The organism is Halolactibacillus alkaliphilus, from assembly GCF_900115465.1.
Classification (GTDB): Bacteria; Bacillota; Bacilli; order Bacillales; family Amphibacillaceae; genus Halolactibacillus; species Halolactibacillus alkaliphilus.
Map to the genome: position 1 here is coordinate 1 of NZ_FOWN01000001.1, position 230,686 is coordinate 230,686.

Consider the following 230,686-nt stretch of genomic DNA (forward strand, 5'->3'; position numbering starts at 1 on the left):
AACGTCGGTGTTCCTTTGACAAAAGAGCCTTTTCTTTTTTGAAGTGTCGTCAAGCGCGCCTTCGTCGCTTTTATTTTTCTTTTAACGGCGCTGATTTGTTCTTTTTTATTACGGATGGAAACGGAACTTTTCTTTTTCAAGCCCCTAAGCTCACGGACCTCCGCTTGATAGCGAAAATGTTTGGCTTGATTAAACACCCGGAGGGTGTGATCCATGGACATAACGAAATCAGGGTCGATCTTATGCTTATATAAGCGATTTGAAAAAATGGCCTTCATGCCCACGATGCTCACCCTCCCTTCGTTTTACGGCGTTCATTGTTAACGTTTTAATTATACCGTGCAAAATATACGTTTGCCGCTTCAAAAATATTCAAAACCAGCGATTCATCACCCACCTAGTGCTAACGCACTTGAGGAAGGTGTCTTCTCGCTCTAAAACGATAAATTAAGTGCTTGTTTATTAAAAATAAAAAGACTAAGCCCCGTTGCTATCAATTCTAGTAAAAGATAGTAACCAGGACTTAGTCTTTTTTAAAATATTTGAAACGACTTACTGAACAGAATAATTCGGTGCTTCTTTAGTAATTTGAACATCATGTGGATGTGATTCGCGTAATCCAGCACCCGTCATACGTACAAACTGTGTATCATTTCTAAAAACGTCTAAATCAGCACTACCACAGTAACCCATACTTGCACGCAAACCTCCAAGTAATTGGTGGACAGTATCTGCAAGTGGTCCCTTATAAGCGATACGACCTTCGATTCCTTCTGGTACCAATTTCTTTGCATCATTCGTATCTTGGAAGTAACGATCTTTAGAGCCAGATTTCATTGCAGCAACAGATCCCATACCTCGGTATACTTTATAACGACGCCCTTGGAAAATCTCTGTTTCACCTGGAGATTCTGTTGTTCCAGCGAACAGGCTACCTAACATTACCGCATGTCCACCAGCAGCAAGTGCCTTAGCAATATCACCCGAGTATTTGATACCACCATCAGCAATAATTGGTACATTATATTCAGCCGCAGCAACCGCACAGTCATGAATAGCCGTAATTTGCGGCACACCAACACCTGCAACGACACGCGTCGTACAAATAGATCCTGGACCAATCCCTACTTTAACAACGCTTGCACCTGCTTTAATTAAGTCGACGGTTGCTTCTTTTGTTGCCACATTACCTGCAATAATAACAAGGTCAGGATAAAGATCACGCATATGTTTAACTTGATCAAGCACACCTTTAGAGTGACCATGAGCCGTATCAATCACTAAAGCATCAATGCCTGCTTCTACCAGTTTTTCTACACGTAGTTCAGTATCAGCTGTCACACCAACAGCTGCACCACATAGCAAGCGTCCTTGACTATCTTTTGCTGAGTTAGGGAATTCAATTACTTTCTCAATATCTTTAATCGTAATTAAACCTTTTAAAACACCAGCATCATCAATGAGTGGTAATTTCTCAATACGATGTTTTTGAAGAATTTTACTTGCTTCATCAAGTGTTGTTCCAACATTAGCAGTCACTAAATTATCTGACGTCATCACATCTTTAATTAGAATAGAATAGTCTTCAATAAAACGCATATCACGATTCGTTAAAATACCTACTAAGACTTGATCTTCGCGGTTATTGACAATTGGCACACCTGAAATACGGAACTTACCCATTAAGTGCTCAGCATCAAACACTTGATTTTCTGGTGTTAAGAAGAATGGATTCGTAATAACACCACTTTCTGAACGCTTCACACGATCTACGTGTTCTACTTGATCTTCGATTGACATGTTTTTGTGAATAATACCTAAACCGCCTTGACGTGCCATAGCAATTGCCATTTCAGCTTCTGTCACTGTATCCATACCGGCACTAATCAAAGGCATATTTAACTTCAATGTGTCAGCTAATGATACTTTTAATGATACATCTCGTGGCAATACCTCTGACTTACTTGGCATTAATAATACGTCATCAAATGTTAAACCTTCTTTTGTAAATTTGTCCTCCCTCATGTTGCGCCTCCTCTGTAATTTTAGACTGTCTGTTTTTTCTCTCTGTTTTAGCTTATTGTTATTTACAATACGACAACCATTAGTGTTTTTCAAGCCTTTTTACACGGATTTCAAAAGTTTTTTTCAGGAAAACGGTTGTATTAATTGACTTAATATTCAGACTGATTATATAATGGATGATTTAGTAAAATTAAAACCTTAAATGGCACACTTTCCCTAAATGAAATAATTAAGCACGCTTTTCTCTATTTAATATAGATAGCGTGCCTTATTTTATATATGACGTGCCGATTGCCTTTAACCAAATGACTCTCACATGGGAGTTCATCAATAATGGGCACGAGGCTTTAAATAAATGTTGTAATCTCAGGTGAAGCGTCTTGAGTTAAAGTATAAATATTATTCGTTCGATAGACACGAACAATAATTTGCGGATCTTTATTTAAGTGTAATTCTATAATCTCTGCCCGCTCTCCACTAGAGAGCATCACTACCTGCTGTTCAAATTGTTTTTCTAACATATAAAAGAATTGATATAAATACTTATCGTCAAACTGTTGATTCACTTTTTGACGCATATCTAATACCGCTTCAAATAATCGTTTTTCTTTTTGATAGAAACGTTCAGTCATCATTGCGTGGTAACTGTCACTAATCGCAATAATTTTCGCATATGGATGGATTTTATCTCGCTTCACACCCATTGGATAGCCTGATCCATCAAGTTTTTCATGGTGTTGAATAATACCAAGCTTTGCTTGTCTTGATAAAGAGGCACATTTTTCTACGTAGCGATAAGAATATGTTGGATGTTTTTTTACTTCATCTTGTTCAGGTAGGACGAGTGCTTCCGGCTTCTTTAATAGACGCTGACTTATTTTCGCCATCCCACTATCGGCTAAAAATCCAGCTAAAGCTACTTGAATCCAGTCTTTTTCATAACCAAGTTGCTTTGCCAATAAGCCTGAAAGTAAGGCAACAGCAACACTGTGATGTGCTAAATAACGTTCTTTTGTTGCTTCTCTAAATAACAACAAAACCTCTCTTTGATGATCCACGGTACGCTCAACTAGTGGCACAATGGTTTCTCTTACTTTATGCATATCAAGTGGCACGCCACTTTGCCATAATTGATAGAATGTTTCATACTGTTTAACAACGGTATGGTAGTGCTCTATAAACGGCGTTGCTGGTGCTTTTTCATTTGTTTGCTCAATTGCCTCTATTGGCAAAGGAAAGTATGTCATCCCATCTTCTAAATATTCCTCAACCTCAACTTCTCGAATCATAAATCGGTCAAGTACTTCTTGAATAATTGGGGTGACGACAGTATTTTTCGGTACAATTGGCTGAAGTCCTTTACTGTAAACATCATCCATTATGACACATTTTTCTACGAGTTGTTTTGGATGGACACGCATCTTTTCACCCCTTGTGACACGTTAAGCGAAAGACAGTAGCCTTTCGCTTAGCATGTTAAATTTATCGTATATTATTCGGTCATTTCATCATCTTTTGATTCATCTGCACCTTCAGTTGCTACATCAGATGACACGTTTATTCCTTCGGTATTTTCAGTTGTTACTTCAGATGTATCCTCATCCTCTTCCGATTTTTCAACAACAGCTACAGTCGCAACCGTTTCATCATCACCTAAGCGAATAAGTTTGACACCTTGGGTGTTACGTCCAGTTTGTGAAATAGACTCAACCGGCATACGGATTAAAACACCACTTTCTGTGATAATCATTAAATCCTCGTCGCCACGAACGGCTTTTACCGCTACAACGTTACCTGTTTTATCGGTAATGTTGCAAGTCGCAACTCCTTTACCACCACGGTTGATCATCCGGTACTCTGATTGACGTGTTTGTTTACCGTAACCATTTTCCGTAACATTTAGCACGTACTGATCTTCTTCTAAAATCTCCATTGAGACGACATAGTCACCTTCTCGTAAGGACATCCCTTTTACACCAGCAGCTGTACGTCCCATTGAACGAACAGCATCTTCTTTAAAGTGAATTAAAGCACCGTTATGGGTTGCGATGATGATGTTCTTCTCTCCGTCAGTCAATCGAACAGAGATTAATTCATCTTCATCACGCAAGCTTATGGCAATCAGTCCACTTCGTCGAATGTTCGCAAACTGCGATAACTCTGTTCGCTTAGAAATACCTTGTTTTGTAGTGAAGAACAAGTAGTGATCATCAACAAACTCTTTCACTGAAATTACCGCATTAATCCATTCACCATTTTCTATCTCGAGTAAGTTAATAATTGGCAACCCTTTTGCTGTTCGACCATATTCAGGTATCTCATACCCTTTTAATCGGTATACTTTACCTTTATTACTAAAGAAGAGAATCGTATCGTGTGTTGATGTTGAAATTAAATGTTCAACAAAGTCATCTTCATTTGTCTCCATTCCTTGGACACCACGACCACCACGGCGTTGTGTACGGTATGTCGATGCTGGTAGACGTTTAATATAACCTTTGTGCGTCAAAGTAATCACAATATCTTCTTCTGGAATTAAATCTTCATCTTCAAAGAAATCAAAGCCTCCTGAAGCAATTTCTGTCATACGTGTATCATTAAATCTCGTCTTAATCTCTAGTAACTCTTCACGAATGATTTCAATAAGTTTTACTTCATCACCAAGAATAGCTTTTAGCTCTTTAATTAGCGCTTGGAGTTCTTCGTATTCACCTTCAATTTTATCTCGCTCTAAACCAGTTAAACGTTGCAAACGCATATCAAGAATAGCTTGTGCTTGCTTTTCTGACAGACTGAAACGCTCAATTAAGCTCGTACGTGCCTCATCTGCCGTCTTAGATCCACGAATAAGCGCAATGATTTCATCAATATGATCGAGGGCGATCCGTAAGCCTTCTAAGATATGCGCACGTGCTTCTGCTTTTTCTAGTTCATATTCTGTCCGTCGACGAATAATCACTTTTTGATGCTCTAAGTAATGTTCCAGTGCTTGTTTTAACGTCAAAACTTTCGGTTGACCATCAACAAGGGCAAGCATATTGATACCAAATGATGTTTGTAGAGACGTTTGTTTATATAAGTTGTTAAGCAGCACATTGGGGTTGGCATCACGACGCAATTCAATCACAATACGCATTCCGTTACGGTCAGATTCATCACGTAGATCTGTGATACCTTCTATTTTCTTATCGCGAGCAAGCTCTGCAATTTTTTCCACAAGTTTTGCTTTATTTACTTGGTATGGAAGTTCTGTTACGAGAATGCGCGACTTACCATTGGCGCGTTCCTCAATTTCAGCCTTTGCTCTAATCGTAATTGAACCTTTCCCTGTTTCATAAGCTTTACGGATACCAGATCGTCCTAGAATGGTCGCACCCGTTGGGAAGTCAGGACCGTGAATGTAGTCTTCCATTAGTTCTTCAATTGAAATATCCGGATTTTCACTAACTGCTAAAATAGCATCAATGGTTTCACCTAATTGGTGTGGCGGAATATTTGTTGCCATCCCAACTGCAATACCAGAAGCACCATTAACGAGTAAGTTCGGAAAACGTGAAGGTAATACAACCGGCTCACGTTCTGAACCGTCATAGTTATCAGCATAATCTATCGTGTTTTTGTTAATATCTCTTAAGAGTTCCATTGAGATTTTTGACATCTTTGCTTCGGTATAACGCATAGCTGCCGCTGGATCACCATCGACAGAACCAAAGTTACCATGGCCATCCACAAGTGGGTAACGGTAACTAAAATCTTGTGCCATCCTTACCATTGCTTCATAGACAGCTGAGTCACCGTGAGGGTGATACTTACCAATTACATCACCGACAATACGTGCTGATTTTTTATAGGCTTTATCTGCGTGCATACCTAAATCATTCATTGCATAGAGAATCCGGCGGTGTACAGGTTTTAATCCATCACGTACATCAGGTAAGGCACGTGAAACTATGACACTCATCGCGTAATCTAAAAAAGATGTTCGCATTTCTTTACCAATATTTATTTCTTGAACTTGGGGACGCTGTTGATCCACCATTTAATTACCTCCTATCCAACTGAGGACACATTTTTATCACTAATTTTCGTCGCTTATTTACCTTAAAAATTATACATCTAAGTTTTTCACATAGACGGCATTTTCTTGGATGAAATTACGACGCGGCTCGACTTTATCACCCATCAACATATCAAAGATTTGATCTGCCTCAATCGCATCATCAAGATTCACTTGAAGTAATGTTCGATTATCAGGGTCCATCGTTGTCTCCCACAATTGTGTTGCATTCATCTCACCAAGACCTTTATAACGCTGTAAACCTGGACGTGGTGCTTTTGGAATTTCTGATAAAATACGTTCTAATTCTTTCTCGTTATAAGCATAGTACACTGCTTTACCTTGTTGAATTTTATATAATGGTGGCTGAGCAATATAAATATATCCGTAATCAATTAACGGACGCATATAGCGATAGAAGAATGTTAATAATAATGTTCGAATGTGCGCGCCATCAACATCCGCATCGGTCATGATGACTACTTTATGATAACGTGCTTTTGAAATATCAAAGTCTTCACCAATCCCTGTCCCCATTGCTGTCACCATTGAACGAATCTCGTTGTTTGATAAAATTCGATCTAAACGCGCCTTTTCAACATTCAAAATTTTACCCCGTAATGGTAAAATCGCCTGGAAATGTCGATCTCGCCCTTGCTTTGCTGAACCACCGGCTGAGTCACCCTCTACAATGTACAGTTCACTTTTCGATGCGTCACGTGTTGAACAATCAGCTAACTTTCCTGGTAGATTAGAAATTTCTAATGCACCTTTTCGGCGAGTCAATTCACGTGCTTTTTTTGCCGCCATACGAGCCCGGGAAGCCATTAAACCTTTATCAACAATAATCCTTGCCGTGTTAGGGTTCTCAAATAAGAATGAAGAAAACAAATCACTAAATGTTGAGTCGGTGATCGTTCTCACTTCACTATTACCAAGCTTGGTTTTCGTTTGACCTTCAAATTGAGGATTGGGGTGCTTGATTGAGACGATGGCTGTTAAACCTTCTCTAACATCATCACCTGTTAAGTTTGGATCATTATCTTTAAACAGGTTATTTTTTCGAGCATAATCATTGATTACTCGTGTCAGACCTGTTTTAAAACCTGACTCATGCATACCACCTTCATATGTGTGGATATTATTCGCAAATGAATAAATATTGCTGGCAAAACCGTCATTATATTGAATCGCTACTTCAACTGCAATGCCCTGTTCTTCTTTTTCAGCATAGAAGGGTTCGTGTAGTACCTCTTTGGAACCATTTAAATGCTCGACATATGATCGAATGCCACCTTCATAATAAAACTCATCATAAATAGGCGTGTCATTTTCTGTACGTTTATCTTCAATTGATATTTTTAAGCCTTTATTTAAGAAGGCTAATTCACGTAAGCGTGTTTGAAGTGTTTCATAATTATAAACTGTTGTTTCTTCAAATACGTCTGGGTCCGGTGTGAAGTGAACTTTTGTACCAGTAATATCTGTTTCACCAATCACTTCAAGTTCTGTGTTTAATTTTCCACGGTTAAAATCAAGGTAATATATCTTACCATCACGATGCACATATACTTCTAAAGATGTGGATAAAGCATTTACCACCGAAGCCCCAACACCATGAAGACCACCAGACACTTTGTAACCGCCACCGCCAAATTTACCCCCGGCGTGAAGAACTGTCATAATCACTTCAACAGCTGGACGGTTAGACTTTTCGTGGATCCCAACTGGGATCCCTCGTCCGTTATCCATTACAGTAATACTGTTGTCTTTTTCGATAATGACTTGAATATGATCACAATGACCAGCTAATGCTTCATCGATACTATTATCGACAATCTCCCATACAAGGTGGTGTAACCCTCTTTCACCTGTAGACCCAATATACATACCGGGGCGCTTTCTTACCGCTTCAAGACCTTCTAAAACCTGTATTTGACTCTCATCATATGCTTGTTCTAAGTTTTCTTCCATTGCCACTACATTCACCTACATTTCTTTATTTTTCAGACATCTATATTAATAAGATTCTTGTTGAGAGAGGATTGCTTTAATGCTTGTCCGTTTTTTTAACGTTTGGATGGCAAGTGGACTATAGTAAACACCATCTTTGGTGAAAATAATCGTTTTCACTACATCCTCATCGTACGATAATTCGTCATCTTCTTGTTCAGCATAATCAATCATTTCTTCGTTGATTGAAGAGACTTCAATATCTTGTTGATTAATCATGACAATAATATCGTCTGTTTGAATGACTTGGTCATTGCCAATATGCATAAACATTAGTGTTCCCTTCTTTCTTCGCAAATAACTTGACCATTATCTACATGAAAGATGGTCGCTGTCTGTATCGTTTGATGTTCAATATCGTTAACACTCGTTGTTGTAACAAATGTTTGGACTTTATCTTTTATCGTATTAAGCAAGTGACTTTGCCTATGACGGTCCAGCTCACTTAACACATCATCAAGCAAGAGTACTGGATATTCACCGACTTCATTTTTAATTAATTCAATTTCAGCTAATTTCAATGACAATGCCGTTGTACGCTGTTGTCCTTGCGAACCAAATGTTTGCACATTTCGTCCATTAACATAAAAAATTAAGTCATCACGATGCGGACCGTAGAGTGTTGTCCCTCGGTCAATCTCTTTTTGTTGATTGTGTTTAAATGTCTCTTGATATATTTGCTTAATCGTTTCGATCGGAGCCGTTTTCTCTACTTCAATTGATGTATCATAATCAATGGTCAACGTCTCTTTATTTTGGGTAATCCCTTGATGGATTGGACGGGCCCACTTTAAGAGTAAGTCTAAAAATAAAAAACGACGGATTAAAATCTCACTCGCATGAGTAATCAGCTGATCCGTTAATACTTCAAGCATGGTTATATCAGTCGTTTTTCGCCTTTGTAAATCTTTAAGTAGATGATTGCGTTGCTTTAAGATTTTTTGATATTGACCAAGGTGGTAAATATAAACGGGCTTTACTTGGCCTATCTCCATATCAATAAAACGACGCCGAACTTGCGGGCTACCTTTGACAAGATTTAAATCTTCAGGCGCAAACATGACCACATTAAGAGCACCAATATAATGACTCAATCTTTTCTGTTCTAGATGATTAAGCTTCGCTGTTTTTCCTTTTGATTGGAATTGCATTTCCATCGGTATATGGTAATTCCTTTTAAAAACCGTACCTTCTATTTTAGCATAAGATTCATCCCACATCACAAGTTCTTTATCTTTTGATGTCCGATAAGATTTAGTAAAGGCAAGCACATAGATAGCTTCCATCAAATTTGTCTTTCCTTGAGCATTTTCTCCAATAATGACGTTCACTTTCGGATCAAACTCAAGTGTTAAAGAGGGGTAATTGCGATAATGGGTCAGTGTGATATGTTCAATATACATCTATTATCCTAACTTTCATCGTTCATTTTTACTCTTTATCTTTTGTCACTGTGTATGTACCAACCTCTGGTATCGAAATGACATCACCTGGATAGAGTTTTTTTCCTCGTCGCTGATCTTGTAGATCATTAACAAATACCGGGTATTCACTTAAAAATAGCTTGACCATACCACCTGATTCAACTACATTAGCCAATTTCAAAAATTGACCTAACGTAATATAGTCTGAATGAATATTGATTTCTTCTTGTGCCATTAAATTATTCCTCCCTTAACGTATTTAAGCCATAAACCGCTCACTATCTATTTCTCTTTCTATTTTACTAAAAAGTCTTATTTACACAAATCCGCCTCTATTCGCTTTTATTTTGCTTATTTACTATTTTAACTCAAATTTGATCGAAATGGGGGAAAAACACTTAAAAACATAAAAAAGAAGCGTGAAAGCTTCTTTTTTCATCTTTATCACGCTTCTACCATGTTCTATTATTTGAATTATTCTCTTCTTTTAGATTTACTATACCTCTTCAATACGTTTGTTTTAAGGCAAGTAACAAATACGCCAAAAATTAATAAGTACGTACCGGTAAAATTAATTGTAAAATGTGATCATTATTTTCCGGATACAAGATAAACGGACGCATAGCTCCTGTAAAGTGAACAATAACATTATCTTCTTCAATAATACGCAAGGCATCAATCATATATTTTGCACTAAAAGAAATTTTTAGCTGTTCACCATCGATATGATCGGTAATAACATCCTCAGTTACTTGACCAACTTCAGGTGTATTTGAACTGATTTGTAAGGCATTATCTCTTGTTTCTAATTTGACGACATTATTACGGTTTTCTTTTGCGAGTAATGATGCTCGGTCAATGGCTTGAAGCAATGTTTTTGTTTTTACTTTAACAGACGTTTTACTTACTTCAGGAATAAGACGATCTGTTTCTGGGTATTTTCCATCCAATAAGCGTGATAAGAAGTAAAGATTTTTCGTTTGGAATAAAATTTGATTGTCTGCCACACTGATTGTTAATGAGTCATCTGATTCATCAATGATTTTATTTAACTCAGCTAAACTTTTTCCAGGAATAACAATGTTGTTAAATTGAATATGAACAAAGTCTTCTGCAAGTTTAACTGAACGTGAAGCTAAACGGTGAGAGTCTGTTGCAACAAAGGTCATTTCACCATTGTCAATTTTCATATTTACTCCTGTTAAAATCGGACGCGTTTCTACTGTTGACACAGCAAAGACCGTCTGCTTAATCATTTCTTTCATGACATCATGTTTAATTTCAAAACTATTATCCGTATGTAGGACAGGGAGTTGTGGGTATTCCATTGCATCTTGTCCATTTAAGTGAAATTCCGACCCACCAGAAACAACGGTCATTTGATAGTTGTCATCTGTTGATATTTCGACTGTTTTAAGTGGTAATTTACGTATAATTTCAGGAAAGTATTTTGCTTGAACAACAATACTGCCTGTTTCGATGTCCTCAACATGTACAAGACCATCTTCTTCTTTTGGAATAAAAGACTCAATAGAAATATCTGAATCACTACCCGTTAATTTAATACCTGTAGGTAATGCTTCAATTTTAATGCCTGTCAAAATTGGAACAGCAACACGAGGTGAAATAGCTTTCATGACGTGTTGAAGACTTTCTAATAATAGCTCACGTTGAATGATGAATTTCATAATGAAAAATTCCTCCTAGTGGAAGTATATATATTAATTATTATTATAAAAATTAGTAGTAATAGTAATAGGGGCTGTTGATATGTGGATAACTAATAAAACCCCTTACAACTGTGAAGTTATCCACGTGTGGACAGTTTGTTTATAACTCTGTAAGGTTATAAACACTGTGCACAACGATAAAAACTTAAAAATTCTTTAACTGCTCTTTTATATCTTCAATATCTCGCTGAAGGAGCTGATCTTCATCAATCATTTTTGATATTTTTTCATGTGCATGAATGACGGTGGTATGGTCACGTCCGCCGAACTCTTCCCCTATTTTTGGTAAAGAAAAGTCAGTTAGCTCACGCGATAAATACATCGCAATTTGGCGAGGAAAGGCAATTGATTTTGTTCTCTTTTTAGCAGCAAATTCCGCCAATTTCATTTGATAACGTTCGCCCACAAGCTCTTTGATCTGTTGAATCGTCACAACTTTTGGTCGTGTATTTGGAATAATATCTTTTAATGCTTCCGCAGCAAGTGATGGATCAATGTCTTGATTTGTGAGAGATGAATATGCAACGACACGAATAAGCGCACCTTCAAGCTCACGAATATTGGTATCTATTTGATTCGCAATATAAAGCATGACTTCATTAGAAATTTCAAGTCCTTCTGCTTTAGCCTTCTTACGTAAAATTGCAATGCGTGTCTCTAAGTCTGGGGGGGTTATATCTGTGATAAGTCCCCATTCAAATCGAGAGCGTAGACGGTCTTCAAGCGTTGGAATCTCTTTTGGTGGTCGATCACTTGAGATGATAATTTGTTTACTTTCTTCATGTAATGTATTAAATGTATGGAAAAATTCTTCCTGCGTTTGTTCTTTACCGGCTAAAAATTGAATATCATCAATAAGCAATACATCTACATTACGATACTTACTTCTAAAGTTCTCAGCTTTGTTGTCGCGTATCGAGTTAATAAATTCGTTTGTAAATTTTTCAGATGATAAATAGACGACTTTGGCATCTGGATTATGATCCAATACATAATGGCCAATGGCATGCATTAAGTGTGTTTTACCAAGTCCGACCCCTCCATAGATAAATAAGGGATTATATGCTTTAGCAGGGGCTTCAGCCACGGCTAGTGATGCGGCATGAGCAAAACGGTTACCTGACCCAATGACGAACGTATCAAAAGTATATTTATCATTCAACATCGTTTTTGGATGATCTTGATAGTCTTTTGCTGGTTTAGGCTGTTTAATAGGGGCTTTCATTTGTTCTTCAATCGCTGTTTCATGTTCAGGAATCACAAATTTCGTTTTTAGTTTAGCGCCAGTTACTTCAAATATGGCTTCTGATACGAGGTTTGTGTAACGATTCTCTAACCAGTCACGTGCGAATTCATTAGGTGCTGAAACAATTAATGTATCGTCGGTTAATTGGTCAGCTTTTGTATTTTTAAGCCAAGTATCAAAGCTAGGTTTACTGACCTTTTCTTTAATCGCTTCTAGAGTGTTATCCCAGAGCTCTTCAATATTCTCCATTTAAACGCTCCTTTCTTCATATCTTCATAGATTAGTATGTCACTAAAATCACCATTTTTAGCGTTTAGACCTTTAATAATAGGACATTCAGTATAAAAAACCTCTCGCCATCTATATAAAGATCGAAAGGTTTTTCTAGCAATTAGTCTGTGGATAATAAAACACATGCATTATAGGTTATAGGAGCACTTGTCCATGATACTCACACCATTGTTGATAAGTTTACACAGAAGATGTGAATAAATGTCCACAGGTTATCCACCACCTGTGGATAGTTTTTATAAGCCGTTTATGTTTTTCTGAGTTAAACACAGTAATAATATCAAAAATCGAGTGAATTTGCAAGGTCTTTTGATGGTTATCCACATATCGGTGGTCTTGTTGAATTAATTCATCCACAGGGTATGAATGTGTGTTTAACTTGTCGATAATTGTTGTGGATAATAAAAAAACGAAAAAACTGTTAGGGAAAACTTGTGGATAATGTTGAAAATAGCTAAAATGTTCACCTTGTGGATAAAAAATGTTGTAGTAATTTACATTAGAGGATATCTCAAAAAGACAGCGTGTGGACACGTACTTGAAAAATTGAAAAATGATAATAGAACGTTGATTTTCAAGTTATTAAAGAAGATGAAAATAATGAATGTACTAAAAGTACTAACATAAAAAAGTGGCTATACGTCTCATACGTAGGGGATAGACGTTTTTTTTTTAATAAATCTTTAAAAAGTACGTGACAATAAGAAAAAAATAAGCTATTATAGTACATTGTAGAGTAAACACTAGGAATAATAATTGACAGGCATGTCTCGTATTATTTATAATATATAAGGCTGTCTAATAGATGAATGTTAGAAATTCCTCAGGGAGGTGTAGTATAAATGAAACGCACATTTCAACCAAACAATCGTAAGCGTAAAAAAGTTCACGGCTTCCGTAAGCGTATGAGCACGAAAAATGGACGTCTTGTACTTAAACGTCGTCGTAGCAAAGGTAGAAAAGTATTATCAGCATAGGCCACTGACTAACGACAGTGGTCTTTTTTTCACGTTAAGTGAGGAAAAGATGTTGGGATGAGTGGCTCATGTGACTCTGGTAAACAGAATCATGAGGTGATCATCCCATTTTTAATAGTATAGAAATGAAGCGGTTAACATGCGTTATTTTTTTGGGAGAGAAGATGCCTTTCTCAAGTGCTTAGACACTAGTTGGGGCAGTTTAATTATATTTATCCCAGAATTTCGTCGAAGGAAATCCACTGCTTTAGCTGTGGGAGCAGTCAGCTGTCTCATTGAATTGATATATGACCGGTAAGCAGATAGGGGGAGAAGAAGATGAAGAAAGCATATCGACTGAAATCAAATGATGATTTTCAACAAGTATTTAAAAGAGGGACGTCGTTTGCCAATCGTCAGCTCGTTCTCTATTACTTACCTAAACAAGATCAAACACATTTCCGTATTGGGCTATCTGTTTCTAAAAAAGTTGGTAATGCGGTTGTAAGAAATCGCATCAAACGTTACTTAAGACAAGCGTTTCATGAACTGGACCAAGACGTGAAACAAGCGTATGATTTTGTGATTATTGCGCGTGTACCGACGAAAGATTTGAATTTTCATGAGATGAAGAAAAGTCTGACTCATGTATTGTTTAAATCAAAACTTTTTAAGCAGGTGACAAACAAGAACGTATCACATGATTCTAATTGAACGATCATCAACAATTTATGTGATGGATATGATACATGTAGAGGCTTTTGTCTGTTTATATGGGAGTTTTTTAAAAAGCTTGGGCTTTTTCTAGTATTCCCGTAAAGATAATGATAAAATAACTTATGAGTTTCACATATATGAATGAATATATGTTAAGGAGGAAGAACATGCGTAAAAAGGTCTTTTTGTTAGTGGCCTTAATTGGTTTAGTTTTATTATTGTCAGGGTGTGGAGATATTAACGCACCAATTACCGCAGAAAGTAATGGGATTTGGGATGAATATTTTGTCTATCCGTTATCTTGGCTTATTACATCAACTGCGAATTTATTTAGTGGTAGTTTTGGTTGGGCGATTGTCGTTGTAACCCTTGTTATTCGTTTAGTTCTCGTTCCACTTAACGTGAAACAATTAAAAAGCTCAAAAGCGATGCAAGAAGTACAACCTGAGTTAAATAAAATCAAAGAAAAATACAGCTCAAAAGATGCGCAAACACAACAAAAATTACAAGAAGAAACAATGAAGTTATTTAAAGAGTACAATGTTAATCCAATGGCAGGGTGTTTACCGATGCTCGTTCAAATGCCGATTTTAATTGGATTATACCATGCGATTATGCGGACACCAGGTTTACAAGATGGAAGTTTCTTATGGTTTGAGTTATCACAGCCTGATCCATTTTTCATTTTACCTATTGTCGCAGCAGGTGCAACGTTCTTACAACAAAAGTTAACGATGGCAGGCACAAATATGACGCAAAATGCAGGGAACCCACAAATGACGATGATGCTTTACATGATGCCAATCATGATTGGTGTTATGTCAATGTTCTTCCCAGCTGCCCTTGCTTTATACTGGGTTGTTGGTAACGTCTTTATGGTACTGCAAACGATTTTTATTCGTAAGCCATTTAAATTCCAGCAAACTTCGGGAGGAAATAACTAGTGAAACAGGTAACTGCTTCTGGACAAACAGTCAAAGATGCGGTCCAATCAGCGTTAGTGCAACTTAACACCTCAGAGGACCAAGTTGATATTGAAGTTATTGAAGAAGGTAAAAAAGGGATGTTAGGCTTGTTTGGATCAAAACGTGCGATTGTCAAAGTGACAGTCAAAGAGAATCCAATTGAACAAGCCGCGCTTTACTTAAAAGAGATTGCACAAGCTTTTTCTGCTGATGTTGTTGTCACGACAACGTTAGAAAATCAATCCGTTACATTTGAGTTATCTGGTGAGAAAATTGCGATGATTATCGGCAAACGCGGCCAAACATTAAATGCTTTACAACATATTGTACAGGTTATGTTAAATCGCCAATCAGCAATACGCTATCGTGTGGTTGTTGATGCTGAAGAGTATCGCTCACGTCGCAAGGCTACATTAGAGCAATTAGCGACGCGTCTTGCAGATAAAGCAATAAAAACAAAAAAATCAGTTACATTAGAACCAATGCCATCTTATGAACGTAAGGTCATTCATAGTGCGCTTCAACAACTACCAGGTGTTGAAACTTTTTCAGATGGTCAAGAGCCTAATCGCCACGTTGTGATTAAGCCAGTAAAAAAATAAGCTGAAATTTATCGAGTTGAAATATACTCAAAACTACAGGCAGGATGTCGCTATAAAGGTGACATCCTGCCTGTTTTAATTTTCGTAGAATAGTTGTAAATTTTACTAACTTAGCCAACATATAAAGGGCGTATGAAGCCTAACCGATGAGCGACGTTGAGATCTCTTACTTTAAAATCCACGTTGCTGTCCTTCAAAAGGCGGTGCCTTTCCTTGTTCAAACTCTTCTACACTCGGACCTTGTCGGTTTCTTAATGTCTTAACACCGACAACATAGCTGCCAATTAACATCATAATCGTCATGGGTGTACCAAGGACAGTATTGAAGAAGAAATAGTTGGAGAACTGATTGGTAAAATATAAGTAGCCTTGTAAAATTAAACGAAACAAAAAGTAAGTCCCCCAAATGATTGTTGCGTACTGATAAGCAGGAGAGATATCATCTCGCTTGTACCATTCAAGAGGCCAACCTCGAGTTAAGTGGCTTAATAGAGCTGCAATGGGACGTTTAACTAACAGTGAGACAAAACAGACAAGGACGATAAAACCTGTTGAAATAAGGCTCGGTAAATAAAAGTTAATCGCATCACCAGAAAGTAAACTCAGTCCAATGGAAATAATGACACCAATAACCCCAACAAAGGCATATTTTCCAGTGTCTTTTTTTATTTTTCGATAAATGATTAAACCAATTAAATAAATAAAAGTTATAATACTTGCTACTTCGAGTGTAAACCACTGGATTATTAGAAAAAAGAGAACAGGTGGAATCAGCGCATCAATCGTTTTCTTTTCAAAGACTAGTTGTAGCTGCTCTTTCCATTCTTGTAGGCGATTCATGATATCTTTCCTTTCTTACCATGAAAGATATAATCCCAGTCACCATCTGATGTATAGAGCGCAATTAAAATATAAATACAGGCGGTAAAAAAGCCAAGAATCATCATAGCTAAGACCCAGATAAATATGGAAATTTTTGATGATTCTCGGTAAACAATCCATAAAGAAAATAGTACAAATCCAACATATAAGTCAATCAGTGACATAACTCCCCATGGATTTTCAAAAAGTGCTGCGCCATCTATGAAAAAGTCACCATTGATGAAGCCATTTAGTAAACCAGCGGACATAGCCAGTAAGCCAAGCCAAGTAATGATTTTTGCGTATTTCATCGAACATTCCCCCTCAAACGTATTATTTCTTCTATATACCCTTTTTTTATACTTCTTAATTAAAAAACCTCCACATTTGTCGTTTAGACCCATGTGGAGGTATGGAATTAATCATCCAGTAATGCTTCTGTTTGAAAGAGCTCTTTTAGTTTAAAGATATCTTCTCGAATGGTTTTTAAAGCTGTTATCTCATCAATTAATTGATCTTGTGTGTTTAAAATATCAGTTGTTGTTTCTTCAGATTTATGTGTAGCGTCCGTCATTGCGGTCGCGATTTCTTGGCTAGATGATTGAATGGTTGTTGCTTTTTGGGCAACATCATGGATTGTTGTCACAGTTTTTTGGATGTGATCAGTAAAATACGAAAATTCTTTATTAATTGCTAATATTTTTTCTGATTCATCATCAATTGTATTTGCTTGTTGATCAGTTTTTTCTGTAAAGGCATGGACATTCGCTAAGATACTTTGAACTGTATCATTGACACTGGATGTTGCATCAACCGAACGCTCTGCCAGTTTTCTAACTTCGTCAGCAACAATGGTAAACCCTTTTCCGTGTTCACCAGCACGTGCCGCTTCGATCGAGGCATTAAGTGCAAGTAAATTCGTTTGTTCAGCAATATCATTAATCAGTTCAACGATATCTTGAATCCTTTCAATTTCAGCTGTCAACGTATGTACAAGAACTTTTGTTTCACTTGCTTCTTTCGCAATGCGGCGCATAGCGCTAGAAGAAGCCGTCACTTGTTTACTCCCTTTAGTTGTTTGAGTTTTCATCTGTTGAAAATCAGTATTTACTGCTAATAATGTATCAGTAATATGTGCAAAATGCTGTTTCATTTCGTCAGTCAGTGCTGTGGTTTCTTCGAATGTACTCAGTTGATCAGTTGTTGTCGTAGATACTTTATCGAAGGATTTGCCGAGTGATTCAATATTTGTTGTTAGTGTATCAAGGTCAGAAGCAAGAGTCGCTGTTTTTGTTTCAATACCATTGATTTCTCTTTGCTTTTGTTGTTCAGCTTGATTAATCGTGTTAAATAAGTGATTAAGACGATCAGCCAAGCGACCAATTTCATTAAAATTCTTTGAATGAATCCTTACGGTTTGATCACCTTGTTCAAATTGATAAATCTTTTTTTCCATGTGTTGAATAGGGCGAATAATGTAATAGTTCAAAAAAACGGCAATGAGAATGGTCGCTAAAATGATATTCATAAAACTTGATAAGAAGGTACCGACAATACCTAAATTAATCCCCGTCATTTCAATTAAATACAACATAAAAGTTGATAGTGTGGTATTAATAAGTAACACCGTTACTAAAATAAGAATTGCATGGGTTTTAATACTTTTCCATAAAGCTATTTTTTTGTATGACATAAATGTTCCTCCGAAATGTATAGTTTTTGTACAAATTTAATCCTGCCCGATTATAGCATAAAATGCAAGTCATAAGTCTGTATCCTTAAAAATTCCGTAATTACCTATCAATTGTCAAGCTTTTAAGAATAGTGTTAAAAAATAGTCCTACTTTTATGAGCGAGTATAGATCTTTATCGATTTCCTTATCTAGTCCATCTATTATATACTAGCGTCCTACGTTATAAACGTAACGATATGATTTCTAAAATAGTCTACGTATTATAGGTGCTGACATGCATAAGTCTATTAAGCTGTGTATAATAAATATACTTACAATTATTATTTAGTATTTTTAGTATTGTTAAGGACTAAATGGTAGCTTCTACATAAATTATTAAGTTGAATGGGGACACTTTCTATGCCACAACTTTCAAAAAGACATGATATTCTAGTTATTAGTCTAGGACTTACAACCCTATATTTTTTATGGGTATCCTTGTTTGCTGATCATTACGTCCTGCGAACATTTGGTAGTAATATTTTTTCTATTATTAGTATAGTCGTTGCTTTTTTATGGCTCGTTCCATCGATTAAATTAACAACATCAGACCGAGCGTTATGGTGTTGGTTGTTATTTGGAACAGGGAGTATTTTAATTGCAGAGATCATTTGGTTTACCTATGAATCTATCTTCAAAATTAACGTGCCTTATCCAGGGCTACATGATGTATTTTATTTGCTTCAGCTTTTTGGTTATTTGATGGCTGTTGGCTATAAGGTTGTTCACCCAGATAGAAAATATAGTTTGATTAAGTTTCTCTTGGATTTATCAATGATTATGGTGGTGTTGATTAGTCTTGCGTGGTATTTTTTAATTGAACCCCTTGTTTTTGATGGGGAAATACGTTTATTTGAAATTATTGTATCTGTTATTTATCCAGTAGGTGATGTCTTATTGCTGTTTGGTCTTTTGATGATCTATTATGTTTCTTCCTACCTCCATTTAAATAAAGCGCTAAGGCTATTATTAATTGGTGTAGCTATTCAAATTATAGCGGATGTCAGTTACTTATATATGATGATTCACTATAGCTATGACTCAGGGAGTTGGATCGATCCGTTATTTAGTCTTGCGGTTATGCTAATTGCCGGAAGTTTTTACTATAGGGACGATGTTTATACACGTGCTACGGATACATACCGTAAAAAGCGGATTCGTCATTATATTTTACCTTATGTGAATGTTTTTCTTCTCCTTATATTATTAGTGATTGATGAAAGAAAAGATACAGTATTATTGATGGGGGCAATGGTAACATTTATCTTAGTTGTTGCCCGTCAAATATTTGTAATACTAGAAAACCATTATCTTGTACAAGCATATGAAAAAAAGACCATTGATTTAGCTATCAGTGAACAGCGTTATAAATCACTGTTTCATTACCATCCAGACGCGGTGTTTTCTATTGATTCAGAAGGTTATTTTACTAGCGTCAATGATGTGACATGTCAATGGTTTAAACGATCCAAAGAGGAGCTGATTGGGACTTATAGTCTAGTAGTCCTTAAAAACTCAGACCGTGATCAACTCATTGCGGACAAACTAAAACTCTATCAAGGAGAAACGAAACGTTATCAGTGTCAACTTGAATCAGCCGCTGATCATCGAATCATTCAACTAACGGTCATCCCAATTTTAGTTGAGGAGATTTTTACAGGGATGTTTGGTATTGGTAAGGATATAACAGCGGAAATTAAAGAACAAAAGCAAGTTAAAAAACTAGCATATTATGATAGTTTAACAGGATTAAAAAATCGAAGTGCATTTCACTATGACTTAAACCACGGGTTATTAAATCATCGAGAGCGCCCTTTTTATATCGGTTTTCTAGATTTAGATAACTTTAAGGCAATCAATGATACACTAGGTCATCATATAGGTGACAGGTTACTCATTGATATTGCTCAAAGATTAAAACTGACCATTAAATCTTACGACCAAGATGCTGTCATTGCGCGATTAGGAGGAGATGAGTTTACCTTCATTGTTCATGCGTCATCAGAAGATGTGATGCAACAGTTAGCACAACAATTGGTTAATGTTGTTGAAACACCAGTTATAATAAAAGAGACGACGGTATTTACCTCTCCATCGATTGGTATTAGCCATTATCCAACCAATGGCGATACGTTAGAGGAGTTGATTCAACAAGCGGATAAAGCGATGTATCATGTGAAATCATCAAGTAAATGTGGGTATAAATTTGCGAAGGATCTATCTGTGAATAACACCCTAAAGATAAATGAAAAACACCCTGTGTATAACAGGTGCTGAAATAGCCATACACTTATCCACAGTGGATAAGTGTATGGCTATTATTTTATTCTTTTTTATGATATTCTAATTAGTTAGTGATAAGTATTGATTAAGACATAATGAGTTAGATTAAAATAGATGAAGAAAATATATGTAGTGGGGTGTAAAAAATGATGGAATTAGATACAATTGCGGCAATATCAACGCCATTAGGTGAAGGAGCCATTGCGATTGTTCGCTTAAGCGGGGACAAAGCTTTAGCGATTGCGAATAAAATGTATCGAGGAAAAGACTTAACGGTAGTTGATAGTCATACGATTCATTATGGCCGAATTGTCGAACCAGAAACAGAAGAAATGATAGAAGAAGTGATGGTAAGTGTCATGCGGGGTCCAAGGACATTTACCCGTGAAGATGTCGTTGAGATTAACTGTCATGGTGGATTAGCTTCTGTTAACCGTTTATTAACACTTGCGCTTTATCACGGGGCGCGACTAGCGGAACCAGGTGAGTTCACCAAACGAGCTTTCCTTAATGGCCGAATTGATTTATCACAGGCAGAAGCGGTCATGGACCTGATCCGTGCGAAGACGGATAAAGCGATGCATGTAGCGGTTAGACAATTAGATGGTAAATTATCGAAATTCATTACGCGATTACGTCAACAACTTATTGAAACGGTCGCGCATGTTGAAGTTAATATCGATTATCCAGAGTACGATGATGTAGAAGAAATGACGCTCAACTTATTAAATGAACGGATTACGCTCGTCTCAGAAGAAATTACTAAATTACTTGCAATGGCAAGACAAGGTAAGATTTTACGTGAAGGCATTTCAACGGCGATTATTGGGCGACCAAATGTAGGGAAATCGTCACTTTTAAATGCACTCGTTCAAGAAAATAAGGCAATTGTCACTGATATTCCAGGGACGACACGTGATATCATTGAAGAGTATGTGAATGTGCGTGGCGTGCCTTTGCGTCTTGTAGACACAGCAGGTATTAGAGAAACAGAGGATTTGGTTGAAAAAATTGGTGTTGAACGCTCGCGTCAAGTATTAAATGAAGCGGATTTAATTTTACTTGTCCTTAATAATAATGAACCTCTGACAGATGAGGATCGTCAGCTATTAGAAATTGTTCAAGATATGGAAGTTATTGTATTGATCAATAAGACAGATTTAGATGCCACACTTGACCATGATGAGGTCAAGCGCCTGATTGATGGAAAACCAGTAGTCACAACCTCTCTGATTGAGGAGGAAGGTATTGATCAATTAGAAGAAGCAATTGCTGACACGTTCTTTACGGGAGGCATTGAATCCAGTGATTTATCGTATGTATCAAATGCGCGTCATATTCAACTGCTTAATCAAGCAAAACAAAGCCTAGTTGAAGCGACTTTTGCGATTGAGAGTGAGATGCCACTTGATTTGATTCAAATAGATGTGACACGCGCTTGGGAACTACTCGGAGAAATTATTGGTGATACCGTTCAAGATAGTTTAATTGATCAGCTATTTTCACAATTCTGTTTAGGAAAGTAATAAAACAAAGGGGATAAAGATAAACATGTATGATGCAGGTCATTATGACGTTATTGTTGTAGGTGCCGGACACGCAGGGGTAGAAGCAGCACATGCTGCTGTTAAACGTGGGGCAAAGACTTTAATGTTGTCATTAAATTTAGATATGGTTGCTTTTATGCCGTGTAATCCATCGATTGGTGGACCAGCCAAAGGCGTTGTTGTTCGAGAAATCGATGCCTTAGGTGGATTAATGGGGAAAGTGATTGATAAAACATACATTCAAATGAGGATGTTGAATACTGGGAAAGGTCCTGCCGTTCGTGCTTTAAGAGCACAAGCAGATAAGCCGCTTTATATTCAAGAAATGAAATATCAATTAGAACAGTTAGATAATTTAACTTTACGTCAAGCGATGGTGGAAGAGTTACTTGTAGAAGATGGTGTGATCAAAGGGGTTGTCACAGAGACAAAGGCAGCTTTTTATGCAAAGTCAGTCATCATTACAACGGGCACCTTTATGCGAGGCCGTGTTATTATCGGCGATGTGTCATATGAATCTGGACCAAATAATCAACGGGCATCGATTAAGTTGGCAGAAAATCTTGAGTCACTTGGTTTTGAAATTGTCCGGTTTAAAACAGGTACGCCACCTCGAGTCAATTCACGTTCGATTGATTACAGTAAAACAGAAATTCAGCCTGGAGATGAGAATCCACGGCATTTCTCTTATGAAACAACGGAAGAAATCTCAGATCAAATTCCTTGTTGGTTGACGTATACGACAGAAGAAACCCATGAGATTATTAATGACAATCTCGGTCTTTCAGCGATGTATTCAGGTATGATTAAAGGTACAGGGCCTCGTTATTGCCCATCAATTGAAGATAAGGTGGTGCGATTTCATGATAAACCACGTCACCAAATCTTTTTAGAGCCAGAGGGAAGAGAGACAGAAGAAGTTTATGTCCAAGGATTTTCCACTTCATTACCAGAATTTGTTCAACATAAAATGTTACGTTCAATTCCAGGCTTAGAAGAAGCTGAAATCATGCGTTCAGGTTATGCGATTGAATATGATGCGGTCGTCCCGACCCAATTATGGCCAACTTTAGAAGTTAAAAATATTTCTGGGTTATATACTGCAGGTCAAATCAACGGGACATCAGGTTATGAAGAAGCAGCAGGTCAAGGTTTAATGGCGGGCATTAATGCTGCGGCTCATGCTTTAGATCTAGACACGCTTATTTTAGACCGTTCACAAGGATATATTGGTGTCTTAATTGATGATCTTGTAACAAAGGGTACAAATGAGCCTTATCGTCTTCTTACTTCACGAGCAGAATATCGCTTGCTATTACGTCATGATAATGCGGATTTACGTCTAACGAAAATTGGTTATGACTTAGGTTTAATTTCTGAGGAACGCTATCAGGCATTTGAAGCGAAAGTAGTTGCTATTGAAGCTGAGAAAAAACGACTGAGTAAAATCGTCGTTAAGCCAAGTGAGAAACTTAATCAGATTCTTGCTGATATTGGGGAAACTGACTTAAGGGAACCATTAAAGGCCTTAGAGCTGATGCGCCGTCCTAAAGTGACGTATGATGTGATTGAGCGGGTATTAGAAGAAGAGAGTCCACTAGACTTTGAAGTAAAAGAGCAAGTTGAAATTCAAGTGAAGTATGAGGGTTATATCACGAAATCACGTCAACAAGTTGACCGAATGAAAAAAATGGAGAACAAAGTCATTCCAGAAGATATCGATTATAAAGCAATCAGTAGTCTCGCGACAGAAGCACGCCAAAAACTTGAAAAAGTACGGCCATTATCAATGGGACAAGCATCTCGTATTTCTGGTGTTAATCCAGCGGATATATCAATCTTGCTTGTTTATATTGAACAAGGTCAGATTAAACGTTTGTCTGACGAAGATCGCTAAGTTAACGACATGTCTAATGACATTTTAGAAAGGAACGTTTTATGACTATAGAGGAATTTGTTGCACGATTAAAAGCGGAAGGCATTGAATTGTCTCATCACCAAATAAAGCAATTTGATATTTACTTTAAAACGTTGGTTGAATGGAACGAAAAAATTAATTTAACAGCGATTACGGAAGAAACAGAAGTTTATTTAAAACACTTTTATGATTCGATAACCGCAAGTTTTTATGTTGATTTTAAAGAGCCGTTAACTGTTTGTGATGTGGGTGCAGGGGCAGGTTTTCCAAGTTTGCCCCTTAAAATTTGTTTCCCACAATTAAAAGTGACCATTGTTGATTCTTTAAAAAAACGCATTACTTTTTTAAACCATTTAGCAGCAGAGTTAGAATTAACAGATGTTGCATTTTATCATGATCGAGCCGAATTATTTGGACGTAATAAGCAGTTTAGACATAGTTTTGACCTAGTTCTGGCAAGAGCTGTGGCAAAAACATCGGTTCTTAGTGAACTCTGTTTGCCGTTAGTAAAAACAGGTGGTCAGTTTATTGCGATGAAAGGGCCAAATGCAGAAGTAGAATTGAAAGAAGCAAAAAATGCGATTGAATTACTTGGCGGTGAGCTTGATAGTATTTTCACCTTTGATTTACCAGAAGACCAGGGTGAACGGAATATCGTAAGAATTTTAAAACGTCGTCAGACGCCGAAACAATATCCAAGAAAACCAGGAACACCAAATAAATCCCCATTATCATAATGGGGATTTTGTCATCTAGTAAAAAGATATTCGATACTTTTTCAATGTTTAGCGCATATTTTTATCAGAATATATGATAGAATGGTAGAGGTATGGACAAAGAGCAGAAGATAAAAAGTAGTAACAGCATTAAATGTTTCACGTGAAACATTCTTTTTAATAATAGAAACGGTAAGACGGAAGAAAAGGTGGTGTATAGTATGTTACCTCCATTTGGTCGCATATTTGGTATGGGTGAAAAAGAGCAAATAAAGGAAGAAGAGGTCGAAACAATCGAAGCTGTCATTGATGAGACAATTAATCCGGATGAAGTGATGCAACTTCCACTAGCAGAAATTACTCCGAACCGTTATCAACCGCGTTCAATCTTCAACGAAGAAAAGATTGCAGAGTTAGCCCAGACAATTCATACCCATGGTATGATCCAACCGATTGTCGTAAGAACGATCGATGATGACAAAAAAAGATATGAAATCATTGCCGGTGAACGACGCTTTAGAGCAGTAAGTTCATTACAGTGGGAGACAATCCCGGCAATAATAAGAGAGATGAATGATAAAGAAACAGCTTCAGTCGCTCTAATTGAAAACCTTCAACGAGAAGAACTTACAGTCATTGAAGAAGCACAAGCATATCAACGTTTACTTGATTTACACGGCCTCACACAAGAAGCTTTAGCTCAGCGTCTTGGTAAGAGCCAATCAACGATTGCAAATAAACTGCGCTTACTGAAGCTTCCTAAAACTGTTCATCAAGCGATTACAGACAAACAGATTACAGAACGTCATGCGCGAGCACTGATTCGGTTAAAAGATGAGGATCAAATCAACAAAGTTCTAGCTGAAATCATTGAAAAAGGCCTCAATGTTAAACAGACAGAAGAACGGATTAAGCTTGTTCTTGAACCGAAACAAAAACCTAAAAGGCCGCAATTTAAGGGTGTTAGTAAAGACGTCAGGATTGCTATGAATACGATTAGACAATCATTGACGATGGTCTCTGATACAGGTGTTAATCTAGAAACAGATGAGCAAGATCTTGATGATTATTACCAAATCACGATAAAAATCCCTAAAAAGAATGCTTGATATATAGCATGAGTAGTAACGAAACGGCAATCACTAGGATTGTCGTTTTTCTCTATAAGCAAATGTTATGATACGTCGAGAATTAAACCGATTCAAGTTTTCGATTGGGTATATCAGTAAAAGACGTATAAATATGATTGGTAACAGTCTCGATTAAAACTTTGGTTAGGGTCTTTGAGGGCTTTTTTAAGAAATATTAGCTAGTAAATGTATTTTGTCCTGCATTTGCTAACTTAGATTATAAGAAATTTGACTTAATATGTTTATATATGTTTTTTTGACTGTATAATTTTAAAAATAGTGATAGAATAGAAAAGAAGTTCTTAAATTTGAGGTGAGTGTTACCATGGGAAAAGTAATCGCCGTTGCCAACCAAAAAGGCGGCGTAGGGAAAACCACATCATCCGTTAATCTAAGCGCGTGTTTAGCTTATTATGGCCACAAGACACTCCTTGTCGATATAGACCCACAAGGTAACGCTACAAGTGGGCTAGGCATAAATAAAGCAGACGTTGATCAATGTATATATGACGTCTTAGTTGAAGACTTAGAAGCAAAGGATGTCGTTATCTCTACAAACGTAGAAAATCTAGATATTGTGCCAGCAACGATTCAATTAGCAGGTGCAGAAATTGAGTTAGTACCAACGATCTCAAGAGAAGCAAGGTTAAAAAAAGCACTAGCTTCTGTTGTTTCTCATTATGATTATATTATTATTGATTGTCCGCCATCACTAGGGTTATTGACATTAAATGCTCTAACTGCATCTGATAGTGTCATTATTCCAGTGCAATGTGAATATTATGCGCTTGAAGGACTGAGCCAGCTACTTAATACTGTAAGGCTTGTGCAAAAGCACTTAAACAAGTCGCTTCAAATAGAAGGTGTTCTTCTCACAATGCTTGATGCGCGAACGAATTTAGGTTTACAGGTCATTGAGGAAGTAAAGAAATATTTCCAAGACAAAGTGTATCAAACCATTATTCCCCGCAATGTTCGCTTAGGTGAAGCGCCTAGTCACGGACAACCGATTATTACTTATGATCCAAAGTCACGTGGAGCGGAAGTGTATCTTGAATTAGCGAAGGAAGTGATGTCAAATGGCTAGAGGTCTAGGTAAAGGCATTAATGCGTTCTTTCCAGAACTAAATGAAAATGAAGTGGTCCGTGATGCTCAAGTGGCGGAAGTGGAGCTATCGAGATGTCGTCCGAATCCATATCAACCGAGAAAAACATTTCAGGTAGAAGCAATTGAAGAATTAAAGCAATCTATTTTAACATATGGCATCATTCAACCACTCTTAGTAAGAGAGTCCGTTAAAGGATTTGAAATTATTGCAGGTGAAAGGCGCTATCGTGCCGCGAAAGAGGCGGGACTTAAGACGGTACCGGTTATCGTGAAAGAAATGGATGACCAACGCATGATGGAACTTGCTTTACTTGAAAACTTACAGCGTGAAAACTTAACACCGATAGAAGAAGCGCAGGCATATGTAAACTTGATGAAGTCCCACAGCTTAACGCAGGAAGATTTAGCTCAAAAACTAGGGAAAAGTCGGCCGCATATTGCAAACCTCGTACGGTTACTACAACTACCCGCTCAAGTAACGGCGATGATTAATAATGGTGAACTGTCGATGGGGCATGGGCGTACGTTATTAGGGTTAAAGGATAAGGCCTTACTTGATAAGGTAGTGAAGAAGATTACGACTGAAAAGTTAAATGTTCGTCAAGTAGAGCAATTAATCCAATCATTAAATCAAGAAAAAGAAACTAAAACTAAGCAAAAACCTAAAAAAGATATTTTCCTCACAGAACAAGAACATATGTTACAACAACACTTTGGTACAAGCGTGAAAATCAACCAAGGTAAGAAAAAAGGTAAAATTGAGATAGAGTACTACAGTACTAAAGATTTACAACGTATTATTGATTTATTGCAGAATTAAGCTCAATGTCTAACTTACGACTATGGTAGGTTAGGCATTTTCTTTACGCATTGTTTCACGTGAAACATTTGATTAAGAAAGTAGGTTGGATATGGCTTTAACAGGAACATTAGTGAATGGATTAATGATTATCATAGGGACTGCGATAGGATTGTTTTTACAAAAGATAGATGAGAAATACAAAGAAACGGCATTAAACGCTGTTGGTTTAGCCGTTATTTTAATAGGACTTCAAATGGCCTTTGAAGTGAATCAGTTGATTGTGGTGATATTAAGTTTAATGTTTGGTGGAATACTCGGTGAAGCATTAAAGTTAGAAGAACGCTTAAATCAGATTGGTGACAAGGTAGGGACTATTATTAGTAAGAAATCAGTAGACCAGAGGATATCTCAAGGGTTTATCACGGCAAGCTTAATTTTTGTTATTGGTGCTATGGGGATTGTAGGAGCGCTTGATAGTGGTCTAAGATATGATCATAGTATTCTTTACACTAAATCTATTTTAGATGGTTTTACATCGATGATTTTAACAACAACCTTAGGTGTAGGTGTTGGTTTATCTGTTTTTCCCGTGGTTATATACCAAGGTAGTCTTGCATTATTAGCGGTATTCATCTACCGTTATGTACCTGAGGCATTTTTAGACCTGTGGATCATTGATGTAACAGCAACAGGGGGATTGATGATTACTGCAATTGGTTTAAATATGTTGGGAATTACGAAAATACGTATTGCTAACCTTATTCCTGCTTTAGTGATTGTAACAGGTCTACTTGCAATAACGCACGTGTTTTTCTAAAAATAAATGGAGAAGTGTTATATCTTTAACGAGGGACAAGTGTGTGTGATAATATAACTAGCATAATGGGTCAATCTAGTGGTAGAATAGAAAAAGTGAAAAGGGGGCGTAGTGTGTGGAAAAATCAGCTTATAAATTGCATGATATTGTTGAGATGAAGAAGCCACATCCATGCGGTGAGAATCGTTGGCAAATCATTCGTTTAGGTATGGATATCCGAATCAAATGTACAGGTTGTGACCACAGCGTCATGATTCCGCGTCGCAAATTCGAATCAAAACTAAAAAAAGTCTTGGTATCAGCTGAAGAAGCTTAACGACTTAGGAAATGTTTCACGTGAAACAAGTTATGTTATTTCGACGAATGATCTATTAAGTTTGTGAAGGTTAGCATCAATACAGATAATAAATTGAATGAATTACTGAAATAGCATTGATTAGGCTAAATACAAAGATTTTTTCTAGAGAATTAAATAAAGCATTAAAAAAGCACGTCTAAAACATGAGTTTTAGTGAATACCCTAACTTGCGTTTTAAACATGTGCTTACTATAATTGAAAAGTAACGTTACTTGTAGCGGTAAACCTTAAGGAGTGGAAAAGAAATATGGCATTAACAGCAGGTATTGTTGGGTTACCTAACGTGGGTAAATCAACCTTATTTAACGCAATAACACAAGCGGGTGCAGAATCGGCGAATTATCCTTTCTGTACAATTGATCCTAATGTAGGGATTGTAGAAGTACCAGATGAACGCTTAGATAAATTAACAGAGCTCGTTAAACCGAAAAAGACGGTCCCAACAGCTTTTGAATTTACAGATATAGCAGGCATTGTAAAGGGTGCAAGCAAGGGTGAAGGATTAGGTAATCAATTCCTTTCGCACATTCGTCAAGTAGATGCTATTTGTCACGTGGTCCGTTGTTTTGAAGATGAAAACATTACCCACGTCTCAGGTACTGTAGACCCGATATCTGATATAGAAACGATTAACTTGGAATTAATTCTAGCAGACTTAGAAACAGTCACTAAACGCTTCCAACGTGTAGAAAAACTGGCGCGTCAAAAAGACAAAGAGGCGCTAGTTGAATTTGATATTCTATCTAAGTTAAAAGATGCATTTGAAAACGAAAAACCAGCGCGATCAGTAGAGTTCACAGATGAACAATTAAAGACGGTAAAAGGCCTTCATTTACTAACACAAAAGCCGATACTTTATGTTGCAAATGTCGGAGAAGATGAATTACTTGATGCGGATCAAAATCCGTATGTAGCAAAAGTAAAAGCCTTTGCTGAAACTGATGCAGCGGAAGTCATTATTATCAGTGCTAAAGTTGAATCGGAAATTGCAGAGTTAGACGGCGAGGAAAAGGACATGTTCCTTGAAGAGTTAGGTATTCCTGAGTCTGGTTTAGACCAATTGATTAAGGCAACGTATTCATTACTCGGTTTGGCGACTTACTTTACTGCAGGTGAGCAAGAAGTAAGAGCTTGGACTTTTGTTAAAGGTATTAAAGCACCACAAGCCGCAGGCATTATTCATACTGATTTTGAGCGTGGATTTATTCGTGCTGAAACAGTATCTTATGATGACCTTGTGGATGCAGGCTCTATGTCTGTAGCTAAAGAACGTGGGAAAGTACGTTTGGAAGGGAAAGAATACATCGTTAAAGATGGCGATGTTATTCACTTCCGTTTTAACGTTTAAGACGTCTTGATATTAAGAAAAATCGAGAAGATTAACGATTAACCTTGATACTTCATGTTTTGTTTGGTATAATACTTGATTGTGAGTAATGAAAAATTATTACTCCTTGCTCTTTAGCAAACTAAAGAGCCGTTAAGACCAAAAGGAGGTGTATACGGATGAGAAAGTATGAAATCATGTACATCATCCGCCCAAACATTGAGGACGAAGCTAAAAAAGCTGTAGTTGAGCGTTTCAACACAATCCTTGCTGAAAATGGAGCGGAAGATGTGAAAGCTGAAGAAATGGGCAAGAAACGTCTTGCTTATGAAATCAACGATTTCCGTGATGGCTACTACGTACTTGTAAATTATACAGGTGAAGAAGCAGCTACAAAAGAATTCGATCGTCTAGCTAAGTTCTCTGACGATATTATTCGTCACATGGCTATTCGCTTAGAAGACTAATAAGGAGGGGTTCTCATGTTAAATCGTGTCGTACTTGTCGGCAGGTTAACGAAGGATCCAGACTTACGCTATACTGCAAGTGGAGTAGCAGTAGCTAATTTCACTATTGCTGTTAACAGACCGTTTTCTAATCAACAAGGCGAACGTGAAGCAGATTTTATTAACTGTGTTATTTGGAGAAAACCAGCTGAGAATTTAGCAAACTACATGGGTAAGGGTTCTCTTATCGGCGTAGATGGTCGTATTCAAACACGTTCATATGACAACCAAGATGGACAACGTGTATATGTGACAGAAATCGTGGCTGATTCTGTTCAGTTTTTAGAGTCTAGAAACTCGAAAAGTAATCAATCACAAGGTGGCGGACAAGGGTCTGGAAGCTATCAAGACAATCAGTACCAGAACCAACAGCAAGCGCCAAGTAATAATCAATACAGTCAACCAACAGGTTCTCCAAACGACAGTATGGAACCTATTGATATATCAGACGATGATTTACCATTCTAATTAAGTAAAGGGGGATTTCACATGGCACCTCGTCGCGGTGGACGTTCAAAACGTCGTAAGGTTTGTTATTTCACAGCAAACGGAATTACACACATCGATTACAAAGACGTTGAATTACTAAAACGCTTTGTATCAGAACGTGGTAAGATTCTTCCACGTCGTGTTACAGGAACTTCAGCTAAGTATCAACGTAAGTTGACAGCTGCAATCAAACGTGCACGTCAAATGGCATTATTACCATACGTTGCAGAATAATTACTACAATTAAAACCTATGCTTGTTACGCTTACTTAAATAAGTAAGTATAATAGCATAGGTTTTTTGTCATTTTACAGTGAGAAGACACCTTCCCTAAGTGCTTGAGCACTAGGTGGGGTAGTTCAATATGTTTTCTATACGTTTTTAAAAGATTGTTGATAGATGTCAACTGAAATCAGTGGAAAGGAAGTTAGTCAGTGAGTAGATCTTTATACTGTTCAACATCATCAAAATCGGTCCCGAAAATTAGAGGTGTTTTATCTATATTCGTTAATTGAATCGGTTGGCCACTATTCATGTTAGGGATTGTGATGTCGAAAATATCTGTGTCTGCTAATGAAATGGTAATCTTCTGCACGTCACTTTCTAAGAGGTAAGTATTGGCTTCTTCTTTTCTAAAAGTCCCTTGATCAACAGCCCTATTATCGATATATTGAACAAATGTTTCATCTTTTGCATCAAAAGACATCTGAATTATATAACCATCTTGAGTCCACTCGCTTTGATAGGTCCCTCTTAAACTTGGTGATGCTTGATTGCACCCTACTAATAATAAGCCGAGAATGATCATAAAGTATAGACTGATTTTTTTCATTCAAACCTTCTCCTTTAAAGTAAATAGAAATACAAATGAATTCTATTGCATACATTATGCGTAGATACCTTTTTATAAAGGAAGCCCGTTACATATAGTCTAAAACACTATGTAACAGGCTTATATTATTTAAGGGTAGCTAGGATTATAATAGACAGGAATTAAACGGCCTGTTTTTGTTTGCGATATATAATTTTCAGCCGGATAAGGAAACCAATAGCAGCACCAGTTAAGCCTATCGAAATACCAATCCATAGCCCAAATGGTCCAAGGTCAGTAAAGCGAGCAAGAGAATAACCAATAGGGATACCTAATATCCAATAAGAAATAAACGCGATAAAGAAAGGAACTTTAACATCTTTATACCCGCGCAAGACCCCCTGTAAACCCGCCTGCGCACCATCAGATAGCTGAAAAAGGATGGCGATTAAAAAGAGGCTCCCAGCGTAGTGAATAACCTCAGTATCATTAGAATACCAGCCAGCAATCGACATTCTATTAAAATATAAAAATATAGCCGTAACCGATAGAACTCCAAGTCCGCTTAGAACGCCAAGGAAGCCATAATGTTTAGCGTTATCAAGCCGTTTGCCTCCAACAGAAAAACCAACAACGATGGTAAGGGCCATCGATAAGCTGAGTGGAATCATGAAGATTAATGTTGTAAAACTGATGACGACTTGATTAGCAGCAATCACAACTGTTGAAAACATAGCGCCAATAAGCAACGTTACGACAGAAAAAATACTCGCTTCAAAAAATATGGACAAGCCGATAGGGACACCAATCTTTAACTGTTCTTTAAAAGAAAGTAATGACGGTTTGACCCAGTCAATAAAGACGCGGTGCCGTCTAATATTCTCAATCTTAAACAACATAAAAATACTTGCAATTAGAATGACCCAATAGGTCAGTCCTGTCGCATAGCCGGCTCCAATACCTCCAAGTTCAGGGAAGCCAAATTTACCAAAAATCAAACTATAGTTAAAAAAGATATTAAAAGGCACAGCTAAGATAGTAATGAACATAGAAATGCGCGTCAAACCTTGTCCGTCATAAAAGTTTCTCAGTACATTTGAAATAAATAAAGGAATCACTCCAAAAGCAAGACCACCTAAATAATTAGCAGCGATATACTGAACTTTAGGATCTAAATCCATCAAATTCAAGATAGGAGATACCACAAACAGTCCTGCTATAATGATGGCAATAGCTATCATTAAGGCCAAATAAATAGCTTGAGTGACTGTATTATGAATTTTATTTTGTTCATTACGACCCAAATGATGGGCGATAATTGGTGTAACAGCTAATGTGACACCGTTCATACCAGTAAATACAGGTGACCACACACTAGCACCAATGGCCACACCTGCTAAGTCATTTGTTCCAACACGACCAGCCATAATGGTATCGACTAAATTCATCATGGACAAGCTAATTTGAGTGACCATGATGGGCCATAAAATTCTAAGAAACAAGTGCATTTTTTCTTTCAATGTATCAGCATGATACACGTAAACCCCTCCTAAAAACAACATGTGTCTCTGTGCGTTGTTAAATAGATAGCTCAAATACAATCCGTTTGCTGAGCCATAAGAAAATCCCTCACAGGCGTGAGGGAGGTTTCTGTCCGTTTAGATTATCCTACCAAACTACCGTAAAAAAGACAATCTATATATTTTAGAGACGTTTAATGATTGGTAGTACTTCTTTTAAACGTTTAACTTCATAAGTGGGTTGAATGTCTTTTACGGTTTGGTTATGATGGTTAATCCAAATGTTTTTCATACCTATTCTGTTTGATCCTAAAATATCGGTATTTAAATTATCGCCAATCATAATCGCATCTGATTTATCTGTGTCTGCAAGTGATAGGGCATATTCAAAGATAGCAGGATCAGGTTTACCGCGACCAAATTCACCTGAAATAACAACATGATTGAAGCGTTGCGCAATTTCTTTTGTGATATCAAGTTTTAAGCGTTGTAGAGATGGTGCACCATTGGTGAGTAAGAGTAACGTATAATCGTCTCTTAATTCATCTAGGACATCGAATGTCTCTTCATAAGTGAAGGGGTGCTTCATACGTTCAACAATAAATCGCTCACTTAAAGTCTTAGCAAGTGCATCATCGTCAATATTGAGTGCGAGCAAGCCTTGTTTCCAAGCGTTAAACTGATAGTTTGGAATCGTTGTTTTCATTTGTTGAAAAGCTTCACCAGGGTCGTCAAATGTCCCCCATAAGCCTTCAAATGGATTAATACCAATCATTTGGGTATGTTCATAAGTTGGATAGGATTGATAGAGTTTGCGAGCAGCAGATCGAACAGCTTCTTCAAGTGCTGAAGCATCGATATTAGCTACTGATTCGCACGTACGATCAAAAGCGGTTTGAATACTTTTCTTGTCCCATAGTAACGTATCATCTAAGTCAAAACAAATTGTCTTTAACATATGTTTCCCCCTCTAATGTCTCTTGGATAACTTTTTTCTATTATAACAAGGAACAGTTAAAACGACAGGTTTTTTTTCTAAAAAGTTTGACAATAGTCAAAAAACCGCTTAGATTTGTGCTTTCAATCATGAATCGTTATAATTATTTAAGCATGACGTCTCCAGAGAAAAGTGAGAGAATCATTGTGGAAACTGTTTAAAGCGACCGTAATTTGGTATACTTGAGTAGGTGCTGTATATTTACAAGCACGAGAGAAATCAGTCTATTACTACGTGTCGTTAATCTATGAATATATCGAGGTGTCTTTATGAATGAACAACAAAATCAATGGATTAAGGACTTGGTGATGTATGGTGGATTATTTATTATCTTACTCGTACTCGCATCTATCGCACCAGGCGCTACCTTATTCATTGTCGCAGGAATGCCTGTGCCACTAACAATCTTTACGTATAAGCACGGTTATAAACGAGGACTCATCATGAGTGGCATTGTCTTACTTAGTACGTCTATTTTCGCTTTTACTCTTTTCATTATATCTTTACCACTTGCCGGACTGTCAATCCTTGTCGGACTCCTAGTAGGAGAGGCGATTAGAAAACAAAAACATCCGTATGAGACGTTGGCACAAGGTACGATGGGATATATGATAGGATTTATCTTACTCATTTTTGTTGTGGAGACATTCATGGGTGTGAGTCTCATGACTGAATACCGTGTCGTAATTCAAGAGTCACTGGCACAGTCAGGACAATTAATGGAAGCAACTGGTTTAGAGGTAACAGAAGATACATTGGCTGCTATTGAACAGCAAATGTTGATCGTCTTAGATTTACTTCCAGCTATTCTCTTGGTTGGCTCACTTATATTTGCTCTTATTTTACAGTTTCTGAGTTATAAGATGATAAATACGCTTGATCATCAAAAGTATCGTTTTCCACCTTTTTATCGTTTCCAATTACCTAAAGCGACAATCTGGCTGTTTTTAGTGGTCATCATTCTCGACTTGATTGATTTCGGTCCAGATGCTTTTATGACGATTGTTCTCATGAACGTGCTCCTTGTGTTTGGGTTATTGTTCTCTCTACAAGGATTGTCATTTATGTTTTATTACTTAAATTATAAGAAGCAATCAAAAGTATTAGGTATTGTGTTGATGGTTATTGGTCTGGTAATTTTACCTGTAGGTCTGTACGTAACTAGAATCTTAGGTATAATTGATATAGGCTTTATGTTGCGGAAACGATTAAAATAACCAGACAATCCTCATATAAGTAGGAGTTGAAGACGATGCAGAAATGGTGGGTTAAACCAGACCTGAAAAGGCATATTATAGTAAACTATGTTTTATCTTTTTTGCTATTAGGATTTACATGGTTTATCGCATGGCCTTTAGGATTGTTGATGACCGTTCTATTGGGGCTCGCGCTTTACTATACCATTAAGCAAGAACATCAAATCACAGAAGAACAAGAAGAATATATATCGACGCTTTCTCACCGAGTGAAGAAAGTAGGCGAAGAGGCCTTACTAGAAATGCCGATCGGCATTTTACTCTATAGTGAAAACTATCAAATTGAGTGGGCTAATCGTTTTATGAATAGCTTCAGTGAAGGTGATACGTTAGTTGGTGAAGCATTAGATGTGTTTGATCAACAATTACTGCAAGCAATTAAAGAGGAAAAAGACCATATTACAATTGATGTGGAAGATAAAAGCTTCCTTGTGACAATCAAAAAAGAAGAGCGACTTCTATACTTCTCTGATCGAACGAAACAAATTGAAATACAGACCCGTTATTCAAAAGAGAAAACAGTGTTAGGTATCATCTTTTTAGATAATTACGAAGAGATTACTTCTGGTATGGATGATACAGCTAAAAGTCATGTTAATTCTGATGTGACGTCATTATTAAATGATTGGTCTAACCGTTACGGTATTTATTTAAAACGGATATCTCAGGAGCGTTTTTTAGCTATCCTAAGTAAAGAAATCCTGTATGAACTTGAACAGACAAAGTTTGATGTTTTAGATGAAGTAAGAGAACTTATTTCAGATAATAAAAATGTCCCACTGACGTTAAGTTTTGGTGTTGGGTATGGCAATGTGAGCTTACCACAACTCGGGGAACTGGCTCAATCGAGTTTGGATTTAGCTTTAGGACGTGGGGGAGATCAAGTCGTCTTAAAAGATGATGAGGGGAAAGTAAGATTCTTTGGTGGGAAGACGAACCCAATGGAAAAGCGTACACGTGTTAGAGCACGAGTGATTTCACATGCATTACAAGATTTAGTTATTCAAAGTGAACAAGTCATTATTATGGGACATAAAAGTCCAGATATGGATTCAATTGGCTCAGCGATTGGTGTTTTGAAAATGGCGATTAGTAATGATGTCGACGGTTATATCGTTATTGATGAAGATGAGTTTGACTCAGGTGTCGAGCGTTTAATGCATGAAGTAAAAAATACAGCATTATTAGAACATTTTATTACACGAGAAGAAGCGTTGGAACTTGTAACAAAGCAAACATTACTTGTAGTAGTAGACACACATAAGCCGGCGCTCGTCCAAGAAGAAAAACTGTTAAATAAGACAGAACACGTTGTGGTGATTGATCACCATCGTCGTGGGGAAGAATTCATCGATCAACCTATTCTCGTCTATATGGAGCCTTATGCCTCCTCTACAGCAGAGCTCATTACAGAGTTACTTGAGTATCAACCAAAACGTTTAAAACTCACAAGCCTAGAAGCTACGGCGCTTTTAGCGGGAATTATAGTAGATACGAAGAGTTTTACACTAAGAACAGGCTCGCGTACATTTGATGCGGCCTCGTACTTACGCTCAAAAGGCGCTGATACAATTCTAGTTCAACGCTTCTTAGAAGAAGATTTAGATATATATATTAAGCGCGCCCGCTTAATTGAGCAAGCTGTTATTCATCATGGATGTGTAGCTATAGCAAGGGCAAGTAAGGGTGAAACTTTTGGTCCGGTCGTGATTGCTCAAGCAGCAGATACGCTGCTTACGATGAGTGGGATTGAAGCCGCTTTTGTTATATCAGAACGAAGTGATGGTCGCGTGGGTATTAGTGCACGTTCGCTAGGGGATGTCAATGTGCAGCGTGTTATGGAACAGATGGACGGGGGCGGTCATTTAACAAATGCCGCAACACAACTTGCGAATATTTCGATTGAAGAAGCTTATGGTAGGCTTCTTGAAATAATAGGTGAACTATTTGAAGGAGGAACTAGAGAATGAAAGTGATTTTCACACAAGATGTTAAAGGAAAAGGGAAAAAAGGCGAAGTGAAAAATGTTTCTGAAGGCTATGCTCGTAATTATCTATTAAAGAATAATTTAGCTGTAGAAGCAACACAAGGTAATTTAAAAGGACTTGAAGCACAAAAGAATAAAGAAAAACAAAAAGAACAAGAAGAAGTTAAAAAAGCAGAACAACTGCGCGATACACTGAAAACACTAGAAGTGACATTGAAGACGAAAGCTGGTGACGGTGGTCGATTATTTGGGTCCATTACAAGTAAACAAATCGCTGAAGAACTACAAAAAGCACATAATATTAAAATTGATAAGCGAAAAATAGAGCTTGATCAACCGATTAGGTCACTCGGCTACACAAATGTACCAGTAAAATTACACAACGACGTTACAGGTGAAATTAAAGTACATGTGCTAGAACAATAAAGAACGGATATAGAGGGGAGTGAATCCTCTCTTTGTTTTTATCTATATAAAGAAAAGGATCAATGGTCTAAGATGTTAGATGAGGTAAAAACGAACCTTTAGGGAGTGATAAAGATGAGCGAAGACTATTTAGATGCTAGAAGACCTCCGCATAGCATTGAGGCTGAACAAGCAGTGATTGGTGCGATTTTCCTTGAACCAGAAGCGATGTCAACAGCCTCAGAATTTTTATTACCGTATGATTTTTACCGTCCAAGTCATCAGCGCATTTTTCAAGTGATGATGCAGCTCAGTGATCGTGGAGAGCCGATTGATTTACTAACGGTGACCAACGCTTTAAATTCTAGCAAGTTGTTAGAGGAAGTTGGAGGGGTAAGTTATCTAACAGAACTCGCTGATGCTGTTCCAACAGCGGCCAACATTGCTTATTATACGAAAATTGTTGAAGAAAAGTCTGTTTTACGTCGCTTAATTCGAACAGCTACAGACATTGTCACAGAGAGTTTTAACCGAGAGGACGAACTTGAAGATGTCTTAAGTGAAGCAGAAAAGAATATTCTTGATGTTAGTAATCGTCAGAATGCTAATGCTTTTAAAAATATTAAAGATGTCTTAATTGATGTGTATGACAATATTGAACAACTGCATGAAAAAAGTGGTGATGTAACAGGTATTCCTACAGGTTTTAGAGATTTAGATAAGATTACTTCTGGATTTCAGCGAAATGACTTAATTATTGTGGCTGCTCGTCCATCTGTTGGGAAAACCGCTTTTGCTTTGAACGTTGCTCAAAACGTAGCCATAAAAACGGATGAAAATGTAGCCATCTTTAGTTTAGAGATGGGAGCTGATCAACTGGTCAGTCGTATGTTATGTGCCGAAGGTAATATTGATGCGCAGCGCTTAAGAACTGGAAGTCTTGAAGCAGAAGACTGGACAAAGCTAACGATGGCCATGGGAAGTTTATCAAACGCAGGAATTTTTATTGATGATTCACCAGGTATTCGGGTAAATGAAATCAGATCAAAATGTCGTCGATTAAAACAAGAACACGGCCTTGGTATGATCTTAATTGATTATTTGCAACTCATTCAAGGAAGTGGCGCAAGCGCGAAAGAAAATCGTCAACAAGAAGTATCGGAAATATCACGGTCTTTAAAGGGACTTGCGCGTGAGTTAGAAGTGCCTGTCATCGCCTTATCACAGCTATCACGTGGGGTAGAGCAGCGGCAAGATAAACGACCAATGATGTCTGATTTGCGTGAATCAGGCTCAATTGAGCAGGATGCGGATATTGTTGGTTTTTTATATCGTGACGATTATTATGATAAAGAATCAGAAAAGCAAAATATTATTGAAATTATTATCGCAAAACAACGTAATGGTCCTGTAGGGACCGTCGAATTAGCTTTCGTAAAAGAATACAATAAATTTGTTGATTTAGATCATCGCTATTCTGCCCAAGACATACCGTCAGCTTAAATCAAGCCCATCACAGTGAACAAAAGTGATGGGCTTGATGCGTGTATAAAACCAAACATTCTATCTGAAAATAAGATGATTTCAATCTAAATAACATATCGCTTATCCGTGATTTTTATTCGTATTTTCATTGTTATTCAACGATTTAATTGATAAAATGAAGCTGTATCAATTAAAAACACGAACAATATTGAATATAAAAACAAAAACAAACGGAAAGTATGAGGTGCGGTAAATGACATCAGTCGTAGTCGTAGGAACGCAATGGGGAGACGAAGGAAAAGGGAAAATTACTGACTTTTTATCACAAGATGCAGAGGTCGTTGCCCGTTATCAAGGGGGGAATAACGCAGGTCACACGATTAAGTTCGATGAGACCACGTATAAGTTACACTTAATACCTTCGGGCATTTTCTTTAAAGAAAAGACAAGCGTATTAGGTAATGGAATGGTCATTGACCCTAAAGCACTCGTCGAGGAAATAGCTTATTTACACGAACGAGACGTCACGACAGATCAATTAAGAATTAGTAATCGCGCCCATGTTATTTTACCGTATCATATTACGCAAGATATATTGGAAGAGGATCAAAAAGGTGCGTTAAAGATAGGAACAACGAAAAAAGGTATTGGCCCATGTTATATGGACAAAGCAGCACGAATAGGAATTCGCATAGCGGACTTACTTGATAAGGAAGTATTTAAAGAAAAACTAACACAAAATTTAGCAGCTAAAAATCGCTTGTTCACTAAAATGTTTGAGGCAAAACCACTTAACTTTGATGATATTTTTGAGCCCTATTATCGCTACGGACAGCAAGTCAAACAGTACGTTGTAGACACATCAGTTGTTTTAAATGATGCGATTGATCACGGGCGCCGGGTATTATTTGAAGGTGCTCAAGGCGTTATGCTAGATATTGACCAAGGGACATATCCTTTTGTCACGTCATCTAATCCAGTGGCTGGAGGGGTAACCATTGGCTCGGGAGTAGGTCCATCAAAAATCAATCGTGTTGTGGGTGTTTCTAAAGCTTATACAACACGGGTAGGAGATGGCCCTTTTCCAACAGAACTGGATAACGAAATAGGTGAATTGATTCGAGAAGTAGGTCGTGAATACGGAACGACGACGGGTCGCGCGCGTCGCGTTGGTTGGTTTGATAGTGTTGTTGTGAGGCATGCGCGAAGAGTAAGTGGCATTACCGATTTATCACTTAACTCATTAGATGTGCTCACAGGAATAGAAGAATTAAATATTTGCGTAGCCTATCGTTACCAAGGCGAATTGATTCGTGAGTTTCCGGCGAGCTTAAAAGTTTTGGGTGAATGTGAACCTGTGTATGAAACACTGCCAGGATGGAAAGAGGATATTACACATGTGCGCTCCCTTGATGAGTTACCAGTAAATGCCCGTCATTATTTAGAGCGTATTTCACAATTGTCAGAAATTCCATTATCAATTTTTTCTGTAGGGCCAGACCGCACGCAAACAAACATTGTTAAGAATGTTTATCGTTTATAGATTTGTAAATAATTACAGCAACGCCACCTAGAAAAAGGTGGCGTTTTCGTATGCGCAAAAAGACGCTTTTTTCAGCAAATCAGCACACATAAAATAACACCAATTAAAAGATAATGGTGTTAAAAAATAACGTTAATTTCCGGTAAATACCAACTATGATACAGTTATGTTACATTATGATTAAAAGGGTTCCGTTCGTAAATCTACCTATGGTAAGCTACAAGAGTCGAAAAAAAACAGCCATTCCTTAGTAGGAGGATTTAACTATGTTACCCGAAATCACAAAACATATAACAAAAAAGAATATATTGATTGCGCTTTTCACTACTTTTCTTATTACCCTCATCGTTGGCGCTTTAAACATGCAACAAAATGTTGCTTACGCGAGTGAAGGATTTGAGTTAAAAACAATTTCTCACGTTTACCTGGACGATACCCATGTTGGTCCGGTTAACGATGAAGCTGCTGTTGAAACTTTGATTGAACAAGCGATAGAAGAGGAAAGCGCACGTCGTGACGATGATTATACGTTAGATATTAAACAAAACGTATCATTTGTAAGAGAGACAGCTTTTGGTCCAACGGACCAAGAACAGGCGACCCTTAGGAATATAGAGGAACAGCTGGACATTGATGTGAAGGCAACAACATTACAATTTGATGGTGATGTTGTCGGTTATTTCAAGGATGAAGAGGCAATTGAAACACTGCTCTTTCATTATCAAAAGAACTTTGTTGATGAAGATATTTTAAACGAAATAGCAGATGTTGAAGATGGGGAAGAGATTCATATTAAGCGCGGAGATACTGTTATTAAAGGTGTATCGTTCTCTCGCCCAGTTGAAACGTCAGAAGCGGTTGTTTCTGAAGAAGAGCTACTTACTTTAGATGAAGGTTTACGACTTTTAGAAAAGGGAACCTTAACAGACAAAATTCATACGGTGAAGTCTGGTGATACATTATTCAGTATTGAAAGTCAGTATGATATAACCCTTGATCAATTATTTGCGATAAACAAAGATTTATCAGAAGAGACGGTTTTACAACTTGATCAAGAAATTAACGTGACTACTTATGCACCATTTGTTGATGTCATTGTAAAACAAGAACAGCTTGTTGAAGAGGTTATTAAATTTGAAACAATTACAGAAGAAACAGATGATCTGTTTAAAGGTGAAACACGTACAGTGACAGAAGGAAGTAACGGTTCAAAAGAAGTAACGTACGAAATCGAACGTATTAATGGCAAAGTTACTTCGAAAGAAGTACTAGAGTCAACGGTCACAAAAGACGCTGTTAATAAGGTCATTGAAAAAGGAACAAAAGTAATTTCTTCACGTGGTACAGGAGATTTTAGCTGGCCTGCAGTAGGCGGTTATATGTCAAGTTCTTACGGTCCACGTTGGGGGTCTTTCCATAAAGGCATTGATATTGCCCGCCCATCAAATCGCAATATTCTAGCAAGTGACAACGGTGTTGTTGAGAGTATACGTTACGATGCAAACGGTTATGGTCACTACCTAGTGGTAAACCATAACAACGGTTATAAAACATTGTACGCGCATTTATCTCATATCAGTGTAAGTATTGGTCAAACTGTACCAAAAGGTGCTGTTCTTGGTACAATGGGTTCAACAGGTCGCTCGACAGGTATTCACTTACACTTTGAAGTGTTAAAAAATGGGGCTAATATTAACCCAGCATCTGTATTAAACTAAAAGATTGATCTATATAAAACCTCCATGACTTTGATGAAAGTACATGGAGGTTTTTTTCATGGTTAAAGAGTATCTAAACCGCAACAGATATGCTAAGATGAATGTAATTTAATGGCGGTTTTTAAAGGTGCATGAAGTGAAGGAGGGAAGTCATGCTTCGATACGTAAATATATACATGCTTAAATGGCTATTCTTTGCGACATTAGTCGGTATCGGCGGAGGTATCTCTGCGATTATTTTAAACGAATCCATCGCGCTTGTCGGCCAAGTGAGTAGTACTATACCTATATGGCTTGGACCAATTATCGGTGGCGGCTTGGTTGTGTTAATTGCTAAAGTCGATGAGGAAGTGTTTGGTTCTGGTTCACCGAAGTATATTGATGCGGTGAATTTAGATAATGGAGAAGTAAAGCGACGGACATGGTTATCAAAGCTTGTTGCCTCTGCCTCTACCATTGGTTTTAATGGCAGCGGAGGAGTCGAAGGTCCAATGCTGTTGATGGGGTCGAGCTTTGCTAACCTCATTACTAAAATAAAATTTCTGCGAAAATGGACAACAGACGATGATCGCCGGATTCTATCGATTGCAGGTGCCGCCGGAGCCATAGGCGCTATTTTTCGTTCACCGCTTGGTGGTGGTATATTTGCAGCTGAAATTTTATATAAATCATCACTTCATTATAGTGATATATTTCCAGCAGTCCTCTCATCTACCGTCGGATTTATTGTTTATTCAACCTTTGGTACCGCTGACCCAATGTTTATTATGACCGATTATCAAACGAACCCTCGAAATATCATATACTATGTTCTTGCAGGCTTGTTGGCGGGCTACATGACGATTATTTTTACAAATATCTTTCATAAAATAGAAACGTATACAGACTGGTTAAATAAAAAAGGCCTAGGCACCTATTTGCCAATAATCGGTGGGTTACTGACGGGTGTCGTCTTATTGTTCGTACCAGAAGCTGCTGGAACGGGGACACGTTTTATTCAACAGTTAATTCATCAACCGCTGACGATCAGTTTTTTACTTATCCTTGTTGTGGGTAAAATTTTTGCGACGTCATTTACAGTTGCTTTTAGAGGAAGTGCCGGTCTTGTAATCCCTGCGCTATTTATTGGTGCCGTGTCTGGTGGAATCATTAGTAGTCTTTTTGGTTTTGGGACAAATGGCATTCATTCTGCGCTTATAACAGCGGGCATGTCAGGTGCCTTAGCAAGTGTTGCGAACGTACCTATTGCGGCGACTATTTTAATTATTGAAATGGTGGGCTACCATGTAGGTGGTGCAGCAGTAATTGGCAGTGTCGTTGGCTTTTTAGTTGGCCATCACCGCATGATTTATATTAACTTTAAACCAGATGATAAAGGTTTTAATCAAGCAAAAGAATTTAGAAAACTGGACCGCTACTTTGAAGGTGTAACAGAAGAGTCCAATGATTGAGAAAAAAGGACTTGATAACAGTCGCTATCTGTATCAAGTCCTTTTTAAAATGAAACAGTATAATTTTTAATTTTAACTGAAGTAAGGTAAAATGAGAGTAACTGTGAATAATCGAAGGAGGATCACGAATGGCTTATAAAATACTAGTAGTAGATGATGAGAAACCCATTGCAGATATATTGAAATTCAACTTAGAAAAAGAGGGGTATGAGGTTGTGTGTGCGCATGATGGCGATGAAGCGATTGTCAAAACACAAGCAGAAAACCCTGATTTAATTTTATTAGATATTATGTTACCAAATAAAGATGGTAACGAAGTATGCCGAGAAGTACGTAAAACACATAATATGCCGATTATTATGTTAACAGCAAAAGACTCAGAAATTGATAAAGTGCTTGGACTGGAACTTGGGGCAGATGATTATGTCACAAAACCTTTTAGTAACCGTGAAGTAATTGCGCGTGTTAAAGCCAATTTACGTCGTCAACAACAACCTGTCGAAAGCCAACAGTCAAATGATATCGAAGTTGGACAGTTGGTGATCCATCCAGATTTATATAGTGTTACAAAGTCCGGCAAGCAAGTGGACCTTACTCACCGAGAATTTGAACTACTACACTATTTGGCCCGCCATATTGGCCAGGTCATGACCAGAGAACACTTACTTGAGACCGTATGGGGTTATGATTATTATGGTGATGTGCGTACGGTTGATGTGACCGTTCGACGCTTACGCGAAAAAATTGAGGATACACCTAGTCACCCAACGTGGCTTATTACACGCCGCGGTGTAGGCTATTATTTAAGAAATCCTGAACAGGAGTAATGCTATGAAGAAAGTGAGTTTCTTTCAATCGATTAGGTGGAAAATTATCGCCATTATGATTTTGCTTCTTTTGCTGGCCATCCAAGTGATTGGTGCATATTTTGCTCAACGATTGGAGACTGACCTTAAACAAAGCTTTGAAGAATCGATTGATGAACGTTTAAATGTGCTTAATTATAATGTCCGGGAAGCTTTCACGAAAGATCGGACAGAGACAGAAGACGGCATTACTTTAGAACAAGAAATCGCGAGTGTCGTCGCATTTTATGGTCAGGACGATGACTATTCACGTCTGCAAATTGTTGACCGTCAATTCCGTATTGTAGGAACAAACACAGAAACTACGGATGTTGGGAAGTTAGTCTCTGGTGAGAGTCGTGTTCGTTCTGTCATCATGTCGGGGACGCCGATTCGTTCCATTGAACGAAACCCAGCGACTGGTGAACGCCACTTAGTAAGAATCATCCCAATTACAAGCAATGAAGATGAATCACTGGGGGCTATTTATTTAGAAGCTTCGATGGAGGATGTCTATAGCCAACTCCAAAGTATTAATCAAATTTTCTTAAATGGGACATTAATTGCTATTGTCATCTCAGCACTTGTGGGAATCTTGGTTGCGCAGGCAATTACTAAGCCTATTACTGAAATGAGACAACAGGCTAAAGTCATGGCAGAAGGAGACTTCTCACAAAAAGTGAATGTCTACGGTGTCGATGAAATCGGTCAGTTAGCGCATACCTTTAATGAGATGAAGGAGCGCATTAAAGTTGCTAATTTAATTACTGAAGAAGAAAGAAGAAAGCTGAGTTCAATTTTATCAAACATGTCAGACGGTGTCATTTCAACGGATGAACAAGGAGAAATTACGTTAATGAATGAGCCAGCGATGGTGCTTTTAGGACAATCATTTGAACAATTGAAAGGCCGGTCGCTTTTTGAGGTGTTAAATATAGATGAGTCGACTGTTGATATACTAGAAATGCAAGATTCCGGTTCTATAACGATTGATATGAGCGACGATGAACAGTTCTTTCTTTTAAAAGCAAATTTCACCTTTGTTTTAGATGAGTACGAACGTTTTAGCGGTTTAATTACCGTATTAAGTGATGTAACAGAAGAAGAAAAGGTCGAGCGTGAGCGACGTGAATTTGTATCAAACGTATCACACGAATTAAGAACGCCGCTCACGACGATGCGCAGTTACTTAGAAGCGCTGACTGATGGTGCATGGGAAAATAAAGACATCGCTCCGCAGTTTTTAGAAGTGACTCAAAACGAAACAGAACGGATGATTCGTCTCGTGAATGATTTGCTTCAATTATCTAAAATGGATCATAAAGAAATGGATATGTTGAAAGAGCGTGTCAATGTCATTCCGTTTTTCCATCACGTACTTGACCGCTTTGAAATGAATAAAGAGGAAACGGTACGAATCGATCGCACGATACCTAAAGATAGTATTTTTCTTTGGCTAGATAAAGATAAGATTATTCAAGTCATTGATAATATTATGTCAAATGCGCTTAAGTATTCACCCCCAGAGGGCGTGATTCGCTTTAGAGTGACAAAGGAACGCAATCGAATTAAAGTGATGATTCAAGACCAAGGTCCGGGTATTCCGCCGGATAAATTAGATAAAATCTTTGACCGTTTCTATCGTGCTGACCGAGCACGTTCAAGACAGTTAGGTGGGACTGGCTTAGGTCTTGCGATTGCAAGAGAAATAATCCAAAATCATCACGGCCAAATTTGGGCAGAATCAGAAGAAAGTAAAGGAACGAAAGTATTCTTTACTTTACCTTTAATAGCTCGCAAACGAGGGGTGTCATAATGCCTATCGAACATATTAAATCATTTATTTTAATCTTGCTTATTTCCTCAAGTCTTATGTTAACTTTTGCGTTATGGAGTGAGCAACCAAATTATCAAATGTCTACGGAAGAAGAAGATTTAATTGACGCTGAATTAGACGGGGGGACACGTCTATCACGTCGTGACGTCATTGAACCATTTGAGTTGATTCGACACGATGATCGGCTTGAGACGCCGATTGGCTTAAGTACTGCGGATAGGCGAACGCGTTTAACTGAAGCGATGGCAAATCTCTCTTTGTATAATTTCTCTAAAATTACGATGACGACCCCTTGGTATCAAGAAGAGGCGAATCGAGTGGAAGTTATTTATCAAACCGCCTTACCTTCAGCGGTTATAACCGACTTATTTAATGTTGATGTGGAAACATATATTCCAACGGGAGACTTTAATCGCGTGGTTTTTTTAGAGGGGCATGATATGTATCAGCTCTTATTTGTAAATGATACAGATGATGAAGTGATGGTTGCTAACGCTCAAAACTTCAGTCAAAACATGGCATTATTTATGCAAATATTTAATGCTGAGGAAGAGCCTTACCGTTACCTTACGTATGAAGGAACAAGAGGATCACTGATCTATTTACCAGAAAACATCACCAAGCAAACGAGACTATTTGCTTATACCGAACTTGATCAGGATGATTTTATTAATTTACTGTTTAGTAAACCTTCAATTGTTCGGAGCGCTTACACGTATGGTGGTGACACTAACTATATTGACGGTACCCGTGAGATGATTGTTGATGGCCGCGGGATTGAGTTTACTAATCCAACGAACGAACCGCTTGACCAGACAGAGCGTATTTCAAGTTATCAGCTTTTGGACCAAGTGCAAAGCTTTATTAATGCCCATTTAGGTTTTACTTTTAGAGAACCGTTTGGCTACCAGCTAAGTGACATTAGCCAAACAGCGGTCTCTAATGAGGTTAAATATATTCTTACGTATGAAGATACACCGATTTTTTATGACCGTGATTTAACGGAAATCACCGTACGTTGGCATAATGAAAGTCTCTACCAGTACTATCATCCATTGATTATGTTGCTTGACCAGCGAGGTGTTGGTCAAACAACATATGTTCCTAGCGCTGAGACAGTGATTGATATTCTAGATGGACCTAACTATCAAGGGACGGCTATATATGACGTTGTTTTAGGGTATAGACTAACAGAACAGTCTGATAGTCAAGGGCAAGTTTATGCTTTAACACCTACATGGTACGTAAAAGGTGTTTATGGATACAGTCCGCTTGTGCTTCCACTTGAAGAAAGTAAAGGAGGGATGGCACATGCAATGGGGGCAAATTAAATCATTGTTCATTATTTGTTTTCTAATTTTGAATGTGTTTCTTGCGAAACAGTTGATTGATCGCGGAGAAGAAACATTGTCTTTTATTCCTGAGGCTTCTAAAGAAGAGGAGCTAGAACTTAATATTTCTGGCCTAGATCGGTTAGATAATGAAATATATGAAGTGCCACTACTATATACAAGTGGCTATGACTTTAATGCGGTAGACAATCTCGCAAGTCAATTACCTAATCAAGAAGCCGTTGTTATTGACCATACGACGCTCTTTTCAAGGCTAACAACACCGATAGATATCCCTATTGATAGTGAAGATATGTTAACAACTGCTCTAGCTGAATACGTTTATTTAGGTGCAAGGTTTGAACGTTACCGCTTTTTAGAAGAGGCGGGACTCATGGTGTTTTTCCAGCGGATCAATCATCCGATTTTTTATAATCAACAGGCCCTGTTATTTGTTAAACTTAATGATGAAAATCAAATGACACATTATATGATGCGCGCAGTGGATATTGTAGAAGAAGAACATGATGATAAGCCGCAAACATTGTTGACGCAATATGATGCTATCTACCGTCTTTATCATAACTCAAACATTTTAAAAACGGGCGATGAGGTAACGGAGGTATCACTCGGTTATCATAACCTCGTCTCCTTACCAAATGGAGAACAATTGCTCAATCCAACCTGGCGAGTGAATGTGAATGATACGAGTGATTATTTCATTAATGCGATAGAAGGGCATGATTATCCGCAATATCAGAGCTTTATAACTGAAACGCTTGACCAGTTTGTTAGCTTGTTAAGTTCACCCAACGGAAAAGATGTCACGTATTATAATCTTAATGAAGACCGTGATAATGAATCAACATTATTAACGGCAATTAGACAACCGTTTATAACGGCCTATCATCAATTAACTGAGGTGGAATCTGAATGACTTTAAGCTTTTCTGTACTTGCCTCAGGTAGCTCAGGCAATGCATTTTATATAGGCACAGACAAAGAACGTATTTTAGTGGATGCGGGTCTAAGTGGTAAAAAACTTGACCAACTCTTTCAATCGATTCATGTTGATCCATCAACTTTAACACGTATTCTTGTTACACATGAGCATAGTGATCACATTAAAGGATTAGGTATATTTGCTAGACGGCATAATTTACCTATTTATGCGAATGAAAAGACATGGGAAGCGATGGAAGGTAAAGTGGGTAAACTATCGCTCGATCAAAAATTTACCTTTGACATGGAAACCGTACAATGTTTTAACGGCATTGATGTTGAATCCTTTGCTGTTTCTCACGATGCAGCAGAGCCAATGTTTTATACATTCCATCATGAAGGAAAAAAAGTATCATTAGTGACCGATCTCGGTTATGTTTCTGAGCGGATTAAAAAAACCGTAGAAGCTTCTGATGCCCTGATATTTGAAGCAAATCATGATATTTCTATGTTACAAATGGGCCGGTATCCGTGGAGTGTCAAAAAACGGATACTAGGCGATTACGGCCATGTCTCAAATGAAGATGCGGCACTTGCTCTAGAAGATATTATTAAAGATAAAACAAAAAGGATTTATTTAGCTCACCTAAGTAAAGATAACAATATGAAAGAACTGGCACGAATGGCTGTAGAACAACACTTAACAGAAAAAGATTTTCCTATTCACCATGGTCTTAAAATTTTTGATACCGATCCAAATGAAGCGACAGCACTTTGCCACTTAACTGACTAAAGGATGTGTGAGAGATGGTCTATTATGATGATGGAACACGGAAGAAGCACTATCGCTATAAACGTCGTGAGAGAAAATGGCTTTCTATAAGTCTTGCCTTTATTATGGGAGCCTTTTTATTTGCTGTCGCGTTACCGTATCTATCTGATACGGGGTTATTACCTTATGCGGTCGTGGATAAAGAAACTTTAAGGCTAAATGCCCCGATTGAACAAGTGCGCACCGAACAATCTGGTGATTTAACAGACATGATTGCTCATGCGATTCCAATGGTCGTAGGCATTGAAAACATTGGAGAAAACTTCTTAGGTCTCTTTCCAGAACAAAGCCGAGGCACAGGTTCGGGTGTTATTTATAAACTGGATGAAACAGTCGCACATATTGTGACGAATCATCACGTGGTCGATGGGGCGAATGACGTTCGGGTTGTTTTAAATAATGGAGAAAGATTAGCAGCAACCGTCCTCGGCACAGATCCTTTCACTGACCTTGCGGTCATTAGAGTCGAGCGAGGTTCGATTGATAAAGTGATGCCATTTGGTGATTCTGACCTAACAAAAGTAGGTGAAGATGTCATTGCGATCGGTAATCCACTCGGTCTCGATCTATCAGGCTCTGTCACCAAGGGGATTATTAGTGGTAAAGAGCGAATGATCCCAATTGATTTAAGTGGTAATAATCAAGCAGACTGGCAAGTAGAAGTGATGCAGACAGACGCAGCGATTAATCCAGGCAATAGTGGGGGCGCGCTAATGAATACGCTAGGTCAATTGATTGGCATTAACTCGATGAAAATTGCGGAATCGAGTGTAGAAGGGATTGGCTTTACCATCCCGATTAATGAAGCGATTCCTGTCATTGAAGAGTTAGAGAGTGTTGGTCAAGTTAGGCGTGCATTTTTAGGTATCGAAGCCTATAGTTTAATGGAAGTACCAAGAAATCAGTGGCAAACAACACTTAATTTACCTTCAGACGTTGAAGCGGGTGTTGTCCTTAATGCCGTTGTGCCTCAATCACCGGCAGATGAAGCCGGACTTCAAGCGCTCGATGTTATCGTTAAGCTGGATGACACAGCGATTGAAACGATGATTGACTTACGTAAGTACTTGTATCAAGAAAAGTCACCAGGCGATATCATACAGGTGACGTACTATAGAAATCAGGTCCGACAAACGACAGAATTCGAGTTATCCACACAAGAATAAGCAAACAAGAAGCAAAACCCCGTTGTTTAACCTAAACTTTAGGAAAAACAGACGGGGTTTTGTGTATAAAACAAAAAGTTGTACACAGGCTGTGGATGGAATTGTGAGTAACTTGCTAGATATAGTGTAGAACAGAGATTCGAACACTAGATAAATAAATAAGATGTAAAAGATGTGTAAAAAAATCTGAAAATACAGAGGAAAACCTGTGGGTTTCCTGTTGAAAACTCCTGGACAGTTAAAAAGTTAGATTTTGTGGATAGTTTTGTGGATAACTAAATAAAAAAGCATAACGTTTCTATATGAGGGTGTTTGACTGGGTAATAGAGATTGTCTGTTATCACGTGTGAAAAACTCATAATGGTATAATGAGTCACGTCATATATATAATGTTGTTAATAAATGAAAAGTTAAGGAGTGAAGTAACTGTTAGTAAAAATGTATGCAAAAATAGAAATATATGGTAAAATGTACTTATGAATAAAACATACAAACCTAAAGAATTTGCAGAAATGCTAAATGTAAGCGTTAAAACGTTACAACGTTGAGATAATGATGGGAAACTCAATGCTTACCGAAACCCAAAAGGAAGGAGATTTTATACTCATAATCAATATGAGGAATACATGGGAATAGCTAATAAATCAGTAGGTAAGGTTGTGTTATACATAAGGGTTTCTAATCGAGGGCATCGGAAGTGGTTTGAATTACAAACGAAAACATTGGAACCAATTATTAGATGACGTAATGAAAGGGAAGGTTTCAACGATATACCTTACACATAAAAATCGTTTCATCCGTTTTGGTTTTGAATGGTTTTCTTCTTTTTGTAAGAAGTTTGATTGTGACGTTATTGTTGTAAACAATGAACAACTATCACCACAAGAAGAATTAGTTCAAGATTTAATTGCGATTATTCATGCGTTTTTTTCAGAATTTATGGACTTCGAAAATATAAAAAGAAGTTGAAAGAAGATGATAAATTATGAAAAGAGCCTTTAAAACCGAAATCAAACTAACAAATGAACAACAACAAAAGCTTCACCAAACCTTCGGTATTTGTCGTTTTTTGTACAATCACTTTCTTGCGTATAACAAAGATCATTACGAACAATTCAAACAAGGAAAACAACCACATGGGTTTATTAGTGGTATGGACTTTGACAAGTACATTAACAAAGACTTATCAAAACAAGAAGGATATGAGTGGATTAAAGTAGTGTCCAGTAAAGCACGTAAAAAGGCGATTATGAATGCTCATACGTCTTTTCAACGGTTCTTCAAAGGGCAATCAAAGTTTCCACGATTTAAAAAGAAAAGTCATCAAGACGTTAAGGCATACTTCCCTAAAAATAACACTACCGATTGGACAATTGAACGTCACCGAGTAAAGATACCGACAATTGGGTGGGTGCGATTAAAAGAGTTCGGGTATCTACCGACAAATCAACGGATCATCAGTGGTACGGTTAGTCAAAAAGCAGATCGGTATTTTGTTTCCGTTCTGTGTGAAGTGGAAGAACAAACAAACAAGAAAGTCTGATTTATCCAATCAAGGCATTGGGATTGATCTAGGGATAAAAACATTTGCCTTTACTAGTGACCATGAAGAATTTAAAAACATCAATAAGACGAAACACGTTCGTTCGATTGAAAAACGGTTAAAACGAGAACAACGTTCTCTTTCAAGAAAATATGAAACGATAAAAAAATTAAAAAATGAAAGGTGGTGAAACTGTTACTACTTATAAACGATCAAACATCATCAAAAACATTGTTCGTGTCCAAAAACTTCACCAACGCCTTGCGAATATTCACCTAGAATACGTAAAATCCGTGGTCAATACAGTGGTAAAAACCAAACCAATGTATATCACGATTGAAGATTTAAACGTAAAAGGCATAATGAAAAATCGTCATTTATCAAAGGCTGTTGCCGAACAATGCTTTTATACATTTAAGAAATGGCTTGTAACAAAATGCGAACAACACGGAATTGAGTTACGACAAGTGAATCGTTTCTACCCTTCCAGTAAGTTGTGTTCTTGTTGTGGGAAACGAAAGAAAGACTTACAACTAAAAGATCGAACCTTCAACTGTGAATGTGGAACAATTCTTGACCGTGACTATAATGCATCCTTAAACTTGTTACAAGCAAAAGAATATACGTTATTAACATAAATAATGCGTGTATATGTACCGTTGGCTATAACGGGAATTTACGCCTATGGAGTGTTAGACAAACGATAGTAGCCAACTACCCAACGGGTAGGGCGAGGTCGGACACGTTGAAATAGGAATTTTCTAAAATGTAGATGTTTGTCTATATTTTTAGTAGCAGTATGAGCTTATGAAAAAGAGATCAACAGTATTTTTAGTTATAATCTTGATATTATTAACTCCAATCCTAATCAATATATTTAGTAAAGTAATAGCCCCGGATAAAATTTTATTTATAGGACATCAAATAGATGAACATCGATTTGATTTTACTGAAGAAATTAAAAATGAAAAGAAAATATTAAAATTTGAGGAGATATTTGATAATTTGAATTTTGTAACGGAAGAATGGTATCCAGAAAAATATGCGGATTTAGTTTTTAGGATTGATCATAAAGGTGGGACATTCACACATTTTTATAAAGTGTGGATTAATGATAAAGAGGCGATTATTTTAAGCGCGTTTGATTCGGTAAGTGGTCTAACTTCTATTGCTAAACTGTCTAATGAACAAATAAATGATTTAGAATCTATAATTCACTAATTCTCTAATATATCAAAAAAAGCCGGATTTGATGTTTTCTAAAGACAATCAAATCCGGTTTTTAGTTCGTTTTTTTGCGTTACACTTTAATGAATTTTTAAATGCTTTAAACAATCGGCAAGTGAACCAGCCGTTTGTTTAATAACACCGCAAATATTGTGCAGAAACCACGTAATATGTTTACGAAGAATTCAACAAGAGGTGTATACCATTCAATTGGCACTAAAGATATGTTTGTAAAATATACGCATAGTTTAGTTGTCTTTTAAGATGTCATTAATTTTTGCAAGTTCATCACTAGAGAAGTGTAAATGATCAAGTGTCTTCACATTCTCTTCAATTTGACTCACTTTACTTGCCCCGATTAAAGCACTTGAAACCGTCTCGTCACGCAAGACCCAAGCAAGCGCCATTTGAGCAAGAGATTGATCACGTAAACGGGCTATTTCATTAAGTTCAATAACTTTATTTATCACATCTTCTTTAATATCTTTTTCATTTAAGAAAGGAATATGCGCTTTACTTGCGCGTGAATCTTTTGGTACCCCTTTTAAGTACTTACTCGTAAGCAATCCTTGCGCAAGTGGCACAAACGCAATGGCACCAGCCCCATTTGATTTTAATACGTCAAGCAGTGATTCTTCGACCCAACGATTTAACATGGAGTACGAGGCTTGATGAATAATGAACGGTGTTTTTTGTTCTTTTAAGATTTTGACCGCTTGTTTTGTTTGTTCTGCGTCATAATTTGATATCCCAACATAGAGTGCTTTTCCTTGTCTTACGATTAAGTCAAGGGCTTGCATGGTCTCTTCAAGTGGTGTGTCTGGGTCTGGGCGGTGGTGATAAAAAATATCCACATAATCTAAGCCCATGCGTTGTAATGATTGATCAAGACTTGATACAAGGTACTTCTTCGATCCCCAATCCCCATAAGGTCCATTCCACATATGAAAGCCTGCCTTAGAAGAAATGACAAGTTCATCACGCAACCCGGCAAAATCTTTCTTTAAAATTTTCCCGAAGTTTTCTTCTGCCGCACCTGCTGGTGGGCCATAATTATTGGCTAAATCAAAGTGGGTAATGCCTAAATCAAAGGCGCGAGTCAACATGGCGCGCTGGTTTTCAAATGAGTCTGGTTCACCAAAGTTATTCCATAATCCTAATGAAATGGCAGGTAGTTTTAAGCCGGAATTACCGACACGGTTATAAGTCATATTGTCATATCGTTTGTCACTTGGTTTATACATATAGATAGCCTCCTAATATAATGAGAAAATGGTAAACTACAAAGAGAAAATAACTAAGAAACATAAAAACATTAGAACGGTCAGGAAAAAAGAGTCGCAGATAAAAAATGATGACGCTTACTTAAAGCCGGTAAGAAAAGCAGGTTAACTTAATAACCTACCTGTACTGCTGCATTCACGATATACATGAGATCGTTTTTGTCTTGTTGTTCCTCGAGGTAGATGCCACTCGTTGTCTTAAGTCCGCCAGAAACAACCTCAACTGTGACGGTACCATAAGGAATTTCTTCTTTCACACGTTCAACATCAACCTCATCTACATCGGTTGGGACGCCTAAGACGATGTTGACTTTCATATTATGTAGCGATTTCTCAGGCAAAAAGTCTTTAATCCCCGGCATTGAGTTATAGTGAATGGCATTCACGACCGCACGGACGGCTGCCTTAGTCACGTCTTGGCCATGTGTATCAATCCCGACACCGGTTTCTACAAAAATCAGTTTTTCCATCATTCAACCTCCCATATTCATGGACTAAAAAATCCTAGCTAATGTTAGTTTATCACATCTGAAAAAAGATAAACATGAAAATACACTGCCGCTTATTTTAGTCGTCATCACCCGACATTACTTTTGTTAGTCATAACTTAAATGTGCTTTTTAAACAGGCCTATGTTTAGTTAGTATCATGTGTTTATAATATTACCCGGGAAATACAATGAAAAACCGATAAAAACCTAGTAGTTTCAGTAAATATAGTCTTGATTTACGGTATAATGGAAATGGGAACCATCCAATATTGATAATATCTGACTAGATGTAAACAAGGAATACTAACTGAAAGGCGTGACTGAACATGCTCTCTTTAGAAAGAATGATGAAAGACATTCATACACTTGCAACATATACAAGTAAGACACCAGGTGTTACGCGGTTAAGCTATACGAATGAAGAGCGAGCGGCTAAAGCGTACTTAATCAAAGAAGCGCGTCAGTATCATTTGGACGTATCAGAAGATGCGATAGGTAATTTGTTTATGCGTTACCGAAGTAATAATAAAGACGCAAAAATACTCTTGATTGGCTCGCATATCGATTCCGTTAAGGGCGGTGGGAAGTATGATGGCACCCTCGGTGTGGTCATTGGTTTAGAAGTATTACGGCATTTAAGTGAAATAAACGATACGTTACCTTTTCATGTTGATGTTGTTAGCTTTACTGATGAAGAAGGGGCGCGATTTAAAACGGGCATGATAGGTAGCAGGGCATTGACAGGAAGTTTTTTTGAAGAAGAGTTGTCATATGTTGATGAGGCGTCTATGTCACTCAATCAGGCGAGGAAAGAAGCTACTAATCAACCACTAGACTTAAAAAATGTCCAAGTAGATCCGTCTCAGTTAGTAGGTTATTTAGAAGTACATATTGAACAAGGAAAAGTCTTAGAAAAACGTGGGCTACCTGTTGGCTTAGTTAACGGCATTGTTGGGTTAAATTGGTATGAGGTTGAGATAGAGGGTGAAGCAGGCCATGCCGGAGCAACCCCAATGGATGACCGGAAAGATCCTGTTATTGCTGGGTCAGTCTTTATGCTTAAACTATATAACGAGGTAAAAGACAACACGCAGGCAGTTGTGACCTTCGGTCAAATGCATATCGAACCCGGAAGTATTAATGTCATTCCAAGCAAAACGACATTTTCGATAGACTTACGTGATATTGAGCAAGCAGAGCTTGATCGACTTGATCAGCATATTCACGAACTAGCCAAGGATATTGAAGTTGATTTTGGTGTTAGCCTCACCATCACTAAGTTAGATGAAGCAAAACCTGTGAACATGTCAGAGATGATGATGAGCTGTATGGAAACGGCAATTAAAGGTAAGGGTTATCCCGTTCATATTCTCTCAAGCGGTGCTGGACACGATGCAATGCATATGGCCAATATCACACCAACAGGTTTACTCTTCCTCCGGACACCGAACGGTGTCAGTCATCGTCCGGATGAAACCGTCATACCAGAAGATGTGTTAGTCGCAGCCGATATCTTATTAGACACGGTCCTAGCTTTAAGAGACCAACAAGACGGAATGATGACAAGAAAAAAGTAAAATAACGAGAGAGAAAAACAATAAACACAAACAAATATCAAAGGGTAACGCAATAACTAAGAGGTGACAGTATGCAGATTAGTATAATTAGTGTAGGGAAGTTAAAAGAAAAATATTTAAAACAGGGCATCGATGAATATAAAAAACGGTTAGGGTCTTATTGTACGCTTAACTTAATTGAAGTGCCTGATGAAAAGGCTCCAGAAAAATTAAGCGAAGCAGAAATGGAAGACATCAAAAATAAAGAAGGCGAACGGATCTTACAGAAGATTAATCAAGACACGTACGTCATCACATTAGAAATCAAAGGCAAACAATTAACATCAGAACAACTTGCCCAGGAAATGGATCAGTTAGCGATTCACGGTAAGAGTAAAGTCGCGTTTGTGATAGGTGGGTCACTGGGCCTTAGTCAAGGTGTCATCAAGCGCAGTAACTTTGCGCTATCTTTTTCAAAGATGACGTTACCTCATCAGTTGATGCGCCTAGTGTTGCTTGAACAGGTGTACAGAGCCTTTCGTATTAATAGAAATGAACCGTACCATAAATGATACTGTAGTGATCCCGTTAAGTACCAATATAATAAGTGTAGTCAGCCTCAACACAGTGAGCCTGACTACATAATTAACTAAACGAAACGATCATAAGATACATGAATAACCATGGCGTTTTAATGCGGGAAAACTTAATTGGACAACCTGAAACTAACCCCCACTCAAGTAGGTAAGATGAGAAAAGGAGAAAAAAACATGCAGCCGATTATTGAGGTGAAGAACTATACAAAAAAATATGGAGACTTTACAGCAGTGGATAATGTCTCGTTTGACGTGGAGGAAGGAAGTATCTTTGCCTTTTTGGGACCAAATGGGGCAGGGAAAAGTACAACAATCAACACATTGTGTACAATGATGGAAAAAACAGCGGGAACATTATGGATTGACGGAAAAGATGTTTCAACGGAAAAAGACGCTGTACGTGAAGTCATTGGTGTCGTTTTTCAGTCGCAAACTTTAGATGAAAAAATGACGGTGAGTGAGAATTTGAACATGCACTGTGTATTTTACAAAGTACCTAAACACGAGGTAAAGCAACGTATTCATTTTGTATTGAATCTTGTTGATCTTCTTCATTGGCAGAATAAACGTGTGTCTAGTCTCTCAGGTGGAATGAAACGCCGTGTAGAAATAGCCCGTGCGTTACTGCATTACCCTAAAGTTTTGTTTTTAGATGAGCCGACAACAGGCTTAGACCCACAGACGCGAAATAGGATGTGGGAATACATTACTAGACTACAAAAAGAAAAAATATTACGATCTTTTTAACGACACATTATATGGATGAAGCAGAAATTTGTGATCATGTGGCCATTATGGATGCAGGTAAAATCATGGTAAATGATACGCCTGAAAACCTAAAGCGACTTTATACGAAAGACAAGGCGATCGTAAAAGTGAATGATTCAGATGCATTTGAAGTAGCTTTAAATGAGACAAACCACATTTATAAAAAGGTTAAAGAGGCGTTTTATATTGATATAGACGCTATTCAGCATTTTCTAGAGTTTATCAAACCATTCAATCATGAATTAAAGGATTTAGAAATAAAAAAAGGTACCTTGAATGACGTATTTTTGGAAATAACCGGTAAAGAAATTAGAGAGGAGATGACGGAATGAGAACAGTCACTGCATTATGGCTTAGAAACATCAGAGGCTTTGTACGCGATCGAGTTAAGCTCATAACGTCACTAGTTATCCCCTTCTTTTTCCTTTATATTTTTAGATCTATTTTTAGAACAGATCAAGTAGAAGACCCAACAGCTTTCTTACTTGCGGGGATTATTGTCGCAACGGTATTCCAAACGTCTTTAAGTATTGCCACTTCGACTATTGATGATACGGTCTCAGGCTATATGAAAGAAATTTTGGTGAGTCCTACCAGTCGTTTTCAAGTCGCTTTAGGACAAATTTTATCAGCAGCTACTGTCGCAACAACCCAAGGAATTTTAATTCTACTCATCGGTTTCTTTACGGGTTTAAGTTTTAATCATTGGTATACCTTTATTTATGTTCTATTAATTTTGATGTTAGTCGGACTCGTTTTTTCTGGGCTAGGTCTATTCTTAGCTTCAATGGTTAAAAGTTCTTCTACTTTTCAAGTCGTACAACAAGCGGTCGTTCTGCCGTTCACTTTCTTATCTGGAGCTTATATTCCACTTGCGTTTTTACCTGATGTGCTTCGCGTTATTGCGTATTTCAATCCTATGACCTATACGACCGCTATTTTTAGAACGATTATGTTAGAAAAAGGTGGATTAACACAGGCAGAGTGGGTGGAACTGGGTTTGGCTTTTGAACTAAATGGCTTTATCATAACGCCTTGGATGAGTGGGGTTATTATGCTAACTTTCGGTGCGCTATTTTTATCTCTATCAACGAACGCCTTTGTTCAAGCAGACTTCAATAAGATATCGCGTAATCCATTGGCTAGAAAATAAAGAGCCCTTTTTTGACGAAAGCTATTTTTTATCGTCTTAGAGCGAGAAGACACCTTCCTCAAACATTCGTGAGAATGTTAGGTGGGGGTAGTTCAATTAACTGATTTTCTAAAGGCAGAAGAGACATTCAGTGGTATGATGCTTGTGCAGCTGCGGCATAATTGTAGTAAGTATATACTTTGTGCGCTACTGATAGAGTGTGCACTCACAATGGCTAAACATCAATGCCTTTAAGAATTACTTTGGATGAATACAACGCATTTAATCAGCGCCGAATCAATCAGACCATAGATGACGACTTTGTGGTACGCATAGAGAATTACTAGCTCAAAAGTTATAAGATACACAAATGGGGAAATTACCAAAGATGGAAGGGAGTATAACCATGATTATCTATCAATCAACCGCTAAAGCTTTTATAGAAGACACCATCAATGAAGTTTTAGTCGATAATCTATATAAGGCTTATCAAGAAAAAATCGGTAGGACAACGAAGAATGAAATACGTTCTTGGGAAAACTCATTGGCCAAGATGTCTAACGTTTTGTATGACCCTGATATTCCGGGGGATGTATCTGTAGCTATTGAATTCAATATTCCTAATACTTCAAAACGAGTAGATTTTATCGTTGCTGGGAATGACGGCCACAACGATAATGTTATGATTGTGGAGTTAAAACAATGGGAGTTTGCTACTAAAGTGGATGGAAAAGAAGCGATTGTTGAAACAGCACTTGGAGGTGGAATTCGCGAAACGGTTCATCCGTCCTATCAAGCCTATACATATGCGGCACTAATTAAAGACTTTAATGAAAATGTTAGAGAAAATCAGATTAACTTAATACCGTGTGCGTATTTGCATAATTATTTTGTCCAAGAGGATGATCCATTAACTGATGACACTTATAGTTTTTATATAGAGAAGGCCCCTGTATTTCGTAAAGGTGAAATCAGCAAGCTAAGAGAGTTTATGAAGAAATATATTAAACAAAAAGATAAAATCGAAGCGATTGTTCAGATCGATCAAGGTAAAATTAAACCTTCAAAATCGCTTCAAGATGCACTGAAAAATATGATTCAGGGTAATGAAGAATTCTATATGATTGATGAACAAAAAGTGTTCTTTGAAGAGGCGCTGTCTTTATTTAGACAATCAATGAAAGATCAAAAAAAGCGTACAATGATTGTAGAAGGTGGCCCAGGAACAGGAAAGTCGGTACTAGCGATTAATTTACTGGTAGAAATTATCAACCAAGATCGCTTAGCAATGTATATTACAAAGAATTCTGCACCTAGAGAAGTCTATGCTGCTAAGCTGCAAGGTACGATGAAAAAAACACATATTAATAATCTTTTTAAAGGCTCAGGAAGTTTTACTAAAGCTGAGGAGAATGAATTTGATGTTTTAATTGTAGACGAGGCACATCGGTTGAATAGAAAATCAGGCATGTTTCAAAACATGGGGGAGAATCAAACAAAGGAGATCATTAATGGGTCATTACTCTCCATCTTTTTTATAGATGAAAACCAAAAGGTGACTTTTTCAGATGCAGGTAGTATTGAAGGAATTGAAGAGTATGCAAACATATTAGGATCTGAAGTCATAAAAAGAGAGTTAGTGTCTCAATTCAGATGTGATGGTTCTGATGGCTATATTGCTTGGTTGGATGACGTACTTGATATCAGAGAAACGGCTAATAAAAATTTTATAGGTCTGGATTATGATTTTAAAATCGTTGATAATCCTCACGACTTACTTAAATTAATTAAAGGAAAAAATAAACTGGCTAATAAATCACGTATAATGGCCGGTTACTGTTGGGAATGGCCAAAAAACGAACGTAGAAATGTTGCTTATCACGATATTACTATTGGTGATTTTGGAATGAGTTGGAATCTTAATGCTACGTGGGCTATCGATAACGCCTCTGTTGAAGAAGCTGGGTGTATTCATACAGCCCAAGGGTTGGAATTCGACTATATCGGTGTCATTATTGGTGATGATATGCGTTATGAAAATAATCAAATCGTCACGGACTATTCTAAGCGAGCAAAAACAGATCAATCTCTAAAAGGTATTAAAAAATTGGCCCAAGATAATCCTGAAGAAGCAAATAGTATTGCCGATAAGATTATTAAAAATACGTATCGCACACTAATGACTAGAGGGCAAAAGGGCTGTTATGTTTATTGTAAAGATAAGCAGTTGGCTGAGTATTTTAAGATACGCATAGCTTATGTTGAAAAAGAACAGCAATATTTACAGATGATAGCAGAGAATCCCGCAGGCTATACATTTAAATAAAGGATATAAAATAGTCCTTATACGTTAGTTAATATAAAGAATTAAACTCTCAGTAACAAGTATAGTTTTAAAAACAAATTAGCTAATCAACAAGAAAATCCGATGAAACATATTGGGGAGAAATGAGCATGATAAATAAAAGAAATACTCAAAAAAGCATTAAAAATATGGCATTTGTCCTGATAGAGAAAGAGGGAAAAGGAAGTAAGTTATTTAACTATTCCATTGTTTTATTAATTTTAATCAATATAGCAGCAATTATTCTAGAGTCATTTCAAACATTACAGGATTCATATGGATCTATATTCAAATTAATAGAATATACTTCTGTTTATCTATTTTCTTTAGAGTATATTTTAAGGCTTTGGGTAGCTGATTTGAGATATCCGAATAGAAGCAAGTGGACTTCTCGATTGTTTTTCGCGATAACACCTATGGCACTGATTGATTTAATGGCTATCTTACCTTTTTATCTACCTATGTTAATACCGTTCGATTTAAGGATATTAAGGCTGTTGCGGGTAACGAGACTGATAAGAATTTTCAAATTGAATAGGTACTCAAAAGCATTCATATTACTGAGTAATATTATTAAAAGAAAAAAGGCTGAGCTAGCGGTGACTATTTTCACCACCCTAGTGCTACTTCTGCTGGCGTCTACTTTAATGTACTATATAGAAGGTGATGTTCAACCAGAAGCTTTCCCTAATATTATCGCCTCCTTATGGTGGGCTGTCGCTACACTAACAACGGTTGGATATGGAGATATTTATCCTATAACTGGATTAGGTCGTTTGTTAAGTGGAATCATCGCCGTTTTAGGTATTGGTTTAGTTGCGCTCCCAACGGGTATAATAAGCTCGGGATTTATGGAAGAATTTAGTTTAAACAAAGTAGAGGAAGAAACAGTAGAAGAACTTCCTAGATATTGTGCACATTGTGGGAAAGGGATTGTGAGATAACCACGATTAGTATTTTTGAATATTTCCATTCCATTAGATGCGTCTAGGGTTGATCACTAAGTAATAGAATCTTCAGTGAGAGTCATAATGGCATGAGATGAAACATCTGTATAAGAGCTTTGTATGTATCTGAAGGTCTTATTGAATATTGCATTGAAAATGTACCAAGCTTGCGATCTTTTTTACCAATCTTTGCGGACAAGTGTACCACTCTTTGCGAGAGCATTTACCACTTCTAATCAGAACTTCTATATACTTAATGGGCACGTCAATGACGTGACATTGGTGTAAAGGAGTTTTTTTATGTTTCCGTATCGTAAGATCTTGGAGCTTTACGATGACAATGTGTCTTTGCGTAGTATTGCACAGATTGTTCAGCATTCTCGTCAGAAAGTTACAGAAATGATTAAAACAGCTGACAGAAAGGAGGTTTCTTTACCATTGGGGGGAAGAAATGACGGATAAGTGGTTAGAAGAGTTTTTATTCCCAGAAATAAAACAAGAAGCTAGTGGGCGACATTTGATAAACTTTGAACATGTCCATAATGAATTAGCTAAACCAAACGTTACCTTAACCTTACTTCACGATGAATATGTTCGAGAAGCGAAATCAGTAAATAAAATCCCTTAATTACCTGATTGATGTACGAAACATTATTTTCAAAGGTCCATCTGGGAATGGGAAGACGTTTTTCGCCACGGCATTTGGTGTACAAGCTTGTAGACAGTTTAACAAAGTAGAGTATAAAAGGTTGCCACACCTAGTGGAAGAGTTCAAATTAGCAAAGTATCAAGCGGATGGAATTTATTTGAGGCTAATGAAAAAACTTGTTAAAATAGACTTATTAATACTAGATGAGTGGTTACTGTATCCCTTAGAGAACGAAGAAGCAGCTATCCTCTTAGAGATTATAAATGCGAGGCATGAAGCCCAAAAATCGAATATATATTGTTCACAATTAAATATAAGCGGATGGTATGAGAACTTGGGCAATGATACAGTAGCTGAAGCCATAATGGAGCGTATCATTCACAACGCTTATGATATTGAATTGGATGGTAAAATGTCTATGAGAGAGAAGTTAAGTTTTAAGCAAACTGAGCGTTAATCATGGGATAATTAAAACAACAGCGATAAAACTAATGGAGATCCCTAGGTTTTATCGCTGCTTCATGTTCTGGTAAATTATCTCGCAAAGAGTGGTACACTTGTCCGCAAAAGGTGGTAAAAAATATTGCATTGGTGGTAAAAAACATCCCCAATACCCACTTATATAGTAAACAAAAGCTCATATAGATAAATATCAACAAACATTAAAAAAGTAGTTTGATTTAGTCATAAATAATAGCCTCCACTGCGTGCGTTCGGTGGAGGCTATTTGTTAATTTACATCGCTAACACTAAAAGACTTAATAGCGGTAGGCTATTGCCAAACCCTTTAGGAAATTTCTCAAGTAACGATCGCCACAAGGCTTGTAATTACGATGCCCTTCTTTTCTCAAAACAGCACTTAATTCACTCGTTGAAATTGAAATACCTGCTTGATCTAACAGATCTAAGATATCATCGCTGGTCAGTGCTAAAGCAATCTTTACTTTTTTTAAGACAACATTATTAACATTTTCATTTGTTAAATGGACTGTTTGCGGCGCTTTTTTAGCTGGGTCTTGTTTACCGCGCTTAAAGATAATCAAGCCATCTAAGAAGGCATTTAACTGCTGATTTGTACATATCAGTAAATAGTCATTTTCTTTAAAAGTATCGCTGTTATCTGTCTTTACGTTAGTTTTTATCAACATGGCTTGTACGGATTCTTTGGTAATGGTCTCATCACCAAGTGTGAATATTTCAACCATTTCTTCATCTTTTAAATCAAGCGCATACCTTAATCTTACTACTACATCGTTATTATTCATTATGAACCTCCAGTGGTTATCTGCTTAATACGAATGTTAAATTATTTATAAAGAATAAATTAATTCTATCTGAAACAGCAGAAAGCGTCAAACAATGGATTGTTATCTAGTATGGTGTATGATTGATTAGAATATATAATTAATTATTTCATAAAGACTATCATTATAGAGAGAAGGCTAATAAAATGAGTTGTTGCAAGAATAACCGAATAAATACTGATCAAGATATGAACGAAAATACAAGCTCCATGCGCGTGATAAAACCAGGAAATTATCATCAAAAAGGTATGCTGCAATTAGAAGGTGGTGCATTCTTAATGGGGACTGAGGACAGTGATGCGAATAAAAGTGATCAAGAAGGGCCTGTGAGAACGGTTCAAGTGGCGCCTTTTTACATTGATCCGATACCCGTTACGAATCAACAATTTCTTGAGTTTATAGAAGATACAAACTATCTAACAGACGCAGAGCGATACGGATGGTCATTTGTTTTTTATAACCTTTTATCAGAAGAAACGGCCAAATCTGTCACACAAAAACCGGCCCATACCCCCTGGTGGCGAGTTGTAGAAGGTGCAGATTGGACTCATCCTGAGGGTCCTGACTCGTCTATAAAGAATCGGTTAGACCATCCTGTAGTTCATATCTCATGGAATGACGCTGTCGCCTACTGCATGTGGTCAGGGAAAAGACTATTAACGGAAGCTGAATGGGAATATGCAGCAAGAGGAGGACTGGTCCAAAAGCGTTATCCATGGGGAGATCAATTAACACCAAACGGTAAATACATGTGTAATATTTGGCAAGGTGATTTTCCAGTTAAAAACACTCAAGAGGACGGGTACAAAGGCACGTGTCCGGTGGATGCTTTTTCTCCAAATGCGTTCGGTATATTTAGTATGGTAGGTAATACATGGGAGTGGTGTGCCAATCTTTTTGATTATGAATTAACGACATCAATACCACAAGAAAATCAACCAAGAGCCATAAGAGGCGGGTCATACTTATGTCATGAGTCCTATTGTAATCGTTATCGGGTAGCTGCCCGGAGCTCAAACACACCGGATAGTTCATCAGGTAATCTGGGTTTTCGCTGTGCCAAGAATGTCCCTAAATAGGCAGCCTCTTCTCATAGTAACTGTTGACTAACGTGGTAAAGTATTATATAAGAGTACAGAAAAAAACATATCACGTTAATAATTAACGACTTCTATGCTATGTAGTATTGAAGAGGAAGGAGATTTTGAATGAAGAAAAGTATCTTAAAAAGAATGATATTGTCTTTTCTTTTTGTTTTAATCATACCTACTACGGCGATTAGCGTGACGACCTATTTTTTATCAATGCATTTAATTGAGGAAAAAATAAGTGAGGCATTTGTTGAGAATTTAAGCTTTATATCAAATAATATTGAGAATGAATTAACGCAATGGGAAGATTTGACGAAATATCTTGCTGCAAATCCAGTAGTTAGAGAAGTACTGAATAAAGATTATCAGAGTCCAGGGGATTTTTATGTAGCAGTAAGAAATGTTGATCTTGAGCTAGACAACTACTCGATAAATACAAATATATTTGCTTATATCTCGTCACTTGTTGTTTTTAATGAAAGCGGTAACAATTTTTTATATGGTGATGATGTGAGTACACTTAATATGAAAAATATAAAAAAGCAGCCGTGGTTTGAAGAAATAAAGCACTCAGACAATCAATTAATGTGGTTAGGGATGCATGAAAGTTTTGCTGATTATAGAATTCGGGATAAAAATTTACTCGGCCTAGTAAGAACGATTAAAGGGAGAACGATGCAAGAAAACTTAGGGGTTATTTATTTGGCGTTTAGACCGCAATTTTTTTCTAATCTATTTAGTAGTATTGAATTGCAAAACCATGCGCAACTTCTCATCATTGATCACGCCAATCGTGTGGTCTTTGATTCGGATAGTTCAGCTGTTGGTGGCGAATACGCGGGGATAGATAAGATACGTCAAAATCAAAACACTCCCTATTTTGTTGAAAAAGATGAAGACGGGAAAAGATTTTTGATTGCTCAAAAAGAAATAAAAGGGTTTGATTGGATGGTAGTAGAAATGATTCCCTACCGCTCGCTAATGAAGAGTAATCAAGTCATTCTTTGGTATACGTTAGGTATTTTCGTTGTTTCGTTTGTTATAGCGGCAATCATCTGGTATTTTGTATCCTCAAGTATTGTCAGACCTATAAAAAAATTGACCCACACGATGAAGCTAGTTGAAGAAGGTAATCTCCAAGTGAGAGCGGATATTGAACAGGATGATGAAATAGGATCAATGAATCAGCACTTTAATTATATGATTGAAAAAATCCAAACCCTTTTTAGAACGAATATGGAAGAGCAAGAAAAGAAAAAAATAGCGGAGTACAAGGCGTTACAAGCACAGATTAATCCGCATTTTTTATACAATACGCTAAATACAATACGTTGGATGGCTATTATTCAAAAAGTAGAGCCCATTCAAGAAGCTATAGAAGTGTTAGGGCGATTACTTAAAAGCAAGTATAAATCACCAGAACAATTTACAACGATAGAAGAGGAAATCGCTTATTTAAAAGATTATATCTATATTGAAAAACTAAGGTATAACAATAAGTTTGATGTTGACTATGATATTCAAGTGGATCTACTGTCCTCACCGTGTATAAAGTTCTTGCTGCAACCTATTGTTGAGAATGCCATTTTCCATGGGATACAACCGAAGGAAGGACCAGGAAAAATTAAGTTGTCTATAAAGAAAAAAGAAGATTTCATTATAATAGATGTATTTGACGACGGTGTAGGAATGGACGCACAACAAATTGAAGCCATTGAAAAGAAAATATCTAACTCGGACGGCATAGGTATAGGTAATGTTGATGAGAGGCTAAAATTAACCTATGGCGAGCAATATGGGCTAAGTATCAGAAGTGAAGTTGGTAAGTTCACTCAGATAAAAATGATTTATCCATTTATGGGGAATCCTAATATACTGGCTGATGTAGAAATGGGGGACTAACGGTGTATAAAGTATTAATTGTAGATGATGAGATGTTGGCAAGAGTGGGAATAAAATCACTTATTTCATGGGAAGATCATGGTTTTACTGTTATTGGTGAAGCGGAAAATGGCAAGCAGGCGTATGATTTTTATATGGATAATCATATAGACATTATTATTACCGATATAAAAATGCCGGTCTTAAATGGAATAGAACTTATTCGCAAGATAAGAGCACAAAATGATCACATCAAATTTATTGTTCTTAGTTCATTTAATGATTTTGAATATGTTAAAGAAGCGTTAAAAAGTGGTGCCAGTGATTATTTAATCAAGTTAGAAGTTCAACCTAAAGAACTTTTGGAGCAGTTAAAGAAGATTGCTTTAACATTTAAGTCAGAAGATGCATTAGAAGCTCAACTCAATAAAAAGCAACATACTAGCATTAAAGAGAAATCATTTCTTAAAGAAAAGTTTTTTAGAGATCTTTTATATGGCTGGATACGTACGAATTATGAATATGAGAAAAGACTAAGTGAACTTGATATAGACCTTCCGTGTGGAAACGTTATTTGTTTAATGTTTTATACAGATAGTATGAAAATATATGAAAGATATAAAGAAGAAGAGATTCATGTTTTAAACTATGCCATACTAAATTTACTAAATGAAATTGTCTCAGAATATAAATATACTTTCGCTATGTCAACAAAAACAAAGCAGTTTATTATCATTCAATATTCTGAAGAAGGAACAGAGGAAGAAGATACCATTAAGCGAGCTCACCAGCTCGCAAATACTATAAAAGCTGCGATTAAACAATATTTAAATTTATCCATATGCGTTTCTATTAGCCAGCCAGTCTTAACATTTAATCAAATTACCGAGGCATATAAACAACTACATGCGATTCATAAGTATCAAATATCAGTGAATGAGGAGATTATGCATTATCAAGATTTCTGTAAAATGAATCAGAATATTGATATAGGGGGCTTAGATATAGATTTGCAAAAGTTAGAAGATGCGCTCAGATTGTATGATGATATAGAAGTTGAAAAAGAGCTGGTGCACGTGAGACAAACCGTCGAAGAGTCAGCTTCTGTTTCGGTAGAGATACTTAAAGGTTATTGTTCAACGATTGTATATTTACTCTCCTCTAGAAAAGCAAAAAATGCATCTGTATGGATGACGCAGCAACTAAAATGGATTGATAAAATGGTTGGTAAATCGGACTTTTTAGATTGGATGACATATATTCAAAAAGAGTGGACAAAAGAGCAAGGAGATTTAAGCGAAAATTCACGCGTAGTTACAGCTGCGCAGCGGCTACTTCAAGCGAACTATGCAACGGATATAACGCTAGAGAGTGTAGCAAATCATTTGAATTTGTCTCCATCATACTTAAGTAATTTATTTAAAAAAGAAACAGGAGAAAAATTTATAGATTACTTAACTAGAATAAGAATTAGCCAATCTAAAATTCACTTAAGAGTGCAAGATTATAAAATTTATGAAGTTGGTCAAATGGTAGGTTATGATAATGAATATTATTTTAGTAGAGTATTTAAAAAACACACAGGGCTATCGCCACGGCAATACCGCTCAAAGCAACGTGTATAAATAAGGCTCTATCGCAATCGTAAATGTGTTTAGAATACGATGACTTATGACCGTCGTCTCCAAACACTTTTCATACGTGGTATGAAAAGAAAAAACCACCAAAAGGTATTTGAGTAAGCTTTAGACCTTATTGGTGGTATTTCTATGGAAAAATTTAAGTAAAGCCATATTTAAACGAAGCAGATTATGTTTCCGACATGTAGAGTGAGTAATCGAAAGAAAAAAGATAAAAAATCATAAATAAGTACAGATATATCGGCATCGTATTCTTTAATTTAAACTTATGATTAAAAAAGATAAAAACACGATAATATATTGCATGTCATATAGCTGGTCAGGTGGATATAATAAGTTTTGTAAGGGCTTTCAAATAATTTAAAAGGTAGGGGAAACGAATGAAAAGAAATACGAAAGTATTATTAGCGGTTTTATTGTCAGTATTTATGTTAACCGTTGTAGCTTGTGGCTCTAATGATGATACCTCATCAGAAAGCGGCGCTGGTGCTTCAACTGAAAGCAATGAAAGCAATGAAAGCAATGATGCTGTTAGAAAAGTTACTATTTTTGAAGACGCTAAACGTAGTGAAGAAGAAAATTTAAAAAAAATGTATGAAGATTTTACTAATGAAACAGGTATTGAGGTCGAAATGGTTGTCATCCCGGGTGACGGCATTGAAATCTTTAAAAAAATTGATGTGCAACTTGTAACAGGTGATCAAACAGATGTTATTCGTCTATCTAACCCACTTTTAATTCAAAAGTATATGAATAACGGATGGCTTGCACCGTTAGATGATGTAATGGCCGAAGACGGTTATGATGCAGAGAGCATTTTCGGTGAGTTCTTAAGAGAAGGTGATGACGGAAAAACATACGTCTTACCTTATCAAGCAGGTAAGTGGGCAGTCTATTACAATAAAAAAATATTTGATGAAGCAGGTGTACCGTATCCAAGTGGCTACTGGACGTGGGATGAGTACATTGAAACGGCTAAACAACTCACTGATAAGAATAACGGTATTTACGGTTCTTATATGTTAGATTACGATGCCTACTTGTATATGCTTGCAAGACAGTATGAAGTAGAGGGCTATAAAGAAGATGGGACATCCAATTATGACGATCCGAAATTTGCTGAAGCGTTGCAGTTCTTTGGTGACTTAGGTAATGTTCATGAGATTCAGCCAAGTTGGCTAGAATTTAAATCCAGTAAATTATCATGGGATGGTTTCATGTCAGGTAATTATGGCATGCACTTTATCGGTTCATGGTATTCAAGTCTGTTTGCTGACCAAGCAACTTATCCACGCGATTGGGAGGTCGGTATTACGCAAATCCCAGTGCCGGCTGATGGTAATGGGGACAACAACTTTGGTGTGGATTCGGGATATGGTATCAATAAGAGTGCAGCAAATCCAGATGAAGCTTATGAATTTATAAAATGGATGGCAGAAAATCAATACAAATATGCCGGTGATTTACCTGCACGTGTTGATTTAACAGAAGATCAAATCGCAGAACTTTTCCAAGACTATTCAGATAGTGTCAATGGGGAAATCACTGCCGAAGATATGAATAACGCACTATTTACTAGTGATCTAGGTTTTGTTGATGAGAAAATTGTTGGACCAGCTGCTACTGAGTACGGCAATATCATTTTACAAGAAGGTGAACTGTATTTAGTAGGTCAGACTTCGTTAGAAGACACTGTTCAGACCATCAAGCAACGAGCGGATAAAGCGATTGAGGATGCTGAAACAGATAGCTAAAAGGATATAACTTTTTATAGTCAGTATGTATATACAAGGGTTTAGGCTTTAAAGGGAAAAAACGTAAGTCGGTAACATGCCAAGGCACTGTTTTTTCCCTTAAAAAGCACTAAACACGCGTATCATCAAGACGAAAAATGAGTAAATAAATAGAGGATATAGACTATAGAAATGACGTTTTATACATAAGGAGGCAACGAAATGAAAAGTACAACGATTAATTCGAAACGATCCCTTTTAGAAAAGATTCGTCTACTGCCTTATCAAGAAAAAGGCGCTGCAGCTATTTTTATCTTACCTTTCATGATTGGATTTTTATTATTAAATATTTTTCCGATTATTTATTCTTTTGTGATAAGTTTTATGGATTATAATACATTAAAGCCTTTAAGTGAGGTATCATTCATCGGCTTTCAGAATTATTTTAGAATAATGGATGACCCTATTGCACTAAGTGCGTTTGTTAAGAGTTTTCAGTATACGCTGGTTTATGTGCCAGGGGTGATGATTTTCGGATTTTTGTTAGCGCTGTTATTAAATAGAACTTTTGCTTTAAGGGGTATTGCCAGAACGATGATTCTTATGCCCTACGTTGCAAACGTAGTCGCTGTAGCACTGATTTGGTCTATCCTGTTAAACCCTACAAATGGGCCCGTGAATCAATTTCTTTCCCTCTTAGGTGTAGAGAATTTACCGTTATGGTTAGTTGGAGTTGATACGGCCTTACCAACCATTGCCCTTATTAACGTTTGGCAGAGTTTGGCTTTTCAAACGATTGTTTTTCTAGCGGCTATTCAAGGGGTTGATAAGTCACTTTATGAAGCTGCCGTTATTGATGGAGCTAATAAATGGCAGAAAATTTTCCATGTGACACTACCTTCGATTTCGCCAACGACTTTCTTTTTATTAGTAACAAGTATCATCGGTTCATTCCAAAACTATGCAACCGTTCGGATGTTAACTAACGGTGGTCCTGGAAATGCTTCCCGCGTTATTTCATTAAATATCTATGAAGAGGCTTTCGCCCTCAATCACTATAGTTATGCATCCGCTCAAGCGATTGTTTTATTCTTGATCGTATTAGTTTTAACAATTATACAATGGAAGGGGCAAAAACGATGGGTTCATTATTAAAAAAGGTTTCTTTTAATGGCTTTATGTTATTGATTGGCTTAATGATGATTATTCCTTTTGTGTTCATGATATCAGCATCGTTGAAAGCTCCTGCGGATGTATTTATTAATCCGTTAAATATTATTCCAGATGAGATATATACGTTTAATTATGAAACATTGTTTAATCATGATTACTATTTCAAATGGTATTGGAACTCGATACGGGTAGTTATTTTAACAGTTGTGTTTCGAGGCGCGTTTGTCACTATGGCAGCTTATGCTTTTGCAAGACTTGAATTTAAAGGCAAAGAGCTCCTATTTTTACTCCTTTTAAGTGCGATGATGATTCCACAAGATACAACGATTGTTGCCCGGTTCTTGCTTTACGGTATTATGGGATTAAATAATACACAGTGGGCAATTATTTTACCAGCTACATTCGATGTGTTCTTTATTTTCTTATTACGACAATTTTTCATGGGTATTCCAAAAGACCTTTCGGAGGCAGCCATTATTGACGGCGCGTCTCACTTTGGTATTTACTTTAAGATTATGATTCCATTATCCATTCCTGTACTGATTACTATGACACTGTTTACATTTATCTGGACATGGAATGATTTCGTTAATCCATTTATCTTTATATCTGACATAGATAAACAGTTGGTCACTGTCGGACTAGAGTATTTCCAATTGGAAGCCGGACAAAACTACGCCTTACAAATGGCAGGGTCGTGTCTTATTGTTCTTATCCCAATGGCTCTCTTTGCCTTCTTGCAGAAATACTTCATTGAAGGCATCACGATGACAGGGGTAAAAGGTTAAGTGTCTATATTTTTTATAAAAGCAAGCTATTTTGAATAAAGTGGGTGAATGAATTGGTGAAGCTGTTTGAACCGGTAAGCAAAAAAGTACCGAAGATGATTCATGGTGCTGATTATAACCCAGAACAGTGGAAAGACTATCCAGAAGTTTTAAAAGAAGATATCCGACTGATGAAGTTAGCTCATTGTAATGTGATGTCATTAGGGATGTTCTCTTGGTCATCACTTGAGCCAACAGAAGGTCAGTTTGCGTTTGACTTTCTAGATCATATTTTGGCTCAGTTTTCAAAAAATGACATGTATGTTTACTTAGCTACACCAAGTGGGGCTCGACCAGCTTGGATGGCAGAAAAGTATCCGGAAGTATTGCGTGTTGGAGAAAATCGGGTGCGAAATTTATATGGCCATCGCCACAATCATTGTTACACATCACCTGCTTATAGAGAAAAGGTCACAATAATGAATCGAAAATTAGCTGAAAGATATGCACACCACCCAGCCGTCATCGGTTGGCATATCTCTAATGAGTATGGCGGAGAATGTCACTGTGAGTACTGCCAACAAGCTTTTAGAGATTGGGTAAAAGAAAAGTATCAAACGCTAGAGCAACTCAATCATGCGTGGTGGACAACTTTTTGGAGCCATACGTATTCAGATTTTTCACAAGTCGAATCGCCCGCTCCACATGGCGAGACATTACTTCATGGCTTAAATCTTGATTGGAAACGGTTTGTCACCGATCAAACGATTGATTTCTACCGTCATGAAGTTCAGGCACTCAAATCATTTAACCCTGACTTACCATGTACAACGAACTTTATGTTGTTGTTTGACCAACTTGATTATGCGAAATTCGCAAAAGAATTAGACTTTGTTTGCTGGGACGCTTATCCTGCTTGGCACTCGAATATGGAAGAAACTGATACAGCGGCTTGGATTGCTTTTAACCACGATATGTTCCGCTCATTCAAAGATGGCCAACCATTTTTATTAATGGAAAGCACACCAAGTACAACCAATTGGCAAGATGTAAGTAAATTAAAACGTCCCGGTATGCATAAACTATCTTCGTTCCAGGCGGTTGCTCACGGCTCGGATTCTGTTCAGTACTTCCAGTGGCGTAAAAGTCGCGGTGCTAATGAAAAATTCCATGGCGCTGTGATCGACCATTACGGGGCAGAGAATAACCGTGTCTTTTCAGATGTAAAAGATGTTGGCTCAGATTTGGAGAAGCTAACAGCCGTTGTTGGAACAACGGTTAATGCTGAAGTGGCCGTCATTTTTGATACGGAAAATCGCTGGGCGGTAAAAGATGCTGAAGGCCCACGAAATATAGGTATCCACTATGAAGAAACAGTTTTTGATTATTATAAGGCTTTATGGGAGAATCACGTCAATATTGATGTGATCTCAATGGAGAAAGATTTTTCAAAATATGAGATTGTCGTTGCACCGATGCTTTATATGATGCAATCAGGTGTAGGAGAACGTTTAGAGAAGTTTGTTGAAGCAGGTGGCACACTAGTGGTGACTTATTGGTCTGGCATCGTGAATGAGACAGACTTATGTTTCTTAAATGGCTTCCCTGGACCGTTACGTCATACGTTAGGTATTCGTTCAGAAGAAATTGATAGCTTACATGACGGTCAAACAAACGGTGTAAAAACAACTAAGAATAACCCGTTAGGCCTTGATGGCCAATACACTGCAAGAGAACTGTGCGACTTAATTCATCTTGAAGGGGCAGAAGCTCTAGCCTATTACACGGATGATTTTTATAAAAACAGGCCAGCACTTACGGTGAATAAGTTTGGTCAAGGAAGAGCTTACTATGTTGCCTCAAGAAATGATGACACGTTTTATGCGGACTTTTTAACAAAGCTCATTGATGAAGCGGGTGTAAATAGAGTGCTGAAAAAAGAGCTTCCCAAAGGTGTACATGCCCATAGTCGAACAGATGGGGAAACCGAGTATATCTTTATTATGAATTTTAACAATGAACTTACGCAGGTTGACTTAACTGAGTCAGGTTTAACCGATATGTTAGATGATAACCCAGTTGAGCAGTGCATGGTGCTAGATAGCTATGGTGTAAAAGTTTTAAAAAGACAAATCAAGTAACACGTCGTCTATAATCAGCCGGGGGATAAAGAACATCCCCTGGCCCCGTGATTATAAAGTGAGATCACCCGAAAGCTTATATGATTGTTCAATAAAGGAGAATATCTATGGGGATACTAAGTACAAAAGGAAGCATTTATAAAGCAACGGAATGGATCTCACGATTTGCTTATGTAAACGGCCTGTGGGTTGTTTTAACAGTAACGGGATTAGGTCTGTTTGGCTGGGCACCAGCAACAGTAGCTATGTTTGTGGTCATTCGGAAATGGTTAATGGGAGAAAAAGATATCCCGGTGTTTAAAACATACTGGCAAGCGTATAAGAAACATTTTGTTCAAGCAAACATCTTTGGATTGTTTTATTTTGGTGTAGGTTATATTCTCTTTTTCGACTTAGTCTATTTCAAAGCACAAGAAGGCTTGATGTCTCAAATTATGTTTTATCTTTTCCTATTGATATCCTATGTGCTGATTATCTCATTTTTCTTTGTGTTTCCCGTGTTTGTTCACTATGATTTAAAAAAACGCCTACAAGTAATTAAGTACAGTATGCTCATTCCATTGCTGCGCCCATTAGAAATGATTGGTTTTATACTTTGTGGTGCTTTACTTGCTTTAATGCTCATTCTTTTCCCTAGTGTAGGTATTTTATTTGGTATGAGTTTGTTTGGTTTCCTTGCTATGTATTTTGCTTACCGGGCTTTCTCTAAAATTGAGCAAAAAGGCGAAGTGTTACTAAAAAATAGTTAAATCAACTAGATGCATTGCATAGAAATAACTGAATGAAAATATATGAATAATCGTCTATCTCCTTCGTTCCCGTCCGTTAACTTAATTTTATGACGGACGGGATTATTTAGTTAGTTTGATTGAAGATGTGATGATTTTAAAAAAGCGTAAGATAATTAATAAAAACCAAGGAGCGGACAATATGGCAACATTTACATTTGAAGGTGAAAATTTTATCTATGAAGGAGAAAAAGTAAGGATTATCTCAGGAGCGATTCATTATTTTCGTGTCGTACCTAAGTACTGGAAAGATCGTTTATTAAAGCTAAAAGCATGTGGCTTTAATACGGTTGAAACATACATACCATGGAACTTTCATGAAAGAAAGCCTGGTCAATTTTACTTTTCTGACCAAGCAGATTTTGTGGAATTCATTAAAATAGCCGGAGAGATTGGCTTATTTGTGATTGTTCGTCCGTCACCGTACATTTGTGCTGAGTGGGAGTTTGGTGGTTTACCGTCATGGTTACTTAAAGACAAAAATATGGAATTAAGATGTTCTTACGAACCTTACTTAGAATACGTGAATAAGTATTATGACGTGTTATTGCCATTGATTAAGCCCTTGTTATGTACAAATGGCGGTCCTGTTATAGCGGTACAGATTGAAAATGAATACGGCAGTTACGGAAATGACACGGCATATTTAACCGCTCTAAAAGATAAGTTAATTGAACAAGGCATCGACGTCTTATTGTTTACCTCAGATGGTGCAGAAGACCCGATGCTTCAAGGGGGGATGGTGCCAGGTATATTAGAAACTGTTAATTTTGGATCTGATGCAACGGGTTCATTTAATAAATTAAAAGAATATCAAACGAACAAGCCATTAGTCTGTATGGAGTTTTGGAACGGTTGGTTTGACCAGTGGGGGAAAGAACACAATGTCCGTGACCCGAAGGATGTCGCTCATACTTTAGATGATATGCTTAGTCAAAATGGTTCGGTAAACTTCTACATGTTTCATGGTGGGACGAACTTTGGATTTTATAATGGCGCGTTACAATTTGACAAAGATTATGAGCCAGCCATTACGAGCTATGATAGCGATGCACCTTTAAGTGAATCAGGTGATCCAACAGATAAATTTTATGCGATTAGACAGACACTTGAAAAATATGTTGACCTACCACCTTTAGAATTACCACCAGAGATCAATAAGCACCATTATGGACAGATTGACTTCACCGAACGCGCGCAATTATTTTCGTCACTTGATGATTTATCAGAAGCGGTGTACCGGAAAACACCTGAAACGATGGAACAGTTAGATCAGGACTATGGTTTTATACTCTATCAAACACATGTGAGTGGACCAAGAAAGAAAACCCCACTGACGATTCAAGATGTTCATGACCGAGCCATCATCTATTTAGATAACACATACGTTGGCATCATTGACCGCTTTGATCGCCAGACTTTAGAACTTGATATCCCTAAAGAAGGTGCTGAACTTAAAGTATTTGTTGAAAACTTGGGTCGGATTAATTATGGTCCTTACTTAAAAGATTATAAAGGTGTAACAGAAGGGATTAGAATGGGCTTTCAATTTTTATATGACTGGACGATTTATCCTTTACCACTCAATGATTTATCGTCTATAAGGTTCTCAAATAACACGGAATCAAGCGGTCCAACGTTCCATAAGGCAACGTTTATAGTCGATGACATCGGTGATACATTTGTTGACTTAACAGACTGGACGAAAGGGATTGTCATCATCAATGGCTTTAACATAGGTCGATACTGGAATAAGGGACCACAGGAGACGCTGTATCTCCCGGGACCTTTATTAAATAAAGGTGAAAATGAGTTGATTATTTTTGAGATAGAAGGCACAACAAAGTCAGGGATTACGTTAACAGATTGTCCACGATTAACGAAACAAAAAACGGCTAAGAAATAAAGATTGACTAGAAGAAAAAGCAAGACAACAAAATTAAAAGGGTGATAAAAATGAAGATCGCTTTAAGTATGGATGACTTATATGTTTTAGAATCTTTAAAAGTATTAGAAGCAGATTTAAATGTGACATTTGATGAGTCAGGTATACCACTAAGGATTACTAAAAGTAACGATCAAGAAACAACCATTCGATATGAAAACAGTCAAGGATATATTGAATATGGTGAAACATACCATATCTTCCGGGCAGTCGGGTTATTTGTTCAACATCTAAATGAGAAGAAACCGCATTTTGTATTAAAGGAATCTCCATTATTTGACACGATAGGGCCTATGTTTGATTTATCACGAAACGTTGTCATGCGTATAGATGAGTTTAAACGTATGCTTAGAAAGTTAGCACTTATGGGCTTTAACTCGGCGATGTTATATATGGAAGATACGTTTGAGATTAAGGCATATCCGTACTTTGGCTACTTAAGAGGAAGATATACTGAACAAGAGTTAAAAGAATTAGATGACTATGCGAATCAGTTTGGTATCGAGCTTATTCCATGTATTCAAACGCTCGCCCACCTCGATGAGTTTTTAAAGTGGGAAGAGGCGGCCTATTTAAAAGATACACGAGGTGTGTTATTAACAGATAAAGATACCACGTATGATTTCTTAGAAAAACTAATCACAGCGGCTACTAAACCTTTCCGAAGTCAGCGTGTACATATTGGCATGGACGAAGCTGAAGACCTTGGTAGAGGACATTATTTAAATCAACATGGTTATGTCTCACGGCTAGAAATCATGACTAAACATTTAGATAAAGTGACTGCTATTACTGAGGCGTTAGATTTAGATGTGATGATGTGGAGTGACATGTTTATTAAGCTTGCTTCTGAGTCTGGGGATAATCAATATGATGTTTCTTTAGAAATTTCTGAGGACTTTAAAGAGAATATTCCAGAAGGTGTTGATTTAGTTTATTGGGATTATTATCATGTCGAAAAAGATCATTATAAAGCATTAATTCAAAAACATAAACAACTTGGTAAAACGCCGGTTGTAGCTGGTGGCATATGGATGTGGAATACGTTTGCAACGAAATATGACTTCTCTTTAAAAGCCAGTGAGGCTCTTCTAAATGCAAGTAAAGAAGAAGGGGTTAAGGAAGTGTTTGTGACACTTTGGGGTGATGATGGTTTTGAAAATAACTTTTACTCTGCGATGCTCGGGTTACAATTATTCGCTGAACATCATTATAACGCCGTCGTTGATCAAGAAGATTGGTATAAGCGGACAGAGTTTTGTACTGGTATAGCTGCTGAGAAGTATTTACTTTTACAAGAACTAGATCTTGTACCGGGTGTTGAGAAAGGTGGAGTTGATCAAACAAATCCATCGAAATTCTTGCTATGGCAAGATGTTTTACTAGGCGTATTTGATAAGCAATTAGAGGGGTTAGACTTATCAGGACATTACAAGCAGTTAGAAGAAAAGATTAAAAACTACCGCTCGCCGGTTGAAACGCTTGATTTTATTTGGGATGTACCAGAAAAGGTATGTGCGGTCCTAGCTAGAAAAGCATTGCTTGGGGTGAGATTGAAAAAAGCGTATGATGAAAAAGATGTGGTTGAACTAGAGCGCATAGCTAACCTGGATATACCAGAGTTAATGGAAAAAGTGAAGATTTTAAAAGCGTCACATAAAAAACAGTGGTATACCTTAAATAAGCCTTTTGGCTGGGAGGTTATGGATATTCGTTACGGTGGTGTTTTAGCACGATTAGAAACTGCGAACGAACGAGTGAATGATTACTTATCAGGCACACTGCCGCTTATCGATGAACTAGAACAAGAAAGGTTACCGTTTAATGCTCATATCGAAGAACAGACGGGGATAGGTTGGTCAACGTACTATTACCGAATGGCTTCTCCTAATGTGTTTTTCCATGTATTGCAGATATATTAAAGCAATATTAGTTAGGCAGTACAAGAGTGCCTAGCTGAAACAACATACTAAAAATTATAAAAACGACCCGCCATCTCTCCCATTGGCAGGTCGTTTTTTCATAATATGCAACGTTACATTTACTCTTTAGTGAGTGTATCAAGTGCAACAGTAATCATATCATTGAACGTCGTTTGTCGCTCTTCACTTGTTGTTTGTTCACCTGTAATTAAATGATCACTTACTGTAAGTAAACTGAGGGTATTAACATTAAATTTTGAACCGAGGTAATAAAGACCCGCCGTCTCCATCTCAACACCGAGTACGCCATAATCAGATAACTTGTTTGTTAGTGCTTGATTATCGCTATAGAAACTGTCTGATGAATAGACGTTTCCTACATTTAAGTTAAGTCCAGATGCTTTCCCTAGGTTATAAGCTTTAAATAATAAATCAAAGTTGCCAACAGGTGCAAAATAGACGGGGTTAAATTCTTTAAACATAAGTGATGAATCGGTTGTTGTGGCTTGAGCAATAATGACGTCTCTGATTTTAACATCTTTTTGTAAAGCACCACACGTCCCCACCCGAATGAGGTCCTTTACCCCGTAATCATTAATCAATTCATGGATGTATAAGATCGCTGATGGGATACCCATACCGGTTCCTTGAATAGAAACTTTAACACCATTATATGTGCCTGTGTACCCTAGCATATTTCTTACGTTGTTATAGCATGTTGCATCCTCTAAAAAAGTTTCTGCGATATACTTTGCTCGCAGGGGATCTCCAGGAAGTAGGACTTTATCCGCGACCTCACCTTTTTTTGCATCTAAATGAAAACTCATAAACATTGCCTCCTTATTCGTATTGATTCCATCATACAAATAAAAAATACAGATGTTAATGAAAGCGATTACAAAAAAGAGGTGTTTTTTATCATAGCAAAAATGTGACGTAAATCACTTTTTTGTTGTTGTGTTGATTATTTTAAGAAAACGCTTTCTTTAGTATTCTCGACTTACACGGTTAAATAATGTTATCGCTATACTTTCTAAGCTTTTCAAGATCTAAAATGGTAATTTTCTTGGTATCGTATTCGACAATATGATCTTTTTGCAGCTCAGAAAAAGCTTTTGAAACCGATTCTCTACTTGCACCAATGATGTCCGCAAAAATACTTTGATTAAGTTTCTTAATTACATAAGGAGGTGAATCTAAATCTTCAATCAGGTGAATTAACACATGACAAAGTCTAGCGTTAACACTATAAAAACTGAGTGTACGTATCCGTTTATTGAGTTGTTTGACGCGTTCATTATGAATGTTAAGCAATGTTTTTAACAACGTTTTATTTTCAAACACAATATTTTCAAATTCTTTTTTACTCACGACATATAATTCAGAATTTTCAAGCATTTCTATGCTTGAGATGGCTTGATTATCTGAAAATAGTTCCATTTCACCTAATATATCATCATCACTAGCAAAGCCAAGAATAAGTTCTTTGCCTTCGTATGATCGATAGATTTTAAGAAAGCCTTTTTTAACAATATAAATATAGTCTAATGGGGAGTCTTCAAAAACTAAAATATGATTTTTCTTATAATGACGTGTTTTTAAATGACTTAAAATCTGTTCTTTTTCTTGCTCTGTAATATTGTCAAAAAGTTTAACTTTATTGATCAAAATCAGCACCACCTTTACAAATTATATTATATTCTATCACAAACAGAGGAGTGTATGTTATGAAAAAACAACTGGCAGTTATGTTTGTATTAATTTTAGGGTTATTTTTAGTCGCTTGTGGAAATGAAGGCGGGACAACATCTACGAGTGACGGAGAACAAGCAAGTATCGGTATGGTGACAGACTTAGGAAGTGTAAATGATAAATCTTTTAATCAAAGTGCTTGGGAAGGATTACAAAAATTAAAAGAAGATCACGGCTATGATGTAAAGTATCTTGAACCACAATCAGATGCAGAAGTGGAGCCGAGCTTGTTGCAATTCGTTAATAATAAAACGGATTTAACTTGGGCTACCGCAGCGACATTAGAAGATGCGGTAAAAAACATTGCTGAAACTAACCCAGACGCGAAACTAGGTATCGTTGATTCAGCGCTTGAAGGCGTAGCAAATGTTGTTTCTGTTTCGTTTAAAGAAAATGAAGGTGCATTTTTAGCAGGTGTTGTAGCAGGAACGATGACAGAATCAGATAAAGTCGGATTTGTTGGCGGTATGGAAATTCCAGTTATTCAGCGATTCCATGCAGGATTTGCGGCAGGTGTGAAGGCGGTAAATCCTGATGCTGAAGTGCTTGTTAATTATGTTGGTGCATTTAATCGAGTAGATATGGGGAAATCGGCAGCAGCCACAATGTATGACGCAGGTGTAGATATCATTTTCCACGCATCTGGTGGTACAGGTAACGGTATTTTTAATGAGGCACAGGAACGTTTTAATGCAGGAAAACAAGTATGGGTTATTGGTGTTGATAAAGACCAGTCATTAGAGTTCGGAAATGACATTACCTTAACATCAATGATGAAGTATGTGGACCAAGCAGTTTATGATATTTCTCATGAAGCACTAACAGGTCAGTTTCCGGGTGGAGAAGTTGTTCGCTTAGGTCTAAATGAAAATGGTGTTGGATTAGCAGATACATCAGATATTAACGTCTCACAAGAGGTTTTAAGTAAGGTAGAAGAGTATAAGGAAGAAATCATTAATGGAAATATTGAAGTTCCTGAGACACCGTAAAGGAGAGTCAATGTCATGAAGAGAGTTGAAAAGGTTTTAGAATTAAAAAACATTAGCAAGAAATTCGGAGAATTTTATGCGAATAAAAATATAAATCTAGAAATAGGGCGTGGACAGATCCACGCCCTACTAGGGGAAAATGGTGCAGGGAAGTCGACACTTATGAGTACTGTATTCGGTTTGCACCAGCCGGACGGTGGAGAAATATATGTTTATGAGCGACAAATTAAGATTGAGAACCCTAATCATGCTATTAAACTAGGTATTGGTATGGTTCACCAACATTTTAAGCTCGTTGAAGATTTCACAGTTACAGAGAACATCATTTTAGGTATGGAACCTAAAATAGGTCATAGAATTAACATGAAATCAGCAACCAAAGAAGTGAAAGACTTATCAGAAAAATATGGCCTTAAAGTCGATCCTAACAGTAAAGTAGAAAATCTAGCTGTGGGTGTTCAACAAAAGGTTGAAATCTTAAAAGCTTTATATAGAGGTGCTAACATTCTTATTTTCGATGAGCCAACGGCAGTTCTAACACCGGATGAAATAGGTGAGTTGCTAGACATAATGAAAACATTAGTAGCTGAAGGCAAGTCGATTGTTTTAATTACGCATAAATTAAATGAGATTATGAGTGTGGCAGATAAATGTACGGTTATTAGACGAGGAGAGTACATTAAAACTGTAGATATAAAGGATACGGATGAAAATGAGTTAGCTCAATTAATGGTAGGTAAAACAATCTCTAAGCAATTAGATAAAAATCCATTTAACCCAGCAGATAAGATACTCGAAATAAACCATTTACACTTGGTATCCAAGTCAGGTAGAAAAATTCTTGATGATGTTAGTCTTACAGTGCATGGTGGCGAAGTCTTGGGTATTGCGGGTGTTGACGGTAATGGACAATCAGAATTGGTAGAGTCTATCGTCAATATGATTGAAACAAATACAGGTGAGATAAAAATAAAAGGCCAATCAACGAAGGGAAAAAGCATCAGAGACATTTTTGAGTCGGGTGTGAGTTATGTGCCGGCGGATAGACATAAGCATGGGTTAGTTTTGGATAAAAACATTTCAGAAAATCTGATTTTAATCGAATACTACAAAAAGCAATATAATGACGGTTTGAACTTGAAGAAGATGCTGATTCGAGACGAAGGAAAGCAAAAAATGCAGGCGTTTGATATTAGAGCTGAAAGTGAAGCAACTATTGTGAGAGGGATGTCTGGTGGTAATCAGCAAAAAGTTATCTTAGCACGTGAGATTAGTAGGAATCCTGAATTATTAATTATTGTCCAACCAACGCGCGGATTAGATATTGGCGCAATCAATTTCATTCATAATCAAATTATTCGATTAAGAGACCAAGGTGTAGCTATTTTGCTTGTATCATTTGAGCTGGAAGAGCTTTTGTCATTGTCTGATCGTATCAACATCATTTTCGATGGTAAGATCATTGGGCAAGTCGACCCGAACAACACGAATGATACCGAGTTAGGTCTTATGATGGCCGGGAAAGGAGTATAACCTGATGAATGCTGTAGCAAAACATATGAAGAATAGAAATATCCTTGTTCCCATTCTAGCAACCATTATCGCGCTTGTTTTTGGCGCTATTATTATGTTAATTGCAGGGTATAATCCGGTGATTGCTTATCAGTCTTTGCTGAATAAAGTATTCGGTTCAGCTTATGATATTGGAGAGGTCATACGCGCGATCATTCCCTTATTATTGAGTGGTTTTGCGGTTGCTTTAGCTAATAAAGCGGGACTTTTAAATATCGGTGTTGATGGTCAGATTACGATAGGTGCAGTGGCCTCTTTATTAGTTGGTACGTTAGTAGACTTCCCACCTATTATCCATGGGTTCACAGCATTAACTGTTGGGGTAATTGCTGGTGGGTTATGGGGCGTCCTTATCGCTTATTTAAAAACACGTTTTACAATTAATGAGGTCATTAGTTCAATCATGTTAAACTATGTGGCACTTTACCTTAGTCATATGTTGATTCGAGGTATAGTTCCTCAAGAAGGTAGCCAACGTTCAGCACTCATTCAAGACTCTGCATCTATTAGTTTAAACAGTCTGAGTGAACTATTAAATGGTGCCCGCGTGCACTGGGGGCTGTTTATTACACCGCTCATTATTTTTGGTTTTTATTATTTCTTTAACAAAACAAGATATGGTTATGAAACAGAGGTTGTTGGTCTAAATAACCATGCGGCTCATTATGCTGGTATTAAGGTAAATAGAATTATTACGAGAACGATGTTTATCTCCGGGGCTATTGGCGGCTTAATTGGTGTTTTTGACACTTTAGGTGTCTATAAATATATGGCGATTTCTACTTCTACAAGCGGCGTAGGATTCGATGGTGTAGCCATTGCTTTACTAGGAGGAAATACAACCATAGGAACGACGTTATCAGGCGTATTAATTGGTGTGTTGAAATATGGTTCACAAGGTATGCAATTTGGGGCAGGTGTTCCAAGTGAAATAATAGGCATGATTATTTCGCTCATTATTTTCTTTGTAGCCGCGCCTGGTTTAGTGAAAAAATTACTTCCTAATATGGAGCATACGAAAAAGGAGGTCCAGTAAATGGAGGTTTTAGCGAATGTTATAAATGGTAGCATCGTTTTTGCGGTAGCTTTAGCATTAGGAGCACTAGGCGGTATGCTAAGCGAAAGGGCAGGTGTAATAAATTTAGGTGTAGAAGGCTTTATGATTTCAGGCGCATTTTTTGGCGCGATCGGTGCGCACTATGCAGAAACGTTAAATCTGGGAGGGCTTTCCCCGTGGATCGGCTTAATGACGGCATTTATTTTCACTGGCTTATTTAGTTTTTTATATGTGATGGCAACTTTAAAATTTAAAGCGGACCACGTCATAAGCGGGGTAGTCATAAATCTACTCAGTGCCAATGCCACATTCTTTTTAGTTAAACTACTATTTGATGGTGCGGCTGATACACCTAGGATTTCAAACATGTTTAGGAGAATAAACATTCCATTACTATCAGACATCCCATTTTTGGGAATAGCTTTCTTTAGATCGTACCCAACCACATACCTAGCCTTGGCCATTATAGTGATTGGCTCTTATATATTGTTTAAAACACCTATTGGACTAAGAGTTCGAGGGACAGGTGAGAATCCAGGATCAGTAGATACTGCGGGTATTAATGTGTATAAAATTAAGTTTTGGTCAGTTATGCTTAGTGGTTCGTTATCAGCTTTAGGAGGAGCAACCATTGTTTTAACATCTAATGGAAACTTCTCATTTAACACTATTGCAGGTCAAGGCTATATTGCTATTGCCGCTGTTATTTTAGGAAGATGGAAACCATATGGTGTCATGTGGGGGGCGCTTCTCTTTGGTTTTGCGCAAGCCATTAAAGACCAAATTCAAATTTTTCCTAGTTTTGATGCAATTCCAACGGAAGTCTTTTATTTATTACCTTACGTTATTACGCTCATTGCGCTCATTCTTACAGGTAGTAAAAGTAAAGCACCAAAGGCTTTAGGAACGCATTATGATTCGAGTGTGAAGTAAATGCCATTACTTGAAAAAAATTTTAAGATTAGTCAAAATAACAGCCATATAAAAACAGAGATAGAAGCAAGCTTAACGTCTTTTGTTTCCATCGTCTATATCGTTGCAGTGAATGCGCTGATTTTATCTCAGACGGGCATGAATTACCATGCGGTATTATTTGCAACAATAGTGATTACGAGTATTAGCTCAATTATGATGGGGCTGATAGTCAATTCACCGATGATTATCGCCCCAGGTATGAGCGATAATGCTTTTTTCACGTATACGTTAGTAGGAGCATTTGCTTTTACGTGGCAACAAAGTTTAGCCGTCGTATTTGTTGTCGGGGTATTGTTTTATTTACTCATTCGATTTAATGTGATTGATTATTTACTAAAATCCATTTCTAAGAGTCTCGTAAGTAGTATGAGTGTTGGTGTAGGTTTCTTTCTTGTTTTTCTAGGCTTAAAAAATGGAGAGGTGATTGTATCTCATTCAGAAACTTTAGTCACTTTGAATGATTTATTTAAGCCGGTGCCACTGACAACGATGTTTACATTAATTATTGCGCTCATCTTAACAATCTTAAAAATAAAAGGAAGTTACTTAATCGCCATTATTTCTGGTGTAGGGATGTCTGTTTTTTTAGGTGTAACGGATATGACGACATTTTCTTATACGTTAAAAGATATAAAGGTTGTGAGCCCACATTTATTTGCTTTAGATTTTTCACAAAGTATTTCTCTTGAATTTTGGATTGCTGTATTTTCTTTGCTTGTCCTAGTTATTTTTCAAAACTTAGGAACACAACTAAGTTTTTTAGGCGTAAAAAATGAACATAAAATTAAAGATACGCTGAGTGTGAACGCAATATCGGTTGCTATTGCTGGTATTATAGGTTCTAGTTCGACTTGTACAAGCGCAGAAGGCGGTACAGGAATAGCGGTTGGAGGAAAGACAGGTCTGACATCTGTCTTAGTAGGTGTGTATTTTCTGCTTACTATTTTCTTTATACCTTTTATTACGTTAATTCCTTTATCAGTCATCTCTTCTTTACTCATTCTAGTTGGTGTAGAAATTATCGCTGTAAATTTTAAAAATATAGATGTGTCAAATGTCTCGGAATACTTTCCTGGAATTATGATGATCACAATGATGCTGCTTACTTTTAATATAGCAGATGGCGTAGGTTTTGGTTTTATTTTTTATGTGCTCATTAAGTTGGTGAAAAGAGAATTTGCTACAATAACGCCAGTTATGTATGCCATCAGTCTATTGTTTATACTCTACTTTGTGCTGATATAGTTTTAGATATGCTTACGGCTATTAAGTAGTTAAGGGCTCAATGATGTATAGGGTTTTATCAACGTATTTAGTAAATAAACAGCATGGAATGAAAGTTGATTCCATGTTGTTTTACGCTATAGATATAAATAAAAGTACCGGTGTGTAGTGACTTCATCAAGAAAAGGTTTTTTGATGAAGCTTACTTTGTATTTTAATTTATAATAAACGAATAAATGATTTTATTATTGATAATAATGTTCGTGTATTTATTTTTGACTGAAAATTCATTGTGTTTTGAAATCATTGGTAAAATTGAAGGATTATATAAGAACATGAGTCTATATAAGCTGAAAGACCTTTGTTAAAAGGTTTATCAAAAATGCATGTCTATGTATATAAAATTATTCAACTGAATAAACGAAAAAGTTTTCTTGAAAGTATTGACCTTAAATACCGAACGATGGTATAACTAGTACTATTAGTTTTAACATTCGGATATCACGAGAAGGAGGACATATGACGATTAACGAACAGTACGAGAGAATAAAAACACTCGCAGACCAGATTTATGCAAATCCAGAATTGGGTTATAAAGAAACAAAAACAAAACAAACCGTCGTTGATTATTTAAAAAGTGTTGATTCAGACATTTCGATCGAAGAATTTAGCACAACCGGTTTTAAAACAACACTTGGTGAGAAGCAGTCATTACATATCGCTTTTATTGCGGAATTAGACGCAGTATATGCGCCGACGCATTTTAAAGCAGATCCTGCGAACGGAGCTGCACATAATTGTGGGCACTATACACAAGTGGCTATTGCGTTAGCTTTATATGAACAACTTTATCAGACAAAGGCATACGAAGCGTTTGATTTTCAACTGTCCTTTATTTTTGTACCTGCTGAAGAATATCTTGACTTACCCTACCGGGAACAATTAGTCAATGAAGGAACCATTACGCATTACGGTGGTAAACCAGAAGCAATGAAGCTAGGTGTATTTGATGATATTGATCTTGGTATTTGTGTTCATGCGATTGGTGGAGAGTTTGCTGAGCGTACAATTGAAATTAACTGTGATTTAGCTGGATTTCTTTATAAGAAATATCATTTTAAAGGTGAAGCCTCTCATGCAGGTTTTGATCCGTTTTCTTCTGTTAATGCTTACAGCATGTCAACACTCTTTAATACAGCGATTGGCTTATCTAGACAACAATTAGATGAAAAACAAATGGTAAGAATTAATCCGATTGTGATGCAGTCAGATATGTCGACTAATGTTATCCCAAATCATATTACCGTAGGGACAGATTTACGCACACAGTCTGTTGATTATATGCAAGAGGTTGCCGTTCGCCTAGACAAAGCGGCTATCGGTTCTGCACAAGCCCTTATGGGTGAAGTGGCTATCGATACACAAATGGGCTATTTACCCTTCCAACAAAGTCGTTATCTATCTACCTTTGTGGCAGCGGCATTTAATAAAGATGAGCGTATAAAAGCGATGCTTAACAATCAAGCGATTAGCGCAGCCGGTGATATCGGAGACTTATCTTATATGATGCCGTGCATTCAAATTGGTTACAGTGGTTTCACTGGTACGATTCATGGGGATGATTTTATTGATGTTGATCCAGAATTTATCTATACGGTCTTTCCTTCATTTCTACAAAGTGTTCTTGATGAAATGGTCGGTCAAATAGATAAAAACCAATTATATAAAAGAACGTATCAAGACTATTTAGATGTGTTAAACACACTCGTAAAATAGAAAAAACATAAGAGAGATTTAAGGGGGAGAAAGAGTATGAAACGTGATTTTTGGTATTTGATTGTCTTTGCGGTTATGATTATTTTCGCGGCAGAGTGGATTGGTTTTCAGAGTATCACCATAGGTGCGATTACGATTACGTTATTGCCACTGGTCTTTGCGATTTTACTCACGATGGTACTAGGGATGAGTGTTTTTAGAAAAGGGATTATGAAAAAAGTCTACAGCAAAGCAAACATCGGATTTGCGAGTCAATATTTGATTTTTATCATGCTGCCACTTATGGCAAGATACGGGGCTGACGTTGCACCTCGAATAAAAGATATCTTACAAGTTGGTTGGGTGTTTATTATTCAAGATTTAGGTAACTTAGGGACCGTCCTTATCGGACTACCAATTGCTGTTCTGCTTGGTTTACGCCGAGAAGCGATTGGGGCAACGCTCGGTATTGGTCGTGAAGGTGAACTTGCCTATATTTCTGAAAAATATACCCTTGAATCAAAGGAAGGGCGAGGCGTGCTGTCACTCTATATTATTGGTACGCTGTTTGGCGCCCTCTTCTTTAGTGTGTTTGCACCTATTCTACTTGATTTAGGTTTTCGTCCAGAAGCGTTGGCGATGGCGGCAGGTGTTGGTTCAAGTAGTATGATGACAGGCGCATCTTCAACGCTCGTTGCACGTTTACCAGAGATGGAAGAAACGATTTTATCTTATGCGGCTGCCAGTCAACTTTTAACGAGCTTTTTAGGTACTTTTACGATGATCTTTTTAGCTGTGCCACTACAGAAATTCATGTACAAATTATTAGTGCGAGGTGATGAATCATGACAAAAACAACAGGGCTGAATCACTACGTTAAATATGGTTTAATTCTACTTTTAAGTATTTCGTTAATCCTTTTAACTCAAGGTATTAAACTACTTAAGTATGGTGGAGGTGCACCAATAAATAGCACCGCGATTATGGGATTGTTCACTTTATGGTTATTTTCGATGATAGGTATTTTTATTACAGATATTATTAAGAAAGCAAATATCCCCGTCTTGCGTAGTTTTCCTATTTTAGGCTGGGTATCGATCACGTCACTTGTGATGTGCTTAATCTTTGACTTTTTTGTCACAGCCATTCAAGCGGTTGACTTTTTATCAATTACCACACCAATTCTTACTTTTGCGGGTATTTCTGTTGCGGATCGGTTAGTTGATTTAAGAAAAACATCGTGGAAGGTTGCGATTGTCGCGGTCTTTGTCTTTATCGGAACGTATTTAGCGAGTGCATTGCTCGCTCAATTTGGCCTGATGATTTCAGGTAATTAAATGAAGTAAGTCATCATCTGAAAAACTTTCAGATTCTAAAATAAGCCTAGGAGGACCTTTCCTTATATTAAAGAGGTTCTCCTAGGCTTTTAAACGAATTATTGGTGACGCTACATTACGAATTGTATCTTTATTTTCAGGTGTAATGCGGAAAAGGTCGAAGATGGAATTACACCCCACCAAACATTCTAACGAATGTTTGAGGAAGGTATCTTCTCGCTCTAAAAGGATGAAAATTTTAGGTAATAAGATTTAAATGTAAGATATATCGGGTATTACTTAAGTAATCGACTCGTAAGGAGGGACATTATGAAAATACAAAAATTATTAAAGGTCAGTGCTGCAATTGTCATGATAGCAATTATAGCAAGTGTCTTCAGTTTAGTTATGTTAAATCTGGCTGTATCTGAAGAACGTGAGGCATCTTCAACACAACTAGAGTTGGAACGTCAAGCAACCCAGTTATTAAGAGCGAGTGATTATTTAACGGACCAAGCTCAAAGTTTTGTCCAATTTGGGGAACAGCAGTATTTTAATAACTATTGGGAAGAAGTAAATGAAACGAAAAGGCGTGAAGAGGCTATTGAACGTCTAGAAGTGTTAGGGGTATCAGAGGAACATTTCCAAATACTATCTCAAGCGCAGGCGGAGTCAAACGCTTTAATAGACGTTGAGGAGGAGGCCATGGCGCTTGCGAGTGCGGGTGACTATGATTCGGCACGCCAACTCATGTTTGGTGATGTTTACATGCAACAGAAGGAAAAAATCACATCATTAACAGAAAGTTTTATTGAGGCCATAGAAAATGAAGCGGCAAGTACTACATTAGCAGCGACTGAAGAAGCAGAAATATGGATGATGGTTGTCTATGTATCATTAATTACATTAGTTATTGTGATTATCTTCACATTCTTGGCGCTTGGTAAAAAAATTAAGGGACTACGTATTATTACCGATAAGTTAACGGAATTAGCAACATCAGAGGGTGATTTGACGTCACGCGTTGATGTGGCGAGTAAAGATGAAGTCGGTGAAATTGCAACAAGTTTTAATACATTTGTAGATAAGGTTAGACGTATCGTAGTTGATTTAGCAGCCGTTTCAGAAACAGTTGCTGCTTCAAGTGAAGAATTAACAGCGACCACAGACGAATCGAATCGGGCAGCCAGTGATGTCGCCCGTGTTATGACAGAGATATCTGATGGAGCAGAAAATCAGGCAAATGATACGACCAGAGGAGCAGAAGAAATTGCCCAACTTGGTGAGCGGATAGACACTGACATAGTGTTGATGAAGGAACTAAATGAAGCTACTGAGCAAATGAACAGTCAAGTACAACAAGGGTTAGCGGCGGTTAACGCTCTGAATAAAGCATCGAAGGATAATGTTAAAGTAAGCATAAGTGTTGAAGAGATCATTCTTGATACAAATGAATCTGTGACGCATATTGAGAAAGCTAGTGGTATGATTTTAAATATAGCTGAACAAACAAATTTACTTGCATTAAATGCTGCTATTGAGGCGGCAAGGGCAGGTGAGTCAGGTAAAGGTTTTGCAGTTGTCGCAGATGAGATTAGAAAATTAGCAGAGGAGTCGCGTACCTTCACAGATCAAATCATGAAAGTGATTCAGCATTTAACGGAGAAAACAGATAGGGCGGTTGAACTTATGCGTGAAGCACGAGGTATTGTGGATATTCAAAATAAAAGTGTGGAGTCAACAACCACTCAGTTTCAGCAATTGAATACAATTATTGAATCTGTTAAAGATCGCGCTATACAACTTCAAGAGAGTGCTCATATAATGAATCAACAAAAAGAAACGGTTGTTGAAGTTATAAGTAATTTGTCAGCCATCTCAGAAGAAAATGCTGCAGGTACTGAGGAAGTCGCTTCAACAGTGGAAGAGTTAAACGCATCGATTGAAGATATAGCTAACGCGAGTGAGTCTCTTGCCAAGCAGGCGGAAGATATTCAAGCGCAGATTAATCAATTTAAGTATTGAACCAATGCGTTATATTATAATCATCAGTAACGTTATAGAGCATTCTCATTTACGCGTGATCGTATGTGGGGATGCTTCTATCGTTTAGGGGCTATTAAGGTGAAAGTAGTCGCGAGAAACAGTTACTGGGGAGCAAACAAACTTTTAAACCGTAATCATTACGCTTTACTTTTTGAAAAGGTTATGTTTTAATTATTAATTCGTAATGATTATGATTTGGGAGGATGAAATACAACATGCTAAATATGACTATGTACGCAAACGATGCATTCGACGGTTATCAGAAGAAGATCAAAAGTTAATCAATACTTATGAAGCATTTGAAAAGCCACTAATGGAACGAGCTCAATCTGTGGAAGAATTGCTAGATTTAATGCAAGTAAAGCGCCCGTTTCTCATGACGGCTAGGGCACTGTGTTTATCAGAGTCAGACGTTTTTAGTAGAACACAGCGCCTTAATATACTGATTGAATCTGCTGTGAGCCGAGAGATAGATCAGCTGGAAATGATACCACCATTAAAAGTGGTGCAAGCAAATAACCGCACACAACAGGCACACACTAAGATATTCCTCCTCAAATCAGCATCTCATTTAAATCGCGAATTAACTCAGAATAAAAAAGGAGAGATTCAGTAAATGGCTAAAAAATCAAAAGTTGCAAAAGAAAAAAAACGCGAAGCCCTTATTGAGTACTACGCAGAAAAACGTCGAGAACTAAAAGCAAAAGGTGACTACATTGGTCTGTCAAAACTACCAAGGGATTCTGCTCCCGCACGCTTAACCCGTCGCTGTCAATTAACAGGTCGCCCTCGAGGTGTACTAAGAAAGTTCGAACTTTCTCGGATTGCTTTTCGTGAACTGGCACACAAAGGTCAAATTCCTGGTGTGAAAAAATCAAGCTGGTAATGGTGAAACATGCTGTCTTTAAGGGTTTTGTGAAGGATTTAGATATGTAATAGGTATTTTAAATAAGACCCTAGAGAATTAGGATGTATATATTCTCTAGAGTCTATATTAATTAAGTAGCCTGAAGGTGCTTGTAAATATATTTGATTGGCTTAATTTATTGCTATCCGATTTTTCCCCATCTGTTTAGCTTTATACAAGGCTTTATCTGCACATTCAATAATAGTTCTTGCAGGGTTATCACCTGATGCTTGGCACATTCCGATAGAGATAGAGGTCGTTAGCTGATGGCCATTATAGGGAATAGTACTTTCTTTAATGTGCTGTCTTATGTTATTAGCAATATCCTTCGCGTCATGTAATGTACAGTCTTTAAAGATAATGATAAACTCATCCCCACCGTAACGACACAGAATATCTGTTTCACGTATATATTGCTTAATGGTATCAGTAAGATAACATAAGACATAATCGCCCGCTAAGTGTCCGTAGGAGTCATTTAGCGGTTTCATATTATCTAAGTCAAGAATAGCTAGTACAGAATGATCGTCAAGTTGATCAAGTTGTTGCTTTAGATAATAATTGTTAAAAGCGCCGGTTAGTCCGTCGGTCATTGCTTGTGTTACAGCTTGTTTTTTTAGCTTCTTTTCTTCTAGTAATTTAATATCTTTTTCTAAGAAGAGGACGTACGTAATAATAAGTGGTAAGAGGCCGACAACAAAAATAATGAAAATTGGTGTAGACAAAGAGTAATAACTGAGCTTAAAGCCTTTAAATAATGACAGCATCCCTAATGTAAAAATGGTTGAAAAATGTAACGACATCACAAATACAGTATTGTTAAGTTTATGGTGTTTAAACGTCACAATCAATAGGAACAGGACAACAGCAATAATCGAATAGAAAAAATAATTGTAAGAACGCCTAAAATCAATCATATTCGTTGAGGTAATGACAATGACAAGATAATAGATGAGCTGCATAACGGGTAGTGCTATTATATACTTTTTCTTTAAAAGTGAATAAAGTGCTAAACCATAAAAGAGGATTCCAATGGACAGACTTAATAAAAACAGCTTTTTAATGACGAGGTAATCAATACTAAGATGTTGCATTGTGAGATAGTCCCATAAATAACCACCGGTAAAGAGTGTACCTAAGCTGAGCCATAATAGAAACGTCGTATCTTTTCTGTTAAGGAAATAGATAAATAAACTGAATAAGCCGGACATAATAACTAAACCAATGCCGAGTGATACTAAACGCTCATTAAATAAGCGCAGTAAGCCGATATTTCTATTTCCAGGGATACTTTCTGAGATGATGACCGGATTAAACGTACCCGTCCGGAAGCTCGCATAGGTGGTAATATGTAAAGTGTTTGTTTCTTTTACCAAGTTTCTTTCAATGGTTCCCTGGACAAATCCTGCCCTTAACATACTGAATCCTTCTGTCATATCGCCTTCGCTAATAATTAATTGGTCATTAAACCTAACGTTAATCGCATTGCTGTGTACGCTATTAATTACGAGTTTAAAGAGGTCTCCTCCTAACTGTTCAAAGGCCGTATTAGGTAAAGTAATAGTGTAATGAAATAGGTTATCATCATCTTTTGAAAGTTCATACGTACTAAAATCATGATCAAAGGCCGTTGGTTCAATATAGATAGAGTTGTCTTCCGTTAAAAAATTAAGTTGATGAGTATAGATGTTCAAAAGTAAAATAGCACAAATAATCATAAAATAAATGAAGACATAGATTGTTCTATGGTATCTATTAACAGACATAGTTGAAATTAACTTACGTATCATTTCTCAATACACCCTCTTTATTCAATTAAGAACAGGTCATTAGTATTGTACTAAAAAGGTCCAAGCCTGTATAGTTTTTGACGGTTTATACTTATGATGATGCAAAAAATCGTGATGAGGATAAAAGTAGCCATAGGCAAAAATAAGGCCTGGAATAATAAAATAACGCTCTCCGCAACAATAATTCGCGCTGTGCGGTCTTTTGCTGCTGGTTAACAAATCAATCAATTCAAAATGCCATCTTATCGGCATAAGCAGTGCCTTTTAGAATTATATCACTTATTTTTCACGCTAATCTTAGGCAGTCGGCTAGTTTGTTTGATGATGCTGACACGCATAAAAAAGCGGAAATAAATAGCCATAACTATTCTTCTAGTTTAGGCTAAGTATTGTAAAAATTTAATTAGAGGCTGTAGCGGAGGGGAATCTTAGTTTCAAACTATAATTTAGTGCAGTATACTTTGCTTCAAAAGACCACATAATTTGTGTAAATAAATTATGTGGTCTTTTATTTTGTTACGACATTATAAATGGCGAGAATAATCTAATTATTATGCAACTAAAAAAAAGAATAAAGTCAAAATGTTTCACGTTCGAGTAATAATTTTTGATTAATAGCGCTTACATAATGAGATAAAATAAATGCAGATAACAAAGGAAAAGAGGTGACTAGAATGTTAGAAGATAAAAAAATATTAAAGGCAACAAAGAAAACTGGTCTAAGTGCAGAAAGGAGAAAAGAGGCTATAGTTGGTTGGCTCTTTTTGACCCCAGAGATAATAGGTATGGTCTTGTTGTATGTACTACCTATAATTTTTGCAGTATTACTAAGTTTTACAGAGTGGAATCTAGTCGGTGGTCTGTCTGAGATTAGGTTTGTTGGATTAGATAACTTCGTTAAGATGTTTAGCGATGAACGGGTATTCTTAGCGCTAAGAAACAACCTAGTTTACACAGTAGTTGTAGTTCCAGTATCTATGATAATTGCTCTAGTTCTTGCTACACTAATTAATTCAAGAGTGCATATGAAAAGTTTTTTTAAGGTTGCATTTTTTATACCTTATATCTCCTCTATAATTGCTGTAGGTGCTATATGGAGAGCTCTATATCATCCTTCTCAGGGACCAATTAATCAATTATTGTCTAGTATTGGAGTCTCAAACTTACCAGGCTGGTTGGCTGATACTAGTACGTCACTACTAGCTATAATTATTATTAGTATCTGGACTCAAATCGGTTACGTTGTTGTTATTTACCTTGCAGGATTAGCGAATATTTCTCAAGAAATATATGAAGCAGCAGAGATGGATGGGGCAACATCTTTACAGAAATTCTACAAGATTACATTTCCGTTATTAGCTCCAACGCATATGTTTTTAGCAATTACACTTTTAATTACTTCATTTAAAGTATTTGATTTGATTAAGTTCTTAACAAATGGTGGACCAATTAATTCTTCAACAGTACTTGTTTATTTAATATACCAAGAAGGGTTCCAAAGGTTTAATATGGGTTATGCATCAGCAATATCTATATTATTATTTACAGTAGTAGCAACTTTGACATATTTAACTTGGAAGTTACAAAATTCTAAAATATTCGGTGGATGATAGAAAGGAGGTATACTATGCTAACTCGGTTAAAGAAATTAGATAAAGTAAAATTAGTTAATACAATTGTATTGGGATTGCTATCGATGTTCTTTTTAATACCATTGATATGGATGGTATCAACAGCATTTAAATACGAATCAGATGTGTTTGTATTTCCGATTGAGTGGATACCAAGGAGAATAAATGTTGTTAATAACTTTAAAGAAGTTTGGTTTGGGGATATACCGTTTTACCTATTTTATTGGAACTCAATAAAAATTGCAGGCAGCACTACAGTTATTACCATCTTCATTTCTTCAATGGCTGCGTTTTCGTTCTCGAAGTTGCGGTTCAAAGGAAGAAACCTACTCTTTTTCACATTGATTTCATTAATGATTATCCCGGAGCAATCAACATTAGTTCCGAGGTTTCTCTTGATTAGAACAATGGGCTTGTATAATACCCATGGCGCACTTATCTTCATGGCTATGTTCTCAATATACTTTACGTTCTTAATGAGACAGTTTATGTTGTCAATTGAAGATGATTATATTGAAGCAGCAAAAATAGATGGTGCTAACTATTTTAGAATATATTGGCAGGTTATATTGCCGTTATGTAAGCCAATATTAGCTACAGTAGGTATTATCAAATTCATTTGGACTTGGAATGATTACCAAAATCCATTAATCTTTCTGTTGAGCAAGGAATTGTACCCCATAACCATGGGAATGCAACTATTTCAAGATGATTTTGCCGATAGCTACGCAGTTCTAATGATGGCTTCTTTATCTGCTATACTTCCATTAGTGATAATCTTTATAATTTTGCAGAAGCAGGTTATTGAGGGGATATCATTAGGTGGAGTTAAGGGCTAGGTAAAAATAACGCACAAAACCAGCAAAAAAGTGTACAATAAAATAGCTTATATCGTATATAATCCATATTGAGAGCGCTATCATTTTAGTGTAGCACTCATAATAAATTGAAAAAAACAGGAGGTTTTATTATGAAGAAGTTTAAGGGTATATTGATTTTGCTTGTTCTTGCGGTTCTGACTTTGACAGCATGTGGAGGGAACGGTGAGTCATCTACTGGTGATGTTACAGATGATAGCGAGGAGCAAGTAACAATCAAATTTTATAATTGGGATAATGAAGTAATGGCTAGAACAACTGCAGGTTATATTGAGCAGTTTGAAGCTGAAAATCCGAATATTAAGGTTGAATCTGTTTCGCTTGTGCCAGGTGATTCAATCGCAACTTTGGAAAATCTGGATATTTTACTCGCAGCAGGTGAATCTGTTGATGTAATGGCATTTCCAGCTGTAGATCGACTATATCAGCGTCAAGCAATGGGAGCACTACATCCATTAAATGAATTTTATGATAGCGAAGGTATTGATCCAACTGAAGAATATTATGTTAACCCATCAGTAGGCGATGATTACTATGGAATTCAATTTAATGCAACAACAAACTTTGTTTTAATCAATAAAGATGCACTAGACGCTGCTGGTTTAGAAGTACCTACAGCAGGGTGGACTTGGGATGATTTTGCAGAATATGCTGAAAAGTTGACAGTTGAGAAAGACGGAAAAACTCAATATGGAGCCTATTTCCACAGCTGGCCTTTATATATGAATCCTCCAGCACAAACATTAATGAAACACCCATTCTTACTAGAAGATGGTACAACGAACTTTACAGATCCGTCATATGCAAGACTATTTGAACTAAGAAAAAAAATGGAAGATAACGGTAATGCGAAGCCTTTCAGAGATGTTTTAGGTGCTGATTTAAGCTATCGCGCAGAGTTCTTCAACGAAGAAGCCGCTATGTTACTGACAGGATCATGGATGATCGGTGAAGTTGGAGATTTGGAAGCTAATCCGCATGATTTCAAAACTGCATTTGCTCCTGTTCCAGTGGTAAATGAGGGTGACAATACAGATTACTTTATGGGTGGAAATTACCTTGCGATTGGAAAATCATCAGACCATAAAGAGGCAGCATACAAATTTGCTCGCTTTATTTCAACAAACATGTCGGATGCACGTACTGAGATTCCAGGTTGGACACAAGCCGATCTTGAGCCGTTTATTTTAGATATTATTGCAGGAAACGAAGAGTATTATGATGTTGATTCATTGTTGCACACGGTTACTAGTGATGAAATCGGTTATCTAGATGCTTCACAAATAAGCATTGACTATAGTGGGGAGCTGGAAGAAATTCTAGTTGATGGTTTTGCTAAGCATATGCTGAATAACGAGCCAGTTGATGAAGTAACAGAATGGATGATTGAAAGAGCTACTAGTATTATTGATTCTAAATCTGAATAATTAGAGCACAGCAGACAAAGTTTCATTTTTGATTCTTTGTCTGCTGTGATTTCATATAAGTTAGTCGTTTGAAATGCCGGAAGAAAACCAAACAATAATTAGGTGAGAAAAAAATAATATAGCTATTTTAATTTGTTATAATAAGTTCTAGTAGTTTAAAAATATACAGTCTATATATACAAAATTATCCAATTATCATTTGATGAATTTATAGAAGGCATTGGAATATGGGTATTTATACACTGGTTTCTGTATAGGGGGGATTAAAAATGCGAAGAGTGATTAAAAATTCATTTTACCGAAAATTACAATTATCTTTCATTGCATTTTTAATTCTCCCTATTTTTTTAATATCATTATTTAACTATTCCATTTATAAGAATATTATCTTAGATAAAATCAAATTAAATAACGAATCTGTTTTAAATGTTCTTAGCAATGATATAAACAAACTTTTTAATGATGTATTTTATGTTACACAACTTTTAGTGACAGACACAGATGTTATTAATGGGTTGACAGAACTTCAAAGAAGTAGCGCTATAAATTCTTTCGAAGACTTTAAGAGTTTTGGAGATCTGGTAGGAGTTTTGACTACCTCAGATATGAAAGCGTTTAATGTCAATGTAGATATGTTTATCATTAATAATGAGGGATTTATTTTCCCATCTATGAGAAATTTGAAATCGGTAAGTCACCTAAGAGAAGATTGGTTACAATTTAATGGAAGTATAAATGAGGAACCTAGTGAGTACTTTCAGTGGGTAGGCCAGGTAAATAGTGAGAATGAACATTCATCTAGGTCAATATATTTTTCTAAAGTCATTGATGATCCAAGAACTGGTCAACAATTAGGTTTTTTGAACACGGCAATAGCCGAAGATTATTTCAGTAACCTGTTTGAACAAATTACCGTTGGGTCAGTAGTTATTGTAGATGAAGAAGATAATGTGATTTATGGATTGAATGAACATTCATCAATAGAAAATGGGGCGTTTATAAAAAATGAAGCTTTGCTATCCCCAGTTGATTGGAAGCTTATCTATTATACCTCGGAGAGGCAGCTAATAGAAGAGCTAAGAAAAACATTTTACCAATCATTGTCTATTATAGCTTTATTTATAATCTTGTTTATAGCAATTTCAATTGCCTTAGCAAATAAAATGCACTCTCCGCTAAAGCAATTACAACACGTTACTCAAACCTATGGAGAGGGTAATCGTTCTATCCGATATGATGTGAAGGGTAATGACGAGATCAATCGCTTAGGAAAAATGATGAATACTACATTTGACCAAGTGGAGCTATTAATTACTAGAATTGAGCAGGAGAAAGAAAAGATAAAAGAACTTGAGATTAGTGCCCTCTTTTCACAAATTAGGCCGCACTTTTTAATGAACACGCTAAATTCAGTTAGATGCAACTTGATTTTAGTGGAGGATGTGTACCATTCTAATAAAATATACTCCCTTATGCTACTTTTGAGGAAATATTTAAATGCAAATAAACCGTCTACTTTAAAAAATGAATGTGAGCTTTTAGAACACTATGTGGATATTATGAGTATGAGAAATGGAATTGAATTTAATCTTGAGTTTTTGATTCCCAAACACCTTCAATCCATGTATATACCTTTTTTAACCTTGCAACCTATTGTGGAGAACGCTATCATTCATGGCTTCTCATATGGGGAAAAGGGAACAATAAGTATTTGCGTGCATGAAAGAGAGGATTTAATAATCATAGAAGTAACAGATGATGGTAGGGGTTTAAAAGCTGAACAATGCCGGAAGGTTAATAGACGAATAGATAATAATTCAATTGATGGAGATGAAGAGCATCAACCGATTGGTTTAGCTAATGTAAGTCAAAGGTTACATTTAATTTATGGGCAACGCGCAAATATTAAGGTCGAAAGTGAAGAAGGCTATGGAACAACTGTTGAAATTATAATTCCTTTTGTTAACTAATTACTGGGGGTGTTAAATAGTGTATAAAGTTATGGTTATTGATGATGACATTCCTATGCTGAAATATATAAAACAGGCTGTCAACTGGAACGAAATTGGTTTAGAAGTTGTTTTTGAATCTTCGTCAAGCATTCAGGCTTTAGAGGCGCTAAGTGAAATTCAACCGGATATCCTTTTGACAGATATCGGCATCCCGGGTATCGATGGTATAGAATTAGCTAGAAGGGTAAAAAAGAAGAATGAGCAAGTAAGGATTACATTTTTAACATGCCATGAAGACTTCTCTTATGCAAAAAAAGCTATAAAACTGGAAGCAGATGATTATATACTAAAAGAAGAATTAACTCCAAAAGTTTTAAAGGAAAGCTTGTTGAAAATGATTTCTAATTTAGATCAAAATCAAAATTCCACCCCGGATAATATAATTGATCGTCATAACTATGCTAGGCGTATATTTGTTGACAAATTACAAGAAGGTAGTGAAGATATAAATCTTTGCTTTAAAAAAATGAATGTGTCTTGGGATTTACCGGATTACAAAATTATCATTGGTTATTTGCCTGTGAGTAATAGCATTATCTCAGATTATTATGCTCTATTAGAAAGTTTTTACAAACACCTTAGTGACTTCCTCTATGAAAATGATCAAGTGGAGGTTTTTATAAATAATGACCACCTAATATGCATATATAATTATAAAGATAATATAAAAGTGCAAATAGAGTCTCAAATTAAGAAGTTGCTAGAAGCAGCGGCAGGGTATTGTTACAGTATGAACCATACTAGATGTTCTTTTTTATTAGTTAAAGATAAGTTGAATTTGAATAATTTAAGCGAGACCTACCGTGATATTATTAATCATCGAGAGCGCTATTTTTATAGTATTCCAAAGCAAATACAAGTAGTATCAGTTAGTAAAGAATCAGCATTTATACCATTAGGAAACTTAATTGAGTCAGAAGAATATACTTTATTTAAGTATGTTGAGTTAAAAGATGAAGATAATATAAAAACTTGCATTAATAGAATAAAAAAAATAATATATTCGAATCAAATAGAGCCTAACGATGTTTTAAGTGCACTGTTAACCATTGTAATTAAATTGGAACTAAATTTAATTACAGATAATAAAGTAGATTGTTTTACAAAAGCTCTTAAATTGTGTTGGACAATGGAAGAAGTGCTTGCCATTTTTCAAGATAAGGTCATTCAAATGACAATTGAAGGAGAAAGTCAGTTATCAATAAAAAATAAAATAAAAGGTATTCAAGATATAGACTCTTATATTGCGTTGCATTTGTCAGAAAATATAAGCTCGATAGATATGGCTAATCATTTGCACTTTAACCCTAGCTACTTCTCTCGATATTTTAAGAGGCTTACTGGTCATACATTTACTGATTATTCCTATAGGTACAAAATGACAGCAGCATGTCGGTTTTTAGTTGATTCCGATCAACCAGTTGAAGAGATTGCTCTTAAAGTGGGGTTTAATGAGCGCACATATTTTACTAAGGTTTTTAAAAAATATATCGGTCAAACACCTGGACAATATAGAAAAAGAGGCAATAATTAAATCAAAGTGTAAGTTCGATAGTATAGATAGACAGCGATAAGGAGTGATATAATGGATTTAAAGGGTATAAAAGGTAGATTATATAATTTTGGAGAATTTGTGACAGCGCTTGCATATTTGAATTTTATGTGGATCTTATTTACTTTTTTGGGAGGGGTTTTATTAGGTGTTCACCCTTCCACTGTTGCATTATTTGCATCTTTAAGGAAGTGGAAGGAGGAGGGAGTGTATACTATTGGCTTTAAGGAGTTTAAGAATGAGTTTAAGAAGGAATTTAAAGATGCTAATATTCTAGGGGCATACCTTACCGCTATTTTATTGATGTTGATTTTTAATGGATTTTTAATATTTTTAAATCAGTCAATGGTTAATATATTTTTAAATGTGGTATACTTTTTATCCGTTGTTTTGACTATGATTTTATTTATATATGTTTATGCAGTATATGATTATTTTGAAAAAAAAGCTGTTACAACGGTTGTGTATGCCGTTGTAATTGGTATGGCTAATCCACTGGTAACTATCAAGCTAATTTTACTGATTTTTTTACTAGGTATTGCTATTTATAGTACAGCAGGAGTACCTATATTTTTCGGAATTAGTGCGATTTCGTATATAATTATGAAGAATGCACGTCGTATTTTCATGAAATTAGAGAGTCGTTCAATAGCTTTGGGATAGTAACAAATTAGAATAAGTAGTGCTTATAAAGTGGATTGCATGCAATCTACTCTACACGTCTAGATTGAATAATGATATTTCGTGAAAATCGCTATTAAACTTAGTTTATAGCGGTTTTTTTATTAACTAAAAATTGTTATATATCCTGGATTCAATGTTTTTGTCTCACCGTCTAGTACTTTTGAACAATTTGTGCTAATTAATTTTGAACAGTTTTTTAGTCAAATAGGGTTTCACGGTATTTCTGAATATTGCGGTCAAAAAGAGCCACTTGGAGGTGCGGATGTTTTCACAGAAAGACCCCTGTTCTATTCATAGTCCTTAAACCATTTGTACAGTGCTTCTTAAGAAGGATAGCCTAGTTCCTGAATGACTGATGCTAATGGGTGATCGCATTTAATGTGGAGTTTTACAGCTTTTATTCTTTCTTCGTAAGAGCACATGGACATTCTCTCGCCCTATAGTTGTCCAAGAATATGTCAGCACCCCCCTGTGTAACGCCTATGTGTACGACAACTTTTCTGACGGCAATACGAGCATGTGGTACTTTTTGAATCAATAAATGCGACAACATGAATAATATTGGTCTCTTCTGAATTCAATACAATATGTATCTAAGGATCAAGTTTCGTTATAGAGTGAAGCACAACAATCATCTCTTTTATCATAATATACTTTGTTTTAAATATACCTTATCCCCAAAATGGTGTGTGAACCAATTCCCTATTGCCCAAGTACAGAGAAGGATTTCCACGGATGGATTATTTAACTCTTATTTTAAAAGAATTTTGGTAAAATAAATGCACAGCACAGTAAAAAAAATCCTCTTTTATTCTGGGTATAGTTGCTTAAAATGGTAGTGATAGCGTTAAAGGGAGGGGAGAATATAGTAATAGGTATCAAGAGCCGAATAATTAGAAAAGGAGATGAATCAAAGTATGATGAAAAAGACGACTGCTCGCGCACTTGTATTTATTTTAGTCTTTCAATTATTACTACCTATTTTTGAAAGCGTTAACATTTTGGGGGCTCAAGGTCTCATAACAGAAGAAAGTGATTTCGAAGAGCTTTTGCTTGAAGAGGCCACATCTAATTTGGTTAAAAACGGAAACTTTAACCATCGAGAGCATGCAGGATTATTCGCTCATTTGTGGAATCGCGATGAAAAACCACAGTATTGGGAGTTAAGGAATTGGGCAAACTCAAATGGAAACGAACCAATCGGTGATATTCTTGAAGAAGATGGACAGTCAGTTGTCGAGATTTCTCTCGATCGAACGGTTGGTTTCTTTCAGTATCACGAACGTATGCCTGTACATCCAACCACAACTTATAATATAAGCTCTAGGGTGAAAACAAAAGACATTCAAACACCACATCAATCAAAAAGAGCGATTTCATTAAGGGTGGAACAGTTTAGTGCTGGTAATCAATTATTACAAAGGAGAGACTATGATTATATTGAAAATCATAGTGGTGAGTCTGACTGGATTGATTTAGTTGGTGAAGTTACAACGTTAGAAAATACAGCAAGTATTATGATTGTTTTGATATTAGGAAATGTTTCGCCTGGAAACGGTTCAACAGGAACTATTTGGATTGAGTCGATGGAAATGGTGAAAGAATATACCCCAATTGAAAGCATATTATTTAATTCACCTGAGTACATAATGTCAAAAGGTGATCAACAGGAAATTCCTTATACCATCACTCCCAGTAATGCTACTTCTAAAGAGTTAGAATGGATATCTGAAGATGAAGAAGTGGTAAGAGTGGTTGAAGGAGAAATTACAGCCTTAAAATCTGGAGAAACCCGTATTATTGCTAGATCAAAAGTTGATTCAACCATAGAGGCTGTTGCTAAAGTAAAAGTTGTTGATGGAGAAATCCCTATTCAAGAAATAGTTATTGAACAAGAGGATATGATTTTACAGGTCGGGCAAGGGGCTATTTTGAATGTTGGTATTATACCGGAAAATTCAATTTTCAACGAAGTTGATTGGCATACATCCGATAGCTCAATTGCAAGTGTTAATAAAGGTATTATCCGAGCGCTTCAACCTGGAAAAGTGACGATTCAATCAAGTGTTGGAGATGTTAGTGATTCTCTTGAAGTTACGGTTATTGAAGAAAAAGTTGATGAATATGACTTGATGAGAAAAAAATGGTTAGAACTTATAGTTCCTAATGATTATATAGACTTAGGAAATGCACAAATTAGTGAGACTGTTGCCAATTTATCGAAAGAGGCTAGTGAAATATGGAGTGAGATGAATAAAGATAACAATCGCTCATATTTATGGTCAGATGCAAAGAGCACTAGTAACTCAGCTGATGTGACGACTAATTATCGTTACTTAAATATACTAGCACAAGCCTATAGTACCGAGGGCAGTGATTTAAGAGGAAATGACAAGCTATTAAGAGATATTGTTGATGGATTAGAGTGGATGGATAAATACCGCTATAATAGTACTGGAATTGATTATAATAATTGGTGGGATTGGCAAATAGGATCTCCTCAGCTACTGAATAATACAGTTGCCATTTTATATAATTATTTAACGGATAATCAAATTCAGAGATATATGAGTGCTGTTAAGACATATGTTCCTGATCCAACACGATACTATGGTGTTGGAGGAGCGACATGGCAAGTTCGAGCGGAGGCAGGTAATCTAGTAGATTTATTAAAAGTATCTACTATTCAAGGCGCTCTTTCAAAGGAGTCTGATAGAGTAGCTAAAGGAAGAGATTATTTCCCTGTAATAAATTTAGTAGGAGAGGGAAGAGGTAATGGCTTATATGCAGACGGTTCATTTATAGACCATGGTAATATAGCTTACACAGGAACATATGGTGTTGTCTTTTTGGGAACGATGTATGATATGGTTTATTTATTAGATGGTAGCCCATATGAATTAAAGAAAGATGATCTAAAAGATATTTATGACATGATATTAAACGCATTCCAACCAGTTATTTATAGAGGTTTAATGATGGATATGGTGAATGGAAGAGCGATATCGAGAGGAAACACGCAAGATATTGGTCATGGAAGGGGTGCAATTCAAAGAATCATTCAATATTCCACAATCGCACCAGAGGAATACAAGGAAAAGTTAGAAAGTATGGTGAAATATTGGCTTTTATCAAATGATAGTATAGACATGGTTTCTCAATTCACAAGTGTTCCCGTAATTTCTAGGGCAAATGCAATCATTTCAGATAGCGATATTATTCCAAGAGGGCCACTAGTTGGGCATTATAATTTTGCTAACATGGATCGTGTTGTTCACCGCACCGAGAACTTTGTATTTGGTATTAGCATGTATTCTAATCGTATTGCTGCTTATGAGGGTAATATGAATGGAGAGAATCTAAAAGGATACTATACAGGATCTGGTATGACATATCTTTATAATGATGACCTGACACAATATAGTGATAATTTCTGGCCGACTGTTGACTCATACCGATTACCAGGAATAACAGTCGATGCAACAAAAGAGCTGCCAGTAGGTAAAGGGACTGGACGAACATCGCCCGAATCATGGGTTGGTGGTAGTTCCATAAAAGGCTTATATGGCACAGCTGGTATGAGCTTAGATCAAAGCATTTATGATATGTCATTAAAGGGTAAAAAGTCATGGTTTATGTTCGATGATGAGGTTGTCGCTCTCGGATCAGGCATAAACAGTGATGATGATCGCCCAATAGAAACCATTATAGAAAATCGTAAAACACGTGCCATTGGTGAGGATAGAATCTATATAGATGGCGAGGAGAGGCCTGCAGAGATAGGGTGGATTAAGCAAAGTCAGTCAGCTCAATGGGCACATTTAAGTGATAAAGTTGCTGGAAGTGACATAGGATATTATTTCCCTGATAATATGGATATTACTTTTTCTAGAGAAGAAAGAGTAGGACGATGGCACGATATTAATACCCGACAAGGAATAAGTAGTGGTTTAGAAGAAATTAAAAGAAATTATTTTCAAATAGTAGTTGATCATGGTGTTAATCCGACAAATGAAGGCTACTCTTATGTACTGCTTCCTAACAAAACAAAACAAGAAACACACGAGTATTCGGAAAACCCTGATATTGAAATATTGAGAAATGATGAAAAGGTACAAGCGGTAAAAGAGACTAGCTTAAATATTATCGGTGCTAATTTTTGGACTAATCATAAAGAAGCAGTTGATAGGATTACTAGTCATAATAAAGCTTCTGTAATGATTAAAGAGATACCAGGTGATATGCTCGAAGTAGCTGTAAGTGACCCAACGCATCTTGCAGAAACGATTACATTAGAATTAGATTATTCAGTTGATTCGATTATGTGGATGGATTCTAGAGTCAATATTATAGAAAATAATTCTAATCGTATAATAATAGAGATTAATGTTAAAGGTGCGATGGGAGAGAGTGTCATTGCAAAATTCAACTTGAATGAAGGAGGGGTACCTTGGAAAAATAACGTGCTTTATGAAGACTCCTTTGAAGCGGGTGATAGTGAAAGCGCTGTGTTAAATTGGGATTCTTTTGGGGTTGGAGAAGTTTATTATGAAAAAATTATTAGCCCATTGTATTCTCAAAAGGATTTTACAGGGGTCAAGACGTTCGAACCGCAGCTAGATAAAGTAGTTGTTGAATATGATTTTATTGCGTTTAGTAATGATGTTGATGCCGTAATGGGTAATGGAGGGATTAATCAGACCATTAGTAATTATCCTGATATACCAATTATTGTTCGAGCGACATCAAATAATGGAGGCTTCTTTGATGCTAGAGACTTTAATCAATTTAAAGCAGAAAACACTTTAGCTTTTGAGAAAGACACAACTTATCATGTTCGATTAGAGATTGATCTAGATAATCAAACCTATAATGCTTTTGTTAAGCCGGTTGGTGAAGAAGAGGTTCAAATAGCTTTAGACTATAGGTTTAGAGATTCTGCTCAAAACCCGGAAGATATAGGTCGATTTATATTACAAGATAATAGAGTTAGCCAAGGAAGCCAAGTGTTTAATTATCATATTAATGGAGAAAATCAAGATACATCTAATCAAAGTATGAAAGTGAGTTCCAACTCAGGTGAAAGTTTTTATGTTGAAAAAGTGTTTGAGGCACAACAAGAAAGGCTTTTGATTGATTGGTTATTTAAGAAAGAGGAACTCAATGATGATGCTTTTGTAATATTAAGTGATGAGAATGAAGTAATTCGTTTGCAAATAGAAGAGAATATGTTAACTGACCGATTTAATAATCAGACCATTATCTCATCTATTGAACAAGATGTATGGCACAGTGTCTCACTGGATATAAATGTAGCAAAAAACACATACAGTGTTTATGTTGATGGTGATTTAGTTCACGCAGATCTAGATTTAATTATGTTAGATCAATCAATAAATATATTTAGAATAGAAATGGATGAAGAGTCTAGAAGCTCTTTAAATTTGGATGATATTAGCATTAAGAGTAAGAGTGTAATGGTAGATGCATTGGAAATAGAGCAGGAACTTAAAAGTTTAGTCGTAGGTGAAACAAACCAAGTGTTAGTAAACATTAAGCCATCAAAGGCATATACTGGTGGAATTCGATGGGAAAGCTCTAATGTATCTGTTTTAACAATTGATAATCAAGGTTTAATAACTGCTGTTGGTGAGGGTACAGCGATTATTACTATTATCGACCGGGTTACTGGAATAAGTGTTGAGCGAACGGTTACTGTTTATGCACCGGAAGAAAAAACCTTAGATAGCTTGACTTTATCAGTAAATAAAGAGTTTATTAGTTTAAGTGATCAGGTTCAGCTCTATATACAGGGCTACTATGCTGATGGAGAAGCGGTCAACTTAGATCAATTAGAAGTCATTTATGAGAGCAACCAACCTAAGTATATCCATATAACGAATTCTGGTGAAGTCAGTCTAAAGACTTTTCCTGAAAATGTGGATAACATTAAGGTTTGGGCTAAAGTAACAATAGGTGAAGAGGAGATAAAATCAAATGAGATCTCACTTAATGTTGCTATGGTTGACGTTGAAGTGCTAAAAAAGCATTTAGAACTAAGATTGGATGAAGCAATACAGATGGTTAAAAATGCAATTTCCGGTAAAAGTCCAGGACAATACCCACAGTCAGCAATAAATAAATTAAGAATAGTGTTAATGGACATAGAGGAATTATTAAGTGAAGACAACTTAACTCTAAGAGAAATAGCTGCAGCTATAGAGACATTAGATCAAGCGATTAGAGAGTTTGAATCGGCTATGTTTATACTACCTGAGGGAGAACAAGAATCTGAAGATATCGATTATGATAAATCATCAGAAGAGAGTAAAGATAATGAATTGGATGATTCCATAGAAGCGGAGTCCGATTTCAAATTACCTGATACTTATACCAACACTTTCAATTTATTTTTATTGGGTATTATGTTCTTCATCTTAGGTTTTGGCAATCTGTATTTCCAAAAAAGAAAAACGTCAAAACTTAAATAGTCCGACGACCTGCTTTCAAAACACTCGAATGATACAATGAAGATTTTATTGTATTAAGTATCGAAAAGGTTATATAGCAAAATAATGTATTTTTTATTAAGTGTATAAGTTAAAATGTAATGCAAGTCTGTACGAAACTAGCCTTTGTTAAACTTTTAAGTTTAGCAAAGGCTAGTAACATCTGAATTTTATAATGATACTTCGTAATAATCCGCTATAAACATTGATAAATAGCGGTTTTTGTATTGATTAAAAACTCAGATATGAGACAAAAAACTGGCTCTGTACTAAATGTGGTGGTACCCTTTGAACTGACATTAGCCTATATCACAGAATACACTTATACCCCTCATTTTTTAAACTATAATCGACGAAAAAAATAGAGAAATGAGGGGTACAAGTGCAAGACAAGTTTATCATAAAATTGTTAGGAATTGAAGATAAGCATGTGGAATTATGGGATGTGGATGAATCAAAGTCAAAGTTACAAGCATGGGTAACAACGAAGGTAAAAACACAAAAATGTCCGAAGTATAAAGCACTTACAAGAAAGGTTACGCGTATTTCAAACAAAAAGTCGGATCGATTTGTGGTCTTCATAAGCCATTAACATTATACATAAAGTAGCGCCGATATAACTGTAAGTCATGTCAGGCAACATTTATGGAAAAATTGAGTTTTATTAAACGTTATCAGAGGTGCTTAAGTGTTTTACCATAAACGGCTAGGACTAAAAGAAATACTGGCGACTAATACTAAAGCTTTGTGAAGACCTTTCAAGTAACGAGTACAAGCACTATACCATGTTAGATTATTTTGATGAACTAAAAGCAAACTATGACTTACTCCGGTGTTTCTTTAAAGTTTTTGATGATAGGAACTTTGACGATCTCAAAGAGATCGTGAAGGAAAAACTTGATGCAAATATTTCTAGTTATATGAAATCGAGTATAAAGACGTTATGTGAACATTTACCACATATTCAAAACAACTTTAATTATACTTATAATAACGGCCGCATTGAAGGTATTAATAATAAAATTAAAGTCTTAAATCGCGTCACATATGGTTATCGTAATTTCAAGAACTATAAGAGCCGAATTCTTTTGCGTAAAAACCAGTTGAACCAGGGGAGAAAAAGTCACAAAATAAAACATATGTTTCAGCTGCATAAAATAAGCCTAAACCTGTGAAATATAAGCTTGAAATTATTGGTTGGAAATTCTCACCAACCCTATTTGACAAAGAGCTAGAAGAAAACGACCATGATAGGCTTAGGGGGCGGAGGGTGCTTCAAAGGCACTAAAATGACCATCCCACACAAGGTAACTCGTCATGGTCGTTACTGAAGTCAAGTATGGCGGATACTACCTCGACTAATATTAATCAAATGAGTGGTGTTTTAGGTACCACCATATTTGACAGAGAACCGAATTACGTTAACATAACAATCAACTGACCATTAAACTGTCCAATAACCTCTGTGTTTCTTTTCGAGTCTCATTAATGCTTCTAAATAAAAGTAATCGCCCCATATAACGAAATCATCTGGAGAAATATTTTCTTGCACACTATATGAACCATGGTCTAGTAATCCTTGTTCATTATCTTGTGTTTCACACTCTTTTATTAAAGCTGCCATAATGTGATGTATGGAGCTATCTAAAAACCCTTTTTCTGGATGGTCAGAAGTTAGTAAATTACTGAGTTCATGCATCCCGCAAACAGCGATTGCACACGCTGAACTATCGGGTTTAGTATCTGAATTAGTAGGTGCATCGAAATCCCAAGGAGCAATATAGTTTTCAGGCAATTGCTTAACAAAATACTGAGCGGTTTTAATAGATGTCTCCAAATATGAGGAATCTTTGGTGTAATAATAGGCTAATGCAAAGCCATAAATTGCCCACGATTGTCCTCTGGACCAAGTTGAGCCATTTTGATAACCTTGAGCTGTCGCTCCTTTTACGGCATCTCCAGTTTTTTGATCAAAATAAAATGTATGATAAGATGAGTTGTCGCCGCGTATAAGGAATTTACGTGCAATGTCAACAAATTGCGTGGCTGCCTCCTTATATTTTTGATTTCCAGTTTCTTTGCTAGCCCAAAATAATAGAGGCATATTCATTAAGCAGTCTATAATAATTCTTCCACCGTTATCCGGATCATCCTTAGGTCCCCATGCTTGAAATATTTTCAAATTTGGTCTGTAGCGCTGCATCAGTTTATCTGCGGCAGCAATGGTTAGTTCTTTTGCATCTTCTTTTTCTTCTATTTTCCATTGCGCTAAGCTGGAAGGTGTATATAAAAAGCCGATATCATGCATATCTAAGACAATATTATTTTCCCACCGGTTTCTGAAACTGTCGACAGTTTCTTGCGCGGCAACTTTAAACACATTGTCATTACTGTACTCATAGCTAAGCCATAGTATTCCCGACCAAAAGCCATTTGTCCAATCTTCGTTAGCATTTAAAGAGTATTTACCTCCCTCACTCACGTGAGGGAATAGTCCATTGAATCTACTAATATTAGCTTTTGTCTTTCTTAATGTATTATCAATTGCTTTTGAGTATGTCATGCTTATCAATCTCCTTTTACTAAATTTATATATGTGTAAATATTTATAGGCGCTTTTTTAAACAGTTAAATATTGGATGCGTGTATTAATTAATTCACCTATCAGCAGCAAAAAAAGAAAGCGCTAGCATATTATTGTGGTGATTGCTACTACTTTATGCTCTTGGTGCAGCTGTGATTCTTGATGAAATACAATGGTACAAACAAAAAGTTATTATAAAAAATAATAAACTTTGAAAATTTAGGCTTATTTGATAACAATAATCTCCTCAACCAATCCTTTTCTTTTTACTAAGACGAGCTCCCCGAATACTTGAATGCCATCAATTACGTAAGACATGGCGTGCAAAGAAGGAGATTTTTTACAATTTAATATCAGGTGTTCCTCATCTAAAGAGGGGATCTCCAATTTAAACGCTTGTGCCTCGTTTTTTGAAACTAAATTATCGGCTATGTCATACACATCTACCTCTATAATCTTTGGAAATAAATGTTCATTTTCTTTGACTGGATATAGGAGCTGGCTCATTATAGCTGATCCATTAGATTTAAGATGATATTGAACGTTTTCACTTTGTTCAACTTTATTATACTCAAAAGAGATTGGCATTTGAGAGTTAGTAATCTCCATTTCAGTACAACTTAATGGTATTATGAGTAGATTTGGTACTTCTTTGTTTTGTGTTGAACAAATCTTCTTTTGACTATCAATATTAATCTTTCCAGGTGGGAAATTAAAGACTTGTGTAAATTTATGAGATTCTTTGCAAGTGAATTCGTCGATTAATAACCAATAAAAAGGCTTGATAAATAGCATTTTTCTCCTGACATATACAGGATCCTCTAAATGGAGATATCCATCATGACTAGCCTCAACATAATCGAAGAAAGTCTCACTTTTGTACAATGTATGTAAAGGAGAAGCAATTTTACTGTACCCCCAAGAATCAGTACATTCAGTAAAATCTATGTTATCAACAAGTGTCGTATTATGAGCACTTGCTTGTTTTAGTTGAAGTCTATACTTAGAATTATTACTATAATTGAATCGTCCCCTGTCTGTTAGCAGATCTTTACCAAAGGCATAAATATCAAAGTGCAAGAGATCAGCGTGACCATGTCCACCACCCAATTGCCCACAATGAAAAAATGAATACAAATCAGTAGTTTTCCAGCCAGATCTCATGAAGAAATTTCCGGAATGCTCGAAACTCTTAGATGATTTTTTCGGCTCAATGGCCTCTGTTTTTTCATATTGTTCTGCGGCCTGCACGCCTAAACACCAAATGTTAGAAAAATCCATTTTTAAATATCCTCTAGATTTTAAGGTCGCATCTTCAAGAATACTTGCGGACATAGTGATAAGGTCTCTTGTATCAATCGAGTCACTATCTCCTTTCATGGGTTGGTGGTAGTTAGGTTTGGTCATGTACATATTTGCGTAGGCCATCTTTTTAATCGTTTCAACTAGATGACTGCTAACTTTTAGCTGATTGATTTTACTAAGGTGAAGCATACCGAGATAAGACAATAATACCTCGTTATGATACATTGGTGATTGCTCCCAGTGTATACCATCCTTCATTACCTGGATTCGAGCTGTTTCTTCAAGGCGATACTGACTAATATCGTACCAGTCATTAGCCTCTTTAAAATCAATACCGAATATTGAAAAATCAAATAGCCCCTTACTTTCAAGCACTCCCCAATTGCTAATGTAATTCCATTTACTGAAGCTATCTGCTAAGTATTTGGCTTGTTGATATAAGGATACCAGCAATGTACTAAATATCTTTGGAGTGAAAAAAGCACTCTCTTTAAATAAATAAATAGATTTAATCCAGTTACTAATTCTCAATCCAACATCTATTGTTCGCCAAGCAAGGGGAGAGGTTTCTTTAGGATTGGAATAAATCCAGTTAGTGATAATATCAAAATAGGTCTCTGCATATTTCTCATCACCTGTTATAACATAGGCCTTCCCCAAAGGGATAAGAAAACGGTGTCTGTTTAGCATGTAGGTCCATTCCGGATCATCTAAAGGAATGTAGCGCCAATCTATCTCTTGATTAAATGTAACGGGAATAGATGTTTTTTCCATGTCCCAGGCTTCTTGAAATATAAAAGTTTTATTTACTAATTGTTCAGCAACTTTTACAACATGCGTTACTTTATCTGGAAAATCATCTTTAGACAGGGCAATTAACTTATCCTTTTCTGAAGTATCAAATCCCATTCTAGGATATTTTCTATTAAGAAAATGCTCTTTTAGTAAAGAGAGGGCTCTTTCTTCTTTGTTTTCATTTAATAGCTCTTTTATCTTTGTAAAATCTGGAGAATCGATGTCAAGTAGTTCGAAAATATTAGTCAATTGAGTAACCTCCTTTTGGTAAGCTCTATACTGCTAATTCTAACAGGCTAAATAAAGTTAGATATGTAAAAATCTTAGACGTACGTGCACTATTTTTACCTGTTAGCTTTATTTGATAGACACCTTTTGTAAAGGTGTGATATCTTGTAATTTAATCAAAGTGGAAATATAAGTGAAAAGGAATTTAGGTTTATTTATGGACACATGACTTAATTTAGAGGGTTTTTAGTTGATCAAAGATCATGAAAGTAAATAAAGTTTAAAAGGTGGGAGTATAGTATGGATATAAAAATAGCTGTTATTAACAAACATAACAAAGTAAAGAAAGAGAAACTTCTCTCTAGGAGAGCGTATCTGGATTACATTGGCTCTTACGAAGAGGGAGATTGTATTCAAGTAACTACAGGAGAAAAGGGTCAATACCTTATTGTCCAATTGGACGAAGCGCTAAATCCTTCTTTGATTTATTTGAAAGATTACGTTTGGGAATATCATATTCCTCTGAGTAACAAGGCGAGAGAAGCGTATTCTCCTAAAGCCTTTTCGGGAAATAAGCATTATATATCCGTTCGAAAGGCTGAGGAGCATGAGATTTCACAATATCAAAACTTGGCCCTTAATCCACATGATCAACAAAACAATTCTGGTGCATATCCACATGCTAGTGCAAATGTCGAAACAAGAAATGATTCTACTTTCTTCGCTCGTAATGCAATAGACGGTGTAATTGCTAATACGGATCACGGTCCCTATCCTTATCAATCTTGGGGGATTAATCAACAAGCAGATGCATGTATAAAAATCGATTTTGGACGGTTGGTGATTATTGATAAAATCAGTCTAGTTTTAAGAGGTGATTATCCACACGATAGTTACTGGACGCATGCAACTATTTCTTTTTCGGATGGCTCTTCTGAATCTATAGGTTTAGAAAAACTATTAGAACCTCAGACGATAAATTTCCCACCTAAGAAAATTAAATGGTTAGAACTAAAGGAACTTATTAAGGCTGAGGACGAATCACCATTTCCAGCGTTAACACAAATTGAAGTTTTTGGTCATAACATTTCTTAATAAACAATCAAACCGCTATTCTCCAATGAGGATAGCGGTATTTATATATGATTTGATGAAAAAATTAAAATTTATGGTACCTGAATTAAAACTGTGTTGAAACGTATATACTGACGTAGGTCAAACCACACAAAAACACTTTTAGCTATTTGTAGTTATCAAACTATGGCTTTAATTTATTCGTTGTAATATCTTCATTCACTTTTAATTTCTTTAGTGTGAAAGGGGTAATCGTATAACTTGAGACTAACATGGTTTGTCGGATTAAAATTTAATTTCATATCTACAATAAATATGTTGCCTGCACGGGTATTATCTTAATTAGCTTTAGATTGTTTAAGTGAATGATGTGGGTTTTCAGAGACTCTTTGGATACTTTGAAATTATAGTTAGGTCAGCTCAGACAAAATCTGATTTTTACAATCAATAATATTGTTGATTAAATCTTTTAAGACGTCATCAGTTAATCTGTATTTAGGTAGACTCACGCTGATAGCACCATAGTTTTTACCCGAACCTGTTATACTACAACCAATACAAAAAACTTCGAGGTCATGCTCACCGTCATCAAATGCGAAGCCCTTGTTTCTAATTTTTGAAATCTCATTATAGAGCTGTTCTTTGGTTATAATGGTATTCTCAGTAAATTGAACAAACGTCGTATTATCTATATATGCTTCAATTTCTTCATCTGAAAATTCAGCAAGAATGGCTTTTCCCATCGCTGAGCAATACAGCGGAATCGTTTTACCTATTTCAGAGTATAGAGAAACAGGTTTTTTACTTTCAATTTTTGATATATAGATAATGTTATTAAGTTCATTGATACCTAGGTGTACAGTTTCTTCAGTCTTTTTTTGTAATAATTCTATATGTGGTTGAGCGAGTTGTTTAATACTTATTTGGTGAAGGCTCTTGTTTGCGTATTTAATTAAACGCGGACCTAAACTATATGTTTTTGTATCAGGATCTCTTTGCACATAGCCAATCAAAAGTAGTGTATTTAAAATTTTTAGTGCAGTAGAGTTAGTCAATTCCGTCTGTTTGGCTATTTCATTTAATCTCTTTGGTTGGTTTTGTCGCGATAAATATTCAAGTATATGATCGGCCTTTATCAATACACCGCCATATAGTTGCTTTGATTTAGTCATGTCCAAGCCCCCGTTTTTTTATAGTCTTTTTTATTAGTATAGCAAACATTTTCGACTTAATAATAGCTTTTTTATCATTTTAGAGCAGGAAGATACCTTCCTAAAACATTCACTTGAATGTTAGGTGGGGATAGTTCAATGATCGCTCAATCTTTGAAAGTAAACCGAGAGAATAAAATAAAAGGCACGATAGTTTTTTAAGGTCAAGTGTTTGTTATTATCTTTACACTGACTTTAAATAGAAAATATGCATATTCATCTTTACTTCTGTGCAGTTCCTAATCCCCTCTGTTTAATCCTGTAAGAAAGACATTGGCGCTCTATTTTTTCTTATTAGGAAAGTTTGTTTTTATATAGAAAAACTAACTTATATTATGTACAATGATAGAGGACCTAAGATACTTATGCAACAAGTACTAGTCATATAATATAACTATGTGAATGTATTTTTAACCAATCATTCCATAAAAATTCAGAAGGAGAGTAAAATGAAGCGAGTTTTTGTGTTTAAACATATGTATGTTTTTTATTCGTTTGTATTTATAGCGCATATTATAAATCTATTTTTAAATAGTGATAAGCTAAACTATATAGTAGGGTTATTGGCGATTTTAATGGTGATAGTATCTTATCCTAGTGCATCAAGGTTATTTAAGATATTAAGTGGTTTTTTTATGTTAATAGGTGGAGGTCTTTATTTGTCATCAGCAAGCTCAATCTTTGACTTACCCGCTATATTAACTAATAATATATCTTTACTTGCATTGTTAGCCATGTTACCTTGGATGAATAGCGTTGTTAGAAGTGGGCGATTTGATCGTAGTATCAACACATTAATAGGTATTAATGTTTCAGACCTAGGTAAACTTTATGTGCGAAGCTCTGCAATCACCCTAACATTAGCAGCTTTTCTTAACCTATCTGCAGCTACGATATCCCAGCAAGTCTTAAAAGAAAACTTAGCCCATGTTGATGATAAAATAAAAAAGTCTTTTATTAGTATGTCTACCTTACGAGGATTTTCCTTGGCACTCCTATGGAGCCCATTAGAAATATTACTAGCCACATCCATTGTTGTAACAGGTGTATCTTATGTAGCCATGTTACCTTGGTTATTGCTAATTGTCGCTAGTGTTTTTATAATAGATGCTACTTGGGGAAGGTTTCACTTCAAAAAACATTCATATAGTCCTAAAGATCACCTAAGACAAATGAACACGAACTATAAAAAAATAGCGAGGGACATACTGTCATTAGTAGCTGCACTGGTGCTTTTTTTAATACTGGTTATTATAATTGGAAATGTCTTTATTCATAATTTTTCACTTGTTGTGACGTTGATTATTTTTCCGTTTTCATATGCCTGGGCCGTAATAATGAAAAGAAGAAAATCATTTTTAGTAATAGGCTGGAATAATTGGAAAGATAAAACTAACGCAATGCAGAACTTTATTATATTATTTATCTCACTTTCTTTATTTTCGCACAGTATAGCTGAAGCAAGTATATTAGGTACTATTCAGCAACCCATGCTTACAGTGGCGCATTACCCGCTGGTTGTGTTTTTCGGCATACAATTAACGTTTATTTTTTTAAGTATGTTCGGCATTCATCCGATAGCAACAATAGGAATACTTGGTAGTGTGCTTACAACGTTACTGAGTGTATATAACCCTCTCAGTATAGCTATTGTATTAGTAACAAGTGCTGTGTCAACGTTAACCTTAGGCACATACGGGCTTGTGGTGACTTTAACGGCACTTAATCTGGAGCTTAACCCATACCGTATTACCTATAGTAATAGTGTATTTGCTCTTTTATACGGTAGTATGGGTTCGATCATTGCTTATCTACTTTTATAGTTTGATGGTGATACCTACATGTAAAGATGCAATACCTTTTCTGTTAGGTATTATAGATGGTAAACTCTAAGATGATTAAAGAAGTTAATTGCTCTTTGTAAGAAAAGAAAAATGACCAATACTAATATATTGGTCGTTTTTCAATTACTAGAAAGTGTTTAATCATATCTAGACAACCGTACTAAGGTTAGTTAAACTTAAAACACAGAAACTCTGATAAGGTGGAGCGGGCTTTAATAGTAATAAAGCTAAGTAATCAACTGTTACGACTTAACGCTAACCAATGAGAAGACAATGTTTTGTATGGCTATTAATCCCTATCCTACCTAAGGAGAAAGTATATACTCATATCGTTATGTAATCGGTGTTTTTATTATTGTTAGTGCAAAGAGGTATTACGAATATTAAAAAAAGTTTAAATGCTTTATAATGTTGTTAAATTAAGATGATAATCAGGTGAATGGAGGAGAGAATTAGCAATGGCAGCTAAATACGAAATTATTGAACAAGATATCAAGCAAAAGATAGTTGAAGGCGTTTTTTTACCTGGAGATAAGATATATTCAGAGGCTGATTTAAGAAGTAAGTATGAGGTAAGTAATACGACAGTTGTTAAAGCATTAAACAACCTAGTAAGTGAGGGCTACTTAATCCGAATACAGGGGAAAGGCACATATGTAAGAAGGAATATGGTCAAACGAAAAGTGTTGTTCAGTGAAAGTTTCCCGTCTGAAAAGATTAAAGATAAAAAGATTATTGAAAATACAGAGACAATTATTAAATATCCACTTACAAATGATGCACTAGCTAAAAAGTTAGGTGATCTTACGGGAAAAGAGCCCCTCATTCACATTACTCAAATAGCTTATATCAATGGAACACCGTGGAAAATACAGAATCGTTACTTATTAAATAAGTATGTGACAGATGAGGGAATAGAGAATATTAGGCAAGGAGGAAGTGTCACAAAGCAGCTACTTCAAGATACATCAGACTTACATGCGGATATATCTATAAATGTAACGAATATCGAGAAGGATGATGAAAAATTAGTGTTAATTCAAGATTATATAAAGGAGCACTACAAGGATATATTTAAAATAGCATATTTTGATATTGAAAAACTAACGAAGAATGCAGAAAATCAAATAGTAGAGTATACAAGAAGTTTTATTGATCCAGAGTATTATCACATTGATATTACGACATAAGTTCTATCAAAATTGAAGAAGTAGATCGATATTAGATAAAAGGTTTACAGCTTGGAGAAAATCTAGTAAGATTTACTGTAACAAGTTAACGTGTTAACGTTTTGAGTTTTAATGTGTGGTCTTATATACAATGGGTGCTTATCTTATTGATAGAAATGGAGTGTTTCATATTGAACCTAAGAAATCTTGAGGCGTACCAAAAGCAGTTTTTTGAAAATGAATGGGCTTATAATGTTAAGCAATTTAACAGAAGTGAGATTGAAGAAATTTTAACTAGAGCAAACTATCTTCTAGATGACAAAATTGTGTTTACGGATTCGTTTGATATGGAAGCTTGTCACACTCCCTATTCTTTTTCAGGTAATAAGTGGAATAGCTATCCTGAAAACGATCCTGAATGGACATTTATGTTAAGTAGGCAAGGGTTTATGGTTGACTTGGCTATTGCTTTTTCAATCACAAAAGATAACCAGTACTTTGAAAAATGGGAAAGTATTATATTTGGTTTTGTTGAAGAAAACGGAGAACCTAATGACTCAAATAAACTATCTTGGCGACCAATAGATGCCGGTATTAGATTAATGAATTGGATGAAAAGTTTAACGTATCTTTCTTTGGACAAAATATCAACACGTCTTTTAGAGGTGATGGATGAATCAATCCAAAAACACATATCATTTCTGCAGCGGTCGTATATTGATAAATACCGCTTAAGTAATTGGGGGGTTTTAGCCCTTAGTGGAATAGCTGTGTACGATCTGATATTTCCTGGAAAACTTACTGAGTCTGAACATAATTGGGTATGGTTTCACTTAACCCATCAACTTGAGTTGCAATTTTATTCAGATGGTGTGCACTGGGAAGTGAGCCCGCTGTATCATCATGAAGTTGTTGCGAATTTTTGCTATATATTACAAGTGTCAGAGTATTTGGATATCGTGTTACCTATCGACTTAAGGTCAGAATTAGCGTTGCCTATAAAAGCTGCTCATTATATGGCCGGCGCTGATGATTATTTAAGTCCATTAAATGATAGCGATTACGTAAACTTTGCATATGTTTATAATATTTATAGAGGAATGGGTTTTCTACCTAAAACGAGAAACAACCGTTGTGATTTATATTTAGGTCACAAGTACTCTCAGGATGAACCGTGTGATCAGGTAGAGCTACCGGCACTGTTTAAAGGCGAAAAGAGTGGTTTTAGCGTACTCAAAACTGAAGGGATATACTTTACTTTGTTTAATGGGTGGCATGGGAGTTCTCATGGGCATGCCTCAAACGGAAGCTTTACGTTAAATTATTTAAACCAAGAGATTATTTCTGATGGAGGTCGTTTCAGTTATACTGAGAGCCCTGTTAGACTAAGGCTTAAAACACCAGAAGCACATAATACGATTTTTGATGAGGGTGATCAGTCGACAATTATTAGTGATTCTTGGGGATATGAGCAACTACCGCAGCCTGTTTTCCAGCAAGCTGAAAAAAACGATCTAGGTTATTTGTTTTCAAATGCTTGGGTGTTAAATTCTAAGTATTCAAAACAAACGAGCTTTTATGCGAGAGATGTGGTCATACTTGAACAGTTCGGGGTTATACTCATTTATGACTCTTATCGAGGCAATGGAGAAGAACTTACAACGACTTTTAACTTTAACGAAGGCTGTCGTATAGAAGATAATGTAGGTAAACCATTAGCGTTTCATACATCATCATTTTCTGGTCGGCTTGTCCTACCAAATCAAACCTATTGGTTGAGAGAACAACAGCGCTCAAACGTATATAATCAGTTAAGTGCACATACGCAAGTTGTTAGTAAGTCGAAAGTGATAAATGGTCAAGTAAATAACCTAACCATGATTTCCCTGCACGACCACATTAGATTTGAAAAGTTAGATGTGAAACAAAACGGATCTGAAACAGAAACGTATTTCGATGGCACAGGTATTAGAGTTCTGGGAGAATCAACAAAATATTTAGATGTTTATTTTATATTTAACGACGTAGTAAAAGGTAACAAGTTATTTAAAACGGAAAATAATCAATTCTTCTACGGTAAAATAACAGCTTTCGATGAAAACAATAATAGGATTAAATTAAAATAAGTGAGGGATAAAGATGATTACAATTAAATTAGAAAATGAGTTAGGCGATATTTTAGAAGAAAGATCTAACGACAATGATACCTATCTTGCGCTAAAGCGTAGAGAGTATCAGCAGGGAGAGAAAATAGTTATTGAAACAGATAATCCGGGTAGATTTGTGTGGGTTAAATTAGACGCAGCAATACCTAAAAGTTTAGTTTTATTAAAAACTACGCGCTGGGAATACCCTGTTATTTTAGAAGAGAATTTAAAAAAGGCTTATTCGCCAAATGTTTTCTCAGGAGATAGACACTACCTTACAGCGACTTATGCTACTGAAAAAGAAATTTTTGAATATAGGAATCTGGCATTGAATGCACATGACCAAAAAAATGATACAGGTGCTTATCCACATGCCTTCGCAAATGTTGAAACAAGAGATGATGCCACATTCTTCGCTCGGAACGCGATTGATGGAATGATAGCAAATGAAGACCATGGGTCATATCCGTATCAATCATGGGGGATTAATCGCCAGGAAGATGCTGAAATCACGATTGATTTTGGAAAAGACGTGATGGTAGATAAAATTGCGCTTGTTTTACGTGGAGATTATCCTCACGATAGTTACTGGACACATGTTACGTTAGAATTTGATGATGGCACACAATTACTTTTACAAACAACTAACGCTATGGGAAGACAATTTTTCGAGTTAGATAGCAGGCTGACGTCTAAAGTTACTTTGAAAAACCTAATAAAAAATGATGACGAATCCCCATTCCCAGCACTTACTGAGATGGAAGTGTATGGTCATCACATTAAGTATTAGAATCAAGTGGGGGGATGTTCATTTAAGTAGTTCAGGTTGGCTTAAATGAGTAATTCATCTGAGTCTAATTGAATAATAACCAAAATCACACGTTATTAATAGCCACGGAGTAGCTCTGCTACTCCGTTTTTTGATGTCTGATGGGTATCGGCTTGTTATTTGCTTGTGAAGTTTAGGTGCGTATTTGACAGTAGGTAATCATTAGAAAATGATAAGATTTCTTTGAGTTAAAAGAGGGGAAATATTCATTCTAACCAAGCAGATGAATTTTTTTAAAAAACTTATAAAGAATGCGTTTACAAATAAAGAAAAATGAAGTATTATAATGATAACCGGTTAACACGTTAAGTAAGGAAGGGATGTTTTTATGAAAAAAATTGAAAAGGAATCACTTTTATCAAGTGAAAGATTTCTGTCGAATGGTTTATTGACAGAGAAGAAAATTGATGAAGCTATTGAGCAAGCCATACAAAAAGTTGATCAAAACATTTTGAAGTTAGGGAACTTGTTTCCAGCACCAGCAACAAGCAACCAGAGCTACCAGTCAATGAAAAATGATGAGTGGACAAATGGTTTCTGGACGGGTGTTTTATGGTTGAGTTATGAGGCGACAGGAGATAACAAATATAAGGAATTAGCTGAAAAACATGTAGATAGCTTCCATCAACGTTTAATTGATGATGTACATCTAGATCATCATGATCTTGGATTCTTATATGTTCCTTCTTGTGTAAGCGCTTATAAACTAACGGGTAATGAAAAAGCAAAAGAAGCAGCGTTGTGGGCTGCGGATAAATTAATTAGTCGATATCAAGAAAAGGGCGAATTCATTCAAGCTTGGGGTGAACTAGGGGCTAAGGATAACTATCGCTTAATTGTAGACTGCCTTCTTAACATTCCATTATTATACTGGGCTACAGAAGAAACAGGTAAACAACACTATCGTGAAATGGCAGAGAAGCACTATACATCAACGATTCACTATGCGATTAGAGACGATGCATCTGCGTTCCATACATTCTACTTCGACCCGGAAACAGGCGAACCTCTCGAAGGGAAAACAAGACAAGGTTTTTCTGATGATTCTAGTTGGGCACGCGGACAAAGTTGGTTAGTATATGGTATAGCTTTAAACCATTTTTATAACGAGCAACCTGCTAATATTAATTTATTTGAAGCTGTAACGAACTATTATTTAAACCGATTACCAGAAGATTTTATCAGCTATTGGGATTTGATTTTCACAGATGGATCTAATCAATCACGTGACTCATCAGCCACAGCTATCGCTATTTGTGGTATGAATTTAATGGATGATTATTTACCAGAATCAAATAGCCATAAACTTATTTACAAATATGCTCAGCATGCTATGATGGAAAGTCTAATAGACAATTATACAGATCAAAAAACGGATGGTATTTCAGCACTTATTAATTCAGGGGTATATTCATGGCACTCTGGAAAAGGCGTTGATGAAGGTAATATCTGGGGAGATTATTTCTACTTAGAGGCTTTAGTAAGATTTAAAAAGAAATGGAAAATGTATTGGTAATAATTACACGAAAATATAGAGGAGGATTAACATGCCTAAACCGTCACTAAAAATGGTTCGTATCGATGAAAGACTGATTCATGGACAAGGTCAAATGTGGATTAAATCACTGGGTGTTAATTTATGTGTTGTTGCAAACGATGAAGCTGCAAATGATCCTATTCAGCAATCACTGATGAAATCTGTTGTTCAAGATGTTGGCATGCGTTTTTTCACTATTGATAAAACAATTGAAATTATCCATCGCGCAGCACCAACACAACATATCTTTTTAGTTGTAAAAACCGCAGAAGATGCTCTTAAGTTAATACAGGGTGGAGTACCGATTGAGAAATTGAATGTGGGTAATATTCATCATGCTGAAGGTAAAACCAAAATTTCGAATTATATTTATGTTGGTGATGAAGATATCGCCGCTTTAAAGGAAATAACAGAAAAATACAATGTAACACTAGACACAAGGACATCGCCTATGGCGCCAGATGTTGATGCGTTAGAAAAATTAATGGCAGCATTAAAAAAATAGTATGAAGGAGGAGATCTTATGGAAATAACATTAGTACAAGCGTTACTTATTGCTTTAATGGCAGGGGCGTGCTTCGCTGGAACTTTATTGGGTATTTTCACAAACCGAGTTATTGTTCTTTCATTTTTTGTCGGACTTATTCTAGGTGATGTACAAACAGGTTTAATGATGGGGGCTATCGGAGAACTAGCCTTTATGGGCTTTGGTGTTGGTGCAGGTGGTACGGTACCACCAAACCCATTAGGACCTGGTATTGTAGGAACTATTATGGCTATTACACTTAGAAATGAAGGTGTAACGCCAGAAGTTGCTTTAGCGCTATCATATCCTTTTGCAGTACTGTTTCAAATTACGCAAACAGCCATTTATACAGTATTTGCTGGAGCACCAGAAGCTGCTAAAAAAGCTATTGAAGCAGGAAATTATAAGAAATTCAGATTTTATGCAAACGGAACGATTATTGGGTTTTTCATAACTGGCTTTGTTATCGCTCTATTATCAGCACTTAGCATGGAACCATTACGTATCTTTGTAGACATGATTCCTCAAGCAATTATTACTGCTTTAAGTGTAGCGGGTGGTTTATTACCAGCTATTGGTTTCGCTATGATCCTATCAGTAATGGTGAAAAAAGATGTTATTCCATACGTTCTTTTAGGATATGTTGCAATCGCTTACCTTGAATTACCGGTAATGGCTGTGGCTATCGTTGGGTTAATCTTTGCTTTAATTGATTATTATAACCGTGAAAAGAACGAAGGAATGTTTGGCGGTCAATCAAATAGTGTAGAGGGGGATGAATATGGAATCTAGAACACATAATTTATCAAAAAAAGACTATGTTGTAGCAACTTTACGTTCGTATTTTTTGCAAAATGGATTTAACTATACAAACTATCAAGGTACAGGGTATGCCAATGTTATCTTTCCTGGATTAAAAAAGATTTATAAAGATAAGCCAGAGGAATTAAAAAAAGCAACGACAGAAAACATTGAATTCTATAACGTTAACCCACAAACAGTACCGTTTGTTACGAGTTTACAATTGGCAATGTTAGATCACGGTGAGGACCCAAGTCAGATTCGTGGTATTAAAATGGCATTAATGGGTCCTTTAGCGGGTATTGGTGACGCTATTTCACAGTTTGGTATTGCACCACTTTTCTCTACTATTTTTGCAAGTATGGCTATGAGTGGAATTACTGCCGCACCATTACTATTTCTATTTGCAATGATTGGTACTAACCTCTTCATCAAATCAGGTTTAGGCTATTTAGGATATAAAATGGGGACAAGTGCCATTGATATTTTGAGTGAAAAGATTAACCAAATTTCTCGTGCTGCAAATATCGTAGGTGTCACAGTTATTTCTGGTTTGGCCGTAAACTTTGTTAGGGTGAATTTGGCGCTTGAATATGCTACTACTATTGATGGTGAAGAACAAGTTGTAGCTTTTCAAACAGTATTAGATCAAATTTTGCCTCGTTTATTACCAGCAGTAGTGACGATTATTGCGTTTTACTTGATTAAAAAACGTAATTGGAACGTATATAAGTTACTAGCATTATTAATTATCTCAGGAATTGTACTTTCTTTATTAGGTGTTTTAGTCTAGTAAAGAGTGTTTGATGAAAATAAGTTTCCATAGCATGTTTTTGATGTTAAGGAAACTTATTTCTTTTTAAATGACAGGTATGGGGGAGTAAAAATGATTGGAATTATAATAACAGGTCACGGTGAATTTTCATTAGGTTTAAGAAGTTCGGCAAAAATGATTGTAGGAAAACAGATTGGCCTAGAAGCAGTGCCCTTTTTAGAGGGTGAGTCATCTAGCGAATTACAAAAGAAGCTAACTTCTAAAATTGCGGAAATGCGCGATGAATATGAAGGTGTTATTGTTCTTGCAGATTTAACGGGTGGTACACCTTATAAAGAATCTGCGGTTATTGCTAATGAATATAGCAATGTTAAAGTTATTGGTGGCACAAATTTATCTATGGTACTCGAACTATCTATGTTAAGAATGATGGAAAATGATGCAGATAAATTAACCCATCAAACGTTAACGTCTGGCAAGGATGCCATTCAATTATTTGAATGCGTTAAAATAGAAGATAGCAATAGTTCAGCTGAGGATAGTGAAGGTATATAATTTTTACTACGCCTCATCTTTTACCAGAGAAAGAGTGTCGTATTCAAAGTATTAATTTTCTAAGATTACCTTATAACTGAACATGTAGATGTTGTTATAAGGTTTTTATTTCGCTTAAATTAAAGCGCTTACTTTTATGTTGATATGTCATGTTTTTTTTAAAAGGAGAAAAAGATGAAAAAAAATCCATTTAGAAAAGTTATTTTAGACGCAATGAAAATGATAACGGCATCAGTAGTGATAGTTACTTCTATAATACCGACCTATTATGTCACAGCAGCAGAATTAAATGAAGATCGCTTACAAGCACCATCGGTAGAGAATATACATAATAGTAATCAAGATGAGCTTAAAAATCTAATTGTAAACGGAGATTTTACAGACACGCAGTTAATGGAAAAACCATGGACAGGCGATATTCCCAAGTCTTGGGGACTATGGATTCCTAACAATATTGAGACAACTGATTATACAGCGAAAGTGAATGAAAATCAGGAACTTGTACTATCTAGTTTGACTGATGAATTTAGAGCGGCAGTCAATCAGAGATTTGACATTATTGGAGGAGAACAGTATAAACTATCCTTTAATATCAAAACAGAAGATAAAGTTGGTTTAGCTAGAGTTCGAATTAACGAGAGAAATGGAAATGATCAAGTAAATCTGTGGTTTTCAAGAAATTTTTCAGGCACCGCAGACTGGCAAACTGTTATCCAAGAGTTTGAACCGCATGAACATACGGATAACATTACGGTAGAATTGTTTTTTGAAACAGGTAAGGGTACGGTATACTTTGATGACATAAAGTTGATTCCCTCTATTAAAGAAGAGGAGGTCATTCCATTAGAGGAAGAGATCATTTTAAATGACTCAAGTATTTATATAACGAATATTGACAGTTATAACTACGATATTAAGGATCAATCTATCGCTATAAATAAAGAGGGATTGATTTATCCCTTAGTAAAAGGCGAGACGCAAGTAAGTATTTATGATGAAAATAATGTATTGATAAAAGAAATACCATTAACTGTGATACCTTATCAAGCATCTACGTATGATGAGATGATAAAGGAATGGAATGATATTATTGCGGGTAATGATTACTATGATGATTCAAATGTGGTAATGAATAAGCAAAATACCCAACTGGATAAGGCTGTGGAGTCTATACTGTCTGAATATTTAGCGCACATAGATAACGAGAACTATCTATGGTCAGATATAACGGATTACCGGGTATCGGCTAACTTAACAGCGTCCTATCGCAGAATCGAATCAGTTGCGAAACAAGTAACTCAGAGTGAATCTAAATACTATCAAGATCCAGTTGCTGCAAGAATGGTTAAAGATACTTTAAATTGGCTGTATGCTAATGTATATAATGAAGAGTCGTATATTATTGGTAACTGGTGGGACTATGAGATTGGCGTTCCAAGAGCCATTAATAATACATTAACCCTGATGAATAATTATTTTTCTCATGAAGAAGTATTAAAATACACAGCTCCCATCAGTAAATTTGTTCCAGATCCATACTATTTTAGGGTAACAACGGGAAATCCGTTTAAAGCTTTGGGTGGGAATTTGATTGACATGGGTCGAGTTAAAATAATTTCAGGTGCTCTTAGAGAAGATGATGCTATAATCACTGACGCAATTTTATCATTAAGACAAGCCTTGGAATACGCATCTCCAGGGGGAGAAGGTTTTTTTAGAGATGGATCTTACATTGATCATGTTAATGTAGCGCTAACGGGCGCATACGGTAATGTAATGATTGATGGTTTGTCGCAACTATTACCAGTAGTGTTAAAGACGGATATTTTAGTAGAAGAAGATTTGAATATATTGTATGATTTTATTGATCGAGCTTTTTTACCTTTAATGTATAAAGGACAAATGATGGATATGACGCGAGGACGCTCAATTAGTCGTCAAAACCTTCAAAGTCACGCAGCAGGTGGAGAGGTTATTAGAGGAATCATGCGAGTTGCGGATGTTTCAAATGTCGATCATCGTGATAAATTAACGGCAATCGTTAAAACTATAGTTACTCAAAATACGTACTATAATATTTTTGATAATTTACATTCATATAAAGATATTGCTATGATGGAAGCTTTATTGAATGATACATCCGTGTCTTCTATAGAAAGAGAAACCGAGTTATCGATATTTAATGAAATGGATAAAGTTGTTTATCGAAATGAAAGCAGTGATTTTGCCTTTGGTATAAGCATGTATTCAAATACTACACAAAATTATGAATATATGAATAAAGAGAATGCGAGAGGCTGGCATACTGCTGACGGCGCGGTATACTACTACAATGACGATTTAAGTCATTACAGTGATAATTATTGGCCAACAGTTAATGCGTATCATCTTCCTGGTACGACAACAATAATGAAGGAACGCGAAGATGGATCAGGTATGGTGACGCTACCAAGTGATTTTGTAGGTGGAACTAAACTTGATGATTACGCAGCTTCAGTTGCCATGGACTTTACTAATTGGAATGAAACGTTAACTGCAAAGAAATCTTGGTTTATTTTTGGAGAAAAAGTCGTGTTTCTAGGTTCAGGTATTAACCAAACAACAGATAGTTTCGCTGTAACGACGATAGAAAATCGAAAGCTAAATCAAGACGAAACGTATGAACTATTTGTTAATGGTGATATAAAAAACTTTAACTTTGAACAGTCAGAGTTAGAAGCAGTAAATTCTATTCTCTTAAGTAACCCGAGTAACTCTAAAATGAATATTGGCTATGTATTCCTAGAGGAAACTGATTTAAAGCTTAGTCATGAAACAAGATCAGGATCATGGCAAGATATTAATGCGGCACAGTCAGATACCGTCTATTCGAATGAGTTTTTGATGTTTTACCAGGAACATAAGCGTAGCAATGACGCCTATGCTTACGTCATGTATCCAAATATCACAAATAGCCAGTTGCAGGTGACGGTAGAAAATAATTCTATAGAAATTTTGCGGAATGATGAAACCATTCAAGCTGTATACGACCATGATGCGAAACAATGGGGAATCGTCTTATATGAAGATGTACCGTTTTCTATAGATGATGACTTCACATTTAATAAAAAGGGTATATATTCAATGAAATTAAAATACGATCATTACATTGTCTCGTATTACGATCCAACAGATCAAGCGTTAGGAAGTAGCGTTGATTTAGAAATCGATAGTCTGCATGGGTATGATATTGTTAAAGTGTCTACAGAGAGTGACAGAAGTACGATTGTGCAGGTACCGATTCTAGGAGACGCTAACTCTAATGAGACAATACCTGATGTAGAAGATAACCAAAGTGAAGATGATGAAAGTTTAGAAAATGACAATCAAGAAAAAGAGTCAGATGGAATAAAGGAGGAAGGAAACACTACTTTAAACAATGGTAGTTCCGCTAATGATAGTAACGCAAATGATTTTGAAAAAGAAATAGCTAATAATAAGACTTTACCTCTTACTGCTACCCACACACTTAACCTAATATTTCTGGGGGCGTTAGCATTATCTTTGGGGAGCGTGTTAATGTTATATAAAAAAAAGGTAAGAAAGTAAATATGAAGTTTTTCAATTGATGTAATGATGCTATGTGTGAATTAAAAAAAAGGAAATTTAATAATAATGGAAGTGCCCTATCAAAAATGATAGGGCACTTCTTTTGGCTCTAGTGGTTGACTTTCATAAAATTTGCTCATTTGTTCACATTTTTAATTCGTTACTACATTGACACGCTATCTAATCAATGATAAATTTACATGTAATTGACTGAAAATTCTGTCTGACTTTTACTTAAATGTTTAAAAAGTAGATTAATTGACTTCAGAATCATTAACGGAAAGGAAAAGAGCCCATGAAAATTGTAGCATTAAAAGAAAGTAACGAACCACGTGTTGCTTTAGTGCCAGATGCGGTAAAAAAGCTGTGTCAATTAGAAGGTATTGAAGTGGCTGTTGAGTGCCAACTTTCATCAATGATGACAGATGAAGCATTTGAAGCGGCTGGCGCACAGTTAGAAGAAAAGAGAGAACATCTCCTTGCTTCTGGAGATATCTTCTTATCGGTGAATGCACCTTTAATAGAGGATATTAAGCAAATGAAACGAGGATCACTATGTATTAGCTTTTTAGATCCTTACAATGATAAAGAACGTATAAAAACCTTTGTTGCACAAGGTGTGAATGCCATTAGTATGGAAATGTTGCCAAGAACAACACTAGCACAAAAGATGGATGCGATCAGCTCACAAGCATCCCTTGCAGGGTACGTCGCTGTCGTGTTAGGTGCGAATAAATTAGACCGGATTTTCCCAATGATGATGACCCCGTCTGGTACAATTCCACCGGCAAAAGTATTTGTCATTGGTGCAGGCGTTGCCGGTCTTCAAGCTATTGCTACAGCAAAGCGACTTGGTGCACGCGTTGAAGCATTTGATACAAGACCTGTTGTTGAAGAACAAGTCACCTCACTTGGGGCAAAGTTTGTCAAAGTAGACCTTGGTGAGACGGGCCAAAATAAAGATGGTTATGCGAATGCCTTAACAGAAGAACAATTAAAAATCCAACAACAAGCAATGGCTAAAAGTTGTGCGAATGCAGATTTAGTCATAACGACAGCCAAATTATTCGGCCGTAAAGCACCTGTTATTGTAACTAAAGATATCTTAAAACAAATGCGTAATGGAGCAGTCATTATTGATTTGGCTGCTGGTTGTGGCGGTAATGTAGAGGGAACGGTTATTGATGAGACAGTGACAGTTGAGGGTGTAGATATTGTTGGGATGGATAACTTGCCAGGTGAAGTCGCGTTTGATGCATCAAGTATGTATGCGAGTAACTTGTATCACCTCATTTCACACTTTTATAATAAAGAAACACAAAATATTTCACTAGATCAATCAGATGAAATTATGAATGGCTGTCTCGTCACTAAAGATGGTCAAGTAGTAAACGAACGACTAACAGAAATTTATGGAGGGTAACTTATGGGTATGATGCTCGTGTTTGTCTTAATATTAGCTTCGTTTTTAGGTTTTGAACTTATCTCTAAAGTACCAGCGCAACTGCATACACCCCTAATGTCAGGGTCTAATGCGATTTCGGGAATCACAGTAGTAGGGGCTATTCTTAGTCTTTCAGGCGCCTTTGTTATCGAAGGTGAAGTCATGACGATTATCCTCGGAACGTTATCTGTATTTTTTGCGACGATAAATGTTGTCGGTGGTTATATGGTGACAGATCGTATGTTGTCTATGTTTAATACAGGTAAGAAAGGGGACCAATCATGATGAATGAAACAGTAATAAATGGTTTATATATTGTTTCGGCGATTTTCTTTGTCTTTGGTCTGAAGATGTTAGGAAAGGCTGAACAGGCGAGAAAAGGAAACCTCATCTCAGCAATTGGGATGTTGATCGCGATTGTGACAGCACTTATTAGTCAAAGTGTTTTAGAGTGGCAGTGGATTGCTGTTGGTATGATCGCTGGTTCGATTGTTGGCGCATTAGCTGCTAGACTGGTTGCCATGACCGCGATGCCAGAAATGGTGGCCTTATTTAATGGTTTTGGTGGTGCAGCGAGTTTACTCGTTGGATGGTCAGAGTATCACCGCTATACGGTAACGAATACGTATATGGAAGCGAATGTCCTGTCTTTATTGATTATCATTTTAACGATCGTTATCGGTGGTGCGACTTTTACAGGTTCGATTGTAGCTTGGGGTAAGTTATCAGAGAAGATACCAAGTAAGGCGATTCAATACCCTGGTCAGCAATTTGTGAATGTACTAATCGCTGCGTCATTGATCGGTGCAGCCATGTTATTTGGTCCTTTACGTGAATCACTAAATGTAGATTCATATATTTTAGTTATAGTAACCATTGTTATTGCGTGCATTTTGGGAATCACATTTGTTATCCCTATTGGTGGCGGTGATATGCCGGTCGTTATTTCCTTGCTGAATTCCTTTAGTGGAATGGCCGCGTGTGCTGCTGGTTTTGTTATTTCAAACAACGTGTTAATTGTTGCAGGTGCTCTCGTCGGATCCAGTGGGATTATTCTGACGAATATTATGTGTAAGTCAATGAACCGTAAGTTAACGAATGTTTTGTTTAGTGGGTTTGGCGCAACTAAAGCGAGTACTGGTGGTGGTTTTCAAGGTGAAGCCAAGCCGGTCTCTGTTGAAGATGCTTATCTTATGTTAGAAGCTGCCAGTAATGTGTTAGTTGTACCAGGCTATGGAATGGCTGTAGCACAGGCGCAACATGCTATTCAAGAATTAGCAGCGCAGCTAGAAGAAAATGGAGCGGAAGTTAACTTTGCTGTCCATCCAGTGGCAGGGCGGATGCCGGGGCATATGAACGTGTTACTCGCAGAAGCTAATGTGCCATATGAACAGTTAAAAGAAATGGAAGATGTTAATCCAACAATTGAAAATGTTGATATTGTTATTGTTATTGGCGCAAATGATGTGGTCAATCCTGCCGCTAGAACAGATGAAACATCGCCAATCTATGGTATGCCTATTATTGATGTTGATAAAGCAAGAACGGTTATTGTCATGAAACGGTCGATGAACCCAGGATTTGCTGGTATTGATAACCCATTATTCTTTAATGACAATACGCGAATGCTGTTTGGAGATGCGAAAAAATCAACACAGGGTCTTGTGGCTGAATTTAAAGGTTAATGATAAAAGGTAAAAGCGTACTTTCCTCATTCAGAAGAAAGCACGCTTTTTCATTGTTTTTCAACAAGTATTTGGCCAACATTTACGTTAGCCTCTACTTTAACACCATCTTTTCCTACTGATTTGTTCCATTCGCTATTTGTATCTAAATCAGCATCACCAAACCCTTTTGTCCGTATATTACCGAGGTCAACACGAAAGTCGGCATCATAGGCATCTGTGAATTCCGTGAATGCCAGTGCAATAGCGCCAAGATTTACTTCAGCGTTTATATACTCTCGCGTCTCAAGTAATGAAAGGTCAATATTTCCAACGTTTACGTTAGCCGTCCAATTTCCCGCCCCTTGAGAGACATAAATTTGACCGACGTTTACTTCAACATCCGCTTCGTCGGTGACAATATTGGTTAGTGATACCTTTCCGACATGATTGTGTACATCTAAGCGCGACATCCTCACGTCATTTACTGTTACATCTCCGACATGAAGACGAATCACCATACTGTTATATATATTATCTGGCAATGACAGCGTGATATGTGGCTGTTTTTGGACATTTAATACAACTCTTCTCCAACCTACAGGTAATTGGTTAAAGGTGAGCTTCAGAAAGTGATCATCACTTAATGTCATATTTAGCTGCGCTTTTGCTGTTTCGTTAACTGAAACATAGATGGCATCATCAGGACTTGGCTGAATGTTAATCGATCCAACATTGGCATCAATAGAAATATCCGTAACAGATGATGTGATTATTTCTTTATCAATGAGCTGTTCCTCCATTGTAGATGAACTATCGGTAAGGTTTGTAAAAGGTATGCCGAAGAAAATAAGACCGATTACCCCTGCTCCCAAAAGTATAATCCCAAGACTTATAGTTAAGCGCATGATATCACCCCTTTACCCACTGAGTTATGACGTGAATATACTTTTTTGTTAAGTAGATGGTGCCTTTTGATAACTGATACCAAAGAGATGAAGCAATAAGTGCAGCGCCAGTAATAACAGCTATAAGAGAGCCTTCTGATAATAATTCAACAGGACTTCGCCAAAATAAGGATGCTAGCCAAATAACGGGACTAAATAAACTTGTCACAATAAGGGCCCATCCTCCAAATAAAAAGCCATAAAAACCGATGACCGGCCCAATGATAAACAGCACATTAAGGATAATCACAACGATGAGACGGCCCATATGGGTTGTTTGACGAGGGGAATCATAAACGGAATCCCTAAATGGCGCCTCTTGATGGGCCTCTTGTACTGGCATGCTATAATGAGAGGCGATCTGGTCTGGCGGTCCAAACTCTAAAATTAATGTTTGGTCATCCTTACCCTCAAGCGCGCCAATTTTAAATCGGTCTTCGATATTTTCTAAAATCAGTTGTTGCTCATGCATTGGTAAAGAGCGTATATAGTACTGTAACTCTTTTAGATAACTTTTTTTATCCATGACGTCGCTCTCCTTTATGATTTGATGAGATGGTGTTCATGGGCATAAATCGCTGCTTGTGTGCGGTCGTTAACCATTAGCTTACTCAGTATATTACTGACATGAACTTTGGTTGTCTTTAAAGCAATGACGAGCTCATCAGCAATCTCTTGATTTGTTTTTCCAGCTGCGATCAACAGTAATACTTCTTTTTCCCGAGCGGTTAGGCTCTCATGTGGTAATGCTTCTTGTTTGTTTCGCATCTTTAGTAGTACTTTACTCGTGACTTCTGCTTCAAAAAAAGATTCACCGGCATAGGTTCGGCGGATGGCTTCTGCCATGTCACTTGCCTTGGTCGTTTTTAATACATAGCTTGTTGCCCCCGCTTCTAAGGCAGGATAGACCTTATCATCATCAATGAAACTTGTCATCATCAGGACCTTAGCTTCTGGCCACTGTTTAATAATCTCGCGTGTTGCTTCAATTCCGTCCATATCATCCATCACAATATCCATTAATATAATGTCAGGCTTTAAGTCTAAGGCTAACGTCACACCTTCTCGTCCATTCCCTGCTTCTGCAATCACATCAATATCTGATTGTGTAGAAAGATATGTACAGACACCGAGGCGCACCATCTCATGATCATCTACTAATAATACGGAAATCATCGTTATCACCTACTCCTTAATAATCGGTACCTTGACATCAAGCTTCGTTCCTTCACCAGGAACACTGATAATCCTTAGGGTACCGCCAATTTCTGCTGTTCGCTCATGCATATTGCTTAAGCCGTATGAGCTAAGTGATTGGTCTGATACTTCAAATCCAATCCCATCGTCAACCACTGTTAAAATGACTTGCCCCTCTCGTTCGATGAGCATAATATCAAGTGTTGTCGCTTTCGCATGGCGTAATGTGTTAGATACAGACTCTTGTAAAATTCTAAATAAATGATCTTCAATCCCTCTTTTAACATCTACATCCTCAATGCGCCACTGAACAGTGACAGGTACTTTTTCAGAAAGGTCTTTTAGTAGGGACTCTACGCCTTCTTTTAAGCTATGATCTTTTAGCGCCACAGGGCGTAAGTGGAGAAGCAGCGCCCGCATTTCAAGTTGGGCTTGTTGTATCATCTGTTCAACTTGTTGAATCGGTTTTTGAATCGTCGAATCATCCGTATCCGGCATTTCATTGATAGCCGAGACGAGCATTGAAGCTGCGAATAGTTCTTGACTTACCGAGTCATGTAGCTCACGAGCTAATCGATTGCGTTCGGCTGTAATGCGTTTTTCAATTGCTTCTTCTTGGTCTTCAACGCGCTGACTAATTAAATCTTGGGCTCTTTTCGTTTGTTCTTTTAGCTGTTGATGAATATGCGTGAGTGACCCCATTATTTGCTTGACGTATGCTCTATTTTTACTAGAGGATCTATAGTGCGGGGTTTGACCATTCTCTAGATCGGTTAACGCTTGAGCTAGACCTTGCCATTCTGCTTGATGTCTAAAGCTATCTAACAAGCCTTTAATCAACCCAAATCCAATAGACACACCGATGAGTAGAACCAAAAATGGCATGGTATGAAAGAAAGGGCTAGTGAATAATTCCCATTCATCTACAGGTATATGAAGTAAAAATAAACCAGTTAATATAGCCGCAAAAAATAATGAACCGGCAATGGCTTTGGTTACGGTGCGTAATAGATAGAGGATCATCCGCGTCTCACCTCAATCTCTCCAAACCACAAGGTGGTATGTAACTTTATCCTTCTAGTAGCTGTATGGTAGTCCTGTGTCACTACATGAAGTGTACGATTGGTCATTCTGGCATCCTGATAACCGAGGAGATTGATTGATCCTGCGAGAACGGAATGATGGAGGTTAACTTCAACATCATAAGGAACGATAATCACTATTTTTCCTATCCACTGATTGACAGTTACTATTGGCTCGCCCTTTGGTAAGATTGTTGCGGTTAAATCAATAACGGTTTCGCCGATCGCCGTTTGAATATTGATATCTTGAAAACGATATCCCGTCTTAGGTGTGGTTTGTTTCCCAAACCACTTATTTACAAGTAAAACTGTTTCATGTTTTAAGTGAGATGAATCTGGAAATTGCGGTTGGTGATAAGTAACATGCTGCTTTTGATGATAAGTACGGATAATCCATATGGATAAGACGACAAATAGTCCAAACTTAAAGAGGGAAGTGTTGATAAGTGTCACGCCAACCATTCCGATTCCAATCCAAAAGGCGACTTTTCCTTCAGATCGATAACTATGTTGCCAGGCAATATATGTGATAACAGTACTTATCATTAACCAAATAAATGTGCTCGTTTGGATAAAGATAAGTTCAAATAAGAAAAATAAAATAAGTGCCAGTATGACGTATGGTAGCATGTGGTCTTTGTTGTTTTTAAACATGACGATCCCCTTTTCATCAACAATAAGTAGCATGAGGTGCCCATACTAGGCACCCTACTACTTATAAGGATAACCGAACTTATTGAGGAAATGAATCATTTTTTTCTAATTCAGCGAACCGAGCATCTAGCGTGTGCAAACGGTGTTGATGATATAATTTGTTTTCTAATCGCTCAATATAGGCTTCTACATCGTCAAATGTTACTTGACTCTCTTCAATTTTTTCAGGGTTTAAAACGTGATTTATTCCTTGATGCACCCGTGCAAGGTTTTCTCTACCGCGTAACTCCAAGCGTTTAACATAGAGGTTCTTTAACTGATGTTGCATAGTTTCATACTTTATTTCAACATCTGCAATTTGTGCTGACGTTTTATCATACATCTCTTTTAGTTGATGGGCACGAGATTGGTAATTCTTCACATCTTCTTCTGCCTCTTCTTTTAAGTCGATACGGTCATGAGCCTCTGCAAGCATGATTTGTTGGTTGCGCTTCTCTACCATCTGTACAGCTCTTTGCCACTCTTTTTTATATTCTTGTTGAATAAGGTACTGCTTCTCAATTAATCCTTTTAATTTCTTAACTTCATCTTCGCATTTTCGAATATACTGATTGAGATGGGTCATAGGGTGCTTTTCTTCTTTTTGGTCTAATAATTGATTGATATCAGCGACAACGGTATCCTTGATACGAGTAAAAATGTTTGTCATGTGAATCGCTCCTTTTTCATTTAATATTCTGTTTGCCAATCATAGTTTTTAGTTTTTGTTTTGGTCTTTTGTGAAGCTTTCAGGGTCATGTATAATAACACAACAGCGCCAAGTCCAATGAGTGCGGGACTGTTAGATAAGGAAAGAGATAAGCCGATAAGAGCCACAATCCCAAAACCAATCTTTTCTAACGCGTTATCTGCCAAAAGAAAACGTCGTACGCCGTAATAAAGGAGTCCAATCGTTAGAACAAAAGCAATTAAAGGGCCGAGCATGGATAAAACGATCGCACCAAATATAAAGGCCATTACAAGTAAAATTAATGTACGCATCATGTACGCCTCCTTTCTATAGTTCAAGTTTATCGAAAGAAGTGATTTTAGATAATGGGCTCTGGAGTTATCTTTGACTAAGACTAGAGGCGTATATTTTAAACAAGGATAGAAAGGTTTAACTTATATTTTTCAAAGCACATATGCAAAAAAAATATGAAAGGGGTTGCATTTTTGTGGGTGGTCAGTTACAATCAATTTAAATTAAACGTGTGACTATTAAATTAGGCGCGAGTCAGAGTAAAGTTTTCTTTACCTGACTTGCGTCTTTTTTGTTGTCTAAATTATTTTTAGGAGTGGTTAGAATGATAAGTAAATTATTTAAAAAAGAAAATCGAGTGATAAAAATAAAAAGTCCGGTAAGCGGGAGGTTAATATCAATTGAGGATGTAGGTGATAAAACCTTTGCATCAAAAGCTCTTGGTGAGGGGGTTGCTATTATACCTAGTAAAGGTTCGGTCAGGGCGCCATTTAGTGGAAAAGTGCTTATGGTGGCAAACACAAAGCATGCGATAGGGTTAGAGTCTGAAGATGGTATCCAAGTCATTATCCATATTGGTATCGATACAGTAAAAAGAGAAGGAGAGGGGTTTAATGTTGAGTTGAAAGAGGGTGTGGAACATGTGGATGAAGGTGATTTATTAGTGACGTTTGATAATGAGACGATGGTTAAGGAAGGGGTAGATACGACGGTGTTATTAATTGTGACAGAAACAAATGGCCACACGCTATCAAAAATATTATCACAAGGTATGGTTGAGGAAGGAGAAAGTGATGTGTCTGAATTTATTAGAAAGAAGGTGTGAAGATGATTGTTTTACGTGTGTTTAATAATAATGCTGTCGTTGTAGAATTCGAAAAAGAAAATGGTCATAAAACGGAAGCAGTCGTAATAGGTCCGGGACTAGGGTTTAAGAAAAAACAAGGGGATCAAATAGATCCACACCATGTTGAAAAAGTATATTATGTACAGTCTGAGCTACAGAATCGATTTTTAAATATATTAAACTCAACCGAAGAAGAACATCTATATATTGCGGATCGAGTTATTTCAGAAGCAGAAAAACTAGGTTATGAAAAAACAACTGTAGGCATAATGGCGCTCACAGAACATATTAGCTTTGCGATTGAGCGACACATGAGCGGCATTACACTCCCTAACCTCATGTTACATGAGATTCAGTCATTTTACCCTAAAGAATATGAAATTGGCGAATGGGCTGTTAGTTATATTCATAGAAAACTGAATATAAACCTGGGTCAAGATGAAGCGGGGTATATAACGCTTCATATATTAAATGCGATGATGAATCATAATACTCAAAGCACTGTAGATTTATTGAAGTTTGTTAGTGGAACCATTGCCCTGATTGAAGGGTTTTATGAAATAAAAATTGATCATGATTTATTCGATAAGAATCGTTTAGTGACACATTTAAAGTTTTTAGCGCAAAGAATGTTTTTAAATAAAGTAGAAGGAAGAAAAGATGTTGAAGACTTATTTAATTATTTAATTCAGAGCAATGAAAAACATAGAGAATTCGCACCGAAGTTTCTTAAGTACGCGGAAGACTCATACAATATTCAGTTGGATAAAGGCGAGATTGTTTACGTTTTGATCCATATAACAAAATTCATAAAAAATGATCGGAGTTGAAAAAGATGAAAGCTAAAATTTATGGTGGTTTAGAAAAAGTATCAAAAACAATGGTTCAACCGTTAATGTACTTGTCAGTTGTCGGTATTATTATGGTTTTTGGGGTGTTAATAACTAATGACGCAGTGAAGGGTCTTTTACCTTTCTTAAGTTGGGGGCCTATTCAGTTATTAGGTAATCTAATTTATGCCGGAATGATGTCAATTATAAATAACTTGGCAGCTTTATTTACAATAGGAATTGCAGGTGCGCTTGCTAAAAAAGATAAGCATCATGCCGTTATTATTGCGTTTATTTCTTACATGATTTATTTAACTGCTAACAATGTAACATTACAATCTTTCGGTGAGTTAGCAGAAAAAGATCCTATGCTTGGCCTTTTTGGGACGGGACAAAATACTGTCTTAGGCATGCAAGTGTTAGATACAGGGGTATTTAGTGGGATTATTTTAGGCTTTATCGTCGGTTACATTTTTAATAAAACATCAGATAAGTCGTTTAAAAAAACGTGGCTTCAAATGTGGAGTGGTACAAGGTGGTCAATGGTCTGGATGGCTTTTGTATCAATAGCCGTGGGTTTCATTACTGTACTTGTATGGCCTCCTATTCAGCATGTTATTGAAAGTTTAACAAGTGTTATTTCTGATACAGGTAATTTTGGTTTGTTTTTATATGGTTTTTCGGAAAGGATCTTAATTCCTACAGGACTTCATCACTTAATATATACACCGTTTCAATTTTCGGCTTTAGGCGGATCGATTCAAATGGGGGGAGAAACGATTTCTGGTGCTTATCCAATATTTATGGCTGAAATGAGTAACCCTGCCATTACAGAGTTTTCAGATACTATTCGCTGGATGCAAATAGCCTTTACTAAAACATTCGGCTACATTGGTATTGCCGCAGCATTTATTAAAACAGCGAAGCCAGAGAATAAGAATAAAGTTAAAGGTATGTTGATACCATTAGTTATTACAGCATTTTTAGTGTCAATTACGGAACCTATTGATTTCCTGTTTGTATTTGCTGCACCGCTATTGTTTTTAGTTCATGCTGTTATTGCCGGATCATTTATGGTTATCTTAAATGTCCTAAATATTCGAGCAGCAACGAATGGGTTAAGCAGTATCATCTTAAATATTGCATTAGGGCCTGAAATGACAAAATGGCCATTATTAATAGCTTTAGGTGTTGGTCAAATCATGTTATATTACTTCCTATTTAGTTTCTTAATTAAGAAGTTCAATTTAAAAACACCGGGTAGAGAAGATAAAAAAATAGAGAGCAAAGAAAATAGCCCCAATACTGTTAGTGATTCAGAGGCAAAAGTGGAAGGATCAATAGGAGATAAGAAAATCCTTACTATTATCAATGGTTTAGGTGGGAAAGACAATATTAATTCAGTGGATAATTGCTTCACAAGATTAAGAGTAAATATTAAGGATGTTGATAAAGTTACTAAGGAAAAAATAAATGAAGTTGAGAATAGTGGCATAGTCGTAAAGGATAAAGATATTCAAATTATATTTGGATTAGGTGTTGGAGAAATAGCGGAGAAAGTAAAAAACGCATTAAATTAATTAAAGAGGTGAGACGTGATGAAAAAAAATAAAATATGTTTAGTTGGTGGAGGAAGTACATTCACGCCAGGAATTGTAAAATCTATTGTTGAGAGAAGTGAAGAATTAAATTTAAGAGAGGTTGTTCTTTATGATATTAATGAAGAGCGACAGAAGAAAGTAGCCGTTATCGTTGAATGGATTTTAAGAGAACAATTGAAAAGTGATGTAATATTAACTGTAACAACCGATGCTGAAGAAGCTTTTACAGACGCTAAGTTTATCTTTGCTCAGATGCGTGTTGGTGGCTATAAAATGAGAGAAAAAGATGAAAAAACCCCATTAAGTTTCGGTTGTGTTGGTCAAGAAACGTGTGGGCCCGGTGGGCTTGCATACGGACTTCGAACGATTGGACCGATGATTGAACTGATAGATCAAGTAGAGAAATATGCTTTAGAAGACCATTGGATTTTAAACTATTCTAACCCAGCAGCCATTGTATCTGAGGCATGTAGAAAGATGCGACCAAATGCAAGAATCATAAATGTATGTGACATGCCAATCGCAATTATTGATATGATTGCAGGTTCATTGAATATTGCTGATACTTCAGAAATTAAGTACGACTATTTTGGGTTAAATCATTTTGGTTGGTTTACGTCAATCACTTACCGTGAACGTGATTTACTAGAAGAAATTAAACATTACGTAAATGAACACAAAATATTATTACCACCTCAATATATTGAACGGTTAAAAGAGAATAGAGCGACAGGTGACCGTCATGCTGTTAGTAGTTGGATACATGTATGGGAATCAGTCTATACAATGTTACAAGCCTTCCCAGATTATTTACCTAATACGTACTTGACGTATTATTTATTGCAGAAGGAAACCGTAGAACATCAGAACCCTGATCTGACAAGAGCGAATGAGGTCATGAATACGCGCGAAAAAGCGCTATTTGAGGGTGTGGATAAATATCTAGCAACAGGTGAAGTGGATGAGGCTTCGTTTCATGCAGGTTCGCATGGCGATTGGATCAGTGATTTAGCTGTTGCGCTTTTAAATGATACTAAGTCAAGATTTTTAGTTATCACGGAAAACAAAGGGGCTATACCAAATATGCCGTATGATGCTATGGTAGAGGTGCCAGCATATATCGGTGAAAATGGACCAGAAGTTATAACGCAAGAACCGATTCCTTTATTCTATCAAGGGCTGATGATGCAACAGTTAAATTCCGAGAAGTTAATTGTTGAGGCATATATTGAAAATAGTTATGAGAAAGCTTTACAATCATTTAGTTTAAATAAGACGATACCAAGTGTTAATGTTGCACGCTCAGTGCTAAATGCACTTATTGAAGAGAATAAATCATATTGGCCAGAATTGAACTAAGCAAATCATATAAGCTACCAAACCGCTTCAATGAAAAGATTGTTGAATAAAAAAACAACGAAAAATTAAAATGCGTTATATTATGAAAGAACACTATCAAATGAGGAGTATGACTTCCTATATTTGATGGTGTTCTTTCTTTTAAGGCGATATATTATCACCTTTTAAATTTTAAATGAGACTAGGGTGTCAAATAAATCATTATAGAAAGGTTAATATCCAAAGCATCGCGGGTATTTGTAAAAGAGTTAGTCGCTTGTTAAATGATATCCTAGACATAAAAGTACTCATCTAAAAATCTAAAGGGAGTGTAAAGCATGTTAAAAACAAACATTGTAATTATTGGTGCCGGTATGTCTGGTATTATGGCAGGACAAACATTAAAAAAAAGGGGCCAGACGGATTTCCTTATTATCGATAAAGGTCGGAGTGTTGGTGGAAGAATGGCAACCCGTCGTATAGATGCAGGAAAAGCGGATCATGGGGCGCAATTTTTCACTGCGCGTACGAGACGCTTTCAATCTGAGGTGAATCAATGGTTAAGTGAAGGAAGTGTGGTGCGGTGGTTCGGTAAAAATCACCCACGGTATATGAGTATTGATGGCATGAATAAATTAGCAAAACGTTTAGCAAGCGACTTGCCGGTGATGTTAAATATAGAAGTAACGAGCATCCGATTAACAGAAACGGGGTACCTCTTAACAACAATGGAAGGTGATATACAAGCAGAACAGCTTATCGTCACTGTCCCAGCACCCCAAGCTGAAGCATTGCTCGTGAATGGGAATGTACCGATTAATCAAGAAGATTTAAACACACTTCATCAGATTAAATTTTCTCCATGCCTCGTCGGTATATTTAAATTATCAAGACCGTCAAAGTTACCAACGCTAGGACACTTAGATCAAAACTTACCAGAGGGAATAATCCGAATGGTGGATCATTATGATAAAGGCATATCACATGAACATATTCTTAGTGTGTATATGACAGGTGAATGGAGTCAACAACATTTTAATGAAGAACCTCACGTCGTATTAGCTGAGATAGTAAAAAAATCAAATCATTATTTTGTGGACCAAGCAATCGAAGTGTCCCAATTAAAAAAATGGCGTTATGCGGAGGCTGTTAAGTTCTTAAGACAACCTTATCTTAGTCTATCACTCCCACATCCACTTGTATTAGCTGGAGATGCCTTTTTAACAGCCGATGACTCGGGGAAACATACACGACTAGAAACAGCCTTTACGTCTGGTGTGCTAACAGCGGAATACCTTATTGATACTATGATGTAATCTGATCAGTGATTTGTTCTTTTGTAATTAGTGTTTATTAAATAAGGTATGAGTTTGTTTTTACTGGTGCATACTATTCTTAGTTATTCATCAAAAGGAGGTATTAGGCAGTGAGAACATTTGAAAAATTTGCTTTAACACTTGTCATCATCGGTGCAATTAACTGGGGTTTAATTGGTTTCTTTTCTTTCGATTTAGTTGCAGCCATCTTTGGTGGTCAAGGTGCTCCCTTAGCACGACTTGTCTATAGCTTAGTTGGGCTAAGTGGTCTGGTTTGTTTCTCGTTACTATTTAGAGATTGGGATGAGGAACGTAGGCATGATAAAGCACCGATGGGTCATCAAAGAAAGCTAAACTATGGGACCGAGTTTGGCGAAGAGGAAGAGTTTACTACACTTGATAAGTTCTTGGAGGAAGAGAACAACAAACACTAGGTAATTAAACTGGGTAAATAAGCTTTTGAAAAGCCACGTCATTTGATGTGGCTTTTCTATTATTTGTATTTTTATTTAGCCGTTGGTTGGTTTTTTAAAAAAATGCGTAAAGAACGTTTTAGTTATTAAGGTAAGACCAAAAATAGCAATGAACACTAATGTGATTGATGCACCTGGTGGTGTACTGTAGAGATAAGATAAAATCAAACCACTATTCATTCCGCTAATTGCAATGAAAATACCAATAAGAATGACACCATTAAAACAATCGCTGATTCTAAGAGCGATGGCAGCGGGTAAGATAATGATGGCCGATACAAGTAAGGCACCGACAATTGGCATGGCGACTGCAATCGTTACGCCAGTTAAAGCGTTAAATAAAATGGAGATACGTTTAATAGGTAATCCAGCTGTAAATGCTGTGTCTTCATCAAACATGAGTACATACAATGGTTTCCTAAAGATAACATATAATAATGCAACAATAGCCGATAGCCCCACTAATAAAATTAGCTGTTCTTGGCTGATTGTAACAATTGATCCAAATAGAAATTGTGTAATATTAACGGAAGTTTTCGCTTGATCTAAACTCATTAGAAACAAAGCAATGGCCATACCCGCTGACATGAGGAGGGCGACAGAAAGTTCGGAGTAGCTACGATAAATTGTACGTAAATACTCTAAGATGACCGCAAGAATCATGATGATAAAAATATTAGTCCATGTCGGATTTACACCGAGTAATAAGCCGAGGGCAACACCCGCAAGAGATACGTGAGACAGTGTATCAGCCATTAAAGATTGTCGCCTTAAGATCAGTAAGAGTCCGAGAATTGGGGCGATAATTGAAATAGATAAAGAAGCTAAGAAAGCTCTTTGCATGAATCCATGGAAAAACATCTCCAAGGTGTCCCCTCCTTTCTCGTTAATGCCACATGTCGGGTCGCATATTGTTGAAGATCGTTGTAATCGTGAGTCACCATAAGAACGGCTTTCGCGTGATGTGTGCAACTATGTTTAAGTAGCTGATAAAATGCTTCTCGCGAAGCTTTATCCATCCCTGTTGTAGGCTCATCTAATATATAGACATCGGCATCAGTCACAAATGTCCGGGCAATAGAAATACGTTGTTTTTGTCCACCGGATAAGTCCCCAATTTTTTTATGACGCATGTCCCACATACCAACGGCTAGTAAAGCAGATTTGATATGTTCTTTATCTTCTTGATTCAGTCGCTTAAACCATCGGCCGTTTTGGTAACGACCTGATTGGACGAGTTCATACACAGTGCTTGGGAACCCAACATTGAATGAGGCAACTTGTTGCGGCACATAGCCAATCGTTAAAGGTTGCTGTTGGTTATTTAGTTTAGAGATGGTAACATGGCCATTTGTCGGTTTAAGTAAGCCCAGGATATTTCTTAAAAGCGTTGATTTAGCCGCGCCATTTTCACCAGTTAGAATGACAAAATCTCCCGGGTGAATATCAAAGGAAATATGCGTAAGGACCGTTTCGCTTCCATACTTAAAAGCAAGATCTTTAATACTAATGTAGGGCATAATAAGCTCCTTTCGTTATACAACATGAGAAAAGCCCCTTATACATAGTTGTTGTATAAGGGACAACACATCATGTTAGTGAATCGATTGTTTCAGAGCGTCTAAGTTATCTAACATAAGTTGATAATAGCTTAGGTCTTCTTCATTAACGTGATTAGGAAGTGTTTCAAAATCATATAAGGCAACAACTTCTGTGTTCGTTTCCGTTGCCACAGTTTGGGCAATAGCTGAATTTGCGCCATTTTGATAGTAAATTACCGGTACATCAAATGCCTTAACTAACGTATTAATCTCTGCGATACGTGAAGGGCTTGGCTCTACTTCAGTTGATAGACCACCAATCGAAAGCTGTTTCAGTTGATAGCGTTCTGCAAGATGGCCAAATGCTTGGTGCTGAACAACAAACATTCTATTTTCTGCTTCGTGAAAAGCTGCTTCATAGGCTTCGTGTAGTTGTTGAAGTTGTTCGTTATAAACGCGAGCATTTTCAGTGTATATTGCTTCACCTTCTGGGTCCGCTAAAATAAAAGTATCACGGATTACATTTACTTGGTCTTGTGCTTTTATAGGGTCAAGCCAAACGTGCGGGTCAATTCCTTCATGGTCATCAATCAAAACAGAGACAGTTTCAGACGCTTCTATGATAGTAGATGCTTCGTCATGTAATACCGCCTTAATTTCAAGTGTTTCACCATCTGTCCGATACTCTAAAACGTCTGAACTTGCCTGATCAATCAGCGTCCAATCCTCTGACGTAGGTGATTTCTTGTACCACAACCATGTTGTACCAGCTGGCTTTTGTTCCAAGCTAGCTTGAAGTGTTACAACGTCCCCTGTATGATAGTGTCCCTGTAGGCCATCAATCTTAATTGGTGATAAAGCCGTTTCTGTTTGTTTATCTGATATCTCGATGTCATGATCATAGTCTTCATGAACACTTGCTTTACTAAACACATATGTTTTTGCAGGAATAAGATTATCTGAGTCCACAGCATCAAGCAGTCGCTGCGCCCAAAACTCCATCTCATCACTACTATATACGAATACATCTGCCTCTGAAACAGTGGCCACATCCTTAGCACTTGGTTCATAGACATGGGCATCTTGATTTGTAGATAACAACATTGAAACATCAGCACGGTCACCGGCAACCTGTTTTGAAAAGTCATACATAGGATAAAAAGAGGCGACTACTTTTAAGTTAGTGCTTCTTTCATCTTTAGCGGTAGGTGCAGCACATCCTACAAGTATTAAACTTACTAAGCTAAAAACTATGATTATATGTTGAACGTATTTCATCTCCATCCCACCTTCTGATCCTTAATGCGCTAACATGTCGTGAACAAGTCCATCAGCATCTAAACGATATGGGTAAAAGGTTGGCCAATTCGTTACTTCTTCTAGTAGCTGTGCACGGTCATTACCCCAATATAAGTGGAAATGATGCGCTGTTTGAGGAGCAATAGCATGATCACTAAACTGAATATAGTGTGGCATGTCTTCATCGCCCGATGTGCGTTTAAAGATATAACGTACCCCGCGGTTTCCTTTTTCGTAAGTTAATACTTCATAACTGTCATATGTGTAAGAAGCAGACATTTCAGTATCTTGTGTATAGAAAGTAAATGTGTCGCCTTCAATCATGATGCGCTCAACATCTGTTTCATAACCAGTGGTATAGTATTCCTTATATTCTTCCGCCGTCATGTCAGCTTTCTCAGCTTTCTTTTCAAAGACAGGATCCAAATCACCCGCCAGTAAGTATGGGTAAACAGACTGCCAATCGCCTTGCCAATCTAATAACGTACGATCTTCAATGGCGGTATCTTCGAAGTAGCCATTGTATACTGCTTCTGATGATTCGTCATGCGCATGACTGTGATCATGTTCGTGGTGATGGTCATCATCATGGTCATCAATCATGACTGTTACACTATCAGACTGGAGGTGTGGTTGGTGATCATCATCAAATAAAATGGCTTTGATTTCTAATCCATTTGTTTCTGCAACTGCATGAAAGACATTATGCGATTGATCAGAAGCCTCTAGCCACTCTTTGTCATCTACTCGTGTATACCAATGCCAATCTCTGTAATCATTAATCTCATCTGCGCGAACAACAAGTTCAATGGTATCACCTGTGTGATAGTGGTGAGCTAAGCCGTCAATTGATGCTTGAACGGGTACGTCGTGTAAGTTAATGTCATTATTTCCTTGTTCCTCTTCTGTGCTATTTTGACAAGCTGTTAGTACGAGTAAAAAGGCTATAATAATAAAACTAATCAAGACTGTCTTTTTTTTCATATAGAAAACCTCCATTTTTTTAAATCGTAATCATTACTAATCGTAATCGTTACGATTTGTAATATAGCATAGATAAAAACATTATGTCAATAGATATTTGTTTAGCTGGAAAATACCGCGCGAGAATATGGTTATTATTTGAAAAGAAGAATGATATAATTGAGTGTGAATGAAGGATTAGAATAGACTCGTTAGAAAAAGGAGGCAAGGTGTATGAGATATTTTGAACGGACACGAAAGCTAGCGTATTGCTGTTTTGGTGTTTCTGCATTGTTTGTATTTTTAACGCTTTTTCGTATACAACAGAAGATGGCTCAAAATCCGATGTCATCTCTGTTATTTCTAGGCATGTTTTTTTTCTTTGTTTTAGGTGTGGCGCTTATTGTGGTTGCGAGGGATGCACAAGAATCGTTTCGGATCATGGAACGCTCTAAATAGTTTAGAACAAATTTCACGGTTAAAGGTATTTCGGGTGGACATATGGCATTAAATCGGCTAAAGTCATCACGATAAAAGATAAAAAAGTACGTGAGTTGAAAAGAAAACAAGTGCCCGTGTTATAGTGGGCACTTGTTTTCTTTAGTGTAATTCACCTTCATTTTGTAAGTAACAATAAGCAGCACCAATCAAATTGGCGTGGTTTTTATGGTGGCAAATAGCTACTTTAGGTAGGGTTAATGTTTCTTCTACTTCTTGTTGTAGCTTGTTTAAATGTGTGTGCAGTTCCTCTAGCAATGTTGATCGTGTACTGATTCCCCCGCCAATAAGAATCACCTCAGGGTTGTAAACGTACTGAATATTAAAGAGACCGAGACTAAGCATGGTGTAAAAGTGATGAATCGCCTCTTGGCAAACAAGGTCCCCCTGCTCAGCTTGTATAAAAACGTCTTCGCCTGTCCAATCATGGATCGACATCTGTTTTTGTTTTGCAACACGTCGAATAATTGACCCAGTGGAAGCGAGGCGACTAAAGACAGAAATGCCGTTATTCTCTGTATTAGGCAGTACCATATAACCGAAGTCACCTGCATGTTGGTTAGCACCTTTAAAAAGTTGTTTATTTTGGATCAATGCTCCCCCAATGCCGGTGCCAAGAATTAAGACAGCGGCGTGGGCAACATCTTTCGCTTTTCCTGTCCATACTTCAGCAAGCGCTGCACAATTGGCATCATTTTCAATAACAACAGGCAAGTGAAAGATAGTTTCAATCACCTGTTTAATATTATGTTGGTGCAAATAAGGTACGGCACTTTCCCCTCCAATGGTTCCGTCAGGTTGAGGAAGTCCGGGACTGCTGATTGCGATGCCCGTTAAAGAAGCGGCCCTAAACTGTCGGAACACGTCTTTAATACATGCAATAAAATCTTTGAAGTCCAGGGGTGTCGCTGTTTTATTCATGGCTGAGATTAAACCTGTCTGATCGACAAGGCCGTATTTTATCTGTGTACCCCCAATATCAATGGCTAAAATGTTAGTCATCATAGCTAAAACCATTTCTTTTTGCTACGTCACTATACCACAGGCCGCTTTTCTTAAGTGATCGTTCTTGTGTAGTTAAATCAAGTCGATAAAAACCATAACGATTTTTATAAGCGTTTAGCCAAGACCAGTTATCAATAAACGTCCAAGTGTGGAATCCAAAACAATTTGCCCCCTCGTCAATAGCTAAGTGTAGCCACTTTAAGTGCTCTTGATAAAACTCAATACGGTAGTCATCTTCAATCATACCCTCATCATTCATAAAGCGTTCTTCTGCTGATACACCCATGCCGTTTTCGGATACATACCAAGGAATATTATTATATTCGGCCTTAATGCGCATCGCAATATCATATAATCCGCGTTCATATATCTCCCATCCGCGATAAGGATTCATTCGACGCTGGGGATCTTGATAGTAACTAAAAAACGATTCGGGTGTTAGTATTGTTTCATCTATCGGTTCGTCTCTATGTTTAACTCGGCGCGGTTGATAATAATTTACTCCTAAAAAATCAACAGTATTAGCCTTAAGTAGTGCTTCATCCCCGTCGACTCTCTCAGGCAGCAGCTGATATTGGTCTAATAAGTCGATTAAGTCTTTCGGATAATAGCCGTAAACAGACGGATCGAGGAAACTACGATTATAAAACAAATCAGCAATGTGAGCAGCTTGCTGATCTTCTTTTCGCTCACTTCTAGGATAAGAAGGTGTCAAATTTAGAATGATCCCAATCTCACCGTCGGTATTTAGTTCTTTAAAAGCTTCGATCGCTTTAGCACTAGCAAGCATGGAATGATAAGCAACAGTAACAGCTCGCTTCATATCAACCACGGCAGGATAATGATACGTATTTAAATAGCCCATTTCTACAGGCACAATCGGTTCATTAAATGTCGTAAAACGTTTCACCCGGTCACCAAATAGCTCAAAGGCTGTTTGGGCATAGTGACTAAACGCCTCTATAATGGAAGGGTTTTCCCATCCGCCTTTATTTTGTAAGTGCATCGGCATATCAAAATGAAACAGATTAATAATCGGTTCAATTCCTGCTAGTAACAAGTCATCAATTACATCATTATAAAAATCAACAGCTTGTGGATTGATATTTTCCCCATCGGGCATTAGTCTTGACCAAGATAAAGACGTTCTAAACGAGTTAAAATTAAGCTTCCGCATTAATTGGATATCGTTGTGGTACTGTTGATAAAAATCAGATGTTACTGTAGGTCCAACGCCATCATGGAACTTATTGGGGCATTGCTTAAACCAAAAATCCCAAATGTTATCACTTTTTCCGTCATGAGCAATGGATCCTTCTGTTTGAGTTGCTGACGTTGCAGCACCCCATAAGAAGTTATCCGGAAAGCTATATTGTGTCATTTTCTTCACTCCTATGTTTTTTAGGTCAGCTGTTTGTTCTTTGCTAAAACGCGCTTATAAAAGTAATTTGTTGCTTAAGACAAGAGCAGCGGCTCCAATAACACCAGCATCTTGGTTTAATTCAGCTGGCACAATCGGCGTGTTGCGGTTAGCGGGATTGAGCGCATACTGGCTAACATAGTCTCGGATAGGAAGGAATAAAGTGTCGCCAACATTTGATACCCCACCACCAATGATTATTTTATTAGGTTCAAAAGTATTAATTAATGTGACACAAGCAGCCCCTAAGGTTGTGAATACATTTGTTAAATAATCTGTGATTTGTGGGTGTCCTTCTTTATATAGAGAGAAAACGTCATGTGTTGAGAGCGATGTCCCTGTCAGTCGACTCCCCTCTCTTGCGATGGCTGTTCCTGAGGCAATATGTTCTAGACAACCAGATTGCCCGCATACGCATTTACCAAAGCTAGGATCAAAGACCGTATGCCCGATATCGCCTGCATTCCCTTTAGATCCGGTTAAGAGTTGATTGTTAGAATAAATACCCGCGCCAATGCCGGTACTTATCGTCATATACACAAAATCACTTTCCTCACGACCAGCACCTAGCCATTTTTCTGCAAGTGCTGCAGCACTTGCATCATTTTCGAAGTAAATAGGTAAGTGGAAATGCTGTCTAAATAATTCAACGACCGGAATATTTCGCCAAGTAGGAAGATTAGGTGGCGAAGTGATTTGCCCTGTTTTAGTATCAATGGGACCGGGTGCACCGATACCCACACCTAAAAGGTGTTCTTTTTTTGTGTTGTTTTCTGTCATTAATATGACAGTCTGTTGATAGATTTCTTTAATCATGGCTTCAGGTGAAAGTGACTGGTCTGTTGGGATTGTCTTTCTAGCTAAAAGTGTGCCGTTTATATTGAGTAAACCGATGGCTACTTTGGTTCCACCAATATCAATACCAATGAGTTTGTTCATGTTCTTTTTGCCTCCTAAATTGAGCGAATTAACTTGCTTACCTTTACTCTATAAGTTAAGAATAACAGAGGCAATATGTAATAAATAGATTTTATTGTCTACTTGATTTTTATTTTGTCTCGGTACACAATAAATAGTCAAAGCATGCGTTGTAAAGGCTTTCAATTAATACATATTAAGAAATAAATACATACTTTTTTCAGGTTAAAACCTTGGTAAATCAACGATTGTTCTTTACAAGACATATGGTGATTCACAAATAAATAAGTTCGACATATTGAAACAATTATTGAATCCGCTTACATTTGGTGTAGCAAAACAAGCCAAAAATAAGTAGGAGGTTTAATCATGAAACAACAAGCGCCGCCTATATCCCATGTCCAGGATATACCACGTGTGAGAACAAAAAAGAAAAACAGAAAGATTATTCAAAATTGGCAGCTATACTTATTTATACTACCAACTGTGCTTTACTTCATTATCTTTAAGTACATACCGATGTACGGGATTCAAATTGCTTTTAAAGATTACGTTCCTTCATTAGGATTTGCAGGAAGCGAGTGGGTAGGTTTTGATCACTTTATCCGCTTTTTCAACTCTTATTACTTTTGGGATTTAATTAAAAACACTTTAGGTATTAGTGTGTATGAATTGGCCGTTGGTTTTCCGTTACCGATTATCTTGGCCTTATTATTAAATGAGGTTAAAGACAGCGCATACAAACGAACGGTGCAAACCGTGACATACGCACCACACTTTATTTCTGTTGTTGTTATAGCCGGGATGATTATTGCCTTTTTATCACCGACAACAGGTATCATTAACAGTTTCATTCAATTATTAGGATTTGAGCCTATTCCATTTATGAGTGATCCGAAGTGGTTTAAAACCGTCTATGTCTTCTCTGGTGTTTGGCAGAGTACAGGGTGGGGTACGATCATTTACTTATCTGCCCTTTCAGGGGTTGACCCGCAACAACACGAAGCGGCCATTATTGATGGAGCGACACGCTTACAACGGATATTATATATCAATATTCCGACCATCATACCGACGATGACCATTCTTTTAATTATGAATCTCGGGAATATTATGGCGATGGGCTTTGAAAAGATTTTACTCCTTCAAAATCCGCTCAATAAATCTGCTTCAAATGTTATCGCAACCTTTGTGTATGAGGCAGGTCTATTAGATGCACAGTACAGCTTCGCCGCCGCGATTGGTTTATTTAATGCCGTAATCAATGCGATTCTACTGATTACAGTCAACCATATTGCGAAGAAAACGAGTGAGACAAGTTTATGGTAAGGAGGGATTGTTTTGGATCTTAATAAAATTAATGAGACAAAAGCAGATAAAGTATTTATGGGTTTTGTCTATGTCGCTTTGACCTTTGCATTATTGATTGTTTTATATCCTTTGATTTATATCATCAGTGCATCGATCAGTGACCCAGCTGCGGTAAACTCAGGTGAAATGTGGCTTTGGCCAAAAGATATTACATTTGAAGGATACAGGATTATTTTACAAAACGACGCCATTTGGCGTGGCTATATGATGACGATCTTTTATACCGTCTTTGGTACGTTTATTAACTTGATTTTTACGTTACCGACAGCGTACGCCTTATCTAGAAAAGACTTTTATGGCCGAAGATTTTTCACATTAATGTTTGTATTAACGATGTTTATTGATGGTGGGTTAATTCCAACGTATCTGGTCGTTAGGAACTTAGGACTGATTGATACGGTTTGGGCGATGGTGTTACCGAACGCCGTTGCGTTATGGAACATTATTATTACTCGTGTGTTCTTCCAATCAACGATTCCAAGAGGATTAGAAGAAGCGGCAACGATTGATGGCGCATCAAACTTTAAGCTGTTCGTCAAAATTATTATTCCATTATCCGCACCAATCATTGCCGTTATGGCGCTATTTTATGGTGTTGGTCACTGGAATAGCTACTTTAACGCACTTATTTATTTAGCTGACCGCAGTCTCTATCCATTGCAGTTAGTGCTTAGAGAAATTTTAGTGCTTCAAGAAATGTCATCAAATAGTGTCAGTATGACCGGAGGAATGGCTGAGTTTATTCATAGTCAGCAACAGTTGGCGGCGATTATTAAATATGGGGTCATGATTGTGTCGACCTTACCTATCATTGTTGTTTATCCATTCCTACAAAAATACTTTGTTAAAGGTGTCATGATTGGTTCTATTAAAGAATAATTTTGACAGCTATTAAAGGGGGTGGGGCACGAACGCGTAACGGTAGTATCATAAGGTAAACATAATGATTATCTAAAAATAGGAGGGTTTAAATTATGAAGAAATTATTACTTAGCTTTTCAATGGTATTAGTACTATTAAGCGTTCTTGTCGCATGTGGCGATGATACGTCTGATGTGAATGGTACAAGTGAAGAAACAAACGGAGAAGTCGCTGTTCATAAAGAAGGGTTCCCGATTGTGGACGAGGAAATTAAATTATCATTAATGGCACCAGGTGTTGGGATTGAAGATTGGAAAAACATGGTCACTTTAAAGCGATATAGCGAGATGACAAATATGACATTTGAATATATCACACCACCAGTAAGTGATTTCCAAACACGTCTAAACTTAGCTTTCGCTAGCCAAGATTTACCAGATATTATTTTAGGGGCAGGTACAGGTAATTTAACACCCGGTATGGAAGTGGATTACGGCCGTCAAGGTGTGTTATTACCACTCAACGATTTAATTGATGAGTATGCGCCGAACTTAAAAGCTTTAATGGATGAGAACCCAGAGATTGCACGTTCGGTTACAACGCCGGATGGTAACATTTATTCCTTGCCATTTATTAATAACCACCCAACGGCTGTGTGGGCACGTGGGCCATTATGGTACCGCGGTGAGTGGTTAGAAAACTTAGGAGTAGAAGAATTACCTAAGACAGTAGATGAATTTTATGACCTATTGGTTCGTTTTAGAGATGAAGACCCTAATAACTCAGGTCAAGATGACACCATTCCTTTGACAGACGTTCAAATGAACAGTAGCCGCGCATGGCTAATGGCTGCTTTTGGTATGAAAGAGTGGGGCATTGAAGAGCATGACGGTGAGGTACGTTACGCACCGATGACTGACAACTATAAAGCATACTTAGAATTTATGAATAAACTTTATGACGAAAAATTATTAGACCCAGAAACATTCTCTCAAGCAGATGAACAGAAAAAAGCAAAAGGTCAAGAAAATCGTATCGGTTTATTCCCAGATTGGTTCTCATTCTTTACAACAGGACAACCTGAGGAAGAAGCAGTTAAAGACCCAATGTTCTTCCCGCTTACAAGTGAATGGTCACAAGACCGTGTTGTGCCGGCAAATCCAGGTATGGTAAGAGGAACATTCTCATTAACGAAATACAATGAACACCCAGAAGCATCGATGCGCTGGATTGATTATTGGTATTCAACAGAGGGCCGTGACTTCTTTGACAAAGGACCAGAAGGGTATCTATGGGAAGCGAATGAAGATGGTACACGTAACCCACTACCAGCACCAGAAGGATTTGAATCGCCAGAAGAGTATCGTGCGACTTTAACACCGACTTACGGTATTACACCACCTATGCTTGGTGACTTAGTCGAAGGTGAACCACGTTCTGATTTTGATTTGTTTATTCAAGCAGAAACAGAAGAGAAAATCACGCCATTTTCTGAAACACCGTTCCCACTTGTATACTTAACAGATGATGAACAACGAACAGTGAATACGATTCAACAAGATTTAAGTTCATACATCGAGCAAATGGAAGCGCGCTTTATTACAGGGGTAGAGCCTTTATCTAATTGGGATGACTATGTGTCAACAATTAAGAGCATGAATGTAGAAGAGTATATCAATATTCACCAAGAAGCCTATGATCGCTGGGCTCAAAATTAAGCGGTAACATGAAGCTAAAAGGCTCGGTTATTTCTTGCCGAGCCTTTACTTTTAAGTAGAGGAGGAAGACAGTTGTTTTTTACGATTGATAAGTTAAATAGTCGCATACAAGAATTAAGTCAGTACCGCTACAGGAATACAACACCTATTAGCGAATGGAGGTTCACAATCGATCACGCTGCTGCTGTTGGCGAGTATCCGATAGGTGAACAATCACATACAACATCAATCACTATTGGAGACCATTGGAAGGGCCGTGATTGTTACGCGTGGTTATCACAAAGTGTGACTGTACCTGCTGAATGGAAAAACCAACGTGTCATCGGGTTATTTGATTTTGGTCAAACAGGCGGAGGAAATAACTCCGGATTTGAGGCATTACTTTATGTTAACGATGAGCCTTATCAAGGTGTTGATTCCAACCATAAAGAGGTACTATTTAACGAAGTTGCTGGTGATGTGTTGAAACTAGATTTTCGTTTATGGAGTGGGTTAGAAGGTGGCGGTGAACCACGTGAACAAGAATATAAATTGCAACGTGCTGCTATTGCTTGCCTTGATCCGAAGGTTGATCAATTCTATTTTGATGCTTGGACAGCACTTGAAACAATCAAGACACTTGATGCGAGTGATACTGTTCGCCATCAGCTTACAAAAGCCTTGAACAAGGCTGTTAAAGAAATCAATTGGTTAAATAAAGGGTCAGATGATTTTTATCAGTCAGTATATTTAGCTCAAGAACACTTCGAAAAAGAGCTTCAAGACATCGGGAAACAGAGTGATATTACGTATCACAGTGTTGGACACACCCATATTGACGTGGCATGGCTCTGGCAGTTAAAGCATACGCGTGAAAAATCAGCACGTTCATTCTCCACTGTATTAAAGTTGATGGAAGATTATCCAGAGTACTTATTTATGCAGAGTCAGCCACAGCTCTATGAATATATGAAGGAAGATTATCCGGACATCTATCAAAAAATGAAGCAACGGATCGCTGATGGGCGCTGGGAAGCGGACGGTGGTATGTGGCTAGAAGCCGATTGTAACATTCCATCTGGCGAATCACTTGTGCGTCAGTTCTTAATTGGGAAGCGGTTTTTAAAGGAAGAATTCGGAAAAGAAAGCACCTATTTATGGTTACCGGATGTGTTTGGCTATAGTTGGGCGTTACCGCAAATACTTAAAAAGTCAGGTATTGATACGTTTATGACAACAAAAATCAGTTGGAGTCAATATAACAGGATGCCACACGACACATTTAATTGGCGTGGGATTGATGGCAGTGAAGTGTTAACGCACTTCATTACAACGATTGAACCTTGGCCAGAATCACGGTACTACACGTACAACGGCTATATGGAGCCAAAAATACTCCAAGATTCTTGGAAGGAATATCAAGATAAAGAACTTAATACAGATCTACTTCTATCATACGGTTATGGTGATGGTGGTGGCGGTGTAAACCGTGACATGCTGGAAATTCAGCGAAGTATGGATAAAATGCCAGGCTTACCGAATATTAAGCCAGCTAAAGCAAAAGACTTTTTTGACCGACTGCAGAAAACAGTTAGCGAAACCGATCACTATGTTCATACGTGGGATGGAGAATTATATTTAGAATTCCACCGCGGGACGTATACATCGCAGGCCTATATGAAAAAGATGAATAGAAAGCTTGAGTTATTATATCGAGATACAGAGTGGCTTAATGCTTGGGAAGCGGTTGAATCAAAACAGTTTGATCAATACCCGGCGGCGGATTTGACGGTGGGATGGAAAACGATTCTACGCAATCAGTTTCATGATATTATTCCAGGTTCATCGATTAAAGAAGTTTATGAAGACGCCAAATTAGAGTATGAACAAGCAGAGGCTCTTGCTAAAACAGCTGCTGAAGGTGTATTGAGTAAGAGACAATTGAGCGAAACAGGCGTTTATACAATCTATAATAGCGCAACAACAAATCGAGATGAAGTCATTGAGTGTACAGATAGCTTGGCCCAAACGGGTACTTGGACAGACAGTGACCATCAGCCATTAGAAGCCGTTAAGCAAGATGATACGTGGCTCGTTTATGTGCGAGATATTCCAGCTTTAGGTACCAAAGTTATCCGCTTTAATCCAGCAAATGAAAGTAAACCAGCGCACGAAGAAGTCACGTTTAAAATGGAAGGGCACACGCTAAGTACACCGTTTTATGATATCGAGTGGAATGCACAGGGGCACTTAACTAAGCTCTTTGATAAACGCGCCGAAAAACCGGTACTAAAACCTAACGAAAACGGTAATGTGTTACATGTTTTTGAAGATAAGCCACTGATGTTTGATGCGTGGGATATCGATATTTTTTATCAAGAAAAATATGAGACGGTCAGTGATTTACAAGATGTGCGCTTAGTTGAATTAACGCCTTTACGTGCTAAAGTGATGTTCACATGGCACTATAATCAGTCAGTCATTAAACAAACGATGGTGGTATATCGAGATACAGCACGCATTGATTATGAAACAGACGTCGATTGGAAAGAACGTCAACGCTTACTTAAAGTAGCCTTCCCTGTCAATGTACGTCAAACAGAAGCAACATATGATATTCAATTTGGTAACGTGAAGCGTCCGACACACTGGAATACGAGTTGGGATTGGGCTAGATTTGAAACAGTTGGCCATCAGTGGGCCGACCTTTCTGATGCGGGTTACGGCGTCAGCTTACTCAATGATTCAAAGTATGGCTATGACATTAAAGACCATGTGATGCGTCTCTCTCTATTAAAAGGTGCAACATTCCCAGACCCGGATTGTGACATTGGCACGCATCAATTTGTTTATAGCCTCTACCCACACGTAGGTGATTGGCGCGAGGCAGAAACAGCTGCTGAAGCATGGTCACTGAATAATCCACTGGCATTGACACCAGGTCAGGTAACTTTCACTCAAGACCAACTATTCACGTGTGAAGCGGAACATATTATGATCGATGCGGTTAAAAAAGCAGAAGATCATGATGGATTAATTGTTCGTCTGCATGAATATAAAGGAAAATCAGGAAAAGTATCTTTAACGTCAGCTTATCCCATAGCTACTTATCAAGAAGTGAATTTAATGGAAGAAGCTATGACAGACGTTGTAAAAGATTCAGTGATTACAGACGACATTGCCCCATATGAAATTAAAACGTATTTGATTACGTTTAAGTAAGGGCTGGTGGGGCTGATGCCCCACCGGTCATACATAAACAATAGGTGGAGGGAACCTCATGAATAAAAAGAAAACGGTACACATTATTTCTCATACCCATTGGGACAGGGAATGGTATTTACCTTATGAAAAACATCACTATTTACTAATTGAAGTGATGGACCAATTGTTAGATACGTTGGAAACAGATCCGAACTTCAAAAGTTTTCATTTAGATGGTCAAACGATTATTTTAGATGATTATTTACAAGTAAGGCCAGAAAAAGCAGATCAAATTAAAAAGTTAATAGAAGCGGGCAGATTGGAAGTAGGCCCATGGTATGTACTGCAAGATGAATTTTTAACGAGTAGTGAAGCAAATGTGCGCAATTTACAATACGGTATGCGTGATGCGAAAAAATGGGGAGGACTTAGTAAAATCGGCTATTTCCCAGATTCATTCGGCAACATCGGTCAAGCACCACAAATTTTACAACAAGCAGATATAAAAGCCGCAGCTTTTGGACGTGGAGTTAAGCCAACTGGCTTTAATAATGCGGTGATTGACGCAAGTGCTTATGAATCACCTTACTCTGAGATGAAGTGGCAATCTCCTGATGGTACGGAGGTCACAGGCATTTTATTTGCGAATTGGTATTGTAACGGAAATGAAATTCCGGTAGATGAAGAAAAAGCGATGCGTTATTGGGACGAGCACTTAAAAAACCTTGAAACATTTGCATCGACCACACATCTATTAATGCTCAACGGTTGTGATCATCAACCGATTCAAATGAATTTATCGGAAGCGATTGCCTTAGCTAACCGCCTTTATCCAGACTATACGTTTGTTCATTCATCTTTCAATGATTATATTGATGCAATCACAAAGGAAACAAAAGAGCAAGACTTAAAAGTCGTTGAAGGAGAGTTACGCTCTCAACACACGGATGGTTGGGGAACGCTTGTCAATACGGCGTCTTCTCGCGTGTACTTAAAACAAATGAATGAAAAAACACAAACATTATTAGAAAAAGTGGCTGAACCACTTGCCGCGTTTCGCTATTTAATTGATCAGACGTATGATCATGATTTATTTGCCTACGCATGGAAGACATTGATGCAGAATCACCCGCATGACAGCATATGTGGCTGCAGTGTCGATGAAGTGCATGATGAGATGGTGACACGTTTTAAAAAGAGCGAGCATTTTACTGAGATGTTGATTGACCGTACTTTAGAGGAAATCATCAAACATATTCATACAGATGTGTTTGATGATGAGGAAGTCTATCCTTTCGTTGTCTTTAATACACTGGGTGACCCCAGAACAGATACTGTAACAGTAACGTTAGATTTAAAACGAGCTTATTACCGAGATGGTGTCAATAAAGCATCATTAAGAAAGCTTAGTGTCGATGGGTTTGTCGTTACTGATGAGCATAAAAATGTGTATCCGGTTCAAATTGAAGACCAAGGTCTCGTATTTGACTATGATTTACCAGATGATCGATTTAGACAGCCTTATATGGCACGTCGTGTGACGCTCACTTTTAATGCACAAGCACTTCCGGCTCTTGGGTATCAAGTCTTTGCGCTCGTTAAAGGTGATTGCCCTGCAACCTCACTTGTGAATAAGGCATGCCAGATGGAGAATGACTATTTAACTGTAGAAATTGCTCAGAATGGTTCACTTAATATAACAGACAAGCGTACAGCTAAAAAATACCGAGGATTAAATGTATATGAAGATACCGGTGATATTGGTAATGAATACATGTATAAACAATCGAGTGATGGCCTCGTTCGAACGACAGAAAACGAAGTAGCACAAATAGAATTAGTCGAAGATTCTCCTATTTCAGCAACGTATAAAATCACACACGAATGGTTATTGCCTGAATCAGCGCAAGAGACGTTAGAACAGGAACAAAAAGAGCTTGTCTGGTTTACAAATAGACAGTCTGAACGGTCGCTTAAAGAGAAACCATTAAAAATTGAAACCTTCGTGACACTGTCGCATCAAGCAACGTATGTCGATGTGAAAACAACGTTAAATAATAATATAAAAGATCATCGCTTGCGTGCATTATTTAATACGGCTATGAAAACAGAACATCATTATGCGGAAAGTGTGTTTGAAGCAGCTAAACGTCAAAACACACCGAACAGCGAGTGGACGAATCCAGATTATTCACAACACCAACAAGGTTATGTCGATGTGTCAAGCGTTCAACAGGGTTTGTGTATTGCGAATAAAGGGTTAAACGAGTATGAAATTCTCTCATCACAAGAGACAACGATTGCCGTCACGCTCTTGCGAGCGGTTGGTGAGCTAGGAGACTGGGGACATTTTCCAACACCGAAGGCACAATGTTTAGGTGAACAAACGGTTGAATATCGTATCATCCCGCATAGTGGTGAAGCAGAACGTTTTGATGCCTATCAGTTAGCACATGCATTCCAGACACCGGTTATAACAAAAGCGTTACCTGTACAAGGTGGCACATATCCAGCGACACACCGCTTTATTGGTGTTGATAAGACGAAGGCACTGAGCTATTCAAATGTAAAAGTAGCCGAGGCCTCAGGCGATGTCATGCTTCGTTATGTCAATTTAGATCATCAACAACATCGTCTTAACCTAAATGCAGATGAAAAATGGACCTATTATCAAAGTGATGTGATTGAGCGTGAACATCAGCCGTTAATAAGTAACGATGTGAAGGTAAATGGCCATGAAGTGTTCACAGTCGGTATCAAGTCAAGTGAGGTGAGTAAATAATGACAACAACATTACCAACAGTCATGTTGGATTTAATTCAAGAGGTAAAAGAACATTTTCATGCGACGCCTAAAATTGGGCGGATGTTTGAAAAAGCTTTTAAAAACACGTATGAAACGACGATTCAACGACATGGTGACGACACATTTGTCATTACGGGTGATATTCCGGCAATGTGGCTCAGGGATTCGGCAGCACAAGTACGCCCATATTTGATCCTTGCTGAAAAAGATAATGGATTTAGAGATATGATTCGTGGTGTGGTTCATCAACAAATCAACTTCATTAATCACGATGCCTATGCTAATGCGTTTAATCAAGCACCAAATGGTGCCCGTTATCACGATGATGAGACGTATATGACGGATTGGATGTGGGAGCGTAAATATGAAATTGATTCATTATGTTATCCGATTCAACTTGCTTACCTTTACTGGAAATCTACCGGTCACACAGATGTTTTTACGCCGGACTTTAAAAAAGCGCTTCAGACGATTATTGCTACGTGGAGACTAGAGCAAAATCATGACCAATCAGACTACAGCTTTGTTCGTACAGGCTGTCCGGCCCAAGACACCCTTTCTCATAACGGGAAAGGTGCACCAGTAAAAGAAACAGGGATGACCTGGAGTGGTTTTCGCCCGAGTGACGATGCCTGTCAGTATGGCTATTTAATTCCTTCAAATATGTTTGCAGTTGTCGTACTTGGTTATGTAGCAGAAATCGCTAGTAAAGTGTTTAGCGATGTCGATTTAGAGCAATCCGCAGAAAATTTAAGGAAAGAAATTGAAGAGGGCATTCGAACATATGGAAAAGTGAATCATCCGGAGTTCGGTGACATATATGCCTATGAAACAGATGGTTATGGGAATTATGTCTTAATGGATGATGCGAACGTACCGAGTCTACTGTCAGCACCGTATTTAGGTTATTTAGATGAAAAGGACCCAATTTACCAGAATACGCGTAAGTTCTTATTAAGTAAGCATAATCCTTATTACTACGAAGGTGATGTGGCTAAAGGGATTGGCAGTCCGCATACACCACCTGAATATATTTGGCATATTGCCCTTGCGATTGAAGGTATGACGACCACTGATATAGCAGAGCGAGAGCGGATAATAGATCATTTTCTTCATACGGATGCTGGAACAGAATTGATGCACGAAGGTTTTCATGTGAGTGATCCCAATCAATATACTCGACCATGGTTCTCATGGGCAAATATGATGTTTAGTGAATTCGTCTTAACAGAGATGGGTATCTATGTGAAAGGCAGCCCGCTTGCAAAAACAAACCGAGAGGATCGTTGAGCACATCCTCTTGGTTAAGTCTTTTAACTATAATGTATCGATTAAGAAAGGACGGAACATGTGATGAAATATGGATTAAGTAGTTATAGCTTGTTAGATGCGATTAATAGTGGAGAAATGGATATTTTGGATGTCGTCACTTGGGTTAGTGAACAAGGGTTTGATCATCTTGAGCTTGTACCCTATGGTTACACGTTAGTTGATAATTATGCACTAGCTGATCAACTTGTTGAAAAGGCAAAATCATTAGGGCTAGAACTATCCAATTATGCGTTACCAGCAAACTTTATTCACGAAACAGAAACAGCATTTTTAGAAGAAGTTGAAAGGTTAAAAAGCCATGTCGACTTATTGCACCGTATGGGAATTAAGCACATGCGCCACGATGTAACACTCTTTACTTTGCCACCAGAGTGTCGAACGATTAGTTATTTAGAAGCTCACCTTGATCAAGTGGTGAAAGGAAGTCAATTAGTTGCTGATTATGCCGCTCAATTTGGTATTACAACAACGATTGAAAATCATGGCATGGCAGTACAGCACAGCGACCGGGTAATTCGTGTCTTAGAGAAAGTCAATCGTGAGAATTTCAAGGTCACACTTGATGTAGGGAACTTCTTGTGTGTAGATGAAGATCCACTGGTAGGGATTAAAAAGCTTTTACCACATGCGTCACTTATTCATTTTAAAGATTTTTACCGAAAGCCTTATTACGCACCGCCATTAAATGGTAAGTGGTTTGATACGGCAAGTGGCAACTATATCCGGGGGGCTATTTTAGGACAGGGTGATTTAAACTTAGTTGAAACAGCGAAGTTAATTAAAGCAAGTGGATACGATGGTTATCTCACGCTTGAATTTGAAGGTATGGAAGAGTGCCGCATGGCGAGTCACTTAGGTTTAGCGTATTTAAAGCATTTGTTCGAAGAATAGGAGGAAGCGTATGTCGACAATAAAAGTAATCGGTCAAAAAAGCCGTACATTACAAGAGCGCTTTGACGCATTAAGTAAGATGATACCCGCATCTGATGATGTCATCACTTGGGTAATGGACGATGCGCTTTCACTAGATGAGCTCATGGCAATAGCAAATCAAGCAAATATCTTGGCATTACCAGTATCACTGATTCAATCAGCCGCTCATTTTGATCAACTAAAGGCTGCGATTGATACGGCTGGTGACGTGAAGTGGGTAAACCCATTAGCTCACGCACCACATTTTCATGCGCTGAGTAAGCAGCTGATTGCGGCTGGTTTTAAAGATAAAGCAATAAATCGATTGACGCTTTATAAGCATAATGGAGGTCAAACAAACACATTGACACAAGAGCTTCTTAGCTTATATATGTGGTTAGACACAACGATGTCACCGATTGAATCTATTACTGCGGTTAAGCGTGATAAAGCAAACCGAACAGTGATTGTTCTATCAGTTAAACATGAACAAGGGACGATAACAAACGTTCAAATCATTTATTCAGATGCAGCTGACTTTGTTGAACTTGAGGTCACCGGAGAGCGCGGGATGCTTGTCCAACGAAGTGACAGCGAATGCGGGGCCGTTGTATTGTCTCAAGGTAAAAGTACGGTTCTTGATAGCGTTGCGACAAAGATGAACGCACAAAATCTATGGTATGCCTTGCATGAAAAAGCTCCTCATCAAGCTAATGAAGTATCGATAAATACTGCCTTAGCGGTCGTTCGGGCAACAGAAACATCGTTGATAAGTCAACAATCTGTCGCTGTGAAAGGAGGAAATATCGTATGAATATAGCGATTCTTAGCTTTGCTCATATGCATGCCCATAGCTACGCCAAAGCATTGTTAGCACAAGAACAGGTAACGTTATTAGGGATTTGGGATAGTGATCGCCAACGTGGCGAAGAAGCAGCTAACAGCTACAATACGACGTTTTATGCAGATTTAGAGGCGTTGCTCACGACTGAAATTGATGCGGTTATTGTGTGCAGTGAAAACAATCAACATAAATATTTAGTCATTGAAGCGGCGAAGCACCGTAAACACATTCTTTGTGAAAAGCCGATTGCGACGGAGATAGATGATGCAAAAGCTATGATTAAAGCTTGTGAGGATTATCAGGTCACACTGCAGATTGCTTATCCTGTACGGTTTATTCCCGCTGTAGAAAAAGCCGTCAATTATGTAAAAGAGGGCGGGATTGGTCAAGTGATCGCAATCAATGCAGCTAACCATGGACAACTTCCAGGAGGTTGGTTTATTGATAAAGAAAAAGCAGGTGGCGGTGCGGCAACAGATCATATCGTGCATATTATGGATGTGGTTCGTTGGATGCTAGACGATGAAGCGGATCAAGTCTATGCCAGATTAGCTACGCTATTTCATGATATTGACGTAGAAGATGCTGGCCAAGTAATTATTGAGATGAAGAGTGGCACGTTATTAAATCTTGACCCAAGTTGGTCTCGGCCAAAGACATTTCCTATGTGGGGAGATGTGTTGATGGAGGTCGTTGGAACGAAGGGAACCATTAAAATCGATGGTTTTAAAGACACAACAACATTCTATGATGATCACGCGCAACAAGTGATACAGATACCTTGGGGTGTGGATATGGATGAAGCCCTTATTCAAGATTTTTTAACATGTATTAAAGAAGGCAAATCACCGTTTATAACGGGAGAAGATGGTCTTAGAACACTCGAAGTAGTTAAAGCGGCTTATAAGTCTAATGAGACCGAACAGTTTGTCAAAATCATTCGATAGGAGGCATACAATGACATTAGGTATTAGCTCATACAGTCTGCAGCAAGAGATGAATGAAGGCCGTATGTCGATTTTAGATGTGATGGAGTGGGTGAAACTACAAGAGGCCGGTCACATTGAAATAGTGCCGCTCAATTTTGATTTGTTAGAGACGCCAGAATTAATAGAAGCGATTAATGAAAAATCGCAACAACTAGACCTGCCATTATCAAACTATGCGATTGGTTCTGATCTACTTCAAACCGGAGTGGAGCTTTCAAACGAAATTGAGCGAATCAAGGCACATGTTGATATTGCGCACCAGTTAGGACTTAAAACCATGCGGTTTGATGTTGGGTTTTTACCGCCGAGGGAAGCAACGATTGTCCGTTTTAACGAACTGTTACCGAACATTGTTTCAGCGTGTCAGGAAATAGCTGATTATGCTGAAAAGTACGACATAACAGTATCGATTGAGAATCATGGCTATTTTATTCAGCAGAGTGATCGATTAATCACTATTATAACAAAAGTTAACCGTGATAATTTTAAATTGACTTTAGATGTGGGAAATTTCCTATGTGTTGATGAATCCCCGCTTTATGCGGTAAAAAAATGTTTGCCTTATGCATCGATGATTCACTTGAAAGATTTTTATTATCGCAAGACAAAGCATCCACTAAATCAAGGGTTTTTCTCTACAATAAATAACAATCAACTGCGCGGCGCAGTAACAGGACATGGAGATATCCCCCTTCCTACCATTATAAGTATGATCAAAGATTCAGGTTACGATGGCAATCTATCTATTGAGTTTGAAGGTATTGAGCCTTGTTTAATGGCCACTGATATTGCTTTTAAATTGATGACATCTTATTACGAATAAAAGGAGAGAAACGTATGAGTAAATTACGCGTAGGTATTATTGGTGCAGGGTCTATTTCTGACATGCACTTTCAATCATATCATCATCATCCCGAAGTCGAGTTGGTTGCGGTATGTGATTTGAAAAAAGATCGTGCAGAGGTGAAAGCAAAACAATATAATATTGAGCATGTATTTACGGATTATCAAGATTTACTAGCACTGGATACGCTAGATGCAGTGAGTATTTGTACGTGGAATAATTCTCACGCTGACATCGCCATTGCAGCATTAGCAAATGATAAGCACGTACTTGTAGAAAAACCATTAAGTAAAACGGTTGAGGAGGCAGAGCGGGTTCAAAAAGCAGTTGAGAAATCAACGAAAACATTACAAGTCGGTTTTGTTAGACGTTTTGCGACAAATACCGCAGTGTTAAAACGGTTTATCGACGCGGGTGATTTAGGTCAGCTGTACTACGCGAAGGCTTCGTCATTACGTGTACTAGGGAACCCTGGTGGTTGGTTTAGTGATGTTGAACGTTCAGGTGGAGGTCCACTGATTGATATTGGTGTACATATTATTGATATGTGTTGGTATCTTATGGGTAAGCCAAAAGTACAATCAGTCACTGGAAGCACATATAAAGCCCTGGGCAATCGGGCAAATATTGAATATAAGTCTTTTTATCAAGCAGCTGACTATGATCCTGATCATAATACAGTAGAGGATTTAGCAACAGCCATGATAAAGTTTGAGAATGGTGCGACACTTGCCGTTGACGCAAGCTTTACACTTCATGGCAAAGAAGATAAGACCGAGGTCCATCTGTTTGGTGAAAAAGGTGGTGCGACAATTGAGCCTGCGCTAAGCTTGTATACGGAACAGCATAATGTTCTAACAGACATCACACCGAAAATAGATGCACCAACATTTGATTTTAACGAGAGTTTTCAAAATGAGATCAATCACTTTGTGGACTGTGCGAAGGGCCATATGACGACTATCGCGCCGGTCGAAGATGGGCTAGAAGTGATGAAAATCTTAGCAGCTATTTATGAATCCAGTCAAACAGGAAAAGAGATTCGATTTGATTAAGGAGGCACAAAACTGATGCGTCAATCTTATAGTAATTGGCCCGATGAATTTCAAGACCCGAGCTGGTTTACGCACGACCGCTTTGGGATGTTTATTCATTTTGGTTTATTTTCTTTAGCGGCAAGGCATGAATGGTTAATGACGACAGAACAGATTTCATTGGAAACTTACCAGCAATATTTTGATCACTTTAATCCCGATCAGTTAGCTATTTCATCATGGTTAGATGAGGCGGTAGAAGCCGGCATGAAATATGTTGTTTTAACGACCAAGCATCATGAAGGATTTGCTTTATGGGATAGTGATCTGACCGATTACAAAGTAACCAATACCCCTTTTAAAAAAGATATTGTGCAGATTTATGTGGATGAGGCACGTAAACGCGGCTTAAAAGTTGGGTTATATCACTCGTTGATTGATTGGCACCATCCAGATTTTACTTTAGATGGTTTACATCCCTTGCGTAATCAAGAAGACGCAAAGGGGACAATGGATACACGCGATATGTCGGTGTACCGTGCGTATTTAAAAGGACAAATTACAGAACTTTTAACACGTTACGGCAAGATAGACTATATGTGGTATGATTTTTCTTATCCCCATCGAGATTGGGGCTGGTCTAAAGGAAAAGGCGAGAAAGACTGGGATGGTTATGGTATTGAAGCTTTAACACGTGAGTTACAACCCCACATTCTAATCAATGATCGGTTAGATATTCAGCGAGGGGTTCTTACTCCGGAGCAATATCAGCCACAACAACCTTTAATTGAGAATGACTTACCAGTTTTGTGGGAAGCGTGTCAAACATTAAATGAGAGCTGGGGATATGACCGGTATAACGGTAATTGGAAGAGTGTCTCACAAATATTAAAAATGCTCATTGATACCGTGAGTAAAGGAGGCAACTTGTTGCTAAACATTGGGCCTAATGCACGAGGGTTAATAGACCCTGAATCACAGGCCCGTTTAGATGGCGTGAAGGACTGGATGAGGTTGCATGAAAAATCAATCGTTGGCTGTGGTCCAAGTCAGTTTGCCGACCCGCTTGATTGTCGGTTAACACAGAAAGATAGTGTCTTATATGTCCATGTTTTTTCTTGGCCGTTTCGACATATTCATATCAAAGGTATAAGAGCACATGTGCGTTATGCACAGTTTTTACATGACGGCTCTGAAGTATTTTATGAAACGTTTGATCCAGAACAAGTCATTACAAGTACAGAAACACAAATAGAACCAGACGATATCGTCCTTAACCTACCTGTCGTTAAGCCTAATGTGATAGTACCGGTAATTGAAATTTTCTTAAAGTGAGCTATACTAGATAAATGAACGAGAGGGGATAGACAACAATGAATGGTTTTATGCAGAAATTTTATGAGATAGGTTCATGGTTAAGTAACGTGATGTTCATCCACTTTATGTGGTTAGGGCTAACATTTTTAGGAGTGGGTGTATTAGGGGTTTTTCCGGCAACCTTTGCTGCGGCAAGAACCGTCTATCGCATGATTCAAGGGGAAAGCGAGAAGATTCATATCAGTATGTGGCAAGAATATAAAAGACGATTTGTCAAAGCGAACATACTTGGCTATACCTGGGTGTTGATTGGCTTTACTCTCTTTGTTGATTTTAGAATTTCTGAAGTATTCATTCAGTGGTCACTCGTTCATTTCTTTTTAATCTTAATTAGTTCTATTGCTCTAGCGAGCTTTTTAATCTTTATGACAGTGTTTGTTCGATATGAATTAACAGGATGGCAATATTTTAAGCAGTCACTTTACATTGCGATTGTTCAACCGATGGAGACAATCGCCGTATTAATTAGTGCGGTACTCATTTTCTACCTGTTTATGTTTTTACCTGTTTTAACGGCATTCTTTGGTATCACATTGGTGCTTTATCCGATCCTTTGGTTTGGACATAGAGCCTGTACAGCGATTGAAACTAAAAAACTACAAGTAAGCCCAAATTAATAGAAACTTAAAGGAATAATGAATCAAGGGGAGAAAGTTATGTTCACTATTTTCAAACAAAAAATCTTTTATCGTTATTTACTATCGTACTTCGTGGCGTTCATTATTCCCTTTGCTTTATTAGGGATGTTTGTGTATGTGAATTTTATTGCTGATTTACAAGAAGAGCTGGAACAGGCAAGTTTAAATAATCTACGACAGGTAAGCGAATCAATCAATGACCGAAAACGCGAGTTTACAAATATTGCGACGAGGATATCGAGTGACGCACGTTTAAATAGCTATCATTTAACACATCCTTACTATGTTTATGAAGGTATTCAAGAGTTAGGTAAGTACCGTTCAAATAGTATTTTATTTGATGAGATTGCCCTTGTTTATCATCAAAACCCAGAGAAAATATATACGAGTCGAGGCTACCATGCGCCAGATAACTTTATTAAACGTTATGAAATTACCAATGTAACAGCAGATGAACTATCTGCTTTATTTCAAGAAGAAATGCCAAAAGCAAAAGTGTTAAATACACGTGAGGGACGAGAGTATTTAGCTATTATCCAACCGATTGTACCAAATAGTCTTTTTCCTCATGGTAGTGTAACGTACATGATCGAAAAAAAACACTTTGTATCGGCGATGACGACAACTTTATCTGATTTAGTTGGTCATACCTATATATTAGATGAGAATCAGGACGTATTAGTTGAATATATAAATGATGAGCATTTCTCAACGGATCAGCTCGATTTTGATGAAATACTTAAAGAGGCAAAAAACGATGAGGGTATAATTATTGACGGTAAGAACTACGCCCTGAAGCTTGTTGAAAGCAATGATGGCTGGTCTTATATTAGTATTCTCCAAGAAGGTCAATTGTTCAGCTTATTTAAAGGGACGCTAACCAGTTATTTGCTCATGTTGCTCGTTGTATTTTTCGTTGGCGTGATCATTACCTATGTTTTAAGTAAATATCAATATAAACCTATTGACTTACTTGTTAAGCAAGTAAAACCAGTACAAAAACAAGGAAAGCATCAGGAGATTAATGAAATAAAACAGTTGATGCATGCTTTTGAACAATTAAATCATGACAAAGCAGCCTTGTCTAAAACATTGTACAAGCACCGGCCGTTTGCACAGCAACAGTTTTGGATGCACTTGTTAAAGGGCGAGTATCCGGCGAAAGAAACGATGACTGAAATGGCATCGTCGCTACAACTTAACTTAGATAAACCGCATTATTTTGTTTTTGTTCTACACTTAGATATGGCATCTGCTAAAACGTTTAAACAAAGTGTCGAGCAACACTTAAACTATAAAGACATGCAGGGGTATGTGGTTGATTTACTGAAGTTAACAGATAAAGCGTTAATTGTTGGTATGGACCGTAAAAATAAAGCGGACCAAACAGCATATATTAAGCGTATAAAACAGTTAATGAAGATTGAACCAACAGTCGTCACGGGAACAATTGTTGAAGGTGTTTATCAAGTCCACACATCTTATTTAGAAGCGATGGTTGCTTATAATTATATGAGTTATTACCCAGCGAGTAGTACGATTTTCTTTGATGAAATGACGACATCGACAGAAGAGAGTTTAGGTTACTTAAAAGAAGAACAACTAAAGTTACTTCAAGCGATTAAACAAGGTCAACAAACGATTGCTAATGAGACATTAACGCTTATATTTAAGAATTTAAGAGAGCGTGAGCGCTCTTTAAATGCATTAAAAGCCGTCTGTTTTGATGTCATTAATTCAGTCGTTAGAACGTTGTCTGAAATGGGCGTAGCTTTAGAAGAAACTACGTTTAATCGTCTGGTTGATTTTGTTACGTTAGATCAATTAGAAGACCACTTGTATCAACTGATTGACGCTACTTGTCAAGAGATACAAGTTCAACTAGCCGATGATAATAATCGTATGGTTCAAGAGATTATTCAATATATCCAAGTACACTATAAAGATTATGATTTATCTTTAGAAAGTATTGCAGATAAGTATCATATATCGGCATCATATGCCTCTAAGTTAATCAAAGAGCATTACGGTTTAAGTTTCAAGCAATATGTTCAAGATTTACGTATGGAGTATGTGAAAGAACAGTTAACCGTGACGTCAAAACCAATTAAAGCGATTGTGCATGACGTTGGTTATAAGGACGTGGCTAATTTCACGCGTAAATTTAAAAAAGAAGTCGGTGTGACACCTGGCCAATATAGAAAATTAAATTAAGGAGGCCTGTTTATTATGGCTAAAATTAAAGTCGCTATTATCGGTTGTGGTAATATCTTTCCTATGCATGCCCAATCGGTAAAAGAAAATAAGTATACAGAGCTTGTCGCTGTTTGTGATAATAAACCAGAACGTGCCAAAGCACGTGCAGAAGAATTGGGTTGCAAGGCTTATACGGATTATCAACAATTATTTGATGAAGAGGCATTAGATGCCATTCATATTTGTTTACCACATTATTTACATGCTCCTGTCTCAATTGATGCAACAAAAAGAGGGCTACACGTTTTAACAGAAAAACCAATGGCGATTGATTATGAAGATGCTGCTCATATGTTAAAGGTCGCAAAAGAAATGCACACACATTTTGGTGTCATTTTTCAAAATAGATACAATGCTGGTGTTCAACTGATTAAACGTTTATTAACGGATGGTACATTAGGTAAAATCACATCTGCAAAGGCAAGTGTTACATGGGATCGATCAGATGAATATTATAGTAAGAGTGACTGGAAAGGGACATGGGATAAAGAAGGGGGCGGTGTATTAATTGACCAAGCCATCCATACACTGGATTTATTACGTTGGTTTGTCGATGATGATATCGACTACATTGATGCTACAATCAGCAACCGTGCCCATGAACAAATTGAAGTTGAAGATGCTGCCGAGGGTGTTGTGAAGTTTAAGTCAGGAACAGTCGCAGCGTTTCATACAATTAATTACTACGGTTATGATGCGCCGGTAGAAATTGAACTGTATTGTGAGCATGGACGCGTTAAAATGGTCGGAGATAAAGGAACGGTCGATCTATTTGATGGAAGAACATTTATTGCTGATAACGATCCGAGTGAAACCTTCTCTTATGGTGAAGGGGTTAAAAGTTATTGGGGTGTCAATCATGTCAAACAAATCAACAACTTTTATGATGTATTAATAAACGGTGGTGAACTCTTCATTAAACCAGAGGAAGCCTTAAAGACACAAAAAATGATTCATGCGATTTACCAATCAGGTAAAGAAAAACAACGCATATGGTTTAGTTAAGGTGGTGAGGAATTGATTCTTACAAGACAGCTAACCGAATGGCAATTTAAACAAGAGCATGACACACGTTGGCGTCAAGCAACTGTACCAGGAACAATTCATACGGATTTGATGGAGCACCAACTGATTACTGATCCGTTTTATGGAGAGGAAGAAAAACGTGTTCAGTGGATTGATAAGGTGAACTGGTTTTATCAAACGACAGTTGATATTGAACAAGATATCTATGAAAAAGAGCGAATTGAGATCATCTTTTATGGATTAGATACTTATGCAGAAGTCCTCTTGAACGGTCAAGCGTTATTAAAGACAGATAATATGTTCAGAACATATACACTTGATGTAAAAAAACACCTTCGCCAAGGAGAGAATACGTTACTCATTAAGTTTGAATCTCCCATCAACCACGATATGATGAAGCCGCTTACAAGTGGGATTAATTATCCGGCGGATAACGATGATTCATACCTAGGTGGTACAGGGCATCATAAACTAAGTGTGTTTGCTAGAAAAGCACCGTACCATTATGGATGGGATTGGGGACCGAGGTTTGTGACGAGTGGCATCTGGAAGCCTGTTGAGCTTGTGGCCTATTCGGAAGTAGCGCTTAAGGATGTGTATATTCATCAAAACCATGTCAGTAAAGAAGCGGCAAGGTTATCATTGAAAATGGAAGTTGAGTCAACAGACACACAGGAAGTAACCATACTAATGTGTTATGGTGATCAACAAATAGTTCTCCCTAAAAGCTTAAACAATGGATTAAATCAAGTAGATATACCGTTTGAAGTCATCAACCCACGGTTATGGTGGTCAAGGGGGTTAGGAGAACCTTATCGCTACAATGTGACTGTAAAAGTGATTCAAGGAGAACGGTTGCTTAAAGAGATGACATTTAAACATGGGATTAGAAAAATTGAATTAGTTCGAGAAGCCGACGTGCAAGGTCAGACGTTTTACCTTAAATTAAACGATACACCTGTCTTTTGTAAGGGAGCTAACCATATTCCAAATGATAGTTTTATTACACGAGTAACAAAAGAACGTTACGAATATGAGATTGAAAGTGCCGTTTCGGCCAACATGAATATGTTGCGTGTTTGGGGCGGTGGGATATATGAGCAAGATATATTTTATGAGCTTTGTGATGACAAAGGTCTACTTGTTTGGCAAGATTTTATGTTTGCTTGCTCCATGTATCCTGGCGATGACGCTTTCTTAGAAAATGTTAGACAAGAAGCGATTGATCAAGTGAAGCGACTAAGGAAATATGCGTCTGTCGTTTTGTGGTGTGGTAATAATGAAATTGATGTAGCCTGGGCGGAGTTTGTTGAAACAGCTGGTTGGGGCTGGAAACAAAAGTATACTGATACAGTTAGAAAACAGCTTTGGGCAGACTATCAGGCACTTTTTCATGATGTCTTAGCAGAGATAACAAAAGAACTTGTGCCAAATGAACCCTATTGGCCGTCATCCCCACTAGCCGATCTCACAGGTGACGATGTCCAACATGCTTTAGGTGTGAAAACAGCAGGTGATGTGCATTACTGGGATGTTTGGCACGGCAAACAGCCATTTGACGCCTACAATAATAACGTGGGGCGTTTTATGAGTGAGTATGGCTTTCAGTCATTCCCGTCGCTGGAAACCGTGAACACTTTTGCTGAGCCATCGGATTATGATATAGAGTCAGATGTGATGCGTCATCATCAAAAGAACGGTGCTGGAAATCAGCTCATTAAAAGCTATATGGACAATTACTTACCTGAGCCAAAAGATTTTGAATCGTTCCTCTACATGAGTCAAGTCTTGCAAGCAGAAGGAATCAAGCATGCTGTCGAGGCTCATAGACGTCACAAACCTTATTGTATGGGGACGCTTTACTGGCAGCTAAATGATTGTTGGCCTGTAGCGTCATGGTCAAGTATCGACTACTTTGGTAGATGGAAAGCACTCCACTATCAAGTAAAGGAATCTTTCAAAGATGTAGTAATTTCGATTGAAGAAAAGGATCATGTACTTCATCTTTATGCCATTTCAGATGTGTTAGAGACGTATAAAGCCGATATGGTTTTAACGCTATTAAATCTAGATGGACAACTCATCACTCAGCAAACACATCAAGTAACTATAGAAAGTAGTGAAAGTAAATGTGTTCAGTCAATAGATATAGCGGCGTTACTAAATGGCGCTATAAAAAACGACGTCATTCTTAAAGTAGCACTAGTTGTTGACAAAAAAGTGTTAGATACTAAGAACCATTTCTTTGTTCCAACAAAAGAGTTAACGCTTCAATCAGCAACACTATCGGTGCGGCGTGATGAGGACAAGCAGTGTTTTGATATATCAACGACAGCTTTCGTCAAAAGTATTGAGTTAAAGACAGAGGACGAAGGATATTTTTCAAAAAACTATTTTGATTTATTACCGGGAGAAACAGTCACTGTCACGTTTAATCGCCGAGGCAATCAAACAACAAAACAATTACCTGAGGTGACTGTCAAATCAATGATTGATATGATTAAATAAAAAAACAGGAGTGTCTTATATGAGACATTCCTGTTTTTGGCATGTAATAAAGTTGAGCCTATATCTAAGTTTAACGTTGATACACTAAAAACATCAAAAAATTTATGAGCCTGAAGTGACGGATGTAGTCATCGCTAAAAACTTAAAGTTTAAACTGCTGAACCAACGTCTTTAGTTGTTCTGCAAGCTGAGCTAACTCATCAGAACTAGCAGCCACTTCTTCCATTGAGCTACTCGTTTGTTGAATAGAGGCTGAAGTTTGTTCAATACCAGCAGCCGACTCTTCTGAAATCGAAGCGATTTCTTCAATCGATGTATGCATTTTTTGGCTGTTAGAGGTAATTTCAGCTAAATTACTGGAGATTTCTTTTACTCTATCAACCATGTCTGTTAGCGCATGATCAATATTATTAAACGTTTTAACGGTGTCGTTAATTTCTTGACTACCTTTTTCTACTTCCTGATAGCCCGTTTGTAGCGACGTTGTAACGGCTATCGTTTCTGATTGAATGCCATCAACAATTTGAGTAATATCTGTAACAGAAGCTGTTACTTGTTCGGCTAATATCCTTACTTCATCAGCCACAACAGCAAACCCTCTTCCGTGCTCGCCCGCTCTTGCTGCTTCAATTGCTGCATTTAAAGCTAGAAGGTTGGTCTGGTCAGCAATATCTTTAATTACATCGACAAGTTTAGCTACTTCTTTAGAACGTTGATCTAAGCCAGATACTTTTTCCACAGCGTCTTTAACAATCTGATGAATATGAGACATTTGATTGCTTGAGCTATTCATAAGCGTTTGACCTTGTGATGTCATGTCTAATACTTGATTCGATGTTTCGTGAATCACTTTACCTCGTTCATTCGCTTGTTCAACGATATCTGTAAAAGCGGTCATATTATAGGCAAGATCCGTGGAGTGACTCGCTTGATTTTCTGATCCTGATGCAAGTTCTTGCATTGTCACCGCGACTTGTTCTGATCCCGTCCTTACTTCATTGGCTGACTGATTGAGCGTATGACTATGATTAGTCAGCAATTTAGACGTATCAGCCACACTAGAAATCATAGCTCTTAAATTGATTTGGAGATGATTCATCGCTTGAGCTAATTTACCTGTCTCATCCTTTGATTTAAGCGTAAGTTGTTCTTGAGTTAAATCACCTTCTGCAAGCCGGTTCATATGCTCTGTCACAATACCGATTGGTCTCGCAATACTATTTGATAATAACCAGATAACGATGAGTCCAATAAGCAATGACGCACCAATGGTTAATGATACAAAAAGCAATATATGATTCGCTGCTTGATTAAAATCACTCATATAAGTAGAAGCGCTTACAACCCATCCCCAGTTCGGGTCTGCTTTTGAATAGGCAATCCACGGAACAATTTGTGTATCATTATCTGGGTGAGGGAAGTCGTAGTAAGTAATACCACCACCATCATTGCCTATTTGAATCATATTCTGAACAAATTTTACGCCGTTAGAATCTTCAAGTTCCCACGTGTTTTGACCTTCAATGTTTGGTTGTGCTAAGCTTGTTCCTTCATTATCAAGTATAAATATGTAGCCTTCTTCACCAATTTTAATGTTGTCATTTAAAGGGCGAGTCCCATCTGGTTGCCTTTCCCCTAATATAGCAACCTTGACACGCTCTTCGGCTTCTTCTCGGTCAAGTGTCCCCTTTTCCACTTCTTGATTAAGGTGATCAATCATCAGTAAGGCAAACTCAACACTGTTTTTTAAATTTGTCTCACCAGCATCGTTTAAGCTGGTTCTGCTTTGTTGATAACTCATCCCACCTAAAACGATGAGTGGAATCGTTAATAGTAAAAATGAAAGTGCAATTAATTTCGTTTTAATGGATTTGAATGTCATAAAAAACACCTTTCTAATTCTTCTGTTTTAATTTGGTATACATGTTTCCTCGTGTTGGTCTTGCGTGAAAATAAATGTGGCGAATGTTGTTTTATTAATTACAGGACTAGTTTATATATCGGCATTTTGTAAAATGTTTAAAGGAAAATAGTCACTATTACTTTTTGCGTTGAATAGGATCGATCGCTACCAATCAACGCCTTCGCGATTATTAACCTAAGATGTATATGTTCAAATAACTCAGCTCATCTCACCCTAAAATGAATGTTAGGTATGAGATGAGCTGAGTTTAATTGGCATTTAAATTTTGGGTATAGGTAAAAGTGCTGGTGAAATAATTTAAACAAATCTAAAACGAACAGCGAAATTTATAAAGAAGAACGATAGCGTCATATCATTGTTTGTTCACTAGATTTATGAGGCCTTTAAATCATCAATTAACTTATTCAACTGATTCACTTGTTGATTTAGAAAATCAGCCGTCTGATTAGTCTCACTTATTAAGCTATTTTGATCAGTTACTTTAGCTTCTACAGCTTCAGCATAAGTAACTGTCTCTGAAGCAATCTTCGTCAATTGCTCGACTGTTTGTAATACTTCATCAGCATTCGCAGAAATCTCTTCAGTTGTTGCCGCTGTTTCATTTACCTCGCGGTCAACATCTTTTGCGGCGGTTATAATTTTTTCAAACTTATGACGGATGTCTTGAATAGCTGCTTTGGTTTTTGTTAATTCCTTTGTGCCTAAAGTCATCGAGTCATTAGCTTGATGGGCATCTTGTTGAATATCTGAGATAATTGTTGTCACTTGTTCGGCAGAGCTTTCTGTTTGTTCTGCTAGTTTTCTAACTTCGTCAGCCACGACGGCAAAACCCTTGCCAGCTTCACCAGCACGTGCGGCTTCGATCGCTGCATTTAAGGCGAGTAGATTTGTTTGATTTGAAATATCTGTAATTACTGTAATAATGTTTTCAATATCCTTTGAGCGTTCTGTTAGTGAGATAAGTATAGTAGATAATTGCTTAAAATTCGTATCGAAACTCGTCATTTGCTGTGTGGTGTTTTTAAGCATTGTTTGTCCTTCAGTTGATTCTTCAATCATTAGACGAGAAGCATCTACAATGGATCCAGTACTCGATGCAATATGGTGGATGGCTCCAGTCACATCTGTCAGTTTTTCAATGCTTGAATCTGCACCTGTCATCTGTTGATCTGCACCTGTTCGCACGGCCTGAATCGCTTTTTCAATAGTATCCGATAGCGTCAATGTTTCCTTGCTATTGGTGTTAAGAACTTTTGCGCTATCATACACATGATCACTCGTCGTTGATAATTCAGCTACGACACGCTTAAATATATTTTCGTTATGCGTATTCACATCTCTAAGCATACGTATATTTTTTTCTTTTGCGTGAATTTGCAAGATGGTTGCACCAGCAGTGACGAGCAAAAAGACAGCATGAATCATGACCATAATAAACGTGTATGAATCGACACCGTAGACAAAGACTGTCACGACAGGGACGAAAAAGCCAAGTAAATGTTGCATGATAAAAATCGACGTCATAACAAGGACAAGTTTAATGTCTTCATAGTAAGCAAGCATCGCAACGACCATAAAGAGTGAGAAGTGATACTCTACTTGGCCATCACCACCCATAATGGTAGAAATACTGGCGAAGGTCAATGTGAGTGTGATTAATAAAGCAATGCTTTTATGTTCGGGTTTGTATTTAAATAGAACAAAAGACATAATGAATAGTATTATAGGAATAGCTAAAAAAATAATTGAAACAAGTTGAAAATACTCAGGTTTTACGACAAGATCGCCGTGTCCGTGCATATTAGCCATATGAATCAGTTCATAGGTGTGAATGAGATGAACGGCACCCATAATTAAAAGTGTTATAAATGAGAGAGTAAGCATCAATTTGTGTTTTTGCATGGTTGTCCTCCTATAGAATATAAAATAGATTGCATGCATTATATCGACACGTTAGGTGGGATTATCAATGAACCGAGTAGAGATTTCTTACGGAAACGAATACTGGGTTTAGACGCTGATAATACAACACTTAAAGGCGGAGGGATAAATCGTGGGAAGACACATGATTGCAGAAGAAGATTAGAAAATAATGAATTACCTAAACCAAATCATGGTCAAATACGGTTATTAATGGAATGAACGAAGAACATCTGGTGTTTATATGTATAGCGTAGTGAATAGGCAAGGGACTATAACAGAGAATAATAAAAATATTTGGATTAGTTTGTCATGCGCTTCTAGAATCGAGGACATCAACATTAGGAGGAGTTATGTTTTGAGGGATTTTTGATGTGATAGAAAATCTAACAGTAACTACTTATCAATGGTGGCAAAAACTATAAATATGCATGTAGAAGAAGCCTGAGGAATTGTTAATCGATTCTTCAGGCTTTGTCTTTCGATATTTATGAATACACAATTTAAAATCGTTGTGAAAAGTAATCAAGCAATGCTTGTGCACTAAAAACTTCTTCATCAGCCTTTAAAGTGCCGGTCGTATTACTTTGTCGTCTCCGGTGGTTCATCCATACGGCTTGCCATCCGACGTGTTTAGCTCCAACAATATCTTTCTCAAATGAATCCCCAACATAAATGGTTGACTCAGGTTTTGTTGGTAGCTTTTCTTCTATGATGTGAAAAATTTCTGGGTTTGGTTTCGCCATTCCATAGGCACCTGAAATAAAAATATTCTCTTTAGGGATCCATTTTTCAAGTTTTAATTGCTTAATTTTCATTGATTGATGCGTAACTTCACCGTTGGTTAAAATGGCTAAAGTGACGTTTTTAGTACTTAAATAATCTAACAGGGCTTCTAGCTCAGGGAATAGCGTAATGTCACTTTGAGCTTTTTTGTAGTGCTCATCAAATGTCTTCGCTAAGTCATTATCAATAGGAATGTCAAAGTCTTTAAGAGCGTATTTAATCCGTCCTAATTGCCAGTCTAGTACTGTAATTTCCCCGCGTTCACTTTGGTCAAAAAGCTCCTCACTGTATTTTCTACTCGTTCGGTAAATTTGATCAATATCTTCATAACTGTAGTTATCGTTAATCAATTGTTTAAACGTATGATGAAAAGATAATGCTTGGTCATAAAGTGTATCATCAACATCAAAAATAATCGTTGTCATACATTGCCCCTCCTGAATATGTGAATTATCTGCTTCCTTTTAGTATAACGTATGATGAGATAAGTGAATAGAGAGGCAAACAAAAGAGTGAACGGACACGTGACCTTGTCCATTCACTCCTTTTGATTTAATTATTGCTGTGTTTCATCTACTTGCATCCAATCCAAAGCCCATTGTTCGATCGTTTTTAAGATTGGCTCCATTGAGCGACCTTTATCAGTTAAAGAGTATTCAATAACAACAGGCGTATCTGGAATGACGTCTCGTTTCACTAAGCCTTTTTGCTCTAAATCCTTTAATCGGTCAGATAAAACTTTGCCGCTAATGCCAATGGCAGACTGGATCTCATTAAATCGTTGCGTACCATTTAATAGTTGGTAAATGACGAGACCTGTCCAGCGCTGGCTTAAGATAGAAATGGCTTTTTCGAATTTGGGGCAAATGTTTGGTTGAGTCATAGTCATCACCTCTTTTAATAGCATTATAACATATATCGAAACTTAACAACAAATATTAAATTAATTACTTAACGAACATTAATTAATAATATATAGTAAGTTACATAAAGTAAGTTAAATACAAAAAGAAATCAATCCATCATAAAAGATGGAGAGGAGGAAATACAATGGGCTGCCATGAAAAACCAACAACATTTGTCAGCGATGTGTCATTAAAGGTAAGTGATTTACAACGGTCACTCACCTTTTATCAGACGGTTATTGGGTTTAAAGTTTTATCTCAAACAAATACGACGGCTGAATTAACAGCCGATGGTCACACGGTGCTCCTTACCCTGATTCAACCAAAAGATGTGACACCAAAGCATCAGCAAACAACAGGCATGTATCACTTTGCTTTGCTATTACCTGAGAAAAAAGATTTAGCGGATATGATTGTACATTTATCTCGCCACAATATTGACATAGGGGCAGCGGATCACTTAGTGAGTGAAGCCATTTACTTAAGTGATCTAGATGGCAATGAGATTGAGGTTTATGTTGACCGCGATCCTGCTGAATGGACATGGAACGATAATCAAGTCAAGATGGCAACAGAGCCATTAAATATTGAAAGTCTTATGACGCATCGGATAGAAGGTAGTGAATGGCAAGGGTTACCTGAAGAAACAATTATGGGGCATATCCACTTATATGTTGCGGACTTAAATCAAACGAAAGCTTTTTATGTGGAGGGATTAGGACTAGATGTAGCTAGTGTATTTGGTAGTAACGCGCTCTTTTTATCTTCAGGTCACTACCACCATCATGTAGGGATAAATACGTGGAAGGGCGAAGGTTTACCGCCTGAGAAACAGTCGAGTGTTGGTATGCAGTCATTTAAGATGGTTTATTCTGATTCAGTGGTATTAAATGAAGTAGTGACACGCTTAAAAAAACAAGGTGTGATCGTTGATGAGATTGATCAGCGTCTATTTACTAAAGATCCGTCAGGTAATCGGATTGAATTAACGATTTAACGGGAAGAGAGAAAGTAGGAAAATATTATGAGGTTCTTAAAAAAATTATGGCATAAACAATCTGAGGAGGAAAAAAACATGCATGAAAAATTAAACATTGGGATTATTTTAGGAAGTACGAGAGAAGGCCGGGTGAGTCCGCTTGTAGGGGAATGGGTGAAAACTATCGCAGATCAGCGCGGGGATGCTCATTATGAAATTGTCGATATTAAAGATTATCAATTACCACTATTAGGTGAAGGAGACGCACCGGGTATTGCAAAATGGAACGGAAAATTAGCGGAACTTGATGGTTTTGTCTTTATCGTTCAAGAATATAATCATAGTTTAGCCGCATCATTAAAAAACGCTTTAGATTTAGCGCGTGAAGCGTGGAATAATAAAGCGGCGGGTATTGTCAGCTACGGCTCTACTGGTGGCGCACGTGCAGCGGAGCATTTGCGCGGTATTATGGGCGAGTTAATGATTGCCGATGTTCGCACGCATCCAACGTTATCGCTGTTTCATGATTTTACGGGTCAAGAATTTACACCACAAGATGTGCACTTAGAAACAGTGAACCTCATGTTAGACCAAGTTAATGCTTGGGGCAGTGCACTTAAGCCTTTAAGAAAATGAAAGTAAACGGTTTTGAATAATAGATAAAAAAGCTAGGGTGACTCTTATGGAGTGATCCTGGCTTTTTTATTTGATGTGAAAAACTCTTCACCGAATGATGTCTACATCAGTCATTGGCACATTAACGAAATAAACACGCGCAGTCTTTGTAAACAGCCATGTTTTAATAGGAGGGTCAACCCACGGTCTTTTCGACTTAATGAAAACTTAAATAGTGTCAAGCCAAGTAAGTATTTGCTGATAAATAGTGGCACCCGTCACATCCATTGTGTTTCGATCAAAATCATGTGTATCACCATAAACCGTTAAACATGTTGCTTTAGGAATGTTGCGACTCATTTGTTTTGATAGACGGTAAGGAACGTCAGGGTCACCAGTAGATGCAGCCAATATAGTTGGTGGGAGTTGTTTGAGTGCGTCATCAGAAACAGTGTAGGTGTGAATAGGTAAATCAGGCTGTAAATAATGCAACCATTGGCCCTCTTGTCGAGCCTTCAAGTAAAGGTTAAAACGTTCTTGAATGGGGCCATTTGTAATTGGATGTCTAGATTCTAATACTTTAATAAACTGCTCGGGTACTTTAGGGTATTGTAAGTAGTATGGACTTGGCTGATTAAATTCATCAGCTTCAAAACCGGGATAACCGTATAGACTGATAATCGCTAAAGGTGTTATATTCGCTTGCTTTTGTAACATGTCTGTAGTTTTTAGCGCTAAATAAGCGCCGGCAGAACGTCCGAATAAAATGACACGTTGATCCTCTAGGTTGAATACGTCTTGATGATTATTTATATAATACATGCATATCTCGAAAGTTGATTGAAGAATCACGTCGAGTGATACAGCTGGTGCTAGAGGGTAATCACACGTCAATAAATCATAACCAGCTTTTAAAAATTGATCAATATAGACTTGTGGTAAATCATCCCGCTCACCATACAATAGTCCACCACCGTGAAAGTAGAGAATAGTCACATGTTTTCTATTGGCATTGGCACGGTGTAGCGTCATATGTAAATCGATATTATGTGTGGATTGATAGGTGTAGCTTTCTGTTGTGTACATAAAAAAACCTCCTGGTGATACAATCATCAATGTAAAGTCATAGCGTAAATTAATGCAGTAGCTTAAACAATCGAGTAGCGATTTGAATTTGTAAAACATCTTCTGGGTGATCAAAGTTAATGGATAATAGCTCTTTAACTTTATCAATCCGGTAACGAATTGTTTTATGATGTAAAAACAGTCGTTCAGCTGTTTTAGTGTAACTCTGTTGGGTATCAATAAAAACAGAGAGAGTATCAAATAATTCTGGATGATGTTCTTTAAACATCACAATGTTGGGTGAAATAAAGCTCTTGGCTTGGTCTAACTTATCTAAATCAAGTAATAACTTATAAATGCCCAATTGTTGATAATTAAGTACAGAGTTCTCTGGATAAAAGAGATCAAGAATTTTTTGCGTCTTTAACGCTTCGGTATTCGCTCTATGAATGGCTTCTTTACGAACAACTGAGCTCATACTGATATGATAATAATCCTTTTTATACGTTCTCATCACTTGGGCAATCGTGTCATTGATGTTTTTCTCATTGAGTGACTGATCAACTTCACGAAGATTAGCTAATAACACGATGCGGTTCGTATTTTCCATGTAGGCAAACCGGTTGGTGGGCACCTTTAGTTGATAGCGCATTTTTTTTAGTATTTTTGTATAATCTTTTTGAAGTGTATCGACTTGATCTTTTTGATAGAGTTTAACAATGGCCACTTGATAGTAGTCATATTTATCAATGTTTAAGTACTCTAAAATATCATCAACATCTTTTTCTTCTTGTACTCTGTTATTTAATACATCGTTCAAAATATTATTTTTTTGTTGATAGATATTTTGAGACAAGGCATATTTCTTTAACAACTCCATTTGAAGAAACTTGACCGCATTTTCTAAAACCATAAAGTCTTCCTCGCTGACATGATGAGACCATTCATGAATAATCAGTTCATATTCATCATGTTCAAGGCAAGGAATTTGGACACTAATTTGTGAGCCGTGCCTTTGATCATTCCCGATGGTGTAGATGACCTCTCGTCGTTTATAACTATAGAACATGTATTTTTCTTGTTTGATAGCTTGTTTTTTGACGATGTGGTAATGAGATAAGTCTGAGTTAGTCGTTACTTGTGTCTTTTTCAACATATTTAGTAAGGTGAAATCAAAATGAATCATTTGTTTGAATTCTTCCAAAATAGCCTGAATCGACGGCATCTTTAAGGCAATCTGTGTAATCTCACTATGAATTTCATAATAACGATTGAGTAAGGCTACATTTTTATTAATAATCGGTTCTAAAATAGCCAAGACAATGGACTCATACTTAACGTCTTTATCAATTTGGATTAAAAGAATCCCGTGTAAATGGCAACGTTCAATCATTAACTCAGGCACATGGTGCACGAAACGATCGACCTTGACAATAATGGCCGAAATCCCGATCGCTTCCATCTTCTTAAAAAAGTCAATCAACGTCTTTTCTGACAAGTCTTTAAATGCAAATAAGCTCGTTAAAATGACCTGACCCTGTTTCCCCCAATTCTCGATATCAAGTGCTTCTAATACGTTAACGCCGGTAATTTTTTTATCACAACCAGCCTCTCCAGAAATAATTCTCGCTTTTTTTAATGGTTCTAGTCGCAGTAAGTTAAGCGCCTTCATTTTCCACCTTCTTTATCCCTAATGTCTAAAAAAACAATGGAATTCTAGATTTCTTAGCCAATGTAATCTAAAAAACCACATGCTATATTTATCTTACAGTAAACAAGGAGGTTTGAAAATGTTAAAAACAGTCATTAGAAAAAATAGTTATCAAGACTCAATTAATTTGATGCTCTTAACCAATGCTATCAATGGTTTGGAGGGAGTAAAAAAGTGCTCTATTATGATGGGGACAGACGCCAACAAAGACATTTTTAAAAACAGTGGCTTGTTAACAGAAGAAGCAAAAACAGCATCACCGAGTGACATGGTCATTGTCATTGATGCAGAGAATGAGGATATTTTTGAAAACGCTTTATCTGAATCAGAGAAGTTCTTGGCTGATTTAGCTGTTAAAGGTGAAAAAAATGGTTTTGACATAGTTAATAGTTTTAAAGGTGCTCTAGATAAGTTACCCGAAGCAAATCTTGCTTTAGTCTCTATTCCTGGTGAATATGGTGTGGGTGAGATTGAAAATGCTTTAGATCAAGGACTACATGTATTTTCATTTACAGATAACATTCCGCTTGAGGAAGAAGCAAGATTAAAGCGCAAAGCACATGAACAAGGGATTATGTTAATGGGAGCTGACTGCGGAACAGGAATTATTTCTAGTACGCCACTTGCTTTTACTAATGTTGTCAAACCAGGAAATATCGGTATTGTAGGTGCCTCTGGTACAGGTATTCAAGAAGTGACGACGATCATTGATCGTCTTGGTGGTGGCGTTGTTCATGCGATTGGAACAGGTGGACGCGACCTAAGTGAAGAAGTAGGCGCGATTACGGCAAAAGATGCGTTACTTGGATTAGAAGCACATGAACCAACAGACGTGATTGTCTTTATATCAAAGCCACCTGCGAAAAAAGTACGTGATGAAATTGTTGAATTATTGCATAGCTTATCTAAACCAGCCGTGGCTATTTTCTTAGGAGAAAAGCCAGATCATCATGAAGGTGATGTTTACTTAGCGCATACTCTTGAAGAAGCAGCACGTATAGCTGTTGATTTAGCTGAAGGTAAAGTTGTAAAAGCAAGTTATAACCAACCGTTAGCGCATAACGTTGACACTGTTTTACCAGAAGATAAAACGGTTAAAGGTCTTTATTCCGGTGGCACGTTAGCGGCTGAAGCCGGCATGCTTATGTCCGATGCCCTCGACTTAGGTGGTTTAATTAAGGAAGAAGGCTATATCTTAAAAGCCAATGGTTATGAAGTCATGGATTTAGGTGATGACATTTACACGAAAGGTAAACCACATCCAATGATCGACCCGGAAGTGCGTATCGAAAAAATTAGAACGTACGCGAATGATGCAGATACAGGGGTTATTTTATTTGATTGCGTGTTAGGTTATGGCGCACATAAGGATATGGCAGCAGCTCTTTCACCAGCCATTTTAGAAGCAAAATTAACAGCTGAAAAAGCCGGGCGTACATTACATTTTGTTGCAACGGTATGTGGTACAGCACAGGACCCACAAGGTTATGATAAAGCCATTCATACATTAGAACAATGCGGGGTATTTGTTGAAGAAAGCAATGCGAAAGCTGTTCGCCTTGCGCTGAAGCTTAAAGGTATTGACTATGAAACAAGTCAAAAAGAACAACGAGACGCTAAGGTCGTAAAAACACCGTTACCAAAATTAAGTGACGCTAGTCGTGATTTATTCAATACAAAACCGCGTGTCGTTAACATTGGTTTGAAGAGCTTTACCGACTCGATTATTGAACATGGTGGTCAAGCGGTACAGTACAACTGGAAGCCAGCAGCTGGTGGGAATAAGAAATTAATTAAAATCTTACATGCTCTAGCCAAGTTAGAAGAAGTAGAAGAAGGGAATCAAGCAGTTGTTGAACAAATGAAGAATACCCAACCGTTCTTAATCGACGTGCGTCCAGCAAAAAACGTAATTGATGTGTTAAATGATCGTGTTATCCTCCACGCAGGACCTCCGATTGACTTTAAAGATATGACTGGACCAATGCAAGGGTCATGTATCGGAGCAGTATTGTTTGAAGGATGGGCTGAGGATGAACAGAGCGCACGCACGTTGCTTGAAAGTGGCGGAGTTACATTCTCTCCATGTCACCATCACCATGCGGTTGGACCAATGGGAGGTATCACGTCTGGTAATATGCCGGTACTTGTTGTTGAGAATAAACTCGACGGGTCACCTGCTTACTGTACATTAAACGAAGGAATTGGGAAAGTGCTTAGGTTTGGTGCTTATTCACAAGAAGTTGTCGATCGTTTGCACTGGATGAAAGATGTTCTAGGACCAGTTCTTTCAGAAGCACTTAAATATAAAGAAGGCGGCATTAATTTAAATGTGATGATAGCAAAAGCAATCACCATGGGTGATGAGTTCCATCAACGCAATATTGCTGCGTCGCTTAACTTCTTAAAAGAAATTACACCGTTGATTGTGCAATTAAAAATCAATGAAAAAGATAAATTTGATGTGATTAGCTTCCTTGCAGATACTGATCAATTCTTCTTAAATATTATGATGGCTGCAGGAAAAGCAACGGTAGATGCCGCACGGAAAATCCAAAAAGGAACGGTTGTTACAACGATGGCTAGAAATGGTCGTGATTTTGGTGTGCGTATCAGTGGTATGGGGGATGAGTGGTATACAGCACCTGTCAACACGCCAAATGGTTTATATTTCACCGGTTATTCAGAACGCGATGCGAACCCAGATATCGGTGACAGTGCCATTACAGAAACGGTAGGTGTCGGCGGTATGGCGATGATTGCAGCGCCAGGTGTGACACGTTTTGTTGGTGCTGGCGGCTTCACTGATGCACTTGATGTTTCTGAAGAGATGGATGAGATTTGCTTAGCGAATAATGCCAACTGGAGTATCCCGACATGGGATTTTAAGGGTGCATGCTTAGGGATTGATGCACAAAAAGTTATTCAATCTGGCATTACGCCAATCATTAATACTGGTATTGCCCACAAAGAACCTGGCATTGGCCAAGTAGGTGCAGGGACAGTACGTGCACCACTTGCTTGTTTTGAAAAAGCTTTACTTGCCTATGCAGACAAACTGGGCATTGCCGTTGACTGACGATGGTTAACAATATTAAGGGTGGAGTAATCAGTAGTTTATTGCTCCCCCTGATACACAAAATTGAAATAGGCCAAGTACATAGCCTATTTAAAAGAGGCATTAATATCGAATTTGATGATACACATCTTTTTTTAAGTGCAACAACCAAACCGCTCTCTGCATTTGGAATTAATATAGCCCCCAATAAGCTAGAGGATATTAAGCGTTATGTAAAGGTTGGTGACTTGGTCGTTAAAAAGCAGCATGCACTCGTTATTTATAGTGAGTCAGACATTGTGGCGATTCATTACGATGATTTGTCAGTGCTTGATCTTTCTTTTCCTGTAGTGACCTGTCAAAAAAATGCTATACAAGAGACGATGTTATACCGTGTACTAGAGCAAAGTAATTTAACAGAGCATATCGGTTTAGTGATGGATGACACGACAGTGGAAAAAATAAAGCAACTCACGCATTTGCCAAAAAAAGATAAACACGCCCAGCATGCACTTATTGATTATTTTCTTGGACGAGGTATAGGGTTAACACCGAGTGGTGACGATTTACTTATGGGTTATACAATGGCAGTGATGGCTTTCTCAGCCAGTTCGGATTGGTTGGGCAGCTTAGCTTACAAAGTGTCAGAAAATAAAACGACCTACATTAGTATTGCTTATTTTCATGCGTTATTACATGATCATTTAAGTGAAAATTTTGTTGCATTGGTTAAATTATTAGATGAGAATAATCGGGAAATGATTGATAGAGTGATTAAAACAATTCAGAACTATGGTCATACATCTGGTTATGACACATTATATGGCTTCTGGTTAGGGCTAACGATGGTCTCTAAAAGTTGAGGAGGGTTTTAAATGGAACAAGCAAAACAGATGAGTATAGTTGATAAATATAAAGCAGTACCTGTGTCAGAGCGCTATTGGTGGAAAGTTGTCACGTTAGGCTTCTTTGGATGGATTTTAATGTATGCTGACAGAACAATCCTTAACCCAGTTATGGGAAATATAGGGGCGGAGTTTGGTTTAAGTAATGCTCAACTTGGATTAGTTAACAGTGTGTTCTTTTTAGCGTATGCAGTGACACAAATCCCATTTGGTGTCATGGCAGATAAAATTGGTAGGAAATTAGTTATCTCTTTAGGCTTTATCCTTTTTGGGATAACTACATATTTAAGTGGTGCCGCAACAGCCTTTGGTATGTTCATGCTTTATCGCGTACTAACAGGTGTCGGTGAGGGTGCTTATTATGGACCGGGTTACGCGTTGTCTACTGAAGCGATTCCTACAAAGAAATTGACGCTAGGAACGGCAATTATTAATAGTGGGATGGCATTTGGTACCTCACTTGGTTACTTGTTATCAAGTAAATTAGTTCTTGAAAATGGTCAGCACTGGAGTCAACCATTTTATATTATGGCAGTACCAACGGTTATTTTAGGCATTCTTTATTATACTTTATTAAAAGAAAAGGTTGTGCGCCCAGAAGACCAAAATAAAGAAGCAGTCAATAACGGTGATATGAAACAAGGTAGTGTGGGTGAAAAAGTTAGTTTTAAATCAATTATTACAAACAAGAACTTAGTGGCGACGTTTATTTTAGTCTTTTGTTCTATTTATGCAAACTTTGTTATTATTACGTGGTTGCCACAATTCTTACAAGTAGAGCGTGGTTTTGCTGGCACAAGTGTTGGATTTATTTCTTCTCTTGTACCGTGGGCATCGATTCCGGGTGCGTTAATTTTAGCGCGTTTATCTGATAAGTATAGAACGACAAAGAAATTTATTTATTTTCTTGTACCATTGTCTATTATTACGTCATTCGGTATCGCCTTTGTAACCGATCGTACGTTACTCATTGTTGCCTTAATTGTTTATGGCTTAACAGGGAAATTAGCACTCGATCCAATTTTAGTTGCATTTGTAACAAGAAATGCACCGAAAAGTTCATTATCAACGACATTAAGTGCTTATAACTTCATAGGTATGTCAGGGGCAATTTTAGCACCGTATATTACAGGATGGATTGCGGATACAACCGGATCAATGAAAGTAGGTTTTTACTTAGCTTCTGTCTTACTAACCATTGGAATGGTGATCTTTATTATTATGGCAAAAGATAACGAACAAATAGATGAAGCGAAGTAAATGATAAACTATAGAGAGAAAGAGGGAGAAAGTATGATAGAAAATAAAAAAATAATTGTCGCGCTTGGTGGCAATGCTATTCTTTCAGATGATCCGACAGCCGAAGCCCAAATAGCGGCCATTCGACAAACATGCGATCGATTAGTAGATTTAGTTGAGCATAACAATCAATTGATTATTTCTCACGGGAACGGTCCACAAGTAGGTAATCTCTTGTTGCAGCAACAATTAGCAAATAGTGAGAAAAATCCTGCTTTACCGCTTGATGCATGTGTAGCAATGACAGAGGGAAGCATTGGGTACTGGATGCAAAATGAAATGAGTAGTATATTAAAGAAACGCCATATCGATAAATCTGTTGTCTCATTAATCACACGTGTGGAAGTTGATAAAGATGATGTCGCTTTTGAGTATCCTACGAAACCGATTGGTCCTTTTTTAACTGAAGTTGAAGTAGCTGAAGCAAGAGAAGATGGCGGGAAATATATCGAAGATTCAGGTAGAGGTTACCGCAAAGTTGTTCCTTCACCAAAACCCGTTGGTATTGTCGAATGTGATACGGTAAAACAGTTGATTGAACACGGTGTCATTACCATTTCTTGTGGCGGTGGCGGTATTCCAGTTCTTAAGACAGAAGAGGGATACAAGGGGGTTGAAGCCGTAATTGATAAAGACTTTGCTTCGGAAAAACTAGCTGAACAAGTTAAGGCAGATGTGTTTATTATTCTTACGGGTGTAGATCATGTGTACATTAACTTTAATAAGCCGAATCAGAAAAAACTTGAACAAGTGACTACTGAAGATTTAAAACAGTATATTGAACAAGGACAATTTGAGCCGGGTAGTATGTTACCCAAAATTGAAGCAGCTGTTCAATTTGTTGAAGCGTCAGATCATGGCATTGCGATTATCACATCACTTGGCAATCTAGATAATATTCACCAAGGTGCTGGTACGGTTGTAGTTAAACATAAACAAGTCACAAGTAAAGAGGCGTCGATTACAGCTGAAATGTATTAATGCTCGAACAGCTAACTTAATTATGTGTTAAGTTAGAGAAAGTCTGTCAAGATTCTATAAACACTTAGCAGGTGCTAAATATTAGTGCCTGCGTACATATATTTAGTCGGGAGGCCATTATGAAACAGCTAAAATTAAGTATGACAACAAAGATCATGTTGGCGGTAATACTAGGTGTGTTGTTCGGGGTGCTTTCAAATGGCGATTTAAAAAGTCTTAAACTTATCGGTGATATCTTTCTTCGTTTGATTCAAATGGCGATTATTTTACTGGTCATGGGTCAGATTATTGAAGCGGTGGGTAGTTTAAATTCTAAGGAATTAAGTAGACGAGGATTAAAAACAATAGGGATCTTTCTTTGGACATCTTTTTTGGCAGCGTTATTTGGAATTATCATCGGTTATTGGTTAAAACCAGGTGTTGGAAATTATTTGGATACACTAACAAACGGAGTAGAAATAGAAACAAATGCTATTGGAACGGCCTCGGATGTTATTCTAAACTTCTTTTCACCAAATGTTATCCAGTCGATGGCAGAAGGAAGTATTGCACAAATTATCATCTTTTCTGTTTTATTTGGTATGGCAATGAGCATGGTGAGGCATGAATCAGGTGCGCAAAAAGTGCTGGATCTCATTAAAGAATTTAATAAGATTATTTTAAAGCTTGTATTAATGGTGATGACCATGGCACCGATAGGGATATTCGCATTGATTGCGAGTACAATTGGGAAGTTAGGAATGGGCGTTATCATGCCATTACTAAAGTATTTAGGCGCTTACGGTCTTGCTACAGTTATTTTCTTAATAGTATTTACGCTGTATGTTTCAATCACGTGTCAAATTAAATTAGCCAAACTTGTAAGAGGTATGTTTGAAATGTCTGTCGTTGCTCTTGCTACGACATCATCAGCAATTACTTTACCTACGGCGATGAAAGATGCAAAGGAAAAACTAGGGATTAGTGAACGGGTATCGAAGTTTGTGTTACCGCTTGGAATGACATTAAATAGTAACGGTGCAGCGATGCATATGGCTATTACGGTCATTACTATTGCTCAAATATATGGCGTTGAATATAGTTTAGTACAATATATCTTAATAGCTGTCCTATCCATGCTCGTGTCACTTTCAAATGCGGTGGTTCCAGGTGCCGGGCTTGTATCGATGGCAATCATTATCCCGCAAATGGGTCTCCCATTAGAGTCAATTGCTATTTTTGCTGGTGTGGAATGGTTTGTCGGAATGTTAAGAACGATTCTAAATGTCGATTCTGATGTGTATACAGCTTTACTTGTTGCTAAAAGTGAGGGTGATATTGATTATTCAGTGTATGACGAGTGAATATAATTTACGAGTAAAGAAAGTGCAAAAGAACAGATGTACGGGTTATATCATGGCTTTAGCAGTTAAGGCGTTGGAAGGGGAGCCCTTACATTGAGGTATGGTTTATGGAATAATACCTATTAATTATAATTATTTTAAAGGCTATTCATGTCAAAAGTAGGTAGATATAAATGTCATATGGGTATCGCATATAGACGAGATAGAATCAATCAATGGCCGATTATGCAAAATATTATAGCCTTAGATTGATCGATACTTTTGGGTAACAGTTCGGGGTGTTGGAAAGAGACATGCTCATCTTTTGTAGAATAATATTAAACTATTTGTTAGGTATGTTAGGGGCAGAGCCCTAAATACCTGTGGGTTAACTGAAGTGAAAAAGTCGTAGCTTATTAAGGAGCATTGGACTTATGAACATGAAGACGTTCATAAGCCCAATGCTTTGACAGTTAATCTGGTAAATTATTTAGCGCATATTGAGATTGTTCCGCTGTAAAACCTTCAAAAATTAGTTGGTCATATAATCCTTGATCTGAGAAGGAGGAATAATTTAAGTAATCAATTGCGGTTCCTAGTGCTTGTTCATTCCAATCGGCATTAATATTATCAATGGCATACTGTGATTCATTAGCGGTATATTCTTCAAAAATCAGTTGATCGTATAAGCCTTGCTTCGAGAAATGTGAATAATTTAGATAGTCATTAGCAGTATTTAGTGCTTGTTCGTTCCAATTGGTGTCTATACTATCAATGGCATACTGTGCTGCGTCTTCAGGATAACTTTCAAATAAGAGTTGGTCATACAAACCTTGTTTAGAAAAACTACTGTAATTCAAGTAATCATTGGCAGTCTGTAGAGCATTTCGAAACTCTCGTGATACATCAGGTTCATCTGTGCTTGTATCTTTATCAGTAGCAACTTCAGTATTTTGAGATCCATTTTTATCTGGTATAGAAGAGTCGCTGCTATTCGAATCTGCAACATCCTCAGGTTCTAAGTCATCTTTAGAAATTTCTTTGTCAGTCTCCTTATTATCTTCCTGGTCATTCTCGATTTCTGATTCTGCCTCTGTTGTGTCAGTCGCCTCGTTTCCACCTGTAATTGCAGAGACAATAATAACCGCCACAAGCAAAATAAACCACCATTTCTTATAAAACGGTTTGCGTTGTGCTTTTTTGTTTGTGTTTAACATAATAACGCCTCCTAGTTTAATAATTTGTTTTAACATGATAACTCATAGTTCTAGTGAATCATTTGTAAAAAGACTATATTATGACTACAGTATTAAGTAAATACTAGAAGTGATAAAGTAAAATAGTCTCATGTCTACTGTAACACTAATTTCTAATTATTTGAATATTAATTTGAAATATATGTATGATAACTGCCGGATACTGTCTATAAAAATAGAATATCGTTAGCACATGTCACAAAATTGTCATAACTACGATTTGTTCTGATATGAGTTGTTTTCATGTCAGTTTCATCATTTTTAGAGCATTTCATGTGACAAAATTCACTATAATTTCCCGAGGGAATATGCTAGACTGATACAATATATAGTGTTGTTAATTATTTTTATATCAATATATTGTACATATAGTATGAGGAGTGGTTTTATGGTAATGATGACAAAAACAAAGGAACACGGATTAATTGGGGCCCTTACGGAAGTTGTAGAAGTAAGTAATCAAGATTTAATTCAAGAAAATGCTAACGTAGATGGTGCTTCGCCAATGGGGCAGATGTCTAAATTTGGATCTGAAGCGGCAAAGTTTTTTGCGAAAGAAAAGTTGTTGTCAGAAGACGTGCTCCAAATGATGGAGGATAACTATATTCATCCACATGATTTAGATTTTTATCCGACGGGCACAACAACGTGTGCACAAATCCCACTCGGGAAAATTTTAAAGGATGGCTTTAATACAGGTCATGGATTTATGAGAGAGCCGAATGATATCATGAGCGCCATGGCTCTTTCATCTATTATTTTCCAGTCTAATCAAAACATGCAACACGGAGGTCAAAGCTATCCAATGTTTGATTACGACTTAGCACCATACGTGGAGAAGACGTTCGAAAAGCATTTGACACGTTTAAAATCATACCCAACAACTTGGACAGAAAATGAGCTAGTGAATATTGCTTGGAAAGAAGCGGATCGTTCAACTTACCAGGCGTGTGAAGCTTTTATTCATAACTGTAATTCCATGCATTCCAGAGGCGGTGGTCAAGTGCCATTTGTCTCCATTAACTATGGAACGGATACGTCGAAAGCTGGGCGTATGTTAATGAAAAACTTGCTATTGGCTACAAAAGCGGGACTAGGTAATGGTGAAACACCTATTTTTCCTATTCAAATCTTTAAAATGAAACAGGGCATTAACTTTTATGAAGCGGATCCTAACTATGATGTGTATCAGCTAGCACTTGAAACGACAGCTAAGCGCCTGTTTCCAAACTTTAGTTTTATTGATGCAACCTGTAATAAAGTGCATTATGATGGTTCAAAAGAGTCTGAAGTGTCTTATATGGGATGCCGGACGCGTGTCATGGCGAATCGTCATGGAAGTGAGAACAGTATTGAACGAGGCAACTTGTCATTTACATCAATTAATTTGGTGAAACTTGGGCTTATATCACAGTCTGAGGATGAGTTTTTCCGTCGGTTAGATCGTGTGATTGATGTTGTGGTTAAACAGTTACTTGAACGTTTTGAATTTCAAGCGAAGAAAAAGGCGCGACATTTCTCTTTCCTTTATGGACAAGGGGTATGGAAAAATAGTGAACAGCTAAATGCTGAGGATGAAGTGCGTGAAGTATTAAAACAAGGTACATTGAGCGTTGGGTTTATTGGTCTTGCCGAAGCCCTTGTTGCTTTAACGGGTGAACATCACGGACAAAGTACCTCAGCTGATCAATTAGGTTATCAAATTGTATCTTTTATGCGAGAGAAAGTAGATCAAGCTTCTGAACGTTATGATTTAAACTTCTCATTAATTGCCACACCAGCAGAAGGTTTATCAGGTCGCTTTACTAAAAAAGATCGAGAGGTCTTTGGTGTTATTCCGGGTGTAACGGCGCGTGATTATTATACAAATTCATTCCATGTGCCCGTTTATTACGCGATTCGCGCGATTGATAAAATAACGATTGAAGGAAAATTCCACGACCTATGTAACGGAGGGCATATTTCCTATATTGAAGTGGACGGAGATGTGACGAAAAATACTCAGGCGCTAGATGTATTAGTTAAAGCTATGGCAAAAGCTGATATCGGCTACGGTTCAATTAATCACCCAGTCGATCGTTGTACATCGTGTGGACATACAGGAATCATTGATACCGCGTGTCCGACATGTGATAATCATGATGAAGAGAAAATTGAACGTATTCGCCGCATTACCGGTTACTTAGTTGGCGATATGAAAAAATGGAACAGCGCTAAACGCCATGAAGAATCGCAACGTGTTAAACATCAAAAAGGGTTGGCTAAATAAAATGGCTGATACGCTCCGTGTCCTTGATATACTACACGATTCTGTTGTTGATGGCCCTGGTCTAAGAACGGTAATCTTTTTTAGTGGCTGCCCGCATTTCTGTAAAGAATGTCATAATCCTGAGAGTTGGAATATTAAAAACGGACAAGAGCTGACAATCGAATCGCTTGTTGCTGACGTTTTATCTAACCCGCTGACAGATGTGACCCTTTCTGGTGGTGACCCTTTTTTTCAGGCAGCCGTTGTGAAAAAAGTGGCCAAACAGTTGAAGGAAGCTGGAAAGAATATCTGGGCGTACACAGGTTATACATTGGAACAGTTGCTGGAGCTTGGAGGCGACTATACTGAACTGCTTAGTTATTGTGATGTACTTGTCGATGGTCCATTTATTTTAGCTAAGCGAAACTTAAGCCTAGATTTTAGAGGTAGTAGTAATCAGCGAATCATTGAACTAAAAGATGTACCGGCATTACAAATGTGGAATGATACCCCTTAGTTCGATAACAGAAAAGCTTCGATGACTTGGTATGCTATACTATAAGTTATCGAAGTTTTTTCTGTTATTTATGTCGTTAAAGATAGACACTTTAAAGAAGCACTAACATTAAACCCTACTTAGAAAAAAGGAGATAGGTGTTATTTGCGGCGTACGTGTGGAGGATATCATGAAAGAAATTCGGTACATGGATAAGCTCATAGATGAGCTAGCAAAAGGTAAAAAGATGGAGAAGATTCTCCGTAATACTTAAGAAAGATGTGACAGTATGCAATCATTTATAACAATCGAAAATCTGAGCTATCACATTGGTCAACAGAAAATATTCAATCAATTAACTATGCACTTAAAACAAGGGAAGACCTATGCCATCATTGGCCCTTCAGGTGTAGGGAAAACGACCTTGTTACATTTACTTGCGGGTTTTATTCGTCCTCAAGCAGGTGAAGTATGTGTCGCAGGAGAACTGCTTAACAAGACCCGAGAAAAAACGAGCTTTCTATTTCAAGACCTTGGCTTATTTCCATGGCAAACGACGTACGAAGCTGTTCAAATGCCGTTAACTATTAATGGTAACTTTACTCGTTTGGAGATGGCGAAAAAAACCGAAGTTATGTTAAAGGCGCTAGATATCGTTCAATGTAAAGATTATTATCCGCACCAGTTAAGTGGAGGCCAAAAGCAGCGGGTAGCCCTTGCTAGAACGCTGATTCTACAACCTGACTTACTGCTGATGGATGAACCGACGTCAGCCCTTGATGCGATGACTAAAGAGACCATTCAACATGTTTTCTTAGAACTTCAGCAACGATACAGAATGACAAGTGTCTTCGTGACGCATGATATTGAAGAAGCTGTTTATCTTGGAGATATAATCATTGTGCTACATTCGATGGGCCGGTATCAATTGATTCATAATAAAGAACCTGATGTTATCCTTAGTCGTGAGACTCAAGCTTTTTATAATCAGTGTTTTCACGTTCGAGAACAATTGAGAATAGGAGCGAAAACACAATGAATAAGCTTAAAAAATATATGTATCAGCCAAAGCTGATGGGTATAGTGATGGTGGTGTGTCTTTGGTATATCTTATATGCCGTGCTAAAAACAAGAACGATTCCCGCGCCTCTAACGACGATGCAATACTTTATAAGCCATATCGAAATTTTGTCTGTACATGCAGGGGCGAGTTTTTTAAGAGTATTGTTAGCCATCATACTTGCAGTATCTATTGGCTTACCTTGCGGCGTGATTATGGGTCGCTATCCACTATTAGACAAAGTTTTTTCACCACTTCTTTATGTGCTGTATCCTATACCAAAGGTAGCGTTTTTGCCGGTCTTTATGCTGTTATTTGGTTTAGGGAACGTATCGAAAGTGATTTTAATGCTGTTTATCATTGTCTTTCAATTAATGTTGTCGGTACGAGACGGTGTAAAAGAACTCTCACCACATTACTTTACAGTCATTGAGTCGATCTCAGATAAAAAAATCCATATGTATCGCTATGTTATTCTTCCTGCTATTTTACCGTGTGTGTTTTCTAGTCTGCGAGTCAGTGTAGGTATTTCTCTCGCCACGCTATTTTTCGCGGAAAACTATGCTACAACGTATGGCATAGGTTACTTTATCTTGAGTGCATGGATGAAAATGAATTACGTTGAAATGTTTAGTGGCATTATTGCCTTAAGTATTTTAGGGAGCCTGTTTTTTGAAGTGATTGATTGTTTAGAAAAAACATCAACCCCTTGGCAAAGTTAATATATGATACGATAAATATGGATGTGATTTAGTGCGTTGAAAAAAGAACAACACGTCTAGTTAATAGACGTGTTGTTCTTTGATATGTCGCTTTTTATTGTTCAATAAATGAAAAATCTGTTAAGTCGTCATACGCGTAGGTCTTATTGATTTGGCCTTTTGATGTGGTCCATTCAATGATTTCTTTGAATTGACCTTCATCAATACTACCCGCATGCTCGTAAGGGTCTGGTTTATTATTCAGATAAATACTCATCGCATCAGGGAATTGATAAGCCGTTAAAATATCGCTATATTCTGAAGCGTCCGTTTCGTTCATATAATCAACGGCCTCATTATAAGCCGTATAAAAGGCTTTTAAGTCAGCAGGATAGTTCATAATACTTTCTTCAGTAAAGAAGATGGTCCCACCTTTAATGCCAGCTTCTTTTGAACTGCCCAGCATGTGAGCGCCTTGTTGGACGAGAAGCCCTGCTTGTGGTTCAGTGAAAACGACGCCATCGATTTGGTTTTCTAATAAAGCTTCTGCACGACCAGCAAAAGAAGGAATCTCGATAATATTATATTGGAAGTCTTCTTCAGCTGCGAAGACATCCATGATGTACTCTAAAATAAAGTTTGGTACAAGGGAGATGTCTTTGTCTGCTAACTGACTCATTGAAGTAATGCCTGAGTCAGGAGAAGATAAGATTTTAAAGTCCTCATTGATGTCAGAGGTCACCTTAAGTGCAATGCCCCGGTCGACAAATGCAGCCGTTGTCATGACGTCACCAATGGCGCCATCAAGCTCGCCTGCTTGTAACGCGACATTACGATCATTTGGCGATGTGAAAGTTTTAATTTCTATATTGACACCGTGTGCTTTAAAAAACCCTTTTTCCAACGCAAGAATAATAGGTAGGCTTCCTTCGGCAGGAAGTGTACCTATCGTTATCGTCTCGCCGGTAGGTGTGTCGTCATCTTCTGTTTGTTCTTCTGTTACCTCCGCGGGTTGGCAAGCTGTAAACAGCATTAAACCAAAAAGAAGTAGGAGTAAAATGTGTAATTTATTTTTCATTTTTAAATAAATCCCTTCTGTTTTTAGTCTTTCTCTAATAAAGTAACGGGTCCGTTATCTTCGATTGACGAGTTGTTTAAACCCTTCAAAAGGCATCATAAAAGGTACCACGTCACGCTTTAAGCGTAATGGATCGGTACTTTTGTTGTTAATGCCTGATTCTGTTGTGAAAGCGAGTGTGAAGTTAGCCAAAGCTAATGTTTCAACATTTTGATCAATAAAAAGACCAAATGGATAAGCAAAGACGTCCTTTGCGCCAATGATGTCATACGTATTACAAGTAACTAAATCCTCAAGAAAAGCATCGGGAGATGTTGTCATCATCTGGCTAGTTGTTTCATTTTCGCGTTGATGGAAATGATGTGTATGGTTAGCATAAGTAAAAACATCGGTCATCTCATGTAACTCGCTTTCTGCTAGGCAGATAGACTGTTTGGGGTTAAATGGTTTTTGTTCATTATGTAACCAACCAGTCACCGCAAAGCTTACAGCTTTAAAACCATAGCTTTTTAATACCGGATACGCGTAGTGCTTTAGTGACTGAAAACAATCATCAAATGTTAAGAGAATGCTTTTTTCAGGCAATGTGATGTTATCTTTGTAGAAAGCAGCCACTTCTGCAAGTGTGAGGGTATGGTACCCCTCTGTGTGGAGGTAGGCCATCTGTTGCTGGAATTGTTCTAGCGTGACAAAGAGCGGTGCGGGCAAGATGTCTTGATAGTCTTGTTTTACATCGATGTGGCTCGGATGGTCTGGGTTAAACTCTGTTTGTTTTCTTATTTCATGATACATTAAGGTCGTAAATGTCATGGGGATCTCCTCTCTTTTTGTTACATCATTCACAAACAATAGTAAAAGTATAGCACTTCACGCATCAGGTGACAATTTGAAAATGATAAAACAGACTCTAAAAGAGTCTGCATGATTTACATTGTTAGCTAGCATCTTCTTTTGATAACAAACCAAGTAGTCCAACAAGTGCTGAGTAAATTAGTGCTGCAACAGGCCAAATAACCCAAGTTATATGCCAAGCCATTGTCCAGAAACTAAAACCAAGGTATATGGCTGTGATCAGTGGCCAGTAAAAAGAAGCGAGATGTTCTTCTTTACTAGTAGTCTGTTTCTCTTCTTCTGTATAGTCTCCTTCACCCAGTACACACTGATAGGCACTATATGTTGTTGATATCGGAATAATAATATACGTTGCTAAGCCGGCAATCGCAATGAGTAGCGCCAGCATCATCAAAATAACCATGTGAGAGGCATTAAGTAATGCCATAACAATAAGGGGTGCGGCTGAAGTGATATACATGGCAACAGCGATAGATACCCCTTTGTGATAAGTGCTTTGGTAATCGGTCAACTTTTGCTTAAATGTGGTAGCAACACCATCACTTAATTCGAAAGGCTTTTCTTCAAATGATTTAAATAATGAGCTATATTGATTGCTGCGAATGAAAAGAGAAACGGCTGTTGCAACCATAAACAATAAGGAAAGAAGTCCAATAATAACCGCCATATTTTCTGTAAGGTTAGACACGTTTCCTTCTGCTAAAGCAAGTGAAAAAAATAATGGAATGACTGAATAAATGCATAAAATAACGCCTCGAGCAATGCGCTTAGATGTTGTATATTTTTTATCGACATAATCTGTCGCAGCTTCTAACGATATGTGGATGAGATCTTGCTCTTCTGTTGTATCAGGTATTTCTTCCATGTGATCTCTTAGGAGATAGTCTGTTGTTACCCCAAAGAGATCGGCTAACTTAATGATTTTATTTAGATCAGGAATACTATTGGCGCTTTCCCATTTTGATACAGACTGTCTTGAGACACCCATTTTTTCAGCAAGTTCTTCTTGAGACAAGCCAAGTTTTTTTCGTTGTTTGATAATTTTATCCGCGAGGATCATGGTTATCATCCTTCCGTTGTTTTGATGCTTTAATTATATCAATACCCTTATTTAATCACTACCAACCCTCGTTGGAACTTAGGCAACCAGCAGTTGCATAGCTGTCATATCAACATTTTTATCCGCTGATAAACGGGTATGTTTAATATTTTGAATAAATAATGAAGCAACACAACGAGAAGAAAAATCGTACTATTTATCCGTTTTAGTTTGTCACCGTTAATTTCCCGGCTATTATTTAATCGAAAATCGACTATACTCTATGCTATACTATGACCAGATAATTAACGTGAAATAAGCATACAGGAGTGGAAATAATGCGTGTTATTACATATGATCAAATAAAAGAACATTTTATTCCGAGTTTCTTTAAACGAGGCTATGACTATTACCAAAAACGTGCGGTTTATGATTTAGAGCGTAATAAACAACTCAATTTATGGGTGGCATATGTGGAGGGTTCTAATCGCGACTATGAGGTAGAGGTACACACAGAACAGCCCTTTAGTCATCATTATTGTAGTTGCCCGGCATTTAGTGAATATCATTCATGTAAACATATTGTTGCTGTGATGCTTGAGGTTGCTGAGAAGTTCACGGAAAAAGATTTGCGTTCAAAGCAAGCGGTCACATCAGTAGATACACAATGGAGTCAAGCTTTTATTAATCATTTACGAGCGGTTGGACACCAACCGACAGCACTGCCCAATGTTGCAACTACAAAAACGCTACTCACTGTAGATTATTTTATAAATATACAGTATCGGCCTCATGAAGGGGCTTATTTAATGCTTGATATGAAGATTGGCGAGGCAAGAACTTATGTGGTGAAATCAATTAGTGAGTTGTGTTCGCATATAGAAACAACCGCACCACTCCCATTTACCTCTAAATTCACATTTGATCCGATTCAGCATCAATTTTCACTAGAAGATAAGGAGATATTATCGTATTTAAAATCGTATATAACAGAAAGTAGTCGCTTTTCTGATTCAAGGTTTGATTACACACAAAGGACGATTATGTTAACACCTAAAGCTGCCCGGGAGCTTTTGCCAAGACTGGAGAAGTTACGTACGACAGTTAATAATTCAACATATAAGCAGGATCACAAGCTTACATTGCTAGATGAGAAGCCGCCACTTGAATTTTCATTGTCCAAAGAAGGGGAACACTATGTATTATTATTTGATAACTTAGACGATTATGATTTACTGGAAGACTATCATTATCTTGTCAAAGGGAACAAGTTCTATACGCTTACGCTAGACCAAGAAGAAGTGCTGGCGAGGACACTTGCGATGCTCTACCAATCTAGAAAAAACGGGTTTACTTTCACAAAAAATCATATGCTAAGTTTTTTGTCTGAAGGTGTTCCGCAACTAGAAAAAGTTGGAGAGGTCATGCTTGATGACGCAATAAAAAGTGAGATTGAAAGGCACCCGCTCCAAGCGCGTATGTATATCGATTATGAAGACGAGCGTATTCAGACAACAATAGAATTTCAATATGGTCAAACAACGTATAATCCGCTAAAAGGTGTTAAAGTTAGTAATTTAATGATTAATGATACTAAGAAGGAACAGTCGATTGCATACGTACTAGATAAAGCAGGATTTGTTGAGCGGGAAGGGAAGTTGTATTTAGACGATGAAATAGCACAATATGAGTTTTTCTATCACTATATGCCTCTTTTAGAGGGTCGATTGGAAATATTCATGACAGAACAAGCAAAACGCTTGTTTATAGAAGAGCGACATGTGCCATCGATGACCTCTGACGTTGACCATGACAATCACTTACTTGATATTACGTTTGATTTCTCTAACATTTCATCAGAAGACATTTCAGCTGTATTCAAAGCGATGAAGGAGAAGAAACGTTACCATCGGTTACCTAGTGGTCAATTTGTTCCTTTAGAGTCAGAAGCTTTTCAAACGATAGGTGCTGTTGTTGACCGATTTGATTTAACGGTAAGTGATGTAACCGAGAATAATGTGCACATTCCGCTCTATCATAGTCTCGAAGTCGATGATATGATGAGTAAATCCAATCAAGCTGTCTATAAACAAGCATTTAAGCGCCTCTTAAGAGATTTAAAACAACCAGAAACAAGAGAAGTTGCTTTGCCAGAAGGAATAGAAGCTACATTACGAGATTATCAAGTGGATGGCTTTCAGTGGTTCAATACATTAGCTCGTTATGGTTTTGGGGGAGTGCTGGCTGATGATATGGGGCTTGGTAAAACACTTCAAGCGATCAGTTACACTTTGAAATTATGGAAAGATAATGACAGGAAGTTTAAAGCGCCGGTACTTGTTGTCGCGCCAGCATCACTTATTTTTAACTGGGAGAGAGAATTTAAAAAATTCGCACCGGAACTATCTGTAAACGTCTTGTATGGCACAAAGGAAGAACGCCAATCAATCTGGAAAGGGGTATCGCCAGATGTATGGATTACTTCTTATCCAATGGTGCGTCAAGAAATTGCAACTTTGAAAGATCAAACATACCCACTATTGCTGCTTGATGAGGCGCAAGCAATAAAAAATAATACGACGAAAATCGCTAAAGCGATTCGCTCTCTAAAAGCTGGGCAACGCTTTGCTTTAAGTGGTACACCTATTGAGAATTCACTTGATGAGCTGTGGTCACTCTTTCATGTAATAATGCCAGGGCTTTTTCCGGCAAAGAAAGACTTCAAAAAGCTTGAGCCAGAAAAAATTGCTCGTATGGTGCGCCCCTTTATTTTACGACGTGTAAAACAAGATGTCTTAAAAGAACTACCGGATCGTGTAGATGCCTTGCAGTATTCAGAATTAACTGGGGATCAAAAGAAAGTATATTTAGCTTATTTAAGTAAAATACAAGAGGAAACGGCCCAGCAACTTAAAACCGAAGGCTTTCAACAAAGTAGAATGAAGATATTAGCTGGTCTAACAAGACTCAGACAAATCTGCTGTCATCCTGGATTGTTTTTAGATAATTACCAAGGAGAATCTGGCAAGCTGCTACAATTGTTAGATTTAATAGAAACGGGTCTTGCAAACAATCATCGGCTCCTTATTTTCTCGCAATTTTCAAGTATGTTAAAAGTCATGGCAAATAAATTAACAGCGGAAGGTTATGATTTCTTTTATCTTGATGGTCAAACTAAAAGTGAGGCGCGTGTAAATATGGCAGAACGCTTTAATGACGGAGAAAAGCCCATTTTCTTAATCTCATTAAAAGCAGGTGGAACCGGATTGAATTTAACGGGTGCAGATACTGTTATTTTATATGACCTATGGTGGAATCCTGCTGTGGAAGAGCAAGCGGCCGGTCGCGCGCATCGTATGGGACAAAAAGAAGTTGTTCATGTCCACCGGCTGATTGCAGAAGGAACAATTGAAGAGAAAATTTATCAACTTCAAGAGAAAAAGCGTGAGTTGATTGATACAGTGATTCAACCAGGGGAAAAAACAAGTCAATCTCTTTCAGAAGAAGATATTAAGTTATTGTTAAATTTAAGTTAATAGATGAAATATCATAAAATGATCAAGCGCCGGTGAAGATATCATGTATCTTCACCGGCGCTTATTAAAAGGGATTGCTTTATAGAATTTTATATTCGAAAAAAGTTTAAATAAGTTGTTTAGCCGTTTCCTCTGTTCGAGCCATATCCATAGCGACTATATGGTTTTGTTTGTTTAATGTTTCAATTGTCGCGCTCATCTCCTCCAAACTAGCGGAAGACTGTTCGATAATCGCAGCCAATTCACTCGTCCGGTCGCTTACCTGATGGGTGTTTTCAGTGACTTTCGTTGCGGTGACTTGGAAGTGATTAAATTGTTGTTTTAAGTGATTTAAATAAGTACTAAGCGTAGTAAAAGCCTGCGCCACATTTGTTGCTTTTGTCAAGTTATCTTCATTCATCTGTAAGTTTTGTTGCATTTTATCAAGTGTCATCTGGTGTGTGTCATTTACTTCTTTTAAATTCGATGTAATATTTTCTGCTGCATGGTTACTGTTCTCAGCGAGCTTTCTAATTTCCTCGGCAACGACCGCAAACCCTTTTCCGGCGTCACCAGCACGAGCTGCTTCAATCGAGGCGTTTAATGCAAGTAAATTCGTTTGTGCACTTATATCGATAATACTATTTGAGAACGCATTCGTTTCATTAATCTTCGTTGATAAAAGGTTAAAAGCATCATGCATGTCTTTGAAATATGTAAGCAGTTGTTTGGTATTATTAACAAGTACTTTAAGTAACTGATTACCATGATCAGCTGTCGTTGTTGACTTTTCAACAGTGTGTTTAATCGCCTCTGTTTCATCATGCATCGCGCTTATTTCTTGTAAGGTTGCTTGTTGATACATATCAATGTCAGTGATTTTAACGGATTGGTCACTACTGCCTTCGGCCATTTCTTGAACAGCTAAGCCCATATCATTTTGAGAAGAGAGATTGCTTTGAATCTGTTCATTCATTGTTGAAAGTGCGGCTACAATGGTCTGAACATCTGTTTCTAATTGCTTATGAGCTATTTCCTGCGTCGTTTTCGATGTTTCGCTCTCTATAAGAATCGCTTCTAACGTTGTTTGCTGCTTGTTGTTTAGCAAAATCAGAATAAGTGCCAACATCGATGAAAGGACATAGGTTGCGGTCGTTAATGTTAAATTATCTGAGAGTATACTGCCATCATAGGATGCAAATAAACTATTTAGATAAATACCAACAATACCAAGTGTTCCCCCGATGATGAAAATATACCGATTCGAATAAATAGTTGTAAGTAATAGTAAAAAGAAAAAGATTAAAATAAAGCCTAAACTACCCCCAAATAAATATATAGCCAACAGTGTTAAAATATAGCCAACAATGACAATCACATAAGGAAACAAGGTGGGTTTTTTAAATGTATACCTTAGCAGTAGAAAATTACTCCATAAAAATATAATTTCTGCGAGATAAAACCCGGCTTTAAACAGTTCGTCTCCCAACAAAGCAATTAATCCACCGCTTAGTAAAGCAATTGAAAAAGCTGTCATCGCCAGTAGATTCTTTTTCATAAGATCGTTTAGTTTTAATTCATTTACCACATGCATCAATTATTCCTCCTGAATATGAAACGTATATTATATGAGTACATATCTAAATGTAGCTATAGAGCAGGTTGCTCCTATAGTAATATCGGCTGATGGAGGTGAAAGATGAAGGGGTGTAATTAACAGGGAAGAACATCTAATCGTTCGTTTTAAAACAAGTGTATAAGGTTAAAGGACGTGAATATATAGGGAAATAATCGACAGTAATTAGTTAAAATGATGCATGACAAATCTTTCTATTATTTGTTAAAATATGATATTGTATGTAGCGTATATTTACAGAAAAAAGAGGGATATTGATGCAGTTTATACATAAAGTTTATATGGTATTAGCGTTGCTTGTTTTGATATTGATTGGATTAGTGTTTACACCCGTGGTGATGAATCAAGAAAAGAGCCGTCAGTTAAAGGCGACAGAGGAAGTCACGCAGTCTGCCTATCCGGGTATTGATATTGTGACAGAGGTGGTGGAAGAACAGGACTATTATAAAGCGATTCATTACCCTGTATTTAAACAAGAGCGCTTAAATATAGAGATTAATAACTATGTTGCTGAAGAAACAGCGGTTTTTTTAGATGAAGTCAATGATCAAAGAGATGTATTAAAAGAGCGGGACTGGCAAGCGGTTTTTCATCTCACATTTGATATTCATGCTCTAAATGACGGTGTGTATGCACTCGTTTTTAGTTCGGACAGCTTGGTGGCGGGTGCAAATGGAAGACAAATGGCCAAAGTGTTTATGTTAGATGTAGAGGAAGGGGACTATATCCTTGGTGAAGCCCTAGTGAAAGATAGCCAAGATACAAGAAAGGCTATTTATGAGGGGGTACTAGCCGAGTTAGAGGCTTCCCCGGCCTATAAAGACCTGTATTTTCACGACATGTTAGAAGAGTGGATAGAGACAACGAATTTTTCTAATCTCTATCTGAAAGAAGACGCGCTTGTATTCACATTTGATAAGTATGAAATTACAGCAGGTGCTGCTGGTTCTCCGGACATAGAGTTGCCACTTGAATCCTTTTTACATGTGCTAAATCCAAGCTGGGTCAGTCGCTTGCAGTTAGAGACAGAGGCTATGGAGACTGAAAACGCAGAGCCAGATGATACAGTAATAAATCAGGATGATGACGCATCAGAAAAAGCTGGCGATGCTGTAACGGCAGAACGACATGTTGTCGCTCTAACATTTGATGATGGACCACATCCTGAAAATACGTCAAAAGCCTTACAATTGTTAGAAAAGTATCAAATGAAAGCAACATTCTTTATGTTAGGTAGTCGGATTGATTTCTATCCAGATCTCGTTAAAGAAGTGTTTAATCAAGGGCATGAAATCGGGAATCATACCTGGAATCATAAGCAGTTGACGAAAATAACGGATAAGGCTATTCAGGAAGAAATTCATTCAGTTGACCAAAAACTTCAAGACGTTATCGGTCAACCGGCTACCGTTTTTCGGCCACCTTATGGTGCGACAAATGCACATGTTGAAAGTTTTCTTAATGTACCATCGGTGCTATGGACGATTGATACCCTTGACTGGAAAACCAAAAGTCCAGAATCAATACTTGCTGAAGTGAAAACTGGTTTAAAGCCCGGTGCGATTGTGTTAATGCACGATATTCACGAAACGACAGTTGAAGCACTGGAATTAATTTTACCTTATTTGAAAGAGCAAGGTTATACGTCTGTGCAAGTATCGGAAGTACTAGAAATGAATAAATAAGATAAAGGATGATTAACAATGGATCAACAATCAGTGACGTTATTATGGAGACAGTTTAAAGAGAAGAATCCAACAGCAAAAGATACTTATCAAGCTTGGGCATTCGGTGATGGAAAATCCATGGCGGATGAATTAAGTGATTTAGTTGTCAAAGGTGTTAAAACAGCTACGGCGTCAAATTATGCATTGTACGAAAGAGAAAATGAACCTTTACCACAGGTAGGAGACTATAGTGTGATATTAGATGGTAGCGAGAAAGCTGTTGCTATTATAGAAACGACATCTGTAGAGGTCATACCGTTTAAAGACGTATCCGCAACACATGCTTTCTTAGAAGGGGAGGGCGATCGGAGCCTTAACTATTGGCGAGAAGTCCATGAAGCGTTCTTTAAAAAAGAATGTGAAGAGGTAGGTCATGTATTTAGTGAAGACATGCTTGTTGTGTGTGCACGATTTACCCGGGTATTTTAAATAGAAAGTAAAAACAACCCTTATCTCGATTTCGGATAAGGGTTGTTTTCGTTCTGCGAAAAATAGTGGGTTTGACTCGCGCTAGTGACTATCTACTAGCGTAAATTGTTGCTGTCGAAAAGTAGAAGGCGTCATAGCCGTTTCGCGCTTGAACGCTTGGGTAAAAAAGGATTGTGATGAAAATCCTGTAATGTGTGATATTTCTCCTACGGCCATTGTGGTAGTAGACAGAAGGTGTTTCGCTTCTTTAATACGTAAAGCATTTAAATAAGCGATCGGTGTCATGCCAAGTTCTTCTTTGAAAAGATGGACAAGGTAATACTTATTTATATTGCTGACACGTGCTAAAATATCCAGCGTTATTGGATCGTGGAAGTTTTGTGTCATGTAGTATTTTGCTAATGCAATTGCATGACTGAGTTGTTTTGCTTCACTTTTTTCGATGGATATTCTTTTCGAACGAATTAACTTTATTATAAGAATTTCAATAATGTTTTGACAGACGTGTTCATAACGTGTCCCCTTATGTTCGACTTCGTATAATAATTTTTTCAAGTGATAAAGGATATCGTCTTGGTCATCTTGATAAGTAAATAGACCATAAGGGTCGTTATCGGTTAGTGTGAAAGCGATGCCTTCTATGCCAAGCGCAATATACTCTAATGAATCTTTAAAATTAGAACGCTCAGTATGTTCAATGTTAGGGTTAATGACAATTAAATCATTTTTTTGTACAGGAATTTCATGTGTAGGTAGAACAAAAGAACCTTTACCGTTTACGATATAAAATAGTTCTGTAAAGTGATGGGTATGTGTTAGACTGTGCCAATTCTTATCGTATTCGGAGTGCGTGATATAGAGCAATTTAAATGGTAACGCTTCCTTTTTGTTGTTCGTCATTTGATAAAGGTCATGAACCATGTTGTCACCTCATATAATCTATTCTGGTTATAACAACTACATTTAATACGTCTACCATACTATTTTTTCGATCTTTTTACAACATATTTATAAAAAAGCAATATACATAAAAAAATCAACAAGATGTTTATTGTGGAAGCGCTATCAAAAAACGTATGATAAATGTATAAATTACCTAGGAGGTAGATGAAATGAAAATGAAACACGTATTTTTAGCGATGATGTTGATGCTACTGGTTGTTTTGGCAGCTTGTGGTGGGGGAGACACAGAAGAAACAGATACAGGTGAGGATACGACAGGTAATGATACAGAAGAAACGACAGATGACAGCCCGAGTGAACCACAAACATTACACGTAGCGGCACTAGAGTCCGCTTATGGTGTGGATGTCTGGGAGAAAATTATTGCAGCTTATGAAGAAGCACATGGCAATGTAACAATTGACTTAACAATAGAAAGAAATATAGAAGAAGTGATGCGCCCAAATATGCAAGCAGGTGAATATCCAGATGTTTTCTTACTTGCGACAGATCGGGAAGAAGCACTTACTGAAACAATGATTAAAGAAAATGCGCTAGCGTCTCTAGAAGATATGTTAACGATGAATGTCTTTGGTGAACAAGTGACAGTGGAAGACAAGTTATTAGATGGCTTTACGGATACACTTGCAACCAATCCGTATGCAGATGGTGAGACGTATTTAGCACCGATGTTTTATAGCCCAACAGGCCTATTCTATAATGCTAACTTACTTGAAGAATACGGTTGGGATGCACCGACGACATGGGACGAGATGTTTGAATTAGGCGAGAAAGCATTGGCTGAGGATATTTACTTGTTTACTTATCCTGTCGCTGGTTACTTTGATACACTCCTACGTTCAATGCTTTATGCTTCAGGTGATGTCGACTTATTTAATGCGGCGATGACATATGAAGAAGGTGTATGGGAATCGGCCGAAGGTAGACGCGTCCTAGAAACAATTGAAAAATTAGCGGATTATACACACCCTGATACAGTGGCTAATGCTAATCCAAATGATTTCGTGAGAAATCAACAATTAGTGTTAGATAATGAAGCGATTTTTATGCCTAACGGGACATGGGTTGTAGGTGAGATGGCGGAAGCGCCAAGAGTAGACGGTTTTGAGTGGGGCATGATGCCGGTACCTGCTTTTGAAGAGGGTGGCACACGTTATGCCTTTACATTCTTTGAACAAGTATGGGTACCATCACAAGCAGAAAATGTTGAAGGTGGAAAAGAATTTATTAGCTTCCTTTACTCAGATCAAGCAGCTGAAATATTCTTAGAAGCAGGTGCTGCTCAACCGATCGAAGGTATTGTGAATATGATGGATGACGAGCAAGCGTTCTTCTATAGCATTTACTCAAATGATGTCTTACCAGCGATGGGAACATTTGCGTCTACAACACCTGTTCCAGGTGTCAGTATTGGTGATGAGCTGTATGTCAAAATTGATAGTGTAATGAGTGGCCGTGTAACTGTTGATGAATGGGTTAATTCCCTAGAACAAGCAAACGACAGTTTACGTCCTGCGATGAATTAATAGAAAAGGTGCGTTAAAATTGGGCGGCATATGACCGCCCAATCTCTATAAATGAGGTGAATCAATTGAGCAGAAAAAGATCAAGAAATATATTTATTGCCACATGTATCACGCCAGCAATCATGCTCTTTGCATTATTTATGGTCGTGCCAACATTCGAAGTATTTCGGATGTCCTTATACAATTGGGGCGGTTTATCAGGAAATAAAACATTTATCGGTTTTAATAATTTCAAAGTGCTTTGGAATGACATGAGATTTATTCAATCATTTCAAAATTCGGTATTGCTAATTGTTTTAGTTGCTGTACTTACGATAGTAGTCGCCATCTTTTTTGCGTCGGTACTAACGAAAGAAAAAGTATTCGCAACAAACTTTTTTAGAATCGTTTTTTATATCCCGAATATCTTATCGGTCGTTATTATCGCGGGGATATTTTCAGCAGTCTATAACCCAAGAACAGGCTTGTTAAATAGTATTCTGGGGCTACTTAACCTTGAGCAATTACAACGTCAATGGTTAGGTAATCAAGATATCGTGATATACAGTTTAGCTGGAGCGCTTGTTTGGCAAGCGATTGGTTATTACATGGTCATGTATATGTCAGGTATGGCAAGCATTCCTGAGAGCTATTATGAAGCGGCATCACTTGAAGGAGCAGGGAAATTTAAACAGTTCAGTGCAATCACATTACCACTTATTTGGAATAACTTAAGAACGACATTGACCTTTTATATTATTAGTACGATTAATTTGAGTTTTTTACTTGTGACGGCGATGACCGGTGGTGGGCCAGATGGTTCAACAGAAGTTTTCCTATCGTATATGTATTCACAAGCATACAGTAACTCGACATATGGATACGGCATGGCAATAGGTGTTGTCGTGTTTACTTTCTCATTTGTACTTGCGGCTGTTGTTAGCCGAATCACAAAACGAGAAGTACTTGAGTTTTAATGGAGGTGTAAGACAGTGAAAGAAACTAAACGTATAAATACAGATACACTGTATAAAGTCTTTATTTATGTCGCTCTAATTACTTTAGCTATCACCATCATCATTCCTGTAGCTTGGGTTTTTATGGCGTCAATTAAAGAAAATCAAGAGTTTTATGGAAACCCATGGGCACTGCCTCAAGGCATTCATTTTGAAAACTTCAGGGAAGCGTTTGTAGAAGCTGGCATGGGTGATTATTTTCTGAATTCTATTATCGTGACAAGTTTAGCCTTAGTCTTTTTACTTGTATTAGCTTTACCAGCCGCTTATGTCTTGTCGCGATTTGAATTTGTGGGTAGTAAATTCATTAATGGGTTTATAAAAGCTGGACTTTTTATTAACGTGAGTTATATTACTGTACCTATATTTTTGATGTTGCTCGGTTGGGATCAATCGTTAAGACAAATTTTTGATAGTGGCTTTTTTCTTAATAATTTAAGTGTCCTAGCGTTGATATACGCCGTCACAGCGTTACCGTTTACAATATTTTTATTATCGAGCTATTTTGAAACGCTCCCTTCAGACTTTGAAGAAGCGGCCAATATAGATGGAGCAGGTTATTTTAGAACGATGTTTTCTATTATGTTACCGATGGCGAAACCAAGTATTATCATCGTTATCTTGTTTAATTTCTTATTATTTTGGAACGAGTATATCCTAGCTTTAACATTGATTCCAGGAGACAAAAAGACATTGCCTGTTGGCTTACTTAATTTACTTGCTGCTGATCGAGCGGCGGTTAACTATGGGCCGATGTATGCAGGTATGGTAATCGTCATGTTACCAACACTGATCCTTTATATTATCGTTCAAAAACGTCTGACACAAGGCATGACAGTTGGTGGTGTCAAAGGATAAAACGCGTGAGATAAAAGAGGAGGTCATGTTTGATGGAGGAAAATAAAGCAACGATTCTATTAGTGGTAAAAGCAATACTCTTTGTTATCTTTATGGCGATGGTTATTATTGGTCAGCGGACAACAGGGCATCTGTATTTGTTTATTCAACTCATTGGGTTGTCTGGACTGCTTGTCTTACTGTGGAATTACAATCGCAAATATGTATAAAAAGTAAAGGGGGATGTGGTGTGAACTATTCTATTGGTGTAGACATTGGTGGCACGAAAATCGCTTGCGGTTTAATTAATGAATACGGCAATGTTATTGAGCAAAAAATGATACCAAGTGAAACGACGTCAGCAGAAACGATGTTTCAGTGTGTGGTGTCATGTATTGAGTCGCTTCTTAATAGCAGTAGCATACCTAAAGAACAATTGACAGGTATCGGTGTCGGTGTCCCGGGTAAGGTTGATCGTGAAAATGGCGTAGCTATTTTCCAAAACAATATACCGTGGGCAAACTTTCCGGTTGTTGATCGATTAAAAGAAGCCTTAGCAATAGACCACATTGTCATTGATAACGATGTGTATATGGCAGCATATGCCGAATGGAAAAGCAATCAGTTATCAGATGAATTGATGGTGTATGTCACAGTAAGTACAGGTATTTCCAGTGCGATTATTCATGGTGGCGAATTCATACGAGGAGCCGGCTTTGCAGGTGAGATAGGACTTATTCCGGTATGTACAACAGAAGGTAGACAGCGGTTAGAAAAAATAGCTGCAGGTCCTGCATTAAGTAAGCAGGCCAGCACAAGCTTTAGTGACGAGGTAATAGAAACAAAAACACTATTTAAAAGATACTATGAAGGACATTCTGAGGCAATTATTATTGTTAATCAATTTATTGATCATTTGGCGCAGGGTATTTATATGATAAATAGCCTACTCGATCCTCACCGTATTATTTTTGGGGGAAGTGTAGCGATTTATAACCCCGTAATTTTAGATTTATTAAAAGAGCGTCTTCAAATAGATATGTTAGAAGAACAAAAACATGTGTTAAATCAGATTTATGTGAGTGAACTCGGCTCAAATCAAGGAATTGTTGGCGCAGGACTTACAGTATTTGATACAGCAATAAAACAAACACTAGAAACGAAAGGATGATTGAAATGAAGAAAGGTCGAGTAACATTACCTGCTCAAGAGGGCATGGATGAAGAAATTAAACAAATCGTCAAACGATGGGGAGCGGACGCTGTCCGCGATTCGGATGGGACAAAAATTCCTGATGTCATCAAACAGGCAGCAGATAAGGTCTATTCAAAATATTTCTTTACACGCGGGGATCAAGAATTTGCAAAAGCAAACTTAGATGAACTTCAACATATGTTTATTATGTCAGAGCCGGTAACAGCTACTGAAGAAGAAATAAAGATTCCGATTCTAAAAGGCTATTTCAAAGAACAGTTAAAGCCAGATACAGATCATGATCCGAAGAAATGGTGGCAGGTCATCGATCGAACAACTGGAGAAGTGGTATCGTGTGACAAGTGGGAATATTTAGAACAAACAGAAGAAGTGCTCGTAAAATCAGCGAAACTTTGGCACCGGTATACAGTGAATGTGTTAGTTTATCAACTGTGGGACCCAGTGCATATGTATAACCATATAACTAATGATTGGACGACAGAACACCAAATGCCATATGACCCACGTTATCCAAAGACAAGAGCTTACATACTTGAGCGATTACGTACGTGGTTAGATGAACACCCAGATACGGATGTCGTTAGAATCACAACGTTTTTCTATAATTTTACGTTGGTTTTCAATGATGTAAGGGAAGAAAAATATGTCGATTGGTTCGGTTACGGTGCAACAGTTAGTCCACGAGCATTAGAAGCTTTTGAAAAGGAAAAAGGGTATGCACTTACGGCAGAAGATTTTGTTGATGAAGGCTACTATAACTCGCCGTTTAGAATGCCAAAAAGAGCCTTTTTAGATTGGATAGATTTTCAATCGAAGTTTGTCAGTGAATTAGCAAAAGAGTGTGTGGATATTATTCATAGCTATGGTAAAGAAGCGATGATGTTTTTAGGTGACCACTGGGCTGGTACAGAACCATACGGAAAGTACTTTAAGAACATTGGCTTAGATGCTGTAGTGGGTTCTGTTGGTGATGGAACGACGCTACGAATGATCGCAGATATTCCACATGTTGGTTATCACGAAGGGCGCTTTTTACCATACTTTTTCCCAGATACGTTTAATGAGCATAATAATCCAGTCATTGAAGCAAATCAAAACTGGCTTCAATCAAGACGTGCCATTTTAAGAAAACCGATACAACGGATGGGTTATGGGGGGTATTTGTCACTTGCTTTGGACTTCCCTGATTTTGTTGATAGGGTGGAAGAAATTACAGATGAATTTAGAGAGATGCATGATCATGTCAAGAATACGGCACCTTATGTTGCGCCGTTTAAAGTGGCAATATTAAATAGTTGGGGTGGTCAAAGAAAATGGATGAGCCACCATGTACACCATGCGATTTGGTATAAACAATGCTATTCATATTATGGTATTTTAGAAGCGCTGAGTGGCCTACCATTTGAAGTGGAATTTATTAGCTTTGAAGATATTAAAGCAGACGGTATTTCAGATGATATTGGTGTGATCATTAATGCCGGTGAAGCGCGAACGTCTTGGGTTGGTGATGATTACTGGAAAGATCCAGAAGTTGTCGAGAAAATCCGCGCCTTCGTCCAATGTGGTGGTGGGTTTATCGGTGTGGGAGAACCAACATCGCATGAACACCAAGGGGCGTTCTTCCAGTTATCGGACGTACTCGGTGTTCAAAAAGAAATCGGCTTTAGCTTAAGTAAGGATAAGTATAATGATCACCAAATAGAGAACCACTTTATTTTAGAGGATCAAGTCGCCGCAATCAATTACGGTGAAAGTACACGTTATGTGTACCAAGCGTCAGAAGCAGCTACGGTGCTCGATATTGAGGCAGATGATATCAAGTTAGCCACGCATACGTTTGGTGACGGACGAGCAGCCTATTTAGCCGGATTACCGTATTCACCAGAAAATGCACGGTTATTAAAACGTATCCTGTACTGGACAGCTTCAAAAGAGAACGTGTTCCATGAGTGGCATACGACAAATATTTATACAGAATGTGCGGCTTATCCAGAAGCGGGTACCTTTGTTATTATCAATAACGCTTACGAAGAACAAGTGACGCAAGTGACTAAACCGGATGGTACGGTGCTCGATGTGACACTCGCACCAATGGGTTACCAATGGTTTGAAATATAAGAAACAAACCCGATGCGTGTATGACAGTTTATACACGCATCATTAGAATTTTAAAAAAACTAACAGGCTCATTTTATCATGTCATGGGGAGGGATAATATGAAAATAACAGATTATGCCAATGATCGGGGCAATCGCTGTAAAGAAGATCGCATCGGCTTTGGTGAAAACTATGCCTATGTGATGGACGGAGCAACAGGCCTAGCGACCGGTCTCATCCAACAGTATTTATCGGATACCGTCTGGTTTGTGGAACATGCCACCAATTACTTAAATAAAGTATTAGAAAATAATGTCACGATAGATAGTGGGCACCTATTTCGGAATCTTTCAAATGACCTACATTTAAAATTACGTGCGTACATTGATAGTGAAGACTATCTCGAAGAACAATTACCATCTGCGGCCATCATTTTATTAAGAAAAATCGATGAGACATTGGTCATTGAATCTTATGGTGACTGCACCGCGGTCGTTGAGTATACTAATGGTCGCTATGAGATTATACACGACGGCCGGGCAACAGAATTAGATCGCGGTATTATTAATCACATGCAAGCACTCGTAAGAGAAGATGGTATTACGATGAGAGAAGCAAAGAAAATGGTTCATCCTTTATTGTTAAATAATCGTCAATTAAAGAATAAAAAAAGCGGCTATACAGCAATGGATATAACGACGGATTATATCGATAAAGGGTTAAAGCGTGTGCTTAATTATCAAGATATTCAATCGGTCTGGTTATTTAGTGACGGGGTGGATAGTTATTATACCGATTTAGACTTAGCGACGGATGCAGTCGATATGGTTAAGCGAATGAAAGAAACGAGTGTGCATCAAGTGATTGATCAGTTAAGGATAAGAGAAGAAGCGGATGAGCTATGTGAGAAATACCCTAGAATGAAGCCGAAAGACGATGCGTCAATCATTCAAATTTCATGTAATGACGGAAAAATAGTTTACAAATAGTTTTATCCACGCTACAATAGAATCAACTGGTTATAACCAGAGGGATTGATGATAACTTTTGATTAAGAGCGCCTTATTAAGGCGCTCAAAAAATAATAAACTGGTTATGACAACATAACCAATAGGAGGGCTTCCATGTTTAATCTTGCAGAGCAAGACTTAGAAAAGTTAGGAGCAGTTCACACGGCTACTGAAATTTATCAACAACCACATGTTTGGGGAAAGATGTTAACAACATTAGCTGAACATAAAGACACCCATCAGAATTTTATTAAGAAGTTAAAAGAAACGCACGCACATGTGCGTGTCATTTTTACTGGTGCTGGGACATCTGCTTTTGCGGGTGATACGCTAACGCCTGAATTGAATCAATCAACAACGAAAAGCACCTTTACGTTTGAGTCGATTGCGACAACGGATATTGTGTCTAACCCTTATGCCTATTTAAAAGCAGATGTACCTACAGTACTTGTTTCTTTCGCCAGATCGGGTAATAGTCCAGAAAGTGTCGCAGCCGTTAATTTAGCAGAAACTATTATTAAAGATTTTTATCAAGTAGTGATCACATGTAATAGTGAGGGTAAACTCGCAGTTAATACAAAAGGTGATGATAAAAGTTTGCTTATTTTAACACCGCCTGAAGCCCATGATAAAAGTTTTGCGATGACAAGTAGTTTTACAACGATGATGGTGGCCGCTTATGTATTGTTCGGAGAGACTAATACACAAGCAGTCATTGATCAGAGCATTAACCAAGCGGAACGGTTACTTCATATGGTGGGTGATAAGGTTGATGAGGTCTTAGAACAATCTTACGAACGGATGGTCTTTTTAGGATCTGGTTTATTAGGTCAGCTGGCACATGAAGGTGCGCTAAAAGTACTTGAACTTACCGCAGGTAAGGTAGCTGCGACGTATGAATCATCCTTAGGTTTTAGACACGGTCCTAAATCGATTCTTAATGAACAATCTTTGGTCGTCATGTTTATGTCACAGGACAGTTATACAAGAAAATATGATATGGATTTATTAAATGAACTTGCGACGGACAACTCAGGTATAAAGATTGCCGTTGTTGATTATTACGAGGACGAAGCTGTTAGTGGGCATGCAGACTTTGTGATTTGCTTAGATATAGAAAAAGGGAAAGAAGTGAATGATTTTAGTCTTTCACTGCCTTACATTATCTTTCCGCAAGTCTTGGCAATGAAAAACGCACTAAAATTAGCGATTACACCTGACAATCCAAGTCCTAGTGGTCTGGTGAATCGCGTGGTGCAAGGTGTTACTATTTATCCTATTAACTAATTCTAAGTGGAGTGTGATAAAATGAATACAATAGTCAATACAAAACAGATGTTATTAGACGCACAAAAAGGGAAGTATGCTGTACCAGCTTTTAATATTCATAATATGGAGACGGTACAAGCCGTCGTTGAAACAGCTGTAGAACTGCGGTCACCGGTTATCTTAGCAGCCACACCTGGAACGATGGATTATGCTGGCCGTGCATATATTCAGGCGCTTGTTGAAGTAGCAGCAAGAGAAAATGGTGTACCTATTGCTCTGCATTTAGATCACCATGAAACAATCGATAGTATTGAGACATCACTCGAACTGGGCACGAAATCGGTCATGATTGATGGATCGCATCACTCATTTGAAGACAATATCGCCTTAACAAAACAGGTTGTAGAACTGGCGAGAAAACATGGTGCAACAGTAGAAGCAGAACTTGGGAAGTTAGTAGGTCAAGAAGATGACCTGATTGTGACAGCGCAAGAAGCAGCTTACACAGATCCTGATACAGTAGAAGAGTTCGTTGAAAAAACAGGCGTAGACTCACTGGCAGTAGCTATCGGTACAGGTCATGGTGTGTATGAAGTCGAGCCACAACTTGACTTTGAACGTTTAGAAAAAATCGCGCAGTTGGTCGATGTGCCTATTGTATTGCATGGTGCTTCAGGCATTTCTAAAGCTGATGTGCAAAAGTGTATTGAACTAGGCTGTTGTAAAGTGAATATTTCAACGGAGTTAAAAATACCGTTTTCAATGGCGTTGCGTGACTTTTTAGTAGCTAATCCAGAGGCAACAGATCCGCGTAAATATATGACACCAGCTAAAGAAGAGATGAAAAAGACAGTGCGTGAAAAGATAATGATTTGTAAGAGTGATGGTAAAGCCTAATTAAATAGGATCATTTAATTAGTTATTTATTTAAGAAAGCGAATGGGAGAGATGACATTGCAGGCGTTATCGATTTTAATAAAGCCAGTATCTTCTAGTTGTAGCCTCGATTGTGATTATTGTTTTTATAACGATTTAGCTGATCAACGCTCAATAAAGAATTATGGTAAAATGAACAAAGACACAATGACAGCGCTTGTTAAAAAAGCAATAGAGGCAGATCCGCGCGTTATCCATATCGCTTTCCAAGGCGGTGAACCGATGTTAATCGGTTTGCCGTTTTACTATGCTTTTATGGCATGCGTGAAAAAATATAATATTAGAAATATCCCGGTTTTTTTCTCTATTCAAACGAACGGCTATCATATAACCGATGAATGGATTAATTTTCTAAAAGAAAATCACTTCCTCGTGGGTATATCGGTCGATGGTATAAAAGCAACTCATGATCAATTACGTAAAACAAAAGCCGGAAAAGAAACTTTCGATAGAATTATGTCCAACATTGATAAAGTCAAACGAGCGGCTATCCCCTTTAATATACTGTGTGTCTTAACCTCACTTGCAGCACAGCATATTCAAGAAATTACGCAGTATTTTGATGATCAAGGCTTTAAACATATTCAATATATTCCATGTTTAGATCGTTTGAATTTACCAAGACAGGCACAAAAATTGTTAATGACGCAAGCGCAGTATAGTGACGTATTGTCGGTACTGTTTAATCGTTATTTAACAAGTTTTTTATCGGGGAATTATGTAAGTAATCGTTTATTTGATAATTTTGTTGGTATTCTTCTTGGGCAACAACCAGAAGATTGCAGCTTGGCTGGGCAATGCTCGACGTACTTTGTTATTGAAGCCAATGGTGATGTCTTTCCGTGTGATTTTTATGTGGACGATCGATACTGCTTGGGTAGTATAATAGAAGATGATTATGAGACGTTATTCCACTCGAAAATTGCTAAGGACTTTAGATCAGAAACGGTTTTACATGAGGACTGTTTAACATGTCCGTTTGTATCACTTTGTAGAGGGGGATGTAAGCGCTATAAAGTAAAAGGGAAATACGCTTATTGCGAAGCGTATCAAACATTTTTCCGCAAACATTTACCAGAGTTAAAAAGCGTTGCGTTACGTGTTAAAAAAGGTCAAGTTATTTAAGGGAGAGGAGAAACAACATGAAACCCAATATTGTGATGATTATGGTTGATCAGATGCGCTATGACTGCTTGAGTATTCTGGGGCATCCGGTTGTTGATACACCGTATTTAGATCAACTTGCTAGGACAGGTACTATTTTTAAAAATGCTTATGCGGCAACACCTTCTTGCGTTCCGGCAAGAGCGTCACTCTTAACGGGTATGTCCCAGGTTCATACAGGGCGTGTCGGATATGAAGATAAATTACCGTGGGACTATTCAAACTTCTTACCAGAAGTGCTTGGAAAAGCGGGCTACTATACGCAAGCGATTGGGAAGATGCATGTCTATCCAACGAGAAAGTATTGCGGGTTTGATCATGTTGAATTACATGATGGGTATATGCACTATAATCGTTTTAAACAACATACGAAGGTAAGCGAGTCCTTTAATGAAGTCGATGATTACTTACAATGGTTAAAAGACAAAGCAGGCCATCATGTTGACTTGACTGATCTTGGTCTAGATTGTAATTCATCAACCGTTGCTAGACCATGGGCATTGGATGAGTCATTACACCCCACCAATTGGGTTGTGACCCGTTCGATTGATTTCTTACGCCGCCGAGATCCAACGTTACCTTTCTTTTTAAAGATGTCATTTGTTCGTCCGCATCCACCACTGGACCCACCACCATATTATTTTGATATGTACCTAAATAGAGAGCTACCTGAGCCTACTATCGGTGATTGGGCAGATATAACGGATAAAGAAAAAGAAGGATATAATCCAGTAACAGGAAAAGGTCGTGTGCCAGCGGACCGGTATAAACGGGCTCAAGCAGCATATTATGGACTGATTACGCATATTGATCATCAAATAGGTCGTTTCTTAATGGCGTTGGAAGAACATGAACAAAAGGAGCACACCATTATTATGTTTGTTTCTGATCACGGTGAATTAATGGGGGACCATCATCTGTTTAGAAAGTCATTACCGTATGAGGGATCGGCTAAAATCCCTCTGATTCTATCCGATCCAGGGAATTTCTTAAAAACACCGTTAGTGCCAACATCACAACGGGTGACAGAGTTAAGAGATGTTATGCCAACGATATTAGACATATTAGACATACCCATTCCACCATCAGTAGATGGAAAAAGTATCCTGCCCTTAGCAAAAGATAAGTCAACAGAATGGCGGGATTATTTGCACGGTGAGCATGAATTCGGAGAAAAAAGCTATCACTATATTACAACCGGCAAAGAAAAATATATTTGGTTTTCTCAAACTGGGGAAGAACAGTACTTTGATTTAGTGAACGATCCACAAGAGTGTATCAACCATGTCGCAACTCAAGATTATCAAGATAAAGTAGAGCGATTAAGGCAGGTGCTGATTAAAGAGCTCACATTAAGAGAAGAAGGCTATACCGATGGTGAAAAACTTTTAGTCGGAAAACAAGCTTTTTCAAGTTTAGCCCACATTAAGTCAAAATAACAAAAAGATCCGCATAAGCTTTAGCTTGTGTGGATCTTTTTCACTAATAAGGGCTTGTGTCAAGAAAGTTTAGTCAAGCTGATTTTCTCGTAAATCTCATTGAATCGACTGTGGTCAATGGCACCCGTTTGTTTTTCCATTGCGTTAAGCACGCCAGCTGTCATCGCGGTTTTAATGCAGGCATCGGAATCTAATTGTTGTTCTATACTAAAGGCAAGTCCAGCAACAGTCGCATCCCCTGAACCAACAGGATTAACAGCGGTGACCTTTGGAAGAGTGACTTCATAAATCGTATCTTTCCACCTAACAAGGGCACCTTGTTTTCCTTTTGATAAGACGATGATATCAACACCATTAAAAAGTTCATGGTGAAGGGCCGATATTTGATCATCTATAGAGGAAAGAGACTGATTTAATAATGCTTCAAGCTCTTCTAAATTTGGTTTTATAATAGAAGGTTTTATATCGCTTTCTAAGACCTTTACCAACGCTTGATTTGATGTGTCTAGAAGACATTTAGCACCTTTTTTATTTATTCGTTTTACGACATCAACGTAAAAATCCTCGGCTAACCCTTTCGGTAAACTCCCGGAAACAGTTACCGTTGTGATGTCTTTTGATAATAAAGACTCTAGGTGAAGTAAAAACGTTTCACCTTCATGCTTGGTTAGAGTAGGCCCCGGCTCTAGAATTTCTGTTTGATAACCCGAGTCATGCATGACTGCAATGCAATTTCTTGTAGGTTTGTTAATCGTGAGAAAGTCTTCAACGACGTCAATCTTTTGAAGCTCGCTCCTAATAAACATGCCTAATTCTCCACCTAAGACACCTGTTGCCGTGACGGGTGCTTGAAGTGATTTTAGCACACGTGTCACATTTAACCCTTTTCCACCCGCTGTTTTAGACACATCTAAAACACGATTCACTTGCCCAATAAGAAATGAATCAAATGAGTAACCAATATCTACGGATGGATTCATCGTTATAGTTAGTATCATTTAGCGCCCTCTATTCTTTAATGTATTTACAATGTCCATCAATGTATGTCGCGTGTAAATGGAAATCATGGTCAAGCACGATAAAGTCAGCAGCAACACCAGTTTTAATTACAGCTGTCTCGTGTAAAGCTAATGATTTAGCGGGACTTGTGCTCGCCATTTTAATCGCTTCATGAGGTGTTACGATTCCCCAATCGATCAGGTTTTTAACCGCATCTTTTAATTCTAAAATACTACCAGCTAAACTGCCAGTTTGTATTGTTGCTTTACCATCTTTTACGAAAACATCAAATTCCCCAAGTTTATACTGTCCTTCAGGTTTGCCACCTGCCATCATACAATCTGATATCAACACAGTTTCATCGATACCTCGTGTTTTAATTAAAGTTTTGATAGCAGCTGGATGAACATGATGACCATCACAAATGACCTCAGCAAAGGCGTGGTCAGCACTAAATGCAGCCCCTACAACACCTGGCTCGCGATGATTGAATCCATTCATGCCGTTAAAAGTATGAGTGAAGATAGAAGCGCCCGTATTAATTGCTTGCATTGCAGTTAAATAATCTGCATTGGTATGGGCTAACGCTACCCTGATATTATGCTTTTTGGCATGTGAAATAAAACGGATTGCCCCTTCGCGTTCAGGTGCAATAGCAATTTTTTTTATTTGATTATTAGATAATTGTATCCACCGATCTAGAATATCAATGAGAGGGTCCATGAAATAATCAGGATTCTGGGCACCTTTATGTTTTTCAGTGAAAAACGGTCCTTCAATAAATATGCCTTGTGCCTTGGCACCCTTCATTTCGTGAAGATGAGGACCTATTGTTTTAATAACAGCATCTAATTGATTAATAGGTGCTGTTAATGTTGTTGGTAAGAATGAAGTCACCCCACATGAGAGGAGATCTTCAGACATCTTTATTAATCCAGATAAATTATTATCCATGACGTCATATCCGTTATAACCATGAATATGTGTATCAAATAAACCAGGTGCGATAGCGAAATCACTGTAGTCAATAACGTCATAATGCGCGCTAGGTTTTTCTTTTATAAATGAAGCGAATTTACCGTTATCAATTAACAAATAACCGTCGTGAACGATCTCGTTATGCAAGTAAACTGTTGCTGCTTTAATTGCTAAAGACATGATTTCTCCTCCGTATATTAAATTAAAGACATTAAGCGTCCTAAATAGTTAGCTTAATCTCTTGAGTGTAAACTACTCGTTTTACATAGGATATAAATAAAGTTTTGATTGGTCAGTAGATTCAATGGAGTAGAAGAAATATATTATATAGAATGTAAATAGTGCAAACGACAACTGGTTATAACAAGTTAATATTAGTGTAAGTGCATGAGATAAAAAAGTCAACTAAATAATTACGTGTTTTGTTTTTGGACATATCTAATTAATGTGTGTTTCGATTGTGAATAGCGATTAAAAAACTGTGGAACTTACTTAATTAAGTAAGTTCCACAGTATATTTAAATTTATTCCCACTAATAACGCTGACAGTATATTCAATGAGAGTATCTTCGTGGTAGGCCAATCTTTTTAAAAGCATCGCAGGTCTTTCAGCTTCCGATTTTAAATAATATGCCTCTTCACTTCTTAAGCTAGTAACAGAAAAATGTTCTGTAGCTTTAGATACGCCTATATTGTAATTCTTCATAAATATAGAGTACATTGGTTGTTTTTCTAAATCCTGTTTAGTTAAGTGAGGAAATATACACACAGGTAAATAGGATGTTTCATAGATGAAAGGAATATTATCAGCCAGTCGCAGACGTTTAATTCTATAAACCTTCTGGTCTAAATCGAGTGTCATTTTTTGTGAGAGCGTTTGATCAACAGAAATAATGTCAAAGGACAAAACGTCTGTTTGAGGTGTTTTTCCTATTTTTTTCATTTCTTCGGTAAAACTATAAACTTTCACTAGTTTTTGCTTGTAGGTTTTAGGGGCAACAAATGTCCCTTTCCCATGTAACTTATAAATATAATCTTCTTGTTCGAGAGCTTGTAAAGCATTGCGAACGGTGATGCGACTTAAGCCATATATATCGCAAAGCTCTCTTTCTGAGGGTAATTTTTCATCCTCGTTATAATCACCTTGCTCAATTTTTTTTATAATACTTTCCATCAACTGCAAATATAGAGGAAGTTTATTGTTTTTATTAATCAATATAGATCACAGCCTTAGATGTTTTTGTTTGTACTAAAGACTAGAATAACATTTCTGGATTTTTAAAGCTATCAGAAAATTAAAGATACCGATGCAAAAACCGGTGATTTAGCTTATGAGGAGTCAGATTATAACGTGATTTTTTATAAGGCGTAAATTAAACGAGTAAATGGGTTGATAAATAAATATAAATTAGATATAATGAACTCAAGTTTCTAAATAGTATATTTACTTTCCATATAAGAAAGAGGTGTAGTTTTGAAAAAGTATTACACGCTTAATCAGATAGAACAACAAAAACTAGTAGCAGTGGTGCGTGGAGAAAGTGTAGACGAGGCGCTTGATATTACCGATGCTTGTATAGCCGGTGGTGTTAAAGTGATTGAGTTAACATTTACTCTACCGAATGTTCTAGAAGCGATAAAAGCAGCTGTAAACAAGTATCAGGATGATGATCAAGTTGTCATAGGTGCAGGGACAGTATTAGATGCTCATACTGCTCGTTTAGCTATATTAAATGGTGCTGCTTTTATTGTTAGTCCAGGGTTCGACAAAGAAACGGCAAAGATTTGTAACCGATACCAAATACCATACTTGCCAGGAGCTATTACTATCACTGAGATACAACAAGCGCTCACATATGGTGTTGATGTAATAAAATTATTCCCAGGAAGTTTAGTTGGACCAGAGTATATTTCTTCTCTTAAGGGCCCGCTACCCAATATTCAAATTATGCCAACGGGTGGCGTTGATGAAACAAATATTTCTCAATGGCTTGAAAAAGGCGCTTTTGCCTGTGGTATGGGAAGTAATTTAACGTCACTTAAAAAGTTAGGTAACCTACAAAATATTACCGATAAAGCCCGAGAGTATTGCTCTTTGGTACATGAAATGAGGTGAGTGAATGGCAAAGGTCATCACATTAGGTGAAATGTTACTGCGATTATCCACAGAGACAGGTCAACGTTTGAGAAAGGCATATAATCTCGAAGTGAATTATGGTGGTGCAGAAGTTAATGTTGCCATTGCATTATCATTGTATGGTCACGATACGCGTTTTGTAACGCGTTTACCGAATAACTTGCTTACGGATGGTATGCTGAATTATTTAGAGAGTTATAAAGTGGATACGTCATACATTTGCTTTGGTGGAGAGAGGATTGGTTCATACTTTGTTGAAGTTGGCGCGGGCAATAGAAGTTCAAAAGTAGTTTATGACCGCAAGTATTCTAGTGTTAGTGAATGGGATAAAAGTGAGATCGATTTCTCGGAATTTCTTAAAGGACAAGATGTGCTTCATATATCAGGTATCACGCCAGCGATATCGAAAGCAGCAGCAGAACTTACAGTAGAATTAGTAAAAGAGGCAAAATCGCACGGTCTATTCGTTAGTTTTGATTGTAACTTTAGAGAAAAATTATGGACGATAGAAGACGCAAGAAAAACATTCAAACGCATTTTACCTTATGTAGATATCTGTTCTTGCGGTGAATTGGACTTGAAATACATTTTTAATTACGATGTTGATGCTAAATTAAGTGATGCGTTACAATTGGCGAACTTGTATGAACAATTGCTCGATGATTTCCCAAATATTGTGGCTTTATACTCAACGAAACGTAATCAAATTTCTTCATCTCACAATACTTTAATAGGATATTATTACATTAATAATACCTTATATATGTCAAATGAAGTTAATATGGATCACATTATTGATCGCGTTGGGGGTGGTGATGCATTTAGTTCAAGTGTATTGCATGGATATTTGTCAAAGTGGGAAGCACAAAATATTGTTGAGTTTGCTACAACTGCGGCAGCTCTTAAACACACCATTAAAGGTGATGCTAACTTGGTAACAGAAAATGAAGTAATGGATTTGATGGCTAATGGTACAAAAATTAGCCGCTAAAATAGAGGAGGAATTTAAATGGAAACACGTTATGCGACAGACCCAAAAGGAATTAAGAGGCTAAACACAACAGAATTACGAGAGCAATTTATGGTGGAAAAAGTATTTATCGAAGGTGACGTGACGTTAACTTATACACACCATGATCGAATGATTTTTGGTGGAGTCACACCTACAACGGAGCCGTTGACTATTAAATTAGATAAGGAATTAGGTGTAAATTATTTCCTTGAACGTCGTGAATTAGGTGTTATTAACATTGGTGGCGATGGTGAGATAGAATTAGATGGAGAAGTTTACGAAATTAATCATCGCGATGGACTGTATGTAGGTCGAGGAACAAAAGATTTGCAATTCCGTTCAAAAGATAAATCTAATCCAGCAAAATTCTATATCAACTCAGTACCAGCCCATCATACGTATCCAACAGTAAAGCTGGACATTAATAAGATGACACCGTTAGAAAAAGGTGAGGCAGAAACACTAAATGAAAGAAAGATTTATCAATATGTCCATCCAAATAACTGTGAAAGTTGCCAATTGCAGATGGGCTATACAGTGTTAAGTAAAGGTAGCGCGTGGAATACTATGCCAGCACATACTCATGAAAGAAGAATGGAAGTTTATTTATACTTTGATATGGATGAAGAAACGAGAGCGTTCCATTTTATGGGAGAGCCAGAAGAGACACGTCATCTCGTGCTATCAAATGAACAAGCGGTAATTTCACCGAGTTGGTCAATCCATACAGGTGTAGCGACTAATAACTATACGTTCATTTGGGGTATGTGTGGAGAGAATATCACTTATGACGATATGGATCATGTTGAGATGAGTCGCTTACGCTAAGTTTTATTGATAGTAAAAATTATAGACATTAGTGATTGGAAAATAATAAACTTATTATACAAGGAGGAATAATTATGACAGCCGACTTAAAAGCATTTAATCTTGATTTCTTTAATTTAAAAGGCAAAGTAGCGATTGTTACTGGAGGCAATACAGGTTTAGGGCAAGGTTATGCTGTAGCGCTTGCTACAGCTGGTGCAGATGTTTATGTTGTGACCTATGATACGGATTGGGAGGAAACGCGTAAGTTAGTTGAAGCAACGGGTCAAAAAGTAACGTTCAAACAAGCAGATTTAACTGATCGTAGC

Annotated in this window: 188 protein-coding genes and 6 pseudogenes (1 of these 194 cut by a window edge); 140 read left to right on the forward strand and 54 right to left on the reverse strand. The window is 37.3% G+C overall.

All coding sequences use genetic code 11. From position 1 onward, the window contains the following. The 10 genes from BM163_RS00005 to dnaA form a co-directional block, all read right to left on the reverse strand. On the reverse strand, positions 1–284 hold a 284-nt coding region (locus BM163_RS00005), incomplete at its 3' end, for a hypothetical protein (RefSeq protein ID WP_373855131.1). A 268-nt stretch (positions 285–552) separates the two neighbouring features. Then, the gene (guaB, locus tag BM163_RS00010) at positions 553–2,025 is read right to left on the reverse strand and encodes an IMP dehydrogenase (RefSeq protein WP_089798919.1); all 1,473 of its coding nucleotides are present in this window, start codon (positions 2,023–2,025) and stop codon (positions 553–555) included. Positions 2,026–2,372: 347 nt separating this feature from the next. Then, positions 2,373–3,446 (reverse strand): HD-GYP domain-containing protein, encoded by a 1,074-nt coding sequence (locus tag BM163_RS00015; protein WP_089798921.1) that lies wholly within the window; start codon positions 3,444–3,446, stop codon positions 2,373–2,375. Between the two features lie 71 nt (positions 3,447–3,517). Then, on the reverse strand, positions 3,518–6,064 hold the full coding sequence (gene gyrA / locus BM163_RS00020) for a DNA gyrase subunit A (RefSeq protein WP_089798923.1): 2,547 nt from the start codon (positions 6,062–6,064) through the stop codon (positions 3,518–3,520). A 69-nt stretch (positions 6,065–6,133) separates the two neighbouring features. Then, the gene (gene gyrB / locus BM163_RS00025; protein WP_174787616.1) at positions 6,134–8,056 is read right to left on the reverse strand and encodes a DNA topoisomerase (ATP-hydrolyzing) subunit B; all 1,923 of its coding nucleotides are present in this window, start codon (positions 8,054–8,056) and stop codon (positions 6,134–6,136) included. 45 nt (positions 8,057–8,101) lie between these two features. Further along, on the reverse strand, positions 8,102–8,368 hold the full coding sequence (remB, locus tag BM163_RS00030; protein WP_089798927.1) for an extracellular matrix regulator RemB: 267 nt from the start codon (positions 8,366–8,368) through the stop codon (positions 8,102–8,104). Further along, positions 8,368–9,498 (reverse strand): DNA replication/repair protein RecF, encoded by a 1,131-nt coding sequence (gene recF / locus BM163_RS00035; RefSeq protein ID WP_089798929.1) that lies wholly within the window; start codon positions 9,496–9,498, stop codon positions 8,368–8,370. Before recF ends, remB begins: the two co-directional genes overlap by 1 nt. Before the next feature lie 28 nt (positions 9,499–9,526). Further along, positions 9,527–9,754 carry a S4 domain-containing protein YaaA gene (gene yaaA / locus BM163_RS00040; RefSeq protein ID WP_089798931.1) on the reverse strand — a complete coding sequence of 76 codons (228 nt, stop codon included), beginning with the start codon at positions 9,752–9,754 and terminating at the stop codon, positions 9,527–9,529. Between the two features lie 313 nt (positions 9,755–10,067). After that, positions 10,068–11,207: a DNA polymerase III subunit beta gene (dnaN, locus tag BM163_RS00045; protein WP_089798932.1), complete on the reverse strand. Its 1,140-nt coding sequence runs from the start codon at positions 11,205–11,207 to the stop codon at positions 10,068–10,070. Between the two features lie 187 nt (positions 11,208–11,394). Further along, positions 11,395–12,744, reverse strand: a complete 1,350-nt coding sequence (gene dnaA / locus BM163_RS00050; RefSeq protein ID WP_089798934.1) for a chromosomal replication initiator protein DnaA — start codon at positions 12,742–12,744, stop codon at positions 11,395–11,397. A gap of 884 nt (positions 12,745–13,628) precedes the next feature. Here dnaA and rpmH point away from each other — a divergent pair. The 4 genes from rpmH (at position 13,629) to jag (ending at position 16,026) form a co-directional block, all read left to right on the forward strand. Continuing rightward, positions 13,629–13,763, forward strand: coding sequence for a 50S ribosomal protein L34 (gene rpmH / locus BM163_RS00060; protein ID WP_062322791.1), 135 nt, complete (start codon positions 13,629–13,631; stop codon positions 13,761–13,763). 318 nt (positions 13,764–14,081) lie between these two features. Beyond that, positions 14,082–14,456 (forward strand): ribonuclease P protein component, encoded by a 375-nt coding sequence (rnpA, locus tag BM163_RS00065; protein WP_089798937.1) that lies wholly within the window; start codon positions 14,082–14,084, stop codon positions 14,454–14,456. A 170-nt stretch (positions 14,457–14,626) separates the two neighbouring features. Beyond that, positions 14,627–15,403 (forward strand): YidC family membrane integrase SpoIIIJ, encoded by a 777-nt coding sequence (gene spoIIIJ, locus BM163_RS00070; protein ID WP_089798939.1) that lies wholly within the window; start codon positions 14,627–14,629, stop codon positions 15,401–15,403. Beyond that, entirely contained in the window at positions 15,403–16,026 is a 624-nt protein-coding gene (gene jag / locus BM163_RS00075; protein WP_089798941.1) for an RNA-binding cell elongation regulator Jag/EloR, read from the forward strand. Before spoIIIJ ends, jag begins: the two co-directional genes overlap by 1 nt. Positions 16,027–16,197: 171 nt before the next feature. Here the strand turns inward: jag and BM163_RS00080 are convergent, their stop codons facing one another. The 3 genes from BM163_RS00080 to BM163_RS00090 form a co-directional block, all read right to left on the reverse strand. After that, complete coding sequence (locus tag BM163_RS00080) at positions 16,198–16,866, reverse strand: DUF3159 domain-containing protein (RefSeq protein ID WP_089798943.1); 669 nt, start codon at positions 16,864–16,866, stop codon at positions 16,198–16,200. Continuing rightward, positions 16,863–17,198 carry a DUF1475 family protein gene (locus tag BM163_RS00085; protein WP_170243650.1) on the reverse strand — a complete coding sequence of 112 codons (336 nt, stop codon included), beginning with the start codon at positions 17,196–17,198 and terminating at the stop codon, positions 16,863–16,865. Before BM163_RS00085 ends, BM163_RS00080 begins: the two co-directional genes overlap by 4 nt. A 107-nt stretch (positions 17,199–17,305) precedes the next feature. After that, complete coding sequence (locus tag BM163_RS00090; RefSeq protein ID WP_089798946.1) at positions 17,306–18,580, reverse strand: methyl-accepting chemotaxis protein; 1,275 nt, start codon at positions 18,578–18,580, stop codon at positions 17,306–17,308. Between the two features lie 400 nt (positions 18,581–18,980). On the opposite strand from BM163_RS00090, the gene BM163_RS00095 reads away from it, so the two are divergent. The 13 genes from BM163_RS00095 (at position 18,981) to rpsR (ending at position 31,855) form a co-directional block, all read left to right on the forward strand. After that, positions 18,981–20,897, forward strand: a complete 1,917-nt coding sequence (locus BM163_RS00095; RefSeq protein WP_170243651.1) for a sensor domain-containing diguanylate cyclase — start codon at positions 18,981–18,983, stop codon at positions 20,895–20,897. Between the two features lie 155 nt (positions 20,898–21,052). Next, the gene (gene mnmE, locus BM163_RS00100; RefSeq protein ID WP_089799333.1) at positions 21,053–22,429 is read left to right on the forward strand and encodes a tRNA uridine-5-carboxymethylaminomethyl(34) synthesis GTPase MnmE; all 1,377 of its coding nucleotides are present in this window, start codon (positions 21,053–21,055) and stop codon (positions 22,427–22,429) included. A 25-nt stretch (positions 22,430–22,454) separates the two neighbouring features. Continuing rightward, positions 22,455–24,347 carry a tRNA uridine-5-carboxymethylaminomethyl(34) synthesis enzyme MnmG gene (mnmG, locus tag BM163_RS00105; protein ID WP_089798950.1) on the forward strand — a complete coding sequence of 631 codons (1,893 nt, stop codon included), beginning with the start codon at positions 22,455–22,457 and terminating at the stop codon, positions 24,345–24,347. Between the two features lie 41 nt (positions 24,348–24,388). Further along, entirely contained in the window at positions 24,389–25,105 is a 717-nt protein-coding gene (rsmG, locus tag BM163_RS00110; protein WP_089798951.1) for a 16S rRNA (guanine(527)-N(7))-methyltransferase RsmG, read from the forward strand. Between the two features lie 200 nt (positions 25,106–25,305). Beyond that, positions 25,306–26,193 carry a nucleoid occlusion protein gene (gene noc, locus BM163_RS00115; RefSeq protein WP_089798953.1) on the forward strand — a complete coding sequence of 296 codons (888 nt, stop codon included), beginning with the start codon at positions 25,306–25,308 and terminating at the stop codon, positions 26,191–26,193. Positions 26,194–26,539: 346 nt separating this feature from the next. After that, complete coding sequence (locus tag BM163_RS00120) at positions 26,540–27,301, forward strand: ParA family protein (protein ID WP_089798955.1); 762 nt, start codon at positions 26,540–26,542, stop codon at positions 27,299–27,301. After that, entirely contained in the window at positions 27,294–28,142 is an 849-nt protein-coding gene (locus BM163_RS00125; protein ID WP_089798957.1) for a ParB/RepB/Spo0J family partition protein, read from the forward strand. Before BM163_RS00120 ends, BM163_RS00125 begins: the two co-directional genes overlap by 8 nt. A 91-nt stretch (positions 28,143–28,233) precedes the next feature. Then, a complete protein-coding gene (locus tag BM163_RS00130) occupies positions 28,234–28,941 on the forward strand; it encodes a DUF554 domain-containing protein (protein ID WP_089798959.1) in 708 nt (235 codons plus the stop codon). Positions 28,942–29,056: 115 nt separating this feature from the next. Further along, positions 29,057–29,257, forward strand: coding sequence for a DUF951 domain-containing protein (locus BM163_RS00135; protein ID WP_089798962.1), 201 nt, complete (start codon positions 29,057–29,059; stop codon positions 29,255–29,257). A 289-nt stretch (positions 29,258–29,546) separates the two neighbouring features. Then, entirely contained in the window at positions 29,547–30,647 is a 1,101-nt protein-coding gene (gene ychF / locus BM163_RS00140; RefSeq protein WP_089798964.1) for a redox-regulated ATPase YchF, read from the forward strand. Positions 30,648–30,805: 158 nt separating this feature from the next. Further along, positions 30,806–31,093 carry a 30S ribosomal protein S6 gene (gene rpsF, locus BM163_RS00145; protein WP_089798966.1) on the forward strand — a complete coding sequence of 96 codons (288 nt, stop codon included), beginning with the start codon at positions 30,806–30,808 and terminating at the stop codon, positions 31,091–31,093. Positions 31,094–31,108: 15 nt separating this feature from the next. Next, the gene (ssb, locus tag BM163_RS00150; protein WP_089798968.1) at positions 31,109–31,600 is read left to right on the forward strand and encodes a single-stranded DNA-binding protein; all 492 of its coding nucleotides are present in this window, start codon (positions 31,109–31,111) and stop codon (positions 31,598–31,600) included. A gap of 21 nt (positions 31,601–31,621) precedes the next feature. After that, positions 31,622–31,855, forward strand: coding sequence for a 30S ribosomal protein S18 (gene rpsR / locus BM163_RS00155; RefSeq protein WP_062322823.1), 234 nt, complete (start codon positions 31,622–31,624; stop codon positions 31,853–31,855). A gap of 193 nt (positions 31,856–32,048) precedes the next feature. On the opposite strand, the gene BM163_RS00160 is transcribed toward rpsR, so the two are convergent. The 3 genes from BM163_RS00160 to BM163_RS00170 form a co-directional block, all read right to left on the reverse strand. Then, a complete protein-coding gene (locus BM163_RS00160; protein WP_089798970.1) occupies positions 32,049–32,453 on the reverse strand; it encodes a hypothetical protein in 405 nt (134 codons plus the stop codon). A 161-nt stretch (positions 32,454–32,614) separates the two neighbouring features. Beyond that, the gene (locus BM163_RS00165) at positions 32,615–33,970 is read right to left on the reverse strand and encodes an MATE family efflux transporter (protein ID WP_089798972.1); all 1,356 of its coding nucleotides are present in this window, start codon (positions 33,968–33,970) and stop codon (positions 32,615–32,617) included. Between the two features lie 166 nt (positions 33,971–34,136). Further along, on the reverse strand, positions 34,137–34,910 hold the full coding sequence (locus BM163_RS00170) for an HAD family hydrolase (protein ID WP_089798974.1): 774 nt from the start codon (positions 34,908–34,910) through the stop codon (positions 34,137–34,139). A gap of 308 nt (positions 34,911–35,218) precedes the next feature. On the opposite strand from BM163_RS00170, the gene BM163_RS00175 reads away from it, so the two are divergent. From BM163_RS00175 to BM163_RS00255, 16 genes and pseudogenes are all read left to right on the forward strand, one after another. Further along, positions 35,219–36,166: a YybS family protein gene (locus BM163_RS00175; RefSeq protein WP_089798976.1), complete on the forward strand. Its 948-nt coding sequence runs from the start codon at positions 35,219–35,221 to the stop codon at positions 36,164–36,166. Positions 36,167–36,201: 35 nt separating this feature from the next. Next, positions 36,202–38,175, forward strand: a complete 1,974-nt coding sequence (locus tag BM163_RS00180; protein WP_089798978.1) for a DHH family phosphoesterase — start codon at positions 36,202–36,204, stop codon at positions 38,173–38,175. Beyond that, on the forward strand, positions 38,172–38,618 hold the full coding sequence (rplI, locus tag BM163_RS00185) for a 50S ribosomal protein L9 (protein ID WP_089798980.1): 447 nt from the start codon (positions 38,172–38,174) through the stop codon (positions 38,616–38,618). The genes BM163_RS00180 and rplI overlap by 4 nt, the downstream gene beginning before the upstream one ends. A gap of 114 nt (positions 38,619–38,732) precedes the next feature. Then, entirely contained in the window at positions 38,733–40,100 is a 1,368-nt protein-coding gene (dnaB, locus tag BM163_RS00190) for a replicative DNA helicase (RefSeq protein WP_089798982.1), read from the forward strand. Between the two features lie 235 nt (positions 40,101–40,335). After that, positions 40,336–41,625, forward strand: a complete 1,290-nt coding sequence (locus BM163_RS00195) for an adenylosuccinate synthase (RefSeq protein ID WP_089798984.1) — start codon at positions 40,336–40,338, stop codon at positions 41,623–41,625. 266 nt (positions 41,626–41,891) lie between these two features. Continuing rightward, the gene (locus tag BM163_RS00200; protein WP_089798986.1) at positions 41,892–43,343 is read left to right on the forward strand and encodes a M23 family metallopeptidase; all 1,452 of its coding nucleotides are present in this window, start codon (positions 41,892–41,894) and stop codon (positions 43,341–43,343) included. Positions 43,344–43,495: 152 nt separating this feature from the next. Beyond that, positions 43,496–44,794, forward strand: coding sequence for a chloride channel protein (locus tag BM163_RS00205; protein ID WP_089798988.1), 1,299 nt, complete (start codon positions 43,496–43,498; stop codon positions 44,792–44,794). A gap of 128 nt (positions 44,795–44,922) precedes the next feature. Further along, on the forward strand, positions 44,923–45,621 hold the full coding sequence (gene yycF, locus BM163_RS00210; RefSeq protein ID WP_089798990.1) for a response regulator YycF: 699 nt from the start codon (positions 44,923–44,925) through the stop codon (positions 45,619–45,621). Positions 45,622–45,625: 4 nt separating this feature from the next. Beyond that, the gene (walK, locus tag BM163_RS00215) at positions 45,626–47,455 is read left to right on the forward strand and encodes a cell wall metabolism sensor histidine kinase WalK (RefSeq protein WP_089798992.1); all 1,830 of its coding nucleotides are present in this window, start codon (positions 45,626–45,628) and stop codon (positions 47,453–47,455) included. Next, the gene (locus BM163_RS00220) at positions 47,455–48,807 is read left to right on the forward strand and encodes a YycH family regulatory protein (protein ID WP_089798994.1); all 1,353 of its coding nucleotides are present in this window, start codon (positions 47,455–47,457) and stop codon (positions 48,805–48,807) included. Before walK ends, BM163_RS00220 begins: the two co-directional genes overlap by 1 nt. Continuing rightward, positions 48,788–49,744: a two-component system regulatory protein YycI gene (locus tag BM163_RS00225; RefSeq protein ID WP_089798996.1), complete on the forward strand. Its 957-nt coding sequence runs from the start codon at positions 48,788–48,790 to the stop codon at positions 49,742–49,744. The genes BM163_RS00220 and BM163_RS00225 overlap by 20 nt, the downstream gene beginning before the upstream one ends. Beyond that, positions 49,741–50,541 (forward strand): MBL fold metallo-hydrolase, encoded by an 801-nt coding sequence (locus BM163_RS00230; protein WP_089798998.1) that lies wholly within the window; start codon positions 49,741–49,743, stop codon positions 50,539–50,541. The genes BM163_RS00225 and BM163_RS00230 overlap by 4 nt, the downstream gene beginning before the upstream one ends. A gap of 14 nt (positions 50,542–50,555) precedes the next feature. Beyond that, positions 50,556–51,746, forward strand: a complete 1,191-nt coding sequence (locus BM163_RS00235) for a S1C family serine protease (protein ID WP_089799000.1) — start codon at positions 50,556–50,558, stop codon at positions 51,744–51,746. 476 nt (positions 51,747–52,222) lie between these two features. After that, positions 52,223–52,735: pseudogene (locus BM163_RS00240) on the forward strand (IS607 family transposase). Continuing rightward, a pseudogene (locus BM163_RS00250) lies at positions 52,732–53,927 on the forward strand (RNA-guided endonuclease InsQ/TnpB family protein). The pseudogenes BM163_RS00240 and BM163_RS00250 overlap by 4 nt, the downstream one beginning before the upstream one ends. Before the next feature lie 169 nt (positions 53,928–54,096). Continuing rightward, positions 54,097–54,510 (forward strand): hypothetical protein, encoded by a 414-nt coding sequence (locus BM163_RS00255; RefSeq protein ID WP_089799002.1) that lies wholly within the window; start codon positions 54,097–54,099, stop codon positions 54,508–54,510. A 254-nt stretch (positions 54,511–54,764) separates the two neighbouring features. Here BM163_RS00255 and mgrA read toward each other — a convergent pair whose 3' ends face one another. Further along, entirely contained in the window at positions 54,765–55,760 is a 996-nt protein-coding gene (gene mgrA, locus BM163_RS00260) for an L-glyceraldehyde 3-phosphate reductase (RefSeq protein WP_089799003.1), read from the reverse strand. A 149-nt stretch (positions 55,761–55,909) separates the two neighbouring features. Continuing rightward, positions 55,910–56,269, reverse strand: coding sequence for a Lin0512 family protein (locus tag BM163_RS00265; protein WP_089799005.1), 360 nt, complete (start codon positions 56,267–56,269; stop codon positions 55,910–55,912). Between the two features lie 346 nt (positions 56,270–56,615). Here BM163_RS00265 and BM163_RS00270 point away from each other — a divergent pair, with 346 nt between their 5' ends. The 8 genes and pseudogenes from BM163_RS00270 to BM163_RS00300 all read left to right on the forward strand — a co-directional run bounded on the left by BM163_RS00270 (position 56,616) and on the right by BM163_RS00300 (position 64,738). Further along, on the forward strand, positions 56,616–57,866 hold the full coding sequence (locus tag BM163_RS00270) for a Zn-dependent hydrolase (RefSeq protein WP_089799006.1): 1,251 nt from the start codon (positions 56,616–56,618) through the stop codon (positions 57,864–57,866). Positions 57,867–57,937: 71 nt separating this feature from the next. Then, on the forward strand, positions 57,938–58,417 hold the full coding sequence (gene rlmH / locus BM163_RS00275; RefSeq protein WP_089799008.1) for a 23S rRNA (pseudouridine(1915)-N(3))-methyltransferase RlmH: 480 nt from the start codon (positions 57,938–57,940) through the stop codon (positions 58,415–58,417). A 198-nt stretch (positions 58,418–58,615) separates the two neighbouring features. Beyond that, a pseudogene (locus tag BM163_RS14155) lies at positions 58,616–59,541 on the forward strand (ABC transporter ATP-binding protein). Next, positions 59,538–60,362 (forward strand): ABC transporter permease, encoded by an 825-nt coding sequence (locus tag BM163_RS00285; RefSeq protein ID WP_089799010.1) that lies wholly within the window; start codon positions 59,538–59,540, stop codon positions 60,360–60,362. The pseudogene BM163_RS14155 and the gene BM163_RS00285 overlap by 4 nt, the downstream one beginning before the upstream one ends. Before the next feature lie 385 nt (positions 60,363–60,747). Beyond that, a complete protein-coding gene (locus BM163_RS00290; protein WP_089799012.1) occupies positions 60,748–62,667 on the forward strand; it encodes a DUF2075 domain-containing protein in 1,920 nt (639 codons plus the stop codon). A gap of 128 nt (positions 62,668–62,795) precedes the next feature. Beyond that, positions 62,796–63,629, forward strand: coding sequence for an ion transporter (locus BM163_RS00295; RefSeq protein ID WP_170243652.1), 834 nt, complete (start codon positions 62,796–62,798; stop codon positions 63,627–63,629). Between the two features lie 454 nt (positions 63,630–64,083). Beyond that, positions 64,084–64,260, forward strand: a complete 177-nt coding sequence (locus BM163_RS13725; RefSeq protein WP_170243653.1) for a hypothetical protein — start codon at positions 64,084–64,086, stop codon at positions 64,258–64,260. Positions 64,261–64,285: 25 nt separating this feature from the next. Continuing rightward, positions 64,286–64,738 (forward strand): ATP-binding protein, encoded by a 453-nt coding sequence (locus tag BM163_RS00300; protein WP_229675470.1) that lies wholly within the window; start codon positions 64,286–64,288, stop codon positions 64,736–64,738. A gap of 301 nt (positions 64,739–65,039) precedes the next feature. Here the strand turns inward: BM163_RS00300 and BM163_RS00305 are convergent, their stop codons facing one another. Continuing rightward, positions 65,040–65,546: a YehS family protein gene (locus BM163_RS00305; protein WP_089799018.1), complete on the reverse strand. Its 507-nt coding sequence runs from the start codon at positions 65,544–65,546 to the stop codon at positions 65,040–65,042. A 185-nt stretch (positions 65,547–65,731) separates the two neighbouring features. Between BM163_RS00305 and BM163_RS00310 the strand changes: the two genes are divergently transcribed. The 10 genes from BM163_RS00310 to BM163_RS00355 all read left to right on the forward strand — a co-directional run bounded on the left by BM163_RS00310 (position 65,732) and on the right by BM163_RS00355 (position 80,666). Then, positions 65,732–66,664: a formylglycine-generating enzyme family protein gene (locus BM163_RS00310; RefSeq protein WP_089799020.1), complete on the forward strand. Its 933-nt coding sequence runs from the start codon at positions 65,732–65,734 to the stop codon at positions 66,662–66,664. A gap of 129 nt (positions 66,665–66,793) precedes the next feature. Then, positions 66,794–68,578 (forward strand): sensor histidine kinase, encoded by a 1,785-nt coding sequence (locus BM163_RS00315; protein ID WP_089799021.1) that lies wholly within the window; start codon positions 66,794–66,796, stop codon positions 68,576–68,578. A 2-nt stretch (positions 68,579–68,580) separates the two neighbouring features. Further along, the gene (locus BM163_RS00320) at positions 68,581–70,182 is read left to right on the forward strand and encodes a response regulator (protein WP_089799023.1); all 1,602 of its coding nucleotides are present in this window, start codon (positions 68,581–68,583) and stop codon (positions 70,180–70,182) included. A gap of 395 nt (positions 70,183–70,577) precedes the next feature. Continuing rightward, positions 70,578–71,951 carry an ABC transporter substrate-binding protein gene (locus BM163_RS00325; RefSeq protein ID WP_089799025.1) on the forward strand — a complete coding sequence of 458 codons (1,374 nt, stop codon included), beginning with the start codon at positions 70,578–70,580 and terminating at the stop codon, positions 71,949–71,951. A gap of 201 nt (positions 71,952–72,152) precedes the next feature. Next, a complete protein-coding gene (locus tag BM163_RS00330) occupies positions 72,153–73,085 on the forward strand; it encodes a carbohydrate ABC transporter permease (RefSeq protein WP_089799027.1) in 933 nt (310 codons plus the stop codon). Beyond that, on the forward strand, positions 73,070–73,891 hold the full coding sequence (locus tag BM163_RS00335; RefSeq protein WP_170243654.1) for a carbohydrate ABC transporter permease: 822 nt from the start codon (positions 73,070–73,072) through the stop codon (positions 73,889–73,891). Before BM163_RS00330 ends, BM163_RS00335 begins: the two co-directional genes overlap by 16 nt. A gap of 53 nt (positions 73,892–73,944) precedes the next feature. Then, entirely contained in the window at positions 73,945–76,011 is a 2,067-nt protein-coding gene (locus tag BM163_RS00340; RefSeq protein ID WP_089799032.1) for a beta-galactosidase, read from the forward strand. 107 nt (positions 76,012–76,118) lie between these two features. Next, complete coding sequence (locus BM163_RS00345) at positions 76,119–76,760, forward strand: YesL family protein (protein ID WP_089799034.1); 642 nt, start codon at positions 76,119–76,121, stop codon at positions 76,758–76,760. Positions 76,761–76,941: 181 nt separating this feature from the next. Continuing rightward, positions 76,942–78,705: a glycoside hydrolase family 35 protein gene (locus tag BM163_RS00350; protein WP_089799035.1), complete on the forward strand. Its 1,764-nt coding sequence runs from the start codon at positions 76,942–76,944 to the stop codon at positions 78,703–78,705. A gap of 50 nt (positions 78,706–78,755) precedes the next feature. Beyond that, complete coding sequence (locus tag BM163_RS00355) at positions 78,756–80,666, forward strand: beta-N-acetylhexosaminidase (protein ID WP_089799037.1); 1,911 nt, start codon at positions 78,756–78,758, stop codon at positions 80,664–80,666. 119 nt (positions 80,667–80,785) lie between these two features. Here the strand turns inward: BM163_RS00355 and deoD are convergent, their stop codons facing one another. Both deoD and BM163_RS00365 read right to left on the reverse strand, forming a co-directional pair. Next, on the reverse strand, positions 80,786–81,493 hold the full coding sequence (gene deoD / locus BM163_RS00360) for a purine-nucleoside phosphorylase (protein ID WP_089799039.1): 708 nt from the start codon (positions 81,491–81,493) through the stop codon (positions 80,786–80,788). Between the two features lie 181 nt (positions 81,494–81,674). Beyond that, on the reverse strand, positions 81,675–82,334 hold the full coding sequence (locus tag BM163_RS00365; RefSeq protein ID WP_170243655.1) for a Crp/Fnr family transcriptional regulator: 660 nt from the start codon (positions 82,332–82,334) through the stop codon (positions 81,675–81,677). A 59-nt stretch (positions 82,335–82,393) separates the two neighbouring features. Here BM163_RS00365 and BM163_RS00370 point away from each other — a divergent pair, with 59 nt between their 5' ends. The 11 genes from BM163_RS00370 to rpsN all read left to right on the forward strand — a co-directional run bounded on the left by BM163_RS00370 (position 82,394) and on the right by rpsN (position 94,238). Continuing rightward, positions 82,394–83,407 (forward strand): BMP family lipoprotein, encoded by a 1,014-nt coding sequence (locus BM163_RS00370; protein WP_089799043.1) that lies wholly within the window; start codon positions 82,394–82,396, stop codon positions 83,405–83,407. 15 nt (positions 83,408–83,422) lie between these two features. Then, positions 83,423–84,940 (forward strand): ABC transporter ATP-binding protein, encoded by a 1,518-nt coding sequence (locus BM163_RS00375; RefSeq protein WP_089799046.1) that lies wholly within the window; start codon positions 83,423–83,425, stop codon positions 84,938–84,940. 4 nt (positions 84,941–84,944) lie between these two features. Beyond that, a complete protein-coding gene (locus BM163_RS00380; protein WP_089799048.1) occupies positions 84,945–86,015 on the forward strand; it encodes an ABC transporter permease in 1,071 nt (356 codons plus the stop codon). Beyond that, positions 86,016–86,969, forward strand: a complete 954-nt coding sequence (locus tag BM163_RS00385; RefSeq protein WP_089799050.1) for an ABC transporter permease — start codon at positions 86,016–86,018, stop codon at positions 86,967–86,969. It begins immediately after the preceding gene. Then, positions 86,970–88,256, forward strand: coding sequence for an NCS2 family permease (locus tag BM163_RS00390; protein ID WP_089799051.1), 1,287 nt, complete (start codon positions 86,970–86,972; stop codon positions 88,254–88,256). It begins immediately after the preceding gene. 498 nt (positions 88,257–88,754) lie between these two features. Next, on the forward strand, positions 88,755–90,011 hold the full coding sequence (locus tag BM163_RS00395; protein ID WP_089799053.1) for a M20/M25/M40 family metallo-hydrolase: 1,257 nt from the start codon (positions 88,755–88,757) through the stop codon (positions 90,009–90,011). 36 nt (positions 90,012–90,047) lie between these two features. Beyond that, a complete protein-coding gene (locus BM163_RS00400; RefSeq protein ID WP_089799055.1) occupies positions 90,048–90,839 on the forward strand; it encodes a DUF3100 domain-containing protein in 792 nt (263 codons plus the stop codon). Beyond that, a complete protein-coding gene (locus tag BM163_RS00405) occupies positions 90,836–91,327 on the forward strand; it encodes a hypothetical protein (RefSeq protein WP_089799057.1) in 492 nt (163 codons plus the stop codon). The genes BM163_RS00400 and BM163_RS00405 overlap by 4 nt, the downstream gene beginning before the upstream one ends. 309 nt (positions 91,328–91,636) lie before the next feature. Further along, positions 91,637–93,331 carry a methyl-accepting chemotaxis protein gene (locus BM163_RS00410; protein ID WP_089799059.1) on the forward strand — a complete coding sequence of 565 codons (1,695 nt, stop codon included), beginning with the start codon at positions 91,637–91,639 and terminating at the stop codon, positions 93,329–93,331. A 205-nt stretch (positions 93,332–93,536) separates the two neighbouring features. Then, positions 93,537–93,968 (forward strand): DUF2277 domain-containing protein, encoded by a 432-nt coding sequence (locus BM163_RS00415; RefSeq protein ID WP_143088161.1) that lies wholly within the window; start codon positions 93,537–93,539, stop codon positions 93,966–93,968. Next, positions 93,969–94,238, forward strand: a complete 270-nt coding sequence (gene rpsN, locus BM163_RS00420) for a 30S ribosomal protein S14 (RefSeq protein ID WP_089799063.1) — start codon at positions 93,969–93,971, stop codon at positions 94,236–94,238. A gap of 152 nt (positions 94,239–94,390) precedes the next feature. Here rpsN and BM163_RS00425 read toward each other — a convergent pair whose 3' ends face one another. Continuing rightward, positions 94,391–96,049, reverse strand: coding sequence for a GGDEF domain-containing protein (locus tag BM163_RS00425; protein ID WP_089799064.1), 1,659 nt, complete (start codon positions 96,047–96,049; stop codon positions 94,391–94,393). 674 nt (positions 96,050–96,723) lie between these two features. Between BM163_RS00425 and BM163_RS00430 the strand changes: the two genes are divergently transcribed. The 9 genes and pseudogenes from BM163_RS00430 to BM163_RS14160 form a co-directional block, all read left to right on the forward strand. Then, positions 96,724–97,659, forward strand: coding sequence for a carbohydrate ABC transporter permease (locus tag BM163_RS00430; protein WP_089799066.1), 936 nt, complete (start codon positions 96,724–96,726; stop codon positions 97,657–97,659). Between the two features lie 17 nt (positions 97,660–97,676). Continuing rightward, positions 97,677–98,519, forward strand: a complete 843-nt coding sequence (locus BM163_RS00435; protein WP_089799067.1) for a carbohydrate ABC transporter permease — start codon at positions 97,677–97,679, stop codon at positions 98,517–98,519. Between the two features lie 131 nt (positions 98,520–98,650). Continuing rightward, positions 98,651–99,985 (forward strand): ABC transporter substrate-binding protein, encoded by a 1,335-nt coding sequence (locus BM163_RS00440; protein ID WP_089799069.1) that lies wholly within the window; start codon positions 98,651–98,653, stop codon positions 99,983–99,985. A 269-nt stretch (positions 99,986–100,254) separates the two neighbouring features. Continuing rightward, on the forward strand, positions 100,255–101,955 hold the full coding sequence (locus BM163_RS00445) for a cache domain-containing sensor histidine kinase (RefSeq protein WP_089799072.1): 1,701 nt from the start codon (positions 100,255–100,257) through the stop codon (positions 101,953–101,955). Positions 101,956–101,974: 19 nt separating this feature from the next. Then, positions 101,975–103,531, forward strand: coding sequence for a response regulator transcription factor (locus BM163_RS00450; RefSeq protein ID WP_089799074.1), 1,557 nt, complete (start codon positions 101,975–101,977; stop codon positions 103,529–103,531). Positions 103,532–103,582: 51 nt separating this feature from the next. Continuing rightward, positions 103,583–104,212 carry a YesL family protein gene (locus tag BM163_RS00455; RefSeq protein WP_089799076.1) on the forward strand — a complete coding sequence of 210 codons (630 nt, stop codon included), beginning with the start codon at positions 103,583–103,585 and terminating at the stop codon, positions 104,210–104,212. 938 nt (positions 104,213–105,150) lie between these two features. Then, positions 105,151–110,724, forward strand: a complete 5,574-nt coding sequence (locus tag BM163_RS00460) for a polysaccharide lyase family 8 super-sandwich domain-containing protein (RefSeq protein WP_170243656.1) — start codon at positions 105,151–105,153, stop codon at positions 110,722–110,724. Positions 110,725–111,124: 400 nt separating this feature from the next. Then, positions 111,125–111,334, forward strand: a complete 210-nt coding sequence (locus BM163_RS00465; RefSeq protein WP_089799080.1) for a hypothetical protein — start codon at positions 111,125–111,127, stop codon at positions 111,332–111,334. A 136-nt stretch (positions 111,335–111,470) separates the two neighbouring features. Beyond that, positions 111,471–111,917: pseudogene (locus tag BM163_RS14160) on the forward strand (transposase); the annotation flags it as partial. A 269-nt stretch (positions 111,918–112,186) separates the two neighbouring features. Here the strand turns inward: BM163_RS14160 and BM163_RS00475 are convergent. After that, on the reverse strand, positions 112,187–113,305 hold the full coding sequence (locus BM163_RS00475) for a glycoside hydrolase family 88 protein (protein ID WP_089799085.1): 1,119 nt from the start codon (positions 113,303–113,305) through the stop codon (positions 112,187–112,189). Between the two features lie 246 nt (positions 113,306–113,551). Continuing rightward, positions 113,552–115,675, reverse strand: a complete 2,124-nt coding sequence (locus BM163_RS00480) for an alginate lyase family protein (RefSeq protein WP_089799087.1) — start codon at positions 115,673–115,675, stop codon at positions 113,552–113,554. Between the two features lie 279 nt (positions 115,676–115,954). Here BM163_RS00480 and BM163_RS00485 point away from each other — a divergent pair, with 279 nt between their 5' ends. Beyond that, entirely contained in the window at positions 115,955–116,749 is a 795-nt protein-coding gene (locus tag BM163_RS00485) for a hypothetical protein (RefSeq protein ID WP_089799089.1), read from the forward strand. A gap of 389 nt (positions 116,750–117,138) precedes the next feature. Here the strand turns inward: BM163_RS00485 and BM163_RS00490 are convergent, their stop codons facing one another. Then, complete coding sequence (locus BM163_RS00490; RefSeq protein ID WP_089799091.1) at positions 117,139–117,900, reverse strand: IclR family transcriptional regulator; 762 nt, start codon at positions 117,898–117,900, stop codon at positions 117,139–117,141. Between the two features lie 488 nt (positions 117,901–118,388). On the opposite strand from BM163_RS00490, the gene BM163_RS00495 reads away from it, so the two are divergent. The 13 genes from BM163_RS00495 to BM163_RS00555 all read left to right on the forward strand — a co-directional run bounded on the left by BM163_RS00495 (position 118,389) and on the right by BM163_RS00555 (position 134,839). Next, complete coding sequence (locus BM163_RS00495; protein ID WP_089799093.1) at positions 118,389–119,762, forward strand: hypothetical protein; 1,374 nt, start codon at positions 118,389–118,391, stop codon at positions 119,760–119,762. Between the two features lie 479 nt (positions 119,763–120,241). Then, on the forward strand, positions 120,242–120,973 hold the full coding sequence (locus tag BM163_RS00500) for a GntR family transcriptional regulator (RefSeq protein WP_089799096.1): 732 nt from the start codon (positions 120,242–120,244) through the stop codon (positions 120,971–120,973). Positions 120,974–121,143: 170 nt separating this feature from the next. Continuing rightward, positions 121,144–123,078: a heparinase II/III family protein gene (locus BM163_RS00505; RefSeq protein WP_170243593.1), complete on the forward strand. Its 1,935-nt coding sequence runs from the start codon at positions 121,144–121,146 to the stop codon at positions 123,076–123,078. A 13-nt stretch (positions 123,079–123,091) separates the two neighbouring features. Continuing rightward, positions 123,092–123,889 (forward strand): hypothetical protein, encoded by a 798-nt coding sequence (locus BM163_RS00510; protein WP_089799099.1) that lies wholly within the window; start codon positions 123,092–123,094, stop codon positions 123,887–123,889. 367 nt (positions 123,890–124,256) lie between these two features. Then, complete coding sequence (locus tag BM163_RS00515) at positions 124,257–125,444, forward strand: glycoside hydrolase family 88 protein (protein WP_089799101.1); 1,188 nt, start codon at positions 124,257–124,259, stop codon at positions 125,442–125,444. Positions 125,445–125,475: 31 nt separating this feature from the next. Beyond that, a complete protein-coding gene (locus BM163_RS00520) occupies positions 125,476–125,970 on the forward strand; it encodes a PTS sugar transporter subunit IIB (RefSeq protein WP_089799103.1) in 495 nt (164 codons plus the stop codon). A gap of 18 nt (positions 125,971–125,988) precedes the next feature. Further along, a complete protein-coding gene (locus BM163_RS00525) occupies positions 125,989–126,783 on the forward strand; it encodes a PTS mannose/fructose/sorbose/N-acetylgalactosamine transporter subunit IIC (RefSeq protein WP_089799104.1) in 795 nt (264 codons plus the stop codon). After that, positions 126,773–127,585, forward strand: coding sequence for a PTS system mannose/fructose/sorbose family transporter subunit IID (locus BM163_RS00530; protein WP_089799106.1), 813 nt, complete (start codon positions 126,773–126,775; stop codon positions 127,583–127,585). Before BM163_RS00525 ends, BM163_RS00530 begins: the two co-directional genes overlap by 11 nt. A gap of 93 nt (positions 127,586–127,678) precedes the next feature. Continuing rightward, a complete protein-coding gene (locus BM163_RS00535; protein WP_089799108.1) occupies positions 127,679–128,122 on the forward strand; it encodes a PTS sugar transporter subunit IIA in 444 nt (147 codons plus the stop codon). Between the two features lie 219 nt (positions 128,123–128,341). Further along, complete coding sequence (locus BM163_RS00540) at positions 128,342–131,710, forward strand: polysaccharide lyase 8 family protein (RefSeq protein WP_177200246.1); 3,369 nt, start codon at positions 128,342–128,344, stop codon at positions 131,708–131,710. Between the two features lie 295 nt (positions 131,711–132,005). Beyond that, complete coding sequence (locus tag BM163_RS00545) at positions 132,006–133,133, forward strand: NAD(P) transhydrogenase subunit alpha (RefSeq protein ID WP_089799112.1); 1,128 nt, start codon at positions 132,006–132,008, stop codon at positions 133,131–133,133. A 3-nt stretch (positions 133,134–133,136) separates the two neighbouring features. Further along, positions 133,137–133,439, forward strand: coding sequence for an NAD(P) transhydrogenase subunit alpha part 2 (locus BM163_RS00550; protein ID WP_089799114.1), 303 nt, complete (start codon positions 133,137–133,139; stop codon positions 133,437–133,439). Continuing rightward, positions 133,436–134,839, forward strand: a complete 1,404-nt coding sequence (locus BM163_RS00555) for an NAD(P)(+) transhydrogenase (Re/Si-specific) subunit beta (RefSeq protein ID WP_089799116.1) — start codon at positions 133,436–133,438, stop codon at positions 134,837–134,839. Before BM163_RS00550 ends, BM163_RS00555 begins: the two co-directional genes overlap by 4 nt. Before the next feature lie 50 nt (positions 134,840–134,889). Here BM163_RS00555 and BM163_RS00560 read toward each other — a convergent pair whose 3' ends face one another. The 7 genes from BM163_RS00560 to BM163_RS00590 all read right to left on the reverse strand — a co-directional run bounded on the left by BM163_RS00560 (position 134,890) and on the right by BM163_RS00590 (position 139,739). Next, positions 134,890–135,726 (reverse strand): DUF4097 family beta strand repeat-containing protein, encoded by an 837-nt coding sequence (locus BM163_RS00560; protein WP_089799118.1) that lies wholly within the window; start codon positions 135,724–135,726, stop codon positions 134,890–134,892. Between the two features lie 4 nt (positions 135,727–135,730). Further along, positions 135,731–136,291: a DUF1700 domain-containing protein gene (locus BM163_RS00565; RefSeq protein ID WP_089799120.1), complete on the reverse strand. Its 561-nt coding sequence runs from the start codon at positions 136,289–136,291 to the stop codon at positions 135,731–135,733. A gap of 14 nt (positions 136,292–136,305) precedes the next feature. Then, complete coding sequence (locus BM163_RS00570) at positions 136,306–136,941, reverse strand: response regulator (protein ID WP_089799122.1); 636 nt, start codon at positions 136,939–136,941, stop codon at positions 136,306–136,308. A 9-nt stretch (positions 136,942–136,950) separates the two neighbouring features. Then, positions 136,951–137,985, reverse strand: a complete 1,035-nt coding sequence (locus tag BM163_RS00575; protein ID WP_089799124.1) for a sensor histidine kinase — start codon at positions 137,983–137,985, stop codon at positions 136,951–136,953. Then, positions 137,982–138,698 carry a cell wall-active antibiotics response protein LiaF gene (gene liaF, locus BM163_RS00580; protein ID WP_170243595.1) on the reverse strand — a complete coding sequence of 239 codons (717 nt, stop codon included), beginning with the start codon at positions 138,696–138,698 and terminating at the stop codon, positions 137,982–137,984. Before liaF ends, BM163_RS00575 begins: the two co-directional genes overlap by 4 nt. 79 nt (positions 138,699–138,777) lie before the next feature. Further along, on the reverse strand, positions 138,778–139,407 hold the full coding sequence (locus BM163_RS00585) for a PspA/IM30 family protein (protein WP_089799128.1): 630 nt from the start codon (positions 139,405–139,407) through the stop codon (positions 138,778–138,780). A gap of 20 nt (positions 139,408–139,427) precedes the next feature. After that, positions 139,428–139,739, reverse strand: a complete 312-nt coding sequence (locus BM163_RS00590) for a lmo0954 family membrane protein (protein ID WP_089799131.1) — start codon at positions 139,737–139,739, stop codon at positions 139,428–139,430. A gap of 305 nt (positions 139,740–140,044) precedes the next feature. On the opposite strand from BM163_RS00590, the gene BM163_RS00595 reads away from it, so the two are divergent. From BM163_RS00595 to BM163_RS00620, 6 genes are all read left to right on the forward strand, one after another. Further along, positions 140,045–140,545 carry a PTS sugar transporter subunit IIA gene (locus BM163_RS00595; protein ID WP_089799132.1) on the forward strand — a complete coding sequence of 167 codons (501 nt, stop codon included), beginning with the start codon at positions 140,045–140,047 and terminating at the stop codon, positions 140,543–140,545. Between the two features lie 2 nt (positions 140,546–140,547). Further along, positions 140,548–141,396, forward strand: a complete 849-nt coding sequence (locus tag BM163_RS00600) for a PRD domain-containing protein (RefSeq protein WP_089799134.1) — start codon at positions 140,548–140,550, stop codon at positions 141,394–141,396. 5 nt (positions 141,397–141,401) lie between these two features. Next, a complete protein-coding gene (locus tag BM163_RS00605) occupies positions 141,402–142,976 on the forward strand; it encodes a PTS transporter subunit EIIC (RefSeq protein WP_089799136.1) in 1,575 nt (524 codons plus the stop codon). 18 nt (positions 142,977–142,994) lie between these two features. Beyond that, entirely contained in the window at positions 142,995–144,356 is a 1,362-nt protein-coding gene (locus BM163_RS00610; RefSeq protein WP_089799138.1) for a 6-phospho-alpha-glucosidase, read from the forward strand. A gap of 317 nt (positions 144,357–144,673) precedes the next feature. Further along, positions 144,674–145,651, forward strand: a complete 978-nt coding sequence (locus BM163_RS00615) for an NAD(P)/FAD-dependent oxidoreductase (protein WP_089799140.1) — start codon at positions 144,674–144,676, stop codon at positions 145,649–145,651. A 110-nt stretch (positions 145,652–145,761) separates the two neighbouring features. Then, the gene (locus tag BM163_RS00620; protein WP_089799142.1) at positions 145,762–146,085 is read left to right on the forward strand and encodes a DUF378 domain-containing protein; all 324 of its coding nucleotides are present in this window, start codon (positions 145,762–145,764) and stop codon (positions 146,083–146,085) included. Between the two features lie 75 nt (positions 146,086–146,160). Here BM163_RS00620 and BM163_RS00625 read toward each other — a convergent pair whose 3' ends face one another. From BM163_RS00625 to BM163_RS00640, 4 genes are all read right to left on the reverse strand, one after another. Beyond that, complete coding sequence (locus BM163_RS00625) at positions 146,161–146,991, reverse strand: iron chelate uptake ABC transporter family permease subunit (protein WP_089799144.1); 831 nt, start codon at positions 146,989–146,991, stop codon at positions 146,161–146,163. After that, positions 146,949–147,644, reverse strand: coding sequence for a metal ABC transporter ATP-binding protein (locus tag BM163_RS00630; RefSeq protein WP_089799146.1), 696 nt, complete (start codon positions 147,642–147,644; stop codon positions 146,949–146,951). The genes BM163_RS00625 and BM163_RS00630 overlap by 43 nt, the downstream gene beginning before the upstream one ends. Positions 147,645–147,719: 75 nt before the next feature. Continuing rightward, positions 147,720–148,943, reverse strand: a complete 1,224-nt coding sequence (locus tag BM163_RS00635) for a metal ABC transporter solute-binding protein, Zn/Mn family (protein ID WP_089799148.1) — start codon at positions 148,941–148,943, stop codon at positions 147,720–147,722. A 21-nt stretch (positions 148,944–148,964) separates the two neighbouring features. Then, on the reverse strand, positions 148,965–149,948 hold the full coding sequence (locus BM163_RS00640; RefSeq protein ID WP_089799150.1) for a metal-binding protein ZinT: 984 nt from the start codon (positions 149,946–149,948) through the stop codon (positions 148,965–148,967). A gap of 213 nt (positions 149,949–150,161) precedes the next feature. On the opposite strand from BM163_RS00640, the gene BM163_RS00645 reads away from it, so the two are divergent. Continuing rightward, positions 150,162–150,386, forward strand: coding sequence for a hypothetical protein (locus tag BM163_RS00645; RefSeq protein ID WP_089799152.1), 225 nt, complete (start codon positions 150,162–150,164; stop codon positions 150,384–150,386). A 141-nt stretch (positions 150,387–150,527) separates the two neighbouring features. Here BM163_RS00645 and BM163_RS00650 read toward each other — a convergent pair whose 3' ends face one another. The 3 genes from BM163_RS00650 to BM163_RS00660 are packed head-to-tail and all read right to left on the reverse strand — an operon-like array spanning position 150,528 to position 153,789. Then, entirely contained in the window at positions 150,528–151,430 is a 903-nt protein-coding gene (locus BM163_RS00650) for an ROK family protein (RefSeq protein WP_170243596.1), read from the reverse strand. Further along, a complete protein-coding gene (gmuD, locus tag BM163_RS00655; protein ID WP_089799157.1) occupies positions 151,420–152,811 on the reverse strand; it encodes a 6-phospho-beta-glucosidase GmuD in 1,392 nt (463 codons plus the stop codon). Before gmuD ends, BM163_RS00650 begins: the two co-directional genes overlap by 11 nt. A gap of 54 nt (positions 152,812–152,865) precedes the next feature. After that, positions 152,866–153,789 carry an ROK family protein gene (locus BM163_RS00660; protein WP_089799160.1) on the reverse strand — a complete coding sequence of 308 codons (924 nt, stop codon included), beginning with the start codon at positions 153,787–153,789 and terminating at the stop codon, positions 152,866–152,868. Positions 153,790–154,137: 348 nt separating this feature from the next. Here BM163_RS00660 and BM163_RS00665 point away from each other — a divergent pair, with 348 nt between their 5' ends. From BM163_RS00665 to BM163_RS00740, 16 genes are all read left to right on the forward strand, one after another. Beyond that, positions 154,138–155,097 (forward strand): ABC transporter permease, encoded by a 960-nt coding sequence (locus tag BM163_RS00665; protein WP_089799162.1) that lies wholly within the window; start codon positions 154,138–154,140, stop codon positions 155,095–155,097. 57 nt (positions 155,098–155,154) lie between these two features. Beyond that, complete coding sequence (locus tag BM163_RS00670) at positions 155,155–156,018, forward strand: carbohydrate ABC transporter permease (protein WP_089799335.1); 864 nt, start codon at positions 155,155–155,157, stop codon at positions 156,016–156,018. Positions 156,019–156,113: 95 nt separating this feature from the next. Continuing rightward, a complete protein-coding gene (locus tag BM163_RS00675; protein ID WP_089799163.1) occupies positions 156,114–157,718 on the forward strand; it encodes an extracellular solute-binding protein in 1,605 nt (534 codons plus the stop codon). Between the two features lie 72 nt (positions 157,719–157,790). Next, positions 157,791–160,919, forward strand: coding sequence for an alpha-mannosidase (locus BM163_RS00680; RefSeq protein ID WP_089799166.1), 3,129 nt, complete (start codon positions 157,791–157,793; stop codon positions 160,917–160,919). Between the two features lie 58 nt (positions 160,920–160,977). After that, positions 160,978–163,683 (forward strand): alpha-mannosidase, encoded by a 2,706-nt coding sequence (locus BM163_RS00685; protein ID WP_089799168.1) that lies wholly within the window; start codon positions 160,978–160,980, stop codon positions 163,681–163,683. After that, complete coding sequence (locus BM163_RS00690) at positions 163,683–164,996, forward strand: glycoside hydrolase family 125 protein (protein WP_089799169.1); 1,314 nt, start codon at positions 163,683–163,685, stop codon at positions 164,994–164,996. Before BM163_RS00685 ends, BM163_RS00690 begins: the two co-directional genes overlap by 1 nt. A gap of 63 nt (positions 164,997–165,059) precedes the next feature. Beyond that, on the forward strand, positions 165,060–165,929 hold the full coding sequence (locus tag BM163_RS00695; protein ID WP_089799171.1) for a sugar phosphate isomerase/epimerase family protein: 870 nt from the start codon (positions 165,060–165,062) through the stop codon (positions 165,927–165,929). 10 nt (positions 165,930–165,939) lie between these two features. Continuing rightward, complete coding sequence (locus BM163_RS00700; protein WP_089799173.1) at positions 165,940–166,764, forward strand: hypothetical protein; 825 nt, start codon at positions 165,940–165,942, stop codon at positions 166,762–166,764. Further along, positions 166,761–167,741, forward strand: a complete 981-nt coding sequence (locus BM163_RS00705; protein ID WP_089799175.1) for a Gfo/Idh/MocA family protein — start codon at positions 166,761–166,763, stop codon at positions 167,739–167,741. Before BM163_RS00700 ends, BM163_RS00705 begins: the two co-directional genes overlap by 4 nt. 10 nt (positions 167,742–167,751) lie before the next feature. Further along, a complete protein-coding gene (locus BM163_RS00710; RefSeq protein WP_089799177.1) occupies positions 167,752–168,606 on the forward strand; it encodes a sugar phosphate isomerase/epimerase family protein in 855 nt (284 codons plus the stop codon). A 14-nt stretch (positions 168,607–168,620) separates the two neighbouring features. Next, positions 168,621–169,682 carry a Gfo/Idh/MocA family protein gene (locus BM163_RS00715; protein WP_089799179.1) on the forward strand — a complete coding sequence of 354 codons (1,062 nt, stop codon included), beginning with the start codon at positions 168,621–168,623 and terminating at the stop codon, positions 169,680–169,682. A 15-nt stretch (positions 169,683–169,697) separates the two neighbouring features. Further along, entirely contained in the window at positions 169,698–170,996 is a 1,299-nt protein-coding gene (locus BM163_RS00720) for an alpha-L-fucosidase (RefSeq protein ID WP_089799181.1), read from the forward strand. A gap of 38 nt (positions 170,997–171,034) precedes the next feature. After that, positions 171,035–171,655, forward strand: coding sequence for a YesL family protein (locus BM163_RS00725; RefSeq protein ID WP_089799183.1), 621 nt, complete (start codon positions 171,035–171,037; stop codon positions 171,653–171,655). A gap of 39 nt (positions 171,656–171,694) precedes the next feature. Then, positions 171,695–173,890 (forward strand): helix-turn-helix domain-containing protein, encoded by a 2,196-nt coding sequence (locus BM163_RS00730; RefSeq protein ID WP_170243597.1) that lies wholly within the window; start codon positions 171,695–171,697, stop codon positions 173,888–173,890. A gap of 15 nt (positions 173,891–173,905) precedes the next feature. Then, positions 173,906–174,937 carry a Gfo/Idh/MocA family protein gene (locus BM163_RS00735; RefSeq protein ID WP_089799187.1) on the forward strand — a complete coding sequence of 344 codons (1,032 nt, stop codon included), beginning with the start codon at positions 173,906–173,908 and terminating at the stop codon, positions 174,935–174,937. Between the two features lie 12 nt (positions 174,938–174,949). After that, positions 174,950–177,466 carry a beta-mannosidase gene (locus BM163_RS00740; RefSeq protein ID WP_089799189.1) on the forward strand — a complete coding sequence of 839 codons (2,517 nt, stop codon included), beginning with the start codon at positions 174,950–174,952 and terminating at the stop codon, positions 177,464–177,466. Positions 177,467–177,608: 142 nt separating this feature from the next. Here the strand turns inward: BM163_RS00740 and BM163_RS00745 are convergent, their stop codons facing one another. Next, entirely contained in the window at positions 177,609–179,348 is a 1,740-nt protein-coding gene (locus BM163_RS00745; protein ID WP_089799191.1) for a methyl-accepting chemotaxis protein, read from the reverse strand. Positions 179,349–179,762: 414 nt separating this feature from the next. Next, complete coding sequence (locus BM163_RS00750) at positions 179,763–181,292, reverse strand: methyl-accepting chemotaxis protein (RefSeq protein ID WP_170243598.1); 1,530 nt, start codon at positions 181,290–181,292, stop codon at positions 179,763–179,765. 33 nt (positions 181,293–181,325) lie between these two features. On the opposite strand from BM163_RS00750, the gene BM163_RS00755 reads away from it, so the two are divergent. Then, positions 181,326–181,532 (forward strand): hypothetical protein, encoded by a 207-nt coding sequence (locus tag BM163_RS00755; protein WP_089799195.1) that lies wholly within the window; start codon positions 181,326–181,328, stop codon positions 181,530–181,532. A gap of 281 nt (positions 181,533–181,813) precedes the next feature. On the opposite strand, the gene BM163_RS00760 is transcribed toward BM163_RS00755, so the two are convergent. Next, positions 181,814–182,521, reverse strand: a complete 708-nt coding sequence (locus tag BM163_RS00760) for an HAD family hydrolase (RefSeq protein ID WP_089799197.1) — start codon at positions 182,519–182,521, stop codon at positions 181,814–181,816. Between the two features lie 131 nt (positions 182,522–182,652). Next, the gene (locus tag BM163_RS00765; RefSeq protein WP_089799199.1) at positions 182,653–182,979 is read right to left on the reverse strand and encodes a winged helix-turn-helix transcriptional regulator; all 327 of its coding nucleotides are present in this window, start codon (positions 182,977–182,979) and stop codon (positions 182,653–182,655) included. Between the two features lie 167 nt (positions 182,980–183,146). On the opposite strand from BM163_RS00765, the gene BM163_RS00770 reads away from it, so the two are divergent. Together BM163_RS00770 and BM163_RS00775 are read left to right on the forward strand one after the other, a co-directional pair. After that, positions 183,147–183,998 carry a VOC family protein gene (locus BM163_RS00770; RefSeq protein WP_089799201.1) on the forward strand — a complete coding sequence of 284 codons (852 nt, stop codon included), beginning with the start codon at positions 183,147–183,149 and terminating at the stop codon, positions 183,996–183,998. Between the two features lie 27 nt (positions 183,999–184,025). Further along, the gene (locus tag BM163_RS00775) at positions 184,026–184,616 is read left to right on the forward strand and encodes an NADPH-dependent FMN reductase (RefSeq protein ID WP_089799203.1); all 591 of its coding nucleotides are present in this window, start codon (positions 184,026–184,028) and stop codon (positions 184,614–184,616) included. 207 nt (positions 184,617–184,823) lie between these two features. On the opposite strand, the gene BM163_RS00780 is transcribed toward BM163_RS00775, so the two are convergent. Both BM163_RS00780 and BM163_RS00785 read right to left on the reverse strand, forming a co-directional pair. Then, positions 184,824–185,681 carry an alpha/beta hydrolase gene (locus BM163_RS00780; RefSeq protein ID WP_170243599.1) on the reverse strand — a complete coding sequence of 286 codons (858 nt, stop codon included), beginning with the start codon at positions 185,679–185,681 and terminating at the stop codon, positions 184,824–184,826. A gap of 49 nt (positions 185,682–185,730) precedes the next feature. Beyond that, positions 185,731–187,332 (reverse strand): PucR family transcriptional regulator, encoded by a 1,602-nt coding sequence (locus BM163_RS00785; protein ID WP_089799207.1) that lies wholly within the window; start codon positions 187,330–187,332, stop codon positions 185,731–185,733. A gap of 118 nt (positions 187,333–187,450) precedes the next feature. Between BM163_RS00785 and fdrA the strand changes: the two are divergent. From fdrA to BM163_RS00810, 6 genes and pseudogenes are all read left to right on the forward strand, one after another. After that, a pseudogene (gene fdrA, locus BM163_RS13940) lies at positions 187,451–189,172 on the forward strand (acyl-CoA synthetase FdrA); the annotation flags it as partial. A 60-nt stretch (positions 189,173–189,232) separates the two neighbouring features. After that, complete coding sequence (locus BM163_RS13945) at positions 189,233–190,450, forward strand: YlbE family protein (RefSeq protein ID WP_229675468.1); 1,218 nt, start codon at positions 189,233–189,235, stop codon at positions 190,448–190,450. Between the two features lie 2 nt (positions 190,451–190,452). Further along, positions 190,453–191,292, forward strand: coding sequence for an oxamate carbamoyltransferase subunit AllH family protein (locus BM163_RS00795; RefSeq protein ID WP_089799211.1), 840 nt, complete (start codon positions 190,453–190,455; stop codon positions 191,290–191,292). Positions 191,293–191,304: 12 nt separating this feature from the next. Then, a complete protein-coding gene (locus tag BM163_RS00800; protein ID WP_229675466.1) occupies positions 191,305–192,594 on the forward strand; it encodes an MFS transporter in 1,290 nt (429 codons plus the stop codon). 33 nt (positions 192,595–192,627) lie between these two features. Beyond that, entirely contained in the window at positions 192,628–193,614 is a 987-nt protein-coding gene (arcC, locus tag BM163_RS00805) for a carbamate kinase (RefSeq protein WP_218029742.1), read from the forward strand. 119 nt (positions 193,615–193,733) lie between these two features. Then, positions 193,734–194,957, forward strand: a complete 1,224-nt coding sequence (locus BM163_RS00810; protein WP_089799213.1) for a dicarboxylate/amino acid:cation symporter — start codon at positions 193,734–193,736, stop codon at positions 194,955–194,957. Between the two features lie 452 nt (positions 194,958–195,409). On the opposite strand, the gene BM163_RS00815 is transcribed toward BM163_RS00810, so the two are convergent. Continuing rightward, positions 195,410–196,153, reverse strand: coding sequence for an Ltp family lipoprotein (locus BM163_RS00815; protein WP_170243600.1), 744 nt, complete (start codon positions 196,151–196,153; stop codon positions 195,410–195,412). Between the two features lie 433 nt (positions 196,154–196,586). Between BM163_RS00815 and BM163_RS00820 the strand changes: the two genes are divergently transcribed. From BM163_RS00820 to BM163_RS00840, 5 genes and pseudogenes are all read left to right on the forward strand, one after another. Continuing rightward, complete coding sequence (locus BM163_RS00820) at positions 196,587–198,461, forward strand: anaerobic ribonucleoside triphosphate reductase (RefSeq protein ID WP_089799342.1); 1,875 nt, start codon at positions 196,587–196,589, stop codon at positions 198,459–198,461. 1 nt (position 198,462) lies between these two features. Further along, the gene (gene nrdG, locus BM163_RS00825; protein ID WP_089799344.1) at positions 198,463–198,957 is read left to right on the forward strand and encodes an anaerobic ribonucleoside-triphosphate reductase activating protein; all 495 of its coding nucleotides are present in this window, start codon (positions 198,463–198,465) and stop codon (positions 198,955–198,957) included. A gap of 136 nt (positions 198,958–199,093) precedes the next feature. Beyond that, positions 199,094–199,210, forward strand: a pseudogene (locus tag BM163_RS00830) (DUF2200 family protein); the annotation flags it as partial. 15 nt (positions 199,211–199,225) lie between these two features. Further along, on the forward strand, positions 199,226–199,975 hold the full coding sequence (locus BM163_RS00835) for an ABC transporter ATP-binding protein (RefSeq protein ID WP_089799218.1): 750 nt from the start codon (positions 199,226–199,228) through the stop codon (positions 199,973–199,975). Beyond that, entirely contained in the window at positions 199,972–200,718 is a 747-nt protein-coding gene (locus BM163_RS00840) for an ABC transporter permease (protein WP_089799220.1), read from the forward strand. Before BM163_RS00835 ends, BM163_RS00840 begins: the two co-directional genes overlap by 4 nt. Before the next feature lie 94 nt (positions 200,719–200,812). Here BM163_RS00840 and BM163_RS00845 read toward each other — a convergent pair whose 3' ends face one another. From BM163_RS00845 to BM163_RS00855, 3 genes are all read right to left on the reverse strand, one after another. Continuing rightward, complete coding sequence (locus BM163_RS00845; RefSeq protein ID WP_089799222.1) at positions 200,813–201,775, reverse strand: ABC transporter substrate-binding protein; 963 nt, start codon at positions 201,773–201,775, stop codon at positions 200,813–200,815. 54 nt (positions 201,776–201,829) lie between these two features. Then, positions 201,830–202,585, reverse strand: a complete 756-nt coding sequence (locus BM163_RS00850; RefSeq protein ID WP_089799224.1) for a polysaccharide deacetylase family protein — start codon at positions 202,583–202,585, stop codon at positions 201,830–201,832. A 124-nt stretch (positions 202,586–202,709) separates the two neighbouring features. Continuing rightward, on the reverse strand, positions 202,710–203,687 hold the full coding sequence (locus BM163_RS00855; RefSeq protein WP_089799226.1) for a helix-turn-helix domain-containing protein: 978 nt from the start codon (positions 203,685–203,687) through the stop codon (positions 202,710–202,712). A 317-nt stretch (positions 203,688–204,004) separates the two neighbouring features. Between BM163_RS00855 and BM163_RS00860 the strand changes: the two genes are divergently transcribed. Then, positions 204,005–207,202 carry a DEAD/DEAH box helicase gene (locus BM163_RS00860; RefSeq protein ID WP_089799228.1) on the forward strand — a complete coding sequence of 1,066 codons (3,198 nt, stop codon included), beginning with the start codon at positions 204,005–204,007 and terminating at the stop codon, positions 207,200–207,202. A gap of 106 nt (positions 207,203–207,308) precedes the next feature. Here the strand turns inward: BM163_RS00860 and BM163_RS00865 are convergent, their stop codons facing one another. Further along, complete coding sequence (locus BM163_RS00865) at positions 207,309–208,775, reverse strand: methyl-accepting chemotaxis protein (protein ID WP_089799230.1); 1,467 nt, start codon at positions 208,773–208,775, stop codon at positions 207,309–207,311. Positions 208,776–209,074: 299 nt separating this feature from the next. On the opposite strand from BM163_RS00865, the gene BM163_RS00870 reads away from it, so the two are divergent. Together BM163_RS00870 and BM163_RS00875 are read left to right on the forward strand one after the other, a co-directional pair. Beyond that, positions 209,075–210,502, forward strand: a complete 1,428-nt coding sequence (locus BM163_RS00870; RefSeq protein ID WP_089799232.1) for a polysaccharide deacetylase family protein — start codon at positions 209,075–209,077, stop codon at positions 210,500–210,502. 18 nt (positions 210,503–210,520) lie between these two features. Continuing rightward, positions 210,521–210,973 carry an ASCH domain-containing protein gene (locus BM163_RS00875; protein WP_089799235.1) on the forward strand — a complete coding sequence of 151 codons (453 nt, stop codon included), beginning with the start codon at positions 210,521–210,523 and terminating at the stop codon, positions 210,971–210,973. An 81-nt stretch (positions 210,974–211,054) separates the two neighbouring features. Here the strand turns inward: BM163_RS00875 and BM163_RS00880 are convergent, their stop codons facing one another. After that, positions 211,055–211,894, reverse strand: coding sequence for an AraC family transcriptional regulator (locus BM163_RS00880; RefSeq protein ID WP_089799237.1), 840 nt, complete (start codon positions 211,892–211,894; stop codon positions 211,055–211,057). Between the two features lie 191 nt (positions 211,895–212,085). Here BM163_RS00880 and BM163_RS00885 point away from each other — a divergent pair, with 191 nt between their 5' ends. The 11 genes from BM163_RS00885 (at position 212,086) to BM163_RS00930 (ending at position 224,424) form a co-directional block, all read left to right on the forward strand. Continuing rightward, positions 212,086–213,462: a carbohydrate ABC transporter substrate-binding protein gene (locus BM163_RS00885; RefSeq protein WP_089799239.1), complete on the forward strand. Its 1,377-nt coding sequence runs from the start codon at positions 212,086–212,088 to the stop codon at positions 213,460–213,462. 56 nt (positions 213,463–213,518) lie between these two features. Beyond that, positions 213,519–214,418, forward strand: coding sequence for a carbohydrate ABC transporter permease (locus tag BM163_RS00890; protein ID WP_244946853.1), 900 nt, complete (start codon positions 213,519–213,521; stop codon positions 214,416–214,418). 15 nt (positions 214,419–214,433) lie between these two features. Next, positions 214,434–215,315, forward strand: a complete 882-nt coding sequence (locus tag BM163_RS00895) for a carbohydrate ABC transporter permease (RefSeq protein ID WP_218029743.1) — start codon at positions 214,434–214,436, stop codon at positions 215,313–215,315. Between the two features lie 32 nt (positions 215,316–215,347). Further along, entirely contained in the window at positions 215,348–215,524 is a 177-nt protein-coding gene (locus tag BM163_RS13730; RefSeq protein ID WP_170243601.1) for a DUF6903 family protein, read from the forward strand. A gap of 20 nt (positions 215,525–215,544) precedes the next feature. Then, positions 215,545–216,465 (forward strand): ROK family protein, encoded by a 921-nt coding sequence (locus tag BM163_RS00900; protein WP_089799243.1) that lies wholly within the window; start codon positions 215,545–215,547, stop codon positions 216,463–216,465. Beyond that, positions 216,465–218,627 (forward strand): 1,3-beta-galactosyl-N-acetylhexosamine phosphorylase, encoded by a 2,163-nt coding sequence (gene gnpA, locus BM163_RS00905; protein ID WP_089799347.1) that lies wholly within the window; start codon positions 216,465–216,467, stop codon positions 218,625–218,627. The genes BM163_RS00900 and gnpA overlap by 1 nt, the downstream gene beginning before the upstream one ends. Positions 218,628–218,725: 98 nt before the next feature. Next, positions 218,726–219,595, forward strand: a complete 870-nt coding sequence (locus tag BM163_RS00910) for a hypothetical protein (RefSeq protein WP_089799245.1) — start codon at positions 218,726–218,728, stop codon at positions 219,593–219,595. A 135-nt stretch (positions 219,596–219,730) separates the two neighbouring features. After that, positions 219,731–220,903 (forward strand): SIS domain-containing protein, encoded by a 1,173-nt coding sequence (locus tag BM163_RS00915; RefSeq protein ID WP_089799247.1) that lies wholly within the window; start codon positions 219,731–219,733, stop codon positions 220,901–220,903. Positions 220,904–220,924: 21 nt separating this feature from the next. After that, positions 220,925–221,782, forward strand: a complete 858-nt coding sequence (gene fba, locus BM163_RS00920; protein WP_089799249.1) for a class II fructose-1,6-bisphosphate aldolase — start codon at positions 220,925–220,927, stop codon at positions 221,780–221,782. 57 nt (positions 221,783–221,839) lie between these two features. Further along, on the forward strand, positions 221,840–222,946 hold the full coding sequence (locus BM163_RS00925) for a radical SAM/SPASM domain-containing protein (protein ID WP_170243602.1): 1,107 nt from the start codon (positions 221,840–221,842) through the stop codon (positions 222,944–222,946). 17 nt (positions 222,947–222,963) lie between these two features. Continuing rightward, entirely contained in the window at positions 222,964–224,424 is a 1,461-nt protein-coding gene (locus BM163_RS00930; protein WP_089799253.1) for an arylsulfatase, read from the forward strand. 59 nt (positions 224,425–224,483) lie between these two features. On the opposite strand, the gene BM163_RS00935 is transcribed toward BM163_RS00930, so the two are convergent. From BM163_RS00935 to BM163_RS00945, 3 genes are all read right to left on the reverse strand, one after another. After that, on the reverse strand, positions 224,484–225,422 hold the full coding sequence (locus tag BM163_RS00935) for a hexose kinase (RefSeq protein ID WP_089799255.1): 939 nt from the start codon (positions 225,420–225,422) through the stop codon (positions 224,484–224,486). A 10-nt stretch (positions 225,423–225,432) separates the two neighbouring features. After that, positions 225,433–226,581, reverse strand: coding sequence for an N-acetylglucosamine-6-phosphate deacetylase (nagA, locus tag BM163_RS00940; RefSeq protein WP_089799257.1), 1,149 nt, complete (start codon positions 226,579–226,581; stop codon positions 225,433–225,435). A 316-nt stretch (positions 226,582–226,897) separates the two neighbouring features. After that, entirely contained in the window at positions 226,898–227,617 is a 720-nt protein-coding gene (locus tag BM163_RS00945; RefSeq protein ID WP_170243603.1) for a GntR family transcriptional regulator, read from the reverse strand. Positions 227,618–227,875: 258 nt separating this feature from the next. On the opposite strand from BM163_RS00945, the gene BM163_RS00950 reads away from it, so the two are divergent. The 4 genes from BM163_RS00950 to kduD all read left to right on the forward strand — a co-directional run. Next, positions 227,876–228,517, forward strand: a complete 642-nt coding sequence (locus tag BM163_RS00950) for a bifunctional 2-keto-4-hydroxyglutarate aldolase/2-keto-3-deoxy-6-phosphogluconate aldolase (RefSeq protein ID WP_089799259.1) — start codon at positions 227,876–227,878, stop codon at positions 228,515–228,517. Between the two features lie 4 nt (positions 228,518–228,521). Beyond that, positions 228,522–229,529 (forward strand): sugar kinase, encoded by a 1,008-nt coding sequence (locus BM163_RS00955; protein ID WP_089799261.1) that lies wholly within the window; start codon positions 228,522–228,524, stop codon positions 229,527–229,529. Between the two features lie 18 nt (positions 229,530–229,547). Beyond that, positions 229,548–230,378, forward strand: a complete 831-nt coding sequence (gene kduI, locus BM163_RS00960; RefSeq protein WP_089799263.1) for a 5-dehydro-4-deoxy-D-glucuronate isomerase — start codon at positions 229,548–229,550, stop codon at positions 230,376–230,378. A gap of 74 nt (positions 230,379–230,452) precedes the next feature. After that, positions 230,453–230,686, forward strand: partial view of a 2-dehydro-3-deoxy-D-gluconate 5-dehydrogenase KduD gene (kduD, locus tag BM163_RS00965; protein WP_089799265.1) — the 5' end (the start) only. It continues 549 nt past the right edge of the window; the window shows 234 of its 783 coding nt (coding positions 1–234); its start codon is at positions 230,453–230,455; its stop codon lies beyond the right edge, outside the window.

Bases quoted from the DNA above. Each gene is read 5' to 3' on its own strand.
- guaB (WP_089798919.1), bottom strand. From the start codon at position 2,025: ATGAGGGAGGACAAATTTACAAAAGAAGGTTTAACATTTGATGACGTA.
- BM163_RS00015 (WP_089798921.1), bottom strand. From the start codon at position 3,446: ATGCGTGTCCATCCAAAACAACTCGTAGAAAAATGTGTCATAATGGAT.
- gyrA (WP_089798923.1), bottom strand. From the start codon at position 6,064: ATGGTGGATCAACAGCGTCCCCAAGTTCAAGAAATAAATATTGGTAAA.
- gyrB (WP_174787616.1), bottom strand. From the start codon at position 8,056: ATGGAAGAAAACTTAGAACAAGCATATGATGAGAGTCAAATACAGGTT.
- remB (WP_089798927.1), bottom strand. From the start codon at position 8,368: ATGTTTATGCATATTGGCAATGACCAAGTCATTCAAACAGACGATATT.
- recF (WP_089798929.1), bottom strand. From the start codon at position 9,498: ATGTATATTGAACATATCACACTGACCCATTATCGCAATTACCCCTCT.
- yaaA (WP_089798931.1), bottom strand. From the start codon at position 9,754: ATGGCACAAGAAGAAATCAATATTCATTCAGACTATATTACGTTAGGT.
- dnaN (WP_089798932.1), bottom strand. From the start codon at position 11,207: ATGAAATTCATCATTCAACGTGAGCTATTATTAGAAAGTCTTCAACAC.
- dnaA (WP_089798934.1), bottom strand. From the start codon at position 12,744: ATGGAGAATATTGAAGAGCTCTGGGATAACACTCTAGAAGCGATTAAA.
- rpmH (WP_062322791.1), top strand. From the start codon at position 13,629: ATGAAACGCACATTTCAACCAAACAATCGTAAGCGTAAAAAAGTTCAC.
- rnpA (WP_089798937.1), top strand. From the start codon at position 14,082: ATGAAGAAAGCATATCGACTGAAATCAAATGATGATTTTCAACAAGTA.
- spoIIIJ (WP_089798939.1), top strand. From the start codon at position 14,627: ATGCGTAAAAAGGTCTTTTTGTTAGTGGCCTTAATTGGTTTAGTTTTA.
- BM163_RS00080 (WP_089798943.1), bottom strand. From the start codon at position 16,866: ATGAATCGCCTACAAGAATGGAAAGAGCAGCTACAACTAGTCTTTGAA.
- BM163_RS00085 (WP_170243650.1), bottom strand. From the start codon at position 17,198: ATGAAATACGCAAAAATCATTACTTGGCTTGGCTTACTGGCTATGTCC.
- BM163_RS00090 (WP_089798946.1), bottom strand. From the start codon at position 18,580: ATGTCATACAAAAAAATAGCTTTATGGAAAAGTATTAAAACCCATGCA.
- BM163_RS00095 (WP_170243651.1), top strand. From the start codon at position 18,981: ATGCCACAACTTTCAAAAAGACATGATATTCTAGTTATTAGTCTAGGA.
- mnmE (WP_089799333.1), top strand. From the start codon at position 21,053: ATGGAATTAGATACAATTGCGGCAATATCAACGCCATTAGGTGAAGGA.
- mnmG (WP_089798950.1), top strand. From the start codon at position 22,455: ATGTATGATGCAGGTCATTATGACGTTATTGTTGTAGGTGCCGGACAC.
- rsmG (WP_089798951.1), top strand. From the start codon at position 24,389: ATGACTATAGAGGAATTTGTTGCACGATTAAAAGCGGAAGGCATTGAA.
- noc (WP_089798953.1), top strand. From the start codon at position 25,306: ATGTTACCTCCATTTGGTCGCATATTTGGTATGGGTGAAAAAGAGCAA.
- BM163_RS00120 (WP_089798955.1), top strand. From the start codon at position 26,540: ATGGGAAAAGTAATCGCCGTTGCCAACCAAAAAGGCGGCGTAGGGAAA.
- BM163_RS00125 (WP_089798957.1), top strand. From the start codon at position 27,294: ATGGCTAGAGGTCTAGGTAAAGGCATTAATGCGTTCTTTCCAGAACTA.
- BM163_RS00130 (WP_089798959.1), top strand. From the start codon at position 28,234: ATGGCTTTAACAGGAACATTAGTGAATGGATTAATGATTATCATAGGG.
- ychF (WP_089798964.1), top strand. From the start codon at position 29,547: ATGGCATTAACAGCAGGTATTGTTGGGTTACCTAACGTGGGTAAATCA.
- rpsF (WP_089798966.1), top strand. From the start codon at position 30,806: ATGAGAAAGTATGAAATCATGTACATCATCCGCCCAAACATTGAGGAC.
- ssb (WP_089798968.1), top strand. From the start codon at position 31,109: ATGTTAAATCGTGTCGTACTTGTCGGCAGGTTAACGAAGGATCCAGAC.
- rpsR (WP_062322823.1), top strand. From the start codon at position 31,622: ATGGCACCTCGTCGCGGTGGACGTTCAAAACGTCGTAAGGTTTGTTAT.
- BM163_RS00160 (WP_089798970.1), bottom strand. From the start codon at position 32,453: ATGAAAAAAATCAGTCTATACTTTATGATCATTCTCGGCTTATTATTA.
- BM163_RS00170 (WP_089798974.1), bottom strand. From the start codon at position 34,910: ATGTTAAAGACAATTTGTTTTGACTTAGATGATACGTTACTATGGGAC.
- BM163_RS00175 (WP_089798976.1), top strand. From the start codon at position 35,219: ATGAATGAACAACAAAATCAATGGATTAAGGACTTGGTGATGTATGGT.
- BM163_RS00180 (WP_089798978.1), top strand. From the start codon at position 36,202: ATGCAGAAATGGTGGGTTAAACCAGACCTGAAAAGGCATATTATAGTA.
- rplI (WP_089798980.1), top strand. From the start codon at position 38,172: ATGAAAGTGATTTTCACACAAGATGTTAAAGGAAAAGGGAAAAAAGGC.
- dnaB (WP_089798982.1), top strand. From the start codon at position 38,733: ATGAGCGAAGACTATTTAGATGCTAGAAGACCTCCGCATAGCATTGAG.
- BM163_RS00195 (WP_089798984.1), top strand. From the start codon at position 40,336: ATGACATCAGTCGTAGTCGTAGGAACGCAATGGGGAGACGAAGGAAAA.
- BM163_RS00200 (WP_089798986.1), top strand. From the start codon at position 41,892: ATGTTACCCGAAATCACAAAACATATAACAAAAAAGAATATATTGATT.
- BM163_RS00205 (WP_089798988.1), top strand. From the start codon at position 43,496: ATGCTTCGATACGTAAATATATACATGCTTAAATGGCTATTCTTTGCG.
- yycF (WP_089798990.1), top strand. From the start codon at position 44,923: ATGGCTTATAAAATACTAGTAGTAGATGATGAGAAACCCATTGCAGAT.
- walK (WP_089798992.1), top strand. From the start codon at position 45,626: ATGAAGAAAGTGAGTTTCTTTCAATCGATTAGGTGGAAAATTATCGCC.
- BM163_RS00220 (WP_089798994.1), top strand. From the start codon at position 47,455: ATGCCTATCGAACATATTAAATCATTTATTTTAATCTTGCTTATTTCC.
- BM163_RS00225 (WP_089798996.1), top strand. From the start codon at position 48,788: ATGCAATGGGGGCAAATTAAATCATTGTTCATTATTTGTTTTCTAATT.
- BM163_RS00230 (WP_089798998.1), top strand. From the start codon at position 49,741: ATGACTTTAAGCTTTTCTGTACTTGCCTCAGGTAGCTCAGGCAATGCA.
- BM163_RS00235 (WP_089799000.1), top strand. From the start codon at position 50,556: ATGGTCTATTATGATGATGGAACACGGAAGAAGCACTATCGCTATAAA.
- BM163_RS00255 (WP_089799002.1), top strand. From the start codon at position 54,097: ATGAAAAAGAGATCAACAGTATTTTTAGTTATAATCTTGATATTATTA.
- mgrA (WP_089799003.1), bottom strand. From the start codon at position 55,760: ATGTATAAACCAAGTGACAAACGATATGACAATATGACTTATAACCGT.
- BM163_RS00265 (WP_089799005.1), bottom strand. From the start codon at position 56,269: ATGGAAAAACTGATTTTTGTAGAAACCGGTGTCGGGATTGATACACAT.
- BM163_RS00270 (WP_089799006.1), top strand. From the start codon at position 56,616: ATGCTCTCTTTAGAAAGAATGATGAAAGACATTCATACACTTGCAACA.
- rlmH (WP_089799008.1), top strand. From the start codon at position 57,938: ATGCAGATTAGTATAATTAGTGTAGGGAAGTTAAAAGAAAAATATTTA.
- BM163_RS00285 (WP_089799010.1), top strand. From the start codon at position 59,538: ATGAGAACAGTCACTGCATTATGGCTTAGAAACATCAGAGGCTTTGTA.
- BM163_RS00290 (WP_089799012.1), top strand. From the start codon at position 60,748: ATGATTATCTATCAATCAACCGCTAAAGCTTTTATAGAAGACACCATC.
- BM163_RS00295 (WP_170243652.1), top strand. From the start codon at position 62,796: ATGATAAATAAAAGAAATACTCAAAAAAGCATTAAAAATATGGCATTT.
- BM163_RS13725 (WP_170243653.1), top strand. From the start codon at position 64,084: ATGACGGATAAGTGGTTAGAAGAGTTTTTATTCCCAGAAATAAAACAA.
- BM163_RS00305 (WP_089799018.1), bottom strand. From the start codon at position 65,546: ATGAATAATAACGATGTAGTAGTAAGATTAAGGTATGCGCTTGATTTA.
- BM163_RS00310 (WP_089799020.1), top strand. From the start codon at position 65,732: ATGAGTTGTTGCAAGAATAACCGAATAAATACTGATCAAGATATGAAC.
- BM163_RS00315 (WP_089799021.1), top strand. From the start codon at position 66,794: ATGAAGAAAAGTATCTTAAAAAGAATGATATTGTCTTTTCTTTTTGTT.
- BM163_RS00325 (WP_089799025.1), top strand. From the start codon at position 70,578: ATGAAAAGAAATACGAAAGTATTATTAGCGGTTTTATTGTCAGTATTT.
- BM163_RS00330 (WP_089799027.1), top strand. From the start codon at position 72,153: ATGAAAAGTACAACGATTAATTCGAAACGATCCCTTTTAGAAAAGATT.
- BM163_RS00335 (WP_170243654.1), top strand. From the start codon at position 73,070: ATGGGTTCATTATTAAAAAAGGTTTCTTTTAATGGCTTTATGTTATTG.
- BM163_RS00345 (WP_089799034.1), top strand. From the start codon at position 76,119: ATGGGGATACTAAGTACAAAAGGAAGCATTTATAAAGCAACGGAATGG.
- BM163_RS00350 (WP_089799035.1), top strand. From the start codon at position 76,942: ATGGCAACATTTACATTTGAAGGTGAAAATTTTATCTATGAAGGAGAA.
- BM163_RS00355 (WP_089799037.1), top strand. From the start codon at position 78,756: ATGAAGATCGCTTTAAGTATGGATGACTTATATGTTTTAGAATCTTTA.
- deoD (WP_089799039.1), bottom strand. From the start codon at position 81,493: ATGAGTTTTCATTTAGATGCAAAAAAAGGTGAGGTCGCGGATAAAGTC.
- BM163_RS00370 (WP_089799043.1), top strand. From the start codon at position 82,394: ATGAAAAAACAACTGGCAGTTATGTTTGTATTAATTTTAGGGTTATTT.
- BM163_RS00375 (WP_089799046.1), top strand. From the start codon at position 83,423: ATGAAGAGAGTTGAAAAGGTTTTAGAATTAAAAAACATTAGCAAGAAA.
- BM163_RS00380 (WP_089799048.1), top strand. From the start codon at position 84,945: ATGAATGCTGTAGCAAAACATATGAAGAATAGAAATATCCTTGTTCCC.
- BM163_RS00385 (WP_089799050.1), top strand. From the start codon at position 86,016: ATGGAGGTTTTAGCGAATGTTATAAATGGTAGCATCGTTTTTGCGGTA.
- BM163_RS00390 (WP_089799051.1), top strand. From the start codon at position 86,970: ATGCCATTACTTGAAAAAAATTTTAAGATTAGTCAAAATAACAGCCAT.
- BM163_RS00395 (WP_089799053.1), top strand. From the start codon at position 88,755: ATGACGATTAACGAACAGTACGAGAGAATAAAAACACTCGCAGACCAG.
- BM163_RS00400 (WP_089799055.1), top strand. From the start codon at position 90,048: ATGAAACGTGATTTTTGGTATTTGATTGTCTTTGCGGTTATGATTATT.
- BM163_RS00405 (WP_089799057.1), top strand. From the start codon at position 90,836: ATGACAAAAACAACAGGGCTGAATCACTACGTTAAATATGGTTTAATT.
- BM163_RS00410 (WP_089799059.1), top strand. From the start codon at position 91,637: ATGAAAATACAAAAATTATTAAAGGTCAGTGCTGCAATTGTCATGATA.
- BM163_RS00415 (WP_143088161.1), top strand. From the start codon at position 93,537: ATGATTATGATTTGGGAGGATGAAATACAACATGCTAAATATGACTAT.
- rpsN (WP_089799063.1), top strand. From the start codon at position 93,969: ATGGCTAAAAAATCAAAAGTTGCAAAAGAAAAAAAACGCGAAGCCCTT.
- BM163_RS00425 (WP_089799064.1), bottom strand. From the start codon at position 96,049: ATGATACGTAAGTTAATTTCAACTATGTCTGTTAATAGATACCATAGA.
- BM163_RS00430 (WP_089799066.1), top strand. From the start codon at position 96,724: ATGTTAGAAGATAAAAAAATATTAAAGGCAACAAAGAAAACTGGTCTA.
- BM163_RS00435 (WP_089799067.1), top strand. From the start codon at position 97,677: ATGCTAACTCGGTTAAAGAAATTAGATAAAGTAAAATTAGTTAATACA.
- BM163_RS00440 (WP_089799069.1), top strand. From the start codon at position 98,651: ATGAAGAAGTTTAAGGGTATATTGATTTTGCTTGTTCTTGCGGTTCTG.
- BM163_RS00445 (WP_089799072.1), top strand. From the start codon at position 100,255: ATGCGAAGAGTGATTAAAAATTCATTTTACCGAAAATTACAATTATCT.
- BM163_RS00455 (WP_089799076.1), top strand. From the start codon at position 103,583: ATGGATTTAAAGGGTATAAAAGGTAGATTATATAATTTTGGAGAATTT.
- BM163_RS00460 (WP_170243656.1), top strand. From the start codon at position 105,151: ATGATGAAAAAGACGACTGCTCGCGCACTTGTATTTATTTTAGTCTTT.
- BM163_RS00475 (WP_089799085.1), bottom strand. From the start codon at position 113,305: ATGACATACTCAAAAGCAATTGATAATACATTAAGAAAGACAAAAGCT.
- BM163_RS00485 (WP_089799089.1), top strand. From the start codon at position 115,955: ATGGATATAAAAATAGCTGTTATTAACAAACATAACAAAGTAAAGAAA.
- BM163_RS00490 (WP_089799091.1), bottom strand. From the start codon at position 117,900: ATGACTAAATCAAAGCAACTATATGGCGGTGTATTGATAAAGGCCGAT.
- BM163_RS00495 (WP_089799093.1), top strand. From the start codon at position 118,389: ATGAAGCGAGTTTTTGTGTTTAAACATATGTATGTTTTTTATTCGTTT.
- BM163_RS00500 (WP_089799096.1), top strand. From the start codon at position 120,242: ATGGCAGCTAAATACGAAATTATTGAACAAGATATCAAGCAAAAGATA.
- BM163_RS00510 (WP_089799099.1), top strand. From the start codon at position 123,092: ATGATTACAATTAAATTAGAAAATGAGTTAGGCGATATTTTAGAAGAA.
- BM163_RS00515 (WP_089799101.1), top strand. From the start codon at position 124,257: ATGAAAAAAATTGAAAAGGAATCACTTTTATCAAGTGAAAGATTTCTG.
- BM163_RS00520 (WP_089799103.1), top strand. From the start codon at position 125,476: ATGCCTAAACCGTCACTAAAAATGGTTCGTATCGATGAAAGACTGATT.
- BM163_RS00525 (WP_089799104.1), top strand. From the start codon at position 125,989: ATGGAAATAACATTAGTACAAGCGTTACTTATTGCTTTAATGGCAGGG.
- BM163_RS00530 (WP_089799106.1), top strand. From the start codon at position 126,773: ATGGAATCTAGAACACATAATTTATCAAAAAAAGACTATGTTGTAGCA.
- BM163_RS00535 (WP_089799108.1), top strand. From the start codon at position 127,679: ATGATTGGAATTATAATAACAGGTCACGGTGAATTTTCATTAGGTTTA.
- BM163_RS00540 (WP_177200246.1), top strand. From the start codon at position 128,342: ATGATAACGGCATCAGTAGTGATAGTTACTTCTATAATACCGACCTAT.
- BM163_RS00545 (WP_089799112.1), top strand. From the start codon at position 132,006: ATGAAAATTGTAGCATTAAAAGAAAGTAACGAACCACGTGTTGCTTTA.
- BM163_RS00550 (WP_089799114.1), top strand. From the start codon at position 133,137: ATGGGTATGATGCTCGTGTTTGTCTTAATATTAGCTTCGTTTTTAGGT.
- BM163_RS00555 (WP_089799116.1), top strand. From the start codon at position 133,436: ATGATGAATGAAACAGTAATAAATGGTTTATATATTGTTTCGGCGATT.
- BM163_RS00560 (WP_089799118.1), bottom strand. From the start codon at position 135,726: ATGCGCTTAACTATAAGTCTTGGGATTATACTTTTGGGAGCAGGGGTA.
- BM163_RS00565 (WP_089799120.1), bottom strand. From the start codon at position 136,291: ATGGATAAAAAAAGTTATCTAAAAGAGTTACAGTACTATATACGCTCT.
- BM163_RS00570 (WP_089799122.1), bottom strand. From the start codon at position 136,941: ATGATTTCCGTATTATTAGTAGATGATCATGAGATGGTGCGCCTCGGT.
- BM163_RS00575 (WP_089799124.1), bottom strand. From the start codon at position 137,985: ATGATCCTCTATCTATTACGCACCGTAACCAAAGCCATTGCCGGTTCA.
- liaF (WP_170243595.1), bottom strand. From the start codon at position 138,698: ATGTTTAAAAACAACAAAGACCACATGCTACCATACGTCATACTGGCA.
- BM163_RS00585 (WP_089799128.1), bottom strand. From the start codon at position 139,407: ATGACAAACATTTTTACTCGTATCAAGGATACCGTTGTCGCTGATATC.
- BM163_RS00590 (WP_089799131.1), bottom strand. From the start codon at position 139,739: ATGCGTACATTAATTTTACTTGTAATGGCCTTTATATTTGGTGCGATC.
- BM163_RS00595 (WP_089799132.1), top strand. From the start codon at position 140,045: ATGATAAGTAAATTATTTAAAAAAGAAAATCGAGTGATAAAAATAAAA.
- BM163_RS00600 (WP_089799134.1), top strand. From the start codon at position 140,548: ATGATTGTTTTACGTGTGTTTAATAATAATGCTGTCGTTGTAGAATTC.
- BM163_RS00605 (WP_089799136.1), top strand. From the start codon at position 141,402: ATGAAAGCTAAAATTTATGGTGGTTTAGAAAAAGTATCAAAAACAATG.
- BM163_RS00610 (WP_089799138.1), top strand. From the start codon at position 142,995: ATGAAAAAAAATAAAATATGTTTAGTTGGTGGAGGAAGTACATTCACG.
- BM163_RS00615 (WP_089799140.1), top strand. From the start codon at position 144,674: ATGTTAAAAACAAACATTGTAATTATTGGTGCCGGTATGTCTGGTATT.
- BM163_RS00630 (WP_089799146.1), bottom strand. From the start codon at position 147,644: ATGCCCTACATTAGTATTAAAGATCTTGCTTTTAAGTATGGAAGCGAA.
- BM163_RS00635 (WP_089799148.1), bottom strand. From the start codon at position 148,943: ATGAAATACGTTCAACATATAATCATAGTTTTTAGCTTAGTAAGTTTA.
- BM163_RS00640 (WP_089799150.1), bottom strand. From the start codon at position 149,948: ATGAAAAAAAAGACAGTCTTGATTAGTTTTATTATTATAGCCTTTTTA.
- BM163_RS00645 (WP_089799152.1), top strand. From the start codon at position 150,162: ATGAGATATTTTGAACGGACACGAAAGCTAGCGTATTGCTGTTTTGGT.
- BM163_RS00650 (WP_170243596.1), bottom strand. From the start codon at position 151,430: ATGATGACTAACATTTTAGCCATTGATATTGGGGGTACACAGATAAAA.
- gmuD (WP_089799157.1), bottom strand. From the start codon at position 152,811: ATGACACAATATAGCTTTCCGGATAACTTCTTATGGGGTGCTGCAACG.
- BM163_RS00660 (WP_089799160.1), bottom strand. From the start codon at position 153,789: ATGAACAAACTCATTGGTATTGATATTGGTGGAACCAAAGTAGCCATC.
- BM163_RS00665 (WP_089799162.1), top strand. From the start codon at position 154,138: ATGAAACAACAAGCGCCGCCTATATCCCATGTCCAGGATATACCACGT.
- BM163_RS00670 (WP_089799335.1), top strand. From the start codon at position 155,155: ATGGGTTTTGTCTATGTCGCTTTGACCTTTGCATTATTGATTGTTTTA.
- BM163_RS00675 (WP_089799163.1), top strand. From the start codon at position 156,114: ATGAAGAAATTATTACTTAGCTTTTCAATGGTATTAGTACTATTAAGC.
- BM163_RS00685 (WP_089799168.1), top strand. From the start codon at position 160,978: ATGAATAAAAAGAAAACGGTACACATTATTTCTCATACCCATTGGGAC.
- BM163_RS00690 (WP_089799169.1), top strand. From the start codon at position 163,683: ATGACAACAACATTACCAACAGTCATGTTGGATTTAATTCAAGAGGTA.
- BM163_RS00695 (WP_089799171.1), top strand. From the start codon at position 165,060: ATGAAATATGGATTAAGTAGTTATAGCTTGTTAGATGCGATTAATAGT.
- BM163_RS00700 (WP_089799173.1), top strand. From the start codon at position 165,940: ATGTCGACAATAAAAGTAATCGGTCAAAAAAGCCGTACATTACAAGAG.
- BM163_RS00705 (WP_089799175.1), top strand. From the start codon at position 166,761: ATGAATATAGCGATTCTTAGCTTTGCTCATATGCATGCCCATAGCTAC.
- BM163_RS00710 (WP_089799177.1), top strand. From the start codon at position 167,752: ATGACATTAGGTATTAGCTCATACAGTCTGCAGCAAGAGATGAATGAA.
- BM163_RS00715 (WP_089799179.1), top strand. From the start codon at position 168,621: ATGAGTAAATTACGCGTAGGTATTATTGGTGCAGGGTCTATTTCTGAC.
- BM163_RS00720 (WP_089799181.1), top strand. From the start codon at position 169,698: ATGCGTCAATCTTATAGTAATTGGCCCGATGAATTTCAAGACCCGAGC.
- BM163_RS00725 (WP_089799183.1), top strand. From the start codon at position 171,035: ATGAATGGTTTTATGCAGAAATTTTATGAGATAGGTTCATGGTTAAGT.
- BM163_RS00730 (WP_170243597.1), top strand. From the start codon at position 171,695: ATGTTCACTATTTTCAAACAAAAAATCTTTTATCGTTATTTACTATCG.
- BM163_RS00735 (WP_089799187.1), top strand. From the start codon at position 173,906: ATGGCTAAAATTAAAGTCGCTATTATCGGTTGTGGTAATATCTTTCCT.
- BM163_RS00745 (WP_089799191.1), bottom strand. From the start codon at position 179,348: ATGACATTCAAATCCATTAAAACGAAATTAATTGCACTTTCATTTTTA.
- BM163_RS00750 (WP_170243598.1), bottom strand. From the start codon at position 181,292: ATGCAAAAACACAAATTGATGCTTACTCTCTCATTTATAACACTTTTA.
- BM163_RS00755 (WP_089799195.1), top strand. From the start codon at position 181,326: ATGCATTATATCGACACGTTAGGTGGGATTATCAATGAACCGAGTAGA.
- BM163_RS00760 (WP_089799197.1), bottom strand. From the start codon at position 182,521: ATGACAACGATTATTTTTGATGTTGATGATACACTTTATGACCAAGCA.
- BM163_RS00765 (WP_089799199.1), bottom strand. From the start codon at position 182,979: ATGACTCAACCAAACATTTGCCCCAAATTCGAAAAAGCCATTTCTATC.
- BM163_RS00770 (WP_089799201.1), top strand. From the start codon at position 183,147: ATGGGCTGCCATGAAAAACCAACAACATTTGTCAGCGATGTGTCATTA.
- BM163_RS00775 (WP_089799203.1), top strand. From the start codon at position 184,026: ATGAGGTTCTTAAAAAAATTATGGCATAAACAATCTGAGGAGGAAAAA.
- BM163_RS00780 (WP_170243599.1), bottom strand. From the start codon at position 185,681: ATGTACACAACAGAAAGCTACACCTATCAATCCACACATAATATCGAT.
- BM163_RS00785 (WP_089799207.1), bottom strand. From the start codon at position 187,332: ATGAAGGCGCTTAACTTACTGCGACTAGAACCATTAAAAAAAGCGAGA.
- BM163_RS13945 (WP_229675468.1), top strand. From the start codon at position 189,233: ATGAAGAATACCCAACCGTTCTTAATCGACGTGCGTCCAGCAAAAAAC.
- BM163_RS00795 (WP_089799211.1), top strand. From the start codon at position 190,453: ATGGTTAACAATATTAAGGGTGGAGTAATCAGTAGTTTATTGCTCCCC.
- BM163_RS00800 (WP_229675466.1), top strand. From the start codon at position 191,305: ATGGAACAAGCAAAACAGATGAGTATAGTTGATAAATATAAAGCAGTA.
- arcC (WP_218029742.1), top strand. From the start codon at position 192,628: ATGATAGAAAATAAAAAAATAATTGTCGCGCTTGGTGGCAATGCTATT.
- BM163_RS00810 (WP_089799213.1), top strand. From the start codon at position 193,734: ATGAAACAGCTAAAATTAAGTATGACAACAAAGATCATGTTGGCGGTA.
- BM163_RS00815 (WP_170243600.1), bottom strand. From the start codon at position 196,153: ATGTTAAACACAAACAAAAAAGCACAACGCAAACCGTTTTATAAGAAA.
- BM163_RS00820 (WP_089799342.1), top strand. From the start codon at position 196,587: ATGATGACAAAAACAAAGGAACACGGATTAATTGGGGCCCTTACGGAA.
- nrdG (WP_089799344.1), top strand. From the start codon at position 198,463: ATGGCTGATACGCTCCGTGTCCTTGATATACTACACGATTCTGTTGTT.
- BM163_RS00835 (WP_089799218.1), top strand. From the start codon at position 199,226: ATGCAATCATTTATAACAATCGAAAATCTGAGCTATCACATTGGTCAA.
- BM163_RS00840 (WP_089799220.1), top strand. From the start codon at position 199,972: ATGAATAAGCTTAAAAAATATATGTATCAGCCAAAGCTGATGGGTATA.
- BM163_RS00845 (WP_089799222.1), bottom strand. From the start codon at position 201,775: ATGAAAAATAAATTACACATTTTACTCCTACTTCTTTTTGGTTTAATG.
- BM163_RS00850 (WP_089799224.1), bottom strand. From the start codon at position 202,585: ATGACATTTACGACCTTAATGTATCATGAAATAAGAAAACAAACAGAG.
- BM163_RS00855 (WP_089799226.1), bottom strand. From the start codon at position 203,687: ATGATCCTCGCGGATAAAATTATCAAACAACGAAAAAAACTTGGCTTG.
- BM163_RS00860 (WP_089799228.1), top strand. From the start codon at position 204,005: ATGCGTGTTATTACATATGATCAAATAAAAGAACATTTTATTCCGAGT.
- BM163_RS00865 (WP_089799230.1), bottom strand. From the start codon at position 208,775: ATGCATGTGGTAAATGAATTAAAACTAAACGATCTTATGAAAAAGAAT.
- BM163_RS00870 (WP_089799232.1), top strand. From the start codon at position 209,075: ATGCAGTTTATACATAAAGTTTATATGGTATTAGCGTTGCTTGTTTTG.
- BM163_RS00875 (WP_089799235.1), top strand. From the start codon at position 210,521: ATGGATCAACAATCAGTGACGTTATTATGGAGACAGTTTAAAGAGAAG.
- BM163_RS00880 (WP_089799237.1), bottom strand. From the start codon at position 211,894: ATGGTTCATGACCTTTATCAAATGACGAACAACAAAAAGGAAGCGTTA.
- BM163_RS00885 (WP_089799239.1), top strand. From the start codon at position 212,086: ATGAAAATGAAACACGTATTTTTAGCGATGATGTTGATGCTACTGGTT.
- BM163_RS13730 (WP_170243601.1), top strand. From the start codon at position 215,348: ATGGAGGAAAATAAAGCAACGATTCTATTAGTGGTAAAAGCAATACTC.
- BM163_RS00910 (WP_089799245.1), top strand. From the start codon at position 218,726: ATGAAAATAACAGATTATGCCAATGATCGGGGCAATCGCTGTAAAGAA.
- BM163_RS00915 (WP_089799247.1), top strand. From the start codon at position 219,731: ATGTTTAATCTTGCAGAGCAAGACTTAGAAAAGTTAGGAGCAGTTCAC.
- fba (WP_089799249.1), top strand. From the start codon at position 220,925: ATGAATACAATAGTCAATACAAAACAGATGTTATTAGACGCACAAAAA.
- BM163_RS00930 (WP_089799253.1), top strand. From the start codon at position 222,964: ATGAAACCCAATATTGTGATGATTATGGTTGATCAGATGCGCTATGAC.
- BM163_RS00935 (WP_089799255.1), bottom strand. From the start codon at position 225,422: ATGATACTAACTATAACGATGAATCCATCCGTAGATATTGGTTACTCA.
- nagA (WP_089799257.1), bottom strand. From the start codon at position 226,581: ATGTCTTTAGCAATTAAAGCAGCAACAGTTTACTTGCATAACGAGATC.
- BM163_RS00955 (WP_089799261.1), top strand. From the start codon at position 228,522: ATGGCAAAGGTCATCACATTAGGTGAAATGTTACTGCGATTATCCACA.
- kduI (WP_089799263.1), top strand. From the start codon at position 229,548: ATGGAAACACGTTATGCGACAGACCCAAAAGGAATTAAGAGGCTAAAC.